Below are 228,653 nucleotides of genomic sequence, written 5' to 3'. Positions count from 1 at the left end.
GCTCGGCCAGCGGCTCGATGCCGTCGATGCGCAGCAGCCCCACCAGGATCAGCATGTCGCGGAGCAGCTGGCGCACCGTGACGTCGAAGCGGATCTTGCCAAGGAGGGAGAGGAGGCCCGGCTGCTTGTACTGCAGATAGATGTCGAGCGCGAGATTCGCGGCCGCCGCGGCGATGAAGGCCGGGACGTAGGGGATCAGCGCGGTCGCGAGCTGCGTCGCGAAGAGCGCGAACATCGCGAACAGCGCTGTCAGCTGCACGATGCGTCGGGGGGCGAGTCCGGCAGAGGGCACGGGCTTGGGCTCCTGGCGGGGATGGAGGGGATGAAGGTGGAGTGGGGGGAAGTCGACCACTGACCGTATGACGTGCAGTGGCCTACTAGCAATCTTCCGTGACGTCAATCACCGGATAAAGGGGCAAAGGGACTGAACCTCGAGGTCGGTTTCTGCCTCTGACGTGAATACGCTCATGTGTTTTCCATGGTGGGGTCCGTTCCTCGAAACACGCGGGCGCCCCGCCCATGCGCTCACGTAGATTGCAGGTCCGGAGCATGCAGGTCCGGGGCATCGGGATCATTTGGGGAAGAGCGTGGCAGCGGCAAGGCAGTCAGTGGCAGAGGCCCGGCGGGTCGTCGTCAAGGTCGGGTCGTCGTCCCTGACGACCGCGTCGGGGGGCCTGGACGCGGACCGCGTCGACGCGCTCGTCGACGTCCTGGCCAAGAGCCGCGGCGGCGGTGAGCGCGAGATCGTGCTCGTCTCGTCCGGTGCCATCGCCGCGGGCCTCGCCCCGCTGGGCCTGGTGCGGCGCCCCAAGGACCTCGCCCGGCAGCAGGCCGCCGCAAGCGTGGGCCAGGGGCTGCTCGTGGCCCGCTACACCGCCTCCTTCGCGCGGTACGGCGTACGCGTCGGACAGGTGCTCCTCACCTCCGACGACATGGCCCGCAGGGCCCACCACCGCAACGCCTCGCGCACCCTCGACCAGCTGCTCGCCATGGGCGCGCTGCCGGTCGTGAACGAGAACGACACGGTGGCCACCGACGAGATCCGCTTCGGCGACAACGACCGGCTCGCCGCCCTCGTCGCCCATCTCGTCCACGCCGACCTGCTCGTCCTCCTCTCCGACGTGGACGGCCTCTACGACGGGGATCCCGCGAAGCCCGGCACCTCCCGCATCGACGAGGTCGCGGGGCCCGCCGACATGGCGCACGTGGAGATCGGCAGCGCCGGCAAGGCGGGCGTCGGCACCGGCGGGATGGTCACCAAGGTGGAGGCGGCCCGGATCGCCGCCGCGGCCGGCATCCCGGTCGTCCTGACCTCCGCGAGCCAGGCCGGCGACGCCCTCGCGGGCCGCGCCACGGGCACGTACTTCCACCGCACCGGGCGGCGCTCCGCCGACCGGCTGCTCTGGCTGCAGCACGCCTCCGAGCCGCGGGGCGCCCTGACCCTCGACGAGGGCGCGGTGCGGGCCGTGGTCGAGGGGCGCAAGTCGCTGCTGCCCGCGGGGATCGCCGGGGTCGAGGGGGACTTCGCCGCGGGCGACCCCGTCGAGCTGCGGGACGCGGCCGGGCGCCCGGTCGCGCGCGGTCTGGTGAACTTCGACGCCAAGGAGGTGCCGATGCTCATCGGGCGCTCCACCCGCGATCTGGCGCGCGAACTCGGACCTGCGTACGAGCGGGAGGTCGTGCACCGGGACGACCTCGTCCTGCTCCACGGGTAGCCCCGCGAAAGCCCAGGTCGGCTCGGACCGTCCGTCCCACGAGCCCCACGCGCCCCGGCCGAAAACCGTCGCGCGGGGCCTCCGCGGACCGGCCCCCGCGAGGTGAAACTCCCCAAAACCGCCCCGCGGGACCGCTTGGCCTGCTCAAATTTGTTGAAGACAGTTCCGCACGACCATTGCGTATCCGCATCACCATGCGTAAGGGAGGCCGTCGTGAGACGAGTGCGTCCGGGGACGGCGTCCCGCGGGTCGGCCGAGCGGGCGCTGACGAGCGTCGCCACGGGTGCGGGGTACGAGAGCGACGCGCACCGCGCGCGTGAGGGCGACCGGAGCGAGGGCCGGGAGAGCGAGCCGGTGCAGACGCCCCGGCTGTGGCACGTCACGCTGAGCGTCTCCGGGGCGGCGGCCCCGCTGGACGAGCTCAGGCGGGGCCTCGAACAGCTCGCCCATGACCACCCTTTTCTGCTCACCAGCAGATACGCGCCGGACCACGCCGAGATCCGCTACTGGGAAGAGGCCCGCGACCTGCACGACGCGGCCGCCGTGGCGCTGCGGCTGTGGGGCGAGCACCGGCAGAGCGCGCAGCTGCCGCCGTGGGAGATCGTGGGCCTCGAGGTGATCGGCCGCGACACCTATCACCAGCGGATAGCGGAGGGTTACGGTCCGTTACCGGCCGCCCCCGTGGGCGTACACCCGTTTTGAGCCGTCGTTCCGACGGGCGCGGAATGGCCTTCCGCCGGTCTCGGGGACTGGAACACCGGGTGGACGCCGGGCACGCGGCGATTACCCTGCGGGCATGACGTCGCTCTCTCCCGTCTCGCCCTACGACAACCTCTCGCCGGTCGCCCAGGCCGCCTACCGCGCCCGCGGCGCCGCCGCCACCCTCGCGCCACTGCCGCGCGCCGCCAAGGACGACGCGCTGCTCGCGATCGCCGACGCGCTCGAGGTGCGCACCGCGGAGATCGTCGAGGCCAACGGCAAGGACATCGCGCGGGCCCGCGAGGCCGGGACCGACGAGGGCATCATCGACCGGCTCACCCTCACCCCCGAGCGGGTCCGCGCCATCGCCGCCGACGTGCGCGACGTGGCCGCGCTGCCCGACCCGGTCGGCGAGATCGTCCGCGGCTCGACCCTGCCCAACGGCATCGACCTGCGCCAGGTACGCGTCCCGCTCGGCGTCGTCGGCATCATCTACGAGGCCCGCCCGAACGTCACCGTGGACGCCGCCGCCCTCTGCCTCAAGTCCGGCAACGCGGTGCTCCTGCGCGGCTCCTCGTCGGCGTACGCGTCGAACACCGCCCTGGTGCGCGTCCTGCGCGACGCCGTGCACGGCGCGGGCCTGCCCGCGGACGCCGTCCAGCTCGTGCCCGGCGAGAACCGCGACTCCGTCCGCGAGCTGATGCGCGCCCGCGGCCTCGTCGACGTCCTCATCCCGCGCGGCGGCGCCTCCCTGATCAGGACCGTCGTCGAGGAGTCCACCGTCCCGGTCATCGAGACCGGCACCGGCAACTGCCACGTGTACGTCGACGCCGAGGCCGACATCGACATGGCCGTCGACATCCTGATCAACTCCAAGGCGCAGCGCCCCAGCGTCTGCAACGCCGCCGAGACACTCCTGGTGCACCGCGACATCGCCGACGCGTTCCTGCCGCGCGCCCTGGACGCCCTCGCCGACGCCGGCGTCACCGTGCACGCCGACGAGCGGGTGCTCGCCCACGCGGACGGCACCAAGGCCACCGTCGTGCCCGCGACCACCGAGGACTGGGAGACCGAGTACCTCAGTCACGACATCGCGGCCGCCGTCGTCGACACGCTGGAGCAGGCCGTCGAGCACATCCGGCTGTGGACCTCCGGGCACACCGAGGCCATCGTCACCACCTCGCAGCGGGCCGCGCGCCGCTTCACCCAGCTCGTGGACTCCACCACGGTCGCCGTGAACGCCTCGACGCGTTTCACCGACGGCGGGCAGTTCGGCTTCGGCGCGGAGATCGGCATCTCCACCCAGAAGCTGCACGCGCGCGGTCCGATGGGGCTGCCCGAGCTGACCTCCACGAAGTACATCGTGACGGGCGACGGCCATGTGCGGTGAGCCGTCGGCCGGTTGACGGCGGGCCGGTCGAATTCCCTCTCCTGCTGCCCAAATTGCCCCGTCCAGGTCTACTCTGGAGGGGTGCCGGAGGACGTGGGGGGCACGCCGTCGTTTCCCGACGGCTGGGAGCCCGACGACGACCGCGACCACGGGGGTGCGGACGAGGAGTTCGCCTCCGTGGTCTTCGACGAGGACTTCGTGCGCGCCGCGGAGGTCCATGAACCCTCCGCCGTGGAGCGGCTGTTGGCCGCCGCGCAGGCGCGCGCCGAGGCCTCCGAGGCCGAGGCCCGGCGGGCCCGCACCCGCGGCCGCGGCGCCGACACCGCGGACGACGATCTCTACGAGGACGGCTTCGGCCCCGAGGACGGCGGCGACGCGGGCCGCGACGACCTCGACGACGCCTTCGAGCACGACCCCCTCGACGAGAGGTACGGCCGCCCGGGCCGCCGGCTCGGCCGGCTCCGCTGGCACCGGCCCATCGCGTGGATGCTCGCCCTCCTGATGGGCGTCGGCATGGTCGCCCTGGCCTTCACCGCCGTCTACCGCGGGGCGTCGTCGGACCGCAGGGACGAGGTGCCCTCGCCCGCCTCGACCGAGGTCGGGCAGAGCGCCGAGAAGGAGCCGCCCAGCCCCTCCGTCTCGGCCGGGTTCGGCCAGTCGGAGATGCCCGCCGTGCCCCGCAGGCCCTGACCGGCACCCCGCGCGGCCTGCGGTTCCGCCGCCGCACGCCGCCGTACGCCGCCGTGAGGTGTTGTCGGAAGTTGTCGTGTACCAGGGCGTTTACCTGGCGGCCAGGAGACCTACCCTGAAGGTATGGGCGGGCCAACAGAACCACCGGCGGGGACGCCCGAGGGCGGCACTCCCGGAGGTGGCGAGGACGAGTACCGATCCGTCGTCTTCGACGAATCGTTCGTCCGGGCTGCCCGGCTCCAGGAGTTCTCCGCGCAGGAGCGCATGGACGATCACACGCGCGCCGTGCGCCGCCGCCCGGGACTGCACAAGATGCTGTCCCGGCAGCTCGTGATCCTCGTCGTCCTGATCGCGGTCGCCTTCGGCACCGCCATCTACATGGGCGTACGCCACCCGTACCAGTCGCCGGTGGCCCGGCGTCCCGAGCCGCTGCGCATGACGGTGATACCGCTCGTGCCCGGCGGCCCCGTGCCCGGCGCGAAGAGCGTCAAGGGCCTGTACGAGCACAGCCCCGCCGCACAGTTCCGGGTGGGCGCCGGCGGCATCAACCTCCCTGCCGTGCGCCGCACTTCGCACTTCTCGGACAGCCAGGTGATGGCCGCGCTGATCACCGTGAAGGACTACCTCGTCGAGTCGTCGCTCGACCCCGACGTGCTCACCGGCGGCTCCGCGCGGTCCGTGCGGATCCTGCTCGACCCGGGCCAGTTCAGCCAGTTCGACCGCAGTTTCGCCCGCCCGGCGGCCGACGGGCGGCACGCCGCCACCGGCTGGCTGGTGCGGTTCGACCCGGCGAGGACCGCGCTCGCCGACCGCCGGGTCAGGGCCGACGGCTCCCTGCGCCTCACCGAGACCGACCGGGACACTCTCGAGGTGACCTCGGACCACACCTTCGTGTACGCGCTGCGGCCCGCCGCGGGGGCGGGCGGCGCGGAGCGGGCCGACGCGTCCCTGTTCACCGTCCGCCGCGAGCTGCACTTCCGCTTCGACCGCGACGACCTGCGGATGCACCGCGCCGAGGTGATCACCTCGGCCACCCAGGCGGGTCCGCTCGCCTGCGCGGCCGACACGGCGAACCACCTGCGGCCGCTGCTGGCGGGCCGGCGGGCGAAGGCGGGCGGCCCGTCGGCCGGCACCGATCCGTACGCCACGGGCGGCACGACGGCGCTGTGCGGGTCGCTGGCGGCCTCGGCCCAGCCCTCGCTGTCGGCCTCGTGAGCGCGGTTGCCCGGGTTACGCGGGGCCGTCGTCCGGTGCGCCGCCGTCGCCGGGTGTGCCGCCGCCCGGCTTGCCGCCGCCCTGTCCCGTGAACTTGCCGCGCAGCTTGCCGCCCAGGTCGCCCGCGCCGCCCGCGATGTCGTTGACCAGCTTCATCAGCGGGTCCTTGCTGTGCCGGACGTCGTCCGCGTACGAGGACGCCGACTGGCGGAAGGAGTCGGAGACCGACGTGTCCCGGTCCTCGTCGCGGCGCGGATAGTGCCCGTCCATGATCCGCTGGTGGTCGCGGGACTCGGCCCACTTCTTCAGCTCGGCGGCGCGGACCGTGGCGAAGGGGTGCGTGCGCGGCAGCACGTTCAGGATCTTCAGCACGGAGTCGCGCAGATCGCCCCCGGCCTCGTACTCCTCGGCCTGCTCCAGGAACGCGTCCACGTTCATCTCGTGCAGGTGGTTGCCGCCCGCCAGCTTCATCAGGCCGCGCATCGACGCCTTGAGGTCCTGGCCGACGAGCAGGCCCGCGCGGTCCGCCGACAGCTCGGACTTGCGGAACCACTCGCGCAGCGCCGTCACGATCGCCATGATCGCGACATTGCCGAGCGGGATCCACGCGACCTTCAGCGCGAGGTTGGTGAGGAAGAGCAGGATCGTGCGGTAGACGGAGTGGCCGGAGAGGGCGTGCCCGACCTCGTGGCCGACGACCGCGCGCATCTCCTCCTCGTCGAGCAGCTCGACGAGCCCGGTGGTCACCACGATGATCGGCTCGTCGAGGCCGATGCACATGGCGTTCGGGTTCGGGTCCTGGTTCACGTACATCGGCGGGACCTTCTCCAGGTCCAGGATGTAACAGGCGTCCCGCAGCATGGTGTTGAGGTGTGCGAACTGGGCGTCGGAGACCCGCACCGAGTCCGACAGGAACAGCAGCCTGAGGCTGCGCTCGGGCAGCAGGCCGCTGAGCGCCTTGAAGACCGTGTCGAAGCCGGTGAGCCGGCGCAGGGCCACGAGGGCGGAGCGGTCCGCCGGGTGCTCGTAGGCCCGTGACGAGATGCCGGGGAAGCGCCTGCGCTGCCGGCCCGGCACGCGTTCGTGGCCCCCGCCGTCCCCGCCGCGGTGGTTGTCGTCGGTCATCCCGCATCCCCCATGTGTCGTCCTCTCGTGCCCCCGAGGTGGAGCCCAGCCTAGGCGGAGATACCGTGACAGGGCAGCACACAGAAGGAGTCATCCGTCATGGAGCACAACCCCGGGGCCGTCTGGCTCACCGAGGCGGCCAAGGCCGCGGAGCGGCAGGGTCCGGGCAATCTGCTGCGGATCGTGCTGATCGTCATGGTCGTCGGCTGCGTCCTGGTCGGCTGGTTCCTGTTGCGCGGGTACCGCCAGAGCAGTGACAACGGCTCGGTCCGCGGCGCGGAGCACGTGCCGGAGCGGACGCCGGAGAAGGGCGCGGAGCGCACCTCCGAGGGCGGCACGGAGAGCGCGGACGGCGCGCCCGGCGAGCGTGCGCGGAGCGCGTCGGACAAGGGCGCCGAGGACCGCAACGGCTGAGTCGGCGTGAGCCGGAACGAACCCCCCGCTTACGATGGGCCCGAAGTCTTTATGTCCATCCCACCTCCGGATAGGTCCTGCCTGAGATGAGCCTCCACAGCAACGCCGCCCAGCTGGTCACTCTCGCCTCCGAGGGCGGCGAGCACGGCGGCAACCACGAAAGCCTCAGCCCCCTCCTCACCGGAGGCGGCGCGTTCGTCGTCCTCCTGCTGCTCCTGTGGATCACCACCCGCTTCAACCGGGACCGCTGAGCGGGGACCGTCCCGAACGGGACCGCCGAAACGGGGCCCGTCCGCCGGGCCGGTAGGGTCTGCACGCATGGGAGAGCAGGACATGCCTACCGGTCCGGAGACCGGTCCGGTGAGCAACGGCAAGCGCCGCCTGGGCGTCATGGGCGGAACGTTCGATCCGATCCACCACGGACACCTCGTGGCGGCCAGTGAGGTCGCCGCGCAGTTCCACCTCGACGAGGTGGTGTTCGTGCCGACCGGCCAGCCGTGGCAGAAGAGCGACAAGCAGGTGTCGCCCGCGGAGGACCGTTATCTGATGACGGTCATCGCGACCGCCGAGAACCCGCAGTTCTCGGTGAGCCGCATCGACCTCGACCGCGGCGGCGCCACCTACACGACGGACACGCTGCGCGACCTGCGTGCCCTCAACCCCGACACGGACCTCTTCTTCATCACGGGCGCCGACGCCCTCGGTCAGATCCTCACCTGGCGGGACACGGAAGAGCTGTTCTCCCTCGCGCACTTCATCGGCGTGACCCGGCCCGGCCACACGCTGGCCGACCCCGGGCTGCCCAAGGGCGGTGTCTCCCTGGTGGAGGTGCCGGCCCTGGCCATCTCGTCCACGGACTGCCGCGCGCGGGTCGCCAAGGGGGACCCGGTCTGGTACCTGGTGCCCGACGGTGTGGTGCGTTATATCGACAAGCGCGAGCTGTACCGCGGCGAATGAGCCGAGAGGGGCACCGGTGAACGACCGACAGTACGACCCGTATGCGGGCAGCGACCCGTATGCGGGCGAGTACGCGGGCGAGTACGCGGCGGATCAGTACCAGGTCGTCGGGTACGACGAGTACGGGCGGCCGGTGTACCAGCAGGTGTCGCCCCCGGCGCAGACGCGGCAGCCCCAGGTCCCGCAGCAGGTACCCCCTCCCCAGCAGCAGGGGTACGGCTACGACCCGTACGCCGGCGGACAGCAGCCCCAGCAGGGCTACGACACCGCGTCCTACGACGCGTACGGGAACACCGGCACGTCGTACGACGGCAGGGGCACGGCGTACGACCACACCGGAACGGCATACGACAACAACCACACCGGAACGTCGTACGACAACACCGGAACGACATACGACAACGGCGGCACCGCGTACGGCACGGCGGCGGCCCAGGACACCGGCTGGATCCCGCAGCAGCAGCAACCGCAGGAGCCGGCCCCTGCCCCGGCCCCTGCCTCCGAGACGGAGCGCGAGCCGCGGCGCGCGCAGCAGCGCGAGGAGCCCGGCGAGTACAAGACCGAGCAGTTCTCGTTCATCGAGGAGCCGGACGAGGAATCCGAAGACGTCATCGACTGGCTGAAGTTCACCGAGAGCCGGACCGAGCGGCGCGAGGAGGCCAAGCGGCGCGGCCGCTCCCGGGTCGTCGCGCTGATCGTGGTGCTGGCCCTCGTCGTCGCGGGCGGCGTCGGCTACCTGTGGTTCGCGGGCAAGCTGCCGGGCGGGTCGGACGGCGACGACGCCGCGGCCCCGGCCTCCGGCGCGCAGAAGCGCGACGTGGTCGTCGTCCACCTGCACAACACCAAGGGCGGCGGCACCTCCACCGCGCTCCTGGTCGACAACGCCACCACCAAGCAGGGCGCCACCGTCCTGCTGCCCAACTCCCTCTCCGTGTCGGACGACGACGGGACGCCGACGACGCTCGGCAAGTCCGTCGACGACGACGGCTCGACCGGCACCCGCGAGTCCATCGACACGGTGCTCGGCACCGAGGTGGAGGGCACCTGGCGGCTCGACACCCCGTACCTGAACAACCTCGTCGAGCTCGTCGGGAACATCGAGGTCACCACCGACACCGACGTGCCCGACCCCAAGGCGAAGAAGGGCGAGGCGCCCCTGGTGAAGAAGGGCGAGCAGCAGACCCTCAGCGGCCCGATGGCCGTCGCCTACGCCACCTACCGCGCGCCCGGCGAGACCGAGTCCGCGCAGCTCGACCGCTTCGGACAGGTGATGCAGGGCGTGCTGCGCAAGCTCTCCTCGGACCCGCAGGCGGCCACGACCACCGTGCAGTCGCTCGCCCAGATCCTCGACCCCTCCCTGGAGGAGAAGGACCTCGGCGCCTTCCTCGCCAAGCTCGCCGACCGCGCCAAGGGCGGCGACTACAAGACGACGCTGCTGCCGGTGCGCCCGGACGGCACGCTGTCGGAGAAGGCCGGCGACACCGTGGTCAAGGACGTCCTCGGCGGCGCGGTGAAGAGCCCGGACAAGGGCGCGGCGGTGCGGGTCGGCGTCAAGAACGCCTCCGGGAAGAAGGCCGCGGGCCAGGACGCCCGGGTCTCCCTGGTCAACGGCGGCTACACCTTCATCGACGGCGGCGCGGGCGCCACGACCCAGGCCGCCTCGCAGGTCACCTACGCCGACGCGGCCAAGAAGACGCAGGCCACCGAGGTCGCCAAGACCCTCGGCCTGCCGGCGGGAGCGGTCCGCAAGGGCACGACCCCGGCCAACGCCGACGTCTCCGTGGTCCTCGGCCAGGACTACCGGGCCGACTGAGGACGCCGCGGGCCCGGGGCCGTGGCGAGCCCCGCGGCCCGGGGCCTTGACGAAGCCGCCGGGGCGGTGACGAAATCGTCTGGGGCGCGGTCGGCGGTCCGTGAGACCCTTGGGGTTGTATCCACCACCCGAAGGAAAGCTCAACTGTGACCGCCACGGACCGCTCCACCGAGCTCATCACTGTCGCCGCCCAGGCGGCTGCCGACAAGCTCGCGCACGACATCATCGCGTACGACGTCAGCGACGTGCTGTCGATCACCGACGCCTTCCTGCTCGCCTCCGCCCCCAACGACCGCCAGGTCAAGTCGATCGTCGACGAGATCGAGGAGCAGCTGAACAAGCAGCTCGGCGCCAAGCCGGTCCGCCGCGAGGGCGACCGCGACGCCCGCTGGATCCTCCTCGACTACGTGGACATCGTGGTCCACGTCCAGCACAGCGAGGAGCGCGTCTTCTACGCCCTCGAGCGCCTGTGGAAGGACTGCCCCGAGATCGACCTGCCCGAGGACGCCAAGGCGACCCGCGGCAAGGGCGCCGAGCACGCCGAGCAGCGGGCCGCGGAGGAGGCCGACCTGGACGGTGAGCTGCGGTGACCAACCGCGGTTGCCGGATCATCCTGTGGCGGCACGGCCAGACCGCCTGGAACCTGGAGCGCCGCTTCCAGGGCTCCACGGACATCGAGCTGACCGAGACGGGCGTCGCCCAGGCCAAGCGCGCCGCCCGGCTGCTCGCCTCCCTGAAGCCGGACGCCATCGTCGCCTCGGACCTCCGGCGCGCCGCGGCCACGGCCGGTGAGCTCGCCGGGATCACCGGTCTCCCGGTCGCGTACGAGGAGGGCCTCCAGGAGACGTACGCCGGCGAGTGGCAGGGCCTGACGCACGACGAGATCATCGCCCGCTTCGGCGAGCAGTACACCGCGTGGAAGCGCGGCGAGGCGGTGCGCAGGGGCGGTGGCGAGCTGGAGACCGAGGTCGCCGACCGGGCCGCTCCCGTCGTGCTGCGCCATGCCGAGAAGCTGCCCGCCAACGGCACGCTGGTGGTGGTCAGCCACGGCGGCACCATCCGCACCACGATCGGTCGCCTCCTCGGTCTCGAGCCCCACCACTGGGAGGGTCTCGGCGGTCTGACGAACTGCTGCTGGTCGGTCCTCGGCCAGGGCGCGCGGGGCTGGCGCCTCCTCGAGCACAACGCCGGCACCCTGCCCGAACCGGTGCTCGGCGACGACGACTGAGCACCCCGGACCCGCTCCGGCGGGCGGCCGGACCCGGATTTCACATTCCGGCTGGTCGCAGGCTAAAGTTCTTCTTGTTCGCCCGCCGAGCGGGAAGAACACAAGGGGCTATAGCTCAGTTGGTAGAGCGCCTGCATGGCATGCAGGAGGTCAGGAGTTCAATTCTCCTTAGCTCCACAGTCCCGAGAATCCCGTCCCCATCAGGGGGCGGGATTCTCGTGTATCGCGGTGCCTGCGCCTGTGGCGGTGCCTGTGCCTGAGGCTGCGGCTGTTCCTGGGGCCGAGGTCGATGTCGCCGTCGACGGGCTTCTGAGCCCGCGCAGCCGCGCCGCGCGCCGGCCGCTCTCCTCGTCGTCCGGGGTGTACACGACGATCCGGCACTCCGGCATGCCGTCGACGCTCAGCGAGACCGACGTCATGCGCAGCTCGCCGACCGCGCGGTGCCGGAAGGTCTTCACGCGCCGCCCCGGCGGTATCACGTCGCCGCTGCCCCACAGCTCGGCGAAGTACGGGCTGGCGGCGGACAGCCTGTGCAGGAAGCCCTCCCAGACGGGCTCGCCGACATGCCGCCCGTACGCGCTGCGCAGGGTGGCCACCATCATCGGCAGCTCCTTGTCGCGGAAGACCAGCGGGCACCCCTCGGCGGGCACGGTGAACAGCGACCACAGCACGTTCGGGACGCCGGTGCCGGGGGCCTGGGGGAGGAGGAAAAGGTCGCGGTAGGCGGGGTTGGTGGCGAGGATGTCGTACCGCGCGTTGTAGACCACCGCGGGGCGCGGGTCCATGGCGTCGATGATGCCCTGCACCTCCGCGCCCACCGCCTGCGCGGAGGCCTCGCGGTCCGGGGCGTACGGCACCTCGGCCAGGTGGTACAGATGCTCGCGCTCGGGCTGGTCGAGGCGCAGGGTGCGCGCCACGGCGTCCAGGACCTGGGGGGACGCGTTGATCGGACGGCCCTGTTCGAGCCAGGTGTACCAGGTGACGCCGACCCCGGAGAGCTGGGCGACCTCCTCGCGGCGCAGCCCCGGAGTGCGGCGGCGCAGGCCCGGGGCCATGCCCACGTCGGCCGGTGTCACCCGGGCCCTGCGGCCGCGCAGGAAGGCGGCCAGCTCGGGGCGGCGGCGCTGTGGCGGACCGGGGCGGCCCACGGCGTGCGTGCTTGGGCCGTGCGTCCCTGTCTCCGGCGTCCTGGCCGGGTGCGCCCCGGGCGCCGGTGGCGTCCCTGTCTCGTGTGCCCCTGTCACTCCGTGTGCGGTCGTCATCGTCGTCACGTCCCCCATCGTCCGTCGCCGCCGCGGGCGCTGACAGGTGCTGTCGGTACCAGCATCGGCGGGCTCTCGTTACCCGTACCGGATCGCCCGCACGCTCAGGGCATGACGACGATCACCCCTCCCGCCCCCGCGGGTCCGACTCCCGCATCCAGTAAAGCGCCCGGCACCGACAAACGGCCCGGGCGGCTGCTCGCGGTCGTGCTGGCCGCCCAGTTCATGGCGCCGCTCGACGTGTTCATCGTCAATGTGGCGGCGCCCACCGTCCGCGCCGAACTGCACGCGTCCGGCGCCGGGTTGCAGCTGGTCATCGCCGGCTACACCATCACGTACGCGGTGCTCCTGATCACCGGCGCCCGGCTCGGCGACCGCCTCGGCCACCGCCGGGTCTTCCTCGCCGGGCTCGCCGTCTTCACCGCGGCCTCGCTGGCCTGCGGACTCGCCCGGAACACCGGGGAGTTGACCGGCTTCCGGCTGGTGCAAGGAGCGGGTGCCGCGGTCTTCGTCCCGCAGGTGCTCAGCCTGATCCAGCGCAATTTCGCCGGTGAGGCGCGGACGAAGGCGCTCGGGGCGTACGCGGCGGTCCTCGCGTCCGGCGCCGCCGCGGGGCAGGTGCTCGGCGGTGTCCTCGTCAGTGCCGACCTCTTCGGCACCGGCTGGCGTCCGGTCTTCCTGGTCAACGTCCCGGTCGGGATCGTGCTGCTGGTCCTCGCGGCGCGCGTACTGCCCCGCGACGACGCCGCGGAGCGCGCGGCCGAGCGGGCGCGAGCGCTCGATGTGCCCGGCCTGTTGCTGCTCGGCGCCGCCGTCTCACTCCTCACCGTGCCGCTGGTGCTCGGACAGCAGCAGGGCTGGCCGCTGTGGTCGTGGCTCTCACTGGCCGCCGCCGTACTCTGCTTCGCGCTCTTCTGGGCGTACGAGTCCCGGCTGTCCCGGCGCGGCGGGGCACCGCTGATCGCGCCCCGGGTGCTGCGCTCGCCGGGCATGGGCCTCGCGGTCTTCCGGATCATCGCCGTGATGGCCGCGAACGCGGGCTTCCTGTTCGTCATCACCCTGCACATGCAGGGCGGTCTCGGCTACGGCGCGCTGCGGGCCGGCCTCACCTTCGCGCCGACCGCCGTGGTCTTCGGCCTGGTCGGGCTGACGTGGCGGCGCTGGCCGCAGCCCCTCCAACGGGCGCTGATCCCCGGCGGTTTCGTGCTGACCGCGCTGTCGACCGGCGCCGTGGGGCTGCTGCTGCGGGACGGGGGCGACGGCGGCCCGCTGTTCTTCGTGGCCCTCGTCGGCGTGGGCGCGGGCCTCTCACTCGGCTTCAGCCCGACCCTGACCCGGGCGCTCGCCACGGTGCGCGCCGAGGACGCGGCGGACGCCAGCGGGCTGCTCGCGACGGTCACCCAGCTCGGTCAGTTGACGGGAGTCGCCGCCTTCGGCGCGCTTTTCCTGAACCGTCTTGAGTCGCAAGGGGCTCCCGGGGCGTATACATCCGGTGACGCGCTCTGGGCGTGCGCCTGCGCACTGGCTGCCGCGGCCGCGCTGGGCGCCGTGTCCGGACTGGTACGAATGCGTCGCTGACCGGGTCGCTCAGAGCGTGGCAGAATCGGACGGCCGGAAGGAGACGCAGCCCGACGGGAGGGAGAGCGCGATGCCTGCGAGCATCCTCGGAGAGGTCGACCGCCTCTCCGGAGCGGCGGCCGTACGAGAACGGGCCGCGCTGCGCACGCTCCTCAACTGCCCTTCCTGCGGCTCGACCCACGTCGCCCAGGTACTCGGTGACAACGGCGGGATCTCGTACGTGTGTACCGCCTGCGGCCACAGCTGGAGCTGATCGATGGGTGCACACAGGCGGAAATGCGACTGGTGCGGCAGTGGCACGCCGATCGTCCGCGACATGGAACCGGTCCATCAGGACTACCAGTACTGGTGCGAGGAGTGCGCGCGGGCGCTGATCATAAAGGGCGACCCCATCGAGACCTACCGCGAACTCGAAGGGGAGCCGATCTACGGACGGCTGCTGGACGAGCACTGCACCCTCAAACGGTTCTACTCGTTCGCGACGGCCTGACCGCCGTCCGCGACCGCGGGATCTTCGGTCCCAGCGGCGTGACCGGCGTCCGCGACCGCCTCGCCGCGGTGATCAGGAACCCCGAACCGATCACTACGTAGAGGGCCGACAGCACCATCTGGCCAAAATTCTGGCCGAGTTCGAGCCGCCCCACCCCGTGCGGCACCCACCACAGGGCGTACGAACAGAAGGCCAGGTACGCGCCCCCGGCGGCCGCCCACCGCGCCCGGCCGCCCCGTCGCGCCGCCTCCGCCCCCAGGAGCAGCACCATCGGCACGCACCAGACCCAGTGGTGCGACCACGACACCGGGCTCACCAAAAGCGCCGTCACCGCACAGGCCAGCGCGGCCCAGGCCCGCTGCCCGCGCAGGGCGGCGGCGACCGCGACCGCGAGGCCGAGCGCTCCGGCCGCGGCGGCGGCCACGGCCCAGCGGCCCCCCGGCTCGCCGGTGTGCAGGAGCCGGGCGAGGACGCCGCGCAGGGACTGGTTGGCGGTGTCCTCGGCGAGCCCGACCCGGCCCGCCTCGAACACCATCCGGGTCCAGAAGCGGCGTGAGTCGTACGGCAGGACGACGGCCGCGAGGAGGGTGGCACCGGCGAACGAGACAGCGGCCACGCACGCGTGCCGGACGGGCGCCCGCCACGGGCCGCGCCGCACGGCCTCGGCGACCCCGGTGAGGAGCAGGAACGCCACGAAGAGCGCGGGCGTCAGCTTGATCGCCGCCGCGACGCCGATGCCGGCGCCCGTCCAGCGGTGGCCGGGGCGCCGGGACAGGTCCCACAGGACGAGGACGCCGAGCAGCAGATTGATCTGCCCGTAGCGCAGGGTCGTCCACACCGGTTCGCACCAGACGACGGCGGCGGACGCCCACAGAACATCCGCCACGCGCGCGTGCCTCCCGCCGCGGATCGGGCCCCCGTGGATCAGACGCAGGGAGAGGTGGACGAAGCCGACCAGGAGGAGCAGGTTGCCCAGGGTCGCGAGGGTGCGCATGTCCGCCGTCGACAGCAAGGTCAGTGGCGTGAACAGCAGCGCGGCGAACGGGGGGTAGGTGGTGGGCAGATGGGCCTCGGTCGTGCGCAGCGCGTAGAGGTCGCCGCCGCCGCGCACGGTCTCGCCCTCCGCGCGGTAGACCATCAGGTCGATCATCGAGACGTGGGCGGCGCGCTGTGCGAGCCAGAAGGCCGTGAAGGAGAGCAGGCAGGCCCCGGCGGCCAGAGCCGTACGGCGGGCGGAGGCGAGCGCGATCACGGTCACGAAGGCTGACAGTACCGGCCGTATCCACCCAGACCGGAAACGATTTGGTGGAGCACGGGTCCGACCGTGTAATGTTGGCGGAGCCGCCGGGGAAACCGGGCGGACAGGCAAGGGGCTATAGCTCAGTTGGTAGAGCGCCTGCATGGCATGCAGGAGGTCAGGAGTTCAATTCTCCTTAGCTCCACAGAAGATGAGCGGGCCACCCGGATCGGGTGGCCCGCTTTTTCATGTCCGTTGTCTCCGCCGTGGCCGGGCGTCCCGGCTCCTGCCCGGGGTCATTGCCGTCCGCTGCCGAGCGCCCTGCGGCGTCGCCCAGGAGGGAGCGCCGCCGGCAGCGCGGGGCCGGTCCGCGGTGTCGTCCGCTGGGGTTCCTCCACGCGCAGCGCGAGCGCGGGACAGCGGCGTACGGCGCGCGCGGCACGCGCTTCGGAGTAGCGCGGTACGGACGCTTCCGCGACCGAGGGGAAGCCGTCCGGGCCGAGCTGGATGAGCTCCGGGACGATGTCGGCGCACAGCCCGTGACCCTGGCAGAGGGTCCAGTTGACGGCCAGCTTGCGGCCCGTGGGCGCCTCGGCCTGCGGCACGTCCGCCTGGAGGGGGAGGACCCCCGCGACGGGGCGGCCGCAGCCGCCGCCCAGGACGTGGGCCGCGAGGTCGTCCGTGAACGTCGAGATCGTCGACTCCAGGAAGGCCGCCGAGCCGTCCGGGTGCTTGCACGCCCCGCGCCGCTTCACGGCCCGCGTCACCTCGCGCAGCGCTTCGAGAGCGGTCGGCCCGCCGCCCTGCAGCACGTCCGCGAGGCCACGGGCCGCGGCAGGCAGGCCGAGGTAGCAGGGGCCGCACTGGCCCGAGCTCTCGGCGGCCAGCCAGTGCGCGACGCGCAGCGACTCCCCGAGCGGGCAGGTGTCCTCGCCGAGCGGCAGGACGGCGCCCGCGCCGAGCGCGCCGCCGCAGGCGTCCAGGGAGGCGCGTGAGACGACCGCGTCGTGCGCCGTGACGCCGTCGAGCCATCTGCCGTGATAGCCGCCCGTGAGGACGCCCTGGGGGAGCGCCGGGGCGCCGGCCAGCTGGAGCACGTACGACAGCGGCACCCCGGTGGGGACTTCGACGACCATCGGCCGCGCGACCGCTCCGGAGAGGGTCAGCAGGACCGTGCCGGGTTCGTCGCGCAGGCCGGTGCGGCAGTAGCGGTCGGCGCCGGCCCGGGCGGCGACGGCGAGCTGCGCGAAGGTCTCCGCGTTGGAGAGCAGGGTGGGGGCGCCGCCGACTCCGGAGTCGGCCGTACGCACCTTGCGGCCCGGCGGCAGCGGCGGGCCGCCGTCCGCCGAGCGGACGAGGGCGGAGGACTCCCCGGTGACCATGCGCACCGGATTGCGCTGCACGCGCGCGCGGAGTGCCGGTCCGCGCCGGTCGCCGAGGCCGCGCTCGGCGAGCGCGGTGCGTATCGAGGCCTCGGTGGAGTCGCGTGTCACGCCGACCACGAGGGTGCGGGCCCCGAGGGCCTCGGCGGCCAGCAGGGCGCCGTCCAGGATGAGGTGGGGCGCACGGTTGATGAGGACGGTGTCCTTGCGGCAGGCGGGCTCGTCCTCGCTGCCGTTGACGACGACCACGGGGCGCACGCCGCGACGTATCGCCGCGTCGGCGACGGCCCGCAGCTTCAGGGCGAAGGGGAAGCCGGCGCCGCCCCGGCCGCGCAGCGAGATGTGTTCCGCGAGCCGGGCGAGCGGCTCGCCCGCCATCGGTTCCAGGGGGCCGTGCACCTTCAGGTGCATGCCTAGGTCGAGGCGTTCGACGAGGTCGAAGCCCGAGGTGAGCAGGGGCAGGCCGACGACGCGGACTTCGGGGACGTCGGGCAGCGGCGCGTTCACGGGTGGCCTCCGGTGGCGGCGTTCCAGGGCTCGCCGGAGCTGGGGGCCTGGAAGGGCCGGGGCAGCGGCTCGGTGGCGGGGCCGGTGTCGTACTGGGGATCGAGGACGGGGTCGGGGGCGGGGGCGAGGGGCATGTCGTGCGCGGGGTCGTAGACCGGCTGGGGCGCCGTGTCGTACGTGGGCGGCGGCGCGACGTAGGGGGATTCGGCGGGGGGTGGGGGACAGGGTGCGGGCCAGCGGCCGTCGGGGTCGGGGCGGGGCGCGGTGACGGTGGGGTAGGAGGCCGTGTGGGAGGCCAGCGCGCGGTAGGCCGCCGAGATGCCGACGACCGGGTCGGTGGCCGGGGCGGTGGCGGTCGTGCCGGGCAGCGGGACGGAAACGGCGTCCCGCGCGGGAGGGTCCTCCGGGGGCGGTGCGTCCGGCACCGGTTCGAGCAGGGCCAGGATCCGCGCGGCGACCTTCCGCTTGACCGGCAGAGGGGCCGCGCGCAGGGCGACGGCCCCGGCGACGGCGACCAGGCACAGGCAGTACAGGGTGACGACCCAGGGCTTCGGCTGGCGGCCCGCGTACAGGCCGTGGACGAGCGCCGAACACCAGGCGGGGTAGGCCAGCATGTGCAGCGCCCGCCAGCGCGACGCGATCCGCGCGGGAGAGGCGAAGGCGCTGCGCAGGGCGCCGGTGATCCCGGTGACGAGCATCAGCGCGCCCGCGAGCGAGCCGAGGCCGATGAGCCCGGCGCTGCCGGTGACGCCGAGCCCGAAGGGCATCACGGCGCCGAACAGCGACACATGGTCGAGGGCGACCTTGATGGTGCCGTGCAGCAGCAGGAAGCCGACGGAGGCCACCGCGGTGGCCCGGTGCACGGCCTGGGCGAGCAGACGCTGGCGCGAGTGCAGGAAGAGGCGGTCCGTGGCGACCAGGCCCCACAGGACGGCGGCGGTGAGCGAGACCAGGGACAGGACACCGGCGGTGAAGTCGATGGCGGCCCGCAGGGCGTCACTGCCCGCGAAGACGAGCACGGGTATCAGGAGCAGCGCTCCGGCGCTCAGGGCCCGCGACAGCGGGAAGGAACCGGATGCGGACGAACGTGGAGACGATCGGGGGAGGGAACGGCTCTTGCGGTGCGGGTGCAGAGGGTTCATGGGGGCGGCTCCGGGAGGGTTCGGTCCGCCGCATGCTAAGTCGCTCCATACCGGTGGGTACGAGGTTTGAGTTATTGCGTTGTTATCAAAGCGCGACACGATCTTGGTGTTGCCCCGTTAGTGGCCGGTACGCGGAGTAACCCTTGGCCAGAGCTCGGGTCCGGCTGCCCCGGACGGCACTCTCGGCTCGGGTCCGGGTGTGCGGACGGCGTCCGCGGAAGCTCGTCGCGGGCCGCGCGGGCGCTGCGGTACCCTGACGCCATGCGTGCCGTACGCCTTCTGCTTAGCGGGCCGCGCTGATCAGTCCCGACCGCCGGTGAATCGCGGTCGGCATCGGCGCGGCGTCCCCTCCTGTGCGAGGGGCATTTTTGTTTGACCAGCACGGTCAATTCCGCAGGCAGAGACGATCGATGGAGCTTTGAGGATCATGAGCGAGACGAATTCTGCTGCCGCCTCCGAGGTGGCCGCGCCGCACCGCTACACGGCCGCTCTGGCCGCTGAGATCGAGGCACGCTGGCAGGACTTCTGGGACGCCGAGGGCACCTATGAGGCGCCGAACCCGAGCGGCGACCTGGCCGCGCGGACCGAGGCCGAGGCCGCGCTGGTGGCCAAGCCCAAGAAGTTCGTGATGGACATGTTCCCCTACCCCTCCGGAGCGGGCCTGCACGTCGGCCACCCCCTGGGGTACATCGCCACGGACGTCTTCGCGCGCTTCCAGCGCATGACCGGGCACAACGTCCTGCACACCCTGGGCTTCGACGCCTTCGGCCTGCCCGCCGAGCAGTACGCCGTGCAGACGGGCACCCACCCGCGGGTCTCCACCGAGGCCAACATCGAGAACATGAAGGCCCAGCTGCGTGCGCTGGGCCTGGGTCACGACAAGCGGCGGTCGTTCGCGACGATCGACCCCGAGTACTACAAGTGGACCCAGTGGATCTTCGTCCAGATCTTCAACTCCTGGTACGACGCCGACGCCGCCAAGGCCCGCCCGATCGCCGACCTGGTCGCGCAGTTCGAGAGCGGTGAGCGCGCCGTACCGGACTCCACGCGCGCGTGGAGCGAGCTGGACGCCGCGGAGCGCGCCGAGGTCCTGGGCCACTACCGCCTGGCCTACGCCTCCGACGCGCCGGTCAACTGGTGCCCCGGCCTGGGCACCGTCCTGGCCAACGAGGAGGTCACCGCCGACGGCCGCTCCGAGCGCGGCAACTTCCCCGTCTTCAAGGCCAAGCTGCGCCAGTGGAACATGCGCATCACCGCCTACGCCGACCGGCTGCTCGACGACCTGGACGCGCTGGACTGGCCCGAGGCCATCAAGCTGCAGCAGCGCAACTGGATCGGCCGCTCCGAAGGCGCCCGCGTGAGTTTCCCCGTGGGCATCGAGGGCGACGCCGTCACCGTCTTCACCACCCGCCAGGACACCCTGTTCGGCGCGACCTACATGGTCCTGGCGCCCGAGCACGACCTGGTCGACAAGGTCATCCCCGAGACCTGGCCCGAGGGCACCCACGAGGTGTGGACCGGCGGCCACGCCACGCCCGCCGAGGCCGTCGCCAAGTACCGCGCGTTCGCCGCCGCCAAGTCCGACGTGGAGCGCCAGGCCGACGCCAAGGAGAAGACCGGCGTCTTCACCGGCGTCTACGCCACCAACCCGGTCAGCGGCGAGCAGGTCCCCGTCTTCATCGCCGACTACGTCCTGATGGGCTACGGCACCGGCGCGATCATGGCCGTCCCGGCGCACGACAGCCGCGACTTCGCCTTCGCCCGCGCGTTCAACCTGCCGATGCGCTGCGTGGTCGAGCCCTCGGACGACCGCGGCACCGACCCCAGGACGTGGGACGACGCGTTCTCCTCGTACGACGCGAAGCTGATCAACTCGGCCAACCCCGAGATCTCCCTGGACGGCATGGACGTCGACGGAGCCAAGGCCCGCATCACCGGCTGGCTGGCCACCCGCGGCATCGGCGAGGGCACCGTCAACTTCCGCCTGCGCGACTGGCTGTTCAGCCGCCAGCGCTACTGGGGCGAGCCGTTCCCGATCGTCTACGACGAGGACGGCGTCGCCCACGCGCTGCCCGAGTCGATGCTGCCCCTGGAGCTGCCGGAGGTCGACGACTACTCCCCGCGCACCTTCGAGCCGGACGACGCGGACACCTCCCCGGAGACGCCGCTGTCCCGCAACGAGGACTGGGTCAACGTCACCCTGGACCTGGGCGACGGCCCCAAGCAGTACCGCCGTGAGACCAACACCATGCCCAACTGGGCGGGTTCGTGCTGGTACGAACTGCGCTACCTGGACCCGCGCAACGACGAGCGGCTGGTCGACGCCGACGTCGAGCAGTACTGGATGGGTCCGCGCGAGGGGCAGCCGACCGGCGGCGTCGACCTGTACGTGGGCGGCGCCGAGCACGCGGTGCTGCACCTGCTGTACGCGCGCTTCTGGTCGAAGGTCCTGTTCGACCTGGGCCACATCTCCTCGGCCGAGCCGTTCCACAAGCTGTACAACCAGGGCATGATCCAGGCGTACGTCTACCGGGACGCCCGCGGCTTCCCGGTGCCGGCGACCGAGGTCGAGGAGCGCGACGGGACGTTCTTCTTCGAGGGCGAGCCGGTCAAGCGCGAGCTGGGCAAGATGGGCAAGTCCCTGAAGAACGCCGTCACGCCGGACGAGATCTGCGACGAGTACGGCGCGGACACCCTGCGCCTGTACGAGATGGCGATGGGCCCCCTGGACGTGTCGCGCCCGTGGGACACCCGCGCGGTCGTCGGCCAGTACCGCCTGCTGCAGCGGCTGTGGCGCCTGATCGTCGACGAGGCGACCGGTGAGGTCACCGTCGCCGACGTGGCCGAGAGCGACATCGACGAGAGCACTCTGCGCGCCCTGCACAAGGCGATCGACGGCGTCCGCCAGGACCTGGACGGCATGCGGTTCAACACCGCCATCGCCAAGATCACCGAGCTGAACAACCACCTGACGAAGGTGGGCGGAGCGGTGCCGAGGTCCGTCGCGGAGCGCCTGGTGCTGCTGATCGCGCCGCTGGCCCCGCACATCGCCGAGGAGCTGTGGCGCAAGCTGGGCCACACCGACTCGGTCGTCCACCGGGACTTCCCGGTCGCCGACCCCGCCTACGTCGTGGACGAGGCCGTGACCTGCGTCGTGCAGATCAAGGGCAAGGTCAAGGCGCGCCTGGAGGTCTCCCCGTCGATCTCCGACGCCGAGCTGGAGAAGATCGCGCTGGCCGACGAGAAGGTCGTCGCGGCGCTGGGCGGCGCCGGGATCCGCAAGGTGATCGTGCGGGCGCCGAAGCTGGTGAACATCGTCCCGGCCTAACCACATCGGGGTCTTCCCCTACGGGCAGGTTGGGGGTTCTGCTGGAACCCCCGGCCTGCCTTCTCCGTTTACCGTGGAAGAAGCCGGCGGTCCGGACGGCACGCGCACCGGGCCGGGCTGGACCGGACCGGACGGGATGCGGAGAGGAGCGTCATGGGAGCCATGGGCGCAATCGTGGCGCTGCTGATGGTGCTCTTCCTGGTGCTGGGGGTGTACGCGACGGTGAAGGTGGTCCGCGCCGCCAAGCGAGGAGTGGACCGCACCATCCTGGAGGCCCGCCGGACGGTGGAGGACACCACCCTGCGGGCGAAGAGCTTCACCCAGGTCGGCACGACCGCCGAACTGGCCCAGCTGCGCCTCTCCTTGCGCTCGTCCATGCGCGCCACCCAGGACGTCCTGCACGCGGGTGTCGCCGCCGACGCCTCGCTGAAGGAGACCCTGAGCCTCTTCGAGCGGCTCAGCACCCACGGCCATGAGCTGGACGACGACCTCCGGCGCCTGGAGCGAGACCCGGACAAGGCCGCGCTGGCCGACCGCCTCCCCGAGCTGCGGGAGCGCACCGCGCAGATCACCAAGGCCGCGGACTCACTGCGCTGGTCGGCGCGGGACCGGGCCCGCCGGTTCGCGGGCGACGACCTGGACGATCTGAGCACCCAGATCGACATGGAGGCGGGCGCGCTGCGGCACTGGACGACGGAGCCGCCTTCCACCCGGTCCGCCGGATCGTCCACGCCGACCGCCGGGCCGGCCCCTGAGGCATCCGCACCGCCCTCCGGCTCATCCGCACCGACCCCCGCGATCAACCCGCCCGCATCGAGACCCACCTATCCGTGGGAGAAGAAGACCAAGCCCGAAAGCACGACCTGATCGCCCGCCCGTCCGGGCGGTTTTCGCCGGAACCGGGTGATCAGGGGCCGGGCTGCCGCCCGGCGGCACAGACAGGTAATCTCCAGCTCATGTCCCGCCATGTCGCGATCGTCACGGATTCAACGGCCTACCTGCCGCAAGGGACGATGGAGCGGCATGGCATCACCGCGGTGCCGCTGACCGTGGTCCTGGGGGACCAGGCGTTGGAAGAGGGGTCCGAGATCTCGGCCCGCTCCCTCGCCCAGGCGCTGCAGAAGCGGAAGTCGGTGACCACGTCCCGACCCAGTCCCGAGGTCTTCGCGCAGACGTACCGCAAGGCGGCCGAGGCGGGCGCCACGTCCATCATCTCGCTGCACCTCTCCGCCGAGTTCTCCGGCACGTACGACGCCGCCGTCCTCGCAGCGAAGGAGGCGCCGGTGCCGGTGCGGGTGGTGGACACCGGCATGGTCGCGATGGCGCTCGGCTTCTGTGCCCTCGAAGCGGCGCAGGCCGTGGAGGCGGGCGACTCGGTGGAGGAGGCGGTGACGGCGGCGGAGAAGCGGGCGTCCGGGACGTCCGCGTACTTCTACGTCGACACCCTCGAATATCTGCGCAGGGGCGGCCGTATCGGCGCCGCGCAGGCGCTGCTGGGCTCCGCGCTCGCCGTGAAGCCGCTGCTCAAGCTGGACGGCGGCCGCATCGACATGCTGGAGAAGGTGCGGACGGCTTCGAAGGCGATCGCCCGCCTGGAGGAGATCGTGGTCGAACGGGCCGGGACCGGCCAGGTCGACATCGCGGTGCATCACCTGGCGGCGCCGGAGCGGGCGTCGACACTCGCCGAGCGGCTCAGGGAACGGGTACCGGGCCTCGCGGAGCTGCATGTGAGCGAGGTCGGCGCGGTGATCGGGGCACACACGGGGCCGGGGTTGCTGGGGGCCGTGGTGTCGCCGCAGTGAGGTCCGCCCGGCCGGTTCCCTTTGCTGCGATTCCCACTTTCGAGTGACCGAGTTATCCACAACTGCTGGGTAATCCACGGGATTTGACCAAGATCAACAAGTTCTTCCCGCAGTGCCTACCGTCGTCGGCATGGCACTTCGATCACTCACCAGGACAGTTGCAGCGACGAGCGGCCCAGGACGCGGCCCCACCTCCGACGGCCGCGCGAGCCGGCGGCACACCCGCGGGCGGGTCCGGCGCGACCGGGCCCTCGCGGGGGCGGTTGGCGCGGAGGCGGTGAAGCTCCGGGCGGAGAGGCTCTTCGTCGAGGGGCAGGGGCAGGCGTCCGGGCAGGGGTGTGGGCCCGCGCAGGTGAAGGCGCAGGCGCCGCCGCGACCCGAGCCGCCACCACCGGCGTCGCCGCGTGCGCGGTGGCTGGACGGGACGGCTGCCGATGCCGCGCCGGTGCGCGGCGCACGGGGCGAGGGCGCGGACCCGTCGGCACCTGTGCCCGGGTGGGCGCGGAGAGCGGAAGCGCCGGCGGACGAGGAAGAGCTGGCTCCGGACGTGGGGCTGACTTCGCGGCAGGAGCGGACCGGGACCGGGATCGGGTTCGCCGTCCGGGAGCGGCTGCCGGTGTGGCTGCAGGCGCGGTGCGGCCTCGAACGGCGCGGCGTGATCGCGCTCGTCGCCGTCCTGGTGATCGCCGCGACCTTCGCGGCCCAGCACTTCTGGGCGGGCCGGACTCAGCCGGTCCGGCCGCCCGAGGTGGTCCGTGAGGCGCGCACCGGCTCCGAGCGGGGCGCCGAGCCTGCTCCGGCGCCGGGGCCGTCCCCGCAAGCGGGGCAGGCCGGACAGACGTCGACGGCCGCCGGCGGTTCCGCCGGAAAGATCGTCGTGGACGTCAGCGGAAAGGTCCGCCGACCGGGCGTGCACCGGCTGCCGGCCGGGTCCCGGGTGGCCGACGCCCTGCGGGCCGCGGGCGGAGTCAAGTCCGGCGCGAAGACGGACGGCCTCAACCGCGCGCGGTTCCTCGTGGACGGCGAACAGGTGGTCGTGGGCGTACCGGCACCGGCCGCCGGGGCCGGCTCGGGAGCCGGGGCGCCGGGAGGCGTGGGAAGCGGCGTGGCCGGAGGGGGCCCAGGGGCGACCGCCACCGGTCCCGTCGCCCTGAACACGGCGACGGCAGAGCAGCTCGACGAACTGCCCGGCGTCGGACCCGTGTTGGCGCAGCACATCCTCGACTACCGCGCGGAGCACGGCGGTTTCCGCTCCATCGAGGAGCTCCGCGAGGTCAACGGCATCGGCGACCGCCGCTTCGCCGATCTCCAGGATCTCGTACAGCCATGACGCGCGCGGCGGTCCACCTCACATCCGGCCACCGCCTCGGCGCCGCCCACCCGCGGCAGGAGGGCCCGGTCGACCTCCGGCTGGTGCCACCCGCGCTCGCGGCATGGGCGGCGGCCGCTCTGCTGCTGGACGCCCTGCCCCGGTGGGTGATCGGCATCGTGGTGGGGTGCGTCCTCCTGGCCGGTGCTCTCTTGGTGACGTGGACCGCGTCCGGGGGCCGGCGGCGATGGGGGAGGCTGTCGGCGGCCGCCGTGCTCCTCTGCATCGCCGGGGCCGCGGGTTCGGCGGCGCTGCACGGCGCGGACCTGCGCCGGGGCCCGATCCCCGGCCTGGCACGTGAGTACGCGCGGGTGGAAGCCGAGTTGAAGGTGACGTCCGACCCTCGGCGCACCCGGCCCCGCGTCGCGAGCGCGCACACGATGCCGCCCTCCGTCGTCCTGAACGCCGAGGTCGTCCGCGTCACGGAGACGGACGGCACGACGACCGCGACACGCACACCGGTCCTGGTCGTCGTACGCACGCAGGCAGAGCGGTCGCACCGGCCGCGCACGACAGAAAGGGGGAAGCGGGCCGGCCCCCCAGATGCCTGGCTGGGACTGCTGCCGTCCACCCGGCTGCGGGTGGAGGCGCGGCTGGCCCCACCCTTGCCGGAGGGGGACGAAGTGGCCGCCGTCCTCCGGGTGTCGGGCGAACGGGCGCGGGCGCCGCGCGTGATCGGAGAGCCGTCCGGGGCGCAACGGACGGCCGGAGCGTTGCGGAGTGGACTGCGCGAAGCCACGGACGGACTGCCGGCCGATGCCCGCGCGCTGCTCCCCGGGCTCGTCATCGGGGACACGTCGCGCGTGCCGGCCGAGCTGGACCAAGCCTTCAGGGCGACCGACCTCACGCATTTGCTTGCCGTCAGCGGAGCGAACCTCACGATCGTCCTGGTTCTGCTCATCGGACCGCAGGGCACCGCCCAGCGGGTGGAACGACGCGGACTGGCACCCAGGTTGGGCATCCCGCTGCGCACGACGGCGTTGCTCGGCGGGGCGCTCACTCTCGGCTTCGTCATCGTCTGCCGGCCCGATCCGAGTGTGCTGCGGGCGGCGGCCTGCGGGCTGATCGCGCTTCTCGCCATCGCGACCGGGCGGCGCAGGTCCCTCATTCCCGCGCTGGCCACGGCGGTCCTGCTGCTGGTCCTGTACGACCCGTGGCTGGCGCGGAGTTACGGCTTCCTGCTGTCCGTTCTCGCCACCGGAGCGCTGCTCACCCTCGCGCCGCGCTGGGGCGACGCACTGCGAGGGCGGGGCGTGCCGTCACGGTTGGCCGACGCGCTGGCCGCCGCGGCCGCGGCGCAGGCGGTGTGCGCGCCGGTGGTCGCCGTCCTGGCGGCGCGGGTGAGTCTGGTGGCGGTGCCGTGCAATCTCCTCGCCGAGTTCGCCGTGGCACCGGCCACGGTGTTCGGCTTCGCGGCCCTGGCCGTGGCGCCGGTCGCGATGCCCGTGGCCGAGGCGCTGGCGTGGTGCGCGAGTTGGCCGGCCGAGTGGATCGCGGGCATCGCCCGTACCGGGGCGGCGTTGCCGGGGAGCGGGGTCGACTGGCCGGACGGCTGGCGCGGCGGCTTCCTACTAACCCTCGCGACGGTGGCCCTCGTGCTGGCGGGGCGCAGGATCGTACGGCATCCGTGGCTGGTCGTGGCCTGCGCCGTCCTGCTCTTCCTGGTGGTCGTCCAGCCGCCACCGGTCACCCGGGTGATCACGGGGTGGCCGCCGCCGGGGTGGCGGATGGCGATGTGCGACGTCGGGCAGGGGGACGCCCTGGTGCTGGCGGCTGGAGACGGGGCCGGGGTGGTGGTCGACGCGGGGCCCGACCCGGTCGCGGCCGACCGGTGCCTGCGCCTCCTCGGGGTCACGCGGGTGCCCCTGGTCCTGCTCACGCACTTTCACGCCGACCATGTCGCGGGGCTGCCGGGGGTGTTGAGAGGACGCGAGGTGGGGGAGATCCAGACGACGGGGTTCCAGGAGCCGCCGGAGCAGGTGGAGTTCGTACGCGATCAAGCGGCGGCAGCGCGCGTTCCGGTGGTCCGGGCGGTGGCGGGGGAGCGGCGCCGGGCGGGCCCCCTGGACTGGCAGGTCCTCTGGCCACCGGGCCCAGCCAGTGGCCCATCCGCTGGCCCAACCCCCGACCCGTCCATAGGCTCGACCGCGGGGTCGATGCCGAGGCCTGAGGGTCCAAGGCTTGCGGGGCCGAGGCCTGAGGGGCCGAACGACGCGAGTGTCGCTCTGCTCGTGCGGACGGGTGGGCTGAGCCTGCTGCTCCTAGGGGACCTCGAACCGCCGGCCCAGCGGGCTCTGTTGCGCTCGCCGGCCGCCGCGTGGCTCGGTTCCGTCGACGTGCTCAAGGTCGCGCATCACGGTTCGGCCCACCAAGATCCGGAGCTGTTGCGCCGGGTGGCGCCGCGGCTGGCGCTGATTTCCTGCGGTGCCGACAACTCGTACGGGCATCCGTCGCCGGTGACGGTCGCGGCGCTGCGGGCCGGGGGAGCGGAGGTGTTGCGCACGGACAAGGATGGGGCGGTCGCGGTGATGGGGTCGGGGGTGCGTTCGGGGAAACGGGCGGAGGCGCGGCTGGAGGTGGCCACGCGGCCGCCGTAGCGCTCCTGCCTCCGGGGCGGCGTGACCCCTGGGCCCCTGATGGGGGACGTGCGGGGGCGCCCTCCGCGCGGGGCACCTTCGCACGGGCCGTCCTTCGCGCAGGCCATCCGTCGCGCGGGCCGCTGCCTCCGTGAGAGTGCAACGTCTCCGTGAGAGTGCAACGCCATCGTGAATGGGGTGCCGGGGTGCAACGCCTTCGTGAATCCCACGCCCGCACCGGGCTACCGCGGGGAACCCCGCCCTGACCTGGGGAGATATGAATGGCGGACGGTCAATTCGGGCTAGACGCGACAGTTCCAGCGCATCGTCTGGTTTCCCGTGATCTGGGTCCGTGTTGCGCCTAAAGCCGCAACGGTGATCGAATGCCCTTTCGTTGCAGTGTGCAGGTGTTGTCAAGTAGCGCGGGGATGTGTCGCAGGGTGTTCGGCCGTTGGCTGGGAAACCGTATGAATCGGGCCGGACGGACGGGGCCCTTGTCGGCGCTGACGGTTCCGTCGAAGGCGGGGGTGCTCAGCTGCCGGGTGCTCGACCCGGTCAACGAGCCGGTGCGGAACGCGGAGTTCGCGGTCAGTGACGCCGTGGGGCGCAAGGTGGTCAGCGGGGGCACGGACCCGTTCGGCTCGTTCGTGACGGCCGTTCCTGCGGGGGACTACCGGATCGCGGTGTCGGCGGACGGGTTCACGCCGTACCGGGCGAGCGCCACGGTGGGGGAGAACGCGCACGCCTCCATCGGTGACGTCATGCTCCAGGTCGCCGCTCCGCCGACGCTGCCCGAGCCCGGGGAGTGGGAGATCGACCCGCTGCACTCGGCGGTGGGCTTCACCGCGCGCCACATCGGACTCGCCCGTATCCGCGGCCGGTTCAACACCTTCGCGGGGGCGATACGGGTGGGGGAGCGGATGGAGGACTCCGCGATGCACGTCGTCATCGACGCGGCGTCCATCGACACCGCGGTCCAGATGCGCGACGACCATCTGCGGTCGGGCGACTTCCTGGACGTGGGGCGCTTCCCGACGATGGAGTTCTACAGCGACCGCTTCGTGCACAAGGGCGGCAGCCGCTGGGCGGTCTCGGGCGGGCTGACGTTGCACGGCGTGACGCGGACGGTCACGCTCGACACGGAGTACCTCGGGATCGGCAAGGGGCTGGAGGGCGAGACGCGCGTCGCCTGCCGGGCCACCACGGAACTGCACCGCGACGACTTCACGATCACCTGGCAGACGATGCTCGCGCGCGGCATCGCGGCCGTCGGACACAGCATCACGATCGACCTGGACATCCAGGCCATCCCGAAGACCTGACCGCCAGACGCCAGACGCCAGACGCCGGACGTGCGGCTGAGTGCGACGGAGGGCTCCAGGACGGAGGCGTCGCTACGGGGGCGCCGCCTTCCTACGGGGCCTCCAGCCAGCCCTCGTGTTCGGCGGCCAGGGCGTCGAGGGCCGTCGGGTCGAGCCGGGAGTCGGGGTCCTCGACCACGACGAGCCACTGGGCGTCCTCGGCGTCGTCCTCGCCGGCCAGGGCGTCGCGGACGAGCTGGGGTTCGTCGGCCACGCCGAAACGGTCGGGGAGCTCTTCGGCCACCACTTCCGCGGCGTCGCGGTCGGGCAGTACCAGGACATGTCGTACGTCGGTCACGGCTCCATTCTGCGATACGGCCCCGAGGGAAGGACGCCCAGGCCCGGGGCCCGCCCGGCCCCGCCCGGGTCCGCCCGAGGCTCTCCGCCCCCCTCCCCCCGGAGGCCCGGGCGGGCGGGGCTGTCAGTGGCGCGTGGGATGCTGGACCGCGATGGCCAGGAAGACAGCAAACGACGATCCGCTCGCCCCCCTCACGCTCGCCGTGGGGCAGGAGGACCTGCTCCTCGACCGTGCCGTGCAGCAGGTGGTCGCGGCCGCCCGCGCCGCCGACGCGGACACGGACGTGCGCGACCTCAGCTCCGACCAGTTGCAGCCCGGCACCCTCGCCGAGCTGACCAGTCCGTCGCTCTTCGCCGAGCGCAAGGTCGTCGTGGTGCGGAACGCCCATGATCTGTCCGCGGACACGATCAAGGACGTCAAGGCGTATCTCGGGGCGCCGGTCGAGGAGATCACGCTCGTCCTGCTGCACGCGGGCGGCGCCAAGGGCAAGGGGCTGCTCGACGCGGCGCGCAAGGCCGGGGCCCGCGAGGTCGCCTGCCCGAAGATGACCAAGCCCGCGGACCGGCTGTCGTTCGTGCGGAGTGAATTCCGGGTGCTCGGGCGTTCGGCGACGCCGGAGGCCTGCCAGGCCCTGGTCGACTCCATCGGCAGCGATCTGCGGGAGCTCGCCTCGGCGGTGTCGCAGCTCGCGGCGGACGTCGAGGGGACGATCGACGAAGAGGTCGTCGGCCGTTACTACACGGGGCGGGCGGAGGCCTCCAGCTTCACCGTGGCCGACCGGGCCGTCGAGGGCCGGGCCGCCGAGGCGCTGGAAGCCCTGCGCTGGTCCCTGTCGACCGGGGTCGCTCCCGTGATGATCACCAGCGCCCTCGCTCAGGGGGTCCGGGCGATCGGCAAGCTCTCCTCCGCGCGGGGCGGGCGGCCCGCCGACCTCGCCCGTGAGCTGGGCATGCCGCCCTGGAAGATCGACCGTGTGCGCCAGCAGATGCGGGGGTGGACCCCGGACGGGGTGGCCGCCGCGCTCACCGCGGTGGCCGCGGCCGACGCCGGCGTCAAGGGTGGCGGTGACGACCCGGAGTACGCGCTGGAGAAGGCGGTCGTCGCCATTGCCCGGGCGGCGCGGGCCCGGCGCGGCTGAGCGTTGCGGTAGCCCCACGGGCAGGGCGCGGGGTGTGTGCGGGGCGGTGGCCCCGCACAGGAGGGTGGTTCGTCTGCGGGGCTGTCAGCGGAGCCGTCGTGGCTTGTCGCGCAGTTCCCCGCGCTCCTGACCGGCACCGGGCGCGCCCCGCACCCAGCCCTCCCCCAGAACGGAGCCCCCACCGGCCACGGCACGCGCCTGAGCCCGGCCCCGACCACAGCCACGCCCCCCGGCCGCAACCCCGTGCCCAGCCACACCCCCACACCCCCACGCCCCCACGGCCCCCAGCCACGTCCCCCGGACACAGCAATGCCCCCGGAGTGGGCCGGGGGCATCGTCGCAGCGTGGCGTACTGCGTGGTCTGTCCGCGATTCGAGGTAGAGGGCTCGAATTACCCTCGCGGAAGGATTGATCAGCGTTGATCAGCGCCCCGGCGAGCCGGGGCAGCGGCTTCAGCCCTTGAGGGACGCGGCCTTCGTCGCAAGCGCCGACTTCTTGTTGGCGGCCTGGTTCTTGTGGATGACACCCTTGGAGACGGCCTTGTCGAGCTGGCGCGTGGCCTCACGCGTGAGCTCGGCAGCCTTCTGGGCGTCACCGGCGGCAACGGCCTCGCGGGCCTTGCGGATCGCGGTCTTCAGGGAAGACTTGACCGCCTTGTTGCGCTGACGCGCCTTCTCGTTGGTCTTGATCCGCTTGATCTGGGACTTGATGTTCGCCACGAAAGAGCCTTTTCAGGTTCAGGTACTGCAGAGGTACTGCAGATGAGTGTTATGACACGCGCCTCGACGCTTGAGAGGGCTACGAGACACAGCTGCCCACGGTACCAGCCGCCCTCCGACCGGCCCAAACCGAGCGCCGGAGCCCGGCCGCATCCCGCCCGTACCCCGGCCGTGCCCCCAGCCGTACGCCGGCCGCACCCCTCCCACCGGCCCAAACCGAGCGCAGTGCCGCGCCCATGGGACGATGGAAGCTACGTATAGATCCGACCCGAGGCGACAGGCGCCTCAAGAGACAGGACCCTGCGTGCCCGCGACCCCTAAGAATGTGCCCGAGCCGAGCCGTACGGACCCGGCGCTGATTCGCAATTTCTGCATCATCGCGCACATCGACCACGGCAAGTCCACGCTCGCCGACCGCATGCTCCAGCTCACCGGTGTGGTGGAGCAGCGGCAGATGCGTGCTCAGTATCTCGACCGCATGGACATCGAGCGCGAGCGCGGCATCACGATCAAGTCCCAGGCGGTGCGTCTGCCCTGGGCCCCGAGCGAGGGCCCGGACCAGACCAGGACGCACATCCTCAACATGATCGACACCCCGGGCCACGTGGACTTCACGTACGAAGTCTCGCGCTCGCTCGCGGCCTGCGAGGGCACGGTCCTCCTGGTCGACGCGGCCCAGGGCATCGAGGCGCAGACTCTCGCCAACCTCTACCTGGCGATGGAGAACGACCTCAAGATCGTCCCCGTACTGAACAAGATCGACCTGCCGGCCGCGCAGCCCGAGAAGTTCTCCGAGGAGCTCGCCAACCTCATCGGCTGCGAGCCCGAGGACGTCCTGAAGGTCTCCGCGAAGACCGGCATGGGCGTCGAGGCGCTGCTCGACAAGGTCGTCGCCGAGGTCCCGCCGCCGGTCGGCGTCAAGGACGCCCCCGCCCGCGCGATGATCTTCGACTCGGTCTACGACTCCTACCGCGGCGTCGTGACGTACGTACGAGTCGTCGACGGCCAGCTCAACAAGCGCGAGCGGATCCGGATGATGTCCACCGGCGCCACGCACGAGCTCCTGGAGATCGGCGTCTCCTCGCCGGAGATGACCCCGGCCGACGGCATCGGCGTCGGCGAGGTGGGCTACATCATCACCGGCGTGAAGGACGTCCGGCAGTCCAAGGTCGGTGACACGATCACCTCCCTGAACAAGGGGGCGACCGAGGCGCTCGGCGGTTACAAGGACCCCAAGCCGATGGTGTTCTCGGGCCTGTACCCGCTGGACGGCTCGGAGTACCCGGACCTGCGCGAGGCCCTGGACAAGCTGCAGCTCAACGACGCCGCGCTGGTCTACGAGCCGGAGACGTCCGCCGCGCTCGGCTTCGGCTTCCGCGTCGGCTTCCTGGGCCTGCTGCACCTGGACGTGATCCGCGAGCGCCTGGAGCGCGAGTTCGGGCTCGACCTGATCGCCACCGCCCCCAACGTGGTCTACCGCGTGATCATGGAGGACGGCACCGAGCACACGGTCACCAACCCGAGTGAATTCCCCGAGGGCAAGATCGACGAGGTGTACGAGCCGGTCGTGCGCGCCACGATCCTCGCGCCCAGCGAGTTCATCGGCTCGATCATGGAGCTGTGCCAGAACCGGCGCGGCGTCATGCTCGGCATGGACTACCTCTCCGAGGACCGCGTCGAGATCCGCTACACGCTGCCGCTCGCCGAGATCGTCTTCGACTTCTTCGACCAGCTGAAGTCCAAGACCCGCGGTTACGCCTCGCTGGACTACGAGCCCACCGGCGAGCAGTCCGCGCAGCTCGTCAAGGTCGACATCCTGCTGCACGGCGACAAGGTCGACGCGTTCTCCGCGGTCACGCACAAGGACCAGGCGTACGCGTACGGCGTGCGGCTCGTCGCCAAGCTGCGCGAGCTCATCCCGCGGCAGGCCTTCGAGGTGCCCGTCCAGGCCGCGATCGGCTCCCGGGTCATCGCTCGCGAGACCATCCGCGCCATCCGCAAGGACGTCCTCGCCAAGTGCTACGGCGGCGACATCTCCCGTAAGCGGAAGCTGCTGGAGAAGCAGAAGGAGGGCAAGAAGCGGATGAAGATGGTCGGCTCCGTCGAGGTGCCGCAGGAAGCCTTCATCGCGGTGCTCTCCAGCGACGACAACGCCGGCGGCAAGGCCAAGAAGTAGTCGTCAGGTCGCGGTCAAGACGCCGCCACGCGGGCCCGGTGCACATGCGCACCGGGCCCGCGGCACGTTGCGGCGGGCCTGCTCGTTCCGTATGTGTCTCTGTGGGAAGTGACATCCAGTAGCCCCTTACGCGCCGGGCGTCCGGGCTCTACTCTGATCACCACTCGTAGGTTACTCGCAAGTTAAACAAGTAGCCCTGAGGGATGTAAGAAGCAGCCGCCAGCCAGTTCGCCGCACTGTCGTGGGCCCGGAGGATGTCGTGAGCGACACACAGACCTTGATCGAGAACCGACCGCCCTCCGTGGCGCATCTCTTCCTGGAGCGCGTGGCGGCCACGCCGGACGCCGAGGCCTACCGCTATCCGGTCCCGGCGTCCTCCGGCGAGGGGCCCGACGAGTGGAAGGCGCTCAGCTGGGCGCAGGCCGCCGACCGTGTGCACGCCATCGCGGCGGGCCTGATCGAGCTCGGTCTGGAGGCCGAGGACCGGGTCGCCCTCGCCTCCTCCACCCGCGTCGAGTGGATCCTCGCCGACCTCGGCATCATGTGCGCCGGCGCGGCCACCACGACGATCTACCCGCAGACCAACGCCGGGGAGTCGGCGTTCATCCTGGCCGACTCCGGCAGCCGGGTGCTCATCGCCGAGGACGCCGCGCAGCTCGCCAAGGCCCGCGAGAAGCGCGCCGAACTGCCCGAGCTCCGGCACGTCGTCGTGCTCGACGCGGCGGGCGCGGAGCCCGTCGACGACGACCCCGAGGGCTGGGTGCTCACCCTCGCCGACCTGGAGGCGCGCGGCGCGGCGCACCTGGAGAAGAACCCGGGCCTGGTCAAGGAGCGCATCGCGGCGATCACCGCCGGCCAGCTGGCCACGATCATCTACACCTCCGGCACCACGGGCCGCCCCAAGGGCGTGCGGCTGCCGCAGGACAACTGGTCGTACATGGCCAAGGCCATCGCGGCGACCGGCCTGCTCGGCCCGGACGACGTGCAGTACCTGTGGCTGCCGCTCGCCCACGTCTTCGGCAAGGTGCTGACCTCCGGGCAGATCGAGCTCGGCCACGTCACCGCCGTCGACGGCCGCGTCGACAAGATCATCGAGAATCTGCCGGTCGTGCAGCCGACGTACATGGCCGCCGTGCCCCGCATCTTCGAGAAGGTCTACAACGGCGTGGCCGCCAAGGCGCGGGCCGGCGGCGCGGCCAAGTACAAGATCTTCCAGTGGGCCGCCGAGGTCTCCCGCGAGTACGCGAAGACCAGCCAGGACAACTTCCGCAGGACCGGTACGGCCTCGGTGCCCTTCGCGCTGCGCGCCAAGCACCGCACGGCCGACGCGCTCGTCTACTCCAAGCTGCGCGAGGCGTTCGGCGGACGGCTGCGCGCCGCCGTCTCCGGCTCCGCCGCGCTCGCGCCCGAGATCGGCTACTTCTTCGCCGGCGCCGGCATCCACATCCTGGAGGGGTACGGCCTGACCGAGTCCTCCGCGGCCTCCTTCGTGAACCCGGGCGAGGCCTACCGCACCGGCACGGTCGGCAAGCCGCTGCCCGGCACCGAGGTGCGGATCGCCGACGACGGCGAGATCCTGCTGCGCGGCCCCGGCATCATGCAGGGCTACCACGGTCTGCCGGACAAGACGGCCGAGGTCCTGGAGTCCGACGGCTGGTTCCACACCGGGGACATCGGCGAGCTGTCCGTCGACGGCTATCTGCGGATCACCGACCGCAAGAAGGACCTGATCAAGACGTCCGGCGGCAAGTACATCGCGCCCGCCGAGGTCGAGGGCCAGTTCAAGGGCGTGTGTCCGTACGTCTCCAACATCCTGGTGCACGGCGCCGACCGGAACTTCTGCACCGCGCTGATCTCCCTCGACGAGCCCGCCATCCTCGACTGGGCCAAGGAGAACGGCCTGGAGGGCAAGTCGTACGCCGAGGTGTGCGCGGACCCGGCCACGGTCGCCCTCGTCGAGGGCTATGTGAAGGAGCTCAACGAAGGGCTCCAGCGCTGGCAGACCATCAAGAAGTTCCGGCTGCTGCCGCGCGACCTCGACGTGGAGCACGGCGAGCTCACGCCCAGCCTGAAGCTGAAGCGCCCGGTCGTCGAGCGGGAGTACCAGCACCTCATCGACGAGATGTACGCCGGGTCGCGCGAGGCCTGAGCCCCGCGGGTGATCCGTCGCCGCCGCGGGCGGGGTGCCGTGCCGTCCGGACGCCCCGTCCGGACGCCCCCCCGTCCGGACGCCCCCCGTCCGGACGCCCCCCGTCCGGACGCCCCCCGTCCGGACGCCCCCCGTCCGGACGCCCCCCGTCCGGACGCCCGGCCTAGACGTCCCGTGCCCGGCGCATCTCCTGCACCAGCTGCTCCATGTGCGTGACGTGGCGGCGCAGTTCGAGGACGTCCTTGAGGCTGCTCGCCGCCATATGGGTCTCGATGGCCGTCAGGCGGGCGGCCAGCTCGTCGAACTGGCGCTGCTCCCTGGCCAGGATCCGCTCCAACTGCCGGTTCTTGCGGTGCAGTTCGAGAAAGACGGTGACCTTGGCGCGCAGCACCCACGGGTCGAAGGGCTTGGTGAGGTAGTCGGCGGCGCCCGTCGCGTAACCGCGGAAGGCGTAGCCCGCGTCGTTGTCGGTGCCCGTCAGGAAGATGATGGGCACATCCTTGGTCTGGTCGAGTCTCTTGATGTTCGCAGCGGTCTCGAAGCCGTCCATGCCGGGCATGCGGACGTCGAGCAGGATCACCGCGAACCGCTGCCGCAGGATCGCCTTCATCGCCTCCTCGCCGGAACGGGCCCGGACCAAGGGCTCGTTCAGGGACCCCAGGACAGCCTCGAGTGCCATCAGGTTGTCCTCCATGTCGTCGACGAGGAGGATGCTTGCGCGGTTGTCGGTCGTGGCCTCAGCGCTCATGGTGACGGTGCCTCACTCGGGTGCCGGCGGAACAGCCTGCCCCTTCGGTGTACCGCGCTGTTCCGTGGCGGTGGATTCTGGGTCGGGGGAGGTGGCCTCCGCGATGCCGTCGGCCGCGCCCTCGGGGTCGAGGAGGGCGCAGACGACACCGAGGAGCTGGTCCACGTCCACGGGTTTCGGTACGTAGTCGGTGGCGCCCTGTGCGATGGCCTTCTCGCGGTCGCCGGGCATGGCCTTGGCGGTGAGGGCGACGATGGGCAGGCCCTGCCAGCGGGGGCTGCGGCGGATGGCGGCCATCGTCTCGTAGCCGTCCATCTCCGGCATCATGATGTCCATCAGGACGAGGTCGACGTCGGGGTTGCGCTCCAGCGTCTCGATGCCCTCGCGGCCGTTCTCCGCGTACAGGACGGGCATGCCGACGCGGCTGAGCACATGCGTGAGCGCGAAGACGTTGCGGATGTCGTCGTCGACGATGAGGACCCGGCGGCCCGGCAGTATGCGGCCCGCGCGCCCCTCCTTCCACTCCTCCAGCTTGGTGGGGGTGGGCCAGCTGTCGTCCGGTTCGAGCGTGGTGTGCGGGCGTTGGGCGGCCTGCTCCATCGGCTCGGGCAGGTGCTGGGTGTGGGAGGCCGCGTACGCGATGGCGGCCGCCCCGTGTCCGGGGTGCACCACCGGCACGTACAGCGAGAAGGTCGAACCGTGGCCGGGGCGGCTCTCGGCGGTGATGCGCCCGCCGAGCAGGCCCGCGATCTCCCGGCTGATGGAGAGGCCGAGGCCGGTGCCGCCGTACTTGCGGTTGGTGGTCCCGTCGGCCTGCTGGAACGCCTCGAAGATCACCGGAAGCTGCTCGGCGGGGATGCCGATCCCGGTGTCGCTGACCGCGAAGCAGAGCAGGTCGTCGTTGTCGTGCAGCATCCGGTCGCCCGCGCTCTCCTTGACCCTGCTGACCCGCAGCTCGACGCTGCCGTTCGAGGTGAACTTCACCGCGTTCGACAGGAGGTTGCGCAGGATCTGCTGCAGGCGCTGCTCGTCGGAGAACATCTCGCGCGGCACGTCCTCGCCCACCGACACGTCGAAGGCGAGGCCGCGGTCGAGGGTGAGCGGGCGGAACGTCGCGTGGACGTAGTCGAGGACCTTGATGAGCGGGAGCTTCTTGGGCCGTACGTCCATCCGGCCCGCCTCGATCTTCGACAGGTCCAGGATGTCGTTGATGAGCTGGAGCAGGTCCGAGCCCGAGCGGTGAATGGTCGTCGCGAACTGCACCTCTTGGTCGGAGAGGTGGCTGTCGGGATTGTCGGAGAGCAGCCGGGCCAGGATCAGCAGCGAGTTGAGCGGGGTGCGCAGCTCGTGCGACATGTTCGCCAGGAACTCCGACTTGTACTGGGAGCTCGTGGCGAGCAGCGCCGCCTTCTCCTCCAGCTCGGCGTTGGAGCGGCGCAACTCCGCCTGCTGGCGCTGGAGTTCGTCCGAGCGCTCCTGGAGCTGGATGGCGAGCCGCTGCGACTCGCCGAGCAGTGACTCCGTACGGGAGTTGGCGATGATGGTGTTGATCGCGACGCCGATGGTGTTCACGAACTGGTCGAAGAAGGCCAGGTGGACGTCGGAGAAGCGGGAGAACGTCGCCAGCTCGATGACGCCGAGCAGCTTGTCCTCGAAGAGGATCGGGATGATGACGACCGTGGCGGGCGCCGCGTCGCCGAGCCCCGAATGGATCTTGATGTAGTCGGGCGGCACCTCTTCGACGAGGATCCGCTTCTTCTCCAGTGCCGCCTGGCGCACCAGCCCCTGCGCGGGCATCCCGCCGGTGTCGACGACCGAGCCCTGCGCCGCGCCGTACCCGGCGATGAACGCGAGGCCCTTGGCGGTGACCTGGGTGGGCGCCGGGGTCTCCGCGGTGTCCGGGTCGGCCAGGAAGAAGGCGCCGTACTGGGCGTTCACCAGCGGGGTCAGCTCGCGCAGGATCAGGTCGGCGACCTCCATCAGGTCGCGGTGGCCCTGCATCAGACCGGCCAGGCGGGCGAGGTTGGACTCCAGCCAGTCCTTGGCGCGGGTGGTCTCGCGGAGGTTGGAGACCATGAGGTTGATGTTGTCCTTGAGGTCGGTGACCTCGCCGCGCGTCTCGACCGTGATGGCGCGGGTCATGTCGCCCTGCGCCACCGCGGAGGCCACCTCGGCGATGGCGCGGACCTGGGTGGTGAGGTTCAGCGCCAGCTCGTTCACGTTCGTCGTCAGGCGCTTCCAGGTGCCGTACACGCCCTCGACCCGGGCCTGGCCGCCGAGCTGGCCCTCCGAGCCGACCTCGCGCGCCACCCGGGTCACCTCGGAGGAGAACGAGGAGAGCGTGTCCACCATGGTGTTGATGGTGGTCTTCAGCTCCAGGATCTCGCCGCGCGCGTCCACGTCGATCTTCTTGGAGAGGTCGCCCTGCGCCACCGCGGTCGCGACCTGGGCGATGTTGCGGACCTGGCCGGTGAGGTTGTCCGCCATGTAGTTGACGTTGTCGGTGAGGTCCTTCCACACGCCGGACACCCCGAGCACCTGCGCCCGGCCGCCGAGCCGGCCGTCCGTGCCGACCTCACGGGCCACCCGGGTCACCTCGTCGGCGAAGGCGCGCAGCTGCTCCACCATCGTGTTGACGGTGTCCTTCAGCTCCAGGATCTCGCCGCGCGCGGTGACCGTGATCATCTTGGACAGGTCGCCGTTGGCGACGGCGGTGGTGACCTGGGCGATGTTGCGGACCTGCGAAGTGAGGTTCGACGCCATGAAGTTGACGTTGTCGGTGAGGTCCTTCCACACGCCCGAGACGCCGCGGACCTGGGCCTGCCCGCCGAGGTTGCCCTCGGTGCCGACCTCGCGGGCGACGCGGGTGACCTCGTCGGCGAAGGCAGAGAGCTGGTCGACCATCGTGTTGATCGTCGACTTCAGCTCCAGGATCTCGCCCTTCGCCTCGACGGTGATCTTCTTGCCGAGGTCGCCCTGGGCGACGGCGGTGGAGACGAGCGCGATGTTGCGCACCTGCGAGGTGAGGTTGTCCGCCATGAAGTTGACGTTGTCGGTGAGGTCCTTCCAGACCCCGGACACGCCCCGCACCTGCGCGCGCCCGCCGAGGTTGCCCTCGGTGCCGACCTCGCGGGCGACGCGGGTGACCTCGTCGGCGAAGGCGGAGAGCTGGTCGACCATCGTGTTCACCGTCGACTTCAGCTCCAAGATCTCGCCCCGGGCGTCGACGGTGATCTTCTGGCTCAGGTCGCCGTTGGCGACGGCGGTGGTGACCTGGGCGATGTTGCGGACCTGCGAAGTGAGGTTCGACGCCATGAAGTTGACGTTGTCGGTGAGGTCCTTCCACACCCCCGACACCCCGCGCGCCTGGGCGCGGCCACCCAGCTGCCCCTCGGTGCCGACCTCGCGGGCCACCCGGGTCACCTCGGCGGCGAACGCGGAGAGCTGCTCCACCATGGTGTTGACGGTCAGCTTCAGTTCGAGGAGCTCGCCGGTGGCCTCGACGGTGACCGTACGGGTCAGGTCGCCCTGTGCCACCGCCGTGGTGACCAGGGCGATGTCGCGCACCTGGGCGGTGAGCCGGGACGCCATCGTGTTGACGGCCTCGGTGACGTCCCGCCAACTGCCGGAGAGCCCACGCACCTTGGCCCGCCCGCCGAGCCGCCCCTCGGTGCCGACCTCGCGGGCGACCCGGGTGACTTCCCCCGTGAAGAGGGACAGCTGATCGACCATCATGTTGACGGCGCGGCCGAGTCGGCGCAGATCGCCCCGCAGCTCCCGGGTGCCGTCGTGCAGGTCGACGCGCTGGGTGAGGTCGCCGCCCGCCACCGCGTTCAGTACGCGCGTCGCGTTCGCCGCCGGGGCGACCAGCGCGTCGAGCAGGGTGTTGACCTCCGACACGCGCGCCGCCCAGCGGCCCTGGCCCGGGCTCGCGGCGAACCGCTCGTCCAGGCGGCCGTGGCGCATGATCTCCCGCCGCACGCGCACCAGTTCGCCGTCGAAGTGCAGCGAGCGGTCGAGCATCTCGTTGAAGGTCGCGTACAGCTCGGCGGTGATGCCGTCGCCGACCGGATCGACCCTGGTGAAGTCCCCGTCCCGCGCGGCGCGCATGGCGGCGAGAAGCGGGCGCAGCTGACACATGGCCGGATCCGTACCGGACCCGGTGCTCTGCGCGGGGAGCGGGATGCGGTCTTCTCCCAGCGCAGGCATAGCACTGTTCTCACTCATGACGGCCCACTTCAGTAACTCGGTGCTTATGGGCGTGGCCAGTCTGTCACCCTGGCGGTGTTGCCTGAGGCTTAATCGCCCGAACTGCTCAGGAGCCGAACCGTGGGGTCCATTCCGATGCAACGGGAGACCGAATTTCGATCCTCCGCCCCGGCGCCGGATCGTGCCGGAACGCCGGTGGTGGTGCGTACGTCACTGCCCGGAAACCCGCTGGCGCCGGCCGCCGCACGCAAATTCGTACGAGCGGCACTCGCCGACTGGACCGAGCTCGGCCTGCCCGCGTCCCGTGGCTTCACCGACCGGCTGGCCGACGACTCGGTGCTGCTGGTCAGCGAGTTGGTGACGAACGCCGTGGTGCACGCGGGCACGGCCGTCGAGCTGCTGTGCCGCCTCGACGACGCGGTGCCGGGCGAGACTCCTGAGGCCCTCGTCATCGAGGTCTCCGACCACCACCCCTCCCGCGCCGTGCGCAGCGAGCAGCGCCCGCAGCCGCCCGGCACCCCCGAGTACGGGCGCGGTCTGCAACTCGTCGCGACGCTCTCCGAGTCCTGGGGCATCACCTACCGCGCGGGCACCAAGACCGTCTGGGTCCGGCTGCCCCTCGACGGCGTCCAGGCCGTCCACGAGATCGAGTCCTACGCGAGCGAGCAGGCCCTGCAGCGCGGACTGCGCGCCGCCGAGATCCTCGCGCCGCTGCCCAGACACGCGCCGCACGACACGGAGTGGGTCAACCGCGGCGCGCTGACCTTCCTCGCCGAGGCGTCCGACCTGCTGGCCGGGCAGTTCGACGAGAACCTGGTGGCCGCCCTCGCCGGGCAGCTGCTCGTGCCGCGGCTCGCGGACTGGTGTGCGGTGTGGCTGGAGGACGCCTCGGAAGGTGCCGGGCACGGGCCGGCGGGGACGTCCGGGGCACGGCTCGCCCGCGTCTGGCACAGCAGCGAACACCGCATGGAGGAGCTGCGCCGCGTCCTGGAGAAGGAGCCGCCCCGGCTGCCCGACGCGGCCGGCTCCGGGGCCTTCCCCGTCCCCTGGCCCGGGGAGGCCGCGCCGGGCGGGACCGCCGGTGCGGCGCTCGCCTACCGGCTGGTCGCGGGCGGACGCGCGCTGGGCACGCTCGTCATCGGGCGGGCGGGGCTCGTCCGGTTCGCCGACGAGGTCACCGGTCTCGTCGAGGACTTCGCCCGCCGCGTCGCGCTCGCGATCAGCACCGCGCGCCGCTACCAGCGCCAGGCCAACATCAGCCAGGTGCTGCAGCGCGGGCTGCTGCCCAGCAAGGTCGCGGAGATCCCCGGCGTGGAGAGCGGCGTGGTCCACGAACCGCGCGACAAGGGCGGCCCCGGCGGCGACTTCTACGACGTGTTCCAGGCGGGCGAGGGCCGCTGGTGCTTCGCCCTCGGCGACGTGCAGGGCAAGGGGCCCGAGGCGGCCGTCGTCATCGGCCTCGCCCGCCCCTGGCTGCGGCTGCTGGCCCGCGAGGGCTACGAGGTCGCGGACGTCCTGGACCGCCTCAACCAGCTCCTCCTGGACGACGCGACGGAGGCGGCGGACGCGGCGGCGGCGGTCGTCGCGGTGGCGGGCGGCCAGGGCGTATCCCCCGACGGCCCCACCTCGCGCTTCCTCTCGCTGCTGTACGGGGAGCTCGTCCCGTACGAAGGCGGCGTGCGCTGCACCGTCGCGAGCGCCGGGCATCCGCTGCCGCTGCTCATGTCGCCCGAGGGCGGGGTGCGGGAGGCGGCCACCCCGCAGATGCTGCTCGGGGTGCTCGACGACGAGACGTACACGAGCGAGACCTTCGAGCTGCGGACCGGCGAGACGCTCCTGTGCGTCACGGACGGGGTGACCGAGCGGCGCTCGGGAGGGCTCCTGTTCGACGACGACAACGGCCTGGCGGAGGCGCTGGCCGGCTGCGCGGGGCTGGACGCCGGGCTGGTGGCGGAGCGGATCCGGCGGCTCGTGCACGAGTTCTCGGACCGTCCGCCGGACGACGACCTGGCGCTGCTGGTGCTGCGGGCGGAGTGAGGCGGCGCGGCGCGGGAGGTTCGCCGCGTGCGGGACAATCGAAGGTATGCCTTCCGCACTGCCCGATGGCGAGCCCATGCCCGAGGACGGGACGCTCCCCGCGTCCGCCCTGGCCGGCGCGGCCTCCCGCCCCCTCGGCTTCTACCTGCACGTCCCGTACTGCGCCACGCGCTGCGGCTACTGCGACTTCAACACCTACACCGCGACCGAGCTGCGCGGCTCCGGCGGAGTGCTCGCCTCCCGCGACAACTACGCGGACACCCTGACCGACGAGGTGCGGCTGGCCCGCAAGGTCCTCGGCGACGACCCGCGGCCGGTGCGGACGGTGTTCGTCGGGGGCGGTACGCCGACTCTGCTCGCCGCGGGCGATCTCGTACGCATGCTGGGTGCCGTACGGGACGAGTTCGGGCTCGCGGACGACGCGGAGATCACCACGGAGGCGAACCCGGAGTCGGTCGACGCGGCGTACCTGGCGGAGCTGCGGGAGGGCGGGTTCAACCGGATCTCCTTCGGCATGCAGAGCGCCAAGCAGCACGTCCTGAAGATCCTCGACCGCACGCACACGCCGGGGCGGCCCGAGGCGTGCGTGGCCGAGGCGCGGGCGGCGGGCTTCGAGCACGTGAATCTGGACCTGATCTACGGCACGCCGGGGGAGACCGACGACGACTGGCGCGCCTCGCTCGACGCGGCGATCGGCGCGGGCCCGGACCACGTGAGCGCCTACGCGCTGATCGTGGAGGAGGGCACGCAGCTGGCGCGGCGGATCCGGCGCGGGGAGGTGCCGATGACCGACGACGACGTGCACGCCGACCGGTACCTGATCGCCGACGAGGTGCTCGGGAGCGCGGGCTTCTCCTGGTACGAGGTGTCCAACTGGGCCACCTCCGAGGCCGGGCGGTGCCTGCACAACGAGCTGTACTGGCGGGGCGCGGACTGGTGGGGGGCCGGGCCGGGGGCCCACAGTCACGTGGGGGGCGTGCGGTGGTGGAACGTCAAGCATCCCGGGGCGTACGCGGGGGCGCTCGCGGGCGGCGGGTCGCCCGGGGCCGGGCGCGAGGTCCTCTCCGCGGAGGACCGGCGGGTGGAGCGGATCCTGCTGGAGCTGCGGCTGCGGGAGGGGTGCCCGTTGTCGCTCCTCAGGGAGGAGGGGCTCTCGGCCGCACGCCGGGCGCTGGAGGAGGGCCTCCTGGAACGGTCTCCGTACGCGGAGGGCCGCGCGGTCCTCACCCTGCGGGGGCGCCTGCTGGCGGACGCGGTGGTGCGGGACCTGGTGGACTGAGCCTGGCCCCTGGGCCTCCCGCAGCTCTGGTCCGCCACTCCGCGGCGAGGGGGGTGGGGCGTGGGGCTGGGGCTCCTACCCCTCTACGCCTCCGTCACGAAGTCGATCAGTTCCTCCACGCGGCCCAGGAGCGCCGGCTCCAGGTCCTTGTAGCTGCGCACCGAGCCCAGGATCCGCTGCCACGCCGCCCCCGTGTTCTCCGGCCACCCCAGCGCCCCGCACACCCCCTTCTTCCAGTCCTGCCCCCGCGGCACCCGCGGCCACTGCGCGATGCCGACCGACGCCGGCTTCACCGCCTCCCACACGTCGATGTAGGGGTGGCCCACCACCAGCGCGTGCGCGCTCGTGACCTCCGCCGCGATGCGGGACTCCTTGGAGCCGGGGACCAGGTGGTCCACGAGGACGCCGAGGCGCGCGTCCGGGCCCGGTGCGAACTCCGCGACGATCGCGGGCAGGTCGTCGATGCCCTCCAGGTACTCCACGACCACGCCCTCGATGCGCAGGTCGTCGCCCCAGACCCGTTCCACGAGCTCCGCGTCGTGCCGTCCCTCCACGTAGATGCGCCCCGCGCGGGCGACCCGGGCCCGCGCCCCGGGCACGGCCACCGACCCGGAGGCGGTACGGGAAGGACGTACCGGACCCGGTGCCGACCCCGCCGCCGGGCGGACCAGCGTCACCGGGCGGCCCTCCAGGAGGAACCCCCGCGGCTCCATGGGGAAGACGCGCTGCTTGCCGAAGCGGTCCTCCAGGGTCACCGTCGGCCCCTGCGCCGTCTTCTCGCACCGGATCACCGCCCCGCAGAAACCGGTGGTCAGCTCCTCGACCACGAGGCCGGCGTCCGCCGCCACCTCCGGTACGGGCTTCGGCTTCTTCCAAGGCGGCGTGAGATCGGCGGAGTACTGGCGCATTCTGCCGACGATAGGAAGAGTCGCGGCCGTCCGGGTCACGACACGCCGAAGCGCCCCGCCAGCGTGTCGCGCTGCTCACGGACAAAAGCCGCATCCACCGCGGCGCCGTGCCCCGGCACGTACACCGCGTCCTCGCCGCCGAGGTCGAGGAGGCGCTCCAGCGCCGCCGGCCAGTGCCGGGGCGCCGCGTCCGGGCCCGCCTGCGGTTCGCCCGACTCCTCGACGAGGTCCCCGCAGAAGACCACCTCGCGCCCGCCGTCGGTGCCCGGCACCAGGACCGCCAGGTCGTGGGCGGTGTGCCCGGGACCGACGTTCGCGAGCAGCACCTGGGCGCCGCCCAGGTCGAGCGTCCACTCCCCGCACACCAGGTGGTGCGGGCGGACCAGGAGGTCGGCCGCCTCGGCCGCCGCCTCCGCGTCGAGACCGTGCCGCACCGCGTCCGCGCGCAGCTCCTCGCGCCGCTCGGTGAGGACCGTCTCGACGCCCACCGCCCCGTACACCTGCACACCCGCGAAGGCCGCGGCCCCGAGCACGTGGTCGAAGTGCGGGTGGGTGAGTGCGAGATGGGTCACCCGGCGGGTGCCGCCGAGGACGCGGCGGGCAGCGGTGCGCAGGGCCGCGCCCTCGGCCAGGCTCGAACCCGCCTCGATCATGAGCGCCGCGTCGTCGCCGACGACCAGCCCCACCGTGCAGTCCCAGACGGGCAGACGGCGCCGCCCCACCCGCGGCGCCAGCTCTTCCCAGCCCGCCGCTTCCCATGCCGGCCTCACGTCCATACGGTGACGCTATCCGCACCGGCCGTCTCCGGCAGGACACCAGGGGGCCGCCCTTGCCGGGGCCGTACCCCACGCCCGTACACTGACCCTTTGGAAGGCTGGCACTCACCCGCGGGGAGTGCCAGGCGGGGGCTCGGGGGACACCGGAGCCCCGTCGTGGACCGTGGACGACGCAGACAGCTGGAGGTGTGCGCGATGCTCAATGAACGCAGGCTCGAAGTGCTGCGCGCCATCGTCCACGACTATGTCGGGACGGAGGAGCCCGTCGGCTCCAAGGCGCTCACCGAGCGGCACCGTCTGGGGGTCTCGCCGGCCACCGTCCGCAACGACATGGCGGCGCTGGAGGAGGAGGGGTTCATCGCCCAGCCGCACACCAGCGCCGGGCGGATCCCGACGGACAAGGGCTACCGACTGTTCGTCGACAAGCTCGCCGGTGTGAAGCCGATGACCGCGCCCGAGCGGCGGGCCATCCAGAACTTCCTCGACGGCGCCGTCGACCTCGACGACGTGGTGGGACGCACGGTGCGGCTGCTCGCGCAGCTGACGCGGCAGGTCGCCGTGGTGCAGTACCCCTCGCTCACGCGGTCGACGGTGCGGCACGTGGAGTTGCTCTCGCTGGCGCCCGCGCGGCTGATGCTCGTACTGATCACGGACACCGGCCGGGTCGAGCAGCGGATGATCGACTGCCCGGCGCCGTTCGGCGAGAGTGCGCTCGCGGATCTGCGGGCCCGGCTCAACAGCCGGGTCGCCGGCCGCCGCTTCACGGACGTGCCGCAGCTCGTGCAGGATCTGCCCGAGGCCTTCGAGACCGAGGACCGCGGCACCGTGTCGACGGTCCTCGCCACCCTCCTCGAAACGCTCGTGGAGGAGACGGAGGAGCGGTTGATGATCGGCGGAACCGCCAATCTCACCCGCTTCGGACATGACTTTCCCCTCACCATCCGGCCCGTGCTGGAGGCACTGGAGGAGCAGGTCGTGCTCCTCAAGTTGCTTGGTGAGGTACAGGATTCGGGTATGGCCGTACGGATCGGTCACGAGAACGCCCATGAGGGACTCAGCTCCACGTCCGTGGTCTCGGTCGGCTACGGTTCGGGCAGCGAGGCAGTCGCCAAACTCGGCGTGGTCGGACCGACCCGCATGGACTATCCGGGAACGATGGGAGCAGTACGCGCAGTGGCACGTTACGTCGGACAGATCCTGGCGGAGTCGTAAGTGGCCACGGACTACTACGCCGTACTCGGCGTGCGCCGCGACGCTTCCCAGGACGAAATCAAGAAGGCCTTCCGCAGGCTGGCGCGTGAGCTTCACCCGGACGTGAATCCGGACCCGAAGACTCAGGAGCGCTTCAAGGAGATCAACGCCGCGTACGAGGTGTTGTCGGACCCGCAGAAGAAGCAGGTCTACGACCTCGGCGGCGACCCGCTGTCCCAGGCGGGCGGCGGCGGTGGCGCGGGCGGTTTCGGGGCCGGTGGCTTCGGAAACTTCTCGGACATCATGGACGCGTTCTTCGGTACGGCGTCGCAGCGCGGGCCGCGCTCGCGCACGCGCCGCGGCCAGGACGCCATGATCCGCCTGGAGATCGACCTCGACGAGGCGGCCTTCGGCACCACCAAGGACATCCAGGTCGACACGGCCGTGGTCTGTACGACCTGCAGCGGTGAGGGTGCCGCGCCGGGGACGTCCGCCCAGACGTGTGACATGTGCCGCGGTCGCGGTGAGGTGTCGCAGGTCACGCGGTCCTTCCTCGGCCAGGTCATGACCTCGCGGCCCTGCCCGCAGTGCCAGGGCTTCGGCACGGTCGTGCCCACCCCGTGCCCCGAGTGCGCCGGCGACGGCCGCATCCGGTCGCGGCGGACGCTCACCGTGAAGATCCCGGCCGGTGTCGACAACGGCACCCGGATCCAGCTCGCGGGCGAGGGCGAGGTCGGCCCCGGCGGCGGCCCCGCCGGCGACCTGTACGTGGAGATCCACGAGCTGCCGCACGAGGTCTTCCAGCGGCGCGGCGACGATCTGCACTGCACGGTGACCATCCCGATGACGGCGGCGGCGCTCGGCACGAAGGTGCCGTTGAAGACGCTCGACGGCATGGAGGAGATCGACATCCGGCCGGGCACGCAGTCCGGTCAGTCGGTCCCGCTGCACGGCCGCGGCATCACGCACCTGCGCGGTGGCGGTCGCGGTGACCTCATCGTGCACGTCGAGGTCCTCACGCCGACCAAGCTCGACCCCGAGCAGGAGCGGCTGCTGCGGGAGCTCGCGCAGGCGCGGGGTGAGGAGCGGCCCACCGGGCAGTTCCAGCCGGGGCAGCAGGGGCTGTTCTCGCGCCTCAAGGACGCGTTCAACGGGCGGTAGCGCCTTGGACGGTGGCCTCGGCCCCCGGCGACGGTTCGCTCCGTTGCCGGGGGCTTCGTCGTCGTCCGCGGGTGGTGGGGGCTGGTCGCGCAGTTCCCCGCGCCCCTGAACGGGCCGCTGCGCGACCAACCCGGTACGGCCCGCACCCACCGGCGGGGGGCAGGGGGCAGACGAGGCGGCGCACGCCCGGCGCGGGGTACGCGATTCGGTGCCGTACAAGACCCGTGGCACGATGCGTGCATGAGCTCCGCACCGACCGATCTCTGCCGCCACCCGATCGTGCAGGCGCCCATGGCGGGCGGCGCCAGTGGGCCGCAGCTGGCCGCCGCCGTCGCCGAGGCCGGCGGGCTCGGGTTCCTCGCCGCCGGGTACAAGACCGCCGACGGGATGTACCAGGAGATCAAACAACTGCGGGGGCTGACCTCGCGGCCCTTCGGCGTCAACCTGTTCATGCCGCAGCCCGACACCGCGGACGCCGCGGCCGTCGAGGTCTACCGCAGCCAGCTCGCCGGCGAGGCGACCTGGTACGAGACGGAGCTCGGCGACCCCGACAGCGGCCGCGACGACGGCTACGACGCCAAGCTCGCGATCCTGCTCGACGACCCGGTGCCGCTGGTGTCCTTCACCTTCGGCTGCCCCACCCGCGACGTCCTCGACGCCTTCGCCCGGGTCGGCACCCAGACCGTCGTCACCGTCACCACGGCCGAAGAGGCCCAGAGCGCCCAGTGGGCCGGCGCCGACGCCGTCTGCGTGCAGGGCATCGAGGCGGGCGGGCACCAGGGGACGCACCGGGACAATCCCGAGACGGACGGCGCCGGGATCGGGCTGCTCTCCCTCGTCACCCAGGTCCGCGAGACCGTGCAGATCCCCATCGTCGCGGCCGGCGGCCTGATGCGCGGCGGGCAGATCGCCGCGGTGCTCGCGGCGGGCGCGGACGCGGCGCAGCTCGGCACCGCCTTCCTGGTCACCCCCGAGTCGGGCGCCAACCCGCTGCACAAGCAGGCCCTGACCAACCCCCTGTTCGTCCGCACGGAGCTGACCCGCGCCTTCTCCGGCCGGCCCGCCCGCGGCCTCGTCAACCGCTTCATGCGCGAGCACGGCCCGTACGCCCCCGCCGCCTACCCGCAGGTCCACCACCTCACCAGCGGTCTGCGCAAGGCCGCCGCGAAGGCCGGGGACGCGCAGGCCATGGCGCTCTGGGCCGGGCAGGGCCACCGGCTCGCCAGGGAGCTGCCCGCCGGACAGCTCGTGGAGGTGCTCGCCGCCGAACTGGCCGAGGCCAGGGCCGCGTCGGCGGGCGGCGAGCACGGCGCGCCGGGCGGTGCGGGATGACCGCGCCCGTCTTCGTCGTCGAGGACTTCACCGCGGGCGGCGACGGACGGTACGTCCTGGACGGGCCCGAGGGACGGCACGCCGTCTCCGTGAAGCGGCTGCGCGCCGGTGAGGACGTCGTCCTGACCGACGGGGCCGGGCGGTGGGCCCGGTGCGTGGTCCTCGGCACGGAGGGCAAGGACCGCCTCGTGCTGTCCCTGGACGACGTGGCGGAGGAGCCCGAGGAGTCGCCGCGCATCACCGTCGTGCAGGCCCTGCCCAAGGGCGACCGCGGTGAATTGGCCGTGGAGACCATGACGGAGACCGGCGTCGACGCCGTCGTCCCGTGGACCGCCGCGCGCTGCATCACGCAGTGGAAGGGCGACCGCGGGCTCAAGGCCCTCGCCAAGTGGCGGGCCACCGCGCGCGAGGCGGGCAAGCAGTCGCGCCGCGTCCGCTTCCCCGAGGTGGCGGACGCCGCCTCGACCAAGCAGGTCGCCGCCCTCCTCGCGGACGCCGACTTCGCGGCCGTCCTGCACGAGGAGGGCAGCGAGCCGCTGGCCACCGCCCAACTCCCCGCCGCCGGACACATCGTGCTGGTCGTCGGCCCCGAAGGGGGCGTCTCGCCGGACGAGTTGGCGGCCTTCTCGGACGCGGGGGCCAAGCCGTACCGTCTGGGACGCAGCGTGCTGCGCACGTCGACGGCCGGGACGGCGGCGACCGCGCTGCTGCTCGGGCGGACGGGCCGCTGGTCCTGACCCCACCCCTTTGGAGGCCACGTTGGAACTCGCCCAGGTCCGGCTGCTCGTCACGGACTTCCCCGCCTGTTACCGCTTCTACGCCCATGTCCTCGGCCTCAAGCCCCAGTCGGGCGCCGAGGAGGGCCCGTACGAGAAGTTCAGCCCGGCCGTGGGTTCCGCGGGCATCGCGCTGCAGGACCGCTCGATGATGGCCGGGATCCTCGGCGAGCTGGCCGAGCAGGCCTCCGGTCACCGCTCGCTGGTGGTGCTGCGGGTCGACGACCTGGACGCGTACTGCGCGCGGATCGTCGAGCGCGGCGGCGTCCTCGCGCACGGCCCCGCCCCCATGACCGAACGCATGCGGGTGGCCCACCTCAAGGACCCCGAGGGGAACGTGGTGGAGCTCCAGGAGTGGCAGCTGCTGCGTTCCTGACGCCTCGGGCCCATCGGACGCAAACCGGTCTACCGCCCCGCCGCCCGCGGTGGCACCCTGCCGCACATGGGGGCATCGAGGCGCATACGACACCGATCGGCGTACCGCTCACCGTCGCGGCCGGTCCGGGCGCGGCGGCTGGGGATCGCGGCCGCTCTCGCGACCGCCGCCGCGCTGGGCAGCACCGCGTGCGATCCGGTCGACGGGGGGCTGAACACCTCCGCGGCCGCGTTCACCACCGACCAGGTGGCCACCAGAGCACTGGAGCGGCAGCACACCGGGGTGGCCTGGCTCAGCTGCACCGGCCGGTTCGACGGCAAGGTGACGCCGGGGAACCGGAAGTCCGCCCGCGGCACCGCGATCCGCGTCGACTGCCGGGGCGAGACCGACAACGGCAAGAAGATCACCCTCAAGGGCATGGTGCGCTCGCTCGTCGACGGCAACTGCGTCCGCGGCGACCTCACCGCCTGGATCGACGGCAAGCAGTGGTTCCGCGTCGACGTGCTCGGCGACTGCGCCGAGGACGACGGGAACGACGGAGGGGGCGGCGGCACCGGGCCGTCCCGTCCGACCCTCTCCCATCGGCCGACGCCCTCCCACGAGCGGCCCCGGCCCGCGCCCACCACCACCGTCACCGTGACCGTCACCGCCGACCCGCCGCCCCGGCCCACCTGCACCTGCGTGCCCGGCAAATGAGCCGGTGGCGGGGGCGGGCGGCACCGGCCCCGGTGCCGGCCGAGGTGTCGCCCCCGGTGCCGCCCGAGGTGCCGGCCGCGGTGTCGGGCAAGTGATCGAAAACGCTGCCGGGGCGGGTCGCGGCTGCCTAGGCTGGACGGCGTGACAGAGACAGCGCACACCACCGCGTATCTCCGATTCCCGCACATACACGGCGAGTTGGCCGCCTTCACGGCCGAGGACGACGTGTGGGTCGCGCCCCTCGACGGGGGGCGCGCCTGGCGGGTCAGCGCCGACAACATGCCCGCGCACCACCCCCGGATCTCCCCGGACGGCACGACCGTCGCCTGGACCTCCACCCGCGACGGTGCCCCCGAGGTGCACATCGCGCCCCTGGACGGTGGCCGGTCCGAGCGGCTGACGTACTGGGGGAACGCGAAGACCGCCGTGCGCGGCTGGACCCCCGACGGGCACGTCCTCGCGGTCAGTTCGGCCGGCCAGGCCTCGCTGCGCCGCACCTGGGCGCGGGCCGTCCCGCTCGACGGCGGACCCGCGGCCACCCTGCCGTACGGCATCGTCGGCGACGTGGCGCACGGCCCGGACGGGCAGGTCCTGCTGCTCTCCGCGCCGATGGGGCGCGAGGCCGCCTGGTGGAAGCGGTACCGGGGCGGCACCGCGGGCAAGCTGTGGATCCGGCGGCCCGGCGACGACGGCGCGGACGGCGACGGCAGGGACGGCGACCGCACGGACGGCGACGTTCCCTTCGTGCGCGTCCACGAAGAGCTCGACGGGAACATCGAGTACCCGCTCTGGGTCGGCGGGCGCATCGCCTTCCTCAGTGACCACGAGGGCGTCGGAGCCCTCTACTCCTCGCTGCCCGACGGCTCGGACCTGCGCAGGCACAGCGGCGTCGACGGGTTCTACGCGCGCCACGCGGCCACCGACGGCACCCGCGTCGTCTACGCCTCCGCGGGGCGACTCTGGCTCCTGGACGACCTAGTGGACGCCGAGCCGCGCCCGGTCGACGTCCGCCTCGGCGGACAGCGCACCGATCTGCAGCCGCACCGGGTCTCCGCCGCCCGTGCGTTCGGCGCCGCCGCGCCCGACCACACCGGACGCGGCAGCGCCGTCTCCGTGCGCGGCTCCGTGCACTGGGTGACGCACCGCGAGGGCCCCGCCCGCGCGCTCGCCGCCGAGCCCGGCGTGCGCGCCCGGCTGCCCCGCACCTTCCGCGTGCAGGGCGAGGAACACGTCGTGTGGGTGACGGACGCCGAGGGCGACGAGGCGCTGGAGTTCGCGCCGGCCACCGGGGTCGCGCCCGGCGCCACGCCCCGCAGGCTCGCCGCGGGACAGCTCGGCCGGGTCCTCTCCCTGGCCATGGCGCCCGACGGCTCCCGCGCCGCCGTCGCCTCGCACGACGGCCGGGTGCTGCTCGTGGAGCGGGAGACCGGCGAGGTCCGCGAGGTCGACCGGAGCGAGGACGGCGACGCCTCCGGGCTCGTCTTCTCGCCCGACTCCGCCTGGCTCGCCTGGTCGCACCCGGGGCCGGAGCCGCTGCGCCAGCTCAAGCTCGCCAACACCGCCGACCTGTCGGTCTCCGAGGCCACCCCGCTGCGCTTTCGCGACTACGCGCCCGCGTTCACCCTCGACGGCAAGCACCTGGCGTTCCTCTCCGCCCGCGCCTTCGACCCGGTCTACGACGAGCACGTCTTCGACCTCGCCTTCGTCGGCGGCTGCCGGCCGCACCTGATGACCCTGGCCGCGGCCACCCCCTCGCCCTTCGGGCCGCAGCGGCACGGCAGGCCCTTCGAGGCGTCGGACGCGGCGGGCGCCGAGACCCCCGACAGCGAGGGCGCGCCCGTCACCCGCATCGACTTCGACGGCCTCGCCGACCGCATCGTGCCGTTCCCCGTCGAGGCCGCCCGCTACAGCACCCTGCGCGCCGCCAAGGACGGCCTGCTCTGGCTGCGCCACCCGGTGCGCGGCGTCCTCGGCGCCTCCCGCGCCACCCCGCACGACCCGGACCCGAAGACGACGCTCGAACGGTACGACCTCGGCCGGCACCGCATCGAGGAACTCGCCCCGGACGCCCACCACTTCGCGGTGACCGGCGACGGCAGGCGGGTGCTGCTGCGGACCGACGGCAAGCTGAAGGTCGTGCCGAGCGACCGGCGCGCCTCCGGCGACGACGACAGCGACACGAACATCACCGTCGACCTCTCCCGGGTCCGGCACCTGGTCGATCCGGCCGCCGAGTGGCGCCAGATGTACGAGGAGACGGGCCGCCTCATGCGGGACAACTTCTGGCGGTCCGACATGGGCGGCGTCGACTGGGACGGCGTCCTGGAGCGCTACCGCCCCGTCCTCGCCCGCGTCGCCACCCACGACGACCTCGTCGACCTGCTGTGGGAGGTGCACGGCGAACTTGGCACCTCCCACGCGTACGTCGTCCCGGGCGGACACGGCGGCGCGCACCGCCAGGGGCTCCTCGGCGCGGACCTGACGCGCGGCGAGGACGGCCTGTGGCGCATCGACCGGATCCTGCCCTCGGAGACCTCCGACCCGGCGGCGCGCTCCCCGCTCGCCGCGCCCGGCGTCGCGGTCCGCCCCGGCGACGCGGTCATCGAGGTCGACGGCCGCCCCGTCGATCCCGTCGCCGGCCCCGGACCGCTGCTCGTCGGCACCGCGGGCAAGCCCGTCGAGCTGACGGTCTCTCCCTCCGGGGGCGGCGATCCGCGGCACGCCGTCGTCATCCCCGTCGACGACGAGGAGCCGCTGCGCTACCACGCCTGGGTCGCCGACCGGCGGGCCTACGTCCACCGACGCTCCGAGGGCAGAATCGGCTACCTCCACGTCCCCGACATGCAGGCGCCCGGCTGGGCGCAGATCCACCGCGACCTGCGCGTCGAGGTCGCCCGCGAGGGCCTGGTCGTGGACGTGCGGGAGAACCGCGGCGGCCACACCTCCCAGCTCGTCGTGGAGAAGCTGGCGCGCCGCGTCGTCGGCTGGGACTCGCCCCGCGGCGCGCGCCCCTTCAGCTACCCGATGGACGCGCCGCGCGGCCCGGTCGTCGCCGTCGCCAACGAGTTCTCCGGCTCCGACGGCGACATCGTCAACGCCGCGATCAAGGCGCTCGGCATCGGCCCCGTCGTGGGCACTCGCACCTGGGGCGGTGTCGTCGGCATCGACAGCCGCTACCACCTGGTCGACGGGACCCTGGTGACGCAGCCGAAGTACGCGTTCTGGCTGGAGGGGCAGGGGTGGGGCGTCGAGAATCACGGCGTCGACCCCGACGTCGAGGTCGTCACCACCCCCGACGACCACGCGGCGGGCCGTGACCCGCAGCTGGACGAGGCGATCCGGCTGGCCCTCGCCGCGCTGGCGGAGAACCCGGCGAAGACGCCGCCGGCCCTGCCGGGGGCGGAGTGACCTTGCTCCGGGCGCCCGCGCCCGGGCCGATAGCATGCCGAAGGTACTGATCTTTCCCATCGTGCTCATGTCCAGCTAGGAGGCGGCCCATGGCGGGCGAAGCGCAAAGCGACTGCCTGTTCTGCAAGATCGTCGCGGGTGAGGTGCCGGCGACCGTCGTCCGGGAGACCGGGACGACCCTCGCCTTCCGCGACATCAACCCGCAGGCGCCGACCCACGTCCTGGTGATCCCCAAGGCGCACCACCCCGACGCCGCGGCGCTGGCCGCCGCCGCACCGGAGATCGCCGCGGACGTGCTGCGCGAGGCGGGCGTCGTCGCCGAGGAGGAGAAGGCGGAGAGCTACCGCATCGTCTTCAACACCGGCACCGGCGCCGGCCAGACCGTCTTCCACGCGCACGCGCACGTCCTGGGCGGCCGCGGCCTCCAGTGGCCCCCCGGATAGCGGGGCCGCACTCCTTGTCCGCACGCGAACTGGTGGTGCTCGGCACCGCCAGCCAGGTCCCCACCCGGCACCGCAACCACAACGGCTACGTCCTGCTCTGGGACGGCCAGGGCATCATGTTCGACCCCGGCGAGGGCACCCAGCGGCAGATGCTGCGCGCCGGGGTCGCCGCCCACGACCTGCACCGGATCTGCGTCACGCACTTCCACGGCGACCACAGTCTGGGCCTCGCCGGAGTGATCCAGCGCATCAACCTCGACCGGGTCCCGCACCCCGTCACCGCCCACTACCCGGCGTCGGGGCAGCACTTCTTCGACCGGCTGCGGTACGCGACGGCCTACCGCGAGACCGTGCGGCTCGCCGAGGCGCCGGTGACCGGGGACGGTCCACTGGCCACCACCGCCTCGTACACCCTCGACGCGGTGCGGCTCTCGCACCCGGTCGAGTCCTTCGGCTACCGCGTCACCGAGCCCGACGGGCGCCGGATGCTGCCGGAGCGGCTCGCCGCGCACGGCATCGAGGGCCCCGACGTCGGGCGGCTCCAGAAGGAGGGCCGCCTCGGCGGCGTCACCCTCGACGAGGTCAGCGAGGTGCGCCGCGGGCAGCGGTTCGCCTTCGTGATGGACACCCGGCTCTGCGACGGCGTGCACGCGCTCGCCGAGGGCTGCGACATGCTCGTCATCGAGTCGACCTTCCTCGACGAGGACGAACGGCTCGCCACCGACCACGGGCACCTGACCGCCGGCCAGGCCGCCCGCGTCGCGACCGAGGCGGGCGTGCGCCACCTCGTCCTGACGCACTTCAGCCAGCGTTACCCCGATCCGGCCGCCTACGAACAGCAGGCCCGCGCCGCCGGCTTCGACGGTGAACTCACCGTCGCCCGCGACCTGTCGCGCGTCCCCCTGCCCAAGCGGACCTGAACCACCCCTCACCGAACCGAGCGAGACCGCACCATGCCGATCCCCAAGGCCGAACTCCACCTGCACATCGAAGGCACCCTCGAACCCGAGCTGGCCTTCGCCCTCGCCGCGCGCAACGGCGTCGAACTGCCCTACGCCGACACCGAGGAGCTCCGCGAGGCCTACCTCTTCGACGACCTCCAGAGCTTCCTCAACCTCTACTACCGGCTGATGGCCGTGCTGCGCACCGAGGCCGACTTCGAGGAGCTCGCGGACGCCTACCTCGCCCGCGCCGCCGCCCAGGGCGTGCGCCACGCGGAGATCTTCTTCGACCCGCAGGCGCACACGGCGCGCGGGATCCCGATCGCCACCGTCGTCGAGGGGCTCTCCCGCGCCCTGGACCGCAGCGAGGAGCGGCACGGCGTCTCCACGCGGCTCATCATGTGCTTCCTGCGCGACCAGTCCGCCGACTCCGCCCTGGAGACCCTGACCGCCGCCGAGCCGTACCTCGACCGGATCATCGGCATCGGCCTGGACTCGGCCGAGGTCGGCCACCCGCCCGCCAAGTTCCGGCAGGTGTACGAGATCGCCGCCGCCCGCGGCCTGCGCCTCGTCGCGCACGCCGGCGAGGAGGGCCCGCCCGCGTACATCACGGAGGCCCTCGACGTGCTGGGGGTGGAGCGCGTCGACCACGGGCTGCGCTGCATGGAGGACCCGGAGCTGGTGCAGCGGCTGGTCCGCGACCGCGTCCCGCTCACGCTCTGCCCCCTCTCGAACGTCCGGCTGCGCACCATCGACGTCCTGGCGGACCACCCGCTGCCGAAGATGCTGGACGCGGGTCTCATGTGCACGGTCAACTCCGACGACCCGGCCTATTTCGGCGGCTACGCGGAGGACAACTTCCTCGCCGTGCGGGAGGCCCTCGGGCTCGACGAGGAGCGGCTGCGCACGCTCGCCCGGAACTCCTTCGAGGCGGCGTTCCTCGACCGGGACGCCGCGGACGAGGCGCTGCGGGCGCGCTACCTCGCCGAGGTCGAGGCTTATTCGTTCGACTGACGGCCGGGTGACGGGTTACGGTCCCGATCATGGACACCATCGCGCAGATCTACGGCTGACACGGCTCATCGGCCCCCGCCCGCCCCGCGTGCCCTCGCACGCCCCGGGGCCGTGGCGGCGGGCCGTCGTGTCCACATCCGTAGTTCTCCGTACGCGAAGGAACTCCCATGTCATCCCGCCTACTCTCCCGTCGCCGTGCCCACATCGCCATGATCGGCGTCCCGATGGTCAGCCATGTGCTGCCCGGTCTTGAGGTCATCCGTGAGCTGGTGGCGCGCGGCAACCGGGTCAGTTACGCCAACGACCCGGCGACCGCCGGCCTGATCGAGCCCACCGGCGCCGAACTGGTCGCCTGCGACTCGACGCTGCCGTTCCGCGACAACATCTGGCCCGACGACCCGATCGCGGCCAGTGCCCTCTTCCTCGACGACGCGATGGCGGCGCTCCCGCGGCTGCACGCGGCGTTCGACGACGACCCCGCCGACCTGTACCTGTACGACATCGGGGCCTACGTCGCCCGCGCCCTGGCCGAGGCGCAGGGCAGGCCGCTCGTCCAGCTGTCGCCCACCTTCGTGGCCTGGGGCGGTTACCAGGAGGACGTGGGCGCCGCCCTCGCCCAACTGCCGGGCGCCGACGCCCTGGAGGCCCGGTTCGAGGAGTGGCTCGCCGGGTGCGGGGCCACCACCCTCGACGTCGGGGAGTTCTCCGGCGTGCCGCCGCGGGGCATCGCCACCGTCCCGCGGGCCATGCAGCCGCACGCCGACACCGTCGACCCCCACCGGATCGACTTCGTCGGCCCCTGCGTCGGCGACCGCGCCCGGCGGCAGAGCTGGACCCGGCCGGCGGGCGCGGAGAAGGTGCTCCTCGTCTCGCTCGGCTCCTCGTACACCGCACAGCCGGAGTTCTACCGCCAATGCGTGGCCGCCTTCGGGGACCTCCCGGGCTGGCACGTGGTGCTCCAGATCGGCAAGCACGTCGATCCCGCGGAACTCGGCCCCGACCTGCTGAAGAACATCGAAGTCTGCTCCTGGGCACCGCAGTTGGCGATCCTGGAGCAGGCCGACGCGTTCGTCACCCACGCGGGCATGGGCAGCAGCTCCGAGGGGCTCTTCCACGGGGTGCCGATGATCGCCGTGCCACAGGGCGCGGAGCAGCCCATGAACGCGGACCGGCTCGTGGAGCTGGGCGTGGCCCGCCGCGTCGACACGGGTGCCGCGACGGCGGGCGTGTTGCGGGACGCGCTGCTGGAGTTGACCTCGGATCCCGAAGTCGCGCGCAGGTGCGCCGAGTTGCGGGCGGAAGTCCGTGCGGAGGGCGGGGCCTCCAGGGCCGCCGATCTGATCGAGGCTGAGCTCTAGCGCTCCGCTGGTCGGGCGGTGCTCCGGCCGCGGCGTCGCTGTGGCTGGTCGCGCAGTTCCCCGCGCCCCTTTCGCAGTTCCCCGAGCCCCTTGCCAGGGGCTCGGGGAACTGTCCCATTGACGGCGCACATTCGCGTACCTAGTCTCCGTTCTCATGTATGGACAGCGTTCCGGCGGTCTCGTCATCGCGGAAGTTCGCCTCACCCCCGTCCTCGTCGCCGACCCGCCGCTCCTCAACACCCAGGGCGTGCACCAGCCCTACACCCCCCGCCTGATCATCGAGGTGGTCACGGCCGGTGGCGTCACGGGTGTCGGAGAGACGTACGGCGACGCCGCCTACCTGGACCTGGCGCGGCCCTTCGCCGAGCGGCTCGTCGGGCGCGAAGTCAGCGATCTGAACGGCCTGTTCACACTCGCGGACGAGCTGGCCGTCGACGCCGGGCGGGTCGACGACTCCGTGGACGTCGGCGGGCTGCGCGGCGTGCGGACCGCCGGCAAGCTGCGGCTCTCCGTCGTCTCCGGGTTCGAGGTGGCGTGCCTCGACGCGCTCGGCAAGGCGCTCGGACTGCCCGTGCACGCGCTGCTCGGCGGCAAGGTGCGCGACGCCGTGGAGTACAGCGCGTACCTCTTCTACAAGTGGGCCGAGCACCCCGCGGGCGTCAGGAGCGAGCCGGACGCCGGGTGGGGCGGAGCGCTCGACCCGGCCGGCATCGTCGCCCAGGCCCGGCTCTTCACCGAGCGGTACGGCTTCACCTCCTTCAAGCTCAAGGGCGGCGTCTTCCCGCCCGACGAGGAGATCGCCGCGATCCGCGGCCTCGCCGAGGCGTTCCCCGGCCGGCCGCTGCGGCTCGACCCCAACGGCGCCTGGTCCGTGGCGACCTCGCTGAAGGTCGCGGCCGAACTCGGCGACGTACTGGAGTACCTGGAGGACCCGGCGCTCGGCACGGCCGCGATGGCTCAGGTCGCCGCGGGCACGCGCGTGCCGCTCGCCACGAACATGTGCGTGACGACCTTGGAGGAGATACCGGAGGCTTTCGCGAAGAAGGCCGTCCAGGTGGTCCTCTCCGACCACCACTACTGGGGCGGGCTGCGGCGCACCCGTGAACTGGCCGCGCTCTGCCGCACCTTCGGAGTCGACGTCTCCATGCACTCCAACACCCATCTGGGGATCAGTCTGGCCGCGATGACCCAGGTGGCGGCGACCGTGCCCGGCCTGCGCCACGCCTGCGACTCGCACTACCCCTGGCAGGCCGAGGACGTCCTGACCGAGCGGCCGCGGTTCGACGGCGGCCGGGTAGCCGTCACCGACGCACCGGGCCTCGGCGTCGAGCTCGACCGGGAGCGGCTCGCGGCCCTGCACGCGCGCTGGCGCGACGCGGAGTTCCGGGCGATGCGGGAGCGGGACGACGCGGCGGCGATGCGAGTGGCCGACCCCGCGTGGGAGACCCCTGCCGTGCCGCGCTGGTAGCACCCGTCCGTTACGTTGCCTGCATGGTCGTACCCGTACAGCCCACCGTCGACCCGCTGAAGGCGGCCCGCAGAGCCGGTGATCCGGACTGCGACGTCTACCTCACCGGCACGGTCTTCCTCGACATCATCTTCACCGGCCTCGACTCCGCGCCGGTGCGCGGGACCGAGTCCTGGGCGCGCGGCATGGGGTCGAGCCCCGGCGGCGTCGCCAACATGGCGACCGCGCTCGCCCGGCTCGGCCTGCACACCTCGCTCGCCGCGGCCTTCGGGGACGACCACTACGGGGAGTACTGCTGGGACGCCCTCGCCCAGGGCGAGGGCATCGACCTCACCCCGTCACGGACCGTGCCCGGCTGGCACTCGCCGGTGACGGTCTCCATGGCGTACGAGGGCGAGCGCACCATGGTGAGCCACGGCCACGAGCCCCCGCCGGACGCCGCCGCGCCGGACGGCGGCGCCCCCTCGTGCCCGCCCCGCGCCCGCGCCGCCGTCGCCTCCCTGACCCCCGGCGCCGGCGCCCCGTGGATCGCGCAGGCCGCCCGCAGCGGTACGCGGATCTTCGCCGACGTCGGCTGGGACGACACCGGCCGCTGGGACCTCGCGGCCCTGCCCGACCTGCGCCACTGCGAGGCGTTCCTGCCCAACGCGGAGGAGGCGATGCGCTACACCCGCACCACCTGCCCGCGCGCCGCGGCCCGCGCCCTCACCGAGCACGTGCCGCTGGCGGTGGTGACGCTGGGCGCCGAGGGCGCGTACGCGGTGGACCGCAGGACCGGCGAGACCGCCGAGGTCCCGGCCATCGAGGTCGAGGCGCTCGACCCGACCGGGGCGGGGGACGTCTTCGTCGCGGGCTTCGTCACCGGGACCCTGGCCGACTGGCCGCTCGCCGACCGCCTCGCCTTCGCGGGCCTGACCGCGGCCCTCTCCGTCCAGGAGTTCGGCGGCTCCCTGTCGGCGCCCGGCTGGGCGGAGGTCGGGGCCTGGTGGCGCCGGGTGCGGGAGCTGGAGGGGCAGGACCCGGTGGCGCTGCGCCGGTACGCGTTCCTGGAGGGCCTGCTGCCGTCCGCCGCCCGCCCGTGGCCGCTGCGCAGGGCGGTGCCGACCATCGGTTTCCGGTCGACGTAGGCGGGACGGCGGGGGCGGGGGAGGCGCCGCGAGGCGTCACGGGAAGATCCGGCGGGCGGTGGTGGTTGCACGGATACGGAACGGATGCGGCGAAAAGACTTACGGCACTGACAGTGCCGCGTCGTACTCTTGGCAGTGCAAGGCTGTCGAGCGGCCACAAGCCCCGCACGAGGAGGATGAGCAGGCCTTCAGAGCCGGCCCATGACTCAGACACCCACGACTCACACCGAAGCGCAGAACCAGGCCCGAGCCCACTTCACCGTCCCCGCCAGCCATCCCATGGTGACGGTCCTCGGCTCCGGCGACGTCCTGCTGCGGGTGATCGAGAAGGCCTTCCCGGCGGCCGACATCCACGTCCGGGGCAACGAGATCAGCGCTGTGGGCAGCCCCCGCGAAGTGGCCCTGATCCAGCGCTTGTTCGACGAGATGATGCTGGTGCTCCGCACCGGTCAGCCGATGACGGAGGACGCAGTGGAACGCTCGATCGCCATGCTGAGGGCGGACGAGAACGGCACCGGCGCGGAGGAGACCCCCGCCGAGGTCCTCACGCAGAACATCCTCTCCTCCCGCGGCCGCACCATCCGCCCCAAGACGCTGAACCAGAAGCGGTACGTCGACGCGATCGACAAGCACACCATCGTCTTCGGCATCGGCCCCGCGGGCACCGGCAAGACCTACCTCGCCATGGCCAAGGCCGTGCAGGCCCTGCAGTCCAAGCAGGTCAACCGCATCATCCTGACCCGCCCCGCGGTGGAGGCCGGCGAGCGCCTCGGCTTCCTGCCCGGCACGCTGTACGAGAAGATCGACCCGTATCTGCGCCCGCTCTACGACGCGCTGCACGACATGCTGGACCCGGACTCGATCCCGCGGCTGATGGCGGCCGGGACGATCGAGGTCGCCCCGCTGGCGTACATGCGCGGCAGAACGCTGAATGACGCATTCATCATCCTCGACGAGGCGCAGAACACCAGCGCCGAGCAGATGAAGATGTTCCTCACCCGCCTCGGCTTCGACTCCAAGATCGTCATCACCGGTGACATCACCCAGGTCGACCTGCCCGGCGGCACCAAGAGCGGCCTGCGCGAGGTGCAGCGGATCCTCGACGGCGTGGAGGACATCCACTTCTCGCGGCTCACGTCCAACGACGTGGTCCGGCACAAGCTGGTCGGCCGTATCGTCGACGCGTACGAGCAGCACGACAGCCGCGACGGGAAGTAGACCAGCACCACCATGTCGATCGACGTCAACAACGAATCCGGAACCGAGGTCGACGAGCAGGCGATCCTCGACATCGCCCGCTACGCCCTCACGCGGATGCGCATCCACCCCCTCTCCGAGCTCTCGGTGATCGTGGTGGACGCCGACGCCATGGAGCAGCTGCACATCCAGTGGATGGACCTGCCGGGGCCGACGGACGTCATGTCCTTCCCGATGGACGAGCTGCGGCCGCCCATGAAGGACGACGACGAGCCGCCGCAGGGCCTCCTCGGTGACATCGTGCTCTGCCCCGAGGTCGCGACCCAGCAGGGCAAGGACGCCCCGACGCAGCACTCCATGGACGAGGAGCTCCAGCTCCTCACCGTCCACGGCGTGCTGCACCTGCTCGGCTACGACCACGAGGAGCCCGACGAGAAGGCCGAGATGTTCGGCCTGCAGGCCGCGATCGTCGACGGCTGGCGCGACGAGCAGGGCCTGACCGGCCCCTCTCCCGCGCCCACGGTCTCCTGACGCCATGAGTTTTCAGCTGATCGCCGGCGCCGTCGCCCTCGTGGTGGTGGCCTGGCTCGCCGCCTGCGCCGAGGCGGGCATCGCCCGGGTCTCCAGCTTCCGGGCGGAGGAGGCGGCCCGCTCCGGGCGGCGCGGCAGCGCGAAGCTCGCGCAGGTCGCCGCGGACCCGACCCGCTACCTCAATGTGGCGCTGCTCGTGCGGGTGGCGTGCGAGATGGCCGCCGCGGCCCTGGTGACCTACGCCTGTCTGCGCGAGTTCGACGAGACCTGGCAGGCGCTGGCCGTCGCCATCGGCGTGATGGTCCTCGTCAGCTATGTCGCCGTCGGGGTCTCGCCGCGCACCATCGGCCGCCAGCACCCGCTGAACACCGCCACCGCCGCGGCGTACGTGCTGCTGCCGCTGGCCCGCGTGATGGGACCGATCCCGCCGCTGTTGATCCTCATCGGCAACGCCCTCACGCCCGGCAAGGGCTTCCGGCGCGGGCCGTTCGCCTCCGAGGCCGAGCTGCGCGCGATGGTGGACCTCGCCGAGAAGGAGTCGCTGATCGAGGACGAGGAGCGGCGCATGGTCCACTCCGTCTTCGAGCTCGGTGACACCCTCGTCCGCGAAGTCATGGTGCCCCGCACCGACTTGGTGGCCATCGAGCGGTTCAAGACGATCCGCCAGGCGCTCACCCTCGCCCTGCGCTCCGGCTTCTCGCGCATCCCCGTCACGGGGGAGAGCGAGGACGACGTCGTCGGCATGGTGTACCTGAAGGACCTGGCCCGCAAGACGCACATCAACCGCGAGAGCGAGTCGGACCTGGTGTCCACCGCGATGCGCCCGGCGACCTTCGTGCCCGACACGAAGAACGCCGGTGACCTGCTGCGCGAGATGCAGCAGGAGCGCAACCACGTGGCCGTGGTCATCGACGAGTACGGCGGCACGGCCGGCATCGTGACCATCGAGGACATCCTCGAGGAGATCGTCGGCGAGATCACCGACGAGTACGACCGCGAGCTGCCGCCCGTGGAGGAGCTCGCCGACGGCTGCTACCGCGTGACGGCCCGGCTCGACATCGGCGACCTCGGGGAGCTCTTCGGCTTCGAGGAGTTCGACGACGAGGACGTCGAGACGGTCGGCGGTCTGCTCGCCAAGCGGCTGGGCCGGGTCCCGATCGCCGGGGCTTCGGCGGTCGTGTCGCTGCCGGACGAGCGGGAGTTGAAGCTCACCGCGGAGTCGGCGGCGGGCCGGCGCAACCGCATCATGACCGTCCTCGTGGAGCCGGTCGCGGTCGGCGAGGACGACGAGGGCGGCACGAAGGAGCGGGAGAACGCATGACGCCCGAGGCCCTGCGTGCGTTCTGCCTCTCCTTCAACGGGGCGGTGGAGGAGTTCCCCTTCACCCCGGAGACCTCGGTCTTCAAGGTGGCCGGGAAGATGTTCGCGCTCACGGCACTCGACGGGCGCCCGCTCACCGTCAACCTCAAGTGCGAGCCGGAGATCGCCGTCCGGCTGCGGGCCGCGCATCCGCAGATCGTGCCCGGCTACCACATGAACAAGCGCCACTGGAACACCGTCTCGGTCGCGGCAGGACTGCCCGACCGGCAGGTCAGGGAGCTCGTCGAGGACTCGTACGACCTGGTGGTGGCGAGCCTGCCCCGGGCGGAGCGGCTGCGGCTCGACCGCCCCTGAGGGGCGCGCGGGGTCCGGGACGCACCGTGCGGAGTGTCCCGACAGCCTCTCGCCATCGGGGTGACGGGGCGGCAGAATGGAGTGGCGGGCGGATCCGAAACGCTCCCACTCCGGGCTGCCGGCCAAGGGAACTCGGAGTGGAAACGTCGTGCGATGGCGTCCGCCGCAGCTGGCCCCGGCCCTCAGGCCGGGGTCAGTCCCTTTTCACACGTGGAGCACCCACCTGTCGATGATCTGCTGGATCACATAGACGAGGCTGGCACTCTGGGCCGACAGGGCGACCCAGTCGGTCCACGTGCGGGGGGTTCGGCGCCCGTCCGGCTTCTCGGCCATCGGGCTGTTCTCCTTCCTGGTTCCACGCGAGTCGTGGATACCGCGGTGAGCCACGAACGGGTGGCACCAGGAAGGGGGAACCGACGGGCGACGGCACTCGATGGAGTGGTCGTGTGCCGTCTCGGTGGTGATCTCAACCTCCTTGCGGCGACGGTCAGTTGAGCAGGCTACCCTCTGCCGTATCGTAGCCCGCACGTCGCGACATGGGTAGTACTGTCGGACACGTCGCCGAAAGTGGGCTCGCGAAGTGCGATATAGCTACCCGAGAACTGTCGCCCGTACGGCCCCGTGCGGTTGCCGCGTCGAGGGAATGCGGGTCTCCTGACAGTGGCGTGAACTGTCGTCCCGGAAGGTCTCGATGAGTAAGCTGCTAGTCTGCTACGTTGCACCTCGCACGGTCCGGTTGGGGGTGGAGCCATCATGAGCGCACCGAGCGCGGCACTTCAGCGGCTCCGGCTGCGCACGGAACTCCGCAAGGCGCGGACCGCCGCCGAGCTCACCCAGCGGCAGGTGGCCGCCACGATGGAGTGGAGTCCCTCCAAGCTGATCCGCATCGAGGCCGGTGAGGTCGGCATCTCCGTCAACGACCTGCGGCCGCTCCTCGAGGCGTACGGGATCAGGGACCGCCGGCGCATCGAGGCGCTGCTCGATCTCGCGCGCGGCAGCAGGAAAATGCCGTACACCGAGTACCGCGACCTGTACAGCAAGGAGTTCCTGAACTACCTCGCCCTGGAGTCGTCCTCGTCGATCGTCCGCACGTACAACTCCCTTCAGGTCCCCGGGCCGTTGCAGACGGAGGAGTACGGCCGCGCCATCATGCGGGCCTACAACAAGGGCCTCGCCGACGACGTGGTCGAGCGCGCCGTCGAGGTGCGGCTCTCCCGCCAGGACACGCTGACGTCGGGGGACCGCGAGGTGTTCTACATCCTCGACGAGGCGGTCGTGCGGCGCCAGGTCGGCGGACGGGGCGTCATGCGGGCGCAGTTGGAGCGGCTCGCCGAACTGGCGGCCCTGCCGAGGATGACCATCCAGATCCTCCCGTTCAGCGTCGGCGCGCACCCCGGCATCCAGGGGCCCTTCACACTCTTCGAGTTCGAGGCCGACGAGATGCCGGACTCGCTCTATCTGGAGAACCCCCGCGGCGACTCCTACAGCAGTCAGGCGCCGGAGGAGAGCGGCCGTTATCTGGAGCGGTTCTGGGAGCTGGAGGACCTCGCCATCAAGGAGCGCACGGTGGATCTGCTGCAGCTCCTGGCGGCCCGCGTCGACGAGGGCCTCGACGATCTGGAGCGTCTGCTGCCACCCGTCCCGGTGGACTGACGCTCCCTCAACTGCCCCTGCGCGGCGGGACCTTGGCGTGAAACCGGTCGTTCGGATCCGTATGACCCGCCGTTATCCTGGAAGAGGTGCTACGTGCCTCTGCACCAGCCACGTGGGCTGGCCTTCCGCACCCGGGGTGGAGGACGAGCGTGGGCAGCACATGGGCATGGCGCAAGAGCAGTGCGAGCGGCGCCGCGGGCAACGACTGCGTGGAGATCGCCTGGACCGGCCAGGCGGTCCTGGTCCGTGACTCCGCGCGCACCCGTGCCGCGGTCCTCGCGGTGGGCCCGGACGCCTGGTCCGTCTTCGTCTCCTCGCTCGCCCGTCCTCGTGCGGGTGACGTGACGCCGGCCCGCCCCTGAGCGGGGCCGGGCCGGCGTCACGCGGGGTCATACGCGCCTGCGCAGGCCGAGCCCGACCGCGGTCGCGGCCGCCGTCGCCGGCACCACCGAGCGATCCATCCGGTGGCGGTGTGACGCGGCCCGCTCCGTATGCTCGGGGCATGACTGAGAGTGCCGCGCTTGACGCCGAGGACCGCAAGATCGTGACCCTGGCCCGTTCCGCCCGGGCCCGTAACGGTGTGCCCGAGGGGGCGGCCGTGCGGGACGAGACGGGCCGGACGTACGTGGCGGGAACGGTCGCTCTGGACTCGCTCCGGTTGTCCGCGCTGCGGACCGCGGTGGCGATGGCGGTGGCGTCCGGGGCGGAGTCGCTCGAGGCGGCGGCGGTCGTCTCCGGGGCGGCGGAGGTCTCCGCCGAGGACCTCGCCGCCGTGCGGGATCTGGGCGGGGCCGGGACGCCGGTGTTCCTCGCGGGGGGCGACGGGGAGGTCCGGGTGCGGGTCGAGGCGGGCTGAGGTTCGGGTGCGGGTGGGCTGAGGTCCGGCCTCCGGCGGTTCCTTCCCCCGATCCCGCCCCTTCCCGAATTCCGCGGCTCCGCCGGCCGCGGCTCGGCCCCACGGTTCAGCCCCCGGCGCCTGCGCCCTCGGGGCTCCGCCCCGGACCCCGCTCCTCAAACGCCGGAGGGGCTGATTCATGGCTACCTGAGCGGGATTCCAGCCCGTCCGGCGTTCGAGGACGAACTCGGCGGAGCCGGTGATGGGCCGAGCCCCGTGCGCCGTCCACCTGACCGGAGGTCACACCGCGTCCGGGCCGCGTTCCCCCGTCCGGACCCGGACCACCGTCTCCACCGGGACCGCCCACACCTTGCCGTCGCCGATCTTGCCCGTGTGGGCCGCGCGGACGATCGCGTCGATCGCCGCGTCCGCGTCCGGGTCCGTGACCACCACCTCGACGCGGACCTTCGGGACCAGGTCCACCCGGTACTCCGCGCCCCGGTAGACCTCGGTGTGTCCGCGCTGGCGGCCGTAGCCGCTGGCCTCGGTGACGGTCAGGCCGTCCACGCCGAGTTCCTGGAGCGCCGTCTTCACCTCGTCCAGGCGGAACGGCTTGATGACCGCGGTGATCAGCTTCATGCGACGTGGCTCCCCTTCTTCACCGAGGCGGAGCCCACCGGGCCCACCAGGACGCCGTGATCGTAGGCGCTCTCCGCGTGCTGTGTCTGGTCCAGGCCCGTCTGCTCGTCCTCCGCCGACGCCCGGAAGCCCATCAGCTTGTCGACGGCCTTCCCGATCCCGTACGTGACGGTGAAGGTGTACGCCGCGACGGCCAGCACCGCCACCGTCTGCTTGCCCAGCTGCGCCGCGCCGCCCCCGTACAGGAGGCCCTCCGCGCCCTTCGTCATCGTGGCCGTCGCGAACAGGCCGATCAGGAGCGTGCCGACGACGCCGCCCACCAGGTGCACGCCGACCACGTCGAGGGAGTCGTCGTAGCCGAGGCGGAACTTCCACGCGACGGCGTAGGAGCAGACGACGCCCGCCGCGAGACCGGTCGCCGCCGCGCCGGGGACGCCGACCACCCCGCACGACGGAGTGATCGCGACCAGGCCCGCCACCGCGCCGGACGCCGCGCCGAACGTGGTGGGGTGACCGTCGCGGCGCTGCTCCACGAAGAGCCAGCCGAGCAGCCCCGTGCAGCCGGCGACCAGCGTGTTGAGCAGCGACGCCGCCGCGAGGCCGGTCGCGCCGAGCGCCGAGCCGCCGTTGAAGCCGAGCCACCCGAACCAGAGCAGGCCCGCGCCCATCAGGACCATGGGCAGGTTGTGCGGGCGCATCGCCTCCTTGCGGAACCCGATGCGCGGGCCGAGCACCAGGCACAGCGCGAGGCCCGAGGCGCCGGACGCGATCTCCACGACCAGGCCGCCCGCGAAGTCCAGGGCGCCCAGCGAGTCCGCGATCCAGCCGTCCGGGCCCCACACCCAGTGCGCGACGGGAACGTATACGAGCAGCGTCCACACCGGGACGAAGACGAGCCAGGCCGCGAACCTGGTCCGGTCCGCGATCGCGCCGCTGATCAGCGCCGCCGTGATGACCGCGAAGGTCAGCTGGAAGGTGGTGAACAGGAGGGTGGGCACCGTGCCGGTCAGGGAGTCGGGGCCGATGCCCGCCAGGCCGGCGTGGTCGAGGCCGCCGATCAGACCGGCGAAGACGTCGTCGCCGAAGGCCAGGGAGTACCCGGCGACCAGCCACACCACGGTGACCAGGGCGATCGCGACGAAGGACATGAGCAGCATGTTCAGGACGCTCTTCGTGCGGACCATGCCGCCGTAGAAGAGGGCGAGGCCCGGCGTCATCAGGAGGACGAGCGCGGTGGCCGCGAGCAGCCAGGCGGTGTCGCCCGTGTCGAGGTGGGGGGCGGCGAAGGTCGTCATGGGGGGAGAGCGTCACCGCCGCGCGTTTCGTAACGGGCAACCACGGGTTTCCGCCGTGTTTCGTGTCGGCGGGCCGGGGCGCGGGACCCTCCCTCGCACCGTCGCCCGGCCCCCGGCGGGCGGTGCGGTGCGGCGGGGCTCCGGGGATCAGGGACAATGGGCGCCATGAGCGTTCGTACCCCGTCATCAGCCGAGCCGTCCGAGGCCGTCCACCGCGCCGGCTTCGCCTGCTTCGTCGGCCGCCCCAACGCGGGCAAGTCCACCCTCACGAACGCTCTGGTCGGCAAGAAGGTCGCGATCACCGCGAACCAGCCGCAGACCACGCGGCACACCGTCCGCGGCATCGTGCACCGGCCGGACGCCCAGATGATCCTGGTCGACACCCCCGGCCTGCACAAGCCGCGCACCCTCCTCGGCGAGCGGCTCAACGACGTCGTGCGCACGACGTGGGCCGAGGTCGACGTGATCGGCTTCTGCCTGCCCGCCAACGAGAAGCTCGGGCCCGGCGACCGGTTCATCGCCAAGGAGCTCGCCTCCATCAAGAAGACGCCGAAGATCGCGATCGTCACCAAGACCGACCTCGTCGACAGCAAGACGCTCGCCGAGCAGCTCATCGCCATCGACCAGCTCGGCGCGGAGCTCGGCTTCCAGTGGGCCGAGATCGTCCCGGTGTCGGCCGTCGGCGACCAGCAGGTCGGGCTGCTCGCCGACCTGATCGTGCCGCTGCTGCCCGAGGGCCCCGCGCTCTACCCCGAGGGCGACCTCACGGACGAGCCCGAGCAGGTCATGGTCGCCGAGCTGATCCGCGAGGCCGCGCTGGAGGGCGTGCGCGACGAGCTGCCGCACTCCATCGCCGTCGTGGTGGAGGAGATGCTGCCGCGCGAGGACCGGCCCGCCGACAAGCCGCTCCTCGACATCCACGCGTTCGTCTACATCGAGCGGCCCAGCCAGAAGGGCATCATCATCGGCCCGAAGGGCAAGCGCCTGAAGGACGTCGGCATCAAGTCCCGCAAGCAGATCGAGGCGCTGCTCGGCACGCCGGTCTTCCTCGACCTGCACGTGAAGGTGGCGAAGGACTGGCAGCGGGATCCGCGCCAGCTCCGCAAGCTCGGTTTCTGAGGGGCCACCGGAACGGGTCCCTCTCAGTCCACCCCCCTGATCCTGCGTACCAGTACCGCCCCCGCGAGGCCGATCACGGCCGCCGTCAGGTACAGGGTGCGGTAGCCGCCCAGGTGCGTCACGATCGGCGCGGCCATCGCCGGGGCCGCCACCTGGGGAAGGGAGTTGGCGATGTTGATGACGCCGAGGTCCTTCCCCCGGTCCATGGCGGTGGGCAGCACGTCCGTCATCAGGGCGAAGTCCACCGAGGTGAAGACGCCGAAGCCGATGCCGAGCACCGCCGCCGCCACCAGCGCGCCCGGCCAGGTCTGCCAGAGCGCGAGCAGCCCCGTCGCCACCGCCATCAGCACCCCCGCCCCGATCACGAACGGCTTGCGCCGGCCCACCCGGTCCGACCACGCGCCGCCCACCACGACCGTGGCCAGCATCGTCGCGCCGTTCACCGCCGTCAGGATCAGCACGCCCTCGTCCGGGTCGGCGTGATCGAGGCGGTCGCGCAGGAAGTACAGCAGGTAGAGCAGCACCACCGAGTTGCTGACGTTGATCAGGAACCGGGTCAGCCAGGCCCAGGCGAGGTCCGGGTGGCGGCGCGGGCTCAGCAGGAACCCGGTGAGGAAGGCCCGCAGGTCCCATAGCGGCCGGTCGGCGGCCGCGAGCCGGGGATCACGGTGGCGTACGACGTGGGGCGCCACGCCCACCACGGTGAACAGGGCGCACGCCGCGTACCCCGCGCCCGTCCCGCCCGCCACCGTCGCGAGCCCCGTGCCGACGACCACGCCGAGCAGCTGCGCCGCCCCGAGCCAGCCGCCCACCGAGCCCCGCTGGAGCCGCGGCACCCGGTCCGGGACGGCGGCCGTGACCGCGGCGAAGGCGGCGTTCAGGGTCAGTTGGACCAGGCACCAGCCCGCCGCGAGCCACCACACCGAGCCCGCCGCGGCGAGCAGCAGCAGCGAGACGGCGCCGCCCGCCGTGCCCGCCACGATCCACGGGGTGCGCCGGCCCCACCGGGAGGCGGTGCGGTCCGAGAGCGCGCCGAAGAGCGGGTTCGCGGCCAGCGAGACGACCGCGCCGGCGCCCGTCACCCAGGCGAGCACCGACTCCTTCGACGTGCCGGCCGGGGCCAGGTCCTCCGCCTGCACCGCGAGCAGGATCTGCAGCGGCCCGTACCAGCCCACCCAGATCGCGCCGTTGGCGACCGACAGGGTGGCCGTCCAGCCCCGGCCGACCCGCTCCGTCGGCTCCCGCAGCGCGGCCGTGGTCATGGGCGGCGCGCCCGCAGCACCTCGCGCAGCCAGTGGTACGACGCCTTCGGGGTGCGGGTCTGCGTGGCGTGGTCGACGTGCACCAGGCCGAACCGGCGCCGGTATCCCTCCGCCCACTCGAAGTTGTCGATGAGCGACCAGACGAAGTAGCCGCGCACGTCCACCCCGGCCTCCAACGCCCGGTGCAGCGCCCGCAGATGGCCGTCCAGGTAGGCGATCCGCTCCTGGTCGTCCAGGCCCTCGTACGAGCAGCCGTTCTCGGTGATCACCAGCGGCGGGAGGTGGTCGCCGTAGCGGTCGCGGAAGGCGGTGAGCAGTTCGGTCAGCGCCTCGGGGACGACCGGCCAGCCGAAGTCGGTGACCGGGTGGCCCTCGATCTCCCGTGGCGAGAAGGGGAGTTCGGGCGGGAGCGCGACCCCGGCGAACTCCCCGCCGGTGCCCTCGGGGAGCGGGGCGCCCACCTTCGTCGGCTGGTAGAAGTTGATCCCGTACCAGTCGAGCGGCTCCGCGATGACCTTCAGGTCGGCGTCGAGGTCGTCGCCGGGCATCAGCTCCGCGATGCCGTCCGGGTAGCGGCCGAGGAGCAGCGGGTCGGCGAAGAGGCGGTTGAGGAGCACGTCGTAGAGGTCGGCGGCGGCCGTGTCCTCCGGAGCGGCCGAGGCCGGCCAGGTGGGGCCGTGCGAGTTGGCGATGCCGATGTCGTGGGCGCCGGCCGCGCGCAGCGCCCGTACCGCGAGGCCGTGCGCGAGGAGCTGGTGGTGGGCGGCGGGCAGCGCGTCGAAGAGGAGCCGCTGACCGGGCGCGTGCTGGCCGAGGGCGTGGCCGAGCAGGGTGTGCTCCGCCGGTTCGTTGAGGGTGATCCACTTGGTGACGCGGTCGCCGATGCGGGCCGCGACCACCGCCGCGTAGTCGGCGAACCGCTCGGCGGTCCGCCGGTCCAGCCAGCCGCCCGCCTCCTGGAGCACCAGCGGGGTGTCCCAGTGGAAGAGGGTGGCGACGGGGCGCACGCCGGCCGTGCACAGCTCGTCGACGAGCCGGTCGTAGAAGTCCAGGCCCGCCGGATCCACCGCGCCGGCGCCGGTGGGCAGGACCCGCGGCCAGGAGACCGAGAAGCGGTACGCGTCCACGCCGAGGTCACGGACGAGCGCGACGTCCTCGCGGTAGCGGTGGTAGTGGTCGCACGCGACCTCGGCCGTGGTGCCGTCCTTCACGTTGCCCGGCACGGCCGTGAACGCGTCCCACACCGAGGCGCCGCGCCGGTCGGCGGCGCCCTCGATCTGGTGGGCCGATGTGGAGACGCCCCACAGGAAGTCGCGGGGGAAGGAGGGGAGGGGTTCGCTCGCCGGTGTCGCCGCACTCGCTGCCATGGGCGGGATCTTCCGGACCGGCGCACACGGAAGTCAATGGGCGTGCGGCGACAAGTTGAACAAAGCTCAGCTTTTCCCCGGAGCTACGCACCTTCCTTCAGCACCCGCGAGATCAGCTTCCGCTGCGGCTCGCTCAGCCGCGGGTCCGCGCAGTACACCGTCCGCCCGTCCACCGTCAGCTGGTACTGGAAGCCGTCCGGCACCCCGGCGGGCGGGGTGCTCCTTCCCTCGGTCAGGGCCTGTTCGGCCAGGTCGTGCCAGTCCGGGGCATCGGCCAGCTCCGAGGTGTCCACCTCGGCGTGCCGGTCGATGCCCGCGAATCCTCCGGTCCGCTTCACCTGGATACGCATGGGTCCTGTCTACTGCACCGGGTGGGCGGCCGGTAGCGCCCCGTCAGCCGTCCGTGGCCGGCACCTTGACCGTGGACCACGCGTCGATGACGGCCTTGAGCTCGTCCCCGTCGCCGTACTTCGCGCGCGCCGCCGCGACGGTCAGCTTCGCGAAGTCGCTGAAGGACGCGTCCTGCGCCAGCTCACCGCCGGTCAGGACGGCGTACCAGATCTCGCCGGCCCGCTCCCAGGAGTGACCGCCGAGCGCGTCGGCGACCAGGAAGAAGGCGCGGTTGGGGATGCCCGAGTTGATGTGCACGCCGCCGTTGTCGCGGCCGGTCCTGACGAAGTGGTCCATGTCGGCGGGCTGCGGGTCCTTGCCGAGCACGTCGTCGTCGTACGCCGTGCCGGGCTCCTTCATCGAGCGCAGCGCCTTGCCGCTGACGCGCGGGGCGAGCAGCCCCGCGCCGATCAGCCAGTCGGCGTCGGCGGCGGTCTGGCCGAGCGTGTACTGCTTGATCATCGAGCCGAAGACGTCCGACAGCGACTCGTTCAGGGCGCCCGGCTGGCCGAAGTACGTGAGGTTCGCCGTGTACTGCGTGACGCCGTGGGTCAGCTCGTGGCCGATGACGTCCACGGGGATGGTGAAGTCCAGGAAGATCTCGCCGTCACCGTCGCCGAACACCATCTGCTCGCCGTTCCAGAAGGCGTTGTTGTACTCCTCGGAGTAGTGCACCGTCGCGGTCAGCGGCAGCCCGCTGCCGTCGATGGAGATGCGCTCGTACGCCTTCTGGTAGAGCTCGAAGGTCGCGCCGAGGCCCGCGTACGCGCGGTTGACGGTGGCGTCCTTGCCCGGCTTGTCGCCCTCGCCGCGGACCTTGCGGCCCGGCAGGTCGGTGCGGTGCCTGGCGTCGTAGATGGTGCGGTGCGGCTTTCCCTCGGCGGCCTCCTTGGGCGCGGCCACGCCGGGGGCGCCGATCACGGTGGTCATGCGGCGCTGGGTGCGCTCGAAGGCGTCCCGCTGGAGGGTGCGGCGGGCGGGACCGGCGAGCGCGGGGTCCTGGCTCTGGGCCAGCGTGTCCAGGACGTGGGGCGGCACGATCGTGCAGAAGACAGGCTCGAAGCCTGCCGGGTTGGCGGTCATGGCGTGCAATGTGGCACTGGGTCATGCCGCTGTCACTACCCGCGACCAGGATTAGTGAAATAGAGGTATTGATCACGCCATACCCGTTACCTGCCGGTGATCCCGCATACTGATACGGGCCCGCGCGCCACGGGCGTCTCGGCTAGGCTGCGGCACATCATGCGATTCGGGCTGCTCCTTCTTAGCTGCCGCGGCGAGGGCCTGTAGACGAGGCCGACCCCCTCCCCGCGGAGTTCGGTGTTGCGCTCAGACCGTCGGCCGTCCCCCGGTGGAGACCCCTTCCGCCGAGGATCCAGCGGACACCCTTTCGAGGAGCCCACGCATCATGGCGAACTTCCAGCGCCCCACCTCCATGCCGATCCACAAGTACGGGCAGTACGAGCAGGTCGCCATCCCCGACCGCACCTGGCCCGACAACCGGATCACCGTCGCCCCCCGCTGGCTCTCCACCGACCTGCGCGACGGCAACCAGGCGCTGATCGACCCGATGTCCCCGGCCCGCAAGCGCGCCATGTTCGACCTGCTGGTGCGCATGGGCTACAAGGAGATCGAGGTCGGCTTCCCCTCGTCGGGCCAGACCGACTTCGACTTCGTGCGCTCGATCATCGAGGACGAGGACGCGATCCCCGAGGACGTGACCATCTCCGTCCTGACCCAGGCCCGCGAGGAGCTCATCGAGCGCACCGTGGAGTCCCTGAAGGGCGCCCGCCGCGCCACGGTCCACCTGTACAACGCGACGGCCCCCGTCTGGCGCGACGTGGTCTTCCGCGGCTCGCGCGACGCCGTGAAGCAGATCGCCGTCGACGGCACCCGCCTGGTCGTGGAGTACGCCGAGAAGCTGCTGGACGACCGGACGACCTTCGGCTACCAGTACAGCCCGGAGATCTTCACCGACACCGAGCTGGACTTCGCCCTGGAGGTCTGCGAGGGCGTCATGGATGTATGGCAGCCCGACGCCGAGCGCGAGATCATCCTCAACCTGCCCGCCACCGTGGAGCGCTCCACGCCCTCCACCCACGCGGACCGCTTCGAGTGGATGTCGCGCAACCTGTCCCGGCGTGAGCACGTCTGCCTCTCCATCCACCCGCACAACGACCGCGGCACCGCTGTCGCCGCCGCCGAGCTGGCCGTGATGGCCGGCGGCGACCGCGTCGAGGGCTGCCTGTTCGGCCAGGGCGAGCGCACCGGCAACGTCGACCTGGTCACCCTGGGCATGAACCTCTTCTCGCAGGGCGTCGACCCGCAGATCGACTTCTCGGACATCGACGAGGTCCGCCGCGTGTACGAGTACTGCACGCAGATGGAGGTCCACCCGCGCCACCCCTACGCGGGCGACCTGGTCTACACCGCCTTCTCCGGCTCCCACCAGGACGCCATCAAGAAGGGCTTCGACGCGCTGGAGAGCCGCGCCGCGGCCGCCGGCAAGACCGTCGACGACATCGAGTGGGCCGTGCCGTACCTGCCCATCGACCCCAAGGACGTCGGCCGCTCCTACGAGGCCGTCATCCGCGTCAACTCGCAGTCCGGCAAGGGTGGCATCGCCTACGTCCTGCAGAACGACCACAAGCTGGACCTGCCGCGCCGCATGCAGATCGAGTTCTCGAAGATCATCCAGAACAAGACCGACGCCGAGGGCGGCGAGGTCACGCCGGATGCGATCTGGAGCGTCTTCCAGGACGAGTACCTGCCGAACCCGGCGAACCCCTGGGGGCGGATTCAGGTCAAGAACGGCCAGACGACGACCGACAAGGACGGCGTCGACACCCTCACCGTCGAGGCCACCCTGGACGGCGCGGACACCGTCCTGACCGGTTCCGGCAACGGCCCGATCTCCGCGTTCTTCGACGCGCTGCAGGGCATCGGCATCGACGTGCGCCTGCTGGACTACCAGGAGCACACCATGAGCGAGGGCGCGTCCGCGCAGGCCGCCTCGTACATCGAGTGCGCCATCGGCGACAAGGTGCTGTGGGGCATCGGCATCGACGCGAACACCACGCGCGCCTCCCTGAAGGCCGCCGTCTCCGCCGTCAACCGCGCGGCGCGCTAGTACTCCGACCGGTTTCACCCGGCCCCGTCCGCCGATCCGGCGGGCGGGGCCGCGTCGTCTCCCGGCCATGTCCGGCCCGCTCTCCTGTACGAGATGCTGACGCCGCATCACGGATGTGGCTAACATCACGCCAACACGGCAATGATGCCGGGGAGTTACGGAGGTGCGTGGTGCTGCCAGCTCGGGGACAGGACGGCCGGAATACCCGCATCCCCCTCAAGCCGGTCTCGCGCGGACGAGCGCTGTGCAGACGCGTCATCGGCATGCACACCGCCTGGGACACCGTGGGCGACGGCGAGTTCTTCTGTCCGGCCTGCGGCGGCGACCGCAACTACCAGCGGCTCACCGGCCGGCGCCGCTTCGTCCTGCTCGGCCTGCCCGTCGTGCCGCGCGGCACCCGCGGGCCCGTCGTCCAGTGCGCCGCCTGCCAGGACCTCTTCGACCCGGACGTCCTCGACCACCCCACCACCACCCGGCTCTCCGCGATGCTCCGCGAGGCCGTCCACACCCTGGTCCTCGCGGTCCTGTCCACCGGCGGTACCGCCGCCCGCCCCACCCTGGACACCGCCGTCGCCGCGCTGCACGGCGCGGGCCACGACGACTGCACCGAGGAGCAGCTCGTCGCGCTGGTCGACGCGCTCGCCCGGGACGCCGGACGCGCCACCGAACCCGACTGCGGCCCCGGCCTCGCCATCGAGCTCCACGAGGCGCTCGGCCCGCTGGCCCCGCACCTCGCCCCGGCAGGACGCGAGGCCCTGCTCCTCAAGGGCGCCCGCATCGCCCTCGCCGACGGCCCCTACACCCCGGCCGAACGCGACGTGCTCACCACGGCGGGCTGCGCGCTGACGATTTGCACGGAGGACGTGACCCGCCTCCTCGCGACGGCGCGCACACCGTCCTGACGCCGGCGGGACGCCCGCGTACCGGAGGATGGAGCGGTGGAATCACCTGTCGCGGTCCGGGGCACGGCCCCCGCCGCCGCCCGCAGGGCCCTCGTCGAGCGCCTCCTCGGGCCCGGGGCCCCGGGTGAACGGCTGCGCACCGACGCCCTGTTGGCCCTCGCCATGGCCGTCAGCTCACTCGTGCTCGTCCTGGTCGTACGGGACAACGGCGACCCGCCCGGCGTGCTCGGCTGGCTGCTCCTGATCGCCGTGCACGTCACCGTCGTCTGGCGGCGCCGCGCCCCGTTGCGCGTGCTGACCGTCATGATCGCGTTCCTGCTGCCCTACCACCTGCTCGACACCAACCACACCGCTCCCGTGGCGGCCACCATGGCCGGCCTGTTCACCGTGGCCTCCCGCTCCCGGCCCCGCGTCACCGCCCTCGTCGGCGTCGCCGTCATGGGCATCCTGCTGGGCCTGAAGTTCCGTGAGGGCATGGCCGAGGGCGCCCAGACACTGCGCATCTCCGGCTGGATCGTGTCGTTCCTGCTGCTCGGCGTGTACGTGCGGATCCACCGGCAGTACGTCAGCTCCGTGCTCGAGCGGGCCGAGCGCGCGGAGCGCACCCGCGAGGAGGAGGCGCGCCGCCGGGTCGCCGAGGAGCGGCTGCGGGTCGCCCGCGACCTGCACGACCTGCTCGCGCACAGCATCACCCTGGTCGGCGTCCAGACCTCGGTCGCCGCGCACGTCCTGGCCGCCGATCCCGGCCGCCTCGACCGCGCGGCCGTCGCCAGGGCGCTCGACGACGTGGCCGAGACCTGCCGCAGCGCCCGCGGTGAACTCCGCGCCACCCTCCAGGTGTTGCGCTCCGGCGCCGAGGACGAGAGCAGGGGGCCGCTGCCCGGCCTCGACGGGCTGGCCGACCTCGCCGAGTCGGCCCGCACGGCGGGCGCCCGGGTCGAGCTGACGGTCGCCGAGTGCGAGGCGCCGGCGGCCGTCGGCGCCGCGGCCTACCGCATCGTGCAGGAGGCGCTCACCAACGTGGTGCGGCACGCGGGCGCCGGCAGCACCGTGCGGGTGTCGGTGCGCGCCGAGGACGCGGCGCTGTGCGTACGTGTCGCGGACGACGGGAGCGGCGGCGGGGCCGAGGACGGGGAGGCCGACCGCGCGCCGGGATTCGGGCTCCTCGGGATGCGGGAGCGGGCCCGCACGGTGGGCGGCACCCTCGACGCGGGGCCGCGGCCCGGGGGCGGCTTCCTGGTGTCGGCGGTGCTGCCGCTCGCACCCCTGGCCCTGGGAGGCCCGCGATGACCGTTCGGGTGCTGCTCGCCGACGACCAGACGTTGGTGCGCGCCGCGTTCGCGATGCTCGTCGACTCGGCGCCCGGCATGACGGTGGTGGGACAGGCGGGCACCGGGCGCGCGGCGGTCGAGCTGGCCCGCTCCGAGCGCCCGGACCTCGTCGTCATGGACATCCGCATGCCGGAGCTCGACGGCATCGAGGCGACCCGGCTGCTCGCGGCGGACCCGGCCCTCGCGGACGTGAAGGTGCTGGTGCTGACCACGTACGACACGGACGAGCACGTCGTCGACGCGCTGCGGGCGGGCGCCTCCGGGTTCCTGGTCAAGGACACCCGGCCGGCCGAACTCCTGGACGCCATCCGCACGGTGGCCGCCGGCGACGCGCTCCTCTCGCCCGGCCCCACGGCCCGCCTGATCGCCCGGGTGCTGCGCGGGCCGGACACCGGGGAGCCCGTCACGGGCGGGCCCGAGGGCCTCTCGGAGCGGGAGCGGCAGGTGCTGCGGCTCGTCGCGCGCGGCCTGAACAACCAGGAGATCGCCGACACCCTGGGGCTGAGCCCGCTGACCGCGAAGACCCACGTCAGCCGCATCATGGGCAAGCTGAGCGCCCGCGACCGGGCCCAACTGGTCATCATGGCCTACGAGTCGGGTCTGGTCGCACCGGGATCGGTGCCGACGCCCTGAGCCGCGGGGCGGCCGGGTCTCAGCCGCGCAGGGCGACCGTGGCCGCGACGGCCGGGCCGAAGGCGCCGCCGAGCTGGTAGCAGAGGGTGAACAGGCCGATCGCGGTGGGCCGTTGGGCGGTCGGCGCGGCAGCCGTCGCGTACACCGCGAGCGTCGCCTGGCCGGCGCTGGTGGCGAGCACGGCGAGCGCCGCGACCAGCAGGAGGAGCGGGGCCCAGGGGGTCAGCGCGGCGGTGAGCGGGGCGAGAGCGCCGACGGTGAGCAGGATCGTCAGGACCCGGGGCCGGGACATCCGGCCCGCGGCGGCGGCCAGCGCCATGGAGAGCGCCGAGCCGGCGAGCAGGGCGATCGACTGACCGGTGCCGATCGTGGCGGCGGACCAGTCGGTGCGGTCGGTGAGCAGCTGCGGGACCGTGAAGAGCAGCGCGAAGTACGAGGTGGCCAGGGTGCAGGCGAGCGCGGCGCAGAGCACGAAGGGGCGGCTGCGCAGCAGGGCCGCCGGGACGAATCCGGTGGGGCGGGCGCGGACGTGCAGGGCCAGCAGCGCGGCCGTCAGGAGCGCGGCGCCCGCCGCCGGGAGCGGGTGGCGGGGGACGAGGACCAGAGCGGTCGCCGTCAGGACGAGCAGGGTGGCGCCCCGGCCGTCGAAGGGGGCGGCGTCCCGGGGCGTGGACAGGTCGGCGCGGCGGGCCACGGCGGGCACGGCGAGGAGGGCGACGGCGCCGACGGCCAGGGAGAGCCGCCAGGAGGCGGCGCCCGCCAGCGCCGAGCCGAGCAGCGGTCCGACCGCGCCCAGGGTGCCGAATCCGGCCGTGATGACGCCCATCCGGCGGACCGAACCGGCGAGGCTCATCGCGGCGGTGACCAGGCCCGCGCCGCCCGCCGCCTGGGCCGCCCGCCCCGCCATGGCCAGCGGCAGCCAGGGCGCCGTGGCGAGCACCGCGGTGCCCGCCACGATCAGGGCGGCGCTCAGCCGGAGCGTGGCACCGAGGCCGCGGCGGCGCAGCAGGCCCGCCATCAGCGGGGTGCCGACGGCCATGGCCCAGGCGAAGACGGTCACGAGCCAGGTGGCGGAGGCGGTGGTGACTCCGAGGGAGCCGGCCATGTCGGGGAGGATCAGGACGGGGCTGTTGCCGCTCGCGGCGACCGGGGTGGCGAGCAGCGCGAGCCAGAGAGCGGGGACCTGGCGCGGCGCCGGGGGCGGTGTCGGGCACGGTGTGCGGCGTGCGGCGGGGGTCCGCCCGACGGTGGGCGCCGTGGTGGTCCGGACGGGCGGGGAGGCGAGGGGCGGCGGCATGGCGGGCGGCTCCTGAGGTCGGGCGGGCGGGGGCGCTCAGACGGTGGTGACGACCTCGTCGTAGGCGAGGCGGGGCGAGCGCGGGTACCAGGCGTCCGGGCCCGGGCGGCCGATGTTCACGACCATCAGCGGGGTGTGGTCGCCGTCGAGGAACTCCTTCTGCACGCCGGCGAAGTCGAGGCCGGTCATGGGGCCCGCGGCGAGGCCGGCCGCGCGCACGCCGAGGATGAAGTACGCCGACTGCAGCGTGGCGTTGAGCAGCGCGGACTGTTCGCGGACCGGGCGTTCGGCGAAGAAGAGGTCCTTCGCCTGGGGGAAGTGCGGGAGCAGTGCGGGGAGTTCCTCGTGGAACTCGTTGTCCGCGGCGAGGATCGCGACGAGCGGGGCGGCCAGCGTCTTGGCGCGGTTCCCCTCGTCCATCAGTTCACCCAGCCGGGCGCGGGCCTCGGCGGAGCGGACCAGGACGACCCGCAGCGGCGACTGGTTGTAGGCGGTCGGCGCGTACTTGACGAGGTCGTAGACCGCCTGCATCTGCGCGTCGGTCACCGGCTCGGAGGTGAAGGTGTTCGCGGTGCGGGCCTCGCGGAAGAGGAGGTCCTGGGCGGCGGGGTGCAGGTTCAGCTCGGACATGAGGGTGCTCCTGTCGTTTCGTTCGGTCTCGGCAATCTCGACAGTGAGATAGAAGCATCTGGTTTTCTCAGAGTCAACTATCTCGAAACTAAGAGAATCGATACTGATAGAGTCTGCGCCGAGAGAGTGCGTATCGAGAGGAGTGACGACGGTGGGAGATGCCGTGGACGCGATCATCGGCCAGTGGGTCAAGGAGCGCCCGGACCTGCAGGACGACCTCTGGCCCGTGGAGCTCATGGGGCGCATCCAGCGGCTGGGCGTCGTGGTGGAGAAGACCGTCAAGGCGAGCGCGGCCCAACACGGCCTTGACGTGGGGGAGTTCGACGTCCTCACCACGCTGCAGCGCTCCGGCCCGCCGTACGCCCTCACCGCGGGCACCTTCCTCAAGGCGTCCATGGTCTCCTCGGGCACCATCACCAACCGCATCGACAAGATGGAGGCCAAGGGGCTGGTGAAGCGGGTGCGCGACGGCGAGGACCGGCGCACCGTCAAGATCCACCTCACCGAGCGCGGGCACGAGGTGACCCGGGCCGTCTTCGCCGACCACCTCGCGAACTACGCCCGGCTGCTCGGCGAGGTGGACCGTGATGTCGTCGACAAGGCCGTCGCGGGCCTCCGGCCGGTCCTGGAGGCGCTCGGCGACACGTCCATCAAGTGACGGCGGCCGGCCGGGTCAGAGCAGGCCCGCCGTCGCCAGGTGCTTCGCGATCCGCTCGGTCTCGGCGGGGGACAGCGGGATCTGCGGCTCCGCCGTGGCCGCGCAGTCGATCACGCCGCGCAGCCGCAGCGCCGCCTTGAACGCGCCGAGCGCCGCCGAACTGCCGCCCATCCGCGCCGGATCGCCGGCCGTCACCATCCCGAACAGGCCGCACAGCCGCTCCTGTTCGGACCGCGCCGTCGCCCAGTCGCCCTCCCGGCAGGCCCGGTACAGCCGCACGTATCCCGCCGGGTCCACGTTCCCGAGGCCCGGCACCACGCCGTCCGCGCCCATCGCCAGCGCCGCGTCGGCCGTCACCTCGGAGCCGGTGAGCACGCTGAACCCGGCGAGCCCCGGCGCCGCCCGCTTGCCGAGGACGACGCTCCGGAAGGCGCCCTCGGCCCCGCTGGAGTCCTTGAGGCCCGCGAGGACCCCCTCTCCGGCGAGCCGCAGGACGAGGTCCGCGCCCAGCTTGGTGTGGACCGAGGCCGGGATGTCGTACGCGAAGACCGGCACCCCGCAGCCGCGCGCCACCAGCTCGAAGTGGCGGGCGATCTCCGCCGGGTGGGTCCGCGTGTAGAAGGGCGCGGTGACCACGGCGGCGTCCGCGCCCGCGTCCGCGAGGGCCCGCGCGTGGTCCAGGACGCGCGGCGTGGTCATGTCGATGGCGCCCGCCAGGACCGGGAGGCGGCCCGCCACGTGCCGTACGACCGTGTCGACGACGAGCACCCGCTGCCGGTCCGTCAGATAGGCGGCCTCCGAGGTCGAGCCGAGCACGAACAGGCCGTCGACCCCGGCCGCGACCAGGTGGTCGACGAGCCGGACCAGGGAGGAGGTGTCGACCTCGCCGTCCGGGGTGAGCGGGGTGCAGACGGGCGGGACGACACCGGTCAGCGGGGCGGGGACGGACATGGCTGCTCCCTGGGGGTGACGGAGGCCGTGGCGGCGGCCTGGGCGACGAGGTCGTGGTTCGACTCTCCCTCGTCCACGGGGTGAAAGCAGCGGAACCGGTGCCCCGGGCCCGCCTCGTGCGCCTGCGGCATCGCGGTGGCGCACACCTCGTCCGCCTTCCAGCAGCGGGTGCGGAACGGGCAGCCGCTCGGCGGCCGGGTCGCCGACGGCACGGGACCGGTGAGCGGGATCGGGTCGATGGGGTCCAGCAGGCCCGGCGTGGCCGAGAACAGCGCGCGGGTGTACGGGTGCCGGGCGCGGTCCAGGGCCGTCCCCGCCCGCGACTCCTCGACGATCCGGCCGAGGTACATCGTGACGACCCGGTCGCTCATCCTGCGGACGGTCTGGATGTCGTGGGAGACGAACACCAGGGCGAGGCCGAGGCGTTCCTTCAAATCCAGGAGGAGATTGAGGATCTGGGCCCGCACCGACACGTCGAGGGCGCTCGTCGGCTCGTCCGCGACCACCAGGTCCGGTTCGAGCGCGAGGGCACGGGCGATGGCCACGCGCTGGCGCTGGCCGCCGCTGAGCTGGCCGGGGAGTCCGTCGGCGAGGCCCGGGGGCAGGCCGACCAGGCTCATCAACTCCCTCACCCGGTCGTCCCGTTCCCTCGGCGTGCCGCGCTTGTGCACGTCGAGGGGGTCGCGCAGTATCCGGCTCACCGGCAGGCGGCGGTTCAGGGCCGTCGAGGGGTCCTGGAAGATCATGCCGGTGCCGGTCCCGATGGAGCCGCGCCGTTCGCCCGGGCTCATCGTCCACAGGTCGCGGCCGCGGAACGACACGGTGCCCGCGGTGGGGCGCTGGGCGCCGACGAGCACCTTGGCCAGGGTCGACTTGCCGCAGCCCGACTCGCCGACGATGCCCACGGTTTCGCCGGGGGCGACCTGGAGGGTGGCGTCGGTGAGGGCGTGGACGTGGTCCCGGGAGAAGAGGCCGCCCGAGCGGGCCTTGTGGACGACGTGGACGTCGTCCAACTGCACGAGAGGGGTCGTCGGGGTGGTCATGTCGGCTCCCGGTGGGTGGGGGCTTGTCGCGCGGTTCCCCGCGCCCCTGAAAGCGCCCTGGCGGGCGCGTCAGGGGTCATGTCGGGTCACCGTCCGTGGTGGCTTGTCGCGCGGTTCCCCGCGCCCCTGGGGGCGCCCCCGCCGGCGCGTCGTGTGTCGCCGGGTGGTGGCAGGCCGTCGCGTGCTCCGGGGCGCCGAGCAGGGCGGGCGCCGTCACCCGGCACGTCTCGCTCGCCAGCGGGCAGCGGTCCGCGAATCTGCAGCCCGGCGGGAAGTCCGCCGGGGACGGGACCACGCCCTTGATCTGGGTGAGGCGCCGCGCCGCCGACTCCAGGGACAGCACCGAGCCGAGCAGCCCGCGCGTGTAGTGGTGGGCCGGGTACTCGACCAGGTCCGCCGTCACGCCCGTCTCGACGATCTGGCCGCCGTACATCACCACCACCCGGTCGGTGACGTCGGCGACGAGCGCCAGGTCGTGCGAGACGAGGACCAGCGCGAAGCCCAGCTCCGCGCGCAGCCGCAGCAGGAGCTGGATGATCTGCGCCTGCACGGTGACGTCGAGCGCGGTGGTCGGCTCGTCGGCGACGATCAGTCTCGGTTCGCGGGAGAGGGCCATGGCGATCAGGACGCGCTGGCGCTGGCCGCCGGACAGCTCGTGCGGATAGCTGCGCAGGGTGCGTTCGGGGTCGAGGCCGACCAGGCCGAGGAGTTCGGCCGGTGTGCGCCGGCCGCCCCTGCGGACGACCTGGCGCAGCTGGGAGCGGACGGTCATCGCCGGGTTCAGCGACGAGAGGGCGTCCTGGTAGACCATCGCCATGGCGTGGCCGAGCAGCCTGCGCCGGGCCCGCATCGGCAGGCCGGTGAGCTCCTGGCCGTCGAAGACGACCCGGCCGCCGACCTCGGCGCCCTTGGGCTCCAGGCCCATCACCGTCAGGGCGGTGAGTGACTTGCCGCAGCCCGACTCGCCGACCAGGCCGAGGACTTCACCGGGCCGTACGTCGAAGCTGATCCCGTCGACGATGCGGACGCCTCCGTGCCGGCCGGGGAAGGAGACGGTCAGCTCCCGCACGGAAAGGACCGGATCCCCGCCGGGCAGGGGACGGGCCCGGGAGCGGAGCCGGTGCGCCGCCGCCGGCAGGCCGGGCAGTTCGAGGACCTGGCCGCTGCCGGGCTCGGGGGCCTCCAGGGGGTCCGCCGCGCGGGCCGCGCCCGCGACGTCGCGCGCGGACGGCGCGGCCCACGCGTCGGACACCCCCTCGGAGAGGATGTTCAGGGAGAGAACGGTGAGCAGCATGAGGAGGCCGGGGAAGACCGTCGCCCACCAGCCGCCGATCAGCACCATGTTCTTGCCGTCGGCGATGACGCTGCCCCAGGACGGGTCGGGCGGCCGCACCCCCGCGCCGATGAAGGACAGCGACGCCTCGAAGACGATGGCCTCGGCGACCTGCACCGTGCAGAAGACGAGGATGGGCGCCGCGCAGTTCACGGCGACGTGGCGGATCAGGATGTGCGGGGTGCGGGCGCCGATGACGCGCTCGGCGACGACGTAGTCCTCGCCGTACTGGTCGAGCACGTTGGCCCGTACGACGCGCGCGACCGGCGGGGTGAAGAGGAAGGCGATGGCGCAGATGAGGACGAGGATGCCGCCGCCGAAGACCGCGACGAGCACGGCGGCGAGCGCGATCCCGGGGAAGGCCATCACGACGTCGAGGCAGCGCATCAGCGTCTCGTCGACGGCCTTGCGGGAGGTCGCCGCGACCGCGCCGATCACGGCGCCGACGACGAGGGCGAGCAGGGTGGCACCGAGCCCGATCGCCAGCGACCAGCGCGCGCCGTACATCAGCCGGCTGAGGATGTCGCGGCCCAGGCTGTCCTGGCCCATCCAGTGCCCGGCCGACGGGTGTCCGGTGGAGTCGGTCTGCGGCTGCTGGTCGAGCGGGTCGTGCGGGGCGAGCAGCGGCGCGAACAGGGCGACCAGGACGACGAGGGCGACGACGCCGACGGCGATCCGGGAGAGCGGGGGGAGCCGGCGCAGCGAGCGGAAGCGGATGCCGGGCACCGAGAGCCGGTCGGCCAGCTCCTTGCGGGTGGCGAACGTCAACGTGTCCCCCTCAGGCGCGGGTTGACCAGCAGATGGAGGATGTCGATGACGAGGTTGACGACGACGAAGCCGACGGCGGTGGTGATGACGACGCCCTGCACCACGGCCGGGTCGCCGTTCTTCACGGCGTCGATCATCAGCTTGCCCATGCCGGGCAGCGAGAAGATGGTCTCGATGACCACCGCGCCGCCCAGCAGATAGCCGACGCGCAGGCCGAGCACGGTGAGCGGGTTGATGAGGGCGTTGCGCAGGACGTTGCGGCCGACGACCACGACCGGCGGCAGTCCGCAGCCGATCGCGGTGCGGACGTAGTCCTTGTCGAGCTCCTCGACCACGGCCGTGCGGATGATGCGGGTGAGGCCCGCGGCCACCGGCAGGGAGAGCGCGAGGGCGGGCAGCGTCATGGTCTTCAGCCAGCCGGTGAAGGAGTCGGCGGGGTTGATGTAGCCGCCGGTCGGGAACCAGCCGAGGTCCACCGCCAGGTACTGGATCATCAGCAGCGCCAGCCAGAACCCGGGCGCCGCGACGCCGGTCAGCGAGACGACGCGGATCAGCTGGTCCGGCAGCCGGTCGCGGTGGATCGCCGCGGTCACCCCGAGGGTGAGGGAGAGCACCACGGCGATCCCGAGCCCGAGGAAGGTCAGCTGCATCGTGAGCGGCAGGGCGGTGGTGACCTGGTCGACGACGGGGGAGCGGTTGAGGACGCTGATGCCCATGTCGCCGTGGAGGAGGTCCCCCACGAAGGCGACGTAGCGCACGGGCAGCGGATCGAGGAGTCCGTTGTCCTCGCGGAACCGGTGGAGCTGCTCGGGTGTGGGGTTGGCGCCCTGGAAGAACGCGGACGCCGGGTCGACGTCGGAGAAGCGCATCACCAGGAAGACGAAGAGGACGATGCCGAGCAGCAGCGGGACGAGCAGGGCGACGCGGCGGGCCAAAATTCTGAGGACTGCGGTCACGGCGTGCGGCTCCTGAACTGGCCGGTTGTCAGACCCACTTGGCCTGCAGCAGGTTGATTCCCGGGTAGGGCTGGGCCTTGACGCCGGTGATCTTCTTCGGGTCCCAGGCGGTCATGAGTTCGTTGTGCACGACCGGGTAGAGGACGGCCTGTTCCGCCACCACGTCGATGTACTCCTGGACCATGGTCTTCTTGCGGCCCGGCTCCGGCTCGCGGGTGGCCTGGTCCATGTCCGCGAAGAGCTTCTTGGCGACCGGGTCGTCGGCCCAGCGCGCGTACCCCATCCACAGGTTCTCGGGGCCGTAGTTGTAGTGCATGATCAGGTCGGCGTCGAGCCCGAACTGGTTGGGGTTGGAGGCGGCCGCGACGATCTGGAAGTCCTTCTTCTGGTCCAGTTTGGTGAAGACCGCGGTGGTCTCCTGCGGGTCGAGGGTGACCTCGACGCCGAGCTTCTCCCAGCCGTCCTTGATGGTCGGCAGGCAGTCGACGATCCAGCTCACGTTGACGGCCATGAGGTTGACGCTCAGCTTGCCGACCCCGGCCTCCTTCAGGAGCTTCCGCGCCTTCGCCAGGTCGTATCCGTACACGGTCTTCGCGGGCCGGTAGGAGGGGTTGGCCTCGTTGAGGAAGGACGTGGACGCCCTGCCGTGGCCGCGGAGGGCGGCCGTGATCATCTTGTCGCGGTCGATGGCGTAGTGCAGGGCCTGCCGGACGCGCACGTCGTCGAAGGGCTTGTGCGCGGTGTTGAAGAGCAGGAAGAGGTTGTTCATCCCGGCGCCGCCCTCGACGGTCATCCCGCCCCGCTTGAGCCGCTCGATGTTGGCGTACGGGATGTTGTCGGCGATCTCCGCGTCCGCACTGCCCCCGGAGATCTTCGCGACGCGCGGCGCGGCGTCGACGATGGTCAGCCAGTTCATCTTCTTGAAGGCGGCCTTGCGCGGGCCGTTGTAGTCGTCGAAGGCCTCGAAGGTGGTGTTCGCCTTCGGGTGGTGGGCGGTCTGCCGGTACGGTCCCGAGCCCACCGCCTTCCCCTTGGTCGCGTCGTCCCAGGCGCCCGGTCGCGAGAAGACGTGCTTCGGCATGATCTTGGCGAGGGAGAGCCGTGCGGCGCCGTCGGGGAAGGGGAACTTGAGGATCAGCTCGACGGAGGTGGCGCCGGTCTTCCTGACCTCCTTGAGCCAGCTCGCGAAGAAGCCCTTGGCGAGGGTCTGGGTCTTCGGGTCGAGGATCCTGTCGAACACGAAGACGACGTCGTCGGCGGTGACGGGCTTGCCGTCGTGCCAGGTGGCGCCCGGGCGCAGCGTGAACTTCCACGTCGTCGCCTTCAGGTCGTCCGGGAGCTCGGTGGCGAGCGCCGCGTACGGCTCGCGGGTGATCGGGTCCGTGCCGAGCAGCCCCTCGTAGATGTGTTCGTTGCCGGCCATCGCGAAGGCGGACGCGGTCTGCGTCGGGTCCCAGCTGCCGTCGTTGCCGTAGCCGATGACGGCCGTGAGCGTCGAGCCGCCGCCCTGGCCGCCGCCGGTCTCGTTGGTGGACTCGGGCCCCGACGAGCAGGCGGAGAGGGTGCTCGTCACGGCGGCGGCCGCGCCGAGTGCGCCGGTGTACCTGAGGAAGGAGCGGCGGTCCGGCGCGATCGCGCGGAGCGCCGTACGAGAGGTCGGATCGGTCACTGTGTCTCCCTTGCCTCCTTAAGAGGTCCCACGTCCTACGTCGTGGGTGGCGTGGCGACGATAGGAGGGGGGAGGGGGCCGGTCAAGGGCTCCGGCACAGGGTTGCCGGGCGGGGTCGCCGGACGGGTTCCGGGGTGGCGGTCCCGGTGGGGTGCGGGGGCGTCAAGTGGTCTTGAGGGGAGGTGAGTTGGAGTGTGCGAGGGGCGTCTCGGGGGTAGGGGGCGGCGTCGGGAGCGCGGGCCGGGGCGACGGGTGCGGCGTGTCGTCGCCGCGGGCGGGCGCGGGCTCCCGTGCGGGCGCGACGGCGGGGCGCCCGGAAGATCCGCACCTCCGGGTGGCCCCCCGTCCGCGCACGGATCACGTCTTCGTACTGATGTACGGCCTCGCCGAGGGTGCGGCCCCGGGGCCCGATACCAGCCTCCGGCCCCCGCAGTCTCGCGGAGCGGGCATGTCGTCCGGGGCGGCGGCCGGATTTGTATCCTCGGCTGGCGCCACCCACCGAGCGCCGCACCTGCGAGAGGCAACACCATGAGCACCGAGCTGAGCCCCGACACCCAGGCCCTGGCCGGGCTGCTTGAGCAGGCCCGGAAGGAGTACGACGAGCTCGCCGGGCGCGGGCTGTCCCTCGACCTGACCCGGGGCAAGCCGGCGCCCGAGCAGCTCGACCTCGCCGAGGACCTGCTCAGCCTGCCCGGCGGGCGCCACACGGCCGCCGACGGCACGGACGTCCGCAACTACGGCGGCCTGCAGGGCCTGACCGAGCTCCGGGAGATCTTCGGCGAGCTCCTCCAGGTGCCCGCGGGGCAGCTGCTCGCGCTCGGCAACTCCAGCCTGGAGCTGATGCACGACTGCCTCGTGCACGCCCTCCTCGGCGAGGTGCCCGGCGCCACGTCCCGCTGGGTGGACCAGGAGCCCATCGCGTTCCTGTGTCCCGTGCCCGGCTACGACCGGCACTTCTCGCTCTGCCGGCGGTTCGGCATCGACATGATCCCCGTGGCGATGACGCCGGACGGCCCCGACATGGACGAGGTCGAGCGGCTGGTCGCCGGGAACCCGGCGATCAAGGGCATCTGGTGCGTGCCGAAGTACAGCAACCCCGACGGCGTCGTCTACAGCGACGAGACCGTCGCGCGGCTCGCCGCCATGCCCACGGCCGCGCCCGACTTCCGGATCTTCTGGGACAACGCGTACGCCGTGCACGACCTCACCGACGAGCCCGCCGAGCTCGCCGACCTGCTGAGCGCGTGCGCCGCGGCCGGACACGAGGACCGGGCGTTCGTCTTCGGCTCCACCTCGAAGATCACCTCGGCCGGCGCGGGCGTCGCGTTCTTCGGCTCCTCGCCCGCCAACCTGAAGTGGCTGCTCGCGGCCAACCAGAAGCGGTCGATCGGTCCCGACAAGGTCAACCAGCTGCGGCACGTGATGTTCCTCAAGGACGCCGACGGCGTACGGGCGCACATGGCGCGCCACCGCGCCCTGCTGCGGCCCAAGTTCGAGACGGTCGCCCGGATCCTGGAGGCCGAGCTCGGCGGCACCGGCCTCGCCACCTGGACCTCGCCGAAGGGCGGCTACTTCGTGACCCTGACGGTCCCGGACGGCTGCGCGAAGGAGGTCGTGCGCCACGCGGCGGAGGCCGGCATCGTGCTGACCCCGGCCGGCGCCACGCACCCCCTCGGCGACGACCCGCGCGACGCGGTCATCCGCATCGCGCCCAGCTACCCGGGCCTCGCGGAACTGGAGGCGGCCATGAAGGGCCTCACGACCTGCGTCCGCCTCGTCGGATACGAGCAGCGGGCCGCCGCGGCCCGCTAGTCCTCGGCGCCGGGATCCCCCGTACCCTCCGTACGCCCGGGCTCGGGCCGTTCCAGGAACGGCCCGAGCAGCCCCGGAACCGCCCGTTCCGCGAAGGCGAGGCCCTCCGCCTCGTCCACGTCGTACGCCGCGTACGCCTGCGCGCCCGCCGCCGTCGTCGCGCTCAGCGTGACCAGGCCCGCACGCCGCTGCAGCACCGACTGCTTGACCGTCCAGCCGATCACCCCGCCGCGCCGCAGCGCCACCGTCGACCGGCGCAGCGTCCCGGAGCGTACGACGAGGTAGTCGCCGTCGACCGCGTGCCCCAGGCCGCGGTACGCGTCCTCGGCCAGCGCCACCGCGGCCGGCCCGAGCAGCGCCGCGCAGGCCGCCCCCAGATACCCGAGGACCGGTACGCCGAGTACCGCCCCGAGCAGGACCAGGACCAGCGCGGGGGCCGCCGCCGACGCCACCGCCCAGCGGATCCTGCGCGCCCGCGCCGCCCGCGGATGCGGCGTGAGCCGCGCCGCGGTGGGCGTCACCGGCTCCCGCAGGATCCGCGCCGCCACCTCGGCGGCGAGGGCCCGCGGCGCGGCGGGCAGCAGCGTGCTCGGCCCCGCTTGGTCCTCCTCGTCGCGGCGCGAGAGCCCCGTGGCGACCGCGTCCACCCGCGCCGCGCCGGACAGCCGAAGCCCGAGCGGCTCCACCACGTCCACGCCCCGCAGCCGCGCCTCCTCCAGGGAGACCGAACGGGCCGTGAGGAGCCCGCGCCGCACCCGCAGCGTGCCGCCGGGCTCCCGTTCCAGGCGGTAGTTCCACCACATCTCGACCCAGAGCCCGAGCGCCCCCACCGACCCGGCCGCCAGCGCCACCGCGACCAGCGCGACCACCAGGCCCGCCACCGACATCCCGCGGAACAGCTCGCCGACCCCGTCGATGATCTCCTCCTGCACCCCGAACCACTCGCTGACCTGCATCACCGCGCCGCCCGCCGCAGCCGCGAGCGCCGAGGTGACGAAGGAGAGCGGGGCGTACCGGATCCAGCGGGGATCGAGCGCGGCGAGGGTGCCCGGCGCGTCCGGCACGGCGTCCGGCGCCGTACGGCTCAGCAGTTCCCGCCGCAGCCGTTCGCCCTCCGCCCTGCGCACGGGCCGCAGTTCGAGGGTGGCCTCCTGGCCGGCGCTCTGCTCGCCGGTGCCGATGCGGACCTCCACCAGGCCGAGCAGGCGCAGCAGGGGATGGGCGACGAGGTCGACGGAGCGTATGCGCTCCCGGCTCAGGGAGCGGTGCTTGGCGAAGAGGATGCCGCTGCGCAGCTCGGCGCGGTCGGGGCCGATGCGGTAGCGGCTGTGCCGCAGCCGCAGCGCGTCCAGCGCCACACCGCCGCCGACCAGCAGCAGGCTCAGGCCCACCGCCCAGGCCAGTACGGGCCCCATGGCCACCCAGCCCTGGAAGCTGAGGGTGACGGGCACACCGACGGCGGAGACCACGCCGCCCGTCATCTGCACGGTGACGAGCATCGAACGCCGGTCGAGCCGCCGCCAGCCGTGGTCCTGGCCTTCGGCGGACGCGGCTTCCCCGTCGGGGGCCGTCCGGGGCGCCGCGCCGGGGGAGCGCCCCGGTGACTCCGTGAGGCCGCTCATGTCGCGTCCCCCGGCGTCGCCTGCGTGACCAGGGCCAGCCGTTCGGCCAGCTCGGCGGCGGTCGCGTGGTCGAGCCCCTTGACCTGGAGCGCACCCTTCGCGGACGCGGTGGTGACCGTCACCGTGCTCAGCCCGAACATGCGCTGGACGGGACCGCGCATGGTGTCTACGGTCTGCAGCCGCGACATCGGCGCGATCCGGCCCTCCGTCCAGAAGAAGCCGGTCCGCACGTACACCGCGTCGTCGGTGACCTCCCAGCGGTGCACCCGGTACCACCACGGCGGCAGCAGCGCCCCGGCGAGCAGCCCCGCCGCCGCGACGACGGCGGCGGGCAGCAGCAGCCAGCAGCGGGCGGGCGCGATGAGCGCCCCGAGCAGGCCGAGAACAGCCGCCGGGGCGGCGGCCGTCAGCAGCAGGCGGGTGCGCCACCAGGCGACGGCACGGCGGTCCAGACGGTGCCGCGGTGGCCGCAGCCGCACGCCCGCCGTCGCGTCTCCTTGGTCAACAACCATGAGACGAAAGGTACTTGCTCCCCCAAGTCGCCCGCGCACCCGCTGTGGCCCGGCTCGGCCGGATCTCGACCGGCGGCACGCCCGCGCGGCCCTACGCCCCCACCCGCAGGCTCGCGTCCAGCAGCCGCAGCGCCTCCTCCGAGCTGGAGCCCGCCTCGGCGGTGTAGACGCTGAGCCGCTGGTCGGGGTCGGCGGGCAGCGTCAGGGACTCGTAGTTGAGGGTGAGCGGGCCGGCGACCGGGTGCTGGAAGTGCTTGCTGCCGTGGGTGTGCCGGTGCACGTCCTGGTCGGCCCACCAGCGGCGGAAGTCCTCGTCCGCGAGGGAGAGTTCGCCGACGAGTTCGGCGAGCAGCGGGTCGTGCGGGTGGCGTCCGGCGTCGCGCCGGAGCGAGGCGACGATGTCCCGGGCGTGGATGTCCCAGTGGGCGTACAGCGAACGGGCCCTCTCGTCACGGAACATGAACCGCACCAGGTTCCGCTCCCGGTGCGGCAGCGCCTCGAAGTCGGTGAGCAGCGCCCGCGCCATCGGGTTGGCGGCGAGGACGTCGAGCCGCCGCCCCAGGACCAGGGCGGGGGTGTGCTCCAGGATCCGGAGCAGGTCGCGCAGCCCCGGCCGGACCGGCTGCGGACGCGTCGCCGCACGACGGGACCCGGCCGCCGTCGGCTTGGCGAGCTCGAACAGATGGGTGCGCTCGACCGGATCGAGGCGCAGCGCACGGGAGATGGCGTCGAGCACGGTCTCGGAGACGTTCAGCCGGCGCCCGCGCTCCAGGCGTACGTAGTAGTCGACGCTGACACCCGCCAGGTGGGCGATCTCCTCGCGGCGCAGCCCCGGCACGCGCCGCGGACCGCCGTCGTCGGGCAGGCCCGCCCGGCGCGGGGTGATCCGTGCCCGCCGGGAGCGGAGGAACTCACCGAGTGCTGTGTTGCGGTCCATGCCGTTCACGATACGGCCCGAGATCGCCGCGGGGGCCCGCGAAGGGGGGACCGGCGGACCCCCGGTCCGGCAGACCCCCGGCCCACCCGTTCCCGGGTCGGGCCGGGCTCCCTGGAACCGGGGCAACGGCCTTTTCCGGTGCTGAAGTTGGACGTGCCGAGGACGTCCGGGGCCGACCGCCCCGGACGGCCCCGCGTTCCGCACCGTACGAAGGGAACTCCCGTGTCGGACTCCAAGACATTCCTGATCACCGGCGTCAGCACCGGCCTCGGCCGCGCACTCGGCCGCGCGGCGCTCGCCGCGGGCCACCGGGTGGTGGGCACCGTGCGCACACCCGAGGACGCCCGCGCCTTCGAAGCGCTCACCGGCGACGCGCACGCCCGCATCCTGGACGTGACCGACCACGCGGCGGTGGACGAGGTCGTCGCCGGGGCCGAGCGGGACCTGGGCCCCCTCGACGTGGTCGTCGCCAACGCCGGGTACGGCCACGACGGCCTCTTCGAGGAGTCGTCCATGGACGACCTGCGCCGCCAGTTCGAGGTGAACGTCTACGGCACCGTGGCGGTGATCAAGGCCGTGCTGCCGCACCTGCGCGAGCGCCGGGCGGGCCACATCATCGCCGTCACCTCGATGGGCGGGCTGGTCACCATGCCGGGCCTGAGCTTCTACCACGGCAGCAAGTTCGCGGTGGAGGGCATCCTGGAGACGCTCGGCAAGGAGGTCGCCGACTTCGGCGTCCACGTCACCGCCGTCGAGCCGGGCAGCTTCCGCACCGACTGGTCCGGCCGCTCGATGATCCGGGCGCCCCGCTCGATCCCCGACTACGACGAGCTGTTCGAGCCGCTGCGCCACCGCCGGATCCACGGCGGCGGGACCCAGCCGGGCGACCCGGACAAGGCGGCGGACGCGGTGCTGCGCATGGTGGCGGCCGAACGGCCGCCGAAGCGGCTGCTGTTGGGCAACGACGCGCTGCGGCTCGTTCGGGCCGGACGTGAGGACTTCGAGCGCGAGATGCGGGCGTGGGCGGAGGTGTCGGCCGCCACCGACTTCGACGAGGCCGCCCGGTCGTCCGCCTGAGCTCACCCGCCGTCGGGGCCGGCCGCCCTCCGGCCCCGACGACGGCGGCCCGGCGCCCGCGGCCTCAGTGCTGCTGCGGCTTCTGCGGCGTCGCCTCGCTCGGCCGCACGATGACGTACCCCTCGCCCTCCAGCTTCAGCTGCACGGCCTCGCCCGAACCGCCGCGGATCATCGAGCCGATGGACTGCGAGCGGTGCAGGGAGGTGTGCAGGTCGGCGGTCCAGCCGACCACCGCGTCGGTGTCGACGAACACCGGCTGCTGCGGCGACACGGGGATCACCAGCGGGCTGCCCTCACAGATCAGGCCGAGCTGCCCGGTGCCGGTGAAGACGCTGTTGAACAGCCCGCCGCCGGTCATCCCCGCGCCCTTCACGGTCTTGATCTCGTACGAGAGGGTGGCGTCGAAACAGAGGACGTTGCGGCCGTTGACCGTCAGCACGTCACCCGGTTCGACGTCGACGATGAAGCAGTTCTGCGCCTCGTGCGCGAACCACGCCTCGCCCTGGCCGCGCACGGCCATCAGCGGCAGCCCCTCGCCGGTCATGGCGCGCTTGAGCATGCCGCCCACGCCCTGGCCCTTGCGCTCGAACTGCAGATTGCCCCGGTAGGCGATCATCGCGCCCTGCCGGGCGAACATCTCGCCGTTCACCGCGTACTTGACGGACTTGGCGTTCTGGAGGGTCATGCCGGGCGCGTGGGCCGGCTGGGCCATGTGGTCGCTGGAGAACAGGTCACTCTTCATGCCCGTATTTTGGGCCACCCGGGGTGATCGCGGAAGCGTGATCCCACCGCGGCATGCGGACCCTCTCCTTCCTGGGCACATCCCGGGTGCGGTCGCCCGGGTTCGCCTAGAGTCGCACCGGTGCAGATCACCGAACTGACCGCCGCCGAACGGCGGGTGTGGGAGGCGTTTCCGCTCGGGCGGACCGTCGACTTCTGCGAGCGCGACGGGGAATCCGCGGAGCCCGGCGCCGGCTGGGGGCCCGAGCGGACCGTCCGCGCCGAGGTCCTGCGGTGGTTGCTGCTCAGCGGGCCCCGGCAGGACGGCGAGGTCCCGGTCCTCCGCGTCACCGGCGCGCGGATCACCGGCCGCCTCAACCTCCATTACGCGGAGGCCGCGGGCCCGATCCACCTGTGGGCCTGCTACTTCGACGAGGTGCCCGACCTCTACGGGGCGCAACTGCGCCAGTTGTACCTCGGCCGGTCCGTGCTGCCGGGCCTGCACGCCACCGCGCTGCGGGTCGACGGCTCGCTGCGGATGTCCGGCTGCCGGGTGCGGGGACCCGTCCGGCTCGGCGGGGCGCGGATCTCCGGGGCGGTCTTCTTCGACGGGGCGCACGTGGGGGAGGAGGGCGTGACGTACCCCGAGCCGGTCCTCGCGCTCAATCGCGTGACGATAGACGACGACTTCCAGGCGGGCGGGGGGTTCCGCGCCGACGGGGAGGTCCGCCTCGCGGGGTCCGTGATATCCGGCGACATCACGTTCAACGACGCGGTGCTCAACCATCCGGGAGGGACGGCGCTGCACGCGACGAACCTGAGGGCCGGGGCGGATCTACATGCGACGCGGCTGGCGGTGTACGGACGGCTCAACATGCCCGGCGCCCGCATACAAGGCATGATCGACTTCGAGGGCGCCCGGCTCTCCAACCAGGGTGGCACGGTTCTGCGCGCCAGCAACGTCGTCGCGGGCGCGCTCTATCTGGCCGAGGCCGAGCCCATTCAGGGAGCTGTCACCTTGCGCGGCTGCCGCCTCGAATTCCTGCACATGGCCACGGAGACGTGGCCGGACCGGGTTCGCTTGGACGGTCTGACGTACGAGAGGCTCGGCCCGCCAGAGCCCGCCGAACGCCGACTCCAGGTCCTGGAGCGGGATACGGACGGCTACGTCCCGTACGCATACGAGCAGTTGACCGCCGCGTATCGCCGCAACGGCGACGACGCGGCCGCCCGCACCGTCCAGCTCGCCAAGCAGCGTCGCCACCGCGCGACCCTGGCGTGGTACGCCCGCGCCTGGGGCCACCTCCAGGACGTGACCGTCGGCTATGGGTTCCGGCCCACGCGGGCGGCGGTCTGGCTGCTGTCGCTGCTGTTGGTGGGTGCGGTCACCTACGCGGTGCGGGAGCCTGCGGCGCTGAAGCCGGAGGAGGCACCGGAGTTCAACCCCCTGTTCTACACGCTGGATCTGCTGTTGCCGATCGTCGACTTCGGCCAGGAGAAGGCGTATGCCGCGCAGGGGGCGTATCAGTGGTTCGGGTATGCGCTGGTGGTGCTGGGGTGGACGCTCGCGACGACGATCGCGGCGGGCGTCACGAGGGCGATCAGTCGTCAGTAGGGGTTCGTCGGGTGCGGGTTCGTGGGGGCTGGTCGCGCAGTTCCCCGCGCCCCTGGGGAGCCTGCGTCAGCGTCGGCCCTTCGCGTACGTCACGAACGCTTGCCAGGCGGCTGCGCCGAGTACGAGGCTCGGGCCCTGGTCAACGTTCTTGCTGTCCCGCACGGGGACGACCCCGGGGACTCCGTCGGCGACCTCGACGCAGTCGCCGCCCTCGCCGTTGCTGTAGCTGCTTTTGCGCCAGCGGGCGGCGCCCACGAAGTCGTACGCCACCTCGACGCAGCTGCCGCCTTCGCCGTTGCTGTAGCTGCTTTTGCGCCAGCGAGCGTTGCTCAGGTCGTACTCGTGCATCGTCTGTAGTCCTCAGCCGCCGACTCGACCAGGGCGAGGGACACCTCCGGCGACAGCGCGGCGCCCCTGAGCAGATCGTAAGCGCGCTGTGCCCGCGCCACCACCACCGGTTCGTCGACGAGCGTTCCCGAAAACGAAGTCTCTGTATAGGCGGTAGGCGGCGCGTCCTCGAAGCCCATGAGTGTGAGCATCCCGCCCATCGTGGCGTGCGCGCCCGCTGCGTAAGGAAGGAGCGACAGGAGCACCTGCCGCTCCCGCATCAGCCGAGCAACGTGCTCCAACTGCTGGGCCATCGCCTCCGGCCCACCCACCGGGATGTACAGCACGTTCTCGTGCAGCACCACCCAATACTCGGGCCGCGCCGCATCCTTGAGGATCCCCGCCCGCTCCAGCCGTGCCGCGACGATCTCGTCCACGTACGCGTCCGTGACGAACGGATTGGCCGACAGCGTCACCGCTCGCGCGTAGGCGGACGTCTGCAACAGGCCCGGGATCAGCGTCGGCGCGAACTCACAGATCTTCGTCGCCAGTGCCTCAAGCTCCACCACCGCGGCGAAGTAATCCGCGTAGCGGCGGTCATCGATCAGTTTTCGGCACATCCGCTCGAAAATACCGTCGGTTTGCAGGACCTCGTCGATCCGCTCCGCCACATCCAACTGCGGTTTGCGAATTGCTTGTTCGAACTGGCCAATGTATCCACCGGAGACGAATACCCGCGTACCCAGCGCCGACTGGCTGAGGCCCGCGTCCTCCCGTCTCCGTTTCAGCTCGGCCCCGAAGAACTCCCAAGCCGCCTGACGTGAACCATTGGCCATGGCCAACCGCCTTCCGCTGCCCCGCAGTTGTAGGGGACAGACTCCTGCCGAGTGTAGGGGGAGTGCGTCACCGTATGTGCGAGAAGAGTGAAATCCGAAGGCGAAGGGGAGCCACGTGAAGGTGGATGGAAAGCATCACGCAGAGGCATGTATCGAGCATGCGGAGGAAACCGTGAAGGAATTGCGCGACGCACTCACCGAGGCGGGAATTACGCTGCCCTCGCTGGGGATCGACCCGGCGACCCTCGCCCGCGAGACGCCCTGCCCGCGCATCGAATTGGGCGGGTGTTCCGCCGACACCGCGGCCCGGCTGGCCGCCGCCCTGCGGAGGGCGGCGGCATGAACCTGCACCTCCCCGTCGGCTCGTACGTGGTCGACACCCGCAGCGGCCGCGTCGGCCGGGTCATGGGCCACGAAGGGCCGTACGTCCAGCTGCGCCCCTACGGGGGCGGCCGGGAGTGGGACTGCACTCCGGAGGCCGCCCGCTCGGCGACCACCGAGGAGCGGCTGCGCGCGGCGACGGCGTACGCGAACGCCAGGAGCCGGGGCGAGGTCCCCTGAGGGAGGCCGAGGGGCCCCGTAAGGGGGGCAGGGGCCCACCCGGGCCCGGGGACCCGTCGGCGTACGCGAGAATGGGTCCATGAGTCTGTTCCGCGACGACGGCATCGTGCTGCGCACCCAGAAGCTGGGTGAGGCGGACCGGATCATCACCTTGCTCACGCGCGGTCACGGCCGCGTACGCGCGGTGGCCCGCGGGGTGCGCCGCACCAAGTCCAAGTTCGGCGCGCGCCTCGAACCGTTCTCCCACGTCGACGTGCAGTTCTTCGCGCGGGGGAGCGAGCTCGTCGGCCGCGGCCTGCCGCTCTGCACGCAGAGCGAGACCATCGCTCCGTACGGTGGCGGGATCGTCACCGACTACGCGCGCTACACGGCAGGCACCGCCATGCTGGAGACCGCCGAGCGGTTCACCGACCACGAGGGCGAGCCCGCGGTGCAGCAGTACCTCCTGCTCGTGGGCGCCCTGCGGGTGCTGGCCCGCGGTGAGCACGAGCCCCACCTCGTCCTCGACGCCTTCCTGCTCCGCTCGCTCGCCGTCAACGGCTACGCCCCCACCTTCAACGACTGCGCCAAGTGCGGGATGCCCGGGCCGAACCGGTTCTTCTCGGTCGCGGCGGGCGGCTCGATTTGCGTCGACTGCCGGGTGCCCGGCAGCGTCGTGCCGTCGGCGGAGACGCTCACGCTGCTCGGGGCGCTGCTCACCGGCGACTGGGAGACGGCGGACGCGTGCGAGGCGCGGCACGCCAGGGAGGGCAGCGGCCTCGTCTCCGCCTATCTGCACTGGCACCTGGAGCGCGGACTGCGCTCCCTGCGCTACGTAGAGAAAAGTACGTGAGTGTGAGTACGTGAGCGCGCGAGTCCCTCGTGTGCGGAGAACAGCTAGGTAGGAGAGAGCCCCCCATGGCACGACGCGGAATCCTCGGACGGTCCCGCCGTGAGTACACGCTTCCCGAGCCCCACCCCTCGGGCGCGCGGCCGCCGAAGATCCCCGGTGAGCTCGTCCCGCAGCACGTGGCGATCGTCATGGACGGCAACGGACGCTGGGCGAAGGAGCGCGGGCTGCCCCGCACCGAGGGGCACAAGGTCGGCGCCGAGCGCGTCCTGGACGTGCTGCAGGGCGGCATCGAGATGGGCGTCGGGGCGATCTCGCTGTACGCCTTCTCCACGGAGAACTGGAAGCGTTCGCCGGACGAGGTGAAGTTCCTGATGAACTTCAACCGCGACTTCATCCGCAAGACCCGCGACCAGCTGGACGACCTGGGCGTGCGGGTGCGCTGGGTGGGCCGGATGCCCAAGCTGTGGAAGTCGGTCGCCCGGGAGCTGGAGATCTCCCAGGAGCAGACCAAGGACAACGACAAGCTGACCCTGTACTTCTGCATGAACTACGGCGGCCGCGCCGAGATCGCCGACGCCGCGCAGGCGATGGCGGAGGACGTGAAGGCGGGCCGGCTCAACCCGTCGAAGGTCAACGAGAAGACCTTCGCGAAGTACCTGTACTACCCGGACATGCCGGACGTCGACCTCTTCCTGCGGCCGAGCGGCGAGCAGCGCACGTCCAACTACCTGCTGTGGCAGAGCGCCTACGCCGAGATGGTCTTCCAGGACGTCCTGTGGCCGGACTTCGACCGGCGCGACCTGTGGCGGGCCTGCCTCGAATACGCCGGGCGCGACCGCCGCTTCGGCGGCGCGATCCCCAACGAGGAGCAGATCGCGAACAGTTAGGGCCGGGCGCGAGAGGGCCCGCACCGTCCGCCGGACGGTGCGGGCCCTCTCGCATACGTACCGTTACTTGCTCGCGCACTCCTGGCACGTGCCGAAGATCTCCACCGTGTGCGCCACGTTCACGAATCCGTGCTCGGCGGCGATGGCCTCGGCCCACTTCTCGACCGCGGGGCCCTCGACCTCGACGGCCTTGCCGCAGACGCGGCACACCAGATGGTGGTGGTGATCGCCGGTGGAGCAGCGGCGGTAGACCGTCTCGCCCTCGCTGGTGCGCAGGGCGTCGACCTCGCCGGCGTCGGCGAGGGACTGAAGGGTGCGGTAGACCGTGGTCAGACCGACCGAGTCGCCCTTGTGCTTGAGCATGTCGTGCAGCTCCTGGGCACTGCGGAACTCCTCCACGTCGTCGAGCGCCGCGGCCACCGCCGCACGCTGGCGGGTCGACCTGCCTCGAACCGGGGCTCCCACGGTTGCCTCCTCGCGTCTGCGCTCTGGTCTGGGCCTGCCGGGCCATTGTGCCAGGTCGGCCCGGACGCGGGTCAGCTCTTGGCCACCGGTTGGGCCGGGACCGCGCACTCCGCGGGATCGCCCGCCGCCTCCGCGGCGGCCACGGCCCGCGCCCTGCGCCTGGCCAGCGGCGTCGCGAGCACCGTGAGGACGATGAAGACGCCGATGGTGAGCAGCACGATGGTCGCGCCGGGCGGCACGTCCTGGTAGTACGAGGTGACGGTGCCGCCGAGGGTCACCGCGACGCCGACGGCCACCGAGATCGCGAAGGTCGCCGCGAAGCTCCGGGTGAGCTGCTGGGCGGCCGCCACCGGCACCACCATCAGGGCGGAGACCAGCAGCAGGCCGACGACCCGCATGGCGACGGTGACGGTGACCGCGGCGGTGACCGCGGTGAGCAGGTTGAGGGCCCGCACCGGCAGGCCCGTCACGCGCGCGAACTCCTCGTCCTGGCTGACCGCGAAGAGCTGGCGGCGCAGCCCGACCGTGACCAGGACCACGAAGGCGGCGAGCAGACAGATCGCGGAGACGTCCTCCTCGGAGACCGTCGACAGCGAGCCGAAGAGGTACGACTGGAGGTTGGCGTTGGAGCCGCCGGGGGCGAGGTTGATGAACATCACGCCGCCCGCCATGCCGCCGTAGAACAGCATCGCCAGGGCGATGTCGCCGCGGGTCTTGCCGTACCAGCGGATCAGCTCCATGACGACGGCGCCGACGATGGCGACCGCCGTCGCCATCCACACCGGGGACGTCGAGAGCAGGAATCCGAGGCCGACGCCGGTCATCGCGACGTGGCCGATGCCGTCGCCCATCAGGGCCTGGCGGCGCTGGACGAGGTAGATGCCGACGGCGGGCGCGGTGATGCCGACCAGGACGGCGGCGAGCAGGGCCCGCTGCATGAAGGCGTAGGTGAGGAGTTCCATCGTTCTTGCTCGCCCTCAGGTCAGCAGGCCGGTGCGGACCGGCTCCGCGTCGGCGGTGTGCGGGTGGACGTGGTCGTGGCCGGGCAGGGCGTGCTGGCCGACGGCGCGCGGCGGCGGCCCGTCGTGCAGGACGCAGCCGTCGCGGAGCACCACGGCGCGGTCGATCAGCGGCTCCAGGGGGCCCAGTTCGTGCAGCACGAGCAGGACGGAGGCGCCCTGGGCGACCTGCTGGCGCAGGGTGGCCGCGAGGACCTCCTGGCTGGCCAGGTCGACGCCGGCCATCGGCTCGTCCATGATCAGCAGCTCCGGTTCGGAGGCCAGCGCGCGGGCGATGAGGACGCGCTGGTGCTGGCCGCCGGAGAGGGCGTTGACGGAGTCCTTGGCGCGGTCGGCGAGGCCGACGAGCTCGATGGCGCGGGCGACCGCCTCGCGGTCGGCCTTGCGCAGCACGCCGAAGCGGGCCCGGGAGAGCCGCCCGGAGGCGACGACCTCGCTGATCGTGGCGGGCACGCCGCCGGCGGCGGTGGTGCGCTGCGGCACGTACCCGACGCGCGCCCAGTCGCGGAAGCGGCGGCGCGGGGTGCCGAAGATCTCGACCTCGCCGCCGGTTACCGGGACCTGCCCTATGACGGTGCGCACGGCGGTGGACTTGCCCGAGCCGTTGGCGCCGAGCAGGGCGACGACCTCGCCGCGCCCCACGGCGAGGTCGATGCCGCGCAGGACGGGGCGCGAGCCGAGCTCGGCCGTCACCTCGCGCAGGGATATGACGGCTTCGCGTTCGCCGGGACCGGCTGGCTTGCTCATGGCGGATGCCTCCGTAGCCGCGGGGGAGTGGGTCACTTGGCGCCCAGGGCCTTCTGGAGGGCCTTGAGGTTGGACTCCATGACCTGGATGTAGTCGGTGCCCCTGGAGTCGTCGGTGATGCCCTCGACGGGGTCGAGCACGTCGGTCTTCAGGCCGGTGTCCTTGGCGAGGGTCCGCGCCGTCTTGTCGCTGACGAGCGTCTCGTAGAAGACCGTGCTGACGCCGTCGGCCTTCGCCATGTTCTGGAGCTCCCTGACGCGCTTGCCGCTGGGCTCGCCCTCGGGGTCGAGGCCGCTGATGGCCTCCTCGGTGAGGCCGTAGCGCTCGGCGAGGTAGCCGAAGGCGGCGTGCGTGGTGATGAAGACCTTGGACTTGGTGTCCTTCAGGCCGTCTTCGAAGGACGTGTTCAGGCCGCCGAGCCGCTTCACGAGCTGCGCGGTGTTCTTCTTGTACGTGGCCGCGTGGTCCGGGTCGGCCTTCTCCAGGGCCTTGCCGACGCCCTCGGCGACCTCGGCGTACTTCACCGGGTCGAGCCAGATGTGCGGGTCGGCGCCCTCGTGGTCGTGGCTGTGGCCCTCGTGCTCCCCGGCGTGCCCGCCGACCTCGTTGCCGTGCTTCTCCATGCTGGTCAGCGAGGCGGCGTCGACCTTGGTCCCGATGCCGGACTGGTCGATCGCGTCGTCCACGGCGGGCTGCAGGCCCTTGAGGTAGAGGGCGACGTCGGACTCCTCCAGCTCGCCGCGCTGGTGGGCGGAGACGTCGAGGTCGTGCGGCTCCTGGCCGGGGCCGGTGAGGGTGGTGACGGAGACGTGCTTCCCGCCGATCTGCTCCGCCAGGTACTGCAGGGGGTAGAACGACGCCACGACGTCCAGCTTGCCGTCCTTGCCGGCCGCGGTGGAGGTGGAGCAGGCCGTCAGCGCGGTGAGGCCGAGGACCGTGGCGGAGGCGAGGGCGGCGGCGGGTATGAGGCGTCGTACGTTCATGACACTCATTTTCAACAAATGTGGAAACGATTGTCAACAAGGTCTCCGGTCCGGGGCCCGGCCCCGTGCCGTACCGGAACCGATTTGATTAGGGGGGTGAGGCCGCCGGTAACCTGAAGCATTCGCTCCCGAAGCGCGTTACCCGCTTCGCCCGCCGTCGTCATGAAGAGAGCACCGTGGCCGCCGACAAGATCGACACCATCGTCAGCCTGAGCAAGCGCCGTGGCTTTGTTTTCCCCTGCAGTGAGATCTACGGCGGACAGCGTGCCGCCTGGGACTACGGTCCGCTCGGCGTCGAGCTGAAGGAGAACCTGAAGCGCCAGTGGTGGCGCTACATGGTCACCTCGCGTGAGGACGTCGTCGGCATCGACTCGTCGGTCATCCTGGCGAGCGAGGTCTGGCAGGCCTCCGGCCACGTCGCGACCTTCTCCGACCCGCTCACCGAGTGCCTCTCCTGTCACAAGCGCCACCGCGCCGACCACCTGGAAGAGGCGTACGAGGCCAAGCACAACCGCCCGCCGGCCAACGGCCTCGCGGACGTGAACTGCCCCAACTGCGGCACCAAGGGTCAGTTCACCGAGCCCAAGCAGTTCTCCGGCATGCTCGCCACGCACCTCGGCCCGACCCAGGACAGCGGCTCCGTCGCCTACCTGCGCCCCGAGACCGCGCAGGGCATCTTCACCAACTTCGGCCAGGTCCAGCAGACCTCGCGCCGCAAGCCGCCCTTCGGCATCGCGCAGATGGGCAAGTCCTTCCGCAACGAGATCACGCCCGGCAACTTCATCTTCCGCACCCGCGAGTTCGAGCAGATGGAGATGGAGTTCTTCGTCAAGCCGGGCGAGGACGAGAAGTGGCAGGAGTACTGGATGGAGCAGCGCTGGAACTGGTACACCGGCCTGGGCCTGCGCGAGGAGAACATGCGGTGGTACGAGCACCCGAAGGAGAAGCTCTCCCACTACTCCAAGCGCACCGCTGACATCGAGTACCGCTTCCAGTTCGGCGGCAGCGAGTGGGGCGAGCTGGAAGGCGTCGCCAACCGCACCGACTACGACCTGACCGCGCACTCCAAGGCGTCCGGCCAGGACCTGTCCTACTTCGACCAGGAGGCCGGCGAGCGCTGGACTCCGTACGTCATCGAGCCCGCGGCCGGTGTCGGCCGCACGATGCTCGCCTTCCTCCTCGACTCCTACATCGAGGACGAGGCGCCCAACGCCAAGGGCAAGCTGGAGAAGCGCACGGTCATGCGCTTCGACCACCGCATCGCGCCGGTGAAGGTCGCGGTCCTGCCGCTCTCCCGCAACCCGGAGCTGTCCCCGAAGGCCAAGGGCCTGGCGACCGCCCTGCGGCAGAACTGGAACATCGAGTTCGACGACGCGGGCGCCATCGGCCGCCGCTACCGCCGCCAGGACGAGATCGGCACGCCGTACTGCGTGACCGTCGACTTCGACACCCTCGACGACAACGCCGTGACGGTGCGCGAGCGCGACACCATGAAGCAGGAGCGGGTCTCCCTCGACCAGATCGAGGGCTACCTCGCCACGCGCCTCGTGGGCTGCTGACGCTCGTACGTTCCCTGAGTGACGGCAGGAAGCCCCCGGTTCCGGGTTATGGAACCGGGGGCTTCTGTGCACACTGAGGCGCATGCCTCCAACGACCACGAGCAGGGTCAGACGCTGGGACCAGCACGGGCGCGAGCACGTCGTCCAGGTGCAGAAGGCGGGCGGGCAGCGGCAGTTGAGCTGCGCGACGTGCGGCTGGCGCCGGAAGGCGCAGTTCCTGCCGTGGCTCAAGGCCGAGGAACACCTGGCGGAGGAGCACCAGGCGACGGTGGATCCTTCGTCGTCGTCCTAGGGCGTCCGCCGCGGTCCTGCCGGACGGTCCGCGGTGACCAGCCAGGCGGTACTGCGGAGCCGGACGGCGCCGTCCGCGTCCGCCGTCCCGTGCCGGCGCAGATGGCCGGTCAGGGCGTGGCGGGCCCGGACCCGCGCGCTCGCGTCGGCCCGGTCCATCAGATGCCGGCCGGGCCCGATGCCCAGCAGGAACTCCGCTGCGCCCTCGGCTTCCTGCCCCCAAGTGCCGTACGTCTGCGCCTGGTTGACGTCGACGCCGGTGAACCCGGCCGCGGTGAGGGGAGCCGACCGGCCGCGGCGCTGCGCATCCGCGAGGCGCTGCGGGAGGGGGCGCCGGGCTTCACCACGATCCAGGAGTCCGTCACCGGATATCTGGCGGCCGAGAAGGAGCTGGGCCGGCTGGCGGAGACCGTCGACCCGGAGACCGTGGCCCTCGCGATCGTCGGCACCGCACACCATCTGCTGATGACGAGCTGGCCGGACGCGCCGGGCGCGCCGGATCCGCCACTCGCGATGACGCGCCTGGTGACGGTGTTGGTGGGCGGCTAGGGGCCGCCCACGGGTCGTCGCGCGGGCTGCGGCGCGGGCTGTGGCGCGGTCGTCGTGCGGGCCGTCGTCCGGGCTTGCCTCAGTCCCCCTGCGACCAGGCGGCCACCGGGAGGGAGAGATAGACGCCGAAGTCGTCGCATCCGGTGGCGAGGCGGATGGCGTCGTGCAGTTGGTCCACCCGCTCCTGCCGGTTGCGGGACCGGCTCTCGAACCACTTCGACCGCACCTCGACGACGAAGTCCAGACCGCTGCGGTCCCACGGCCCGAGCTCCCGGAACCGCAGCTCCACGTCGCCCGGCTGCAGGTCGCCGTCGTACGGCTCCTCGGGACACTCCACCGCGAGGGACACCAAGTGGGGGAGGGCGGAACCGAGTTCGCGGAGGGTGGCCTCGGGGACCTGGGGCGCGTAGGTGATCTCGACGAGCGGCATCGGATCACTCTATCCAGGCCTTGCGGGGCCGCTCCAGGGCTTTTGTGGCGGAACGCCGGGCGTGCGGGCGGGGCGCGTGGGCCGGGCGGAGCCGGGAGGACGAGGTCAGGCGCGCAGGCCGCGCAGGGTCAGGTCGAGCACGGCGTCGAACGCGGCCTGGATGCCGGGGCGGGACCAGTGCGCGGCGTAGGCCGGGTCGTGGAAGCGGGACGTGGCGTCGAAGACCGCGCGGGCCGACGTCGCGGGGTCGGCGGACGCGAACTCCCCGCTGTCCACGCCCTGTCGGATGATCGCGGTCAGCTGGCCGGTGAGGTCGGCGATGTGGTCGTCCACCACGTCGCTGTTCTCGTCGACGAGGACCGAGTACGTGCCGAAGAGCTCGGGGTCGTCACCCGCCTTGTGCTGCTTGGCGTCGAAGAGGCCCGCCAGCCAGCGGCGGAGCTTGGCCTCGGCCGGCTCGCCGCCGGCGACGATCTCGGCGAGCGCCCCGGAGGTACGGTCCAGCCAGCGCCGCGTCACCGCGCCGCGCAGCTCCGCCTTCGTACGGAAGTGGCGGTAGACGGTGCCGTGGCTGACCCCGAGGGCGCGGGCCACGTCGACGACCGTGGCCTTGGCCGCGCCGTGCCGGCGCAGCACCTCCTCGGTCGCTTCGAGGATGCGCTCGGGGGTCAGGGGAGCCGCGGTTGCCATGGCATAGACCGTACCCGTGGGCGGTTCAGTGCTCGCTGTCGAGGTGTGCCATCTGGGCCTCGGGGTAGCGCGCGCCGGCCGCCGCGTCCGCGGGCACGGCCGCCTCGATCGCCGCGAGGTCCGCGTCGTCGAGCGTCACGTCCAGGGCGCCGAGCGCCTCGTCGAGCCGGGCCCGGGTGCGGGCGCCGACCAGCGGCACGATGGCCGCGCCGTGCCGGGGGCCCTGTGCGAGCACCCAGGCGATGGCGGTCTGCGCGACGCTGACGCCCTTCTGGTCGGCGATCTTGCGCAGGGCCTCGACCAGGTCCAGGTTGCGGTCGAGGTTCTCGCCCTGGAAGCGGGGGCTCATCGAGCGGAAGTCGTTCGCGGAGAGCTGCCGGTCGCGGGTGAAGTGGCCGGAGATCAGGCCGCGCGAGAGGACGCCGTACGCGGTGACGCCGATGCCGAGCTCGGCGACCGTGGGCAGGATCCGCGCCTCGATGCCGCGCGAGATCAGGGAGTACTCGATCTGCAGGTCGGAGATGGGGGCCGTGGCCGCCGCCCGGCGGATCGTGTCGGCGCCGACCTCGGAGAGGCCGATGTGCCGCACGTACCCCTTCTCGACCAGTTCGGCGATGGCGCCGACGGTCTCCTCGACGGGGACATCGGGGTCGATGCGGGCGATGCGGTAGACGTCGATGTGGTCGACGCCGAGGCGCTGGAGCGAGTACGCCGCGAAGTTCTTCACGGCGGCGGGGCGCCCGTCGTACCCCGACCAGCCGCCGTCCGGGTCGCGCAGGGCGCCGAACTTGACGCTGGTCAGGGCCTGTTCGCGGCGCGCGGCGGGGGCGGAGCGGAGGGCTTCGCCGATCAGCATCTCGTTGTGGCCCATGGCGTAGAAGTCGCCGGTGTCCAGGAGGGTGACGCCGGCTTCGAGGGCGGCGTGGATCGTCGCGATGGACTCCGTGCGGTCCGCCTCTCCGTAGAGCGCGGACATGCCCATGCAGCCGAGGCCGAGGGCGGAGGTGCGGGGGCCGTGGTTTCCGAGGGGGAGGGTTCGCAGAGTTCGCATGCGTCCACCATGGCATGACGGATGACAGATTTCAATATCTGTTATTTGTTATCTGTCAGTTGTCACGGGGGGGGTGGGTGTGTTTTGGGGTGTGCGCGGTGAGGGGAGGGGGGTGGGCTGGTGTTGTGTGGCGGGTGGCGGTTCTGGTGGGCAGGGGTGTGGGGGTGGCGGGGCCGTGGGGGTATGTGCGTACTCGCCATCCCTGCGCCGCGCCGCACGGACAAGGGCGCCAGTGTGGGCTCGGTGCTCCGTTCGCACATACCCCCACGTCCCCTCCCGGCCGCTTTCGGCTGCGGGGTGGTGGGGCCACCACCCCTTTCCGCAACCTCAGCCCCACGCAGCGGCCGAGCCACCCGCCTGCCCCAGCCCCTACCCCCGCAAGGCGTCGCGGGGTGAACGGGTGGGTGGGTGGGATGCATCCGCCGCGGAGCGGCGGGGCTGTTTGTGGCCGCAGGTGGAAGATGGGGATCGGCCCCCACCTGCCGGGGCTGTTTGTGGCCGCAGGTGGAAGAGGGGGTCGGCCCCCACCCGCCCTCGCCGCGGAGCGGCGGGGCTGGGTCGACCGGGGCCGTGAAGCAGAGCGCGGCCGCAGGCTACGCAGGGCCGGGACGGCCGGGCCCGCCACCTGACCCAGGGGAAGACGGCAGCCGCAGGCTCCGCAGGGCCAGGGCGGCCAGGCCCACCCCCTGGACCGCCAACGCCGCCTCGAAGGCACCCCGCATGCCCAGGTCCGGGACCAGCGCGAGGAAGAGCGAACCCACCGTCGCCACCCCCAAGGCCAGGCACGACTGCTGCACCGTCGCCGTGAGGCCGCTGCCCGCCCCCGCCCGCGCGGCCGGCACCGCCGCCAGGGCGAGGCGGTAGTACAGGGCGAGCTCCACGCCCTGCCCGGCGCCGCAGAGGAGCAGCCCCGGCGCGAGGGCCAGGGGGCCGAGGCCGGACCAGGGCGTCCACAGCAGCGTCAGGCCGAGCACCGCGAGACCGCTCGCGTGGACCAGGGCGGCCCGGGTCATCGCCCGCGGACCCCACCGGCGGACCAGCCGCGGCACGAGCATCGACGCCGGGATCTGGGTGAGCCCCATGGGAATCACGGTCAGGCCCGCCTTCAACGCCCCGTAACGCAGCCCCTGTTGCAGGACGATCGCGAACCCGAACATGAAACCGCTGAACCCGATGAAGATCGGCAGACCCAGCACCAGACTTCCGCGCACGCCGGGCTCGCGCAGCAGCGACGGGGGCAGCAGCGGACTGCCACCGAGGCGTTCGGCGCGGCGCTCCACCACCCCGAACGCCCACCCCAGCAGGGGCGCCGCGGCCAGCAGCAGGACGGACCACAGCGGCCAGCCCGTCGCACGGCCCTCCGTGAGCGGCAGCAGGAGCGCGGTCAGCGCGGTGGCGAACAGGACGGTGCCGAGGGCGTCGTTCCTGGCGGGCCGTTCGGCGCGGCTCTCCGGCACCGCGCGCACGCCCATGAGCAGGGCCGCCGCCGCGATCGGCACGTTGACGAGGAACACCGCGCGCCAGCCGGTGCCGGCCGGGTCGGCGGCGACCAGGGCGCCGCCGAGCGCCTGGCCGAGCAGGCCCGCGATGCCGCTGACGGCGCCGTACAGGGCGACGGTCCGGGCCCGCCGTTCGCCGCGCGTCGTCGCGTGGATGGTGCCGAGGACCTGCGGCAGCATCAGCGCGGACGCGGCGCCCTGCGCCACCCGCGCCCCCACCAGCCACCACGCGCCGGGTGCGAGCCCGCAGGCCAGCGAGGTCACGCCGAACGCGGCCACGCCCCACAGGAACAGCCTCCCGCGGCCGAAGGTGTCGCCGAGCCGTCCGCCGAGGACGAGGAGTACGGCGTACGCCACCGCGTAGCCCGCCACGACCATCTCCAGCGTGGCGGGGGAGGCGTCCAGGTCGCGTTCGATGCTGGGCAGGGCGACGTTGACGATGAAGAAGTCGACGCTGGAGAGGGAGGCGCCGAGCAGGACGGTGAGCAGGCCGAGAGGGGTCAGGGCGGCGGCTCCGGACGGCCCGGTCGGGCGGGACGTGCCGGTATCGGTTGCAAGGGTCACGCGTACGACGATGTTCCGGCCCGCAGAGGGGTACCAGAGTCTTCTTGTCCTGGTACCAGGCGAACCTGGAAACAGGCTGCGGGATGGCGGACCCTTGACGGGTGACCCTCACCGCAGACACGACGCCCCGCACGCCGGATGCCCCCTCGGGCGCGACGCCTCCCACCGGCGCGGCGGCCGCCGGCGCCGACATCCGTCGACAGGAGCTCGCCGCCTTCCTCCGCAGCCGTCGCGAGCGCGTCACCCCCGAGCAGGTGGGCCTGCCCCGCGGCCCCCGCCGCCGTACGCCGGGGCTGCGCCGCGAGGAGGTCGCGCAGCTCGCCTGCGTGGGGGTCACCTGGTACACGTGGCTGGAGCAGGCCCGGTCCATCCGGGTGTCCGCGCAGGTCATCGACGCCATCGCCCGCGCGCTGCTGATGGACCCCAGCGAACGCGCCCACCTCTTCGCGCTCGCCGGGGCCGTCGACCCGCGCCCCGAGGGGGAGTGCGCCGCGCTCTCCGCGGAGGTACGCCGGCTGATGCGCCGCCTCGCCCCCTACCCGGCCACCGTGCAGAACGGCCGCTACGACGTCCTCGCCCACAACCGCCCCTGGGTCCACGTCTTCGGCGACTTCGACGCGATGCGGCCCCGCGACCGCAACTGCCTGTGGCTCCTGGCCACGAGCGAGAGCTGGCGCGAGACCTTCCTCGACCGGGACGAGATGCTGCGCGACCTGGTCGCCAAGTTCCGCGGCTCCATGGCCGAGCACGGCGCCGAACCGGCCTGGAAGGAGCTGCGCGACCGGCTGGCGGGGGCGTCCGCCGAGTTCCGCGAGCTGTGGCGGCGGCACGAGGTCGCGACCATGTCGCCGCACGTCAAGCGCTACCAGCACCCACGCGTCGGCCTGCTCCGCCTGGAGCACCGCATGCTGTGGATGGCGCCCCTGGCGCAGGCCCACCGCCTGATCGCGTACGTCCCCGCCGACGACGAGACGGAGGAGCGCCTGGAGCGCCTCGCGGAGCTGTCCGGGGAGGACGGGCCGAAGCCGTCCGGGGAGGGCGGCGCGGGTGCCTGAGGAGTGTGGGACACGGGCGCCCGAGGAGTGAGGGACAATGGAGGGTCCCGTCGTCCGTCCCGGAGATCATCCATGCCGTCCCAGCCGCAGCCCCTGTCGATCGGCCCGCACACCGTGCAGCCGCCCGTCGTGCTCGCCCCCATGGCGGGCATCACGAACGCGCCGTTCCGGACGCTGTGCCGGGAGTTCAGCGGCGGCAAGGGCCTCTTCGTCAGCGAGATGATCACCACCCGCGCCCTGGTGGAGCGCAACGAGAAGACGATGCAGCTGATCCACTTCGACGCGACGGAGAAGCCGCGCTCGATCCAGCTGTACGGCGTCGACCCGGCCACCGTCGGCAAGGCCGTCCGCATGATCGCGGAGGAGGACCTCGCCGACCACATCGACCTGAACTTCGGCTGCCCCGTCCCCAAGGTCACCCGCAAGGGCGGCGGCTCCGCACTCCCGTACAAGCGGCACCTGCTGCGCGCGATCCTGCGCGAGGCGGTGAGCGGCGCGGGTGATCTGCCGGTCACCATGAAGATGCGCAAGGGCATCGACGACGACCACATCACCTTCCTGGACGCGGGCCGCATCGCCGTCGAGGAGGGCGTGACGGCCATCGCCCTGCACGGCCGCACGGCCGCCCAGCACTACGGCGGCACCGCCGACTGGGACGCCATCGCCCGCCTCAAGGAGCACGTCCCCGAGATCCCCGTGCTCGGCAACGGCGACATCTGGTCGGCGGCGGACGCGGTGCGCATGATGGACGAGACCGGCTGCGACGGCGTCGTCGTGGGCCGCGGCTGCCTCGGCCGCCCGTGGCTCTTCGGCGACCTGGTGGCGGCCTTCGAGGGTACGGGCGCGCCGCAGGCGCCGACCCTGCGCGAGGTCTCGAAGGTCATGCTCCGCCACGCGACCCTGCTCGGCGAGTGGATCGGCGACGAGGCGCGCGGCGTCATCGACTTCCGCAAGCACGTCGCCTGGTACCTGAAGGGCTTCGCGGTCGGCTCGGAGATGCGCAAGCGCCTCGCGATCACCTCCTCGCTGGCCGAACTGGAGGACGGCCTCGGCGAGTTGGACCTCGACCAGGACTGGCCGGCGGGAGCGGACGGCCCGCGCGGGCGTACGTCGGGCAACAACCGCGTGGTCCTGCCGGACGGCTGGCTCAAGGACCCGTACGACTGCGCGGGCGTGAGCGAGGAAGCGGAGCTGGACACGTCGGGCGGCTGAGCCTGGCCTCCGCCGCCAGGGCCGCGCCGAAAATCGGTTGGCGGCCACGGCGGCCGCTGCTACCTTCGCGGTGGCCGTGCGAGAGAACGAGGAGGTGGTACCCGTGAACACATCGACATGGGTGCTCTCCTCCGGGGTCACGGTCGGGCGATAGGTCGCCCGGGAGCGCCGTACGCAGCGCTTCCGAAAGGCATGACCATGCCCCTTCACACCACCTCCGAGCAGCACCTCGACGCCGGCGTCGTAGAACGAGAATTCACCCTCGGCGAGATCCCAGGCCTCTTGTGGACGCCAGAGTCGGCGTCCGAGTCCACGCCGGTGCCGCTCATCCTGCTCGGCCACCCCACGCTGGGGCTGCACAGGATGTACCCCCGCCTCGTGGCGCGCGCCCGGCACGCCGCGGCGGACGGCTTCGCCTCGGCCACCATCGAACTCCCCGGCTGCGGCGCCCGTCCCTCCATCCCTGCCCTGGAGCAGGCGCGCGCCGACCTGCGCCGGGTGCTGGAGGCCGGGGAGCAGGTCACGGACGAGATCATCGACGCCCTCACCCTGCCGCTCGTCGACCAGGCGGTCCCGGAGTGGCAAGAGGCCCTGGACGCCCTCCTGGAACTGCCGGAGATCGGCGGCCCGGTCGGCTACTCGGGCGGAGTGATCGCCATCGGCGTACGTCTGGCGGCAACCGACCCCCGCATCGTGGCCGCCGGCCTCTTCGCCGGAAGCTTCGTACCCCGCACCACCTTCGAGGAGGCCCGCAGGGTGACCATCCCCCTGCACGTCCTGCTCCAGTGGGACGACGAGGGCAACGACCGCCAGGCGTCCCTGGACCTGTTCGACGCGTTCGCCTCCAAGGAGAAGTGCCTGAACGCGAACATGGGCGGCCACACGGGCGTCCCCCCACACGCGGGCGACGCGGCCGCCCACTTCTTCACCCGGCACCTGACGTGACGAACGACCGCTGACACACGGAGGGCAGTACCCGTGCACAGGGTGGGTCGCCGGCCCGGTTGCCGACCAGGGGCCTCTCAACACGCGTGTGGCGGGTAGTCGTTGGTGAGGGACAGAAGGAGTACGGCCAAGCGCGCGACGACCGGTCGGCGAGCAGGCTGGGCGGCGGCGCTCACCTCATGGGTGGTCATCTACGGGGTGCTCGCCGTGATCTGGCACGTGGCGTTCGAGTACAGATGGGCGGAAGTGATCGGCTTCGCCGCCGCGGCCACCGTCTTTCAGGCGACAGCGCTGTGGGCGAAGGAGCGCCGGCAACATCGCCGGAGGCAGACCGCGGAGCGCGATGACTGAGTCTCGTCAAGTCGCCCGTCTCCGCAGAGAATGCCCGAAGGGGCAGCACCCCCGCACAGGGTGCTGCCCCTTCTTCGTGGGCCGGAGCCGACGCCGCATCGGTACTGAGGGTCGGGGACACGGCGTCGGCCCCGGGGCTCTACCGGTGGTCGCTGCCCGTGGAGTGCGAGGCGGCGCGGCCGGCCTCCAGGCGGGCCACCGGGATGCGGAACGGCGAGCAGGAGACGTAGTCCAGGCCCACCTCGTGGAAGAAGTGCACGGACTCCGGGTCACCGCCGTGCTCGCCGCAGACGCCGAGCTTCAGGTCGGGACGGGTCTCGCGGCCCAGCCGTGCGGCATCCCGTACGAGACGGCCGACGCCGTCCTTGTCGATCGTCTCGAAGGGGGAGACGCCGAAGATGCCCTTCTCCAGGTACGCGGTGAAGAAGCTCGCCTCCACGTCGTCGCGGGAGAAGCCCCAGACCGTCTGCGTGAGGTCGTTCGTGCCGAAGGAGAAGAACTCGGCGGCCTCCGCGATCTGGTCCGCGGTGAGCGCGGCGCGCGGCAGCTCGATCATCGTGCCGAGCGCCAGCTTCAGCTCGACGCCGGTCGTCTCGACGACCTCCGCGATGACCTGCTCGGCCTCCTCGCGGACGATCTCCAGCTCCTGGACCGTGCCGACGAGCGGAATCATGATCTCGACGCGCGGGTCGCCCTTGGCGGTCTTCCGCTCGGCCGCGGCCTCCGCGATGGCCCGCACCTGCATGGTGAAGAGGCCGGGGATGACCAGGCCGAGGCGTACGCCGCGCAGACCCAGCATCGGGTTCTGCTCGTGCAGCCGGTGCACGGCCTGGAGCAGCCGCAGGTCGTTCTCGTTGGCGTCCTTGCGGGACTCCGCGAGGGCGACGCGGACGGAGAGTTCCGTGATGTCGGGGAGGAACTCGTGCAGCGGCGGGTCGAGGAGGCGGACCGTGACCGGGAGGCCGTCCATCGCCTCGAAGAGCTCCACGAAGTCCTGCTTCTGGAGGGGGAGGAGCTCCTTGAGGGCGTCCTCGCGCTCTTCATCGGCGTCGGCGAGGATCAGCCGCTCGACCATCTCGCGGCGCTCACCGAGGAACATGTGCTCGGTGCGGCACAGGCCGATGCCCTGCGCGCCGAAGCGGCGGGCCCGGAGGGCGTCCTCCGCGTTGTCCGCGTTGGCGCGGACACGGAGCCGGCGCACCCGGTCCGCGTACGCCATGATCCGGTGCACCGCGGCGACCAGCTCGTCGGCGTCGTCGGCGCCCGCGTGCATGCGGCCCTCGAAGTACTCCACGACGGGGGAGGGGACGACCGGCACCTCGCCGAGGTAGACCTTGCCCGTCGAGCCGTCGATGGAGACGACGTCGCCCTCCTCGACGACGGTGTCACCCACCGTCATCCGGCGGCGCTTGGTGTCGACCTCCAGGTCCTCGGCGCCGCAGACACAGGTCTTGCCCATGCCGCGCGCCACGACGGCCGCGTGCGAGGTCTTGCCGCCGCGCGAGGTCAGGATGCCCTCGGCCGCGATCATGCCGTCGAGGTCGTCGGGGTTGGTCTCCCGGCGGATCAGGATGACCTTCTCGCCCGAACGCGACCACTTGATCGCGGTGTACGAGTCGAAGACGGCCTTGCCGACGGCGGCACCCGGTGACGCGGCGATGCCCCGGCCCAGCTGCTCGACCTTGGCGCCGTCGTCGAAGCGGGGGAACATCAGCTGCGCGAGCTGCGCGCCGTTGACGCGCTGGAGCGCCTCGGCCTCGTCGATCAGGCCCTGGTCCACGAGCTGCGTGGCGATGCGGAACGCGGCACCGGCGGTGCGCTTGCCGACGCGGGTCTGCAGCATCCACAGCTGGCCGCGCTCGATGGTGAACTCGATGTCGCACAGGTCCTTGTAGTGCGTTTCGAGCGTCTCCATGATCTGCATGAGCTGGTCGTACGACTTCTTGTCGATCTGCTCCAGATCGGCGAGCGGAACGGTGTTGCGGATGCCCGCCACGACGTCCTCGCCCTGCGCGTTCTGCAGGTAGTCGCCGTACACGCCCTGGTGGCCGCTGGCCGGGTCGCGGGTGAACGCGACGCCCGTGCCGGAGTCGGGGCCGAGGTTGCCGAAGACCATCGAGCAGACGTTGACGGCCGTGCCGAGGTCGTGCGGGATGCGCTCCTGGCGGCGGTAGAGCTTGGCGCGGTCGGTGTTCCACGACTCGAAGACCGAGCGGATCGCGAGGTCCATCTGCTCGCGCGGGTCCTGCGGGAAGTCCCGCCCGGCCTCCGTCTTGACGATCTTCTTGAACCTGGTGACCAGCTTCTTGAGATCGGCGGCCTCCAGGTCGGTGTCGACCGCGACCTTCTTGGCGTCCTTGGCCTTCTCCAGGGCGTCCTCGAAGAGCTCGCCGTCGACGCCGAGGACGGTCTTGCCGAACATCTGGATGAGCCGGCGGTAGGAGTCCCACGCGAAGCGGTCGTCGCCGGACTGCTTGGCGAGCCCGGTGACGGACTTGTCGGAGAGCCCGATGTTGAGGACGGTGTCCATCATGCCGGGCATCGAGAACTTGGCGCCCGAGCGCACCGAGACGAGCAGCGGGTCGTCGGCCTGGCCGAGCTTCTTGCCCATCTTCTTCTCGAGGGCGTCCAGGTGCGCGCTGACCTCGTCGCGCAGCGCGGCCGGCTCCTCGCCACTGTCGAGGTAGGTCTTGCACGCCTCGGTGGTGATGGTGAAGCCCGGAGGGACGGGCAGCCCGAGGTTGGTCATCTCGGCGAGGTTCGCGCCCTTCCCGCCGAGAAGGTCCTTGAGGTCCTTGTTGCCCTCGGTGAAGTCGTAGACGAACTTCACGTCCTCGGTCGTCTCACTCGTGCGTGCTACGTGGGGATCTTTGTTTTCCGACACGGGTCTCGACTCCTCGAGGACTCGGTGGCTGCCCTGACGGCGAGGAACATACCCAGATCGAAGGCACCTGGGTACGTCCACTTGTGCGTCATGCGGCCGTAACCACCCGTCCGCCGCTAGATCGAAAGTGACTGAGCGGTAGCGAGACGCCCGCGCTTGAGTACAAGACTTGAAGGTAATGGGCGTCTCTGGCCCTTAAAACGCTCAGATGAGCGCATAGAACTCAGATGTGAGTTCATCTCATGAATGATCGAGCGGTGGCACTGAGTGCCACCCCTTGGAGAAGTGCAGTCGCCCATGAAGCGCTCATCTGAGCGCAAGCCCGATCAGGGGTGGCGAGAATCACGCCGTTTGAAGCGGCCGGATGTCAGCATCCGGACCCTCTCCGAGACGGTCGGGCCGGCCCGACCGTCTCGGAGAGGGTCCGGCCGGTGGTCGTCCCGTCGTGCTACACGCCCAGCGCGGCTAGCCGCTCCTCCACCCGTTCCGGGGCGTACAGGTGCTCCACCACGAGCGTTCCCGCGCCGATCAGCGCCGCGCGGTCGCCCAGTCGCGGGCCGACCACCTCCAGGTGGGCGGTGGAGCGGGGCAGGGCCCGCTGGTAGAGCAGTTCGCGGACGCCGGTGAGGAAGGGGGTTCCGGCCAGATCTCCGGCGATCATCAGAACGCCCGGATTCAGGAGGGTCACGACGGTCGCGAGGACCTCGCCGACGCGCCGCCCGGCCTCGCGCGCGAGCCGCACCGCCATGGGGTGCCCGGCCGCCAGGAGCGCCCGTACGTCCGACCCGGAGGCCGCGGGGACGCCCGCCTCCGTCAGCCGGCGGGCCACGGCGCGCCCGCCGGCCACGGCGGCCAGGCATCCGTACGAGCCGCAGCCGCAGAGCGCGTCCGCACCCTCCGGCACCCGGATGTGGCCGATGTCGCCGGCGCCCCCGTCGACGCCGCGGTAGACCTCGCCGCCGACCACGACCCCCGCGCCGATCCCCGTGGAGACCTTGACCAGCGCGAACGCCGCGCAGTCCGGGTAGTGGGTGCGCTGTTCCCCGTACGCCATGAGGTTGGCGTCGTTGTCGACGAGGACGGGCACGTCGACAGGTACGTCGGTCGGGGCGCCGGTCGGCACGTCGGTCGGGGCGCCGACCGGGGCGCCGGGCCGCTCGGCGAAGGCGCGGCGCAGCCTGCCCCGTATGTCGTAGCCGTCCCAGCCCGGCATGATCGGCGGCTGTACGACGCGCCCCGTGCCGCTGTCGACGGGGCCCGGCACGGCGAGCCCGATGCCGCACACGGACGCGGCCGGGTGCCCGGTCGCGTGCAGCAACGCGCCGAATTGGGTGACCAGTTCGCCGAGGACCGCCTCGGGGCCGTCCTCGACGGCGATGGGCGCCACCCGCTCGGCGACGACCTCGCCGCCGAGGGTCAGCAGGGCGGTGCGGGCGTGCCGGGTCTCCAGGTCGGCGGCGAGGACGACGGCGTGCGTGTCGTCGAACTCCAGCCGGTGCGCGGGCCGCCCGCCGAGCGGCGAGTCCACGGGCTCCCCGGCGGCCTCCCGCAGCCACCCCGCCCTGAACAGTCGTTCCAGTCGCTGCCCGACGGTGGCCCGGGACAAACCGGTGACCTGCTGCAGAGCGCCGCGGGTCGTGGCCCGCCCGCTGCGGACGAGTGAGAGCAGCTCCCCGGGGCCGGAGGGCGGGGAGACGCGGGGGCGAGGGTGGGGCGGGGGCTGGAGTGGGGGTTGAGGCTGAGGTTGAGGCCGGGTTCGGCTTCGGGGCTGGGGCTGGGGCTGGGGCCGGGGGTGCGTTGGTTCGATGCCGGTCACCACGGGGGTGGGCCGAGGCGTGGGCGGGATCCCCGCTTTGTTCTGGTGCCCGTCATCATTTCCCCTTGTGTTGACCAAGTACGCGCAACATATTGGGTTTTGCGCGTTAGCCAGGCGTAACTCACAGGTGGATACCACGTAACCGATGAGGCGTCGAGAGCCCGGGCCGGGCCCGGGCAGAGCGGAGATCCGTGTGGACCGCAGCGTCACCACCACCCAGCCGGCCGCCCGACGGCCCGCCCCGGGGCGGCCGGTGCTGCGGCAGCGGGCGGCGCGCGTGCTGTGGGCCAACTGGACGGGGACCTCGACCGTCCCGTCCCGGGAGCTGTACCCGCACCAGTGGTCCTGGGACTCCGCGTTCATCGCGATCGGGCTGCGCCACCTGTCGCCGCTGCGCGCCCAGGTGGAACTGGAGACGCTGCTCTCCGCCCAGTGGGGCGACGGCCGCGTCCCGCACATCGTCTTCAACGACGCCGTACCACCGGGCGCCTACTTCCCCGGCCCCGACTTCTGGCGCTCGACCGAGGCGGGCCGCGCGGCCGGCGCACCGGGCGACGTCCAGACCTCCGGGCTCGTGCAGCCGCCCGTGCACGCCCTCGCCGCCTGGCTGGTGCACCGCGCCGACCCAGGCCTCTCCCGGGCCCGCTCCTTCCTCGCCCGCGTCCGGCCGCGCCTCGCCGCCTGGCACGCGTACCTGCTGCGGGACCGTGACGCGGGCGGCGCCGGACTCGCCGCCGTGCTGCACCCCTGGGAGCAGGGCATGGACAACAGCCCTTGCTGGGACGTCCCGTTGAGCCGCGTCGAGCCCGCCGCGCCGGACGCCTGCCGCCGCGCCGACCTGAGCCACGGGGACGCCCGGGACCGGCCGACGGACCTGGACTACGGCCGTTACGTGCGGCTCGCCACGGAGTACCGCGACCGGGGGTACGCGGCCGGGGGACACGCGAGCGCCGGGGACGACGGGCGGCTCGGCGCCTCGTTCTGCGTCGAGGACCCCGCGTTCAACGCGCTTCTGATCGCCTCCGAGTACGCGCTCGCCCTGATCGAGGCCGAGATCGAGGGTGAAGTCGGGGTCGAGGGCGGGGGAAGGGGCGAGGGCGGGGGCGAGGTCGAGACGGTGGCGCCGCCCGGACCGCCACCCCCAGACGCCTCAAAAGGCCCCAACGCCCCCGTCGCTCACCACCCCCACCACCCCCACCACCCCCACCACCCCCACCGCACCCGCCGCGCCCGCGCCGACGCGTTGACGCGGGTGCTCGTCGACCGGCTCTGGGACCCGGCCGACGGACTCTTCCACTGCCGGGACCTGCGCTCGGGCCGGCTCATCGCCGAGCGCGGCGTCACCGGCCTGATCCCGCTGGTGCTGCCCGCGCTGCCGCGCGACATCGCCGCGGCCCTGGTCCGCACCGCCGCGGGTGCCCGCTTCGGACTCGACGGCGCGGCCCGGCTCGTGCCGAGCCACGACCTGACGAGCGCCGCCTTCGACCCGTACCGCTACTGGCGCGGCCCGGCCTGGTTCAACACCAACTGGCTGCTGGAGAAGGGGCTCCGGCTGCACGGCGAGGCCGCGCGGGCGGACCGGCTGCGCCGGACGCTGCTGGATGTGGCGGGCGCGTCCGGCTTCGCCGAGTACGTGGATCCGTACACCGGCCGGGCCCGCGGCGCGCGCGGCTTCGGCTGGACGGCCGCGCTCACGCTGGACCTGCTGCGGGAGCCCCGGGCACAGGGGCTCCAGGGCGAGGAGAGAGCGCACGGCGAGGGAAGTGCGCGGACGCACGGCGAGCGGGGCGGGTTCTTTGAAGGAGAGGTGTGGGCATGAGCGATCGGCATCGACTGCTGGTGCGGGGACGGACGTTCGCGGCCGTCGGAACCGGCGGCGACATCAGCGGCGTCGGCGCCGCACGGGGCGGCGGCGCGGGCCCGGACGGCCTGTTCGTACGGGACGCGCGGCACCTGAGCCGCTGGCAGCTGACGGCCGACGGGGCCGTCCCCGAGGTCCTCACGCCCGTGGACACGTCGGCCGCCGCGACCGGCGCGGCCCGCTGCGTCCTGGTGCCGCGCGGCGGCCGCCTGGAGCCGCCCGCGTACACGCTCTTCCGCGAACAGGCCGTGGCGGACGGCGCGTTCGTGGAGTCGCTGCGGGTCGTGAGCAACCGGCCGGTGCCGACCCGGGTCCGGATCGAGCTGACCGTGGACGCCGACTTCACCGACCAGTTCGAGCTGCGCGCCGACCACCGCACGTACGCGAAGCCGGGCGCTGTCAGGTCCCGCAGGCCCCTCGACGACGACAGCGACGCACCCGGCCATGGGGAGGGCTACGGCTACGACCACGGGGACGGTCGCGGCGTGGAGCGGGGAGGCCGGAGGAAGGGCGCCCGCGTCGCCGGGGTCGAGTTCACCTACCGCCGCGGCGAGTGGTGTTCGCGTACGACGGTCACGTCCGACCCCGCGCCGGGCGCCGTCGAGGAGACCGGGGCCGGCGCGCGCCGCCTCGTCTGGACGCTGGCGCTGGACGCCCATGGCTCGGCCCACGTGGCACTGCGTGCCGCCGCCCATCCGCACGGCGGCCCGGAGGCGGACCCGGCGACCGCGCCCCGGCGGGTGCCCGGCACGCGGGGAACCCACGCGCCGACGCCGCACCCACCGACCACACCCGCGCCGACGGCACAGACCCCGACGGCACAGACACCTACGACGCACGCGGCGACACCGGCCGACGCCGCCCGCCATCTCGCCTCCATGGAACGGGAGTTCGCGTCCGCCGTCACGCTGCCCACCCGCTGGCCGCAGCTCGCGGACGCCTGCACGCGCGGCCTCGCGGACCTCGCTCTGCTCCAGGTGCCCGCCACCGGTCCGGACGGCGAGGAGCTGAGCGTGCCGGGAGCGGGCGTGCCCTGGTTCCACACGCTGCTCGGCCGCGACGCCCTGCTGACCTCGCTCTTCGCGCTGCCCCACCTGCCGCGCCTGGCCGCCGCGACGCTGCCCGCGCTCGCCGCCTCGCAGGCCACGGAGGCGGTACCGGGCGCGGTGGCGCAGCCCGGCAAGATCGTCCACGAGGTGCGGCACGGCGAGCTCGCGCACTTCGGGCAGGTGCCGTTCGGGCGCTACTACGGTTCCGTGGACGCGACGCCCCTCTTCCTGGTGCTGCTCGGTGCGTACACGGAACAGACCGGGGACAACGCGACCGCCCGCCGTCTGGAGCCGCACGCGCGGGCCGCCGTCGGCTGGATGCTCGACCACGGCGGGCTCACCTCGCGCGGCTACCTCGTCTACCGCGCGGACGAGGGCGGCCTCGCCAACCAGAACTGGAAGGACTCGCCCGGCGCGATCTGCTCCGCCGACGGCAGCGGCGCGACGGGTCCCGTCATGGCGGCGGGCGCGCAGGGGTACGCGTACGACGCGCTGCGGCGCACCGCCCGGCTCGCCCGCACCGTTTGGGACGACGAGGTGTACGCGGACCTGCTCACGCGGACCGCGGCCGACCTGCGGGACCGCTTCGTCCACGACTTCTGGATGCCGGAGCGGGCCTTCCCCGCCCTCGCCCTGGACGGCGCGGGGCGGCGGCTCGACGCGCTCGCCTCCGACGCGGGCCATCTGCTCTGGTCCGGGCTGCTCGACAAGGAGTACGGCGAGGCGGTGGGCCGCCGTCTGCTGGAACCCGACTTCTTCTCGGGCTGGGGTGTACGGACGCTCGCCGCCGGGCAGCCCGCGTACCATCCGCTCTCCTACCACCGCGGTTCGGTGTGGCCGCACGACAACGCGCTGATCGCCCTGGGCCTCGCACGCTACGGCCTGCACGACGAGGCCCGTGAGGTCGCCCACGGCCTGGTCGCCGCCGCGGCGACGGCGGGCGGCCGCCTCCCGGAGGTCCTCGCGGGCTACGACAGGAGCGCGTACCCGGTGCCGGTGCCCTACCCGCACTCCTGCGCACTGGAGTCGAGGTCGGCGGCGACACCATTGGCGCTGCTGACGGCGGTGGGCTCGGCGTAGCGGTATGTGCATCAGCTGAGCGCCCATCCGTCAATATGGAATTTGTGTTCGACCATTGGCCGCTCTATCGACATCGGCTGGTGACGCCCGCGCATGGCGGCCTCCGGCTCCTTAGGTTTACTAACACGCCTACAGGGCCTTTCATTCGGATCCCGGCACCCGGTTCGGACTGCTCGGGCCGTTCGAAATGACGTACCAATAATAGTTTTATGGTGCTCACTTCCCTTCGACTGTCAGCCTGTTGGCATCAGAGTCGTGCTGCGCGAAGGGCTGTTGCACTGTGCCTCCCTTTCCCTTGCCGGTTTCCTCGGAACGCCAAGAGACATGGATCCAGGCCGTACTGGCCACCGAAGGAGTCAACCTCCCCCGCGGGGCGCTGGAGAACATGGCGCCCTTCATCGTCGACCCTGAGGACACGCTGGGTGCAGCGGATGCCAATGGTGTCCGCAGGCTCAAGCAGAGCGCGGTCCGGCGCGTGTCCACCGATGCCGGTGACATGGTCATAGCCATCGTCCGCATGCACGGGGTCGGGGGCGTGCAATGGGGGCACAACGAACGGATCAGTTCGATCTGGCGTTCCATGGCGGACCCGACCGTCGTGCCGACCACCGAACGGACGTTGGCCCCGGTGCGCCCCTGGAAGGGAGTCGTCGGAGACGGCAGTGAGACTTGTCTCGCCGCCCTGGAAAGTACGGTGCCCGACCGGCACGCGCTGATGATGAACGCCGAGGACGCGGCGAACGCGCTCATGCGACGGGACCGGGTCCGCCCGTACGACTTGGAGGAGGACCTGGTCCTCAACGGGCAGCAGGAACCCGGAATGTACGTTCCCCAGCAGGTGCGTCTTGAGGAGGATCCTGGGCGGGACTCCGACGGAAATCCGCTCCACCCCAGAGCGTACTGGGGATGGATGGCCGTCAGGGGGAACAATCGTACGCAGAAAAGGCAGTCGATTTTCCGGCTGAGCTCCGGTGAAGTGCTGGCCGGTGTTCCCGCGGAGAAGCTCGGCAGGAGCGGCGACGAAATCGTCTTCGATCCCCGTGTCTGGCTCGCCGAGTTCTCCGCCCTGCTCAACAAGGAGTACGCGGAAGCCACGGACGACCTGGACCCCGCGAGCGGTTCCCGGGCCCGCCGGGCGGCGTCCATCGCCGTGGTGGACGCGCATCTGGTGGTCGGCACACCGACCCCGCAGCGGCTCTACCGCATCGTCCAGATGAAGAACCGGCGCGATCACGTGCACCCGCCGCTGGAGTTCGACCCCATCAACCGCTCGCGTGCGCTCGGGCGCAGTGTGCTGGGCATGTACGTGGCGCAGGGGGTCATGGACGAGAAGACGGCGGAGGTGCTGTACGGCCTCGCGCCCATCCGTGAACTGCCGGACGCGACCGCCGACATGAAAGCCTCCGAACTCCGTGACCTGCGCTCCATGAGGCTGCTGCGGGAACTGTTTCCCGTGGACCCGGCCAAGCGCCACCTGTTGCGGCGTGCGCTCAGCGAGAATCCGCCCTCCCAGCTCAGCAAGGACGAGATCCATCAACGGGCCAGGACCTGGTCGGCTCTCACCTCCGAGAGCTACCCGTCCCCCTGGAACCCGCGCGTGGGAATGGTCTTCGGGACCAAGGTCCGGGAGGGGGTCGTCCTTTCCGGCCGCAGACTGCCTGATCTGCTGGCGGCAACGCACACCGACGACGCGGCCTTCGAGGAACTGGTGGCCTACCGGGCGGCCCACTGGCTTGCTGCCTTCGGCGTCATCGAGGCCGACCGCGGCTCGCTCGACGGTCAGGAGATGATCGGAGAGTCGGGAGAGCGGATGCGGCGCTCCCGGCGGAGCGTGACCAACTCACTCCAGGCACTACGGTACGAGAAGAGCCGGATGATGGCGGTGGGGCTGCTGAAGGCGCTCGTCGCCGCGATGGACGACGGGGACCGGCAGCCGTGGCAGGTGAGCGTCTCGGGGAAGGAGATGCCTGGTCGGGAGATGACTGCGTTCTGGTTCGACAGGGAGTTCCCGAAGGAGAACGGGACACGGTCCCGCAAGGCGGCGACGGCTCCGGGCGCCGCGTCCACCCCCGGGGCACCGTCGCCCGCACCGGCCTCGTCGCCCACGCCGACGTCCGCGCTCTGGGCGCCGCCCGCCGAGGAGACGTCAGCCGGGGCCGACGATCTGGCGGAGCCGGCGGAGCAGGTGGAGGCTGACGCTGCGTGCGCGGGCGAGAAGCCCACCGTGGACGTCCTGGTGACGCGCGTCGAGGAGCGGATCCGCCGGCTTCATGAGGCGTCCGCCGAAGCCGGCGAGCTTTTGGAGGAGCTGAGGGCGCAGACGCAGGCGGCCCGTGTCGCCCAGCCGATCGCCCGGCACCGTGCCGACATGGTCGTACGCCTCCTGAACCAGTCCCTCTCCAGGCTCCGCAAACTCCCCGAGCTCATGGAGGACATGACGGAGCCCGCGTAACGGCGTCAGTCGTCGATCCCCGACCGCTCCACCCCCGCCACGATCCACCGCTGGAAGAACAGGAACACCACCAGGAGCGGCAGGATCGAGACCGCCGCTGCCACGAACAGCTCGTGCAGGCGGATGACCTGGGAGGTCGTGAACGTGGCCAGGGCGACCTGGACCGTCCACGCCTCGCGGTCCTGGCCGATGACCAGGGGCCACAGGAAGGAGTTCCAGGCGCCGATGAACACGATCGTGCCGACCGCCGCGAAGACGGGGCGGGAGTTCGGCACGACCACGCGCCAGTACGTGCGCCAGTAGCCGAGGCCGTCGACCCGCGCCGCGTCCTCCAACTCTCGCGGGAAGCCCAGGAAGTACTGGCGGAAGATGAAGCACGCGAAGGCCGAGAAGAGGGTGGGGACGATCAGGCCGCGCAGGGTGGAGACCCAGCCGAGCGAGGAGACCAGGACGAAGCTCGGTACGAAGGTGACGGCCGCCGGGACCATCATCGTGCCGAGGATCGCGTAGAAGACCCGGTCGGCGTGGCGGTAGGGGATGCGGGCCAGGCCGTACCCGGCGAGCGAGGCCAGGACGAGGGTGCCCAGCGTCGTCGCGACCGCGATCAGGGTGGAGTTGAGCAGGGCGCGCGCCATCGGCACCGTCGGGTCGTCGAACAGCTCGGAGAGGTTCGACCAGTGCAGCGTCGAGGGGAAGAACGTCCAGTCGGGGGAGGTGATGTCGTCCTCGGACGCCAGACCGTTCCGCACGAGCAGGTAGAAGGGGATCAGGAAGAGGAGCGCCAGGGCGATCAGGAGGGCGACGCGCAGTGCGCGGCCCACCCGGACCAGGGCGTCCTCCAGCGGCCGTTTCGCCGGTGTGGTCACGGGCGTCAGTCCTCCTTCGCGCCGAGGCCGAACCAGCGCGCCTGGCCGATCGTCACCACCGCGATGATCAGTGCGAGGATCACCGCGCCCGCGCTGCCGAAGCCGAGGTTCTGCTCCTGGCCGAGCGCCGTGTAGTAGAGGTAGACGAGCGGCGGGCGGGCGTAGGGCGGGTATCCCCGGGAGTCCGAGAGCAGGTTGTAGAACTCGTCGAACGCCTGGAAGGCGTTGATGACGAGCAGCAGCGTGACCGCGACCGACGTGGTGTGCAGTTGCGGGAGCGTGATGTGGCGCAGCACCTGCCAGCCCGGCCGTGCCCCGTCCACCGCCGCCGCCTCGTAGAGGGTGGGGGAGATCCGCTGCAGGCCGGCGAGGAACAGGATCATGTAGAAGCCCGCCTGGAGCCACAGCCGCACGGTGACGATGACCAGCCAGTACCACGGCGGGTCCGTCGTCGAGAGCCACGCGGTCTGGTCCGCGCCGAACCAGCCGAGGACGGTGTTGGCGAGCCCGAACCGCACCCCGTTGAAGATCGACAGCTTCCAGATCAGCGCCGCCACCACGTAACTGCACGCGGCCGGCAGGAAGAAGACCGACCGGAAGAAGGCCTGGGCGCGGCGCAGCCGGTTCACCATCAGCGCGAGCGCGAGGGACAGCACGAACGTCGTCGGGACGATGAAGGCGGAAAAGACCGCGAAGGTGACGAGACTGTCGGTGAACGCGTCGTTCCGCAACATCGACGTGTAGTTGTCGAAGCCGATGAAGTCGGTCGGGGACACCGTGTTGTGGGCGTCGAAGAAGCTCAGGTACACGCTCCAGGCGAGCGGTACGTAGGTGAAGAGGACCAGGCCGAGCGCGAACGGCCCGACGAACACCCAGAACCACAGCGTGCGGTTCTGCGTGCCGAGCACCCGCCTCACGACTTCTTCTTGGCGCGGTCCAGCTCCGCGCGCACCGTGCGCACGACGGACCTCAGCTGACTCTCGGGGTTGGCGCCGGACTTGATGATCCGGCTCAGCGCGTCCTGGTACGCGGTGCGGGCGGCCGGCGTCCACAGCAGCGGCTCCGCGTAGCCGTACTGGGTGGAGTAGCGCACGGCGTCCGCCGCCGGGCCCTCCTTCAGCTTGTCCGCCTTCTTCGCGAGGGAGAGCCGGGCCGGGATGTGGAACCCGTACGACAGGGCGAAGTCCTCCTGGTAATCGGTCCGTTCGATCCACAGCCACTTCAGGAAGGCCTTGGCCTCCTTCTTGTGGTCGCTGCGGGCGCTCACCGCCGCCCCGTACGACCCGACGGGCAGCGCGGGCTTGCCGCCCGAGCCGTCGGCGGGCAGCGCGAGCACGCCGAAGTCGTCGCCCAGCTCCTTGCGGACGGCGGGCAGCGCCCACAGGCCGCACCACTGCATGGCGGTCAGCTCCTGCACGAACGCCGACGGGTCCGACCAGTCGGCGGGCGCGCCGAGCAGCAGCGACTTGTCGGCGTACAACTGGCGCAGCTTGCCGAGCACGCGGGCGGCCGCGGGGTCGTCGAAGCCGACCTCGCCGTCCTCGGTGACCGAGGAGAGGCCCGCCGCGTACAGGGGCGTGACACCGAGGGCGCCCGCGCCGCCGTCGTTGCCGAGGAAGAGGCCCTTCACCTTCTTCGTGGTGAGCGCCTTCGCCGCGTCGACCAGCTCGTCCATGGTCTTCGGCGGCCGCACGCCCGCGTCGTCGAGCAGGCTCTTGCGGTAGTAGAGCAGGTGCATGTCGGCGACCTGCGGGATGGACCAGATCTTCCCGTCGTAGGTCTTGGGGGCGAGCAGCACCGGGTTGAAGTCGTCCTTCACGCCCTCGAACAGGTCGGTGAGGTCGACGACCTGGCCGCGCCGGATCTGGTCCAGGGACGGCCCGTTGACCTCGAAGACGTCGGGGCCGGAGTCGGTGAGCAGGGCCGCGGCGGTCTGCTCGTCGTAGTTGCCGGGCCGCCACTGGATGCTGACGTCCGCCTTCTTGTACGCGGCGGCGTACCGCTTCACGGCCTGCTCGGTGCCCGGTTCGCCGTACTGGTGGTACCACTGCGCGAGCCGCGGCCCGTCGCCGCCCGAACCACCGCCGCCACGCCCGGTGTTGGACCCGCAGGCGGTGAGCAGTCCGAGCGCCGCGCCGGTGGCGGCTGTCGCGCCCGTGGCGAGCAGTGTCCTGCGGCTGATGGTCATGGCGGCCGTCCCCCTGGGTGATGTCGTCGCGTCGGATCTCCGTGGCGTGCCCTTGTCTGCCCGGCTCAACGATCAACCATGCACAGGGATGACGACAGGGGTGTTGCGGCCGGGTGTCACCCTTCGGAGCCCCCCTTCCGCGTCAGCGGTGCGTCAAGGCGCGCTCGCTGTGTGTATACACCACGTCAACGCCGGTGACGCCGGGCGTCCGGCCGTTCTACGGTGCCGCTCATGGGACTCATGGGACACGACATGCCGAGGCCGGCCTCGGCCGCCGCTCCTGCTCCGGCGTCCGCCACCGCTTCGGCGCAGGTCACGGTGGACCGGGGCTGGGCGGCCGAGGTGCGGGCCGCCGTCTTCTGCGCGTGCGCGCTCTTCGGGCTCGTCCTGGTCGTCGACGGAGCGGCGGGCACGCTCACCGCCGCCCGGGTCTGCCTGTGGGCCGGCCTCTCCGCGCTGCTCTACGTGGTGCTGCACCCGGTACGGGTGACCGCGGGGCCCGGCTGGCTCGCGGTACGGGGGCTCGGGTGCCGCCGGCACGTCTGCACCTGTCTGCTGACCGCCGTACGGCACAACGAGGGCGTGGCCGCCCGCCTGGTCCTGTGCGACTCGCTCGGCAACCGGGTCGAGCTCGACCCGCAGACCCTGGTCGACAACCCGCTGCTCCTGCACCGCCTGGACACGGGGGCCCGCACGGCGTGCGAGACGGGGCTGCTCAGGACCGGCCGCACGGAACTGCGACGCCTCGTCACGCGCGCCGACAAGGCGGCGGCCGCGGCGGTCTTCGAGGCCTCCGACCTGCGCTGAGGGGACCTTCGCCCCTGGGGGAGGCGAGCGGCGGGGCGGACGGTGGAGGGATGGACACCCCGCACATCTCCCGGTCCTCGCGCGTCCCCCGGCCCCCGCACATCCTCCGGGCCCCGGGCGCCCCGTCCCCCGCCCGTGGCACAGTCGCAGGCGTGGACATCTCCTCCCGCGCCGACCTCGACGTGATGCTGCGCCGCTTCTACACGGCCGCCTTCGCCGACCCGTTGATCGGCCCCTTCTTCACGGAGATCGCGGGGACGGACCTGGACGTCCATCTCCCGCGCATCACCGACTTCTGGGAGCGCGCGCTCTTCCGCGGCGCGGAGTACCGCCGCGACGCGTTCGCCCCGCACGCGGCGCTGCACTCCGCGCGCCCGCTCACCGCGGAACACTTCGGCCGCTGGGTCCAGCTGTGGCGCGCCACGGTCGACGGCCTCCACCGGGGCCCGAACGCGACGAGGGCGAAGTCCCAGGGCGAACGCATGGCCCTGGCCCTCCTGCACCGCCTGAACGGCAGGAACACCCCGAAGACGGGCGACGGCCCGGGCTTCATCCCCTTGGCGGTACTGGAACTCCGCGGGGCGGCGTAAACGGCCACGGCGGGCTGCTTGAGGGGCTGGGGACTGTTTACGGGAACCGGACGCCGGTCAGATCCTCCGACGCCGCCCACAACCGCTCACCGGCCACGTCGTTGCGCGTCCACACCGCCCGCCAAGAGGGCCCCGCACCACCACGGAACCCGAGCCCCCGCGGCCCGGTGAACCAGTCGGGCCGCACCCCGGGCGCCGTCGCCGCGTAGAGGATCGGCACCGCCCCCGCCTCCGCCGACTGCGCGAAGATCCGGTTGCCGAGCGCGGCGACCCGCGCCGCGGCCCTGCGCCCCTCCATCCGGGGCGCCGCGCTCTGCAGATTGGTCGAGGCGTACCCGGGGTGCGCCGCCGCGGCGACCGTGTCGGAGCCGTCGGCGGCGAGGCGGCGCGCCAGCTCGTGCGTGAAGAGGAGGTTCGCCGTCTTGGACCGGCCGTAGGCGAGCCAACGCCGGTACCGGCGCTCGCTGTTGAGGTCGCCGATGTCGATGTTGCCGAGCGCGTGGAGCCCCGAGGAGACCGTCACGATCCGCGAACCGGACCGCTCCAGGAGGCGGGGCAGCAGCAGCCCCGTCAGTGCGAAGTGCCCGAGGTGGTTGACGCCGAACTGCGTCTCGAAGCCGTCCACGGTGCGCCGGAAGGGCAGCGCCATCACGCCCGCGTTGTTGATCAGCAGATCGAGGCGGGTGTCCGCGTACGCCGCCGCGAACTTCCGTACGGACGCCAGGTCCCCGAGGTCGAGCCGCCCGAACTCGATGTGCGCGCCCGGCACTTCGGTGAGCATCCGGGCCACCGCCGCGCTCCCGCGCTCCTCGCTGCGGCAGGCGAGGATCACCCGGGCGCCGCGCCGGGCCAGCTCGCGCGCGGTCACGTAGCCGAGTCCGCTGTTCGCGCCGGTGACCACGGCGGTGCGGCCGCTCTGGTCGGGGATGTCGCTCGCGGTCCACGCGGCCATGGCAAGGCTCCCTCTCCGTCGAGTTCTTACCCATGGGTAAGGTCGAGTTCGTACCCAAGGGTAAGGGGGAGGGGGAGCCTACGGCAGGGAGCCGGGCCTCAGGCCGCCGCGCCGCCGTCGATCACCAGATCGGCGCCGACGACCGATCCGGCCTCGTCCGACGCCAGGTACAGCACGGCCGCGGCGACCTCCTCGGTCGTCGAGACGCGGCCCAGCGGCGTCGACTCCTTCATGCGGGCCGCCCGGTCGGCCTCGGTCTCGCCCGCCCGGAAGGACATGGTGGTGTCGGAGGAGCCGGGGCTGACGGTGTTGATGCGGACGCCGTCCCGGATGTGCTCGGCGGCGGCCGCGCGGCTCAGCGCGGAGACGGCGGCCTTGGTCGCCCCGTACGCCGCCGTGCCCGGGGCGCTGGTGTGCGCGCCCAGCGTGGAGCCGACGTTGACGACCGCCCCGCCGCCCGGCTGTGTGCGCATCTGGGCCACCTCGGCCTGGAGGGCGAGCAGGACGCCGGTGACGTTGATGTCGAGCATCAGGCGCCACTCGTCCTCGGGCAGTTCGGCAAGGGGGCGCCCGCCGCGCAGGATGCCCGCGTTGTTCACGGCCACGTCCAGGGAGCCGAAGCGGTCGACGGTGGCGGCGACGAGCGCGGCCAGGTCGGCGGAGCGGGAGACGTCGGCGGTGACGGCGAGGGCCGTGCCGCCCGCGTCCTCGACGAGGCCCACGGTCTCCTCGAGCGGGCCCTCGGTGCGCCCGGCGACGACGACGTTCGCGCCCTCGGCGGCGAACGCGAGCGCGATGGCGCGGCCGAGGCCGGAGCCGCCGCCGGTGACGAGGGCGGTACGGCCGGCGAAGCGGGAGCGGGCTGCTGAAGCCATGACGGTACTCTTTTCTTGAACGATCGGTTCAGTATGAGGTCACAAAAAAACAGCCCGGAGGCCGGGGCGTGCGATGGATGGCGGGGCGGGGCTCAGTCGAGCAGGGTCAGCGCCTGCTCCGTCGCGTCCCGCACGCGGGCCGGGTCCTGCGACGCCTTGCCGATCACGCGCAGCCCCTGCATCAGGGTCAGGAGCATGCGCGCGAGCGCCAGCGGGTCGCGGTCCCGCGACAGCTCGCCCTGGGCCTGCGCGCGGACGAGCGCGGAGTGCAGGAGCGTCTCCATGTGCTCCCAGCTGCGCTCGACGAAGTGGGCGGCCGGCTGGTCGTGCGGGCCCAGCTCGGTGGCGGTGTTGGTGATGAAACAGCCGGTCAGACGCCCTTCGGGCGAGGCGGCCTCGCTCCCGAAGCGGCGCACCACCGCGCGGACCGCGGGCAGTGCGGGGCCGGGCTGCGACAGCTCGGCGAGCAGGCGCGGGTTCTGGGCGGCGGCGTACCGCTCCAGAGCCTTCAGGTACAGCGCGTGCTTGTTCCCGAAGGTCGCGTAGATGCTGGCGCGCCCGATGCCGAGCGCCTCGACGAGGTCCGCCATCGACGTCGCCTCGTAGCCGCGCCGCCAGAACAGCTCCAGGGCCGACTGCAGCGCGGCGTCCGGATCGAATTCCTTGGTCCTGGCCACGAGGAAGACGGTACGCGATTCTGGAACGAACGGTCAAGTAATCCGGACCGGGTGCACCGCGACCGACACCTCCTCGTCGTCCAGGCACCGCCCCGTCTCCAGGTCGAACCGCTGCTTCAGGAGCGGCGAGGCGACGAACGGCCGCCCCTGCTCCGTGCCGAGCAGCCCCCGGGAGAGCACCGCGGCGCCCGTGAACGGGTCGCGGTTGTCGATCGCGTACGTGCGGCCCTCCCGGTCCAGGAAGAGCGCCGCCTGCCGGCCGTCCGGCAGCAGGGCGGCGAGGCCGCGGCCCGGCATCAGCCGCGCACGGTCGCAGATCGCGAACCAGTCGTCGTCCAGGCGCAGTTGGACGTGCGAGGCGGTCGGGTCGCTCATCGCGTCGCTCCTTCCAGGGGGCGGGGGGAGAGGGACAGCAGGGGGAGGTCGGGCTTGATCTGGTCCCGCTCCGGGACGAAGCCGACCGTGGGGTCGGGCACGCCCGGCGCGTTCACGAACGACACGAAGCGCGCGAGCCGCTCCGGGTCGTCGAGGGTCTCGGCCCACTCGTCGCGGTAGTGCGTGACGTGCGCGGCCATCAGTGCCTCCAGCTCGTCGCAGATACCGAGCGAGTCGTGGACGACGACGTCCCGCACGTGGTCGAGGCCGCCGTCGATCCGGTCCAGCCAGGCCGCGGTGCGCTCCAGGCGGTCGGCGGTGCGGATGTAGAACATCAGGAACCGGTCGATGAGGCGCACCAGGCCGGCGTCGTCGAGGTCCTGGGCGAGCAGGTCGGCGTGGCGCGGGGTGGCGCCGCCGTTGCCGCCGACGTACAGGTTCCAGCCGCTCGCCGTGGCGATCACGCCGAAGTCCTTGGACTGGGCCTCGGCGCACTCGCGGGCGCAGCCGGAGACCGCCGACTTCAGCTTGTGCGGGGCGCGCAGACCGCGGTAGCGCAGCTCCAGGTCGATGGCCATCCGCACCGAGTCCTGCACGCCGTAGCGGCACCAGGTCTGCCCCACGCAGGACTTCACGGTGCGCAGCGCCTTGCCGTAGGCGTGGCCCGACTCGAAGCCGGCGTTCACCAGGCGCGTCCAGATGACCGGCAGCTGTTCGACGCGGGCGCCGAACAGGTCGATGCGCTGGCCTCCGGTGATCTTCGTATAGAGGCCGAAGTCCCGGGCCACCTCGCCGATCACGATCAGCTTCTCGGGGGTGATCTCGCCGCCGGGGATGCGGGGCACCACCGAATAGGAGCCGTTCTTCTGGAGGTTGGCGAGGAAGTGGTCGTTGGTGTCCTGGAGCGCGGCCTGCTCGCCGTCCAGGACGTAGCCGCCGGCGCCGATCGTGGGGGCCAGCGAGGCGATGATCGAGCCGACCGCCGGCTTGCACTCGTCGCAGCCCTCGCCGCCGCGCGCCTCCTCGCGGCCGTGTCCGTCGAGCAGTTCGCGGAAGGAGGTGACGCGCAGGGCGCGCACGATCTCGTACAGCTCCTGGCGGGTCTGCGCGAAGCAGCCGCACAGTCCGTCGTCGCCGCTCTTCGGCAGCAGCTGCCCGATCACCTTCAGGCAACTGCCGCATCCGGTACCGGCCTTGGTGCACTTCTTCACCTCGGGCAGCGACGAGCAGGCGCAGATCCGGTCCTTGGTGACGTTGTGGCAGTTGCAGATCACCGCCGAGCCGGGCAGCGCCTCCGGCCCGAGCGCGACCGGCGCCCCCGCGCCCGCGGGCAGCACCAACTGCTCGGCGGGGACGGGCGGTACGGACCCGGTGAGCGGCCGCAGCAGCCCGTACGCCTCGGCGTCGCCCACCAGGATCCCGCCCAGCAGCTCGCCGCCCGGCGCCATCACCAGCTTCTTGTACGTGCCCGACCGCGAGTCGGTGTAGACGACGTCGAGGCAGCCCTCCGCCGCGCCGTGCGCGTCGCCGAAGGACGCCACGTCGACGCCGAGGAGCTTCAGTTTGGTGGACAGGTCGGCGCCGGTGAAACGGCCCTCGCGGGAGGCGATGGCGGCGGCCGCCGTCTGCGCCATCTCGTAGCCCGGCGCGACCAGGCCGTACACCCGGCCGTCCGCCGCGAGGGCGCACTCGCCGATCGCGTACACGTGGGGGTCGCTGGTGCGGCACCGCTCGTCGACGGTGATGCCGCCGCGCTCGCCGACCTCCAGGCCGTGCTCGCGGGCGAGTCGGTCACGCGGCCGGACGCCGGCGGAGAACACCACGAGATCCGTGGCGAGTTCACTGCCGTCGGACAGCTTCATGCCGGTCACGGCGCCGTCCTCGCCGGTCACGATCTCCTGTGTGCCGGTGCCGGTGTGCACGCGCAGGCCCATGCCGGTGATGGTGCGCAGGAGCGCGGCGCCGCCGCCCTCGTCGACCTGCACCGGCATCAGGCGCGGCGCGAACTCCACGATGTGCGTGGTCAGGCCGAGCCCTTTCAGGGCGCCCGCCGCCTCCAGGCCGAGCAGCCCGCCGCCGACGACCGCGCCGGTGGTGGCGCGCCGCTTCGCGTACTCCTCGATGGCGAGCAGGTCCTCGATGGTGCGGTAGACGAAACAGCCCGCCGCGTCCTTGCCGGGCACCGGCGGCACGAAGGGGTACGAGCCGGTGGCGAGCACGAGCGCGTCGTACGCGAAGACGGCGCCGGAGCGCGCGGTGACCGTCCTGGCCTCCCGGTCGAGGCTCTCCGCCGCGTCGCCCACGTACAGCTCGATGCCGTGCTCGTCGAGGAACGCCCGGTCGGTGAGCGAGAGTTCGTCGGGTGTGCGGCCCGAGAAGTACGAGGTGAGCTGCACCCGGTCGTAGGCGGGGCGCGGCTCCTCGCAGAGCACCACGATCCGGTGGCTCGCGGTGAGGCCCTGCTCGGCGGCGGCCTCCAGGAACCGCTGGCCGACCATGCCGTGTCCGACGAGCACGAGGGTGGGGCGGGGGGTCGGGGTCGGTGCGGGCGTGGACATGTCAGCGGCCTCCGTCATGGGTGAGTCCGTCGTGGGCGAGTCCGTCGTGGGCGAGCAGGTGGAGCAGGGGACTGTCGTCGTCGGGCAGCGGGTCGTCGGCCTCCCAGGCACGGGCGAGCGCGCCGACCGCGGCGAGCTCGCCGAGCAGGACGCCGCCGACCAGCCGGCCGTCGCGGACGACGACCTTGCGGTAGGTGCCGCGGGTGGCGTCGGTGAGCTGGACGACGTCGTCGTCGGGGCGCGGCTCGGGGTCACCGAAGGCCGCGAGATCCAGCGGGCCCGGGCCCGGCAGGGTGAGGCGGGTGAGGGCGCGGGTGCCGGTGTAGGGGCGTGCGGGTGTGCGGGCGGGGGCGTCCCGTCCTGCGGGGTCCGCGTCTGCGGGGTCCGCGTCCGCCGTGTCCCGGAGGAGGGCCTCGGCGAGCGCGTCGGCCTGCTCCACGGCGGGCGTGGCGAGCCCGTAGACGCGGCCGTCGTGCTCCGCGCAGTCGCCGACGGCCCGGATGTGCGGGTCGGACGTGCGCAGCAGGTCGTCCACGACGACGCCCCGGCGCACGTCGAGGCCGGCGGCCCGGGCGAGACCGGTGCGGGGCCGTACGCCACAGGCGACGACGGTCAGCTCCGTCTCCAGGAGATATCCGTCGGCGAGGACGACACCGCGCACCGCGCCGTCCGCGACCCGGACGCCGCGCACCCGGCACTCGGTGTGCACCTCGACGCCGATGCCCGTGAGGTGGCGGTGCACCAGGCCGGACGAGGCCGGGTCGAGCTGGCGCTCCATGAGCCGCTCGCCCTGCTGGACCAGCACGACCTGGGCGCCGCGCCGGGCGAGGGCGCGGGCCGCCGAGACGCCGAGGAGGCCGCCGCCGATGACGACGACGCGGACGCCCGCCGTCACCGCCGCGGACAGGGCGAGGCAGTCGTCCATGGTGCGGAACGCGTGCACGCCGCCGGGCAGTTCCCGGGCGCCGGACGCGAACAGGCCGCGCAGCGGCGGCAGTACGGGATTGGAGCCGGTCGCGAGGACGAGGGTGGTGTACGGGACGACGGTGCCGTCGGCGCACAGTACCCGGCGTTCTGTGCGGTCGATCCGGACCGCGCGGGTGCGCAGCACGGGGCCCTCCGGACGCGGCAGGGCGATCACCTCGGGGCCGTACCGCCCGGCGAGCACCTCGGCGAGCAGGACGCGGTTGTACGGGGGGTGCTCCTCCTCACCGATCAGGACGGCGCCGGAGCCGAGGCGCTGCGCCACGCGGGCGCCGGCCAGCCCCGCGCCGATCACCACCACACCGGGGGCCGGTGCGGTGCCGGTGGCCGGCGGCTGCGCTGAGGAGGTCATGTCCAGGAGCCTGCGGTGCGGGTGTTACCCGGCAGGATCGGAGCTGTTTCCCACGGGGAACGCTGCGCTCAGCGGCGGCGGGGGAGGGCGGTGAGGGCCCATGGCTTAACCCCTGTTGAGCGGTTCCTCAAGGCCGCCTTAAGGAACCGGCGAACGCCCCTGACCAGCGGATCTCGACCCCTCACGGCGCCTAGTGTGCCGCCGTGACCACCGAGGCAGCCGACCCCAGACTCGACGCGTACCCCGCGCTCGCCGCGTACCTGCGCCAGATGGACGCCCCACCGGAACCTGGCGTTCCGCCGACGGGCGGTGAGCCGGCGCGCGGCGGGCCGAGGCATGGCGGGTCGAGGCACGGTGAGCCGAGGCATGGTGAGCCGGTGGCGGTGCCGCCTGCGGAGGCACCGCCTGTGGGGGCGCCACCGGTGCCGCCGGGCAGGCCGTCGGGTGCGCACCGGGGTGCGGCGCCGAGGGTGTGGCACGGCACGGCACGGAGGGTGCTGCGGGGCGTGTCGCCCGGGCGGCGGCGAGGTGTCTCCCCGCGCCCGCCGCGAGGCACGGACGCGGCACCGGGAAACCCCGGCACCCCGGGGAGGAATCCCGCCACCCCGGCTCCGCCCCCCGCCCCCACCCCCGTCCCCCCGGTCCGCGTCTCGCCCCGGGCCCTGCGGACCGGCGTGCTCGGCGGCGCGTTCGCCGTCACCGCACTGTGGGCCGCGCAGGTGGAGCCGTCCGCCCGCCTCGACGTGCTGTGCGCCACCGCGGCGCACCTCACCGGGCTGCTCGCCGGGTACGGGATTCTCGTCATGCTCTTCCTGATGGCCCGCGTCCCCGCCGTCGAGCACGGCGTCGGCGCCGACCTGCTCGCCCGGCGGCACGCACTCGGCGGCCGGTACGTGCTCGGCCTGTGCGCGGCCCACGCCCTGCTCGCCCTCTGCGGATACGCCGCCCACACCGGCACCGACCTGCTGAGCACCGCCCTCGGCCTGCTCGGCTACCCCGGCGTCGCGGCGGCCGCCGCCGGTACCGCCCTGCTCGCCGCCGTCGGCGCCACCTCGGCCCGCGCGCTGCGCCGCCGCGTCTCGCACGAGACCTGGCGCGCCGTCCACCTGCTCACCTACCTCGGCGCCGCCCTCGCCTTCGCGCATCAGCTCGCGGGCCCGGACGTCGCTGCCGGCGTGCTCACCCTGTGGCTCTGGTCGCTGCTGCACGCCACCGTCGCCGTCCTGCTCGGCTGGTACCGCCTGGTCGTCCCCGTACGGCAGGCGCTGCGCCACAGCCTGCGCGTCACCGAGGTCCGCGTCGAGGGGCCCGGCGTCGTCTCCGTCACGGTGCAGGGCATCGGGGTCGACCACCTGCGCGCCGAGCCCGGCCAGTTCTTCCGGTGGCGCTTCCTCCAGCGCAGGCTCTGGCGCACCGCGCTGCCGTTCTCGCTCTCGGCGCCCGTACGCGACGACATGCTGCGCATCACGGTGAAGGCGGCCGGCGACCACACCCGCCGGATGCGGCGCCTGCGGCCGGGCACCCGCGTCCTGGCGACCGGCCCCTTCGGCGCGCTCACCGCGCACCGGCGCACGCGGCGCAAGGTGCTGCTGCTCGCGGGCGGCGTGGGCATCACGCCGATGCGGGCCCTGTTCGAGACGCTGCCCGGCGGGCCGGGCGACCTCACGCTGCTCTACCGCGCGGGCAGTGCCGAGCAACTCGTCCTGCGGCAGGAGCTGGAGGCGATCGCGGAGCGGCGCGGGGCGGGCCTGCACTATCTGCTCGGGCGCTCCGACGCCGCGTTCTCCCCGCTCGCGCCGCAGGCCCTGCGCAACCTGGTCCCGGACCTGGCCGAGCACGACGTCTACGTGTGCGGACCGCCCGGCATGACGACCGCGGCCACGACGGCGCTGCTGCGCGCGGGGGTGCCCGCCCACCACATCCACGCGGAGCACTTCACACTCTGACCGCCCCGCTCCCGCACCCCTCCCATCCGCCCGCCCGCCCGCCCCCGAGAACGAAAGCTGGTCACCCAAGCACATGGGACGTCACCGCAAGCCCGTCGCCCCCGCCCCGGGACCCACCCTCCAGGCCCGCCGGAGACTCGCGGCGGGCCTGGCAGGAGCGAGCGCGCTGGTCGCCACGGTGCTGGCCCTGGCCGTCGACCCGGCGGCGCCCCCGGCCCCCGACCGCACCTCGCCGACCGCACCGGCACCGCAGGCGGCGCCCTGAGGGCGACTGCCCCGCTCGGCCCCCGGATACCCCCCCGGCTGCCCCCCGGACGTCCCCCGGGGGGACCTCAGAAGACCCTCAACTCTCCGCCGTTTCGTGGACGGCGTGATCATCCGGTACCTAAGGTCGCGATCATGCCTGACATATCCCTGACCACGATCGTCGTCCTCTGCCTCGCCGCCCTCGCGGCCGGCTGGATCGACGCCGTGGTCGGCGGCGGGGGACTGCTGCTGCTCCCCGCCCTGCTCCTCGGCCTCCCCGGCGGCACCCCCGCCGCGCACGCCCTCGGCACCAACAAGGCCGTGGCGATCGTCGGCACGACCGGCGCCGCCGTCACGTACGTCAGGAAGACGCCCGTCGACGTGCCGACCGCCGTACGGATCGGTCTCGCCGCGCTCGCGGGGTCGATGGGCGGCGCCTTCTTCGCGGCCGGGATGAGCACGGAGGTCCTGAAACCCGTGATCATGGTGGTGCTGCTCGCCGTCGCCGCCTTCGTGATCCTCAGGCCCGCATTCGGCACGGCCCCGGCCACCGGACCCGCCTCGCCGCAGCGGATCCTCGCCGCGATCGGCCTCGCGGGCCTCGGCATCGGCTTCTACGACGGCCTCATCGGCCCCGGCACCGGCACCTTCCTCGTGCTCGCCCTGACGGCGGTGCTCCACCTCGACCTGGTCTCCGCCTCCGCCACCGCGAAGATCGTCAACTGCTGCACCAACGCGGGCGCCCTCGCGATGTTCGCCTGGCAGGGCGCGGTCCTGTGGCAGCTGGCAGGCCTCATGGCCGTCTTCAACCTCGCGGGCGGCATGTTCGGCGCGCGCACGGCCCTGAAGAAGGGCAGCGGCTTCGTCCGCGTGGTCCTGCTGACCACGGTCTTCGCCCTGGTCCTGAAGATGGCCTACGAACAGTGGCCGGCGTGACGCGCCGCACCGGCCCCACCTCTCACCGCACCGCCGTGAGGTGGGCGAAGACCACCACGTTGCCCTGGTAGCCCGTCCGCTTGGAGTATCTGCCGCCGCACGTGATGACCCGCAGCTCCGGGCGGGGCGCCGCGCCGTACACCTTCTCGTCGGGGAAGTCCGCGGCGTCGTACACCTCGTTGGCGTCGACGGTGAAGACGGCCACGCTGCCGTCCCTGCGCTCGACCTCGATCGTGCGGCCCTTCTGCAACGCGCCCAGCTGGTAGAAGACGGCCGGGCCCTCCTTGTTGTCGACATGGCCCGCCACGATCGCGGTGCCGCGCTCGCCGGGCGTCGTGCCCGCCTCGTACCAGCCCGCCAGGTTCTTCCGCTCCGGCGGCGGCACGTCGAGACTGCCCTGCTTGGTCAGGCCGAGCCCCATCAACGGTGTGTCGACGCCGATCGAGGGGATCCGCACCCGGTCGGGCGGGGACGGCGGCAGCGGCGCGGTACCGGCCGGGGAGGCGGATGCGGAGGCGCGCGGGGGCGTCGACCGCAGTCCCTGGCCGTGCGGGTGATCGTGCGTGCCGGACCCGGCGGAAGAGGACGCGGCGGACGCCGACGACGCGGCCTGCGCGGCGGACGGCTGCGGCGGCGGATGGATCCGCGCGCCACTGCTCAGCAGCCACGTCCCGGCGCACAGCGCCACGGCGGTGACCGTGCCTATGAGCGCGTTCCCGACCCTGCGGCGCTGACCGGGCCCCGTGCGGGAACGCGTACGTGACTTCGGTGCGCGGCGTGTACGGCGCATACGGCGTCCCCCTCGGGATCGGTCGGGCCACTCCCTCGTCCCCCTCCCCGCCCGCGAGGGGACACGGGCCGGGAAGGGGCGGGGGCGGCGGTACCGGTGGACAGCGGAGGGTGTCCGTCAGATCCTGTCGCCTCTCGCCCGGCGATGCAGGAGCCAGGTACCGCCCGCGGCGGCGACGGCCAGGGCCGCCACTCCCGCCGCGGTCTGCACGGGGTCGGGGCCGAGTGCGCCGCCGACCCCCGTCTTCACATGTCCCCGCGGCTGCGGGTGCGGCCGTTCGCCGGCCGCCGCGGTGGAGGTGATCGTGACCACCAGGTCGCCCGCGATCCGCTTGCCCTTCGCCCCGGAACCGCCGGAGCCCGAGCACTTCGCGACGATCTCGTAGGTGCCGGGCTGCGCCGACGGCGGCACCTCGAAGCGGCCTGCCGTGGCCTCACCGCTCTCCTGGTGCGCCCCGGGCGCCATCGTGAACGCTCCCGCGCCCACCGCGCTGGCGTCGCCCGCCGCCGTCCCGCCGGGACCGCACGCCGTGGTGTGCACGGTGACGGCGGAGCCGGGGGTGACGGTGGCCGGCTGGATTTGCAGGTCCCCGGCGGGCGGCCCCGGGGCACCGGCCACGGCGAGGACGGGGAAGGCGAAGGCGGGGACGGACAGGGCGCCCACCGCCACGGCTAGAGCGGTACCGGTCAGCAGGCGGGCGTTGCGCATTGCTCGTTCCTCCGAGGGCCTTCGCGCAGGCACGGCCCGCGGCACCCCCAAGTGCCGCTGCGTCGGTCGAACCCCGCTCTACCGAGGTAAGTGGCAGCGGGCGGCCCACGCCTCCTGATGAGCCGTCAGAAACGCCGGGTTCGGGCCTTCGGGGACGCGGTGACGGATGTGTTCCAGCAGGTCACCGGGGCAGCGGGGGAAACTGCCCGAAGGGTGCGCGGGACGCCGGTGAATGGGTGACCCGCGCCCGCCGGGTGGGCCGTCCGGGGGATCAGACCGCGTCCCACGGCACCGCCTCGTAGACCCCGGCCACCCTCCCCATCAGCTCCTCGTCGATCCCGTACGTCACGTCGTCGATCCGCCGCACCGGCCGGACCCCCCAGGCATTGGTGACGAAGGCCGCCGCGTACGACGGAAGGTCCGCGAGGGTCACCGGCGCGTGCCGGGTCGGCAGGCCCGCGGCGGGCAGACCTGCCTCGACCAGCTGCATCGTGATGCCGGACAGGTGCGGCGCACTCGGCCACACGACCGAGTCGCCGTCGAAGAAGGCGACGTTCGTGACGGCACCCTCGCTGACCGCGCCGTCCGGGCCCGTGAGCAGCGCCTCGTCGAAGCCGTCGCGGCGCACGAGCTCGGCGTGCCGCGCCTGCCCGAAGCCGCCCAGGTGCTTGATGTGGGCGAAGGGCCGCTGGTACGGCACGGACCGCAGCGACTGCGCCCGCTCCTCCCACGTGACCGGCAGCTCCGTCGGCGGCCGGACGGTGACCATGAACGACGGCTCCCCGTCCGGGGCGTGGACGTAGACACGCACGGTCGCCTCCGTGATGTCGTCGCGCAGGACGTGCCGGATCAGGCCGCGCACCCGCTCCCCGTCGACGGCGTGCCCGAAGAGCTCGCGGGTGGCCGCGTCGAGCCGGGCCAGATGGCGGTCGACGCCGCGCACCCTGCCGCCCCTGACCTGCATCGCGGTGAAGTGCCCGGTCTGGACGAGCGCGGGCCACAGCAGGGCCTCGGCGGTGGCCGGCTGTCCGTCGATCTCGATGCGTTCGACCAGTGCGGTGATAGTCATGCGGACACGCTACGAGACGTCCGCGCGCCGGTTACGCGATGTCGCCGCGACGGCTAAGAGACGGCTACGAGACGTCGGCGGCCCGGCGCTTGCGGGGCGCCGCGTCGCCGCCCTGCCGCTGCTCCGGCACGGCCGGCGGTTCCGGTGCGGTCGTCTGTTCCGGTACGGCCGTCTGTTCCGGTGCGGTCCGGTCCGTCGGCGCGGACGCGCACGTCCCGGTGGCGCACGGGATCTCCTTCTCCACCACGCGGCGCGGGCCGGGCCCGCGCGAGCCCAGCGCGTCCCACGAGTTGGAGAGCGCGCACCGGGAGAGCGAGAGGCAGCCGCAGCCGATGCAGTCCGTGAGGTTGTCGCGCAGCCGCTGCAGGGTCCGTATGCGCTCGTCGAGGTCCTCGCGCCAGCACTCGGAGATCCTGGCCCAGTCCGCCCGGTTCGGGGTGCGGTCCTCGGGGAGCAGGGAGAGCACCTCACGGATGGTGGCCAGCGGCATGCCCAACTGCTGGGAGGTGCGGATGAAGGCGACGCGGCGCAGGGTGTCCCGGCTGTAGCGGCGCTGGTTGCCCGAGGTGCGGCGGGACGTGATGAGCCCCTCGCTCTCGTAGAACCGCAGGGCGGAGGGTGCGACGCCACTGCGCTCGGCGAGCTCGCCGATGGTGGCTTCCTTGGCTAGCGGGGCGAGGCGCTGGGTCATGCCGCCAGCGTAGTCAGGGGTGACTGCCGGCCCGCGCCCAAGGTACGCACCGCCCGTGCCCAGGCCGCCCCCCCGTGCCCAAGGTGCGCGCCGCCCGATTCCGCGCCCCGAGCGGCGGGTCCAGGCCCACGGCAGCCTCACCCCCCACCTCCGAGGTCAGGCCTGCGGCAACCGCACCGCCGCCACCGCCCCGCCGTCCGCGGCGTTGGCGAGCGTCACCCGGGCGCCGATCACCTGGGCCTGGCCGAGCGCGATGGTCAGGCCGAGGCCGGTGCCCTGGCCGCGCTCGCGCGCCCCGGTCTGGAACCGCTGCGGACCGTCCGCCAGCAACCGCTCGGGGAAGCCGGCCCCGTGGTCGCGCACCCTGACCTCCACGCCGTCGACCCGCACCTCGACCGGGGCGCCGCCGTGCCGGTGGGCGTTGCTGACGAGGTTGGTGAGGATCCGCTCCAGGCGCCGCGCGTCGGTCCGTACGTACGTCTCGTACGCGCTCTCCGCGCCCTGCGCCGTGAAGCTCGCCGCCGAACCGCCCGTGCGCTCCGCAATGGCCTCGACGAGCCGTCCCAGCGGGTGCACCTCCAGGTCAGGCTTCTCCACCTCCGCGTCGAGCCGCGCCACTTCGAGCAGATCCTCGGTGAGGACGTGCAGGGCGCGCACCCGGTCGCGGACCAGCTCGGTCGGCCGGCTCGCCGGCAACAGCTCGGCCGCCGTGTACAGGCCGGTCAGCGGGGTGCGCAGCTCGTGAGCGACATCCGCGGTGAACCGCTGCTCTGCTTCCAGGCGTTGTTGCAGGGAGGCGGCCATCGTGTCGACGGCGGTGGCCAGTTCGGCCACCTCGTTCCTGCCGTGCGTCCCGCCGGACCGCCGCGGACCGCCGATGCGGGCGTCGAGTTCACCCTGGCTGATCCGGCGCGCGATGGCCGCCGCGGTGCGCAGTTCACGGCTGAGCCGACTGGAGAGCCCCGCGCCGCCGAGCGCGGCGAGGCCGACGACGACGGCACCCGAGACGAGCAGCTGCCGGTCGAACTCCGCCATCTCGTCCGCCTGTTGCCGCAGCGACTCCCGGACGGACAGGACGTGGCGCGGATGGTCGCCGACCGGCCGGGCCGCCCAGACGCACGGGTCGTCCGACGCCATGTCGAGGTAGGTGGTGCGCTGCCCGGCCAGCGCGGCCCGCCGCAACGGCTCGGGCAGCCGCGGGTCGTCGAGTGCGGCCCCCGTGTCGTCCTCGTCGACCTGCCCCGTCAGCTCGTACAACTGCCGTACGCGGACGAGCTGTGCCACCGCGCCGGAGCGGGCGCTGTCGGTGACCTGGTCGAGGCGGGCGTCGTGGACGAGCACGCCGATGGCGACGGCGACCACGGCGCAGCCCGCGGCGAGCAGCGCGGCGATCTTCCAGCGCAGCCCGAGACGGCCCGGCACGGCACGGACATGGGCCAGGGCCGCCGGGATCCCGTGCGCACGCGGCCCGGCCGCCCGCGGCATCAAGGTCCTCACGGGGACGCGGAGGGGGACGGGGGCGTGGAGGGGGTGGGCGTGGAGGTGCCGGGTTGTTGCTGGAAGGAGCCGGCCGGCCGGTCGGAGCGCTTGTAGTTCTTGATGTCGCTGACCGTGGACATCCGCGCGCCGTCCCAGTGGAACCGCACGGCCTGCTCGCCGCCCTCCGAACACGGCGTACGGACCAGCAGATCGGGGCCGATCGTCTCGACGGCCAGATTCCTGCCGGAGGTGAACAGGATCGGATAGACCTTGCCGCCGCGCTCGCGGTAGACGGCCAGAACGGACCGCCCGCTCTCGGTGTCGGCGGCCACGAGCATCTCGGGCTTCTTGTCGCCGGTCAGATCCACGAACTTCGGCGGCCGCAGCCCAGCGCGCCCCGGCCGGTCGATCGTCCCGCGGCCGGCCAGCGGCTTCGTCCGGGGGTCGGCCCGCAGGACCGCATGCACGTCCACCGAGGCCAGCCCCCCGGAGCCGACGCGCGGCAGCCCCTTCAGCGGCCTCGGCGGCGGCTGGCGCGTGGCGGCCTCGGCGCCGGGCGCCCGCGATGACGTACCGGTCCAGGCCGGCCAGACCGCCTCGGGGCGCGGCTGCACGGAGACGGTCGGCGCGGCCTCACCGTGGCCGAGGCCGTTCGTGCCGCCGCACCCGGCGAGCCCGAAGGCGGCCAGGGCGGCGAAGGGGGCGGCGCCCAGCAGGAGCGGGCGGCGGGGCATCGGGTTCATGGGGAGGTGACCGTCACGTGGGGGGAGCGCTGGTGGTGGCCGGCCGGGGGACTGCACCGGGGATTCGGCAGAACGGCCGGCCACCGCTCTCGAAGGTAGGAACCGTCCATCACGGAAAACGGGAGGTTATGTAACAGCTGCGCCTAAGAGCGGCTGAACCGCCATGTTCGGGACCTTCGGCCCGGGCACTCGCCTCTGGCCGAAGCTGTGCACAATCGTCGTATGGACGCTGCGCACGGCCGGCGTGTGGACTTGCCGTTCTTCGTCTACGGCACCCTGCGCCCGGGCGAGCCCAACCACGCCGCGTACCTGCGCGGCCGGACCGCAGCGGAGGAACCCGCCCGGTGGCCGGGCGCGGTCCTCTACGAAGGACCCGGATACCCGTACGCCGTCGAGGCCACAGGGCACGGCCCGGTCCACGGAGAACTGGTGACGGCCCGCCCCGCCGCCTACGACCGGCTCCTCACCGCCCTGGACCTCCTGGAGGAGTACGTCCCCGGCGACCCCCGCAACCTGTACGAGCGCGTCGCCCGCGACGTGGTCACCCCGGACGGGACGCCGACCCGCGCCTGGATCTACGTCGCCGCCCCACGCCTCGCGGCCGGCCTCCTGACCTCCGGAACGGTGATCGACGGCGGGGACTGGACCGCCTTCAGACCCCGCCACTGAGCACCCGGCCGCAAAGCGCCCCGGCGACACGCCCCCAGCAACAGCTTGCACCCAGCAACAAGCGCCCGGCAGCCCCCGCCGGCGCACTCGATCCGGTGGACTTCCTCGCCCGTGCGAGCGACAAGCGCCGCCCGCGTGATCACGGGAGGCGCCGGTCGATGCGACTCTCTGTCCGCACCGGGTCCGCACCGGTCGGTGCACGAGCCGGTGCGCGAGCACCACGTCCTCAGCAGGAGTTGCCCATGAGCCTTCGCCGAACGCTGCCGGTCCTTCTCTCGGCCGCGGCCCTCACCCTCGGCCTCCCCGTGGCGGGCACCGCGTCCGCTCACGCACCGGCCGCGGCCCTGAACCCCTGCGGGTTCTACGAGACCTCCAGCGACGCGTTCTACAACCACTGCACGAGCGACGGCTCCCGCGTCGTCATCAAGGTGCGGGTGGCCATGAGCCCCGACTACGAGCGCTGTGTCGGCCCGGGCAGGACCTGGCTGGGCCCGGCCGCCAAGATCCAGGGCGCGCACTACATCGGCCGCACCTGCTGACCCTGCCCGCGTAGGACGGCGGGCCGCCCCCGACCACCACCGCGGCCCGCCGCCCTGCCCCCTCCGCACCACCGCGCACCGCCGCACCGATTCCCACCCCCTGACACCGACCCCTACGCCCGTTCCAACCGCACCGCGCACACCTTGAACTCCGGCATCCGCGAGACGGGATCCAGCGCGGGATGCGTCAGGGTGTTCGCCCGGCCCTCGCCCGGCCAGTGGAACGGCATGAAGACCGTGTCCGCGCGGATCGCCGTCGTGACCCGCGCCGGAGCCACCGCGCGGCCACGCCGCGAGACGACGGCGACCGGATCGTCCTCCCCGACCCCCAGACGCGCGGCGAGCCGCGGATGCAGCTCCACGAAGGGCCCCGGAGCCGCGGAGTTGAGCTCGTCGACGCGCCGCGTCTGGGCCCCGGACTGGTACTGCGCGAGCACCCTCCCCGTGGTCAGCAGCACCGGATACTCCGCGTCCGGCTCCTCCGCGGCGGCCCGGTGCACGACCGGCACGAACCGCGCCCGCCCGTCCTCGGTGGCGAACCCGTCCAGGAACAGCCGCGGCGTCCCGGGATGCCGAACCCCACCACCGGCCCCCTCCGCCTCTCCCGGCCTCTCTGTCCCTCCCGGCCCTTTCGCCACGTCGGCCGAGCTGTCGTCCGAGCCGTCATCCGGGCACGGCCAGAACACCCCCGCCCCGTCGTCCTCCCTCAGCCGCTCGTAACTGATCCCCGAATAGTCCGCCGGGCCCCTCGCACTCGCCCGGCGCAACTCCTCGAACACCTCCTCCGGTTCCGTGGGAAACCCCTTCCCGTGACCGAGCCGGGCCGCGAGCCCGTGCAGTACTTCCAGGTCGCTGCGCACCCCGTCCGGCGCGGACACCGCCCGGCGCCGCAGCAGCACCCGCCCCTCCAGGTTCGTCACCGTCCCGGTCTCCTCCGCCCACTGCGTCACCGGCAGCACCACGTCCGCCAGTTGGGCCGTCTCGGACAGCACCACATCCGCCACCGCGAGGAAGTCCAGCGAACGCAGCCGCTCCTCCACGTGCGCGGCCCGCGGCGCGGAGACGACCGGGTTGGACCCCATCAGGAGCAGCGTCCTGATGTCCCCGCCCAACGCGTCGAGCAGCTCGTACGCCGACCGGCCCGGACCCGGCAGGGAGTCGGGATCCACACCCCAGACGCCCGCCACATGCGCCCGCGCCGCCGGATCGGTCAGCTTGCGGTAACCGGGCAACTGGTCCGCCTTCTGGCCGTGTTCGCGTCCGCCCTGGCCGTTTCCCTGGCCCGTCAGACAGCCGTACCCGGACAACGGCCGCCCGGCGCGCCCCGTGGCCAGACAGAGATTGATCCACGCCCCGACGGTGTCCGTGCCCTTGGCCTGCTGCTCGGGCCCGCGCGCGGTGAGCACCATCGCGGTGTCGGCGCCGCAGAAGAGCCGTACGGCATCGCGCAGTTGGGGTACCGACACGCCGGTGATCCGCTCCACGTGCTCGGGCCAGTGCGCCATCGCCGCCGCCCGTGCCTCCCCCCATCCGCTCGTCCGCTCCTCGATGTACGCCTCGTCCGTGCGACCCTCCGCCACGACCAGGTGCAGCAGGCCGAGCGCCAGGGCGAGATCCGTGCCGGGGCGTGGCGCCAGGTGCAGGTCGGCCTGCTCGGCGGTCCGGGTCCGGCGGGGGTCCACGACGATCAGCGTGCCGCCGTTCGCCCGCAGCTCCGTGAGGTAGCGCAGCGCGGGCGGCATGGTCTCGGCGAGGTTCGACCCCACGAGGATCACGCAGCCGGTGCGCGCCACGTCCTCCAGCGGGAAGGGCAGCCCCCGGTCGAGACCGAACGCCCGCTGCCCGGCGGCCGCCGCCGAGGACATGCAGAAGCGGCCGTTGTAGTCGACCTGCGAGGTGCCGAGCGCCACCCGCGCGAACTTCCCCAGTGCGTACGCCTTCTCGTTGGTCAGACCGCCCCCGCCGAACACCCCGCAGGCGTCCGCCCCGTGCTCCGCCCGTGCGCGGGACAGCTCGTCGCCGATCCGGTCGAGTGCCTCCTCCCAGGTGGCCGGTGCGAGTGCGCCCGTGGCGGGGGACCGGACGAGCGGCTCCGTCAGGCGCACCCGCGAGGAGAGCACCTCGGGAGCCGTGCGGCCCTTGCCGCAGAGCGCCCCCTTGTTGACGGGGAAGCCGGCACGCTCCACCACCTCCAGCCCGCCGCCGGGCCCCGCCTGGAGGCCCATCCCGCACTGCAACGCGCAGTACGGACAGTGGGTCGCCGTCACCCTGGCCCGGGCAGCCGGGTCCGTGGCCGGGGGAGTCGACGGTGTCGCCGGTGTCGCCGTGGAGTGCATGCCGCCCAGCCTCCGCCGGGCGTGTTACGTGCCCCGGCGTGATCACGTTACGCACGCGGTAAGCCGGCCTCAGCGTCGCCGGCGTCCGGCTGTGAGGCCGGGCCGGTCGCCTCGCGGGGGGCTGCGCGTGCGGGGCCCGCGCCCCGTGAGACGTGCCCCGGCTCCGGTCGCTCAGCGGCGCGAGGCCAACGCCCGCTCCACGCCCGGCTCCTGCCGCCCGAGGAAGTGCGGATCGGGCCGGAACGCCGCGTCGAGCGCCGCCTTGCCCGCCGCGAAGACCTCCCGCGCGCCGCCGTAGTACCAGGTCGTGTCGTGCACCGCGTCGACCCCCACGCCGTACGACGAGACGCCCGCCGCGTCGCACAGCGCGACCGCTCTGCGTATGTGGAAGCCCTGGCTGATCAGCACCGCCTGATCCACGCCGAAGATCTTCTTCGCGCGGACGCAGGAGTCCCAGGTGTCGAACCCGGCGTAGTCGCTCACGATCCGCCGCCCCGGCACGCCGTGCTTCTTCAGGTACACGCGCATGGCGTCCGGCTCGTCGTAGTCCGCACGGCTGTTGTCGCCCGTGACGAGCACGACCTCTATGCGGCCCTTGCGGTACAACTCGGCCGCCGCGTCGAGCCGGTGGGCCAGATAGGGCGACGGCTCGCCCTTCCACAGCCCCGCGCCGAAGACCATGGCGACCCGCGAGCGGGGCGCGTCCTCGACCGTGCCGACCTTGTCGTCCGTGGTCACGAACAGCCAGGTCGCGGGGGACAGCGCGAGCACGCACAGGGCCATCAGGACCTGCACGGTCCGCCGCTGCTCCGTGCGGGTGCGGGGCATGCGCAGCCAGGCCGGCCTGCGCGGCCGCGCACTCCACGACCTCCGCGCCCACCCCGGCCGTTCCCGCTCGCGCGCCCGGTTGTCTTCCGGCTCGTGGTCCCGTCCCCGCGCCCCGTGTCGTTCCACCGTCATCCGCCCCCGTGCCCCTGTATCCACCGGATCCCCCCGATCCGATCACTGCCACAACCGTAAACGCCGCCACCCACCGCGTCAGCGGCTCCCGCCCCCGAAACAACCCGGAGATCACCCCGGCCCGGACCCTGACCGCGCCCCGCCGCCCACCGTGAGCGCGGGGAAAACAGCCGTCACCACCGCGCAACGCCCCGGCAACATCGCCCCGCCATCCTCGGTCCATGACGCCGTCGAACCCGCTTCACCCCGCGTCCGGCAGCCCTCACCTCGACAGTACGGCGCAGCTCATGGAACGGATCACCAGCCAGCTCGGCCACCAGCTCGACACCCGGCCCACCCGGCGCCCCCACCCCGGCCGCCCCGCTCTCGTCCTCGTCGCCCACGGCAGCCGCGACCCCCGCGCCCTCGCCACCGTCACGGCCCTCGCCGAGCGCGTCCGCGAGCAGCGCCCCGGCCTCACCGTCCGCCTGGGCCACATCGAACTGAACGAGCCCCTGCTCACCGACACCCTCGACACGCTGGCCCACGAGGCCGCCGTCCTCGTCCCCCTGCTCCTCGGCCGGGGCCAGCACGTCAAGCGCGACATACCCGGAGCCGCCGCGGACGCCCGCGCCGTCGACACGCGCGTCGCCGGCCCGCTCGGTCCGCACCCGCTGCTCGCCGAGGCGCTGCACGCCCGGCTCGTCCAGGAGGGCTGGCCCGCGCGGACCATGGGTGCGCGCGAGCGCCGCCGGCACGCCGTGGTCCTCGCCGCGGCCGGCTCCCGCGATCCCGAGTCGGCCGCCGACACGGAGACCGCCGCCGCACTGCTCGCCGAACGCATCGGCGTCCCCGTCGTCCCCGCCTACGCCGCCCCGACCGCCGCCTGTGCCCGCACCGTGCCGCAGGCGCTCGACACCCTCGCCGCACAGGGGCGGACACGGACCGCCGTGGCCGCGTACTTCACCGCGCCGGGCCGCTTCGCCGCCCGGAGCGCGGCCGCCGCCCCCTGGCTCGCGGCAGCCCCGCTCGGCGCGCATCCGGCGCTCGCCCGGCTCGTCCTGCACCGCTACGACCAGGCACGCACCGCCCCCGCACCGGCGCGGGGACGCCGTCTCAGCAGCGTCTGACGCAGGCCGAAATCACCGGGGCCAGATCCCTGTTTGTCACTGCTTGCGTCTACTGTCGGTGCATGGAAGGCACAGCACCGCACGCGCGACCCGAGGCCCGCACCGCCCACGGCGTCTACAGCGCCTACGACGAGGCGGCCGTCGACCGGTGGGCCCCCGAGCCCGACAAGAGGCCGGGGCGCACGGCTTTCCAGCGCGACCGCGCGCGGGTCCTGCACTCCGCCGCGCTGCGCCGTCTCGCAGGCAAGACCCAGGTCGTCACGCCCGGCACCCGCAACCAGGCCTGGGACGCCAGCGCACGCACCCGGCTGACGCACTCTCTGGAGTGCGCCCAGGTGGGCCGCGAGCTCGGCGCCGCCCTCGGCTGCGACCCCGACCTGGTGGAGACGGCGTGCCTCTCGCACGACCTGGGACACCCGCCGTTCGGGCACAACGGCGAACAGGCGCTGAACGAAGTGGCGGCCGACTGCGGCGGCTTCGAGGGCAACGCCCAGTCGCTCCGGCTCCTCACCCGCATAGAGCCCAAGCGCTTCGTCCGCTCGCGCGGCGGCGAACTGGTCAGCGTCGGCCTCAACCTCACCCGCGCCGCCCTGGACGCCGCCACCAAGTACCCCTGGCCGCGAGGCGGCCACCCCACCGACCCGGCCTCCACCAAGTTCGGCGTCTACGAGGACGACCGGCCGGTCTTCGACTGGGTGCGCGCGCAGGCGCCGGGGAACCGCACCTGCTTCGAGGCGCAGATCATGGACTGGTCCGACGACGTCGCGTACTCGGTCCACGACTTCGAGGACGGCCTGCACGCCGGGCACATCGACCCCGAAGCGCTGCTCGCCGAGCCCGAGCGCCAGGACATCTACGCCGTCGCGATCGGGCGGTACGTGCCCGAGGACACCGACCCCGAAGAGCTCGCCCAGGCCCTCGACCGCCTCCTGGAGCAGGAGTGGTGGCCGCACGGGTACGACGGATCGGCCGTCACCCAGGCCCGGTTGAAGGACGCCACCAGCCAGCTCATCGGCCGCTTCTGTCTCGCCGCGGAGACCGCCACCCGCGCGCGGTGGGGGCACCTCCGGGGCCGTTCAGGCACGGGGGGAGGCAACGGGGCCCTCACGCGGTACGCGGCCGAGCTGGTCGTCCCCCGCGCGGCGCGCCACGAATGCGCGGTCCTCAAGGCCGTCGCCGACCGCTATGTGATGCAGCGCCCCGCCCAGGAGCGGCTCCGCGCGGACCAGCGGATCATCGTCGCCGAGCTCGCCGAGGCGCTCACCGCCCGCGCCCCCGACGGCCTCGACCCCCAGTTCCGCGCGCTGTACGAGGAGGCGGCCGACGACCGGGCCGCCCGCCGCGTGGTGATCGACCAGATCGCGTCGCTCACCGACGCGGCGGCCCGCGCCCTGCACACGCGGATGACGGCGAAGCCCTGGGCCGTGTCCCGGCGGAACGACGGTAAGTGACCATGGAGTGACCACAGGGGGTGACGGAATGTGGCCAGTCGGGGCCACGCCCCCTTCCCGCATCACGCTCCGTGCGGGACGCTCCCTGTGGCGGCAAGACCGAGTGGCAAGTCTGTGTTCTTCCGGGGTACATCCCCGGTACCCCGGGCAAGGAGGCATCAAGTGGTCGACGCGGATCAGACGTTCGTCATTGTCGGAGGAGGGCTGGCCGGCGCCAAGGCGGCCGAGACGCTCCGCTCCGAAGGGTTCACCGGACGGGTGATCCTCATCGGTGACGAGCGCGACCACCCGTACGAGCGTCCGCCCCTGTCCAAGGGCTATCTCCTCGGCAAGGAGGAGCGCGACAGCGTCTTCGTCCACGAACCGGGGTGGTACGCGCAGGCCGACGTCGAACTGCACCTCGGCCAGACCGTCGTCGCCATCGACCGCGCCGCCAAGAACGTGCGCCTGGGCGACGGCACCGTCATCCGCTACGACAAGCTCCTGCTCGTCACCGGCGCCGAGCCGCGTCGTCTGGACGTCCCCGGCACCGACCTCGCGGGCGTTCACCACCTGCGCCGTCTGGCCCACGCCGACCGGCTCCGCAACGTCCTGGCCTCGCTCGGCAGGGACAACGGCCACCTGGTCGTCGCGGGCGCCGGCTGGATCGGCCTGGAGATCGCCGCGGCCGCCCGTGAGTACGGCGCGGAGGTCACCGTCGTCGAGCCGGAGCCGACCCCGCTGCACGCCGTCCTCGGCCCCGAGGTCGGCCAGATGTTCGCCGACCTGCACGCCGAGCACGGCGTCCGCTTCCACTTCGGCGCGAAGCTCACCGAGATCACCGGCCAGGACGGCATGGTCCTCGCCGCCCGCACGGACGACGGCGAGGAGCACCCGGCGCACGACGTGCTCGCGGCGATCGGCGCGGCCCCCCGCACGGCCCTCGCCGAGTCCGCGGGCCTGGAGCTGGCCGACCGCGCGGACGGCGGCGGCATTGCCGTCGACGCCTCCCTGCGCACCTCCGACCCCGACATCTACGCGGCGGGCGACGTGGCCTCCGTGCGCCACGCGCTCTTCGGTACCAGCCTGCGCGTGGAGCACTGGGCCAACGCCCTCAACGGCGGCCCGGCGGCGGCCCGCGCGATGCTCGGCCAGGACGTCGGCTACGACCGCGTGCCCTACTTCTTCTCCGACCAGTACGACGTCGGCCTGGAGTACTCCGGCTGGGCGCCCCCGGGCACGTACGACCAAGTGGTGGTCCGCGGCGACACGGGCAAGCGCGAGTTCATCGCCTTCTGGCTGCGCGACGGCCAGGTCCTCGCGGGCATGAACGTGAATGTGTGGGACGTCACGGAGCCGATCCAGCAGCTGATCCGCGAGGGCGCGCGACCCGGCACCGACGCCCTCGCGGACCCGTCGACCCCTCTGGCGTCGCTCCTGGGGTGACCGGCCGGGCAGGAGTGTCACAGGCGCCCCGTAGTATTCCTACGTGGCAGGCAGGATCAATGACGAAGACGTGAAGGCGGTTCGGGACGCGGTCCCGATCGACGCCGTGGTCTCCGACTACCTCCAGCTGCGCAACGCCGGGGGCGGAAACCTCAAGGGCCTGTGCCCCTTCCACGACGAGAAGTCCCCGTCCTTCCAGGTCAGCCCGAGCAAGGGTCTCTTCCACTGCTTCGGCTGCCAGGAAGGCGGCGACACGATCGCCTTCGTGATGAAGATCGACCACCTCACCTTCTCGGAGACGGTCGAGCGCCTCGCCGCCCAGGCGGGCATCACGCTGCGCTACGAGGAGGGCGGGTACAACCCCGCCCACCAGCGCGGCGAGCGCATCCGCCTGGTCGAGGCCCACAAGATCGCCGCGCAGTTCTACGTGGACCAGCTGGAGAGCCCCGAGGCCGAGATCGGCCGCAAGTTCCTCGCCGAGCGCGGCTTCGACCAGGCCGCCGCCGCGCACTTCGGCGTGGGCTACAGCCCCGCGGGCTGGGACCACCTCACCCGCTATCTGCGCGGCAAGGGCTTCACCGACAAGGAGCTGACCCTCTCCGGCATCTCCCAGGAGGGCCGCCGCGGCCCCATCGACCGCTTCCGCGGCCGCCTGATGTGGCCCATCCGCGACATCGGCGGCGACGTGGTCGGCTTCGGCGCCCGCAAGCTCCGCGACGACGACAACGGCCCGAAGTACCTGAACACGCCCGAGACGGCGATCTACAAGAAGTCCCAGGTCCTGTACGGCATCGACCTCGCCAAGAAGGAGATCGCCAAGTCCAGCCGCGCGGTGGTCGTCGAGGGATACACCGACGTGATGGCCTGCCACCTCGCGGGCATCACCACCGCCATCGCGACCTGCGGCACCGCCTTCGGCGGCGACCACATCAAGATCCTCCGCCGCCTCCTGATGGACAACGGCTCGGCCCGGGTGATCTTCACCTTCGACGGTGACGCGGCCGGCCAGAAGGCCGCCCTGCGCGCCTTCGAGGACGACCAGAAGTTCGCCGCCGAGACCTACATCGCCATCGCCCCCGACGGCATGGACCCCTGCGAGCTGCGCCTGGCCAAGGGCGACGCGGCCGTCGCCGACCTGGTCGAACCACGCACCCCGCTCTTCGAGTTCGCGCTGCGCCAGATCGTCGCCCGGTACGACCTGGAGACCCCCGCGGGCCGCGCCGCCGCCCTGGACGAGGCCGGCCCCGTCGTCGCCCGCATCAAGAACAGCGGCGCGCAGCACGAGGTCGCCGTCCAGCTCGCCGGCATGCTCGGCATCCTCGACACCCAGTTCGTCGTCAAGCGCGTCGCCCAGCTGGCCCGCTGGGCCCGCGACCGCGGCGGCCGGGGCCCCGCCCCGGCCCCCCAGCGCCACGCACCGGCGTACGAAAGCGCACCCCAGGGCTTCAGCGGCCCCGCGCTCAACCTCCGCAGCCCCGCCCACCGCACCGAGCGGGAGCTGCTCAAACTCGCCTTGCAGTACCCGCAGTTGGTCTCCCCGGCCTTCGACGCGTACGGCCTGGACGAGTTCACCGCCCCGCCCTACGCCGCGGTGCGCCGCGCCATCGAGGAGGCGGGCGGCGCGGAGCAGGGCGCGCAGGACCCCCAGGAGTACCTCGTGCGCGTCCGCGAGGCCGCGCCCGACGACGCGGTCCGCTCCATGGTCACCGAGCTCGCCGTCGAGGCGATCCTGCGCAAGACGGTCGACGAGATGTACGCGGGCATCCAGCTCGTCCAGGTGCGGCTGCGCGCCGTCGACCGCCGCATCCGCGACGTCCAGGGCAGCCTCGCCCGGCTCGGCGCGGGCGGCGACCCGCAGCATCTGGTCGCCGTCCAGAACGAGTTGTGGGTCCTGCAGCAGTACGGCCAGGCGCTGCGCGAGCGGGGCGCGGACGCGCTCTGAGGGCGCCTTCGCGGGCCCCGGGGGGATTCGACCGGGGCCCAGGGGTTACCCGCCGGGTAACCACGCGGTCACGGACCGGACTCAAAAAGTCACCGCACGCCCCTCGTGGCGGCCGTGTGTCGTGCCCCACACTGGGTTCCGGTGCCTGAGTCCTCGGAGCGCGGCCGACCCGCAGACAGCGGGTCCGACACCCCCGCGGTTCCACACATCGTGTCCGGGACGGACAGCGGCGAGGCCGTCGTCCCTCTCCCGTTGCCGCACGCCTCAGCTGCGATCACCCTGGAGGTCGCCCCCGTGCAGACCCAGACCCTCACCCAGACCGACACCGCCGCGCGCGCGGATGCGGAATCCGGCGTCCTGGAGTCGGTGCCACCGCAGAGCCGCGGGAGCCGGCATCCGGAGGCGCCGGGCACACCGGACACGGCGACGACACCGGACGCGGCGACCGCACCGGACACGAACGTCGCAGCCCCCGAGACCCCCGAAACTCCCGAAGCCCAGGACGCCCCCGAGGCGCTGGAGCCGGAGACCCTCGATCTGCCCACCCCGCGCAGCCGCGCCGACGCCGGCGGCCCCTCGTCCGACCTGTTCCGCCAGTACCTGCGCGAGATCGGACGGATCCCGCTGCTCACCGCGGCGGAGGAGGTCGAGCTGGCCCGGGCCGTCGAGGCCGGTCTCTTCGCCGAGGAGAAGCTGAGCAACACCCCCGACCTCGACTCCCAACTCGCCCTGGACCTCGACAAGCTGGTCGTCCTCGGCCGGATGGCCAAGCGCCGCCTCATCGAGGCCAACCTGCGCCTGGTCGTCTCCGTCGCCAAGCGGTACGTGGGCCGCGGCCTGACCATGCTCGACCTGGTCCAGGAGGGGAACCTCGGCCTGATCAGGGCCGTCGAGAAGTTCGACTACGCCCGCGGCTACAAGTTCTCGACGTACGCGACCTGGTGGATCCGTCAGGCCATGTCCCGCGCCCTCGCGGACCAGGCCCGCACCATCCGCGTGCCGGTGCACGTCGTGGAGCTCATCAACCGCGTCGTCCGCGTCCAGCGCCGCATGCTCCAGGAGCGCGGGTACGAACCCACGCCCGAGGAGGTCGCCGCCCATCTGGACCTGGCGCCCGAGCGCGTCAGCGAGGTGCTGCGCCTGGCGCAGGAACCCGTCTCGCTGCACGCGCCCGTCGGCGAGGAGGACGACGTCGCGCTCGGCGACCTCATCGAGGACGGCGACGCGACGAGCCCGGTGGAATCGGCGGCGTTCCTGCTGCTCCGCGAGCACCTGGAGGCGGTCCTGTCCACGCTCGGCGAGCGCGAGCGCAAGGTCGTCCAGCTCCGCTACGGCCTCGCGGACGGCCGCCCCCGCACCCTGGAGGAGATCGGCCGGATCTTCGGCGTGACCCGCGAACGCATCCGCCAGATCGAGTCCAAGACCCTCAACAAACTCCGCGACCACGCCTTCGCGGACCAGCTGCGGGGCTACCTGGACTGAGGGGCGCCCCCTGAGGGACGCCCCGACACCAGCCCCGTTTCCGGCCCCGTCTCCGGCTCCGGGCCTAGTCGACCTCGGCGACCGCCTGCGCGAACTGGGCCGCGTACAGCCGCGCGTAGGCGCCCTCGGCCGCCAGCAGCGCGTCATGCGTGCCCTGTTCCACGATCGAGCCGTTCTCCATCACCAGGATGGTGTCCGCGTCACGGATCGTGGAGAGCCGGTGCGCGATGACGAAGGACGTGCGCCCGTGCGCGAGTCGCGCCATCGCCTTCTGGATGAGCACCTCGGTACGGGTGTCGACGGAGCTCGTCGCCTCGTCGAGCACCAGGATCACCGGGTCGGACAGGAACGCCCGCGCGATGGTGATGAGCTGCTTCTCGCCGGCGCTCACGCCCGTGCCGTCGTCGTCGATCACGGTGTCGTACCCGTCGGGCAGCGTCCGCACGAAACGGTCGGCGTGGGCGGCGCGCGCCGCCTCCTCGACCTCCTCGCGCGTGACGTCCTTCGACGCGCCGTACGCGATGTTCTCCGCGATGGTGCCGCCGAACAGCCAGGTGTCCTGGAGCACCATGCCGATCCCGGTGCGCAGCTCGTCCCGGGACATCCCGGCGATGTCGACGCCGTCCAGGGTGATGCGGCCGCCCGTCACCTCGTAGAACCGCATGAGCAGGTTGACCAGCGTGGTCTTGCCGGCGCCCGTCGGTCCGACGATGGCGACCGTGTGACCGGGCTCCACCACCAGCGACAGGTCCTCGATGAGCGGCTTGTCCGCCTCGTAGCGGAAGGACACGTGCTCCATCCCGACCCGGCCCTCCAGGCGGTCGGGACGCTCGCCCGGCACCGGGTCGGCCTCCTGCTCGTCGGCGTCGAGGATCTCGAAGACCCGCTCGGCCGACGCGACGCCCGACTGCACGAGGTTGGCCATCGAGGCGACCTGCGTCAGCGGCATCGAGAACTGCCGCGAGTACTGGATGAACGCCTGCACGTCACCGATGGACAGCGACCCGGAGGCCACCCGCAGGCCGCCCACCACGGCGACCAGCACGTAGTTCAGGTTCGAGATGAAGAACATCAGCGGCTGCATGACACCGCTGTTGAACTGGGCCTTGAACCCGGCCTCGTAGAGCTGCTCGTTCTGCTCGCGGAAGGCCTCGGCGGACTCCTCCTGGCGGCCGAACACCTTTACCAGGGCATGCCCGGTGTACATCTCCTCGACGTGGGCGTTGAGCTTGCCGGTGGTCTTCCACTGCTGCACGAACTGCGGCTGCGACCGCTTGCCGACCTTCGTCGCCACGAAGAACGACAGCGGCACGGTGACCAGCGCGACCAGGGCGAGCAGCGGGGACACCCAGAACATCATCACCAGCACGCCGATGATGGTCAGCAGCGAGTTGATGAGCTGCCCCATCGTCTGCTGCAGCGTCTGGTTGATGTTGTCGAGGTCGTTCGTCGCGCGGCTCAGCACCTCGCCGCGCTGGCGCTTGTCGAAGTACGACAGCGGAAGCCGCGACAGCTTCGACTGGACCTCGGCGCGCATCCGGAAGACGGTCTTGTTGATGACCCGGTTCGAGAGCCGGGTCGCCACGGCCATCAGCAGGCCCGCGATGAGGAAGGTGCCGAGTGCGAGCAGCAGGACCTCGCCCACCGCGCCGAAGTCGATGCCCTCGCCGGGGGTGAAGTCGACGCCGGAGAGCATGTCGGCCATGCCGCCCTCGCCCTTGGCGCGCAGGGCGTCCAGGGCCTGCTCCTTCGTCGTCCCCGCGGGCATGTCACGGCCCACGATGCCCGCGAAGAGCAGGTCGGTCGCGCGGCCGAGGATCTTCGGGCCGAGCACGGAGAGCGCGACGCTCACGACGGCGGCCGCGAGCAGCGCGTACATCGTGGCGCGCTCGGGCCTGAACTGCGCGAGCAGCCGCTTGCCGGACCCCTTGAAGTTCATCGACCGGGAGTCGGGGCCCATCATGGGCCCGCCCATACCACCTGGGGGCATTACGCGGCCTCCGCTTCCGTCAGCTGGGAGAGCACGATCTCCCGGTAGGTCTCGTTGCTCTCCATCAGTTCGTGATGGCGGCCCGTGCCCACCACCCGGCCCTCGTCGAGGACCACGATGCGGTCGGCGTCCCGGATGGTCGACACCCGCTGGGCGACGATGACGACGGTCGCCTCGGAGGTCTCGCGGCCCAGCGCGGCCCGCAGCGCCGCGTCGGTGGCGTAGTCGAGCGCGGAGAAGGAGTCGTCGAAGAGGTAGATCTCCGGGCGCTGCACGAGCGTGCGCGCGATGGACAGGCGCTGGCGCTGGCCGCCGGAGACATTGGTGCCGCCCTGCGAGATGGGCGCGTCCAGGCCCTCCTCCAGGCCCTCGACGAACTCCTTGGCCTGCGCGACCTCCAGCGCGTGCCAGAGCTCCTCGTCGGTGGCGTCGGGGTTGCCGTAGCGCAGGTTGGTGGCGACGGTGCCGGCGAACAGGTACGGCTTCTGCGGTACGAGGCTGACGGTCCGTGCCAGCAGCGCGGGCTCGATGGTGCTCACGTCCACGCCGCCGACCAGCACCTCGCCCTCGGTGGCGTCGATCAGCCGGGGCACGAGACTGAGCAGCGTCGACTTGCCGCTGCCGGTCGACCCGATCACCGCGGTCGTCTCGCCGGGCCGGGCGACCAGATGGACGGACCTGAGGACGGGCTCCTCGGCGCCGGGGTAGCGGAAGCCCGCGTCCCGGATCTCCAGGTGGCCGTGGCTGCGCAGTTCGCGCACCGGGGCGGCCGGGGGCACCACGCTGCTGTCGGTGTCCAGGACCTCCTCGATGCGCTCGGCACAGACCTCCGCGCGCGGCACCATCATGAACATGAAGGTGGCCATCATCACGGACATCACGATCTGCATCAGATAGGCGAGGAACGCGGTGAGCGCGCCGATCTGCATGCCGCCGCTGTCGATGCGGTGGGCGCCGAACCACACCACCGCGATCGAGGAGAGGTTCACGACGGTCATCACGATCGGGAACATCAGCGCGAGCAGCCTGCCGGTGCCGAGCGAGACCTCGGTCAGCTCGGCGTTGGCGCCGCGGAAGCGCTCCTTCTCGTAGGTGTCGCGCACGAAGGCGCGGATCACGCGGTTGCCGGTGATCTGCTCGCGCAGCACGCGGTTCACCGTGTCGAGCCGCTCCTGCATGGTGCGGAACAGCGGCCGCAGCCGCCGCACGATCAGGCTCACGCTGATGCCGAGGACGGGCACGACGGCGAGCAGGACCCCGGAGAGCGGTACGTCCAGGCCGAGCGCCATCACGATGCCGCCCACGCACATGATGGGCGCCGACACCATCAGCGTGAACGACATCAGGACCAGCATCTGCACCTGCTGGACGTCGTTGGTGGTCCGGGTGATCAGGGAGGGGGCGCCGAACTGGCCCACCTCCCGCGCGGAGAAGGACTGCACGCGGTCGAAGACGGCGGCCCGCACGTCCCGGCCGACCGCCGCGGCGGTCCGCGCGCCGAAGTAGACGGCTCCGACGTTGCAGACCATCTGCACGACGGTGACGGCGATCATGATGGCGCCGAAGGTGAGGATGTAGCCCGTGTCTCCCTCGACGACACCGTTGTCGATGATGTCGGCGTTCAGGGAGGGCAGGTAGAGCGCGGCGCAGGTCTGCAGGAACTGCAGCAGCACCAGCAGGGCGATGGGTTTCTGGTACGGACGCAGGTACGTCCGCAGGAGTCTTATGAGCACGCTCGGTCTCTCGAGGAGTCGGGTGTCGGCAGGATGGGCGAGGTGGCCCTCAATCCTGCGACACCCGACCCGTGCGTGTGCAACCGATTAACCCATGACCGGGTCAAATTTCAGCCCGGGTAAAGAAGTGGGCCCACTTAAGGATCTTCGTGCGGCCCTTCGCTGCGGAGGGTCAGGAGGCGAAGGCCCCCGGATGGGACTGCTCGCGCACCGTCGCGTACTGCTGGCGCACCGCCTGCCCCACCGCGAGCTCCTCGCCCGGCTCGAAGACCTGCGCCGCCGCCCCCTGCCAGTACGGCAGCTGACCGGTCAGTGCCCAGGCCGCCTGCCGGGCCGCGCCGATCGCCGCGTAGTCCGCGGGCTGCGGCACCACGACCTGCGTACCGAACAGCATCGGCGCGGCGGCCTGGACGGCGGGCAGCTCGGCGGCCGCGCCCAGCAGGAAGACCCGGCGGACCTCGACCCCGCGCCCGCGCAGCACGTCGAGCGCGTCGCCGAGCCCGCACAGCATCCCCTCGAAGGCGGCCCGCGCCAGGTGCTCGGGCTTCATCGACTCGCGCCGCAGCCCGGTGAGCGTGCCCGCCGCGTGCGGCAGGTTCGGCGTCTTCTCGCCCTCCAGGTAGGGCAGCAGGACGAGCCCGTGCGCGCCCGGCGTGGACTTCATGGCGAGCGCGGAGAGCTCCTCCAGGTCGGTCACCCCGAGCATCTCGCCCGTGCCGCGCAGGACCCGTACGGCGTTCATCGTGTGGACCACCGGCAGATGCAGTCCCGTGGCGTCCGCCAGTGAGGTGATGATCCCCCGCGCGTCGACGAGCGCCTCGTGGTGCACGGCCATCACCGAGCCCGACGCCCCGAGCGACACCACGGCATCACCCTGCTGCACCCCGAGCCCGAAGGCCGCCGCCATCGTCTCGCCGGTGCCCGCGGATATCAGCAGCCCCTCGGGGGTGGTGCCCGCGGCCTCGGCGGGGCCGATCACCTCGGGGAGCATCGCCTGGTGGCCCAGGGCCAGTTCGACGAGATCGGGGCGGTACGTGCCGGTCGCGGCGGACCAGTAACCGGTGCCCGAGGCCCCGCCGCGGTCGGTCGTCCGGCGGGCGGGCCGGCCGAGCAGCTGCCAGACGAGCCAGTCGGGGGCCTGCATGAGCGCGGAGACCCGCCGCGCGGCGTCCGGCTCGGTCTTCGCCAGCCAGCGCAGCTTCGTCACGGGCTCCGCGGACCGGGGCACGCACCCCACGGCCTGCGCCCACGCCTCGCGGCCACCGAGCCGGTCGATGAGGTCGACGGCGGCGACCTGGGTCCGTCGGTCGTTGCCGACGAGAGCGGGCCGCACGGTGTTGCCGTGCTGGTCGAGCGGTACGAGGGCGTTCTGCTGGGCCGATACGCCGATGGCCTGCACGCCCTCCAGCAGCCCGCCGCCCGCGGCCTCGCCGAGGGAGAGCAGCCACGCCTGTGGATCGACGTCGGACGGCCGCGAGCCGCCCTCGCCGCTCTCCAGCGGATGCGGGGCATAGCCCTGCTTGAGTACGGCGCCCGTGTCCGTGTCACAGACCACGATGCGCGTGAAATCGGGCGAACTGTCCAACCCTGCGACTATCCCCATGAGGGAATTCTGCCGCACCGCGGGGTGTGGCCCGTACCCGTGTCCCGTACCTGTGTTCGCTCTCCGGAATCTGCCGCGGCATACGGAACGCGCCGCCCCGCTTCCTCGGCGGGGCGGCGCGCCCTGGGACTGCCGGGCCCCGTCAGGTGTTGCTGGTGCCCCAGTCGTCCCCGGCCCCGGCCTGTCCGCGCTGCTCGCGCAGGGAGCGGACCCGGCCGGCGACCGAGTCGGGCATCCGGTCCCCGACCTTCTCGGAGACCGAGTGGAGGGCCTTGCCCGCGACCTCACGTCCCTGCTGGGTCGCGGACTCGACGGTGTTGCGCACGGCCGGGTTCTGCGAGATCTCGCGGGCGGACTTCTTCAACTGCTCGTAGCGCTCGCGTCCGGCCCGGGTCCCGAGCACGTACCCGAGGGCCAGTCCCACCACGAATGTGAGCCGGTACCGCATGGCTGCCACCCTTCTCTTGCGTCGTCCGCTGCATCGGCTGCGCACGTGCGTCGCTCTGCTGTCACTGTCTGCCGTCACGGTGCTGGCGCTCGCCGCTGATCGCTCCAGGGATACCGGTCGATCGCCCCGGGGGATACCGATTGGCGGAGCACCCCCCTGCTTGCGCTAATGTATGTGTCGCAGCGAGCGCCCGCCGCCCGGAGAGTTCCCAGGTAGGTGCGTTCGATGCAACGAGACGATCCCCTGTAGCTCAATTGGCAGAGCAGCCGGCTGTTAACCGGCAGGTTACTGGTTCGAGTCCAGTCGGGGGAGCTCGGTCTCCTGTAGCTCAATTGGCAGAGCAGCCGGCTGTTAACCGGCAGGTTACTGGTTCGAGTCCAGTCGGGAGAGCTGTACGAAGGACCCCTGAGGACCCCCTCGGGGGTCCTTTTTCGTGCCCGTTCGTGCGCGCTTCGCATCTCTTTCGCGCCTGGTGGAACCATGCGGGCAGCACGGAGGTCCTCATGGTCGAGCGATGCCGACCATCCGAAGCAGGAGATCGTATGAGCGGCTATGCTGCGGCAGACGGCGCGCACAAATGTGCGCGACGCGCCGTTAGGGGCGGTAGCTCAGCCGGTTAGAGCAGCGGACTCATAATCCGTCGGCCGTGGGTTCGAGTCCCACCCGCCCCACCACAGCGCCAGGGCGCAGGAACGATTCCACCTGCGTCAACCGCGCAAACCTCCGGGTGGCGTCCGTTCGGGTGGCACGCCAGTGATCGGTAGCTGGCCCCCCTGCTGGCCCGAGAAGCAAACGACCAAGACGTGCAGCGGCCCCGGCTGGGGGCAGGGGCAGTCCGAACTCGGCGAATTGCCCATGCGCCACACGCAACGGTTGCGGTTGCGGCACTTCCTCCGGGCGCACTCCGCGCCCTGCCTCGGCTGACCGCGGGCATGGCGAAAGAGCCCCCACCGCCCGAAGGTGGGCCCACCGCAGCTCTCGATCACGTAGGGCGTCGTCGGCGGTGTCTGGTCGAGGCCGCTGATGTGATGGCTCGATGGCCTCGACCGTGTCCCGAGACGCGCCTGGGCAATTGGAGGTTTCTCCAGAGAGAGGGGCGTGCGGGCGCACCTGCCATGGGGCATCCATCTCAACTTTTACAAATGCGAGCCCATCAGCCGTATCTTGGCGCACATGCAGTCCTACACAATCGGGCAGGCCGCCCGTCTGCTCGGGGTCAGTCCTGATACCGCCCGGCGGTGGGCCGATGCCGGGCGGGTCGTCACGCATCGCGATGAAGCCGGGCGGCGGCTCATCGACGGGCGGGACCTCGCCGCGTTCTCCGTCGAGCTCGCGCAGAACGGTGGTGCCGGGGAGGAAGACGTCTCGTACACCACCGCCCGCAACGCCTTTCCCGGCATCGTCACCGCCGTGAAGCTCGGTGACGTCGCCGCTCAGGTGGAGATCCAGGCCGGGCCCCACCGGCTGGTCTCGCTGCTCACCCGGGAGGCCGTCGAGGAACTCGGCCTGGAGGTCGGCGTCGAGGCCACCGCCCGTGTGAAGTCCACCAACGTGCACATCGACCGCGCCTGAGGCCGGTCGCGCCTCCGCCGATTCTCCATTCTCGATTCCCGATCGCCGTCCCCCGTCCCCCGTCTCCCTCTCTCTACCCATCCGCCAGGAGCCCGCTCATGTCCCCGCAGCTCTCCGCCCGTACCGTCCGCCGTACCGCCGCCGCCGTCGTCACCGCCGCCATGCTCGTGCCCCTCGCCGCCTGTAGCAGTGATGACGACGGTGACGGGAAGAAGGAGGGCGGCAGCGGCAAGGACGTGAAGCTCACCGTTCTCGCCGCCTCCTCCCTCACCGACGTCTTCGCCACCGCCGAGAAGCGGTACGAGAAGGAGCACCCCGGCACCGACATCACCGTCTCCGCCGCCGGGTCGCAGGAGCTTGCCGCGCAGGTGAAGCAGGGGTCGCCCGCCGACGTCCTCGTCACCGCCGACACCAAGACCATGGACGGGCTCAAGGGGGAGACGGGCAAGCCCGACATCATCGCCAAGAACCGTCTCGTCATCGCCACCCGCGAGGGCAACCCCGAGAAGGTCACCTCGCTCAAGGACCTCTCCGACAGCAAGCTGAAGGTCGTTCTCGCCGACGACACCGTGCCCGTGGGGCGGTACAGCAAGCAGGTCCTCGACGCCCAGAAGATCTCCGTGAAGCCGGTCTCCAAGGAGGCCAACGTCCGCTCCGTGCTAAGCAAGGTCGAGCTCGGTGAGGCCGACGCCGGCATCGTCTACAAGACCGACGCCGCCACCGCGACCGACAAGGTCGACGCCGTCGACATCCCCGACGCGCAGAACGCCGTCGCCTCCTACCCGGCCGCGACCCTCAAGGGGTCGAAGAATGGTGCTGCCGCCGCCGCGTTCGTGAAGTGGCTCAGCACGCCCGAAGCGCAGAAGATCCTTCGGGACGCGGGCTTCCAGAAGCCGTAGCCGCCACCCCGTATACCCGCCGCCATCGCCATGCTCCGTTCTCGTTCAGGCTCACGCCCCCGCGTCCGTACGCGGCCGCCGTTCGCGCTCGCCGTTCCCGCCCTGCTCGCCGTCGCGTTCCTGCTGATGCCGCTCGTCGGCATCCTCGCGCGGACCGAATGGGGCGACCTCGGCACGCATCTGACCGCCCCCGGCGTCACCCAGGCCCTGAAGCTGTCGCTGTTCGTCTCCTTCTGGGCGCTCGGGCTCTCGCTCGTGCTCGGGGTGCCGCTGGCCTGGCTGCTGGCCCGGGTGGAGTTCCGGGGCAAGGCGCTCGTACGGTCCCTCGTGCTGCTGCCGATGGTGCTGCCGCCCACCGTCGGCGGCGTCGCGCTGCTGCTCGGGTTCGGGCGCCGCGGGCTCCTCGGGCCCTGGCTCGAGAACACCTTCGGGATCGTGCTGCCCTTTCACACCTCGGGTGCGGTGGTCGCGGCCACCTTCGTCGCGATGCCGTTCCTCGTGATCAGCCTGGAGGGCGCGCTGGGCGGGCTGCGGCCCGGATTCGAGGAGACCGCGGCCTCGCTCGGAGCCTCTCCGGTACGGGTGTTCCTCACCGTCACCCTGCCGATGGTCGCCCCCGGGCTCGTCGCGGGGGCCGCGCTCACCTGGGCGCGGGCCCTCGGCGAGTTCGGGGCGACCATCACCTTCGCGGGGAACCTGCCCGGGACCACGCAGACCCTGCCGCTCCAGGTGTATCTGCTCCTCCAGGACTCGCCGGAGGCCGCCACCTCACTGTCGCTGCTCCTGCTCGCCATCGCGATGGCCGTGCTGGTGGGGCTGCGGGGGCGGTGGACGACCGGCGCCTCCGCAGGGGTGCGGGCGCGGGAAGTCACCCCCGGCGACTCCCCGGACGGGGACGATCCGGCCGCCCCGGCCGACGTGCCGGTGAAGGCGCCGGAGCTGGCCGAACAGTGGGCCCTGCACGCCGACGTCACCGGTCACAACCAGCTCACCCTCGACGCCGGACCCGGCACCACCATCGCTGTGGTCGGTCCCAACGGCGCCGGCAAGACCACGCTGCTGCGCGCCCTGCTCGGGCTGACCCCGCGCGCCCACGCGCGGTTGCGGCTCGGCGAACGGGACGTCACCGCGCTGCCGCCGCACCGCCGCGGCGTCGCCTGGGTGCCCCAGGAAGGCGCCCTCTTCCCGCACCTCGGCGCGCTGGGCAACACGGCGTACGGGCTGCGTGCGCAGGGCGTACGGCGTGCCGAGGCGCGCCGGGAGGCGCAGGTCTGGCTCGACCGGCTCGGCGTCGGGCACCTCGCGCACCGCAGGCCCGCCCAGCTCTCCGGCGGGCAGGCCCAGCGGGTCGCGCTCGCCCGGGCGCTGGCGGCGCGGCCCCGGCTGCTGCTCCTCGACGAACCGCTCGCCGCGCTCGACCAGACCACCCGCGCCCACGTCCGCCACACCCTCCGCCGTCACCTCGACGGGTTCGGCGGGGTGTGCCTCATCGTCACGCACGATCCCGTCGAGGCGGTGTCGCTGGCCGACCGGGTCCTCGTACTCGATGACGGGCGGACGCTGCAGGACGCCTCGCCCGCCGACGTCACCCGGCATCCGCGGTCGCCCTGGGTGGCCCGGATGCTCGGCCGCAACGCCTGGCCCGCCACGGTCGACGCCGACGGCTCGCTGCTGCTGGCGGGGGAGGGGCGCCTCGTCGTCGCCGAGCCGCCGACGGCCGGGGCGGGTGCGCCGGCGCTCGCGGTCATCGCGCCGGAGGCGGTGTCCGTGCACCGCGGGAAGCCGGAGGGCAGTCCGCGCAACGTCTGGCCCGGGACGGTACGGGAGATCACCACCGCCGGGAGCCGGCTGCGCGTCCTGATCGCCTCGCCGGAGGCGCCCGACCTGGTCGCCGAGATCACCCCGCAGGCCGCGCTCGACCTCGGGCTCGTCGACGGGGCCGAGGTGTGGACGAGCGTGAAGGCCACGGAGGTCTCGGTGGTCGAGCTCTGACGCGTCGGTCGTGAGGTCGGTCGTGAGGTCGGTCGGGACCTCCGTCGTGACGTCCCCTCGGGGGAGGGGTGCGGGGCGGGTTACAGCGGGGCCTGCCAGGTCACCGTCGTGCCCGCCTCGACGCCGTCGGTCTCCCCGTCGTCGTACACCGTCAGGCGTACGCCCTCCCGGCTGTCGGGCAGCGTCGCCCTCGCGTCGATCGCGACGTCGACGCGGGTGACGCCGGTGCGGCGCGAGGCGGCGGCCAGCGCGCGGCGCAGGGCGGCGAGGAGGTGGCCGGCGGTCGGTTCGGTGACGCGGTTGTCGACGGCGCCGGCGAAGTGCACCGACGGCCGGATGCCGAGGACCGCGGACGCGCCCGCGGTCTCGCGCAGCACCTTGCCGCGGAAGGTGGCGGGGGCGTCGGCAGGGGGCTGCTGGAGGGCGAAGATGGCGGTACGGACCTCCTGGATCGTCGACTCCAGCTCGTCGACGGCGTGGTCGAGGGTGGACGCGACCGTGGTCGACCGGGCCCGGTTGCGGGTCGCGTCCAGCATCATGCCGGTGGCGAAGAGCCGCTGGACGACGAGGTCGTGCAGGTCGCGGGCGATGCGGTCGCGGTCCTCGAAGACCGCGAGGCGCTGTCTGCTCTGCTGTGCGTCGGCCAGGACGAGGGCCAACGCGGCCTGCGAGGCGAACTGGGTGGCGAGCAGGCGTTCGGCGGGCGTGTAGGCGGGCGCGCCGCGGCGGCGGGGCAGCGCGAGCGTGCCGATGAGCCGGCCGCCGGCCTGCAGGGGCAGCATCATGCTGGGCCCGAAACGGACGCGCACGTGCGTCGTCATCCGGGCGTCGGTCGCCGAGTCCTCGATGAACACGGGTTCCCCGCCGAGCAGTTGCTCCAGCACGGCGCTGCCGGGCTCGATGGTGGTGCCGATGAGGTCGTTGTGGGTCGGGGGGTAGGGGTCGGGGGAGGAAGGTGAGGCTGTTCCGGTGCCCGGCGGTTGCGCGTTGGGCCGCGGCTGCGCGTGTGCCTGTGGCCGTGGCTGTGGGTTCGGCGGCGGGCCCGGCGTTTCAGGGGCGGAGGCCGAGGTGGGGGCAGACCACAGGGAGCGCTCCGGGCCCCCGGCCCGAGGGCCCGCCGTGGCCGTCGTCCCCCAGCCGTGCGGCGCGCCGTCCGTCGCCGCCGCGACGATCCGCATGCCGCCCGCCTCCGTGGGCTGCAGGATCACCCCCGCCGCCGCGCCCGCCAGGATCCTCGCGCGGTCGGCCACCGTCATCAGCGCGTCGGCCGCCGCCTCGCCCGTGAGCAGGGCCGTGGTGACCGCCGCCGCACCCTCGATCCAGCGCTCCCGCTGGCGGGCCGCCTCGAAGAGGCGGGCGTTGCCGATCGCGATGCCCGCCTGGCTGGCCAGGACCCTCAGGAGCTGCTGGTCCTCGTCCGTGAAGGTGCCGCCCCGCTCCTTGCGTGCCAGGAGCAGGGTTCCGAACGGCTCGTCGTGGACCTCGATCGGCACCCGCAGCGCCGTGCCGTCCGCCGTCGCGGTGGGGCTCACCGTCGGCACACCGTCGGGGTGGCGCGCGGGGCCGCCCGCCACGAAGAGCTCGGCCGGCCCGTCGAGGCCGGGCGCGTCGACCCCGAGCGTGCCGAGCCCCGCCCGGGTCAGCCGCGCCGCGCTGTCCACGATGTGCTGGAGCGTGGCGCGCAGCTCCAGGTCCGTGCCCACGTCGAGGACTGCCTCGAGGAGTGGCTGCATCGCGGACGGCGGCGCGTCCGTCCCGTCGGGCATCTCGGTCACGTACGACGTACTCCGTGGTCGGGGGTGGCGGCTGCCCGGTCGGCCGGTGCGGGCGTCAGCCGGAGAGCGGAGCCAGGGCCAGCGGCTGGATCTTGCCCTCCAGCATCGCACCGAGTCCCATGACGGCGCACACATCAGGCCGTTCCGCGATATGTACGGGCATTCCGGTCGCGTCCCGGAGCATCTGGTCGAGGCCGGGCAGCAGCGCGCTGCCGCCGACCATCATGATGCCGCGGTCGGCGAGGTCGGCCACCAGATCCGGCGGGCAGTTGCGCAGCACCTTGCCGATGCCGTCGAGCACGGCGGTGAGCGGGGTGTGGATGGCGTCGCGGACCGCGGCGGTGTCCACCTGCACGGAACGGGCGAGGCCCGTCGCGACGTCCCTGCCGTGGATCTCCGTCGACTCCGGCCCCTGCGGCGTCAGGCCGTTGCCGCGCAGAGCGAGTTGCAGGGGGCGCACGGACTGGGAGGGGAGCATCAGCTCGTGGTGGTGGCGCAGGTGCTGCACGATCGCGTTGTCGATGGCCTCGCCGCCCACCGGGATCCGCTCGGCCGTCACGATCGCGCCGAGCGAGAGGACGGCGACCTGCGTGGTGGCGGCTCCGCAGACGAGGATCATCGTCGCCTCGGGACGCTCCACGGGCAGGCCGCAGCCGACCGCCGCCGCGATGAGGGTGTCCACCAGTTCCACCCGGCGGGCGCCGAGCCCGACCATCGTCTCGATGGCGGCACGCTGGGCCAGCGGGTCGGCGTCGTGCGGGGTGCAGGCGGCGGCGCGCAGCCGCGGCTTGCGGCGCAGGGCGCGGCGGAGCTTCTCGCCGATGAGGTTGCGCAGCATCCGCTGGGCCATCTCGATGTCGACGACGGTGCCGCCGGAGACGGGGCGGACCACCCGGATGTATCCGGGCGTACGTCCGGTCATCTGCTCGGCGAAGTGGCCGACCGCGATGAGCGCGCCGGTCCTGGTGTTGACGGCGGCGGCGCTCGGCTCGTCGACGACGAGTCCGGCGCCCTTCACGAACACCCGGGTCCTCGCGGCTCCGAGGTCGACGGCGATATGGCAGCGGCGCAACTGCTCCAGACTGACGGTCATGGCAGATCCTCCCGAGAGCGCAGACCGTACGGACCGTCGGAAGGCGGTCCTGTCTCGCATCGTGCGACGGTGTCGCGCGGTCCGCGCGCTGGGATGAGCCGGGCGGGGTGCCGCCGCACGGGTGGTCTTTTCGCGGCTCCTCCGGCGCCCTCCGCGCCGGGCCAGGGGCGCTCAGACCTCGCGGAGCGCCCCTGCCACGTCCGACAGGAGCGCGCGCGTGAACCGGGCGCCCGCGTCGAGCAGGCGACGCCGGGCCCGGCTGTCGGGGGCGAGCCCGATGAAGGGGATGCCCAGACCGCTCGCCGCGGCTGCCTCGGCCGCCGAGGAGCCGATCATGACGCAGCGCTCCGCCGGCGAACCGAGCTGGTCCAGCGCGCGGCGCAGGCAGTCGGGGTCGGGCATGAGACGGGTGAGGTCGGCGGTGCGGCCGTGCACGGCGGCCTCGGGGAAGGGCAGCCGCTTGGCCGCCAGATACGTCGTGACCGCGCGCGGGGAGACGTCGGTGGCGATGGCCATCGGGAGGCCGTCCACGGGGCCGGCCAGGGTGCGCAGCGCGGTCGCGAGGGAGCCGGGCGGCGTCGCGGTGCGGGCCGCCCGCAGCTCGATGTCCGCGAGGCTCGTGTGCAACTCGGCGGCCAGCGTCGGGTGGTGGGCGAAGGCGCGCAGGATGTCCAGGGGGTGGATGCGGTCGTCCGTGAGGTGAACGGGGGTCCCGGCGGGCAGGTCGGGCAGCAGCGGCTCGCCCGCCTCGGCCGACGCGGGGTCGCGCCGCTCGGCGATCAGGGCGGTGAGCGAGCGGGCCGCGTCGCGGGCGGCCCGCCCCGGGTAGAGGTGGGCGAGGGTGCCGTCGAAGCCGAGGATGAGGGAGTCGATGCCGCGGGGGAGGAGTTCACGGGCAGGGGCGCTGCGGCCGGGAGCGGCGGGTGTCGTCGACCGGAGGCCGGGGGCGTCCGGGGCACCCGGTGGGGCTTCGGAGGTGGTCGGGGTGCCAGATGAAGCCCCGGGGACGGCCGATCCGACTGATGCGGTGTCCGGGGCGTCCGGAGTGTCCGACGGGGTGACGGGATCCTCCCGCCCCGACGGGATGTCGCAGTACCAGTCGTCGGACCGCGGGACCGGTTCGAAGACGCGGGTGGTCCGTGCGCGGCCCGAGCGGGTCAGGCGTACGTACAGGTCGCTGGGGACGATGAGGGCCGCGCGGGGGCCGGGGCGGTCGAAGAGGTGACGGAGCCCGGAGGGGAGCGGGGGCGCGGGCACCGTCCGGTCGGGGTCGAGTATCACAGTGACGGTGAGCACGAGGGGCTCGGAACCGTCGCGTGCCGTGCGGAGTTCGGCGAGGGCGCCGGGCAGGTTGTCGATCGTCGTGAGCAGCACCTGGAGGGCGTCCACCTCCGGGTCCACGGTCACGTCCCACCCGTACCGGTCACGTCGCATCTCGTAGCGCTCCGGCCCGATGCCGCCGCGGACGAGAAGGTGGGAGACGGCGCGGCCCAGTGTCTGCAGGGCCTCTTCGGACGGCGCGTCCGCGTGGGTCGGGTAGGCGAAGGAGACGTCGGTTGCCGGGTACGAGAGGTAGCCGGCCGGCGCGGTCCCCTCGGTGGTGAGGACGTCGGGCCGGGAGCGGGGGAAGCGCTCGTGGGGAGCCGGTCGGCTTCTGACCTCGTCAGGGGCGAAGCCCTGTGGGTCGCCGTCGAGTTCAGCCGTGCCTGGGTCGGATTCCGCCAGTTGTCCGGTGAGTTGATGATGGCGTCGGACGAGTGCGGCGTGGAGTTCGGCAAGTTCGGTGCGCGCTGCCTTGCCCGCCGGGCCGGGGACGTTCGCCAGGGGATCCTCGTCCCACAGGCTCAGCGCGGACTCGACGCAGTGCAGGGCGGTCCCGACGTCACCCTCGCGGCGGTTCCTCTCCGCCTCGGCGGCCAGTTCCCGGCAGTGGAACAGATCGACCTCGTCGACTGTGGACGTGAGCATCAGGGCGTATCCGTCCCCGGTCGCCGTCACCGAGTCCGGGCCGAGCGCCTCGCGCAGCCGGGCGGCGGTCAGGGTCAGCAGTCGCGCTGCGTTGACGGGGGGATCCGCACCCCAGATGCCTTCCGTCAACTCCTCCTGCGTGACTCCGCGCCCCTGCCGGAACAACAGCATGCAGAGCATCGCCCGCTCCCTCGGCTCCGGCACGGGCAAGGGCCGGCGGCGGTGCTGGGTGACGCGGAGGGGGCCGAGCAGGGAGTACGTGCGCCCGTGCATCGAGGGCGAGGAGAGCTGCCGCAGCAGGCCGAGACCGAGACGGAGCCGGTCGGGGTCGTCGGAGCGGAGGGCGGCCAGGGCCGCGTGCAGTGCTCCGGCGGCCTGGGAAGTCAGCGTGTACGCGTGCCTCTCCGGCCGTTCGGGCTCCGGCGGCCACGGGCCCGCGGCGAGGGAGTCCGGCTCCCGAGGTTCGTCGAAGCCGGAAGCCGGCTCCCACGGGTCCTCAGTGGCGGGAGCCGACCCCCACGGGGCGTCGGCCGCGCGCCCCGGACCCCACGGGTCGTCGGAGACGGGGTCCGGTGACCACGGATTGTCGAACACCGCCGCCTCCCCCGGCCCGTACATCTCCCGCACGAGCCGCCCCAGCGCCCGCAGGTCATCCGCGCGGCCGGCCTCGTCGAAGGGGCGCAGCGCGAAGCCGCACAGGACCGGCCCGGCGGGCGAGACCCGGACGAAGGGCGAGGTCAGCGCGCCGTGGGCCAGTTCTGCCGTGTGCAGGGCCGCGACGGCGTCGGCCATGCGCGGGACCAGGTCCATGAGCTGGTCGGCGGGCAGTCCCCGCGGATGGTCGTCGAGCAGGTCCTCCAGGCTCTGTCCCTCAATGAACTCCATGGCCAGATAAGGGACTTGGCGGTGAAAGCCGTAATCGCTCACGGCCGCCACATGGGGGTGCCGGAAGCGGATGAGCCGGCGTGCCGCCCCGGTGAAGTCCAGGCGCAACCAGCGGGGTGCCCGCGGGAAGCGCTGCACCACCACGGTCCGCCCTCCGTCGCGCAGGTCCTCGGACCGCCAGACGCGTCCGCTCCGCCCGATCTGCTCCAGGCCCCGGTAGCGGCCTCCGAACAGGGGCCCCGCGGCCCTGGGGGCCGGCCGGCCGTCCCCCGCCCCGGCCAACTGCCGTACGGTGTCCGGCGCGACGGTCGCGAACGGCTCGCCCTGCGGAACCCGGGCGGCGCCGCCACGCCCCGGCTCCGCACCCCGCGCCCGCACGCTCGCCACCGCCCGCAGCTCGCCGGGCGCCGCCCCCGCCCGCTCGTCGATCAACTCGCCCGCACGGGCCAGGAGTTCGCGCGTACGTCCGCGTGCCGTACGTGGCAGTGTGCGCAGCAGCACCTCACGCACCCCGTCCCGGAAGGCGTACGCGCCAGGGCCGGCGGCCGGCGCCCCGGTCAGCATGCCGCTGAGGATCACCTCCGCCAGGTGCTGGGGGCGCGGCCGCTCCTCCACCGCCGCCTGGACCAGCCGCATGACCGGCAGCCGGGGCTCGCCGACGGCCAGGTGGCCCGCGAGCCGGAAGGCCTCCGGGGAGGCCGTGGAACGGAAGCGCAGGACGAGCTCCTCGGGGGCGAGGCGGGTGACGTCATCGGTGGGTGGCTCGTCGGTCGAGCGGGCCGGAACCGGCCTTGACCCCAACCAGCCCACGGAGCCCGGCAGTTGGACACCGCTCCCGTCCGCCACCAGCGACGCCCAGTGGGCCAGCCAGGCCGGCGTCGGCTCAAGCACCGGGACCGGCAGCGCGCCGGGAGGCGGCGGTTCGGCCGCGTACGGCGTGAAGGTGAGCGCGTCCGAGGGGGCGGCCGGGTGCGGGGCGGCGAGGGTGCCGGGCGTGGTGGGCAGCGCCGTGGTGCGCCAGAGCCGCTCCGGCAGCGGCTGGATCACGGCCAGCGGCATCCGCGCCGCCCACCGGCGCAGCGTGCGGTACCAGCGGTCGCCCGCCGCGCCCTCCCGCCACTGCGGGCCCATGCAGTCGCTGACGAGGAGGGTGACGGTGCGGCCGGTGGCGGGGGCGGCGGCCGCCTGGGGCGGGACCGTGCCGTCGGGGGACGCGTGGTGGAGTTCGACGGTGCGGAAGATGCCGGACTGGGCGAGCGCCGCGTGGAGTTCGCGGACCAGCGGGCGCCAGATGGGCATCGTCGGCCCGGCGTCGTACACGAGGGACAGCCGCAGCCAGCGCTCCTCCGCAGGGCGCAGCACCGGCAGCCAGTCCCAGGGGCGCGCGCCGAGACGGGCGATGCGGTGTGCGGTGGCCTCCTCGTCGAGCACGTGGCCGACGGGGGAGGGGGCGCGGCGCTTGAGCGGGCGCAGCGCGCGCTGGAGGGCGAGCGGGTGCGTGACCATCGGCGGTACGGGCACGCGCAGCGCGGCGTGCGCGGTGGCCGGGCGGGGGTCATGGGGTGCGTCGGGGGAGCCCGGGCGGCCTGTCGGCTCCGGAGCGCCGTCCTCGCGCCCGTCCGCGTCCCCGTCCGTGGCCACGGGTGCGGGCAGATGGAGCGGTACCCGGTCGTCCGTGGACGTGGCCGACGGCGCCCGCTCCCGTGATGTGTCGTCGGGTGGCGTCGAGGAGGAGCCGGACGACGGTGTGACGTCGTCGGGGGTGTCCGGCCCGGAGGCGGTGCCCGGCGGCTCCGCCGGGTCCCGCTCCCGCTCCCGCTCGGCCAGCCACAGCACTTCGGCCAGTTCGACGGGGGTGGGCCCGGCGCCGTCCGACGCCCGGGCCAGTATGTCGGCCAGGTGTGCCAGCGGGGTCCCGCGCCGGGAGGCGTCAGAGCGCATCGGGCCCCGGATCCGCCGACTGCGTCAGGTACGGCATCAGCTGCTGGGCGAGCTCGTCGCGGGACGCGGCGTCGATGCCCGCGGCGCCCGTGAGGTAGATGGCGTTGAGGAGCTGGTCGGTGGCGAGTTCGCCGCCGCTGCCGCGCTCCAGGAAGCGGGTGATGAGGCTCCGGGCGTAGGCGTCGGGTTCGCCGAGATGGGCGCGGACGATCTCCTCCAGGTGCTCGTCGCGCGGCTGGCGCAGCCGCAGGGTGACGCAGCGGCGCAGGAAGGCGGGCGGGAACTCGCGCTCGCCGTTGCTGGTCAGGACGGTGAAGGGAAAGGCACGGCAGCGCACCCTGCCGCGTACGACGGTGACCGGGTCGTCGGAGCCGTCGGCGAGCAGGCCCGCCTCCGGGGCGTGCCGGGCGGTCCGCACCAGCTCGGGGATCTCGTACTGGCCCTCCTCCAGGACGTTCAGGAGGTCGTTGGGGAGGTCGAGGTCGCTCTTGTCGATCTCGTCGATGAGCAGGACGCGGGGGCGGGCGTAGGGCAGCAGCGCGGTGCCGAGGGGGCCGAGGCGCAGGTGGTCCTCGACGCCTGTGCGGTCCGGGCGGGCGTCCTCGTCGCGCCGGAGGGCCGGCCGCGCGCCGGGGCTCTCGGCGGGGCGCGGCGCGGTGGCCGCGCGGCCCGCGGCGTACAGCCGGGAGAGCGGGTCGTACTGGTAGAGCCCGTCGCGCAGGGCGCTGCGGCTCGTGATGTTCCAGCGCAGGACCGGGCCGAGGCCCAGCTCCCTGGCGACCGCGTACGCGAGGCTCGACTTGCCGCTGCCGGGCGGCCCCGTGACGAGCAGCGGGCGCCGCAAGTACAGGGCGGCGTTGACGAGTTGGACGCAGTTCTCGGTCGCCCGGTAGGTCCTGGCCCGGTGCCTGCGGTCCGGGGAGGTCGCGGAGGTGTCGTCCGAGGGGGCGGGAAGGACCGGGCCGCCGTCGAAGTCGCGCCAGGGCGGCGGCGGGGGCAGCTGGGCGATGCCGTCGTGGGGCTCGTTCGTACCGGTGTAGACGGGCCACAGGGACATGATCCGGGTCTCTTCCGTAGGGCTCGGGCGGCGGACGGCAGGGGGGTGGTCGGGTCAGGCGACGGGCGAGTGCAGGGGTCCTTGCGGTGCGGCGGGGAGGCAGCGGGGATCGTCCCAGAGGAGCTGTACGTCCCGGGCCCAGTGTGCGTCCGGGTCGTCCGAGGCGTCCGCGCTCTCGCGCAACGCCAGGATGGCGCGCGGGAGTTCGGCCAACGGCAGGCCGGCGAGGTGCGCGGCGATACGGTCCAGGAACTCTGCCCCCGGACAGCCGCTGCCGGCGCCGGGCGGGGGTGCGGGGTCGCGTCCCGGCCCCGGCCCCGGTCCGGGTGTACAGGGTGCACCGTCCCGGCCCCCGTCGTCGTACGGGCGGGCCTCGTCGTCCGGGTGGCCCTCGTCGTACGGATGCACCTCGTCGTCCAGATGCGCGTCGCACCCCGAGCGCGGCCACAGCAGCACCGGTACCGGAGCGTTCAGCGTCGCGTCGAAGCGCGGGGCCGCCCGGGGCGTGCGGGGCGGGGCCGGGAAGGCCGCGAGGTCGGCGCCGTCGCGTCGCAGCCGGAACCTGAGCCGGTTCGGCTTCTCCTGGGTGCCGCACTCGATGCGCTGCAGCGGGGCCGCCGGCCTGCCGTCCCCGCTCTGCCACTTGCGGGCCAGCTGATGGCGCAGTCCGCCCGCGCGTCGCGCACGGTCGGCGAGGACCAGGGGGTACGAGCAGCCCAGCGGGGTCGGGTCGTCGGCGCCGCGCGGCCACTGCGCCACCGGCAGGTCGAGCAGCGGCCGGGGCAGGACGAACGCCAGCAACTCGACGGCGTCCGGGGCGAGATGGGAGAACGCCTCGTCGACGTGCTCCCGGACGAAGGCGGGCACCCGGTCGCCGGGGAGCGTGCGCGAGGCGACGGGGTGGCGGTGGCCGTCCCGGCAGGCGGACACCTCGACCAGGAGCTGGTCGCCGCCCGCGCCGCTGTGCTCGATCTCCACGAGGATCGGCGCCCAGGCGGGCGGCCGCCCATCGGGCGCCGGCAGCACGGCGGGCGCGCGGACCGGCCCAGCGGCAAGCGCGGCGGTGGGCAGGGCGGCGCTCGCGTTGGCGGGCAGGGCGGCGGGCGTGGCGGCGGCCTTGTCGAGCAGGGCGGCGAGCCGCTCGGTGAGCCGGGTCACCGCGTCCGGATCGTCGACCTCGGAGAGGACGTACCAGGCCGCCGACCAGAGCGAGCCGAACCCCTCCGGCGGCACGGGCGGACCGAGCGGCCCCACGGCGTCCCGGTACAGCCGCTCCGGATCGTGGCCGGCGCCGGTGTCCCCGACCCGGTCCACCAGCGCGCGCAGCCGCTCCTTCGCCGACCGGTGGTGGCCCGGTGTGGGGACGAGATCGCCGAGTGGGGGCCAGTAGCGGGCCATGACGGCGGTGGGGAGCATCCTGCCGTTGCGGACGCCCGCGGCGCCCGCGGCGGCGGCCACCATCCCCACCACCCGGCCGGAGTCCGCGAGCGTCACCGCGGCGCCGCTGAACCCCGGTGCGAGCGGCTGACCGTGGGCGCTCCACGCCTCCAGCTGCACCCACTCGTCGGCGATCAACTGGGCTGCCGTGGCCCGGTATTCGGCGAGCGTGCCCTCCTCGTACCCCTTGGGGAACCCGTAGGCGAGCAGTCTGGGGCGTGGGTGGCCGTACGCGTCCTCGGGCGGCGCGAAGACGGCCGGGGCCAGCCGCACGGGGCGCTCCAGTTCGAGGACGGCGAGGTCCCCGAGGTCGTCGTGGCCGCCGCCCCAGCCCCCGTGGGCGCTCACCGTGGCCGTGACCCGGCCGAGGGCCCTGCGGTGCGGGAAGGACACGGTGATGTCGCCGTGGCGCGCACCGATGTCGCGCGCACCGATGTCACGCGCACCGCTGTCGCGGACCACGTGCGCGCAGGTGAGCAGGTGCCGTTCGGAGACGAGGAAGCCCGCGCCGACCTCGCGGCCGCACTGGATCCGGGCGTGCCAGGACGCGCTGCTCATGAGGTGGCGGTGGGCTCCGGTGCCGGGGTCGCCGGAGTCGCCACGGCCACCGGAGACCGGTGCTGCTCCGCCTCGGGGGACCGCTCAGGTGCCGGGGGTCGATCCGGGGACCAGGTGAGGCGCACCACGAGGTGGCCCTCGGCCTGTCCCTTCACGATCACCGCGCCGGCCTCCGCCGACATCCGCACCCCGAACTCGATCTCCACCGAGTCGGGCCGCAGGGAGCCGCCGCGGAACACCCGCAGCGCGGACTCGGCCGCCGCCCGCGCCCCGTCGAGCGACGCCTCGAAGGTGCGGGCCGCCAGGGCGGGTTCATCGCCGCGGGACACCAGGCGGGAGCCGGAGCCTTCGTCCACGTCGGCGACGACGACCCGGCCGCCCTCGTCGGTCGTGAACTCCACCAAGCCATCCATGTGACGCCCCCGTTGAGCTGTGTGTCTTTCCCGCATCTGCCAACGGCATTGTTGCCGAAGGGCTTTGGGGCTGTCATCCGCTCCGGGTTTCCGGGAGCGGCCCGCGAGGGTGCGTGACGCGGCGCGGCGGGCCTGGCGGGTAGTGGCCCTGGCGGCTTTCCGCCACCTCCCGTCAACTCCCTTGTCCCACCGGCTCCCTGACACTCTTCGCAGCACTCGGGCACCACCCCCGTCCGGGTCCGACGAAGAGAGGCAGCCCCATGACCAGAGCCCCCGTGCGGCGAAGAGCCCCGCTCGTGGCCGCCGCCGGTCTCGCGTTCGCCCTGCTTCCCACCGGGCAGTACGCCACCGCCGGCGCCGGAACCACCGCCACCGCCGGAACCACCGCCGACGCGGCGCGGGCCACCGGGACCGCGCGCCCCGCCCACACCGTCACCCTCATCACCGGCGACCGGGTCACCGTCACCCGGCTCCCCGGCGGCCGGCAGGCCGTCACCGTCGACCGGCCCGCCGGGGCGGGCGGTGCCGTGCGCAGTCAGGTGTCGGACGGGCACGTCACCGTCGTACCGGACGAGGCGCGCCCGTATCTGCGGTCCGGCGTCCTCGACGCGCGGCTGTTCGACGTGACCGAGCTCATCCGCCAGGGTCTCGCCGAACCGGATGCGGCGGATGCGGCGGGCGGGGCAGGTGCGGGGTCCGCGCGGGGGCGGGCCGGGGCGCTGCCCCTCATCGTCACGTACGACAAGAAGGCGCGGGGCGGGCGCGGGCTGCCCCGCGGGGTGGAGAAGGTGCGGTCCCTGCCCAGCGTCGCGGGCGTCGCCGTCGCCGCCGAGAAGCCGGACGCGCTCTGGCGGTCGCTGCGCGGCGGCTCCTCGGGCATCGGCAAGGTGTGGCTCGACGGGCGCGTCGAGGCCGACATGGCCGCGAGCAACGAACAGATCGGCACCCCCGAGGCGTGGGAGGCGGGCCTCACCGGCAAGGGCGTGAAGGTCGCCGTCCTCGACACCGGGGTCGACGCCGGGCACCCGGACCTCAAGGACCGCGTCGCCGAGAGCAAGAGCTTCGTTCCGGGCGAGGAGGTCGCCGACCGCAACGGCCACGGCACCCACGTCGCCTCCACCGTGGGCGGCAGCGGCGCCGCGTCGGAGGGGCGCAAGGAGAGGGGCGTCGCACCCGGCGCCTCGCTCGCCGTCGGCAAGGTGCTCGGCGACGACGGCACCGGCAGCGAGTCGGAGATCATCGCCGGGATGGAGTGGGCCGCCAAGGACATCGACGCCGAAGTGGTGTCGATGAGCCTCGGTTCGCAGGAGGCCAGTGACGGCACCGATCCGATGGCGGCCGCCGTGAACTCCCTCTCCGAGGAGACCGGCGCCCTCTTCGTCATCGCGGCGGGCAACACCGGCGCGCCCTCCTCCATCGGCTCGCCCGGCGCCGCCGACGCCGCGCTGACCGTCGGCGCCGTCGACTCCGCCGACGAGGCCGCGTACTTCACGAGCCAGGGCCCACGCGCCGGCGACCACGCGCTCAAGCCCGACCTCTCCGCGCCCGGCGTCGACATCCTCGCGGCACGCTCCCAACTCACCGACGGCGAGGGCTACTACACCGGGATGAGCGGCACGTCGATGGCGACGCCGCACGTCGCGGGCGTCGCCGCGCTGCTCGCCGAGCGGCACCCCGACTGGACCGGCGCGCAGCTCAAGGACGCCCTGATGTCCAGCTCCCGGCAACTGGACGCGTCTGCCCATGTGGTGGGCGCGGGGCGCGTCAGCGTGCCCGACGCCGTCGAGGCGAAGGTCACCGCGACCGGCAGTGTCGACCTCGGCTTCTACGGCTGGCCCTACGACGACAACGAGCCGGTCACCAAAACCCTCACGTACGCCAACTCATCCGACGTGCCCGTGCGGTTGAGCCTCGCCGTGCGGGGCGGCGCCGAGGGTGTGGCCGCCCTTGCCGACTCCGCCCTCACCGTCCCGGCGCACGGCACCGCGTCGACCGCCGTCACCGGGGACGGGTCGAAGGCGCCGGTCGGGAACACCAGCGGCGCCGTCGTCGCGAGCGTCGGGGGCGAGCCCGTCGCCCATACCGCGTTCGGCCTGGTCAAGGAGGAGGAGCGGTACACGCTCACCGTGCACGTCAAGGACCGGGACGGCGCCGCGTCGCCCGCCGACCTCGTGGTGCAGCGGCTCGCCGGGGGCACCGAACCCTTTCCGGCCGCCGTCGGTGACTCCGGCACCCTGCAACTCCGCCTGCAGCCGGGCACGTACGCCCTCTCCACCTTCCTCGACGTACGCGGCGCCAGGGGCAAGGACTCCCTCGGGCTCGGCTTCCTCGCCGATCCGCAGATCCGCCTCGACCGGAACCGCGAGATCACCCTGGACGGCCGGAGGCTGCGCGAGATCAAGGCCGACGTGGACCGGCGCACCGAGACCCGGCAGCTCCTGATGGAGTACGACCGCAAGGCCGGCGGCGCCGATCTGATGGGCGCCGTCCAGGTCCCCGTCACATACGACAGCATCTTCGCCGCGCCCACCGCGAAGGTCACCGAGGGCAGCTTCGAGTACCGCACCGTGTGGCGCCTCGGCAAGCCGCTCGTGGACGTGAAGGGACTGCGGGAGGCCGTCGCGCAGCCCGGCGGCACGATCGCCGAGGGGCGGCACACGTGGACGCCGGTGGACGCGGGTGACGGCACCCCGGCCGCGTACGAGGGCAAGGACGTCCGCGGCAAGGCCGTCGTCGTACGGCGCACCGACGCGGTCGACCCGGCGCGGCTCGGGCAGGCCGCACAGGACGCGGGCGCCGCGGCGCTGTTCGTGACGGACGACCGGCCGGGGCGGCTCAACGCCTGGTTCGGCACCGACGACAACGCCGACCGACCGCTGCAGATCGCCACGGTCGACGCGGCGGACGGTGCCCGGCTCGTCGCGGCGGCGCGGGCGGGAAGGAGGATCGAGAGCACCGGCACGCTCGACACCCCTTACGTGTACGACCTTTCCGAAGGGCACGAGGGGGCCGTGCCGACGGACCTCACGTACGAGCCGGGCAGGCGTGAACTCGCCGTGCTCGACACGGCGTTCCACGCGGTCAAGCCGGCCGCGGGCGGCGAGTTCCGCTACTCGATCACCGACGACTTCCCCGTCGGCCTCGGCTTCCAGGAGAGGATCGACCTCCCGGCCGAACGGACGGAGTACGTCTCCACGGGCCCCGGCCAGCTGTGGCACGAGTCGGTGTCCACCGGCCCCGGCGCGCTGGAGGAGCGCAGCGGCCTGGTCGCCCGCCGGGGCGGCAGCCGCGCCGGCCTCGACTGGTTCAAGCCGGTCCTGCACCCGTGGCTCGGCACCGGCCTCGGCTGGGGGCAGACCCGCAGGGGCAACGACCTGGAGTTCAACGCGCCCGGCTGGGGCGACTCGGGACCCGACCACACCGGCTTCGGCGACGTCTGGAACGAGACGTCGATGACGCAGGTCAGCGAGGTCTTCGTGGACGGGGTGAGCGCCGACCGGAGCACGGGATCGGGGGTGTACGTGTGGGACGCGGACCCCGCCGAGCACACGTACGAGGTGGTGACCGACACCACGCTCGACCCGCGACGGTGGGAGCTCGCGACGAAGGGCCACGCGGAGTGGACCTTCAGGTCGAAGGAGACCGCCGCCGACCGGAAGACGTTCCTGCCGCTCCTGAACCTCGGGTTCGACGTGGACACGGACCTCTCGGGCCGGGTGCGGGGCGGCCGGACGCTCGACGTCGGGATCTTCGCGGCGTACGTGAAGGGGGCGCCGGACCCCGGCACGATCGGGGGCGGCGCGCTGTCGGTCTCCTACGACGAGGGCAGGACGTGGAAGTCCGTCCCGCTGGACCGGGAGCGCGGGAAGGCCTCCTGGGAAGGCGAGTTGAAGGTGCCGCGCGGTGCGGACTCGGTGTCGCTGCGGGCCTCGGCGCGTGATGACCGGGGCGGGTCCGTCGAGCAGGAGATCGTGCGGGCGGTGGGGGTGCGGTGAGGCGGGGGTGAGGTGACGGGCGGGGCTGCCCGGTGGGCGCCGCGTGCGCGCGACGGCTACCGGGCCCCCACCGGAGCCTCCCCGGGGCTCCCCCCCCCCCCGACAGAGCCCCTGCCGGACGCAGGGCGCCTGTCGGGATCAGGAGCCCTGTCAGCCGCGCGGCCGACAGGAGTTCTGCCCGCCGCGCGGTCGCCCCTCAGACGCCCAGCGCCCGCTTCATGATCTTGCCCATGTCGTTGCGCGGCAGCTTCTCCAGGTACCGCACGACCCGCGGCCGCTTGTGCGGGGCCAGCCGGGCCGCCACGTGGTCGGCCAACTCCGCGGCGGTGGGCGGCGACTCGGGGTCCTCGGGGACGATCCACGCCACGATCCGCTCGCCGAGGTCGGCGTCCGGCTCGCCGGTGACCGCGGCCTCGCGGACCCCCGCGTGTTCGAGGAGCGCGTTCTCGATCTCCCCCGCCCCGATCTTGTAACCGCCGCTCTTGATCAGGTCGGTGGCCTTCCGGCCGACGATGCGCACGTACCCGTCGGGGTCGCGCACGGCCACGTCGCCGGTGCGGAACCAGCCGCCCGGCGCGAAGGCCTCGGCGGTCGCGTCGGGGCGGTTCAGGTACTCCGTGAAGAGGTTGGGGCCGCGCACCTGGATCTCGCCGACCGCCTCGGGGCCGTCCGCCGCGATCTCCTCGCCCGCGTCGTCGACCAGGCGCAGTTCGACGCCCGGCAGCGGCACGCCGACCGCGCCCGCGCGCGCCTCGCCGTCGGCCCGCACGCTGGTGTTCATCAGGGTCTCCGTCATGCCGTACCGCTCGACGACGCCGCGCCCCGTGGCGGCCGCGATGCGCTCGTGGTCGTGCACGGGCAGCGCCGCCGAGCCGGAGACCAGCAGCCGCGCCCCGGCCAGCGCCTTGGCCAGCTCCGGGTCGTCCGGCAGGGCCTCGGCGATCCGGTGGTACATCGTCGGCACCCCGAACAGCATGGTCGCCCCGGAGCCGAGCTCGCGCGTCACGCCCTCGGTGCCGAACCGCCCGAGGTGCCGCACGGAGCCGCCGCGCCGCAGCGGGCCGAGCGTGCCGAGGATCAGGCCGTGCACGTGGAAGAGGGGCAGGCCGTGCACGAGGACGTCGTCGCCGGTCCACTGCCAGGCGTCCGCCAGGGCGTCCAGCGTCGAGACGACGGCGCGGCGGGGCAGGACGGCGCCCTTGGGCGGGCCCGTGGTGCCGGAGGTGTAGACGATCAGGGCGGGGGCCCCGGGGTCGGGTTCGGCGGGCGGCTCGGCCGGGCGGTCCCCGCCGTGGCCGACGTCCGCCGGTCGTACGTCGACGTCGTGCCGGGCCACCTCGTCCAGTGCGGCCGGAAGGCGGGCGCCCGGCTCGGCGAGGACCAGGGCCGGCGCGCTGTCCCGGAGGATGTGGGCGAGCTCGGAGTCGCCCGACTTCGGGTTGAGCGGCACCGCGGGCACGCCGGCGAGCAGCGCCGCGACCACGGCGACCGCCGTCTCCAGGGACGGCGTCGCCCAGACGGCCACCCGGCCCGCGCCGCTCAGGCGGCCCGCCAACGCGGCGGCGACCGACGCCAGTTCGGGGTAGCTCAGCGAGCGGTCGCCGAACCGGAGGGCCTCGCCGCGCTCGCTGGTCAGGGCCGGGAAGAGGGGATCCACGTCTCGTACTCCTTGTAGTCGCTCGTCGTCGCTCGTCGTCTGCCGGGTCCGTGCAGAGCCGGTGCAGTCTCTGCGCCGGCGCGCACTGAGAGTGTTACGCCGCCGAAGGCGCGGTGTCACAGTGATCGCTGAGGCCGATGTGGCTACCCGTCGCCTACCCGCCCCAGGTGAGCACATCAGCGATCCGGTCTCCCCCCCCCGGCAATCCGATCAGGATGGGTGCGCCGGCGCGCGATGGTGTGGGCCCGCTGCCGCTGGACGGGGGGCCGCACACGGCGACGCCGCCTCCCGTGGGACGGGGGAGGCGGCGTCGCTGCGGACTGCTGCGGGTGACGTCAGACGAGCCAGCCCAGGAAGTGGGCGAGACCGGCGACGACGTCAGTGATGAGGTTCATGGTGGTGCTTCTCCTTGTGGGACTTCTCGGAAAGTCGGACCCGGAGTGGCGGGCCCAACAGCCCGGCCCTGTATGGGACATGGACCGGGTGCGCGGTCACGGTCTGCAGCCCGTCGCTCGCGCACCGTAAGCATCGTCAACCACAGGGGTCGCGCGCAATTCCTGCGGCGACGATCACCTGTTCCAGGGAACAACTGCCCGCCCGTTCGCATCCGTTGTTCGGTTGTCCGCTGTTCGGTTGTCCGCGTCCGCCCGGACCCGTCGTGCCGTACCGGGCCGCCTCAGTACGTCAGCAGCACGCCCACGTACGAGATCCCCGCGATCACCACCCACGAGATGAGTCCGAGCGCCGCGACCCGGCCGCCGGTGCGGGTCAGGGACGGCAGGTCGACCGCGCTGCCCAGGCCGAACAGGGCGGCGGCCAGCAGGAGTTCCTGGGCCGTCTGCGCGACGTCGATCGCCCCGCCGGGCAGCCACCCGGTGGTGCGCAGCGCGACCATGGCGAGGAATCCGACGACGAACAGCGGTACCAGCGGCGGGCGTCCGGCGTTCGGCGTGGCCTGCGGGCCGGCCGTGCGTGCGCGGCGCCGCGCCCGTACCGAGAGCGCCACCGCCGCGACGAGCGGCGCGAGCAGCGCGACCCGCATCAGCTTGACCAGGACCGCGTCGCCGAGCGCCCCGGGGCCTGCGGTCTGCGCGGTCGCCACGACCTGGCCGACGTCGTGCACGCTCGCCCCGACCCAGCGCCCGAACTCCGCGTCGCTGAGCCCCAACGGGTGTTGCAGCAACGGAAGTACGGCGATGGCGAGTGTCCCGCACAGCGTCACGAGCGCCACCGACGTGGCCGTGTCCCGCTCGTCGCTCTCGGAGACCTCGCTCACCGCCCCGATCGCGGACGCCCCGCAGATCGAGTAGCCGGTGGCGATCAGCAGCGGCTGGTCGCCGCGCAGCCCCATCCGGCGCCCCAGCCACCATGTGCCGGAGAAGGTCACCGCCACCACGCACAGCACCATCGCGACCGAGGCCCAGCCGAGCCCCAGCACGTCGTCCAGGCTCAGCTTCAGGCCGAGCAGCACGACGCCGACGCGCATCAGCCGCTTCCCGGCGAACGTCAGGCCCGCCTTGCCGGGGCCGCGTACGAAGGCGTGGGCGCGGCCCGGCAGATGCGCGGCCACGATGCCGAGGACCACGGCGGCGGTGAGCATCGGCACGCCGGGCACCAGCCGGTGCACGCCCCAGGCGGCCGCGACGCCGAGCGCGGCCAGGGCGAGGCCCGCCGCCTTGCCCGGCGGTCGGGTGGCGGCGGGCGGGGCGGCGGGCGCCGTACGGGAGGCGGGGCGCTCCCCGAGCAGTGCCATTACCGGTCGGCCGGGAGCTCGTACACCCGGCGGACGCTGCTGCCCAGGCGGGCGATGTCCGCGCCGTAGACGTGGATCGATATCGCGCGCGTGCCGCAGGCGTTCCACACCCGGTGGATGTCCCCGGGCGGCGCGAAGCCGCAGACCGAGCCCCGCGGGTTGACGACGTCCTCCGTGGCGACCAGGCGGGCGGCGCCGCCGTTCTGCGCGGCGGGCACGAGACGGTAGCGGCGCTCGTGCTCCTCGCCCTCGTGCACGCCCGTCACACACCACGACACGTGGTCGTGGACGGAGGTCCGCTGCCCCGGCAGCCAGACCAGGGCGACGATCGAGAAGCTGCCGTCCTGCTCGGCGTGCAGGACGTGCTGGCGGTAGCGGTCGGGGTCGCCCTCGCACTGCCCGTCGGTGAGCAGGTCGGCGGAGCCGAGGTGCGGGGCGAGCCGCTCGCCGACCAGGTACGCGGTCAGGTCGGGGGGCAGGCCGCGCCCGACGGCCTCGCGCACCTCGGCGACGAGGGCGTCGAGGCGCTCCGTGGCCGGGGCGGCGCGGTACGCGATCGGAGTGCTCATACGACGCAGCGTCGCGCCGCCCGATCCATCACGTCCAACGACAGTCTTTTCGCGTCCCTCCAAATCCCGCTTATGGAAGGTGCCGCAGGAGCCGCCCGCCGGTCAGCCTGCCGACGCGGTCAGCAGTCGACCCGGTCACCAGCCGGCCCGGTCAGCAGCCGACGCGGTTGGCGGCCACCGTCTTCAGCTCGTCCAGGACCAGCGCGGTGGCCGGAATCCTCAAATGCTCCTTGAGGACGTACGCCGAGACCTGGCGCCGCGACGCGGGGTCGAGCGCGCGGCCCGTCACCTTGCCGTGGCAGAGGAAGTTCAGGACGAGCCCCGGCATCATCGCGATGCCGAGCCCCTCGGCGACCAGGCTCTGCACCACCAGGTTGTCGTCGGTCGTGAAGGCGATGTCGGGCGCGAAGCCGAGCTCGGCGCACTCGTGCAGGAAGTTGGCGCGGCAGCGCGGGCAGCCCGCGATCCACCGCTCCTCCGCCAGCTCGGCGAGCTTGACCGAACGCTGGCGCGCCATCCGGTGCCCGGCGGGCAGCAGCACGGTCAGCTGGTCCTCCATCAGCGGGATCTCCGCCAGCTCCTGTGGCACCTCGTCGTGCAGGCCGGGATAGGTGAAGGCCAGCGTGATGTCGCACTCGCCGCGCACCACGCGCCGCAGCGACTCGGGCGGCTCGTCCTCCAGGAGTTCCACGCGCACCCCCGGATGCCCCGAGGCGAGCCGGGCCAGCGCCTCGGGGATGAGGGTCGCGTTGGCGCTGGGGAACGCGCAGACCCGCACCCGTCCCGAGCGCAGCCGCGTGATCGCGTTCATCTGCTGCTGGGCGGCCGAGATGTCGTCCAGGATGATCCCGGCGTGCCGGGACAGCGCCTCGCCGGCCTCCGTCAGCCGCATGCGGCGCCCGACGCGGGTGAACAGCGGGGTGCCGACGGACCGCTCCAGGGCCTTCATCTGCTGGGTGATCGCCGGCTGCGTGTAGCCGAGCGAGCGGGCGGCCGCCGAGTACGAACCGGAGCGGACCACCTCGTGGAACGTCTTGATGTGCCGTGAATCGAACACCGCCGAATCATAAGCAGATGTTGGAGGCCCGGAACAAGGCCGGGTCCGGGCTTTTGCCCCGGGGGCACGGTGGCCTCCGGTTCGGGGGCCGGTGGCCTCCGGTCCGCCCTAGTCGCGCACGTCCACCCGCTGCAGCAGCCCCCAGGTGAACTCGGCCGCGCACTCCCGGGGTTCACCGCTCGCGTCCGGCGCACGGAAGGCCAGCCCCCACCGCGTCGGCGCCGTCCCCTCCAGGGGCCGGGCGGGGGCGAAGGCGCGCGCGACCTCGTCGATCGTGCAGGACCACGGCGTCAGGTCGTCGAGCGTACGCAGGCGGGGGGCCGGGGCGCCGGGCGCGCGGACCAGGTACTCGTTCCACACCGCGCCGTTCGGCGCGAGGAGCGCCTCGAAGCGCAGCTCGGGCCAGAGCGGCACCGGCCAGCGCAGTGCCTCGCACTCCAGGTCGCCGATGGTGCGGCGGGCGGTCGTCTCGGGGGCGCCGAGGACGGAGCGGTAGCGGGACGCGGCGCCCCGGGAGCGCGGGGAGCGTGCCATCGCCTGCCAGCGGCGGTTGGCCTCGCGCATATCGGCGACGGAGACGCCCAGGTCATGGCGGGCGCCGTCGACCAGATCGGCGTTGTGGTCGGCCATCCGGCGCAGCAGGACGAGCTGGAAGTCCAGCGCGGTGAAGGGGCCGGGAGCGCGGGAGGAGCTAGCGGGCATGCACCCCATCGTCGCGCACCGCGCGCTCTCCCGGGCGGCGCCCGTCGGGAAGGAACAGCACCGAGTTCACGTACCGCGGATGGCGCGGCGTGAGCACCCGGCGCAGCAGGCCCTGCGCCACGACGTACGAGGTGTCGGACTGGTGCGCCTCCAGGTCGAAGGCGTCCAGCGGCAGCCAGGTGCGGTGCGGCAGGACCCAGCCGCGGTAGCGGTGGTGGCGGGTCAGGAGTTCCACGATGGGGGCGACCGGCTGGATCCGGGCCTCCAGCTCGATGAAGAGCGCGGGGCGGTCGCGGGCGATCAGCTCGTGCGCGCCGCGCAGCACCGGCAGCTCGTTCCCGTCCACGTCGATCTTGACGAAGCCGACGTCGCGCAGGCCGAGCCCGTCCAGCGTCACGCACGGCACGTCCACGGCCGTGTCGTGGATGTCGCGGCGCACCAGCGACGAGACGCCGCGCCGGCCCTGGTCGCCGCGCGGCAGCCAGAGCCGGGCCGTCCCCGGCCGGTCCGTCGCCGCGCCCTGGACCACCCGGACGTTGCCGGGCGTGCTGGCGGCGAGCAGCCGCGCGAGGCGCGGCACCGGTTCCACGGTCACCACGTGCCGGGCGCGCGGGGCGAGCCGGCGCGACCACGGGCCGTACCAGCCGCCGACGTCCACGGCGGTGCCGCAGCCGGGCGGGCAGAGGTCGCCGAGCCGGGCCAGCTCGGGCTCGAAGCGGGGGTAGACGAGCCGGGTCAGGTCGGCGATCAGCCGGTCGGGCACGTAGGGCGCGAGGCGGGCGGCGAGCGTCATGGACGCCCCCTCGACCGCGAGCTGCCGCCCGCCGTCACGGCGACATCCGCTTGAGCAGCTGCTCGTGCTCCTCGTCCGGCACCTGCTCGCCGGAGGAGGGCAGCAGCTGCGGTATGCCGTCGACGACCGGATAGCGGCGGCGCAGCCGCGGGTTGTAGAGCGCCTCCTCCGGTACGAGGGGGTCGGCCGGGGCCAGCAGGTGCAGCGGGCCCTTGTCCAGCGGGCACGCGAGGATCTTCAGGAGCGGGTCGTCGGGATTCATCCGCTGGTCAACTCCTTGGGGGCGGGGGTGGGGTGGGGAGAGGTCCCGTCGTGCTTGGGCATGGCGAGGAGCACGAGGACGGCGAGGACCGTGCCCGCGATCCGCAGGCCCAGCCGCAGCGGTTCGTGCGGCAGCGCCTCGCCGAACGCCAGCGTGCCGAGCACCGCCGTGAACAGCGACGTCACCGTGGTGCACACCGGCACGATCAGCGAGGCCCGGCAGCGCTGCAGCGCCGCCTGCGACATGACCAGGCCGAACGCGCCGGTGAACAGCAGCAGATAGGGGTAGGGCGAGCGCAGCAGGCCGCCGAGCGCGCCGCCGATGTCCTGTGTCGTCAGATAGCTGGAGACGCCCTTGATGGCCAGCGAGCTCACCCCGTACAGCAGGCCCACCGCGACGCCGTACTCGACGCCGGCCGTCGGCATGCGGTGCCGGTGCCGGGCGCGGCGCTCCGCGGCGCCGTACAGCCAGACGCCCGCCGCGAGCGAGGGCAGACAGACGGTGAGGATCAGCGGTACGGGCGCGCTGCGGCTGACCGAGTCGCTGTCCTCGCTGAGCGAGAGGACCACCATGAGCAGCGCGAGGAGGATCGCGCCGACCGCGTACCGCTCGCGGCCCGAGGTCCGCTCGCCGAGCAGGACGGAGGAGAGCAGCAGGAGCAGGACGAGGCCGGAGACGAAGATGCCCTGGGCGGCGGCGATCGGCAGGGTGCGGTACACGGCGAGCTGGGCGCCGAAGCCCGCCGCCAGGGCGAGCGAGCCGCCGATCCACAGCGGGCTGCCGAGGACCTGCCGCAGCAGCCGGGCGGGCCTGCGGACGCTGACCGACGGCATGGCCGTCAACGCCCGCTTCTCCAGGACGAATCCGGTGCTGTAGAGCAGGTTCGCGCAGAGGGCCGCGGCCACGCCCCACCACACGGGCTCAGACCTTCCGGGCGTGCAGCAGGAGGATCGAGGCGGCGCTGGGCACGGCGCAGGCCAGCCGGTCCAGGGCCCGCAAGGGGCGTGGCACGCCGTGGAAGGGGGCGCCGGTCAGTCCGACGACCTCGAAGCCGGAGGCGGCGACGAACGCGCGCAGGGCGCGCGCCGTGTACAGCCGCAGGTGCCCGACGACCTCCTTGCCGGGGCGGCCGTGCACGGCGCGCAGGCTCACCTCGGAGAAGACGGGCTGGACGCCGGCGAGGAGCAGGCCGCGGTTGTACCAGGCGGCCAGGTTGGGGGTGGAGAGCATGAGGTGGCCGCCCGGCGCGAGGACGCGGCGCAGCTCGTCGAGGGCGCTGTCCGGGTCGACGAGGTGCTCGACGACCTCGCTGAACAGGACGGCGTCGGCCGCCCCGTCCGCGAACGGCAGCCCACCGTCGGTGAGTTCGCCCCGCACGACGTAGGGCAGCCGGGCGTGCGCGCGCCGCAGCGCGTCCTGCGACCAGTCCACGCCGACGACCCGGTGCCCGGCGAGCAGCGGCGCCGCGGTGGCCGCGGCCGTGCCGTCGCCGCAGCCGATGTCGAGCACGGTCGCGGTACGGGAGGTGGCGGGGCCGAGGGCGGCGGCGAGGACCCGGGCCTGCCGCAGACTGCGGGCGTCGCCGGAGGCGACGGGGACGGCGGGGTTCTCGTAGAAGTCCCGCAGCCGCACGGGCGGCGCGGCGGTGGTCGTCGTTCCTTCGGTGCGGGCGGTGGCGGTCACTTGGGCCCCCCATGGGTCTCGCGGGGTTCGGTGTGGTCCGTCGGGTGTTCCGTCGCGCGTTCGGTCGCGTGCAGATACTGCTCGAAGAGGTCCCGCAGATGTGCCCCGTCGCCGTGGCTGAGCAGCGTCCTGGACCAGCGCAGGACCAGGTGCAGCCGGCCGGCCGTCGACGCGGTGGTCACGGTGAGGCCGCGGGGCAGCCGGGCCGGGGCGGAGAACCACACGGCATGGGCGCGGCCCGCGTCGCCGAAGTCCAGCGCGTACGGGACACGGCCGATGTTGCTCAGGAGTGTGGTGGACGTCCAGGGCGCGGCGGCCCGGCGCAGGCCCCGGGTGACGGCGGCCCGCAGGGCGACCGGGAGGACCGGCGCGGTCAAGAGGGCGGCGCCGTGGCCGAGTTGGGGGCGGGGGAGCGCCTTGAGGGCGCGGGTGCGCTCGGAGGTGCGGCGCAGGAGCCGGTGGATCGTCTCGGGAGTCCCGTCGGGTTGGTTCAACTCGTCCGCGGCGAAAGGGACTTCGACGAGACGGGTGCCGTTGCCGATCGGCATGGTGGCGTCGCGGGGCCGGTCGTCGACGGGCATGGTGATGCGGAAGGGGCGGGGGCGGGCGCCGTGTTCCCGGTTCCAGTGGGCGATCATCAGCGCGGTGGCGACCATGAGCTGGTCGTTCACGGTGAAGGGCGAGCCCTTGGGGCGGCGCGGTACGGGGAGCTCGGCGACGAGCATGCCGTTGCCGGGGGAGGGTTCGGGAGCCCCCCGGGCGACGCGCGCGGGCGGCGCCCACCCCGAGGCGACGTCGGCGGCCGGCGCGGGCGCGGCGGTCTGCCCCCCGGCGGCCCCCCGGGACGGCGGAGCGGCGGGCGAGTTGTCCCGCCCCCCGTAGAGCTCGGCAGCGGTGGCGAGAACCCGAAGACAGGCGGGCCCGTCGAGAGCGGTGTGATTGATGGTGAGCAGGAGAACGCACCCGGGGTCGGAGTCGGCGCCCCGTGCGGGCGCGTCGGCGCCGGACTCCGTGTGCGCGGCCGCCTCACCGGCCGCCCCGCCGGCCGACGCGTGCCCGGACGCCGGAACCCGCCCCTCCCCGCCCTCGCGCGGTCCGTGCTCCCGTATCACCTCAAGGCGTATCGGCGGGGACGCCGTCAGCGGCGGCGCCTCGGACAGCGCCCGTTCGCGGGCCCGTCGGAGGGCGTCCGGGCCCGGCGGCGGGAACGTCACCACCTCCGTGTCGGGGGACTCCGTCAGCTCCCACTCGTAGCGGCGGCGGTACCAGGGGCCCCGCGCCTCCCTCATCAGGATGCGCGGATGGCGGCGCAGGGCCTCGGTGAACGCGGCCCGCAGGCGGTCCGGGTCCGGGGTGCCCGGCAGGTGCACCTCGATGTGGACGGTCTCCGGCTCCTCCTCCTGGAGGCAGTGCCGGGAGACCTCGTCGACGACGGGGAACGGCACGCGGGCGGGCGGTCGCCCGGGGCCGTCCGCGCGTCGTGCCGGGTGTTCCAGTGCGGTCATCGCTGGGTGCCTTCTCCTGTCGTGGTGGGACGCCTGCGCCGGGCGAAGCGCGCCGTTCTGCGGCCCGGCGGCGCCGGGTCCGGCTGGGCCGAGGCGGGACCCCGGGCCGAGACGGTCGGGCCCGCGTCACGGCGCGGCGCGTCCGGCGACACCTCCGGCGGGACCCCGGGTCCGCCCCGCGTGCGGCGCGGCAGCGGAGGCGTCGCGAAGTCGTGACCGGGGCCGGGCCCGGGGCCGGGGTCCGGCGTGTGCGGCGGCGGATACGGCGGGCCGAACTCCAGCGTGTCGCCGGCCCGCGGCCGCCTCTCCCGTACGGTCACCGTCACCAGCGCGGCGAACAGCGCGACGAGGGCGAGGAGTTGGGCCGCGCCCCCGAATGCCCCCTCGTCCGCGGCGACCGCCTCGCCCGCACCCGTCGCCGCCGCGATCCCCGCCCCCGCCATCGCCAGGAACGCGATCGGCACCAGGAGCGCGTGCCGCCACCACGCGAGCAGCGCGAGCGCCGGGACCAGCAGGGCGAGGGGCCCCGCGATCACCACCGCGACCAGCGTGAGCACCACCGTGCCGAGGATCGCACCGGGCGCGGGCGGGGCCGGTGGCGGCGCGTCGTCGTCCGTGTCGCGGCGCCACAGCACGACCATGGCGACCAGGGCCAGCAGGGCGACGACGGCCAGTATCAGACCGATCTCGTAGATCCGCGACGGCTCGTAGCTCAGCTCGACCGTGCCGCCCGCGCCCTTCGGCACCAGCCAGCCCTGCTGCCAGCCGTCGAGCCGCACCGAGGTCAGCTCCTTGCCGTCCAGGGTCGCCTTCCACCCGTCGTTCACGTTCTCGTACGTGGTGAGGTACGAGGCCGCGCCCGCGCCCACCGACACCTCGCGGCGGTCGCCGAGCCAGTCCTCGACCTTCAGGTCGCGGGAGGGCGTGTCCACCGCGTCCGGCGTGCCGCGCGTCAGCGACGCGTCCGTGACCGCGAGGGGACCCGCGTCACCCGTCTCCACGCTGTGCGCCCCCGCGCCGAGCCGTATCCCGGGGTCCTTCTCGCCCCGCTGGCAGAGCGTGATGTCGATGGGGCGCCGCTCGGTGAGGTCCCGGACCCGGCCCTTGGCGCTCGTCCCGTACAGCTCGCCGTCGACCGACATGACCGGCCCCTGGCCGCAGGGCAGCGAGAAGCGCTCGTCGGCGTCCGGCCGCGGGGTGCGGTACTTGTCGAGGGCGGGGACGTACACCTCGGTGAGGCCCACCGGCAGTTGCAGGTCGGCGTCGGCGAAGGGGTTGTGCACCGTCAGCGGGGCCGTCTCCGTGATGGTGATGTCCATCCGGTCCGTGGTGATCGGCGTGAAGCGCGCGTTGCCGTTCTCGTCCACGCCCGCCGTCGCCGCGCCGTCCGGCGAGCTGATCTCGATCTGCTCGGGGCGGGTGGACAGGCCGCCCGCCGCGGGCAGCACGAGCTCGCCCACCGGCTGCTTGTCCGGCCACTTGAGGTGGATCACCGGCCGGTCGGCGGAGCCGGCGATCCACGCCGTCGTCAGGTCGCCGTCCGTGAGGTTGCGCGGCGAGAGCCCGCTGCCCAGCTGCGCGGTGGAGTCGGCGGTGGCGATGATCTGCTGCTCCTGCTCGGGCGCCACCTTGTAGAGCAGGTCGTCGAGTTCGGCGCCCGGCACGGCCACCGCGCTCGCCTTGAACCGGTAGGCGCCCTCACCCGTCGTCGTGAAGCGCCGGTGCAGTCCCGACTCGACGTTCACCGGTGACAGCGCGCTCGGGTCGGTGGAGCGGTGCATCGAGTAGGTCGTCGACCGGGCGTCCGTGGACTTGTCCGCGTCCGTGGGGAGCTTGAGGAGCCGGGTGACGGTCACGTCCGGGATGCTGATCTCCGAGAAGCCCGCGCCCGTCAGACCGGGCCGCGCCTCCTGGGTGTCCAGAATCGTGATCTTGATCCACTTGGTGGAGCCCGCGTGCGCCTTGATCCGCTGGGCCATGCCGTTGGGCTGCAGATCGCTGGTCCTGCTGCCGTGCTCCGTCTCCACGCGGACCCGGGTGGGCGCGGCCCGCACACCGTTCTGCGGCAGCGGCGTGACGCGGAAGGAGGACGGCACGTCGACCGCGTCGTCGAACTCGGCCTTGATCCACTCCCCGTCCGCCGAACCGGAGCTGCCCTCGGCCCAGGCCGTGGCCGGATTGCCGTCGAAGGCGTTCACCGGGTCGTACTGCGGCAGATGGAAGAACCAGTTGCCGTAGCTGGACGCCGAGACCGACTTGGCGCCGCGCAGCTCCGCCGTCGTCTGGTGCTCGATGCCCTTGGTCGGCAGGATCTGGTGCGGCTTGTCGCCGGGGTCCTGCTGGGCGTCGACCGCGTTCCGCTCGGAACGCGTGTACGTGTACGAGGTGTTGGTGTTGACCAGGCCGAAGCGGGTGTCGGCGCGGCGCAGTCCGTCGCCGACCGCCTGCAGCCCCGGCGTCCCGATGCCCGGGTGGTTGTCGCCGGTCAGGACGGCCGGGCGGTCCCGCATCGAGGGGTCGGCGGAGAGCGGGAGCAGCGACTCGGGGCCGCCGCTGACGACCGCCGTGTTGGCCACCGGCTTCAGGCCCGCCTGGCCGGGCCGCTCGGCGCCCTTGCCGGGCGCGTAGATCTCCACGGCCCGCTGGCGCGGGTAGAGCCCCTCGATCTGGAGCGGGGTGTCCTCGGGGATCGTCCCCTCGGTCATCGTCGGGCCGAGGCCCGTCACGCGGCTGAAGCCGGACTCCTCCAGGGTGCGCTTGACGGTCGCGGAGGGCACGTGGCCGACCTGGTCGGGGTCGAGGTCGTTGCGTACGACGACGTAGTAGAGCCCGGCACGCGTCAAGTAGTCGCGCAGTCCCGGCACTTGGCCGCCGGTCATCAGTGCCTGCTCGACCGCGTCCATCGCACGGCGGTTGCCCGGCGTGCCGAACGGCACGTAGTCGCGCTGCGCCCAGCGCGAGTCGGCGAGCACGTCCAGGGGCTGGTCGATGGGGGAGCCCCAGGTGTAGATGCCGTGCGCGGTCGCGGGGACCACGAGGGCGCGGGAGTCGGGGGAGTACTTCTCCAGCCAGTCGGCCGTCGCCTGCCAGTACGTCGGCAGCTTCTTGAACGAACCGGGCTGCAGGATCGAGCCGTTGAGGTAGGGCCAGGCGAGGCCGGGCAGCACCAGGACCGCCGCGACCAGCGGCGCGTACCGGCGGCCGCGCACCCGGCGGGCGCCGCGCGTCTGGGCGGCCACCCCCACCAGGTGCATCAGGCCGAACACCAGCGCGAGGGCGAGCCCGGTCTGGAACTTGTAGACGTTGCGGAACGGCACGAGCCCGCCGTCGAGCCAGGACCGGACGGTTCCGTGGAAGGGCGCCCCGAACGCCCCGCCGTACCCGGCGAGCGTCACCAGGACGACGGACAGCACGGTCAGCACCAGCCAGCGCCGCTCCGGCAGATCGCGCCGGGCGAGCCCGGCGAGGCCGAGGGCGGCGGCGAGCGCGGAGCAGAGCACGGCCACGACGGACGTCGCCACCGTCCAACCGGCGGGCAGCCAGGCCTCGCCGAAGTGCAGGTACGCGACCCAGTTGCCGGCCCCGCGCAGCGTCTCGGTGGCCGACATGGTGCCCGTCGTGGTGGCCGCGTTCTCCACATAGGGCAGGAAGTTCTCGCCGTAAATGCCGAGCATCAGCAGCGGGACCACCCACCAGGCGGTGGCGAGGACGACCCCCGGCACCCACCAGACGATCAGCTTCCGCTTGCGCGGTCCGTTCGGCCTGGAGAGCAGATACAGGCCGACGGGCAGCAGTGAGGCGAGCGTCGCCGCCGCGTTCACGCCGCCCATGAACGGGATGATCAGCGCCGAGCGGCAGGCGGCCAGGCGCGCGCTGATCCGCCGGTCGGTCAGCGGCAGCAGCACCCACGGGAGCACCGCGCCGGGCAGCGCCGCAGCCGACGTCGACCCGACCACCACGGTGAACGTCGGCCACAGCGCGTACACCACCGCGCCCAGCAGCCTGCTGGGGCGGCTGCCGACGCCGAGCCGTTCGGCCAGGCGCAGCGCGCCCCAGAACGCCGCCGCCACGATCAGCGAGAGCCACAGCCGCTCGGCCAGCCAGACCGGCACGTGCAGCAGTTCGGCCAGGCCGTAGTACGGCAGCATCGGGAAGGCGTAGCCGGCGTACTGGTCCTGGATCCCGCCGAAGCCGCCCCGGTCGTGCCAGAGCTGGCCGAGGTCGGAGAGGAACTGCCAGGGGTCGACGGTGACACCGAGCTTGGTGTCGAACGTCATCCGCCCCGGGTGCACCGCGAGGAACGCCACGAACACCACGGCCCAGAACCCCAGCAACCAGCGCCGCGAACGCGGCCCCCGCGAGGGTTCAGGGGCATCGGTCGTGGGCCGGACGGCCGCCGGGGGTGGGGCCTGGACCGTGGTCATGGACACCGCCTGAGGATGAGGAGGAGGTTCCAGGTCGCGACCTCGCGCACACCCGGCACCTTGGTGATCGCCCCGGCCAGGAACGGCCAGTAGCGGGAGCGCGCGGAGACGACGTCCACGTCGGTGCGCTCCCGCACCTGGCGCAGGGTCGCTCCGACGTGGTGCGCGAAGAGGTTCTCGCCGAGGGTGTGCTTCGCGGGCCTGCCGGTGCGCCGTTCGTAGCGGGCGCGGGCCCGGTCGGCGCCCAGGTAGTGCCAGGGCGCCCACTCGTGGCCGCCCCACGGCGAGAGCCAGTTGGTGAACGAGACGTAGATGAGGCCGCCGGCCCCGGTGACCCGGATCAGCTCGCTCAGGAACGTCTGGGGGTCGTCGACGTGCTCCAGGACGTTCGAGGAGAACGTGACGTCGGCGACGCCGTCCGCCAGCGGCAGCAGATATCCGTCGGCCACCACCGACCCCTCGGGCGGCTTCGCCCCCAACTCGGCCCTGTCCGGCTCGAAGAGGAAGCACTGCGCGCCGCGCCGCCGGAATTCCTCGGTGAAGTAGCCGCCCCCGCCGCCGACGTCGACGACGACCCGTCCGTCGACCGGGCCGTACGCCTCGACCTGGTCGGCGGCGTCCCGGGCGAGGAGCGTGTAGCACCGCTCGGGCTCCTGCTGCTCGCGCAGGAAGGCCCGGAAGAGGGTGGCGGAACGGCGCAGCGACGGATCCTTCACGCAGCCCCCTGGGGCGTCGGGGGCCCAGGTGTCGCCCGGTGTGCGGCGGCCGCCTCGGCGGCCACCGCCTGGAACTGCCGCACCGTGTTGGCCCAGCGGAACCGGGTGGCCCGCTCACCGGCGGCCTTCCCGAGCGATCTGCGGCGCTCGGCGCTGAGCGCCAGCGTGCACCAGGCGGCGGCGAAGGAGCTCTCGCCCCGCGCGAGCAGCCCGGTCACACCGTCCTCGACGGAGTCGCGCACGCCGGGCACGTCGAAGCCGATCGACGGGGTGGAGCGGGTCGCCGCCTCGGTGATGACGAGCCCCCAGCCCTCCACGGCCGAGGGGTGGAGCAGCATCCAGGCCTCGCAGAGCAGCCGGTGCTTCTCCGCCTCGGCGACCCGCCCCCTGAACTCGACGCCGGGGCCCGCGAGTTGTTCGAGCCGTTGCCGCTCGGGGCCGTCGCCCACGATCACGAGCCGGCCGCCCGTGACGGGGCGTACGCGCTCCCAGAGACGCAGCAGCAGATCGATCCGCTTGTACTCGACCAGCCGGCCCATCGCCAGGAAGAGCGGCTCGTCGGAGCGGGCGTGCAGCGGGCCCGGCTCCTCGACGCCGTTGTGCACGATGCGGATGCGCTCCCGCTCCACGCCGATGGCCCGCAGCGCCTGGGCGGTCGACGGCGAGACGGCGACGAGCAGGTTGTGGCGCTGGGCTCCGGCGAGGGCCCAGTGCTCCAGCCGCCGGCCGAGCCGGGCGGCGGGGGCCAGCGCGCCCTGGAAGCGCATCCCCCACAGATCGGTGTGCACGTGGTTGACCAGGCAGAGGGTGGGCCCGCGGTGCCACAACGGGGCCAGGTACGGCATGCCGTTGCAGACCTCGACGAGGAGGTCGCAGTCGCCGATCTGCCGGCTGAACGCCGAGCGCGCGCGCAGGTAGTGGCCCTTGTCGCTGCCCGCGGAGACCACCCGGTAGTCGCGGTAGGCGGCGGGGCCGCCGCACAACAGGGTGACCTGGTGGCCGAGGCCGCCGAGCCCGTCGGCGAGCCGGTCGACGAGGAGTTCGGAACCGCCCGCGGCCGGGTTGCCGAGGTCGCGGTGGGCGAGGAAGACGATCCGGCGCGGGTGTGGGGGAGACGCCGGGAGGTGCTCCGCGCGGCGTGCGGCGGCCGCGCGCAGCGAGGACGGTACGTGCTGGGGCATACGTGCTCCAACTCGTCTCAGGGTGCGGAACTGTGGGGGGTCCGGTCGGTGGAACGGTGCTGCGGGGTCCTGCTGAGTGGTGCCGGAGCGTGCGGGTGGAGCGGTCCGGGCCGCGGAGTCGCAGGGGGTCTCTCGCGGGTGCGGGGTGCCCGGACGGTGCGGGTCGGTGCGCGGATGGTGCGGGACCGTGCCGGCGGTGCGGGGCTGTGCTCGGGCGGTGCGCGGACTGTGCGGGGACGGTGCGCGGGTGGGGTGGACAGTTTTCGCCGACCGGTACCGCGCGGCTACTCACCGAAGTGACAATTTCCGGGCTTTCGGGAGCTGATGCGTCATCACATCGTGCTGGAGTGCAGGGCCGTCGGTGACGTACCAGCATGCGGACTGCCCGGCTCCGCCGATCCGCCCGGCCCTCCGGGACCGTGTGCCCCGTCCCCGCGCCGCCCTCGCACGACGAGTACGATTCCGGCCACCGCGAGCACACCGCCCAGTACGGCGGCGCCGACGGGCAGCGTCTCGCCGACCAGCTCCAGCCTGCCGCTGTCGTCGTCGGCCAGGTTCACCTGCTCCTTCTGCGTGGCCGGGGTGAACGCGATCCGCTCGCTGTCGAGCAGCACCGTCGCGTCCTTGTCCGAACCCGGCGCGCGCAGCGTCTTGCGGGGACCGATCGCGGCGTAGATGATCCGGCCGGTGCGCTGATCCGCGACGAGCTCGATGCCGTGGTTGGCGTAGTACTCGTCCGCGATGACCTGACTCTTCTTCGGCTGACCGACCATGGTCCCCGGCACCTGCCGCGTCCCGGTCCTCGTCGCCTTCACCTTCGCCGTGAAGCGGTACCCCTCGTAGCCCTGGATCTTCTTCGTGCCCCGGTAGGTGAGCGGCACGGTCGCCCCCAGCGTGTTGTCCCACCAGCGGTAGGACCGCTTCTCCACGTCGAAGGGGAACTTCAGGTAGGCCTCGCCCTCGAAGTACGGCTTCTCGCCGCAGCAGTGCACCGGCGCGTTCGTCTTCCGGTCGGTGACCCAGCGCTCCACGGTCCACTGGAGCGAGTCGTGCGGGTCCGCCGCGGGCAGCGACTTGTCCGGATCCACGGAGGTGGACACGTCCCACACCGCGCGCCCGCTGTCCTCGCTGTCCTCGACGTCGCCCCGCACCTGCCGAGTGATGGTGAGGTTCTTGTCGTGGACGGTCTTGATCTTGTCGGTGTCGAAGTAACTGCCCTTGCCCTTGAAGACGGTGATCGTGTCGATGTCGACCGGCGTGCGTTTCGCGCGCGGCTCCACGTACCAGGCGAGCATCGGTGCCAGGACCAGGAGGAACGCGCCGAGCCCGAGGAGGATCAGCGACAGGGGAGAGGCGGTGCGGCGCATGGGGTCACTCCTGGGCTGAGGGCGGGAGAGTGTTACCGAGCCGTATGGGCGGGGAACCGTAGGCGCACCCTTGACGAAGTGTCAATGCATTGCTGAGACTGGGCACTTGCCGGACGGGGCCGGCATCGGCAGGGCGACCGGAGCGGCGCGGTGACGCCGTACGGCCCGGCCGGGGGACCGCGTGACCAGGGTGGGGACGACCTCCGACAGAGAGGCTGACCCTCGCAATGCACCGACTGCTCGCCGCTTCACTCACCGTCGCCGCCGGGGCGCTCCTCGCCGTCGGGGCGGCCCTCGGCATCGTCGCGCTCCTGGACGCCACACCGGACCAGCCCAACACCCCCTTGGTGCATTACGAGGCACCGGCCCAGGGGAGTTGAGCCGGCGTGGCCGCGACCGGCGTCCAGCCCGCCAAGAACGCCGCCCCCGCCATGTCCGCCGACGAGGACCCGGCCCGCCCCTCCGCCCGCTCCGCCTGGCGTGACGTACCGCCGCGCCAGGTGCGGGAGTTCGCCGCGCTGGCCCTGGAGGAGGTGCCCGCCCTCGCCCAGGACATCCTGCGCGAGATCCGCGCCGAGTACCCCGGCCTGCCCGTCGTCCCGGACGACTCCGGCGAGCCCATGGCGCTCATCGGCATCCGCCGCGCCCTGGAGGGCTTCGTCCAGCAGCTCGCCTCCCAGGAGGGGCGGCCGCGCTACCACCCGGAGGTCTTCCAGGAGTTCGGCCGGGGCGAGGGCCTGCACGGCCGCAGCCTCGACTCGCTCCAGGCCATCTACCGCCTCGGCGTACGGCTCGCCTGGCGGCGCCTCGCCGAGATCGGCCAGCAGCTGGAGATCCCACCCCCGGCCATGTACGAACTCGCCGAGTCGGGCTTCGAGTACCTGGACGGCCTCGTCGACCAGTCCGTCCGCGGCTACGCGGAGGCAGCCGCCCGCGAGGCCGGTGAACGGCTGCGTCTGCAACGGAAGTTGATGGAGCTGCTGCTCTCCGAACGGCGCTCCGACGCCGGTGCGGGCCCCTCGCACACCACCGGCACGGGCGCGGGAACGGCCCGCGGCGCCGGTCCCGCCGCCCACGGCAACGGCCTCGGCGAACGCGCCGCCCGCGTCGGCTGGCAACTGCCCGAACGCGTCGCTGTCGGCGTCCTGTTGCGCCCCGCGCGGGAGGCCGTGGCGCCCGCCGTCGGGCAGGGCGTCCTGCTCGACATGGAGGCCGAGCAGCCCCGCATGGTCGTGCCCGACCCCGAGGCGGCGGGCCGGCCCGAGCTGCTGCGCCGCGCGATGACCGGCTGGTCCGGCGCGATCGGCCCGCCGGTGGCGCTGGCCGACGCCGCGAAGTCGCTGCGCTGGGCGGAGGCGGCGGTCGGGCTGATGGAGCGCGGGCTGCTGCCCGCCGGTGAGGTGCTGCACTGCACGGAGCACACCGAGGCGCTGGTGCTGCTGCAGCCCGAGGAACTCATCGAGGACCTGACCCGCCGCTGCCTGGCCCCGCTGGACCACTGCGGCCCCGCCCACGGCCGCCGTCTCGCCGAGACGCTCCTGGCCTGGCTGGAGACGCGCGGCGGCGCCCCGGAGGTGGCGGCGCGGCTCGGCGTCCACCCCCAGACCGTCCGCTACCGCCTCCGCCAGATCAGGGAACTCTGGGGTGACGAGATTGACGACCCGGACCGCCGATTCGAACTGGAACTGGTGCTGCGGGCCCGCCGGTTGAGAGGCCTGCTGGGCCGGGTCTGAGCCCCCCCCCGACGGGCGCGGCCCGCCCCCCGAGGACGACCGGACCTTTCGATTCCGCACACAACTTTCACAGCGTCGACTACCGCTCGCGCCGACGCGGCACCTAGCCTCCATGCCTCATGGACTACTGCCACCCGTGCCGCAGGCACCTCAACGGCGCCCTCGCCTGCCCGGGGTGCGGCACCCCGGCCGAAGCGTGCCGGGAGGATGCGCGGTCCGTCGCGGTGTCGCCGGAGGAGCCGGACGGGGGCGACGAGGGGTACGAGGAGTCGTCCCCGCGCACGCGCGGCCGCCGCAGGGAGCGCAGCCGCAGGGCACACCGGCGCAGGCGCCGCAAGGTCCTCTTCATCGCCGCGGGCCTGGCGCTCGCGGCGGGCGGTCTGAGCCTCGCCGAGCTGGGCACGGAGGGCGCGTCGGAGGATCCGGCGGCGTCGTCCGCGCCGGGCGGCGGGGCGGCGGAGGCCTCGCCTTCGGAGTCCACGAGCCCCGCCGCCGGCGCCGTGGGCGGCGCGACGGCACAGGACGCGTCGGCGCTGACGCCCGACCCGTCGGGCACGGAGGCGGAGAAGGCCGAGAAGAAACGGAAGGACCGGGAGGCGGAGAAGACGAAGGGCGAGAAGCCCCACGAGGCCACGGACGCCCCGGAGAACACCGCACACGCCCCGAACCCGGGCACGTCCCCCACCGAGCCCCCACCCGCCCCCTCAACACCCCCCACCCAAACATCCCGCCCCACCCCACCCCAGAACCCCACCCCCACCCCCACAAAACCCTGCGACCGCTTCCTCTGGTGGTGCACGTAACCCCCAAGCCCCCGCCCCCCAGGGGCGCGAGGAACGGCGCGAGCAACCACAAACAACCTGCAGAAGACCCGAGGGCCCCACCCCCCAGAGGGGCGCGGGGAACGGCGCGAGCAACCCCAACCCACCCGCAGAAGACCCAAGGGGCCCACCCCTCAGGGGCGCGGGGAACGGCGCGAGCAACCCCAACCCACCCGCAGAAGACCCAAGGGGCCCACCCCCCAGGGGCGCGGGGAACGGCGCGAGCAACCCCAACCCACCCGCAGAAGACCCGCTCAACCAGCGGAGCGCCCGAGCATTCTGCGCAGCAAACCCCGCAACACCACCCGCTCCTCACGCGACAACTCCGCCAGCGGCTCCCGCGCGAAGTCCAGCGCCTCCCGCAGGCTGCGGGCGACGGCCACCCCCTCATCCGTCGGCGCCGCCAGCTTCACGCGCCGGTCGCCCGCGTCGGGCCGTCGCTCGACGAGGCCGCGCGCCTCGAGCCGGTCCACGATCCCCGTGATGTTCGACGGCTCACACTTCAATTTCTGCGCGATGCGACGCATGGGCATGGGTTCGAGGGAGAGCAGACCCAGTACGCGTGCCTGCGCCCCGGTCAGCGCGTGCCCGGCGGCAGCCTCCTCGTACTCCTCGTGGTAGCGCGCCACGACCGAGCCGATCAGCTCGACGACTTCGAGCGTCAGCGGGTCGGGGCTGGGGGTGCGGGCACGGGAGCTGCGGGTGGCCATGCCGACCAGGCTACCCGGTTACTTGACATCATGAAATATTCAGGAGCATGGTTGTTTCACAACCTGAAACATCTCCGTACGCATACGCAGCAGGCAGTAGGAGGACACCCCTCATGTCCGTCACCCCCGAACAGCTTCCCTCGGTCAGCCGTGAGTGGCACCTCGTGCGCCGCCCCCAGGGCTGGCCCGTCCCGGAGGACTTCGCGCTGCGCGAGGCCCCCGTGGAGGCCCCGGCCGAGGGCCGCGTCCTGGTCCGCAACCTGCACTTCTCCGTGGACCCGTACATGCGGGGCCGGATGAACGACGTGAAGTCGTACGTCCCGCCGTTCCAGCTCGACCGCCCCATGGAGGGCGGCGCGGTCGGCGAGGTCGTCGCCTCCAACGCCGAGGGCTTCGCGGTGGGCGACCACGTCCTGCACTTCGCGGGCTGGCGCGAGTACGCCTCCGTCCCCGCCCAGCACGCCACCAAGGTCGACCCGCAGGCCGCGCCGCTCTCCGCCTACCTCGGCGTGCTCGGCATGACGGGCCTGACGGCGTACGCCGGACTCCTGGAGGTCGCCTCCTTCAAGGAGGGCGACGCGGTCTTCGTCTCCGGCGCGGCCGGCGCCGTGGGCGGTCAGGTCGGCCAGATCGCCAAGCTGAAGGGCGCCTCGCGCGTCGTCGGCTCGGCCGGCTCCGACGAGAAGGTCAAGCTCCTGGTCGAGGAGTACGGCTTCGACGCGGCCTTCAACTACAAGGACCCCGAGCCGGTCGTCGAGCAGCTCAAGAAGGCCGCCCCCGACGGGATCGACGTGTACTTCGACAACGTCGGCGGCGAGCACCTGGAAGCCGCCATCAGCCGGATGAACGTGCACGGCCGCGCCACCATCTGCGGCATGATCGCCGGCTACAACGACACCGAGCCGACGCCGGGCCCGCGCAACATGGCCATGATCATCGGCAAGCGGCTGCGCCTGCAGGGCATGCTCGTGCAGGACCACAGCGACCTCCAGCCGCAGTTCGTGCGCGAGGTGGGCGGCTGGATCCGCTCCGGCGAGCTCAAGTACCGCGAGACGGTCGTCGAGGGCGTCGAGAACGGCGTGGACGCCTTCCTCGGCATGCTCCGCGGCGAGAACACCGGGAAGATGATCGTCTCCCTCGGGTGACTTCCGGTATCCGATAACCTGATTCCACAAGCCGTGGTTGTGGGCGCGCACCACGTCATATCTCAGGAGGAACAGACCCTTATGTCCATCCAGAAGATCGACGTCAAGTACACCGCCGTCGCCACCGCCGAGAACGGCCGTGACGGCCGTGTGGCCAGCGACGACGGCAAGCTCGACGTCGTCGTGAACCCGCCGAAGGAGATGGGCGGCAGCGGCGCGGGCACCAACCCCGAGCAGCTCTTCGCGGCCGGCTACAGCGCCTGCTTCCAGGGCGCCCTCGGCGTGGTCGCCCGCAAGGAGAACGCCGACATCTCCGGCTCGACGGTGACCGCCAAGGTCGGCATCGGCCAGAACGAGTCCGGCGGCTTCGGCCTGGAGGTCGCCATCACCGCCTCCATCCCGAACGTGGACGTGGCCACCGCGCAGTCCCTGATCGAGAAGGCGCACCAGGTGTGCCCCTACTCGAACGCCACGCGCGGCAACATCAAGGTCGAGCTCGCGGTCGCCTGACCCCGCTCGCCGTACGACGGAGGGCCGCACCCCGAAGCCCGGGGTGCGGCCCTCCGTCGTGACCGCGCCCGCCGGCTCAGCCCGTCGCGAGCGCCGCCGCGTGCACCGCCCGGGCCAGCCGCTCGTTCTCCGGCGCGGCGCCACCGGGGAACACGTACCGCCGCCGCGTGTACCCGTAGGCCAGAGCGCTGCGCGGGTCCGCGAACGCCTGCGAGCCGCCCACGCCGCTGTGCCCGATGGAACCCGCCCCGAGGAACGGGTACACCGCTTCGGACGTCGCCTGGAAGCCGACCGCGTAGGCCCTGTGGGCCCGCAGGACCAGGTCGAAGCCGGCCGACTGGACCTGACCGCACTCCGCGACCGTGTCCGCCGTCAGAAGCGCCGCGCGCCCCTCGACGCCGGTGACCGCCGCCGCGTACATCCCGGCGAGACCGCGCGCGGAGCCCACCCCGCCGACCGACGCCGGGCCGCCGGCGCGCACCGCGCGGGAGTTGGGCAGGGACTGGAGGTCGGTGGGGTGCGCGGCGTTGCGGTTGAAGGCGATGGCGTTCAGGCTCTGCGGCCCCGTCTCCTCGGACGCCAGGATCTCCTGCTGCTCGGGCGTCGGATCCATCGGCAGCACGGAGCGGAAACGGCCCTCGTGCTCCTCGGGCAGGCCGAGGTGGAGGTCGAGGCCGTACGGGGCGCGAACCCGCTCCTCGTAGAGCTCCTGGAGGGTCCGCCCGGTGGCGCGGAGGACCACCTCGCCGCTGAGCGCCCCGACGGACAGGGCGTGGTAGCCGAAGGCGGTGCCGGGCCGCCAGTACGGGCGCTGGGCCGCGAGGCGCCCGGCGATCACCCGGTCGTCGGCGAGCTCGTCGGCGGAGAATCCGGAGTCGGCGCCCACCACGCCCGCCCGGTGCGCGAGCAGCTCGCGCAGGGTCACGCCGCCCTTGCCGTGGGCGGCGAACTCCGGCCAGTAGTGGGCGACCGCGCGGTCCAGGTCGAGCGTGCCGTCCTGGACGAGCAGGGCGACGACGAGGTGCGCCGCGCCCTTGGTGGAGGAGTACACCCCGTACAGCGTGTCGCCGTCGGTGTCCGGCCCCACCCACAGGTCGACGACCTTGCGCCCCGCGACGTACGCGGCCAGCTGGCCCGCGTAGCGCGGCTCCTCTCCGGCGAGGACGGCGGTGAACTCCTCGCGCACGGCCTCGTATCCGTCGGCGACGGTGCCCTGCACACGCGTTTCACGGGTCATGCGGAACGGCCTCCGGTACGCGTCGGAACGATCGTCGACATGATCAACCCACCCACCCCGCGAGGTATTTCCGCCCGTATCGGCGGACTCCGTGCCCCGGCTGTGACAGGACTGTCGCCCGCTCCGCGCAGACCCCCGCCCACCTGCGGCTAAGGTGTGCCGCATGCGCGATCTGGGTGTGGGCTTCGGCTACTTGGTGAAGGGGCAGCGCTGGGTCACCCAGCACGGCAGGCAGTACGGGTGGGGGCTGCTGCCCGGCCTCATCACCCTACTCCTCTACGCGGCCGCGCTGGTCGCGCTCGCCCTGTGGGGCGCCGACCTCGTGGGCTGGGCCACGCCCTTCGCCGACGACTGGTCCTCGCCCTGGTCCGGCCTCTTCCGCGGCTTCCTGACCGCCCTGCTCTTCGCCCTCGCGCTGCTGCTCTCCGTCCTCACCTTCACCGCGATGACGCTCCTGATCGGCCAGCCCTTCTACGAGTCGCTGTCGGAGAAGGTCGACATCGCCGTCTCGGGCCACGCCCCCGAGTCGGGGCTGCCGCTCTGGCGCGACCTGTGGGTCTCCGCGCGGGACAGCCTGCGCGTCGTGGTGCGGGCGGCGCTGTGGGGCGTGCTGCTCTTCGCGCTCGGTTTCGTCCCGGTCGCCGGCCAGACGGTGGTCCCGGTGATCGGCTTCTGTGTGACCGGGTTCTTCCTGACCGAGGAGCTCACGGCGGTCGCGCTGCAGCGCCGCGGCGTCGAACTGCGCGAGCGGCTGCGGATGCTGCGCGCCCGCAAGACGCTCGCCTGGGGGTTCGGGGCGCCGCTCGCCGTCGCCTTCCTGGTGCCGTTCGTCGCGGTGTTCCTGATGCCGGGCGCGGTCGCGGGCGCGACGCTGATGGCACGGGACCTGCTCGGCGAGAACGACGGGGACGGCGACGGCGGCGGCGCACCCGTGCGTCAGGACGACGACGCGGCCACCCGCAGGATCTCCCGCACCTGAGCGACGATGTCGAGCCGGTTGCGTACGAACTCGGGGTCGGTGACCTCACCCGTCGCCGGGTCGGTGTTGCCCGCGCCGAACTGCAGGACGGGCGTGTGCACATGGCCGCCCGGCAGCCGGTCGTGCAGCCCGAGCCGGTCGCGCAGCAGCGTCGCGCGGTAGGCGATCTCGTTCGACAGGTAGTTCCCGCCGCCGCCCTCGCGCGCCGTCGACCCCTCGGTGGGCCCCTCGGGCCGCACCACGGGCTCGGTGCCGCCCGCCGGGACCTCGGTCACCGACGTGTTGTCGTACACCGGGAAGCGCCCGGTCGCCGACGCCGTGATCGCCTTGTACGGGAGGGTCGTCGACGTCCACTGGGGCTGCGTGGCGGGATCGGTGACCGGGACGGTCTCGGTGCGCGACAGGTTGTCGTTGTCCGGGAAGCCGCCGCGCCAGGCGCCGTTGGTCCGCTCGACGTCGAACTTGCCGACGCGGCCCTGGCTGATGGTGGTGAAGAGGTCGACGTGCGGGAGATGGGGCCGCAACGCCCGCTCGACGGCGCCGTCGGCGAAGTCCTGCCAGCGCACGGGGAAGGTCATCGCCTCGATCCGGGCGGGCCCGTCGGCGGTCCGGATCGTGGTGCCGTCCAGGGCGAGCGCGGTGGCGCCCGAGGGGTTGCTGATGCGGACGTCCCGGTCGAGGGTGAAGGGGTCGAAGCCGGTGACGAGGATGCGCGTGACGCGCTTGTGGCGCTTACCGTCCCCGTCGCCCTTCCCGGCACGGTACGAGACGGTGTCCTGCCCCCGCGACGACCGCTCCAACTCGCCCATGATCGCGGCGCGTTGACGCTCACTGAGCTGGAAGCGGGCGGGCTCCCAGCCGCGTATCTCCCGCGTCATCCCGAGCCGGGCCCAGTACAACGGCCGGTCGTCGTCCCGGCTGAGCGCGTCCGGCCCCCCGGCGGGCCCGCGCCCCTGCGCCCGGTCGACGGCACGCCGCCACAGCGCCTTGCCCTCCCGCGCCACGAGCCGCCGCGCCTGGTCGTAGGAGCGCGCGGCACCGAGCGCACGCTCCAACTCGGGCACCACGGAGTCGAACCCGCTGCGCCGCAGGATCTCCCGCGGAGCGGCACGGTCGAGGCGGGCCTCTTCGGTGGTGGGGCCGGTGCGGCCGGTGGCGGGGGAGACGGCGGAGGCGGACGCCGGAACCCCGACGCCGGCGAGAAGTGCGAGCCCCAGGCCGAGGGCACCAATTCGTGTTCGAGAAAGCACGCGAGTCCTTCCGTGACGGATGAGGTGGCGGAAGTATCGCGGCAGGGGTGGCGGTGGCGCCATGGGGGGTGGGGGGCGGCTGGTCTTGGGCGGCGAGGTGCGGTGGCACGCGGTGCGGTGGGCTGAGCGCCGAGGCACGCAGGGGCGCGGGACAGCGCTGCCGCAGATGTACACGTACGGGGGCCTGGCAGGGGCGCGGGGAACTGCGCGAGCAACCAAAGTGGAGCCGCAGATGTACACGTAGGGGAGGCCCGGGATGGGCGCGGGGAACTGTGCGAGCAACCACAGCGGAGCCGCAGATGGATACGTACGGGGAGGCCCGGGATGGGCGCGGGGAACTGCGCGAACAACCTCAGCGGAGCCGCAGACATCACCCACGGGGAAGCCCCGCAGGGCCCGCGGGGAACTGCGCGAGGCGGGCCGGACAGCGAGCGCGCGGGCCCGCCCGCGTAAACCGGTTGCCGCCCACGCCCCGCCGACGGGACGCTCGAGCCATGAACCTGCCCCCAGCCGCACCCGCGGCCCCGCTGCCCGCCACCCGCGCCGCCCACCCGGCGCAGTCGCAGCAGCCCGGCCGACTGTGGAGGCCGCTTCCCGCGCACGCGTGAGCGCGGTCCTGGTCGCGGGGCTCCTCGCCGGGTACGGCATCGCCATGCCGGTCGGAGCCGTCGGGACCTACCTCGTCGCCCTGACCGCGCGCACGACCCCGCGGACCGGCGCCTGCGCCGCCCTCGGCGTCGCGACCGCCGACGGCGTCTACGCCCTGCTGGCCGCGGCCGGCGGCGCCCCGCTCACCCGCCTCCTCGAACCGGCCACGACCCCGCTCCGCCGGGCCTCGGTCCTGGTGCTCGTGGTCCTCGCGGCGTGGGGCGCGGTGACGGCGGTCCGCCGCTACCGCGCACACGACGACGTCGCCGCCGGGACCTGCACGCCCCTCGGCTCCGCCTGCGCGTACGGCGCCCTGCTCGGTCTGACGCTCCTGAACCCCGCCACCGTCGTCTACTTCGCCGCGCTGGTCCTCGGCAGCCCGGCGACCGCCTCGCTGACGCACCTGGAACAGGCCGCGTTCGCGCTGGCCGCCTTCGCGGCGTCGGCGAGCTGGCAGCTGCTGCTCGCGGGCGGCGGTGCGCTGCTCGGCCGCGCGCTGACCGGCCGCAGGGGCCGCCTGCTCACGGCGCTCACGTCGAGCGTCCTGATCGCGGGGCTGGCGGTGCATCTGCTGGTGAGCTGACGCGGTGAGGACGGGGTGCGGTGACGGAACCGGCCGCCGTCGTCGGTGAGTCGACGGGGTGGACGGAGGTGACAGAGTGAACGGAGCGGACGCAGCGGGCGGCACCTGCGGCCGGCTATGCGGCGGCATTCGCTCCGGCATCCGCTCCAGCAGCCGCGCGGTGACGTGGCGCGTTGCGGGCGGCCGACGTCGGGCCACCCACTCCGGCAGCCGCCCGTCGCGGGTGACCGGCTACCGAACCGGCACCCGTCCGTCAGCCGCCCGTCAGCCGTCCGTCAGCCGCGCGACGACGCGGCGCGCGATGCGGGCCATTACCGGGTTCGTCCGCCGGTAGTACGACAGTTCCACGAGGGCGATCGTCAGGGCCCAGCCCCGCCCCCGCGCCCACGTCGCGTCGTCCGCGGCCGGGCCGAGCGCGGCGCGGAAGGCCTCCCGGGCCTCGGCGTCCATCAGGTACCACGCGGAGATGAGGTCGACGGCCGGATCGCCCGTACCCATGCACCCGAAGTCGATGACCGCGCCGAGCCGGCCGCCGTCGACGAGGACGTTGCCCGGCTGCAGATCGCCGTGCATCCACACGGGCGGACCCGGCCACGCCGGGGCGTCGAGCGCGGCCTCCCACACGCCCGCCGCGGCGGGCCCGTCCACGGCGTCGCCCAGCGCGGCGAGCACCGCGCGCGTCTCGTCGTCGCGCTCCGCCAGCGGCCCGCCCCGATAGGCCGCCGGCGCCCCGCCCGGGTCCACCTCGCGCAGGGCGGTCACGAACTCCGCGACGTCCTTGCCGAACAACGCTGGCTCGGCGAGCTCCCGGTCCGGATCGGGCGTCGCGCCCTCCAACCACCGGAAGACGGACCACGGGTACGGGTACCCCTCGCCCGGCCGCCCCTTCCCCAGCGGTACGGGAATCGCGACGGGCAACGCGGGCCCCAGCCGGGGCAGCCAGGCGTGTTCCCGCTCCACGTCCCGCGCCGCACCCGCGATCCGCGGCAGCCGCACCACCATGTCCGCACCCAGCCGGTACATGGCGTTGGACGTCCCCGCGGAGTCCACGCGCGCCACGTCGAGCCCGCCCCACGCCGGGAACTGCGCCCCGACCAGCCGCCGCACCAGCCCCTCGTCGATGCCGGCCTCGTCGGCGTGCATCTTCACCACGGCACTCATGGCTCCCCCTCGTCCGTCCGGTGATCATCCGGCTCCGGCTCCGAATGGAACCGTCGACGGAGGGCGTCGGTCAACCGTCCGCTCCCGGCTCGGCCACGCGACTCAGGACTGCCGCAACTCCAGTGCGACCGCGCCCCGGAGCAGCGCGTGCGCCCGGTCGAGGGGAAGGGTGCCGCTCAGCCACCGCTCGCTCAGCCCCTCGACCAGTGCGGTGAGCCGCTCGGCGGCGGCTTCGACGTCGATGCCGGTGCCGGTGCCGGGGCCGGTGCCGGTGTCGGTGGTGGCGGCGGCGTTGGCATCGGCGCCACGGTCCGCGCGGCTCCCGACACCGGACTGTCCCGCCGCCACGGACTGTTCCGCCGCCACGGCCTGCCGCACCAGATGCGCCAAATCGGCGACCCACTCGCGCGTGGAGGCGGCCAGCTGCTCGCGCAGGTCGGGGTCGAAGACCGCCGTCGCGCGCAGCTCGCCCCAGGCCGCGCTGTTCTCCCGTACGCGCGGGGTGTCCTGGAGCTCCAGGAGCAGCAGGCCGGTGAGGCGGGCGCGGGGGTCGCCGGGCGGGGAGGCGTCCAGGGCCGGATCGGTGTAGCGGACCGCGCGGCGGCTGATGAACTCCAGCGTGCGGCGGAGCAGCCCGGCGCGATCCTTGAAGTGGTAGTAGATCAGCGCGGTCGAGACGCCGGCCTCGGCGGACACCTCCTCCACCCGCAGCCCGCGCACGCCGCGCCGCGCGATGAGCCGGGCGGCGGCTTCGAGGATCTGGGTGGGCCTGTCGGGCATCGCGTACTCCACTGCCTGGTGGGTCTTGGGGCCGATCGTCCGGGTCCGCGGCCCGACCAGGCATCATGCCCTAGGCTCTAGGGACTGACCGAATTTTCAGTCAGGCGGAACACACGGGCAAAACGGAATGATCACCGCGACACGAGGACGGACGCTCATGCCGACGAAGGGGATGCCCAGGCGCCGGGCCCTGCGCACTGGGGCGGGTGCCGGGGCCGCGGCCCTCGGCGCGACGCTGAGCGGATGCGGCGACGAGCAGAGCGGATCGCCCCGCGCCACGCCGATGCCACCCGGCACCACGCCGAGGCCACCCGGCGCCACGCCGACGCAAGCCGGCGCCACGCCCGCGCCGGCCCGCGCCACGCGGATGCCCGACGAGGCGGGCCCGCACGAGCTGACGTACATGTCCTGGCCGACCCGCCGCATCTGGGGCTCGGACGCGCACGCCGTCCGCGAGGACATCGCGCGGATCGCGCGGACGATCGCCGAGCACGAGCCGGTGACCCTGCTGGCGAACGGACGGGACGTGTCGGCGGCCCGGCGCGCCTGCGGCCCGGACGTGGAGGTCGTCCCGGTCCCGGTGGACGACCTGTGGATGCGGGACACCGGACCGACCTTCGTACGGGGCCCGCACGGCATGGCCGGGGTCGACCTCAACTTCAACGGCTGGGGCGGCAAGCAGGAGCACGCCCGCGACGCCCGCGTGGCGCGCGAGATCCTCGCGGACCGGGGAGTGCGGCGGATTGAGGCACCGCTGGTCGGTGAGGGCGGCGCGATCGAGACCGACGGGGCGGGCACGCTGCTCGCGACGGAGAGCTCCCTGGTCAACGACAACCGCAACCCGGGAAAGTCGCGCGACGACATCGAACGCGTCCTGAAGGACCTGTTCGGCGTCGCCAGGATCCTCTGGGTGGACGGTGTCCGCGGCGAGGACATCACGGACTTCCACATCGACGCGCTGGCGCGGTTCGCGGGGCCGGGCGTGGTGCTCATGAGCACGCCGGCGCCGTCGGCACCCGACGACGTCTGGCGCACGGCGTACGAGCAGGCGCGCGAGGCCCTGAGCGCGGCGACGGACGCCCGGGGCAAGCGGCTCGACATCGTCTCCCTGCCCGAGCCGTCCGACATCGGCCGCCGGGGCGACGACTTCCTCGCGAGTTACGTGAACTACTACGTGGTCAACGGCGCCGTGATCATGCCCCGCTTCGGCGACAGAAGGGCGGACGACGCGGCGGCGTCGACCGTGCGGGACCTGTACCCGGGCCGCACGGTCGTCCAGGTCCCGGTGGACGCACTGGGCGAGGGCGGCGGCGGCATCCACTGCGCGACCCAGCAGGTACCGAAGGCGGACTGACCCCCTGGTCGGGGGCAAGGCTTCACTTGTCGCGTGCCGCGGCCGGGCCTAGCGTCGTCGGCATGGAGAAGATCGCATTCCTGAAGATCGCATTCCTCGGCCTCGGTCACATGGGCGAGCCGATGGCACGTCAACTGCTGGGCACGGGGCATGAGTTGACCGTGTGGAACCGCTCGCCCGAGAAGGCGGCCGCGCTCGTGGCGGGCGGCGCCACGGCCGCCGAGAGCCCCGCCGACGCCGTACGCGGGGCCGACCTCGTCATCACGATGCTCGCCGGTCCGGACGCGGTACGTGAGGTCGCCGGGGCCATCCTGCCGGTCCTGCGGCCGGGGACGTACTGGGTGGAGATGTCGACGGTCGGGCCGGAGACGGTGGCGGAACTGGCGGGGCGGGTGCCCGAGGGGGTCGTCCTGGTCGACGCGCCCGTCATGGGCAGCACCGACAAGGCGGCGGCGGGTGAGCTCGGTGTTCTCGCGGGCGGGGATGCGGGGCCCGTCGAGCACGTACTCGCCCGGTTCGGGCCGGTCACCCGTACGGGTGCGGTCGGCTCGGGCGCCGCGCTCAAGCTGGTGGTGAACACGGCGGTCCTCGGTGGCGTCGCCCTCGTCGCCGAGGCCATGAAGCTAGCCGACTCCCTGGGGCTCGCGGAGGGCACCGCGCGGGAGGCGCTGGCGGCGGGGCCGCTCGGGGGCGCGGTGGGCCGGGCCTTCGCGGACGGCGTGCACTTCGCCAACGCCCTCGCCGTCAAGGACGTCGCCCTCGCCACGGGGGTCGTGGAACTCCCGGTGATGGAGGCGGTGCTGGGCCACTACCGGGCGGCGGCCGCGGATCCGTCGGTGGCCGCGGCGGACATCTCCCGAGCGGTTCCCCACATCCGCGCCCACCCGTCCACCTGAACGGTGGGGTCCGCGGGACGGCTCCGTACGGGGGCGGCTCCGTACGGGGGCGGCTCGGTCCAGCCCCGACTGCGGCCCGGCGGGGGCTGATCGCGCAGTTCCCCGCGCCCCTGAAGGCACCTCCGGCGCCGCCCAAGCCCCGCGCCCCGTAAGGGGCCGGGGGAACTGCGCGAGCAACCCCCACCGGCCCGCAGGGAGGTCGTCAGGGACGGTGGGGAATAGGGGCGCGGGGAACTGCGCAAAAAAACCCACCGGCCCGCATGCCGGCGACGAACCTCCGCCCCCGGACAAGGGGCGCGGGGAACTGCGCAAAAACCCGCACCGGCCTACCCGCACCGGCCTAGTCGACGCCCCCCTCCAGCAACCGCACAAAGTTCCGGAACGCCCCCGGCATGTCCACCGAGCCGGGGTCCAGGAGCCACTGGTACTGCAACCCGTCCATCACCGCCACCAGCAGCGGCGCCGCCGCCTCCGGCGTGAGACCTCCCGGCAGCCGCTCCCCGTACTCCGCTCGCAACACCACCGCGAAACTCGCCCGCACCGCTTCGTACCGCCCGGTGAAGAACCCCCGCGCCGGATGCCCTTCCGTCACGCTCTCGCCGAGCAACGCGGCGAACGTCTGCACGAGCCCGGGCCGCATCGCGTTGTACTCGACCAGCGAGCCGAGCAGATCGAGCCGCCACTCGCCGCGCGGCACCGCGTCCCACTGGTCGCGGGCGTCGAGAACGGCGACCAGCAGGGCCTCCTTGGTGGGGAAGTAGTGCAGCAGACCCTGCTGCGTGAGCCCCACCCGCTCCGCGACCGCCGCGAGGCTCGCGCCCCGGTACCCGCGCTCGGCGATCACCTCGAACGCCGCCCGCAGAATCTCCGCGCGCCGCTCCTCGCCCCTGGCCCTCGCCACCACGGCCCTACCCCTTCCGTACGTCCTCGCCCGGAGGACCGTACGACATGTTTGAATAACGGGAACATAACGAAACCTACCTCGCTACAGGTCGGCGATGCAGGATGGGGGGGAGTCGGGGAGTCGGCACACAGGTACGTGAAACCCACAGGTGCGCACAAGCACGGCACCCGTACGAACGGAACGAGGAGGCACGCCATGGCGGCCGGAAGCCAGCCCACCGAGGACGAGGCCCGCGCACGCGCCCGCACCCGGGAGGCCGCCGTCGAGGCCGCCCTCCTCGCGCTCGACCTGGACGCGAAGGCCCGCCTGCTCGGCGGCCGCAGCATGTGGACGCTGCACGCCCTGCCCGAGATCGGCCTGCGGTCCCTCGTGATGTCGGACGGCCCGATCGGCGTGCGCGGCGTCCGCTGGACCGCCGACGACCCGTCCGTCGCCCTGCCCTCCCCGACTGCCCTCGCCGCCACCTGGGACCAGGACCTGGCCCACCGTGTCGGCGCGCTGCTCGCGCAGGAGGCCCGCCGCAAGGGCGTCCACGTGCTCCTCGCCCCCACCGTCAACCTCCACCGATCCCCGCTCGGCGGCCGCCACTTCGAGGCGTACAGCGAGGACCCGTACCTGACCGGCGTCATCGGCACCGGCTATGTACGGGGGGTGCAGTCCGGCGGCGTCGGCACCACCGTCAAGCACTTCGTCGCCAACGACGCCGAGACCGACCGCTTCACCGTCGACAACCTGGTCTCCGCGCGCGCCCTGCGCGAGCTGTACCTGGCGCCCTTCGAGGCGATCGTCGCGAACGCCCGCCCCTGGGGCATCATGACCGCCTACAACCAGGTCAACGGCGTGACGATGACCGAGCACCACCAGCTCGTCCAGGGCGTCCTGCGCGGCGAATGGGGCTTCGACGGCGTCAACGTCTCCGACTGGATGGCCGCCCGCTCCACCGTCGGCGCCGTCGAGGGCGGCCTCGACCTCGCGATGCCGGGCCCCGGGACCGTGTACGGCGCGCCGCTCGCCGCCGCCGTCCGCGCGGGCGAGGTCGCCGAGGAGACCGTCGACGCGGCCGTCCGCAACGTCCTGCGCCTCGCCGCCCGCACCGGCGCCCTCGACGGCGCCGAGCCCGCCGTCGCCCCGCGCGACCTGCCCGCCGCGATCGACGGCGAGGCGCTGGCCCGCGAGGTCGCCCGCCGCGCCTTCGTCCTCGTACGCAACGAGAACCGGACCCTGCCCCTCACCGACACTGCCACCGGCATCGACACCGACACCGGCGCCACGGAGACCGGCACCCGCTCCATCGCCCTCTCCGGCGCCGCCGCCCGCGACGCCCGCATCCTCGGCGGCGGCTCCGCCACCGTCTTCCCCGCGCACGTCGTCTCCCCGCTCGACGGCCTGACCGCAGCCCTGCCCGAGGGCGCGCTCTCGTACTCCGTCGGCGCCGACCCCAGCGACGAACTCACCCCCGCCGGACAGGGGTTCGAGCTCCACGCGGTCTGCCGCGACGCCGCCGGCACCGTCCTCGGCGAGGGCGTCCTCCCCTCCGGTCAGGTCCAGTGGATCGGCGACGACCTGCCCGACGGCGTCACCCACGAGACCCTGGCGAGCGTCGAGGTGCGCGGCACCTTCACCCCGCGCGAGAGCGGCGACCACGCCTTCGGCACGCGCGGCCTCGGCGGCTTCACGCTCACCGTCGACGGCGAGGTGCTCTACGACGGCGTGCGGCGGCCGGAGTCCGGGGCCGACCCCTTCGAGGCGTTCTTCGGCGCGCCCGTCGAGCGCGGCAAGGTGACGCTCACCGCGGGCAGGCCCGTCGAGGTCTCCCTGCGCCACACCCTCGGCAAGGACTCCGCGGCGCCGCTGCCGGCCGTCATGTTCTCCCTCGTCCACCTCGGCCCGCGGCGCGATCCCGACGAGCTGATCGCCGAGGCCGTCGAGGCCGCCCGCGCCGCGGACACCGCCGTCGTGGTCGTCTCCACCACCGAACGCGTCGAGTCCGAGGGCTTCGACCGCCGTGACCTGAGGCTCCCGGGCCGTCAGGACGACCTGGTGCGTGCCGTCGCCGCCGCCAACCCCAGGACCGTGGTGGTCGTCAACTCCGGTGCCCCGGTGGAACTTCCGTGGCGCGAGGAGGTCGCCGCGATCCTGCTCGGCTGGTTCCCCGGGCAGGAGGGCGGCGCCGCGCTCGCCGACGTCCTGCTCGGTGTCGAGGAGCCCGGCGGCCGGCTCCCCACCACCTGGGGCGGCCTCGCGTCCGCCCCGGTCAGCCGGGTCACCCCCGAGAACGGCGAACTCGCGTATTCCGAGGGCGTGTTCATCGGCTACGCGGCCTGGGAAAAGGCGGGCGCCACGCCTTCGTACCCCTTCGGCCACGGCCTCGGCTACACCGACTGGACGTACGAGTCGCTGACCGTCGAGGGCACCACCGTCACCGTCCGCGTCCGGAACCGCGGGGAGCGCGCGGGCCGCGAGGTCGTCCAGGTCTACCTGGCCCCCGCCCGCCGGGACGGCACCCGCCCGGCCCGCCGTCTCGCGGGCTTCGCGCTCGCCGAAGCGGCACCCGGCGGGACGGCCGAGGTGGCCGTGGAACTCCCGCGCCGCGCCTTCGAGACCTGGGACGAGACCACCGGCGCCTGGACCTACCGGGAAGGCCGGTACGAGGTGGAGGCGGCCCACTCCCTCACGGACCGCCGACTGAGCGAGACGGTCATCGCCTGACACCCGGACGGGCCACCGCCCATCGGACCTACGCCACGGAGAACCCGTACACCGTCTCCGAGGCGAACACCTCGCCCGGCCGCAGCACCGTGGAGGGAAACCCGGCCCGGTTCGGGGAGTCGGGGAAGCGCTGCGTCTCCAGCGCGATCCCCGCGCAGGGCACGAACGGCAGGTCCGGGGCGAAGTGGTCGCCCGTGTGGAGCTGGAGCCCCGGCTCGGTCGTCGCGACCGTCAGGACCCGGCCCGAGCCCGGATCCCGCAGCGCGGCCACCTCGACCGGCGCCGCCGTGACCCCCTTGTCCAGCACGTAGTTGTGGTCGTAGCCGGGCCCGGCGCCGGTCGCCGCGCGGAAGTCGTACCGCGTCCCCGCCACATCCGCGAACGCCCCCGTCGGAATCCCGTCGGCGTCCGTGGGCGTGATCCGGGACGCGGCGATCCGCACCTCGTGACCGAGCGCGTCGCTCCCGCCGTCGGCGCCCGCCAGGTTCCAGTACGTGTGGTTGGTGAGGTTCACGACGGTCGGGGCGTCGGTGGTCGCCTCGTAGGCGATCCGCAGCGCGCCCACCTCGTCCAGCGTGTACGTCGCCGCGACCGCGAGCCGCCCGGGGTAGCCCTCCTCGCCGTCGGGGGAGACCCGCGAGAGCCGCACCCCGTGCCCACCCGCGGGCTCCGCGTCCCACACCCGCTTGTCGAAGCCGCGCCCGCCGCCGTGCAGGGCGTTGGGTCCGTTGTTGCGCGCGAGAGAGTGGGTCCGGCCGTCGAGCGTGAAGGAGCCGCCCGCGATCCGGTTCGCGTATCGCCCCACCAGCGCCCCGAAGTAGGGCCCCGGGTGCGCCAGATACCCCTCCAGGCCCCCGAACCCCAGCGCCACCGGCGCCGCCCGCCCGGATCCGTCCGGAACCTCCGCCGACTGCACGATCCCGCCGTACGTCAGGACGCGCACCCGCACCCCGCCCCGTTCCAGGGTCCAGCGGTGGACGGGCGTGCCGTCGGGAAGCGTCCCGAAGAGTTCACTGCGCATGATCGAGACCCTACGCCGGGCCGGAGCGCGTCCGGGCGGCGAAGGCCCTAGTCCGTCGGCTTGCGCGACGTCACCTTGCGGTAGGCGATCTCGGCCAGCCTCGCCTGGCCGTTCTTGCTCGGGTGGAACCAGTCCCAGTGGCTCAACTGGTCGCCGTCGAAGCGGTAGTCGAAGACCGCCCCGCCGTCGTACCGGCACCGCCGGTCCTGGTCGCACACCTCTTCGAGGACGTCGTTGTACGCGACCACGCGGTCCCGCACCGCCGCCCGCCGCCGGGTCGCCGAGGCGTCCAGGTCGTCGGGGTCGGACAGCATCGAGGCACAGATGCCCAGCTTCCACACCTGCTTGCCCAGCGGATTGGTCCGCCCCTGCGACCAGAGCCGCTTCAGGTCCGGCACCGACGCCACGTACACCTGGGCCTTCGGCAGCTCGCGGCGCAGCGCCCGCATCGCCCGCTCGAAGTCGGAGCGGAAGTCGGCGACCGGCGTCATCGAGCCGACCGAGTGGCGGCACGCGTCGTTGGCGCCGGTCATCACCGTGACCAGCTCCGGCCGCTCGGCAGCGGCCTGTTCGACCTGCCGGGTCAGATCCGCCATCCGGGCGCCGGTCTTCGCGTGGTTCCAACTGTGCGAGGAGGCCCGCGCCTTCCCGAGGAGCCGGGTGGCCAGGCTGTCGACCTCGGCGTCGGTGCCGGTCGCCCAGGACGCCTCGGGGCAGTCGGAGAGCACCGAGCAGGCGTCGAAGCCACGGGTGATGGAGTCGCCGACGGCGGCCAGCGAGCGGGGCGAGGTGTCCCAGACGGGGGTGGGCGAGGGGGAGGGCTTGGCGTGGCCGGGCGAACCCGGTGCCGGCGCGTCACCGCCCTCCGCGTCACACGCGGTGAGCGCCCCGCCGCACAGAAGGGCCGCCGTCGCGAACGCGACCACGGCACGCGAGCGGCGCCTGCGGCTGTGCATCCCTGCTCCCCTCTGTCGTTCCACGTGACGTCGTGCGCGCGGCCGGGGTTGCGCCCCGCCGGGTGAATGGTCGGCGTTTCCTGGCCTTCCGACCGACGGTACGTCACACTCCTTGCGCCGCCGCACGGTAGCCTCGGCCCCGTAGCCGCCGGGCCTGTCGCTGTCACGGCAGCGACAGGGCGGGTGTCCACCCGGTGGCGCCCCGCTGCAGTGGTTCCGCTAAATTACATCACGTCACATCTGTCCCCTTTTCCCAGGTTTATCTAGTATTTGGGAAAACTGCTCGGCACGGGCGCGAGGCCGCTGGGGAAGGCGAACCTCGACCCACACTGGAGGTCCCGGTGACGACACGTGGAGTTCTGTACGTGCACTCCGCTCCGCGCGCGCTGTGCCCACACGTCGAGTGGGCCGTCGCGGGCGTGCTCGGTGCGCGCGTGAGCCTCGACTGGATCAGGCAGCCCGCGGCGCCGGGCACCTGGAGATCCGAATTCTCCTGGCAGGGCTCGGTGGGCACCGCGTCCAAGCTCGCCTCCGCCCTGCGCGGCTGGGACCTGCTGCGCTTCGAGGTCACGGCCGAACCCTGCGCGAGCGCCGAGGGCGAGCGGTACAGCGCCACGCCCGAGCTCGGCATCTACCACGCCGTCACCGGCATCCACGGCGACATCCTGATCCCCGAGGACCGGCTGCGCGCCGCGCTCGCCCGCTCGCAGCGCGGCGAGAGCGACCTGGAGGCCGAGCTCGCCAAGCTCCTCGGCAAGCCCTGGGACGACGAGCTGGAACCCTTCCGGTACGCGGGCGAGGGCGCGCCCGTGCGGTGGCTGCACCAGGTGGTCTGAGAGCGGCTGGTCCGACACGCGCGAAGGGGCCCCACCAGGCGGTGGGGCCCCTTCGCGTACGCGCGGGTGGAACTCAGTCGGTCCCAGTCGGTCTCAGACGGTCCGGAACGCCAGGACGACGTTGTGGCCGCCGAAGCCGAACGAGTCGTTCAGCGCCGCGATCCGGCCCTCGGGCAGCGGACGGGCCTCGTCACGGATGACGTCGGCGTCCACCTCGGGGTCGAGGTTCTCGATGTTGATCGTCGGCGGGGCCATGCGGTGCTTGAGCGCGAGGACCGTGGCCACGGTCTCCACGCCGCCCGCGCCACCGAGCAGGTGACCCGTCATGGACTTGGTGCTGGCGATCGCCATGTGGTCCACGTCGTCGCCGAACGCCTTGCGCAGCGCCTTGATCTCCGCGACGTCACCCTGCGGCGTCGAGGTCGCGTGCGCGTTCACGTGCACGATCTCGGCGGGCTTGAGGTCGGTGGTGTCGATCAGGTTCTGCAGCGCCGCGGCGATGCCGTTGCCGGACGGCTCGGGCTGCGTGATGTGGTGGGCGTCGGCCGAGATGCCCTGGCCGACGGCCTCCGCGTAGACCTTGGCGCCGCGGGCCTTGGCGTGCTCCTCGGACTCCAGGACGATCACGCCGGCGCCCTCGCCCAGCACGAAGCCGTTGCGGTCCGCGTCGTAGGGGCGCGAGGCGCCCTGCGGGTCGTCGTTGTTCTTGGACATCGCCATCATGTTGCCGAACGCGACGATCGGCAGCGGGTGGATCGCCGCCTCCGTGCCGCCCGCGACGACGACGTCGGCGCGGCCGGTGCGGATCATCTCGATCGCGTAGCCGATGGCCTCCGCGCCCGAGGCGCAGGCCGACACCGGGGTGTGGACGCCCGCGTGGGCGCCCAGCTCGATGCCGACGTTGGCCGCCGGGGAGTTGGGCATCAGCATCGGCACGGTGTGCGGGGAGACGCGGCGTACGCCCTTCTCCTTGAGCACGTCGTACTGGTCCAGAAGCGTCGTCACGCCGCCGATGCCGGAGGCGATGACGGCGCCCAGCCGGTGCGGGTCCACCGAGGTGTCCTCGCCCGCCTTGGCGGTGAAGCCGGCGTCCGCCCAGGCCTCCTTGGCCGCGATCAGCGCGAACTGCGCCGACCGGTCCAGCTTGCGGGCCTGCGGGCGGGGGATGACCTCGCCGGGCTCCACGGCGATCTGGCCGGCGATGCGGACGGGCAGCTCGGCTGCCCAGTCCTGCTCCAGCGCGCTGACGCCGGAGCGGCCCGCGAGCAGGCCCTCCCACGTCGACGCGGCGTCGCCACCCAGCGGTGTGGTTGCGCCGATACCGGTGACGACCACGGTGCGATTGGTCGAGTTCACAGGAAATTTCTCCACGGTGTTGAGGGGATCAGCGGCGCCACCGCCGGGTGGCGACTGAGCTAGGGCCTGGTCAGGCCTGGTGCTCGAGGATGTACTTGGTCGCGTCGCCGACCGTCTTGAGGTTCTTGACGTCGTCGTCGGGGATCTTGACGTCGAAGCGCTCTTCGGCGGCGACGACGACCTCGACCATGGACAGCGAGTCGACGTCCAGGTCGTCGGTGAAGGACTTGTCCAGCTGGACGTCCTCGACCGGGATGCCGGCGATCTCGTTCACGATCTCCGCGAGACCGGCGACGATCTCTTCCTGAGTGGCGGCCATGTCGGCGCTCCTTCTTGTGTATCCAGAGGGTGTGGCGCCCGCCGCGGCAGCGGCAGGGTGGTTTACAGCCGTACGGACCGGATGGTCCGGACGGGGTGCCTAGGGGAGGGTAACGACCGTGGCGGCGTACACGAGACCCGCCCCGAAGCCGATGACGAGCGCGGTGTCGCCGCTCTTCGCCTCGCCGGTCGCCAGGAGCCGCTCCATTGCGAGCGGGATCGAGGCGGCCGAGGTGTTGCCGGTGGTGCGCACGTCACGGGCGACCGTGACGTGTTCCGGCAGTTTCAGAGTCTTCACCATCGAGTCGATGATCCGCTCGTTGGCCTGGTGCGGAATGAAGACATCCAGGTCGTCCGCGCTGATTCCGGCCGCGTCCAGCGCCTGCTGGGCGACCTTCGCCATCTCGAACACGGCCCAGCGGAAGACCGCCTGGCCCTCCTGCGTGATGGCCGGGAACTTGTCGGGCGCGCCGTTGCGGTACGCCTCCCAGGACTCGGTCTGCTTGATCGTCTCGGCCTTGTCGCCCTCGGAGCCCCAGACCGTCGGTCCGATCCGCGGCTCCTTGGACGGGCCTACGATCACGGCGCCCGCGCCGTCACCGAAGAGGAACGCCGTCGCCCGGTCGTGCAGGTCGGTGAGGTCGCTCAGCCGCTCCACGCCGATCACCAGGACGTACTCGGCGGAGCCCTCGACGACCATGCCCTTGGCGAGGGTCAGACCGTAGCCGAAACCGGCGCAGCCCGCGGAGATGTCGAACGCGGCGGGCTTGCCCGCGCCGATCTTGTCCGCGATCTCGGTCGCGATGGCGGGGGTCTGCTTGAAGTGCGAGACGGTGGAGACGATCACGGCACCGATCTGCCCGGGCGTGATGCCGGCGTCGGCGATCGCCTTGCCGGAGGCCTCCACGGACATCGCGGCCACGGTCTCCTCCTCGGAGGCCCAGTGGCGGGTCGCGATGCCGGAGCGGGAACGGATCCACTCGTCGGACGAGTCGATCGTCTCCAGGATGACCTCGTTCGGCACGACCCGGGTGGGACGGTAGCCGCCGACGCCCATGATCCGCGCGTACGGATGGCCTTGTGCGGCCTTGATCTTCGACATGCGCTACGGCTCCTTGTCTGTCGTCGGCTCAGGAATGCTCGGCGACGAGCGCGCGGGCCGCGTCGAGGTCATCGGGGGTCTTCACCGCGAGCGTCTTGACGCCCGGCAGCGCGCGCTTGGCGAGACCGGTCAGGGTGCCGCCGGGGCACACCTCGATCAGCGCCGTCACGCCCATGTCCTTGAAGGTCTCCATGCACAGGTCCCAGCGGACCGGGTTGGCGACCTGGCCGACCAGGCGCCTGATCACGTCGGCGCCGGCGTCGACCGCCTTGCCGTCGCGGTTCGACACGTACGGGAACCGCGGGTCGCCGAGGTCGAGCTCCTTGGCGGCCTCCTCCAGCTGCGTCACCGCGGGAGCCATGTGCCGCGTGTGGAAGGCGCCCGCGACCTTGAGGGCGACGACCTTGCGGACACCCTCGGGCTTGTCCTCAGCGAGGGCGGCGAGCTGCTCCAGAGTGCCCGCGGCCACGATCTGGCCCGCGCCGTTCACGTTCGCCGGGGTCAGGCCCAGCTTCTCCAGGTGCGGGACGGTGACCTCGGGGTCGCCGCCGAGCAGCGCGGCCATGCCGGTCTCGGTGACGGCGGCGGCCTCGGCCATGGCCAGACCGCGCTTGCGCACGAGCTTCAGGGCGTCGTCGTCGGTGAGCACACCGGTGTAGGCGGCGGCGGTGATCTCGCCGACGCTGTGTCCGGCTACGGCGCCGGGCGTGATGTCACCGAGTGCCGCTGCGGAGAGCAGACCGGCGGCCACCAGCAGCGGCTGGGCCACGGCGGTGTCGCGGATCGCGTCTGCGTCTGCCTGGGTGCCGTAGTGGGCGAGGTCGAGCCCGATGGCGTCGGACCAGGCGGCGATGCGGTCCGCGGCACCGGGGAGGTCGAGCCAGGGGGTCAGGAAGCCGGGCGTCTGAGCGCCTTGGCCGGGAGCGACGAGTACGAGCACTCTCACACTCTCTCTTGTGGACGGTGGGGCCCGCCCGTGGGGACAGGGACGAAGAACAGCCGGGGTAATTGTAGGAGGCCGACAAAACCCTACGACTGGGGATCCCCGTCGGCCAGACGTCCCAGGATCAGCGCGATGCGCAGTGTGAACGCGGAGCGCACGTCGGAGGGCGACCAGCCGGTGACGTCAGTCACACGTCGGAGCCGGTAGCGCACGGTGTTGGGGTGCACGAAGAGCATCCGGGCCGCCCCTTCGAGGCTGCTCGCCTGCTCCAGATAGACGCTGAGCGTCTCCAGGAGCGCGGAGCCCGCCTCCTCCAACGGTCTGTAGATCTCCTCCACCAGCTGATCGCGCGCCGCGGGATCCCCGGCCATCGCGCGCTCCGGCAGCAGATCGTCCGCGAGGACGGGCCGGGGCGCGTCCTGCCAGGCGGCGCAGGCCTTGAGCCCGGCGGCCGCGGCCTGCGCGGAGCGGGTCGCGGCGAGCAGGTCCGGCACGATCGGCCCGGCCACCACGGGACCGGCCGCGTACGGCCCGATCAGGGACTTCGCCACGTGCAGCGGATTGTCGTTGCCGCCCGCGATGACGACCAGGCGGTCGCCGAGCACACCGGTCAGGACCTGCAGCTTCGCGTGCCGGGCGGCGCGGCGGATGGCCTCGACGGTGAGCTCGCTGTCGCCGTCGGGGGCGGTCCCGAGGATCACGCAGACGTGCTCGGGGGAGTTCCAGCCGAGGGCGGCGGCGCGGGAGACGGCGCCCTCGTCGGCCTCACCGGACAGCACCGCGTTGACCACGAGCGATTCGAGCCGGGCGTCCCAGGCACCGCGTGCCTCGGCGGCCTGTGCGTACACCTGAGCGGTGGCGAAGGCGATCTCGCGCGCGTAGACGAGGAGCGCCTCGCGCAGCACGGACTCGTCCCCGGGGGCCGCCACCTCGTCGATCGCGGACTCCATCACCTCGATCGTGGTGCGCACCATCTCCACGGTCTGGCGCAGGGTGATGGCTCTGGTCAGCTCGCGCGGCGCGGTCCCGAAGACGTCGGTGGAGATGGCCTGGGGCGCGTCCGGGTGCCGGAACCACTCGGTGAACGCGGCGATACCGGCCTGCGCGACCAGACCGATCCAGGAGCGGTTCTCCGGCGGCATCGCCCGGTACCAGGACAGCGTCTCGTCCATGCGCGCGATGGCCTGCGCCGCGAGACTCCCGGACGACTTCTCCAGACGCTTCAGCGTCGCGGCGTGGGCGTGGGCGCGCCGGGCGTCCTGGCCGGACTCCCGGTGCGGCTCCTGACGGAACTCCTGGGGGAACTCCTGCTGGGATTCGTTCGCTGAAGGTTCGGGCACGGGACAAGACTGCCTCATCGGGGCGGGGACATGCGGTGCCGGGGGCCCGGACAGGGCCTACCGTGGGGTGCGTGATCGATGTACGGCGCTCCGACGACCGGTACCGCGGCGGGGAGACCGCGACCGGCATCGAGTCCTTCCACGCCCTCTCCTTCGGGCCGCACTACGACCCGGACAACCTCCGCTTCGGCGCGATCCTGGCCTGCAACGAAGAGCGCCTCGCGCCCGGCTCCGGCTTCGACGAACACCCGCACAGCCACACGGAGATCGTGACGTGGGTGGCCGAGGGCGAGCTGACCCACCGCGACTCCACGGGCCACGCGTCGGTGGTGCGCCGCGGCGACGTGCAGCACCTGTCCGCCGCGGGCGGCGTGCGCCACGTGGAGCGCAACGACGGCCCCGAGCCGCTCGTCTTCGTCCAGATGTGGCTGGCCCCGCGCACCCCGGGCGGCGACCCGTCCTACGAAGTGGTCCGCGGCATCGCCGACTCCACTCCGTACGCGGTCCCCGGCGCGGGGGCCCTGCTCCACATCCGCAGGCCGGCGGCGGGGGAGCGGCTCGGCATCCCGGACGCGCCGTTCGTGTACGTACACGTGGTGCGCGGCGAACTGGACCTGGCCGGCGAGCGGCTGGGCCCCGGGGACTCGGCGCGGATCACCGGGGAGCGGGGCCTGGAAGCGGTGGCGGCGGGCGCCGCGGAACTCCTGCTCTGGGAGATGGCGGACACCCTGTAGGGCGGGGCCTCCCGCGGGTGGGCGCGGGGCGCTCAGCCGCGGAGCTCGGCGAGCACCGCGTCGGTGAACGGCGGCCACACCTCGGCGGCCCACGGCCCGAAGGGCCGGTCGGTGAGGGCGACACAGGCGGCCCCGGCGTCGGGGTCGACCCACAGGAACGTGCCCGCCTGCCCGAAGTGTCCGAACGTCCGCGGCGAGGACGAACTCCCCGTCCAGTGCGGCGACTTGGAGTCCCGGATCTCGAACCCGAGCCCCCAGTCGTTGGGGTTCTGGTGCCCGTACCCCGGCAGGACGCCCTTCAGCCCCGGGTACGTCACGCTCATCGCCGCCGCCACGGTCCGCACGTCGAGCAGCCGCGGCGCCTGCACCTCCGCCGCGAACCGCACGAGGTCGTCGACGGTGGACACCCCGTCCTTCGCCGGCGAGAGGTCGCCTTCGAGCGAGGTGGCCGTCATGCCCAGCGGCTCCAGGACCGCCTGGCGCAGGTACTCCGCGAAGGGAATGTCCGTCGCCTTGGCGATGTGGTCGCCGAGCACCTCGAAGCCGGCGTTCGAGTAGAGCCGCCGCGTGCCCGGCTCCGACGTCGTCCGGTGCTCGTCGAACGCGAGCCCGCTGGTGTGCGCCAGCAGGTGCCGCACCGTCGACCCCTCGGGCCCGGCCGGCTCGTCGAGTTCGATCGCCCCTTCCTCGTACGCGACGAGGGCCGCGTACGCCGCGAGGAGCTTGGTGACCGAGGCGAGGGCGAACCGCCGGTCAGTGGGGCCGTGCGCCCCGACCCGCGTGCCGTCCGCGCGGACGACGGTGGCGGCAGCGGTGGGGACCGGCCAGTTCTCGATCAACGCCAGGCTCTGCATGGGGCCGAGCCTATGCGCCCTACAGGGTCAGCCGCATCGAGGGGTCGGGCTTGCGCACGAAGCCGAGCGATACGTAGAGCGGCTCCGCCTCCGCCGAGGCGTTGAGGTCCACCTGGCGCGCGCCCCGCTCGCGGAACCAGCCGAGCAGCGCCTCCATGCAGGCCCGCGCATGCCCCTTGCGCCGCTGGTCCGCGTCGGTGGCGACGCTGAACACATGACCGACCCGGCCGTGCGCGTTGCCCACCCGCCCGATCCGGTACTCGACCGTCCCGACCACCAGCGCCGCGAGAGCACCCGGCCGCTCCGGGTGATCGACGACGAACGCCGCGAAGTCCCCCTCCGGCTCCCGCAGCCGGCGCCGCAGGGTCCCCAGGGACTCGGCGTGCCAGCTGGTGTCGGACTCGGCCCCGGAACGGGCGGCGAAGACCGAGTCGATCATCACTTGCCGCAGTCTGATCAGTTCCTCGGCATCCTCGGGCGTGGCACGGCGTACAAGGCTCATCTCCCGGACGGTAGTGACCACGGGGTGAGACGTCTCCCGATTTTCACCGGATCTGCTTGCTTGGAGTCCACTCCAAGGTTTTAGCGTGAGGACCATGACGGTGATGGAGACCAGGACAGCGCCGACCCGCCCCGCTTCCGCCGCGGACGTCTGCGCCGCGGTGGTGGACGCGCATCCGAGTCCGGACGGCCGGGACCACTACACGATCAGCGAGGTCGCCGCCCACACCGGCCTGAGCGCCTACACGCTCCGGTGGTACGAGCGGATCGGCCTGATGCCGCACATCGACCGCTCCCACACGGGCCAGCGCCGCTACCGCAACCGCGACCTGGACTGGCTCGCCCTCGTCGGCAAGCTACGGCTGACCGGGATGCCCGTGGCGGACATGGTGCGCTACGCGGAGCTGGTGCGCGAGGGCGAGCACACCTTCGCCGACCGGCAGGAACTCCTGGAGCAGACCCGGCGGGACGTCCGCGACCGCATCGCGGAGCTGCAGGGCACCCTCGCCGTCCTCGACTACAAGATCGACATCTACGCGGGCGCCCGCAGGGCTACCGCTCGCCCGGCGTGACCAGTCCCGACTCATAGGCGAAGATCACGGCCTGGGCGCGGTCCCGCAGGTCCAACTTGCTGAGCACCCGGCCGACATGGGTCTTCACCGTCTGCTCGGCGAGCACCAGGTGTTCGGCGATCTCCTTGTTGGACAGGCCGCGCGCGATCAGCGCGAGTACCTCCGTCTCACGCTCCGTCAGACCGCCGAGCCGCAGCGACTGGTGGCGCGGGGCGGTCCGCTGCTGGGCGAAGTCGGCGATCAGCCGGCGGGTCACCGACGGCGCGAGCAGCGCGTCACCGGCCGCCACCACCCGTACCGCCGAGATGAGATCGGCGGGCGGTGCGTCCTTGAGCAGGAACCCGGAGGCTCCGGCACGCAACGCCTCGTAGACGTAGTCGTCCACGTCGAAGGTGGTGAGCATCAGGACCTTCGGCCGGTGCACCACGCCGGGCGGCGGGTCCAACAGGGCCCGGGCGGCGGAGAGTCCGTCGAGCTCCGGCATGCGGACGTCCATCAGCACCACGTCGGGGTGGGCGCCGCGGCTGAGCTCGATCCCCTTCTTGCCGTTCGGCGCCTCGCCCACCACGTCGATGTCGCTCTGCGCCGCGAGCAGCGCGGCGAACCCCGCCCGCACCATGGCCTGGTCGTCGACGATGATCACGCGAATGGTCATGCGGTGCCGGAGCCCTTCGGGACGAGGGGGAGTCGGGCGGCCACCCGGAAACCGCCGTCGGGAAGCGGGCCGACGTCGACCGTGCCGCCGACCAACCGTACGCGCTCGCGCATGCCCACGAGGCCGTGGCCGGTGCCCCCGCTCTCCAGCGGACCGGGTGACTCCGCGGGCGGGCCGTTGACCACCAGGACCAGCAGATGCGTGGCGTCGAGCGTCACGGTGATCTCGGTGCGCGCGCCCGGCGCGTGGCGCATCACGTTCGACAGCGCCTCCTGGACGATGCGGTACGCGGACAGATCCACGGCCGGAGTCACCTCGGCCAGCTGCCGCAGGATCGCCAACTCGGGGCGTGACAGGTCGATCGGTATGCCCGCACGCGCCGTCGCCTCGACCAGATGGGGCAGGCGGTCGAGCCCCGGCTGCGGTGCCCGCTCGCCGTGCGCGCCCTCGCTGCGCAGCACCGCGAGCAGCCGCCGCATCTCGGTCAGCGACTCCCGCGCACTGGTCGCGATGGCCCCGAACTCCTCCTGGGCCGCGGCGGGCAGGCCCGCCAGCCGGTAGGGAGCGGAGTCGGCCTGCACGGTGATCACCGACATGTGGTGTGCCACGACGTCGTGCAACTCCCTTGCGATACGGGCCCGTTCCTCGAGGAGGGTGCGCCGGGCGCGCTCGGCCTCGCTGATGGTCTCCTGCTCGACGAGTCTGCGCCGG

General features: G+C 72.9%; 196 protein-coding genes, 5 tRNA genes and 1 pseudogene (2 of these 202 running past the window's edge). 102 read left to right on the top strand and 100 right to left on the bottom strand.

Annotated elements, in window-relative coordinates:
• Positions 1-292 carry the beginning of a hypothetical protein gene (locus tag ACZ6B8_RS02235; protein ID WP_471074045.1) on the bottom strand. 1,808 nt of this gene lie to the left of the window's left edge, so 292 of the gene's 2,100 nt are visible here — the first part of the coding sequence; it begins with the start codon at positions 290-292; the stop codon falls past the left edge of the window.
• A gap of 316 nt (positions 293-608) precedes the next feature.
• Here ACZ6B8_RS02235 and proB point away from each other — a divergent pair, with 316 nt between their 5' ends.
• The 5 genes from proB to ACZ6B8_RS02210 all read left to right on the top strand — a co-directional run bounded on the left by proB (position 609) and on the right by ACZ6B8_RS02210 (position 5,709).
• Positions 609-1,715, top strand: coding sequence for a glutamate 5-kinase (proB, locus tag ACZ6B8_RS02230; RefSeq protein ID WP_471606018.1), 1,107 nt, complete (start codon positions 609-611; stop codon positions 1,713-1,715).
• A gap of 213 nt (positions 1,716-1,928) precedes the next feature.
• Positions 1,929-2,417: a hypothetical protein gene (locus ACZ6B8_RS02225; RefSeq protein WP_471074051.1), complete on the top strand. Its 489-nt coding sequence runs from the start codon at positions 1,929-1,931 to the stop codon at positions 2,415-2,417.
• A gap of 94 nt (positions 2,418-2,511) precedes the next feature.
• Positions 2,512-3,804, top strand: coding sequence for a glutamate-5-semialdehyde dehydrogenase (locus tag ACZ6B8_RS02220; RefSeq protein WP_471606017.1), 1,293 nt, complete (start codon positions 2,512-2,514; stop codon positions 3,802-3,804).
• A gap of 81 nt (positions 3,805-3,885) precedes the next feature.
• Entirely contained in the window at positions 3,886-4,494 is a 609-nt protein-coding gene (locus tag ACZ6B8_RS02215; protein ID WP_471606016.1) for an SCO2584 family spore wall biosynthesis protein, read from the top strand.
• Between the two features lie 123 nt (positions 4,495-4,617).
• Entirely contained in the window at positions 4,618-5,709 is a 1,092-nt protein-coding gene (locus tag ACZ6B8_RS02210) for an SCO2583 family membrane protein (protein WP_471606015.1), read from the top strand.
• A gap of 15 nt (positions 5,710-5,724) precedes the next feature.
• On the opposite strand, the gene ACZ6B8_RS02205 is transcribed toward ACZ6B8_RS02210, so the two are convergent.
• Complete coding sequence (locus ACZ6B8_RS02205) at positions 5,725-6,834, bottom strand: M48 family metallopeptidase (RefSeq protein WP_471074063.1); 1,110 nt, start codon at positions 6,832-6,834, stop codon at positions 5,725-5,727.
• A gap of 99 nt (positions 6,835-6,933) precedes the next feature.
• Here ACZ6B8_RS02205 and ACZ6B8_RS02200 point away from each other — a divergent pair, with 99 nt between their 5' ends.
• The 7 genes from ACZ6B8_RS02200 to ACZ6B8_RS02170 all read left to right on the top strand — a co-directional run bounded on the left by ACZ6B8_RS02200 (position 6,934) and on the right by ACZ6B8_RS02170 (position 11,423).
• Positions 6,934-7,248, top strand: coding sequence for a hypothetical protein (locus ACZ6B8_RS02200; RefSeq protein ID WP_471606483.1), 315 nt, complete (start codon positions 6,934-6,936; stop codon positions 7,246-7,248).
• A gap of 86 nt (positions 7,249-7,334) precedes the next feature.
• The gene (locus ACZ6B8_RS02195; protein ID WP_150184080.1) at positions 7,335-7,499 is read left to right on the top strand and encodes a hypothetical protein; all 165 of its coding nucleotides are present in this window, start codon (positions 7,335-7,337) and stop codon (positions 7,497-7,499) included.
• A 67-nt stretch (positions 7,500-7,566) separates the two neighbouring features.
• Positions 7,567-8,205, top strand: a complete 639-nt coding sequence (nadD, locus tag ACZ6B8_RS02190) for a nicotinate-nucleotide adenylyltransferase (RefSeq protein WP_268771192.1) — start codon at positions 7,567-7,569, stop codon at positions 8,203-8,205.
• Positions 8,206-8,221: 16 nt separating this feature from the next.
• Positions 8,222-10,018 (top strand): LCP family protein, encoded by a 1,797-nt coding sequence (locus tag ACZ6B8_RS02185; RefSeq protein WP_471606014.1) that lies wholly within the window; start codon positions 8,222-8,224, stop codon positions 10,016-10,018.
• 146 nt (positions 10,019-10,164) lie between these two features.
• A complete protein-coding gene (gene rsfS, locus ACZ6B8_RS02180; protein WP_361177693.1) occupies positions 10,165-10,608 on the top strand; it encodes a ribosome silencing factor in 444 nt (147 codons plus the stop codon).
• Positions 10,605-11,246 (top strand): histidine phosphatase family protein, encoded by a 642-nt coding sequence (locus tag ACZ6B8_RS02175; RefSeq protein WP_471074070.1) that lies wholly within the window; start codon positions 10,605-10,607, stop codon positions 11,244-11,246. The genes rsfS and ACZ6B8_RS02175 overlap by 4 nt, the downstream gene beginning before the upstream one ends.
• A gap of 104 nt (positions 11,247-11,350) precedes the next feature.
• Positions 11,351-11,423: transfer RNA gene (locus ACZ6B8_RS02170), tRNA-Ala, on the top strand.
• Positions 11,424-11,446: 23 nt separating this feature from the next.
• Here ACZ6B8_RS02170 and ACZ6B8_RS02165 read toward each other — a convergent pair.
• Positions 11,447-12,394: a helix-turn-helix transcriptional regulator gene (locus ACZ6B8_RS02165; RefSeq protein ID WP_471606013.1), complete on the bottom strand. Its 948-nt coding sequence runs from the start codon at positions 12,392-12,394 to the stop codon at positions 11,447-11,449.
• Between the two features lie 225 nt (positions 12,395-12,619).
• Here ACZ6B8_RS02165 and ACZ6B8_RS02160 point away from each other — a divergent pair, with 225 nt between their 5' ends.
• From ACZ6B8_RS02160 to ACZ6B8_RS02150, 3 genes are all read left to right on the top strand, one after another.
• A complete protein-coding gene (locus tag ACZ6B8_RS02160; protein ID WP_471606012.1) occupies positions 12,620-14,086 on the top strand; it encodes an MFS transporter in 1,467 nt (488 codons plus the stop codon).
• A 70-nt stretch (positions 14,087-14,156) separates the two neighbouring features.
• Positions 14,157-14,339 (top strand): hypothetical protein, encoded by a 183-nt coding sequence (locus tag ACZ6B8_RS02155; protein WP_471074079.1) that lies wholly within the window; start codon positions 14,157-14,159, stop codon positions 14,337-14,339.
• Positions 14,340-14,342: 3 nt separating this feature from the next.
• On the top strand, positions 14,343-14,576 hold the full coding sequence (locus ACZ6B8_RS02150; RefSeq protein ID WP_355808351.1) for a hypothetical protein: 234 nt from the start codon (positions 14,343-14,345) through the stop codon (positions 14,574-14,576).
• On the opposite strand, the gene ACZ6B8_RS02145 is transcribed toward ACZ6B8_RS02150, so the two are convergent.
• Positions 14,545-15,834, bottom strand: a complete 1,290-nt coding sequence (locus ACZ6B8_RS02145) for a glycosyltransferase 87 family protein (protein WP_471606011.1) — start codon at positions 15,832-15,834, stop codon at positions 14,545-14,547. The two genes, ACZ6B8_RS02150 and ACZ6B8_RS02145, sit on opposite strands and share 32 nt — an antisense overlap.
• A 111-nt stretch (positions 15,835-15,945) precedes the next feature.
• Here ACZ6B8_RS02145 and ACZ6B8_RS02140 point away from each other — a divergent pair.
• Positions 15,946-16,018, top strand: a tRNA-Ala gene (locus tag ACZ6B8_RS02140).
• A 91-nt stretch (positions 16,019-16,109) separates the two neighbouring features.
• Here ACZ6B8_RS02140 and ACZ6B8_RS02135 read toward each other — a convergent pair.
• Together ACZ6B8_RS02135 and ACZ6B8_RS02130 are read right to left on the bottom strand one after the other, a co-directional pair.
• Positions 16,110-17,702 carry an NADH-ubiquinone oxidoreductase-F iron-sulfur binding region domain-containing protein gene (locus ACZ6B8_RS02135; protein ID WP_471606010.1) on the bottom strand — a complete coding sequence of 531 codons (1,593 nt, stop codon included), beginning with the start codon at positions 17,700-17,702 and terminating at the stop codon, positions 16,110-16,112.
• Positions 17,699-18,844 carry a hypothetical protein gene (locus ACZ6B8_RS02130; protein ID WP_471606009.1) on the bottom strand — a complete coding sequence of 382 codons (1,146 nt, stop codon included), beginning with the start codon at positions 18,842-18,844 and terminating at the stop codon, positions 17,699-17,701. The genes ACZ6B8_RS02135 and ACZ6B8_RS02130 overlap by 4 nt, the downstream gene beginning before the upstream one ends.
• 427 nt (positions 18,845-19,271) lie before the next feature.
• Between ACZ6B8_RS02130 and leuS the strand changes: the two genes are divergently transcribed.
• From leuS to ACZ6B8_RS02100, 6 genes are all read left to right on the top strand, one after another.
• Positions 19,272-22,172 carry a leucine--tRNA ligase gene (gene leuS, locus ACZ6B8_RS02125; RefSeq protein WP_471074093.1) on the top strand — a complete coding sequence of 967 codons (2,901 nt, stop codon included), beginning with the start codon at positions 19,272-19,274 and terminating at the stop codon, positions 22,170-22,172.
• 153 nt (positions 22,173-22,325) lie between these two features.
• Positions 22,326-23,039, top strand: a complete 714-nt coding sequence (locus ACZ6B8_RS02120; protein WP_471606008.1) for a hypothetical protein — start codon at positions 22,326-22,328, stop codon at positions 23,037-23,039.
• Positions 23,040-23,128: 89 nt separating this feature from the next.
• Entirely contained in the window at positions 23,129-23,974 is an 846-nt protein-coding gene (locus ACZ6B8_RS02115; RefSeq protein ID WP_471606007.1) for a DegV family protein, read from the top strand.
• Between the two features lie 547 nt (positions 23,975-24,521).
• Positions 24,522-25,304 carry a ComEA family DNA-binding protein gene (locus ACZ6B8_RS02110; protein WP_471606006.1) on the top strand — a complete coding sequence of 261 codons (783 nt, stop codon included), beginning with the start codon at positions 24,522-24,524 and terminating at the stop codon, positions 25,302-25,304.
• The gene (locus ACZ6B8_RS02105) at positions 25,301-27,940 is read left to right on the top strand and encodes a ComEC/Rec2 family competence protein (protein WP_471606005.1); all 2,640 of its coding nucleotides are present in this window, start codon (positions 25,301-25,303) and stop codon (positions 27,938-27,940) included. The genes ACZ6B8_RS02110 and ACZ6B8_RS02105 overlap by 4 nt, the downstream gene beginning before the upstream one ends.
• A gap of 419 nt (positions 27,941-28,359) precedes the next feature.
• On the top strand, positions 28,360-29,241 hold the full coding sequence (locus ACZ6B8_RS02100) for a YceI family protein (protein WP_471606443.1): 882 nt from the start codon (positions 28,360-28,362) through the stop codon (positions 29,239-29,241).
• A gap of 91 nt (positions 29,242-29,332) precedes the next feature.
• On the opposite strand, the gene ACZ6B8_RS02095 is transcribed toward ACZ6B8_RS02100, so the two are convergent.
• Positions 29,333-29,578 carry a hypothetical protein gene (locus ACZ6B8_RS02095; protein WP_355808376.1) on the bottom strand — a complete coding sequence of 82 codons (246 nt, stop codon included), beginning with the start codon at positions 29,576-29,578 and terminating at the stop codon, positions 29,333-29,335.
• 151 nt (positions 29,579-29,729) lie between these two features.
• Between ACZ6B8_RS02095 and holA the strand changes: the two genes are divergently transcribed.
• The gene (gene holA / locus ACZ6B8_RS02090; protein WP_471606004.1) at positions 29,730-30,716 is read left to right on the top strand and encodes a DNA polymerase III subunit delta; all 987 of its coding nucleotides are present in this window, start codon (positions 29,730-29,732) and stop codon (positions 30,714-30,716) included.
• Between the two features lie 452 nt (positions 30,717-31,168).
• Here holA and rpsT read toward each other — a convergent pair whose 3' ends face one another.
• On the bottom strand, positions 31,169-31,435 hold the full coding sequence (gene rpsT / locus ACZ6B8_RS02085) for a 30S ribosomal protein S20 (protein ID WP_030783448.1): 267 nt from the start codon (positions 31,433-31,435) through the stop codon (positions 31,169-31,171).
• 304 nt (positions 31,436-31,739) lie between these two features.
• Here rpsT and lepA point away from each other — a divergent pair, with 304 nt between their 5' ends.
• Both lepA and ACZ6B8_RS02075 read left to right on the top strand, forming a co-directional pair.
• Entirely contained in the window at positions 31,740-33,611 is a 1,872-nt protein-coding gene (lepA, locus tag ACZ6B8_RS02080) for a translation elongation factor 4 (protein WP_471606003.1), read from the top strand.
• A gap of 259 nt (positions 33,612-33,870) precedes the next feature.
• Positions 33,871-35,760 carry an AMP-dependent synthetase/ligase gene (locus ACZ6B8_RS02075; RefSeq protein ID WP_471074117.1) on the top strand — a complete coding sequence of 630 codons (1,890 nt, stop codon included), beginning with the start codon at positions 33,871-33,873 and terminating at the stop codon, positions 35,758-35,760.
• A 163-nt stretch (positions 35,761-35,923) separates the two neighbouring features.
• Here the strand turns inward: ACZ6B8_RS02075 and ACZ6B8_RS02070 are convergent, their stop codons facing one another.
• Both ACZ6B8_RS02070 and ACZ6B8_RS02065 read right to left on the bottom strand, forming a co-directional pair.
• Entirely contained in the window at positions 35,924-36,508 is a 585-nt protein-coding gene (locus ACZ6B8_RS02070; RefSeq protein ID WP_471074120.1) for a response regulator, read from the bottom strand.
• 12 nt (positions 36,509-36,520) lie between these two features.
• The gene (locus ACZ6B8_RS02065) at positions 36,521-40,618 is read right to left on the bottom strand and encodes a HAMP domain-containing protein (protein ID WP_471606442.1); all 4,098 of its coding nucleotides are present in this window, start codon (positions 40,616-40,618) and stop codon (positions 36,521-36,523) included.
• Positions 40,619-40,915: 297 nt separating this feature from the next.
• On the opposite strand from ACZ6B8_RS02065, the gene ACZ6B8_RS02060 reads away from it, so the two are divergent.
• Entirely contained in the window at positions 40,916-42,754 is a 1,839-nt protein-coding gene (locus ACZ6B8_RS02060) for a SpoIIE family protein phosphatase (protein WP_471606002.1), read from the top strand.
• Between the two features lie 46 nt (positions 42,755-42,800).
• Positions 42,801-44,033: a radical SAM family heme chaperone HemW gene (gene hemW, locus ACZ6B8_RS02055; protein WP_471606001.1), complete on the top strand. Its 1,233-nt coding sequence runs from the start codon at positions 42,801-42,803 to the stop codon at positions 44,031-44,033.
• Between the two features lie 83 nt (positions 44,034-44,116).
• On the opposite strand, the gene ACZ6B8_RS02050 is transcribed toward hemW, so the two are convergent.
• Both ACZ6B8_RS02050 and ACZ6B8_RS02045 read right to left on the bottom strand, forming a co-directional pair.
• On the bottom strand, positions 44,117-44,941 hold the full coding sequence (locus ACZ6B8_RS02050; RefSeq protein WP_471074128.1) for a DUF3097 domain-containing protein: 825 nt from the start codon (positions 44,939-44,941) through the stop codon (positions 44,117-44,119).
• Positions 44,942-44,976: 35 nt separating this feature from the next.
• Positions 44,977-45,717 (bottom strand): MBL fold metallo-hydrolase, encoded by a 741-nt coding sequence (locus ACZ6B8_RS02045; protein ID WP_471606000.1) that lies wholly within the window; start codon positions 45,715-45,717, stop codon positions 44,977-44,979.
• 195 nt (positions 45,718-45,912) lie between these two features.
• Here ACZ6B8_RS02045 and hrcA point away from each other — a divergent pair, with 195 nt between their 5' ends.
• The 17 genes from hrcA to ACZ6B8_RS01960 all read left to right on the top strand — a co-directional run bounded on the left by hrcA (position 45,913) and on the right by ACZ6B8_RS01960 (position 64,410).
• Positions 45,913-46,929: a heat-inducible transcriptional repressor HrcA gene (hrcA, locus tag ACZ6B8_RS02040; protein ID WP_355808400.1), complete on the top strand. Its 1,017-nt coding sequence runs from the start codon at positions 45,913-45,915 to the stop codon at positions 46,927-46,929.
• Positions 46,930-48,069, top strand: coding sequence for a molecular chaperone DnaJ (gene dnaJ / locus ACZ6B8_RS02035; RefSeq protein WP_471074134.1), 1,140 nt, complete (start codon positions 46,930-46,932; stop codon positions 48,067-48,069). It abuts the gene before it with no gap.
• Positions 48,070-48,309: 240 nt separating this feature from the next.
• A complete protein-coding gene (locus tag ACZ6B8_RS02030; RefSeq protein ID WP_471074138.1) occupies positions 48,310-49,401 on the top strand; it encodes a nitronate monooxygenase in 1,092 nt (363 codons plus the stop codon).
• Positions 49,398-50,138, top strand: a complete 741-nt coding sequence (locus ACZ6B8_RS02025; protein WP_471074141.1) for a 16S rRNA (uracil(1498)-N(3))-methyltransferase — start codon at positions 49,398-49,400, stop codon at positions 50,136-50,138. Before ACZ6B8_RS02030 ends, ACZ6B8_RS02025 begins: the two co-directional genes overlap by 4 nt.
• A gap of 22 nt (positions 50,139-50,160) precedes the next feature.
• Entirely contained in the window at positions 50,161-50,553 is a 393-nt protein-coding gene (locus ACZ6B8_RS02020; protein WP_471074143.1) for a VOC family protein, read from the top strand.
• A 66-nt stretch (positions 50,554-50,619) separates the two neighbouring features.
• Entirely contained in the window at positions 50,620-51,249 is a 630-nt protein-coding gene (locus ACZ6B8_RS02015; RefSeq protein ID WP_471605999.1) for a hypothetical protein, read from the top strand.
• A gap of 141 nt (positions 51,250-51,390) precedes the next feature.
• On the top strand, positions 51,391-54,657 hold the full coding sequence (locus ACZ6B8_RS02010) for a S41 family peptidase (protein WP_471605998.1): 3,267 nt from the start codon (positions 51,391-51,393) through the stop codon (positions 54,655-54,657).
• Between the two features lie 89 nt (positions 54,658-54,746).
• Entirely contained in the window at positions 54,747-55,100 is a 354-nt protein-coding gene (locus ACZ6B8_RS02005) for an HIT domain-containing protein (RefSeq protein ID WP_471074152.1), read from the top strand.
• Between the two features lie 14 nt (positions 55,101-55,114).
• Positions 55,115-56,020, top strand: a complete 906-nt coding sequence (locus ACZ6B8_RS02000; RefSeq protein ID WP_471605997.1) for a ribonuclease Z — start codon at positions 55,115-55,117, stop codon at positions 56,018-56,020.
• Positions 56,021-56,053: 33 nt separating this feature from the next.
• The gene (locus ACZ6B8_RS01995; RefSeq protein ID WP_471605996.1) at positions 56,054-57,055 is read left to right on the top strand and encodes an adenosine deaminase; all 1,002 of its coding nucleotides are present in this window, start codon (positions 56,054-56,056) and stop codon (positions 57,053-57,055) included.
• Positions 57,056-57,222: 167 nt separating this feature from the next.
• Positions 57,223-58,413 carry a macrolide family glycosyltransferase gene (locus ACZ6B8_RS01990; RefSeq protein WP_471605995.1) on the top strand — a complete coding sequence of 397 codons (1,191 nt, stop codon included), beginning with the start codon at positions 57,223-57,225 and terminating at the stop codon, positions 58,411-58,413.
• A gap of 154 nt (positions 58,414-58,567) precedes the next feature.
• Positions 58,568-59,881, top strand: a complete 1,314-nt coding sequence (locus ACZ6B8_RS01985; RefSeq protein ID WP_471605994.1) for a glucarate dehydratase family protein — start codon at positions 58,568-58,570, stop codon at positions 59,879-59,881.
• 23 nt (positions 59,882-59,904) lie between these two features.
• On the top strand, positions 59,905-61,008 hold the full coding sequence (locus ACZ6B8_RS01980; protein WP_471605993.1) for a carbohydrate kinase family protein: 1,104 nt from the start codon (positions 59,905-59,907) through the stop codon (positions 61,006-61,008).
• A 201-nt stretch (positions 61,009-61,209) separates the two neighbouring features.
• Positions 61,210-62,226, top strand: a complete 1,017-nt coding sequence (locus tag ACZ6B8_RS01975; RefSeq protein WP_471605992.1) for a PhoH family protein — start codon at positions 61,210-61,212, stop codon at positions 62,224-62,226.
• A gap of 12 nt (positions 62,227-62,238) precedes the next feature.
• Positions 62,239-62,736: an rRNA maturation RNase YbeY gene (ybeY, locus tag ACZ6B8_RS01970; RefSeq protein ID WP_471074171.1), complete on the top strand. Its 498-nt coding sequence runs from the start codon at positions 62,239-62,241 to the stop codon at positions 62,734-62,736.
• A 4-nt stretch (positions 62,737-62,740) separates the two neighbouring features.
• The gene (locus ACZ6B8_RS01965) at positions 62,741-64,057 is read left to right on the top strand and encodes a hemolysin family protein (RefSeq protein ID WP_471074174.1); all 1,317 of its coding nucleotides are present in this window, start codon (positions 62,741-62,743) and stop codon (positions 64,055-64,057) included.
• Positions 64,054-64,410: an MmcQ/YjbR family DNA-binding protein gene (locus ACZ6B8_RS01960; protein WP_471074177.1), complete on the top strand. Its 357-nt coding sequence runs from the start codon at positions 64,054-64,056 to the stop codon at positions 64,408-64,410. Before ACZ6B8_RS01965 ends, ACZ6B8_RS01960 begins: the two co-directional genes overlap by 4 nt.
• A gap of 204 nt (positions 64,411-64,614) precedes the next feature.
• On the opposite strand, the gene ACZ6B8_RS01955 is transcribed toward ACZ6B8_RS01960, so the two are convergent.
• Positions 64,615-64,743, bottom strand: coding sequence for a hypothetical protein (locus tag ACZ6B8_RS01955; protein WP_362367117.1), 129 nt, complete (start codon positions 64,741-64,743; stop codon positions 64,615-64,617).
• A gap of 420 nt (positions 64,744-65,163) precedes the next feature.
• Here ACZ6B8_RS01955 and ACZ6B8_RS01950 point away from each other — a divergent pair, with 420 nt between their 5' ends.
• The 3 genes from ACZ6B8_RS01950 to ACZ6B8_RS01940 all read left to right on the top strand — a co-directional run bounded on the left by ACZ6B8_RS01950 (position 65,164) and on the right by ACZ6B8_RS01940 (position 66,919).
• Complete coding sequence (locus ACZ6B8_RS01950; protein WP_471074180.1) at positions 65,164-66,063, top strand: helix-turn-helix domain-containing protein; 900 nt, start codon at positions 65,164-65,166, stop codon at positions 66,061-66,063.
• A 149-nt stretch (positions 66,064-66,212) separates the two neighbouring features.
• Complete coding sequence (locus ACZ6B8_RS01945; RefSeq protein WP_471074183.1) at positions 66,213-66,425, top strand: DUF397 domain-containing protein; 213 nt, start codon at positions 66,213-66,215, stop codon at positions 66,423-66,425.
• Positions 66,426-66,565: 140 nt separating this feature from the next.
• The gene (locus tag ACZ6B8_RS01940) at positions 66,566-66,919 is read left to right on the top strand and encodes a cytidine deaminase (RefSeq protein ID WP_471074185.1); all 354 of its coding nucleotides are present in this window, start codon (positions 66,566-66,568) and stop codon (positions 66,917-66,919) included.
• 279 nt (positions 66,920-67,198) lie between these two features.
• Here the strand turns inward: ACZ6B8_RS01940 and ACZ6B8_RS01935 are convergent, their stop codons facing one another.
• Positions 67,199-67,537: a P-II family nitrogen regulator gene (locus ACZ6B8_RS01935; protein ID WP_355808452.1), complete on the bottom strand. Its 339-nt coding sequence runs from the start codon at positions 67,535-67,537 to the stop codon at positions 67,199-67,201.
• Positions 67,534-68,832 (bottom strand): ammonium transporter, encoded by a 1,299-nt coding sequence (locus ACZ6B8_RS01930; protein ID WP_471605991.1) that lies wholly within the window; start codon positions 68,830-68,832, stop codon positions 67,534-67,536. The genes ACZ6B8_RS01935 and ACZ6B8_RS01930 overlap by 4 nt, the downstream gene beginning before the upstream one ends.
• A gap of 156 nt (positions 68,833-68,988) precedes the next feature.
• On the opposite strand from ACZ6B8_RS01930, the gene era reads away from it, so the two are divergent.
• Positions 68,989-69,951 (top strand): GTPase Era, encoded by a 963-nt coding sequence (gene era / locus ACZ6B8_RS01925; RefSeq protein ID WP_440581997.1) that lies wholly within the window; start codon positions 68,989-68,991, stop codon positions 69,949-69,951.
• Positions 69,952-69,974: 23 nt separating this feature from the next.
• Here the strand turns inward: era and ACZ6B8_RS01920 are convergent, their stop codons facing one another.
• From ACZ6B8_RS01920 to ACZ6B8_RS01905, 4 genes are all read right to left on the bottom strand, one after another.
• Positions 69,975-71,213 (bottom strand): MFS transporter, encoded by a 1,239-nt coding sequence (locus tag ACZ6B8_RS01920; RefSeq protein ID WP_471605990.1) that lies wholly within the window; start codon positions 71,211-71,213, stop codon positions 69,975-69,977.
• A complete protein-coding gene (locus ACZ6B8_RS01915; RefSeq protein ID WP_471074197.1) occupies positions 71,210-72,580 on the bottom strand; it encodes a GH1 family beta-glucosidase in 1,371 nt (456 codons plus the stop codon). Before ACZ6B8_RS01915 ends, ACZ6B8_RS01920 begins: the two co-directional genes overlap by 4 nt.
• A gap of 83 nt (positions 72,581-72,663) precedes the next feature.
• A complete protein-coding gene (locus ACZ6B8_RS01910) occupies positions 72,664-72,930 on the bottom strand; it encodes a protealysin inhibitor emfourin (RefSeq protein WP_471074200.1) in 267 nt (88 codons plus the stop codon).
• Between the two features lie 43 nt (positions 72,931-72,973).
• Positions 72,974-74,053: a M4 family metallopeptidase gene (locus tag ACZ6B8_RS01905; RefSeq protein WP_471074203.1), complete on the bottom strand. Its 1,080-nt coding sequence runs from the start codon at positions 74,051-74,053 to the stop codon at positions 72,974-72,976.
• Positions 74,054-74,378: 325 nt separating this feature from the next.
• Between ACZ6B8_RS01905 and leuA the strand changes: the two genes are divergently transcribed.
• The 4 genes from leuA to ACZ6B8_RS01885 all read left to right on the top strand — a co-directional run bounded on the left by leuA (position 74,379) and on the right by ACZ6B8_RS01885 (position 78,966).
• Complete coding sequence (leuA, locus tag ACZ6B8_RS01900) at positions 74,379-76,100, top strand: 2-isopropylmalate synthase (protein WP_471605989.1); 1,722 nt, start codon at positions 74,379-74,381, stop codon at positions 76,098-76,100.
• A gap of 170 nt (positions 76,101-76,270) precedes the next feature.
• Positions 76,271-77,002, top strand: a complete 732-nt coding sequence (locus ACZ6B8_RS01895; protein ID WP_471605988.1) for a TerB family tellurite resistance protein — start codon at positions 76,271-76,273, stop codon at positions 77,000-77,002.
• 36 nt (positions 77,003-77,038) lie between these two features.
• Positions 77,039-78,292 carry a sensor histidine kinase gene (locus ACZ6B8_RS01890; RefSeq protein ID WP_471605987.1) on the top strand — a complete coding sequence of 418 codons (1,254 nt, stop codon included), beginning with the start codon at positions 77,039-77,041 and terminating at the stop codon, positions 78,290-78,292.
• On the top strand, positions 78,289-78,966 hold the full coding sequence (locus ACZ6B8_RS01885) for a response regulator (RefSeq protein ID WP_471074214.1): 678 nt from the start codon (positions 78,289-78,291) through the stop codon (positions 78,964-78,966). The genes ACZ6B8_RS01890 and ACZ6B8_RS01885 overlap by 4 nt, the downstream gene beginning before the upstream one ends.
• Before the next feature lie 19 nt (positions 78,967-78,985).
• Here the strand turns inward: ACZ6B8_RS01885 and ACZ6B8_RS01880 are convergent, their stop codons facing one another.
• Positions 78,986-80,263: an MFS transporter gene (locus ACZ6B8_RS01880; RefSeq protein ID WP_471605986.1), complete on the bottom strand. Its 1,278-nt coding sequence runs from the start codon at positions 80,261-80,263 to the stop codon at positions 78,986-78,988.
• A gap of 36 nt (positions 80,264-80,299) precedes the next feature.
• The gene (locus tag ACZ6B8_RS01875; RefSeq protein ID WP_471074220.1) at positions 80,300-80,893 is read right to left on the bottom strand and encodes a malonic semialdehyde reductase; all 594 of its coding nucleotides are present in this window, start codon (positions 80,891-80,893) and stop codon (positions 80,300-80,302) included.
• 151 nt (positions 80,894-81,044) lie between these two features.
• Between ACZ6B8_RS01875 and ACZ6B8_RS01870 the strand changes: the two genes are divergently transcribed.
• Entirely contained in the window at positions 81,045-81,551 is a 507-nt protein-coding gene (locus ACZ6B8_RS01870) for a MarR family winged helix-turn-helix transcriptional regulator (RefSeq protein WP_471074223.1), read from the top strand.
• Between the two features lie 15 nt (positions 81,552-81,566).
• Here the strand turns inward: ACZ6B8_RS01870 and ACZ6B8_RS01865 are convergent, their stop codons facing one another.
• The 5 genes from ACZ6B8_RS01865 to ACZ6B8_RS01845 form a co-directional block, all read right to left on the bottom strand.
• Positions 81,567-82,502 (bottom strand): dihydrodipicolinate synthase family protein, encoded by a 936-nt coding sequence (locus ACZ6B8_RS01865; RefSeq protein ID WP_471605985.1) that lies wholly within the window; start codon positions 82,500-82,502, stop codon positions 81,567-81,569.
• Positions 82,481-83,545: an oligopeptide/dipeptide ABC transporter ATP-binding protein gene (locus ACZ6B8_RS01860; RefSeq protein WP_471605984.1), complete on the bottom strand. Its 1,065-nt coding sequence runs from the start codon at positions 83,543-83,545 to the stop codon at positions 82,481-82,483. The genes ACZ6B8_RS01865 and ACZ6B8_RS01860 overlap by 22 nt, the downstream gene beginning before the upstream one ends.
• Positions 83,546-83,621: 76 nt before the next feature.
• Complete coding sequence (locus ACZ6B8_RS01855) at positions 83,622-85,646, bottom strand: dipeptide/oligopeptide/nickel ABC transporter permease/ATP-binding protein (protein WP_471605983.1); 2,025 nt, start codon at positions 85,644-85,646, stop codon at positions 83,622-83,624.
• Positions 85,643-86,602 (bottom strand): ABC transporter permease, encoded by a 960-nt coding sequence (locus tag ACZ6B8_RS01850; RefSeq protein WP_471074237.1) that lies wholly within the window; start codon positions 86,600-86,602, stop codon positions 85,643-85,645. The genes ACZ6B8_RS01855 and ACZ6B8_RS01850 overlap by 4 nt, the downstream gene beginning before the upstream one ends.
• Before the next feature lie 28 nt (positions 86,603-86,630).
• The gene (locus ACZ6B8_RS01845) at positions 86,631-88,271 is read right to left on the bottom strand and encodes an ABC transporter substrate-binding protein (RefSeq protein ID WP_471605982.1); all 1,641 of its coding nucleotides are present in this window, start codon (positions 88,269-88,271) and stop codon (positions 86,631-86,633) included.
• 528 nt (positions 88,272-88,799) lie between these two features.
• Here ACZ6B8_RS01845 and ACZ6B8_RS01840 point away from each other — a divergent pair.
• Positions 88,800-90,083 (top strand): aspartate aminotransferase type Ic, encoded by a 1,284-nt coding sequence (locus tag ACZ6B8_RS01840; RefSeq protein WP_471605981.1) that lies wholly within the window; start codon positions 88,800-88,802, stop codon positions 90,081-90,083.
• On the opposite strand, the gene ACZ6B8_RS01835 is transcribed toward ACZ6B8_RS01840, so the two are convergent.
• The 3 genes from ACZ6B8_RS01835 to ACZ6B8_RS01825 all read right to left on the bottom strand — a co-directional run bounded on the left by ACZ6B8_RS01835 (position 90,080) and on the right by ACZ6B8_RS01825 (position 93,154).
• Positions 90,080-91,705: a PH domain-containing protein gene (locus tag ACZ6B8_RS01835; protein WP_471605980.1), complete on the bottom strand. Its 1,626-nt coding sequence runs from the start codon at positions 91,703-91,705 to the stop codon at positions 90,080-90,082. The two genes, ACZ6B8_RS01840 and ACZ6B8_RS01835, sit on opposite strands and share 4 nt — an antisense overlap.
• Complete coding sequence (locus tag ACZ6B8_RS01830; protein WP_471605979.1) at positions 91,702-92,217, bottom strand: PH domain-containing protein; 516 nt, start codon at positions 92,215-92,217, stop codon at positions 91,702-91,704. The genes ACZ6B8_RS01835 and ACZ6B8_RS01830 overlap by 4 nt, the downstream gene beginning before the upstream one ends.
• Positions 92,218-92,308: 91 nt before the next feature.
• A complete protein-coding gene (locus tag ACZ6B8_RS01825) occupies positions 92,309-93,154 on the bottom strand; it encodes a helix-turn-helix domain-containing protein (RefSeq protein WP_471605978.1) in 846 nt (281 codons plus the stop codon).
• Positions 93,155-93,376: 222 nt separating this feature from the next.
• On the opposite strand from ACZ6B8_RS01825, the gene ACZ6B8_RS01820 reads away from it, so the two are divergent.
• A complete protein-coding gene (locus tag ACZ6B8_RS01820) occupies positions 93,377-94,231 on the top strand; it encodes an oxidoreductase (protein WP_471605977.1) in 855 nt (284 codons plus the stop codon).
• A gap of 64 nt (positions 94,232-94,295) precedes the next feature.
• Here ACZ6B8_RS01820 and ACZ6B8_RS01815 read toward each other — a convergent pair whose 3' ends face one another.
• Positions 94,296-94,973 carry an AIM24 family protein gene (locus ACZ6B8_RS01815; protein WP_471074255.1) on the bottom strand — a complete coding sequence of 226 codons (678 nt, stop codon included), beginning with the start codon at positions 94,971-94,973 and terminating at the stop codon, positions 94,296-94,298.
• Between the two features lie 120 nt (positions 94,974-95,093).
• Here ACZ6B8_RS01815 and ACZ6B8_RS01810 point away from each other — a divergent pair, with 120 nt between their 5' ends.
• Positions 95,094-96,566, top strand: coding sequence for a membrane-associated oxidoreductase (locus ACZ6B8_RS01810; RefSeq protein WP_471605976.1), 1,473 nt, complete (start codon positions 95,094-95,096; stop codon positions 96,564-96,566).
• Between the two features lie 66 nt (positions 96,567-96,632).
• Here the strand turns inward: ACZ6B8_RS01810 and ACZ6B8_RS01805 are convergent, their stop codons facing one another.
• Together ACZ6B8_RS01805 and ACZ6B8_RS01800 are read right to left on the bottom strand one after the other, a co-directional pair.
• Complete coding sequence (locus tag ACZ6B8_RS01805; RefSeq protein WP_471605975.1) at positions 96,633-96,914, bottom strand: DUF397 domain-containing protein; 282 nt, start codon at positions 96,912-96,914, stop codon at positions 96,633-96,635.
• Positions 96,896-97,729 carry a helix-turn-helix domain-containing protein gene (locus ACZ6B8_RS01800; RefSeq protein ID WP_471074265.1) on the bottom strand — a complete coding sequence of 278 codons (834 nt, stop codon included), beginning with the start codon at positions 97,727-97,729 and terminating at the stop codon, positions 96,896-96,898. Before ACZ6B8_RS01800 ends, ACZ6B8_RS01805 begins: the two co-directional genes overlap by 19 nt.
• A gap of 115 nt (positions 97,730-97,844) precedes the next feature.
• Between ACZ6B8_RS01800 and ACZ6B8_RS01795 the strand changes: the two genes are divergently transcribed.
• The 4 genes from ACZ6B8_RS01795 to ACZ6B8_RS01780 all read left to right on the top strand — a co-directional run bounded on the left by ACZ6B8_RS01795 (position 97,845) and on the right by ACZ6B8_RS01780 (position 100,009).
• A complete protein-coding gene (locus ACZ6B8_RS01795) occupies positions 97,845-98,072 on the top strand; it encodes a hypothetical protein (protein ID WP_471074268.1) in 228 nt (75 codons plus the stop codon).
• Between the two features lie 2 nt (positions 98,073-98,074).
• The gene (locus tag ACZ6B8_RS01790; RefSeq protein WP_471076402.1) at positions 98,075-98,290 is read left to right on the top strand and encodes a hypothetical protein; all 216 of its coding nucleotides are present in this window, start codon (positions 98,075-98,077) and stop codon (positions 98,288-98,290) included.
• A 79-nt stretch (positions 98,291-98,369) separates the two neighbouring features.
• A complete protein-coding gene (gene recO, locus ACZ6B8_RS01785; protein ID WP_471074271.1) occupies positions 98,370-99,122 on the top strand; it encodes a DNA repair protein RecO in 753 nt (250 codons plus the stop codon).
• A 65-nt stretch (positions 99,123-99,187) separates the two neighbouring features.
• Entirely contained in the window at positions 99,188-100,009 is an 822-nt protein-coding gene (locus tag ACZ6B8_RS01780) for an isoprenyl transferase (RefSeq protein WP_471074274.1), read from the top strand.
• Between the two features lie 63 nt (positions 100,010-100,072).
• Here ACZ6B8_RS01780 and ACZ6B8_RS01775 read toward each other — a convergent pair whose 3' ends face one another.
• The 4 genes from ACZ6B8_RS01775 to ACZ6B8_RS01760 all read right to left on the bottom strand — a co-directional run bounded on the left by ACZ6B8_RS01775 (position 100,073) and on the right by ACZ6B8_RS01760 (position 103,223).
• A complete protein-coding gene (locus ACZ6B8_RS01775) occupies positions 100,073-100,474 on the bottom strand; it encodes a Fur family transcriptional regulator (protein WP_355808519.1) in 402 nt (133 codons plus the stop codon).
• A gap of 71 nt (positions 100,475-100,545) precedes the next feature.
• Entirely contained in the window at positions 100,546-101,436 is an 891-nt protein-coding gene (locus ACZ6B8_RS01770) for a metal ABC transporter permease (protein WP_471074277.1), read from the bottom strand.
• 15 nt (positions 101,437-101,451) lie between these two features.
• Positions 101,452-102,240, bottom strand: a complete 789-nt coding sequence (locus ACZ6B8_RS01765; RefSeq protein WP_471605974.1) for a metal ABC transporter ATP-binding protein — start codon at positions 102,238-102,240, stop codon at positions 101,452-101,454.
• Between the two features lie 32 nt (positions 102,241-102,272).
• A complete protein-coding gene (locus ACZ6B8_RS01760) occupies positions 102,273-103,223 on the bottom strand; it encodes a metal ABC transporter substrate-binding protein (protein WP_471074283.1) in 951 nt (316 codons plus the stop codon).
• 176 nt (positions 103,224-103,399) lie between these two features.
• On the opposite strand from ACZ6B8_RS01760, the gene ACZ6B8_RS01755 reads away from it, so the two are divergent.
• The 3 genes and pseudogenes from ACZ6B8_RS01755 to ACZ6B8_RS01745 all read left to right on the top strand — a co-directional run.
• Positions 103,400-104,782 carry a glycine--tRNA ligase gene (locus ACZ6B8_RS01755; RefSeq protein ID WP_355808530.1) on the top strand — a complete coding sequence of 461 codons (1,383 nt, stop codon included), beginning with the start codon at positions 103,400-103,402 and terminating at the stop codon, positions 104,780-104,782.
• Positions 104,783-104,864: 82 nt separating this feature from the next.
• Positions 104,865-105,074: a hypothetical protein gene (locus ACZ6B8_RS01750; protein WP_471605973.1), complete on the top strand. Its 210-nt coding sequence runs from the start codon at positions 104,865-104,867 to the stop codon at positions 105,072-105,074.
• Between the two features lie 281 nt (positions 105,075-105,355).
• Positions 105,356-105,622, top strand: a pseudogene (locus tag ACZ6B8_RS01745) (TetR/AcrR family transcriptional regulator); the annotation flags it as partial.
• A 79-nt stretch (positions 105,623-105,701) separates the two neighbouring features.
• On the opposite strand, the gene ACZ6B8_RS01740 reads toward ACZ6B8_RS01745, so the two are convergent.
• From ACZ6B8_RS01740 to ACZ6B8_RS01725, 4 genes are all read right to left on the bottom strand, one after another.
• Positions 105,702-106,052 (bottom strand): hypothetical protein, encoded by a 351-nt coding sequence (locus tag ACZ6B8_RS01740; protein WP_471074290.1) that lies wholly within the window; start codon positions 106,050-106,052, stop codon positions 105,702-105,704.
• Between the two features lie 105 nt (positions 106,053-106,157).
• Positions 106,158-106,742, bottom strand: coding sequence for a TetR/AcrR family transcriptional regulator (locus ACZ6B8_RS01735; protein WP_471074293.1), 585 nt, complete (start codon positions 106,740-106,742; stop codon positions 106,158-106,160).
• 25 nt (positions 106,743-106,767) lie between these two features.
• Positions 106,768-107,793 carry an aldo/keto reductase gene (locus ACZ6B8_RS01730; protein WP_471074296.1) on the bottom strand — a complete coding sequence of 342 codons (1,026 nt, stop codon included), beginning with the start codon at positions 107,791-107,793 and terminating at the stop codon, positions 106,768-106,770.
• Between the two features lie 593 nt (positions 107,794-108,386).
• Positions 108,387-109,856, bottom strand: coding sequence for an MFS transporter (locus tag ACZ6B8_RS01725; protein ID WP_471605972.1), 1,470 nt, complete (start codon positions 109,854-109,856; stop codon positions 108,387-108,389).
• A 101-nt stretch (positions 109,857-109,957) separates the two neighbouring features.
• Here ACZ6B8_RS01725 and ACZ6B8_RS01720 point away from each other — a divergent pair, with 101 nt between their 5' ends.
• From ACZ6B8_RS01720 to ACZ6B8_RS01705, 4 genes are all read left to right on the top strand, one after another.
• A complete protein-coding gene (locus ACZ6B8_RS01720) occupies positions 109,958-110,911 on the top strand; it encodes a helix-turn-helix transcriptional regulator (protein WP_471605971.1) in 954 nt (317 codons plus the stop codon).
• Positions 110,912-110,983: 72 nt separating this feature from the next.
• Entirely contained in the window at positions 110,984-112,123 is a 1,140-nt protein-coding gene (gene dusB / locus ACZ6B8_RS01715; protein WP_471074303.1) for a tRNA dihydrouridine synthase DusB, read from the top strand.
• 198 nt (positions 112,124-112,321) lie between these two features.
• Positions 112,322-113,068, top strand: coding sequence for a dienelactone hydrolase family protein (locus ACZ6B8_RS01710; RefSeq protein WP_471074306.1), 747 nt, complete (start codon positions 112,322-112,324; stop codon positions 113,066-113,068).
• 207 nt (positions 113,069-113,275) lie between these two features.
• Positions 113,276-113,419, top strand: coding sequence for a hypothetical protein (locus ACZ6B8_RS01705; RefSeq protein ID WP_471605970.1), 144 nt, complete (start codon positions 113,276-113,278; stop codon positions 113,417-113,419).
• A gap of 139 nt (positions 113,420-113,558) precedes the next feature.
• Here the strand turns inward: ACZ6B8_RS01705 and ppdK are convergent, their stop codons facing one another.
• Both ppdK and ACZ6B8_RS01695 read right to left on the bottom strand, forming a co-directional pair.
• Positions 113,559-116,303 (bottom strand): pyruvate, phosphate dikinase, encoded by a 2,745-nt coding sequence (ppdK, locus tag ACZ6B8_RS01700; RefSeq protein WP_471074312.1) that lies wholly within the window; start codon positions 116,301-116,303, stop codon positions 113,559-113,561.
• A 448-nt stretch (positions 116,304-116,751) separates the two neighbouring features.
• A complete protein-coding gene (locus ACZ6B8_RS01695; RefSeq protein WP_471606441.1) occupies positions 116,752-117,972 on the bottom strand; it encodes an ROK family protein in 1,221 nt (406 codons plus the stop codon).
• Positions 117,973-118,264: 292 nt separating this feature from the next.
• On the opposite strand from ACZ6B8_RS01695, the gene ACZ6B8_RS01690 reads away from it, so the two are divergent.
• From ACZ6B8_RS01690 to ACZ6B8_RS01680, 3 genes are all read left to right on the top strand, one after another.
• Positions 118,265-119,938, top strand: a complete 1,674-nt coding sequence (locus ACZ6B8_RS01690; protein ID WP_471605969.1) for an MGH1-like glycoside hydrolase domain-containing protein — start codon at positions 118,265-118,267, stop codon at positions 119,936-119,938.
• A complete protein-coding gene (locus ACZ6B8_RS01685) occupies positions 119,935-122,109 on the top strand; it encodes an amylo-alpha-1,6-glucosidase (protein WP_471605968.1) in 2,175 nt (724 codons plus the stop codon). Before ACZ6B8_RS01690 ends, ACZ6B8_RS01685 begins: the two co-directional genes overlap by 4 nt.
• Positions 122,110-122,404: 295 nt before the next feature.
• On the top strand, positions 122,405-124,561 hold the full coding sequence (locus tag ACZ6B8_RS01680; protein ID WP_471605967.1) for a hypothetical protein: 2,157 nt from the start codon (positions 122,405-122,407) through the stop codon (positions 124,559-124,561).
• 5 nt (positions 124,562-124,566) lie between these two features.
• On the opposite strand, the gene ACZ6B8_RS01675 is transcribed toward ACZ6B8_RS01680, so the two are convergent.
• Genes ACZ6B8_RS01675 through ACZ6B8_RS01665 form a run of 3 tightly spaced genes read right to left on the bottom strand, consistent with a single transcriptional unit; the run spans position 124,567 to position 127,615 of the window.
• Positions 124,567-125,403, bottom strand: coding sequence for a carbohydrate ABC transporter permease (locus ACZ6B8_RS01675; protein ID WP_471606440.1), 837 nt, complete (start codon positions 125,401-125,403; stop codon positions 124,567-124,569).
• A 29-nt stretch (positions 125,404-125,432) separates the two neighbouring features.
• Entirely contained in the window at positions 125,433-126,344 is a 912-nt protein-coding gene (locus tag ACZ6B8_RS01670; RefSeq protein ID WP_471605966.1) for a carbohydrate ABC transporter permease, read from the bottom strand.
• A complete protein-coding gene (locus tag ACZ6B8_RS01665) occupies positions 126,341-127,615 on the bottom strand; it encodes an ABC transporter substrate-binding protein (RefSeq protein WP_471074326.1) in 1,275 nt (424 codons plus the stop codon). The genes ACZ6B8_RS01670 and ACZ6B8_RS01665 overlap by 4 nt, the downstream gene beginning before the upstream one ends.
• Positions 127,616-127,846: 231 nt before the next feature.
• On the opposite strand from ACZ6B8_RS01665, the gene ACZ6B8_RS01660 reads away from it, so the two are divergent.
• Together ACZ6B8_RS01660 and ACZ6B8_RS01655 are read left to right on the top strand one after the other, a co-directional pair.
• Complete coding sequence (locus tag ACZ6B8_RS01660; protein WP_471605965.1) at positions 127,847-128,422, top strand: hypothetical protein; 576 nt, start codon at positions 127,847-127,849, stop codon at positions 128,420-128,422.
• Between the two features lie 152 nt (positions 128,423-128,574).
• Positions 128,575-129,012, top strand: a complete 438-nt coding sequence (locus ACZ6B8_RS01655; protein ID WP_471605964.1) for a group III truncated hemoglobin — start codon at positions 128,575-128,577, stop codon at positions 129,010-129,012.
• Between the two features lie 37 nt (positions 129,013-129,049).
• Here the strand turns inward: ACZ6B8_RS01655 and ACZ6B8_RS01650 are convergent, their stop codons facing one another.
• From ACZ6B8_RS01650 to ACZ6B8_RS01625, 6 genes are all read right to left on the bottom strand, one after another.
• Positions 129,050-129,964, bottom strand: coding sequence for an oxidoreductase (locus ACZ6B8_RS01650; protein ID WP_471605963.1), 915 nt, complete (start codon positions 129,962-129,964; stop codon positions 129,050-129,052).
• A 98-nt stretch (positions 129,965-130,062) separates the two neighbouring features.
• Complete coding sequence (locus ACZ6B8_RS01645; protein WP_471605962.1) at positions 130,063-130,839, bottom strand: SDR family NAD(P)-dependent oxidoreductase; 777 nt, start codon at positions 130,837-130,839, stop codon at positions 130,063-130,065.
• A 92-nt stretch (positions 130,840-130,931) separates the two neighbouring features.
• Positions 130,932-131,516: a TetR/AcrR family transcriptional regulator gene (locus ACZ6B8_RS01640; RefSeq protein ID WP_471074341.1), complete on the bottom strand. Its 585-nt coding sequence runs from the start codon at positions 131,514-131,516 to the stop codon at positions 130,932-130,934.
• 33 nt (positions 131,517-131,549) lie between these two features.
• Entirely contained in the window at positions 131,550-131,891 is a 342-nt protein-coding gene (gene nirD / locus ACZ6B8_RS01635; RefSeq protein WP_471605961.1) for a nitrite reductase small subunit NirD, read from the bottom strand.
• Complete coding sequence (nirB, locus tag ACZ6B8_RS01630; protein WP_471605960.1) at positions 131,888-134,467, bottom strand: nitrite reductase large subunit NirB; 2,580 nt, start codon at positions 134,465-134,467, stop codon at positions 131,888-131,890. The genes nirD and nirB overlap by 4 nt, the downstream gene beginning before the upstream one ends.
• Complete coding sequence (locus ACZ6B8_RS01625; RefSeq protein ID WP_471605959.1) at positions 134,451-135,785, bottom strand: NAD(P)/FAD-dependent oxidoreductase; 1,335 nt, start codon at positions 135,783-135,785, stop codon at positions 134,451-134,453. Before ACZ6B8_RS01625 ends, nirB begins: the two co-directional genes overlap by 17 nt.
• A gap of 674 nt (positions 135,786-136,459) precedes the next feature.
• Between ACZ6B8_RS01625 and ACZ6B8_RS01620 the strand changes: the two genes are divergently transcribed.
• From ACZ6B8_RS01620 to ACZ6B8_RS01610, 3 genes are all read left to right on the top strand, one after another.
• On the top strand, positions 136,460-137,731 hold the full coding sequence (locus tag ACZ6B8_RS01620; RefSeq protein WP_471605958.1) for a ferredoxin reductase family protein: 1,272 nt from the start codon (positions 136,460-136,462) through the stop codon (positions 137,729-137,731).
• A 73-nt stretch (positions 137,732-137,804) separates the two neighbouring features.
• Entirely contained in the window at positions 137,805-137,996 is a 192-nt protein-coding gene (locus tag ACZ6B8_RS01615; protein WP_471074355.1) for a hypothetical protein, read from the top strand.
• Between the two features lie 134 nt (positions 137,997-138,130).
• Complete coding sequence (locus ACZ6B8_RS01610; RefSeq protein WP_471074358.1) at positions 138,131-138,913, top strand: sulfite exporter TauE/SafE family protein; 783 nt, start codon at positions 138,131-138,133, stop codon at positions 138,911-138,913.
• Between the two features lie 22 nt (positions 138,914-138,935).
• On the opposite strand, the gene ACZ6B8_RS01605 is transcribed toward ACZ6B8_RS01610, so the two are convergent.
• The 6 genes from ACZ6B8_RS01605 to ACZ6B8_RS01580 all read right to left on the bottom strand — a co-directional run bounded on the left by ACZ6B8_RS01605 (position 138,936) and on the right by ACZ6B8_RS01580 (position 144,393).
• Entirely contained in the window at positions 138,936-139,703 is a 768-nt protein-coding gene (locus ACZ6B8_RS01605; protein WP_471605957.1) for a class F sortase, read from the bottom strand.
• Positions 139,704-139,820: 117 nt separating this feature from the next.
• Complete coding sequence (locus tag ACZ6B8_RS01600; RefSeq protein WP_471074364.1) at positions 139,821-140,411, bottom strand: hypothetical protein; 591 nt, start codon at positions 140,409-140,411, stop codon at positions 139,821-139,823.
• 271 nt (positions 140,412-140,682) lie between these two features.
• Positions 140,683-141,480 carry an aminotransferase class IV gene (locus tag ACZ6B8_RS01595; RefSeq protein ID WP_471074367.1) on the bottom strand — a complete coding sequence of 266 codons (798 nt, stop codon included), beginning with the start codon at positions 141,478-141,480 and terminating at the stop codon, positions 140,683-140,685.
• Between the two features lie 64 nt (positions 141,481-141,544).
• The gene (soxR, locus tag ACZ6B8_RS01590) at positions 141,545-142,171 is read right to left on the bottom strand and encodes a redox-sensitive transcriptional activator SoxR (protein ID WP_471074370.1); all 627 of its coding nucleotides are present in this window, start codon (positions 142,169-142,171) and stop codon (positions 141,545-141,547) included.
• Positions 142,172-142,327: 156 nt separating this feature from the next.
• Positions 142,328-143,593 (bottom strand): ATP-binding protein, encoded by a 1,266-nt coding sequence (locus ACZ6B8_RS01585; RefSeq protein ID WP_471605956.1) that lies wholly within the window; start codon positions 143,591-143,593, stop codon positions 142,328-142,330.
• Positions 143,594-143,664: 71 nt separating this feature from the next.
• Complete coding sequence (locus ACZ6B8_RS01580; protein WP_471605955.1) at positions 143,665-144,393, bottom strand: hypothetical protein; 729 nt, start codon at positions 144,391-144,393, stop codon at positions 143,665-143,667.
• Positions 144,394-144,615: 222 nt separating this feature from the next.
• On the opposite strand from ACZ6B8_RS01580, the gene ACZ6B8_RS01575 reads away from it, so the two are divergent.
• Positions 144,616-145,062, top strand: coding sequence for a gamma-glutamylcyclotransferase family protein (locus tag ACZ6B8_RS01575; RefSeq protein WP_471605954.1), 447 nt, complete (start codon positions 144,616-144,618; stop codon positions 145,060-145,062).
• 242 nt (positions 145,063-145,304) lie between these two features.
• On the top strand, positions 145,305-145,601 hold the full coding sequence (locus ACZ6B8_RS01570; RefSeq protein ID WP_471074381.1) for a DUF6355 family natural product biosynthesis protein: 297 nt from the start codon (positions 145,305-145,307) through the stop codon (positions 145,599-145,601).
• Positions 145,602-145,714: 113 nt separating this feature from the next.
• Here the strand turns inward: ACZ6B8_RS01570 and ACZ6B8_RS01565 are convergent, their stop codons facing one another.
• Positions 145,715-147,937, bottom strand: a complete 2,223-nt coding sequence (locus tag ACZ6B8_RS01565) for a molybdopterin oxidoreductase family protein (RefSeq protein ID WP_471605953.1) — start codon at positions 147,935-147,937, stop codon at positions 145,715-145,717.
• A 171-nt stretch (positions 147,938-148,108) separates the two neighbouring features.
• Positions 148,109-148,765: a SanA/YdcF family protein gene (locus ACZ6B8_RS01560; RefSeq protein ID WP_471605952.1), complete on the bottom strand. Its 657-nt coding sequence runs from the start codon at positions 148,763-148,765 to the stop codon at positions 148,109-148,111.
• Positions 148,766-149,118: 353 nt separating this feature from the next.
• On the opposite strand from ACZ6B8_RS01560, the gene ACZ6B8_RS01555 reads away from it, so the two are divergent.
• From ACZ6B8_RS01555 to ACZ6B8_RS01535, 5 genes are all read left to right on the top strand, one after another.
• Positions 149,119-150,006, top strand: coding sequence for a sirohydrochlorin chelatase (locus ACZ6B8_RS01555; RefSeq protein WP_471605951.1), 888 nt, complete (start codon positions 149,119-149,121; stop codon positions 150,004-150,006).
• Between the two features lie 62 nt (positions 150,007-150,068).
• On the top strand, positions 150,069-151,457 hold the full coding sequence (locus ACZ6B8_RS01550) for a deoxyguanosinetriphosphate triphosphohydrolase (RefSeq protein WP_471605950.1): 1,389 nt from the start codon (positions 150,069-150,071) through the stop codon (positions 151,455-151,457).
• 162 nt (positions 151,458-151,619) lie between these two features.
• Entirely contained in the window at positions 151,620-152,882 is a 1,263-nt protein-coding gene (locus ACZ6B8_RS01545; protein WP_471074396.1) for an NAD(P)/FAD-dependent oxidoreductase, read from the top strand.
• Between the two features lie 43 nt (positions 152,883-152,925).
• Entirely contained in the window at positions 152,926-154,824 is a 1,899-nt protein-coding gene (gene dnaG / locus ACZ6B8_RS01540; RefSeq protein WP_471074399.1) for a DNA primase, read from the top strand.
• Positions 154,825-154,965: 141 nt separating this feature from the next.
• Entirely contained in the window at positions 154,966-156,306 is a 1,341-nt protein-coding gene (locus ACZ6B8_RS01535) for an RNA polymerase sigma factor (protein ID WP_471605949.1), read from the top strand.
• Between the two features lie 64 nt (positions 156,307-156,370).
• Here ACZ6B8_RS01535 and ACZ6B8_RS01530 read toward each other — a convergent pair whose 3' ends face one another.
• The 4 genes from ACZ6B8_RS01530 to ACZ6B8_RS01515 all read right to left on the bottom strand — a co-directional run bounded on the left by ACZ6B8_RS01530 (position 156,371) and on the right by ACZ6B8_RS01515 (position 162,080).
• Positions 156,371-158,296, bottom strand: a complete 1,926-nt coding sequence (locus ACZ6B8_RS01530; protein ID WP_471074405.1) for an ABC transporter ATP-binding protein — start codon at positions 158,294-158,296, stop codon at positions 156,371-156,373.
• On the bottom strand, positions 158,296-160,029 hold the full coding sequence (locus ACZ6B8_RS01525; RefSeq protein WP_471605948.1) for an ABC transporter ATP-binding protein: 1,734 nt from the start codon (positions 160,027-160,029) through the stop codon (positions 158,296-158,298). Before ACZ6B8_RS01525 ends, ACZ6B8_RS01530 begins: the two co-directional genes overlap by 1 nt.
• A 172-nt stretch (positions 160,030-160,201) precedes the next feature.
• Positions 160,202-161,632: an FGGY family carbohydrate kinase gene (locus ACZ6B8_RS01520; RefSeq protein ID WP_471074411.1), complete on the bottom strand. Its 1,431-nt coding sequence runs from the start codon at positions 161,630-161,632 to the stop codon at positions 160,202-160,204.
• Between the two features lie 142 nt (positions 161,633-161,774).
• Positions 161,775-162,080, bottom strand: coding sequence for a YtxH domain-containing protein (locus ACZ6B8_RS01515; protein WP_471074414.1), 306 nt, complete (start codon positions 162,078-162,080; stop codon positions 161,775-161,777).
• 239 nt (positions 162,081-162,319) lie between these two features.
• On the opposite strand from ACZ6B8_RS01515, the gene ACZ6B8_RS01510 reads away from it, so the two are divergent.
• The 6 genes from ACZ6B8_RS01510 to ACZ6B8_RS01485 all read left to right on the top strand — a co-directional run bounded on the left by ACZ6B8_RS01510 (position 162,320) and on the right by ACZ6B8_RS01485 (position 166,543).
• Positions 162,320-162,392, top strand: a tRNA-Asn gene (locus ACZ6B8_RS01510).
• Positions 162,393-162,397: 5 nt separating this feature from the next.
• A tRNA-Asn gene (locus ACZ6B8_RS01505) sits at positions 162,398-162,470 on the top strand.
• Positions 162,471-162,677: 207 nt separating this feature from the next.
• A tRNA-Ile gene (locus ACZ6B8_RS01500) sits at positions 162,678-162,754 on the top strand.
• 499 nt (positions 162,755-163,253) lie between these two features.
• Positions 163,254-163,652, top strand: coding sequence for a TOBE domain-containing protein (locus ACZ6B8_RS01495; protein WP_471605947.1), 399 nt, complete (start codon positions 163,254-163,256; stop codon positions 163,650-163,652).
• 98 nt (positions 163,653-163,750) lie between these two features.
• On the top strand, positions 163,751-164,551 hold the full coding sequence (gene modA, locus ACZ6B8_RS01490) for a molybdate ABC transporter substrate-binding protein (protein ID WP_471605946.1): 801 nt from the start codon (positions 163,751-163,753) through the stop codon (positions 164,549-164,551).
• 30 nt (positions 164,552-164,581) lie between these two features.
• Positions 164,582-166,543: an ABC transporter permease gene (locus ACZ6B8_RS01485; protein WP_471605945.1), complete on the top strand. Its 1,962-nt coding sequence runs from the start codon at positions 164,582-164,584 to the stop codon at positions 166,541-166,543.
• An 80-nt stretch (positions 166,544-166,623) separates the two neighbouring features.
• Here ACZ6B8_RS01485 and ACZ6B8_RS01480 read toward each other — a convergent pair whose 3' ends face one another.
• The 6 genes from ACZ6B8_RS01480 to ACZ6B8_RS01455 all read right to left on the bottom strand — a co-directional run bounded on the left by ACZ6B8_RS01480 (position 166,624) and on the right by ACZ6B8_RS01455 (position 177,658).
• Positions 166,624-168,309 (bottom strand): GAF domain-containing protein, encoded by a 1,686-nt coding sequence (locus tag ACZ6B8_RS01480; protein ID WP_471606439.1) that lies wholly within the window; start codon positions 168,307-168,309, stop codon positions 166,624-166,626.
• Between the two features lie 64 nt (positions 168,310-168,373).
• The gene (gene mreB, locus ACZ6B8_RS01475) at positions 168,374-169,411 is read right to left on the bottom strand and encodes a rod shape-determining protein MreB (protein ID WP_471605944.1); all 1,038 of its coding nucleotides are present in this window, start codon (positions 169,409-169,411) and stop codon (positions 168,374-168,376) included.
• Positions 169,412-169,582: 171 nt separating this feature from the next.
• The gene (locus tag ACZ6B8_RS01470; protein ID WP_471605943.1) at positions 169,583-174,205 is read right to left on the bottom strand and encodes an SAV_2336 N-terminal domain-related protein; all 4,623 of its coding nucleotides are present in this window, start codon (positions 174,203-174,205) and stop codon (positions 169,583-169,585) included.
• Entirely contained in the window at positions 174,195-175,262 is a 1,068-nt protein-coding gene (locus ACZ6B8_RS01465) for an AAA family ATPase (protein WP_471605942.1), read from the bottom strand. Before ACZ6B8_RS01465 ends, ACZ6B8_RS01470 begins: the two co-directional genes overlap by 11 nt.
• 54 nt (positions 175,263-175,316) lie before the next feature.
• On the bottom strand, positions 175,317-177,257 hold the full coding sequence (locus ACZ6B8_RS01460) for a VMAP-C domain-containing protein (RefSeq protein ID WP_471605941.1): 1,941 nt from the start codon (positions 177,255-177,257) through the stop codon (positions 175,317-175,319).
• On the bottom strand, positions 177,254-177,658 hold the full coding sequence (locus tag ACZ6B8_RS01455) for a CU044_2847 family protein (protein WP_471605940.1): 405 nt from the start codon (positions 177,656-177,658) through the stop codon (positions 177,254-177,256). The genes ACZ6B8_RS01460 and ACZ6B8_RS01455 overlap by 4 nt, the downstream gene beginning before the upstream one ends.
• 272 nt (positions 177,659-177,930) lie before the next feature.
• On the opposite strand from ACZ6B8_RS01455, the gene ACZ6B8_RS01450 reads away from it, so the two are divergent.
• A complete protein-coding gene (locus ACZ6B8_RS01450) occupies positions 177,931-181,665 on the top strand; it encodes a S8 family serine peptidase (protein WP_471605939.1) in 3,735 nt (1,244 codons plus the stop codon).
• Positions 181,666-181,861: 196 nt separating this feature from the next.
• Here ACZ6B8_RS01450 and ACZ6B8_RS01445 read toward each other — a convergent pair whose 3' ends face one another.
• The 14 genes from ACZ6B8_RS01445 to pgfA all read right to left on the bottom strand — a co-directional run bounded on the left by ACZ6B8_RS01445 (position 181,862) and on the right by pgfA (position 199,334).
• On the bottom strand, positions 181,862-183,322 hold the full coding sequence (locus ACZ6B8_RS01445) for an acyl-CoA synthetase (RefSeq protein ID WP_471605938.1): 1,461 nt from the start codon (positions 183,320-183,322) through the stop codon (positions 181,862-181,864).
• 676 nt (positions 183,323-183,998) lie between these two features.
• Complete coding sequence (locus ACZ6B8_RS01440) at positions 183,999-185,075, bottom strand: YeiH family protein (RefSeq protein ID WP_471605937.1); 1,077 nt, start codon at positions 185,073-185,075, stop codon at positions 183,999-184,001.
• Complete coding sequence (locus ACZ6B8_RS01435) at positions 185,075-185,644, bottom strand: cysteine dioxygenase family protein (RefSeq protein WP_471605936.1); 570 nt, start codon at positions 185,642-185,644, stop codon at positions 185,075-185,077. Before ACZ6B8_RS01435 ends, ACZ6B8_RS01440 begins: the two co-directional genes overlap by 1 nt.
• A gap of 151 nt (positions 185,645-185,795) precedes the next feature.
• Complete coding sequence (locus tag ACZ6B8_RS01430; protein WP_471074467.1) at positions 185,796-186,701, bottom strand: LysR family transcriptional regulator; 906 nt, start codon at positions 186,699-186,701, stop codon at positions 185,796-185,798.
• 108 nt (positions 186,702-186,809) lie between these two features.
• The gene (locus tag ACZ6B8_RS01425) at positions 186,810-187,412 is read right to left on the bottom strand and encodes a hypothetical protein (RefSeq protein ID WP_471605935.1); all 603 of its coding nucleotides are present in this window, start codon (positions 187,410-187,412) and stop codon (positions 186,810-186,812) included.
• Positions 187,393-188,196, bottom strand: coding sequence for an FkbM family methyltransferase (locus ACZ6B8_RS01420; RefSeq protein WP_471605934.1), 804 nt, complete (start codon positions 188,194-188,196; stop codon positions 187,393-187,395). Before ACZ6B8_RS01420 ends, ACZ6B8_RS01425 begins: the two co-directional genes overlap by 20 nt.
• Positions 188,197-188,230: 34 nt before the next feature.
• Entirely contained in the window at positions 188,231-188,458 is a 228-nt protein-coding gene (locus ACZ6B8_RS01415; protein ID WP_471074476.1) for a Trm112 family protein, read from the bottom strand.
• On the bottom strand, positions 188,455-189,363 hold the full coding sequence (locus ACZ6B8_RS01410) for a DMT family protein (protein ID WP_471076414.1): 909 nt from the start codon (positions 189,361-189,363) through the stop codon (positions 188,455-188,457). The genes ACZ6B8_RS01415 and ACZ6B8_RS01410 overlap by 4 nt, the downstream gene beginning before the upstream one ends.
• A gap of 16 nt (positions 189,364-189,379) precedes the next feature.
• Positions 189,380-190,141, bottom strand: coding sequence for a class I SAM-dependent methyltransferase (locus ACZ6B8_RS01405; protein ID WP_471074479.1), 762 nt, complete (start codon positions 190,139-190,141; stop codon positions 189,380-189,382).
• The gene (locus ACZ6B8_RS01400) at positions 190,138-191,646 is read right to left on the bottom strand and encodes a condensation protein (RefSeq protein WP_471605933.1); all 1,509 of its coding nucleotides are present in this window, start codon (positions 191,644-191,646) and stop codon (positions 190,138-190,140) included. Before ACZ6B8_RS01400 ends, ACZ6B8_RS01405 begins: the two co-directional genes overlap by 4 nt.
• Positions 191,643-196,070, bottom strand: a complete 4,428-nt coding sequence (locus tag ACZ6B8_RS01395; protein ID WP_471606438.1) for an alpha-(1->3)-arabinofuranosyltransferase — start codon at positions 196,068-196,070, stop codon at positions 191,643-191,645. The genes ACZ6B8_RS01400 and ACZ6B8_RS01395 overlap by 4 nt, the downstream gene beginning before the upstream one ends.
• Positions 196,067-196,786 carry a class I SAM-dependent methyltransferase gene (locus ACZ6B8_RS01390; protein ID WP_471074485.1) on the bottom strand — a complete coding sequence of 240 codons (720 nt, stop codon included), beginning with the start codon at positions 196,784-196,786 and terminating at the stop codon, positions 196,067-196,069. Before ACZ6B8_RS01390 ends, ACZ6B8_RS01395 begins: the two co-directional genes overlap by 4 nt.
• On the bottom strand, positions 196,783-197,967 hold the full coding sequence (locus ACZ6B8_RS01385; RefSeq protein ID WP_471605932.1) for a glycosyltransferase family 4 protein: 1,185 nt from the start codon (positions 197,965-197,967) through the stop codon (positions 196,783-196,785). Before ACZ6B8_RS01385 ends, ACZ6B8_RS01390 begins: the two co-directional genes overlap by 4 nt.
• A gap of 332 nt (positions 197,968-198,299) precedes the next feature.
• Positions 198,300-199,334: a cell envelope lipid trafficking protein PgfA gene (gene pgfA / locus ACZ6B8_RS01380; RefSeq protein ID WP_471605931.1), complete on the bottom strand. Its 1,035-nt coding sequence runs from the start codon at positions 199,332-199,334 to the stop codon at positions 198,300-198,302.
• Between the two features lie 227 nt (positions 199,335-199,561).
• Here pgfA and ACZ6B8_RS01375 point away from each other — a divergent pair, with 227 nt between their 5' ends.
• The 3 genes from ACZ6B8_RS01375 (at position 199,562) to ACZ6B8_RS01365 (ending at position 201,870) form a co-directional block, all read left to right on the top strand.
• A complete protein-coding gene (locus ACZ6B8_RS01375; protein WP_471605930.1) occupies positions 199,562-199,714 on the top strand; it encodes a hypothetical protein in 153 nt (50 codons plus the stop codon).
• A gap of 51 nt (positions 199,715-199,765) precedes the next feature.
• Complete coding sequence (locus ACZ6B8_RS01370; protein WP_471606437.1) at positions 199,766-201,067, top strand: PucR-like N-terminal domain-containing protein; 1,302 nt, start codon at positions 199,766-199,768, stop codon at positions 201,065-201,067.
• Between the two features lie 119 nt (positions 201,068-201,186).
• Positions 201,187-201,870 (top strand): SCO2400 family protein, encoded by a 684-nt coding sequence (locus tag ACZ6B8_RS01365; RefSeq protein WP_471605929.1) that lies wholly within the window; start codon positions 201,187-201,189, stop codon positions 201,868-201,870.
• Positions 201,871-202,142: 272 nt separating this feature from the next.
• Here the strand turns inward: ACZ6B8_RS01365 and ACZ6B8_RS01360 are convergent, their stop codons facing one another.
• Positions 202,143-202,598, bottom strand: a complete 456-nt coding sequence (locus ACZ6B8_RS01360) for a MarR family winged helix-turn-helix transcriptional regulator (RefSeq protein ID WP_471605928.1) — start codon at positions 202,596-202,598, stop codon at positions 202,143-202,145.
• Positions 202,599-202,711: 113 nt separating this feature from the next.
• Between ACZ6B8_RS01360 and ACZ6B8_RS01355 the strand changes: the two genes are divergently transcribed.
• Together ACZ6B8_RS01355 and ACZ6B8_RS01350 are read left to right on the top strand one after the other, a co-directional pair.
• Entirely contained in the window at positions 202,712-203,743 is a 1,032-nt protein-coding gene (locus tag ACZ6B8_RS01355; protein WP_471074503.1) for an NADP-dependent oxidoreductase, read from the top strand.
• An 81-nt stretch (positions 203,744-203,824) separates the two neighbouring features.
• Entirely contained in the window at positions 203,825-204,253 is a 429-nt protein-coding gene (locus ACZ6B8_RS01350; protein ID WP_471605927.1) for an organic hydroperoxide resistance protein, read from the top strand.
• A gap of 76 nt (positions 204,254-204,329) precedes the next feature.
• Here ACZ6B8_RS01350 and ACZ6B8_RS01345 read toward each other — a convergent pair whose 3' ends face one another.
• On the bottom strand, positions 204,330-205,490 hold the full coding sequence (locus tag ACZ6B8_RS01345; RefSeq protein ID WP_471605926.1) for a serine hydrolase domain-containing protein: 1,161 nt from the start codon (positions 205,488-205,490) through the stop codon (positions 204,330-204,332).
• Between the two features lie 163 nt (positions 205,491-205,653).
• Between ACZ6B8_RS01345 and ACZ6B8_RS01340 the strand changes: the two genes are divergently transcribed.
• The gene (locus ACZ6B8_RS01340; protein WP_471074510.1) at positions 205,654-206,469 is read left to right on the top strand and encodes an EI24 domain-containing protein; all 816 of its coding nucleotides are present in this window, start codon (positions 205,654-205,656) and stop codon (positions 206,467-206,469) included.
• Here ACZ6B8_RS01340 and ACZ6B8_RS01335 read toward each other — a convergent pair.
• A complete protein-coding gene (locus ACZ6B8_RS01335; RefSeq protein WP_471605925.1) occupies positions 206,427-207,719 on the bottom strand; it encodes a pyroglutamyl-peptidase I in 1,293 nt (430 codons plus the stop codon). The two genes, ACZ6B8_RS01340 and ACZ6B8_RS01335, sit on opposite strands and share 43 nt — an antisense overlap.
• Positions 207,720-208,323: 604 nt before the next feature.
• Here ACZ6B8_RS01335 and ACZ6B8_RS01330 point away from each other — a divergent pair.
• A complete protein-coding gene (locus tag ACZ6B8_RS01330) occupies positions 208,324-208,950 on the top strand; it encodes a LysE family transporter (RefSeq protein ID WP_471605924.1) in 627 nt (208 codons plus the stop codon).
• Positions 208,951-209,214: 264 nt separating this feature from the next.
• On the opposite strand, the gene ACZ6B8_RS01325 is transcribed toward ACZ6B8_RS01330, so the two are convergent.
• Positions 209,215-210,111, bottom strand: coding sequence for an aminoglycoside phosphotransferase family protein (locus ACZ6B8_RS01325; RefSeq protein ID WP_471605923.1), 897 nt, complete (start codon positions 210,109-210,111; stop codon positions 209,215-209,217).
• Positions 210,112-210,213: 102 nt separating this feature from the next.
• Positions 210,214-210,891, bottom strand: coding sequence for a TetR/AcrR family transcriptional regulator (locus ACZ6B8_RS01320; RefSeq protein WP_471605922.1), 678 nt, complete (start codon positions 210,889-210,891; stop codon positions 210,214-210,216).
• Positions 210,892-211,048: 157 nt separating this feature from the next.
• On the opposite strand from ACZ6B8_RS01320, the gene ACZ6B8_RS01315 reads away from it, so the two are divergent.
• Positions 211,049-212,245: an agmatine deiminase family protein gene (locus tag ACZ6B8_RS01315; RefSeq protein WP_471605921.1), complete on the top strand. Its 1,197-nt coding sequence runs from the start codon at positions 211,049-211,051 to the stop codon at positions 212,243-212,245.
• Between the two features lie 62 nt (positions 212,246-212,307).
• A complete protein-coding gene (locus ACZ6B8_RS01310; RefSeq protein ID WP_471605920.1) occupies positions 212,308-213,141 on the top strand; it encodes an NAD(P)-dependent oxidoreductase in 834 nt (277 codons plus the stop codon).
• Between the two features lie 340 nt (positions 213,142-213,481).
• Here the strand turns inward: ACZ6B8_RS01310 and ACZ6B8_RS01305 are convergent, their stop codons facing one another.
• Positions 213,482-214,042 carry a TetR/AcrR family transcriptional regulator gene (locus ACZ6B8_RS01305; protein ID WP_471605919.1) on the bottom strand — a complete coding sequence of 187 codons (561 nt, stop codon included), beginning with the start codon at positions 214,040-214,042 and terminating at the stop codon, positions 213,482-213,484.
• A gap of 198 nt (positions 214,043-214,240) precedes the next feature.
• Between ACZ6B8_RS01305 and ACZ6B8_RS01300 the strand changes: the two genes are divergently transcribed.
• Complete coding sequence (locus ACZ6B8_RS01300; RefSeq protein ID WP_471605918.1) at positions 214,241-216,754, top strand: glycoside hydrolase family 3 protein; 2,514 nt, start codon at positions 214,241-214,243, stop codon at positions 216,752-216,754.
• A gap of 28 nt (positions 216,755-216,782) precedes the next feature.
• On the opposite strand, the gene ACZ6B8_RS01295 is transcribed toward ACZ6B8_RS01300, so the two are convergent.
• On the bottom strand, positions 216,783-217,775 hold the full coding sequence (locus ACZ6B8_RS01295) for an aldose epimerase family protein (protein ID WP_471605917.1): 993 nt from the start codon (positions 217,773-217,775) through the stop codon (positions 216,783-216,785).
• A 47-nt stretch (positions 217,776-217,822) separates the two neighbouring features.
• On the bottom strand, positions 217,823-218,731 hold the full coding sequence (locus ACZ6B8_RS01290) for an SGNH/GDSL hydrolase family protein (RefSeq protein ID WP_471074529.1): 909 nt from the start codon (positions 218,729-218,731) through the stop codon (positions 217,823-217,825).
• Between the two features lie 341 nt (positions 218,732-219,072).
• Here ACZ6B8_RS01290 and ACZ6B8_RS01285 point away from each other — a divergent pair, with 341 nt between their 5' ends.
• Complete coding sequence (locus ACZ6B8_RS01285; RefSeq protein ID WP_055564346.1) at positions 219,073-219,567, top strand: DUF3145 domain-containing protein; 495 nt, start codon at positions 219,073-219,075, stop codon at positions 219,565-219,567.
• A gap of 93 nt (positions 219,568-219,660) precedes the next feature.
• Here ACZ6B8_RS01285 and fabF read toward each other — a convergent pair whose 3' ends face one another.
• The 5 genes from fabF to ACZ6B8_RS01260 all read right to left on the bottom strand — a co-directional run bounded on the left by fabF (position 219,661) and on the right by ACZ6B8_RS01260 (position 224,626).
• Positions 219,661-220,923, bottom strand: coding sequence for a beta-ketoacyl-ACP synthase II (fabF, locus tag ACZ6B8_RS01280; RefSeq protein WP_471074533.1), 1,263 nt, complete (start codon positions 220,921-220,923; stop codon positions 219,661-219,663).
• Positions 220,924-220,993: 70 nt separating this feature from the next.
• Positions 220,994-221,242 carry an acyl carrier protein gene (locus ACZ6B8_RS01275; RefSeq protein ID WP_055531551.1) on the bottom strand — a complete coding sequence of 83 codons (249 nt, stop codon included), beginning with the start codon at positions 221,240-221,242 and terminating at the stop codon, positions 220,994-220,996.
• Positions 221,243-221,341: 99 nt separating this feature from the next.
• On the bottom strand, positions 221,342-222,343 hold the full coding sequence (locus tag ACZ6B8_RS01270; RefSeq protein WP_471074536.1) for a beta-ketoacyl-ACP synthase 3: 1,002 nt from the start codon (positions 222,341-222,343) through the stop codon (positions 221,342-221,344).
• Between the two features lie 28 nt (positions 222,344-222,371).
• Entirely contained in the window at positions 222,372-223,283 is a 912-nt protein-coding gene (locus tag ACZ6B8_RS01265; RefSeq protein WP_471605916.1) for an ACP S-malonyltransferase, read from the bottom strand.
• A gap of 89 nt (positions 223,284-223,372) precedes the next feature.
• Complete coding sequence (locus ACZ6B8_RS01260; RefSeq protein WP_471074541.1) at positions 223,373-224,626, bottom strand: PucR family transcriptional regulator; 1,254 nt, start codon at positions 224,624-224,626, stop codon at positions 223,373-223,375.
• A 71-nt stretch (positions 224,627-224,697) separates the two neighbouring features.
• Here ACZ6B8_RS01260 and ACZ6B8_RS01255 point away from each other — a divergent pair, with 71 nt between their 5' ends.
• Positions 224,698-225,360, top strand: a complete 663-nt coding sequence (locus ACZ6B8_RS01255; RefSeq protein WP_471074544.1) for a pirin family protein — start codon at positions 224,698-224,700, stop codon at positions 225,358-225,360.
• 32 nt (positions 225,361-225,392) lie between these two features.
• On the opposite strand, the gene ACZ6B8_RS01250 is transcribed toward ACZ6B8_RS01255, so the two are convergent.
• Positions 225,393-226,214: a serine hydrolase domain-containing protein gene (locus ACZ6B8_RS01250; RefSeq protein WP_471605915.1), complete on the bottom strand. Its 822-nt coding sequence runs from the start codon at positions 226,212-226,214 to the stop codon at positions 225,393-225,395.
• 19 nt (positions 226,215-226,233) lie between these two features.
• A complete protein-coding gene (locus ACZ6B8_RS01245) occupies positions 226,234-226,716 on the bottom strand; it encodes a GNAT family N-acetyltransferase (protein WP_471605914.1) in 483 nt (160 codons plus the stop codon).
• A 94-nt stretch (positions 226,717-226,810) separates the two neighbouring features.
• On the opposite strand from ACZ6B8_RS01245, the gene ACZ6B8_RS01240 reads away from it, so the two are divergent.
• Positions 226,811-227,287, top strand: a complete 477-nt coding sequence (locus ACZ6B8_RS01240) for a MerR family transcriptional regulator (protein ID WP_471605913.1) — start codon at positions 226,811-226,813, stop codon at positions 227,285-227,287.
• Here ACZ6B8_RS01240 and ACZ6B8_RS01235 read toward each other — a convergent pair.
• Both ACZ6B8_RS01235 and ACZ6B8_RS01230 read right to left on the bottom strand, forming a co-directional pair.
• Complete coding sequence (locus tag ACZ6B8_RS01235) at positions 227,268-227,942, bottom strand: response regulator (RefSeq protein WP_471605912.1); 675 nt, start codon at positions 227,940-227,942, stop codon at positions 227,268-227,270. The two genes, ACZ6B8_RS01240 and ACZ6B8_RS01235, sit on opposite strands and share 20 nt — an antisense overlap.
• Positions 227,939-228,653: the 3' portion of a sensor histidine kinase gene (locus tag ACZ6B8_RS01230; protein ID WP_471605911.1), read on the bottom strand. The gene runs 650 nt beyond the window's last position; only the last 715 of its 1,365 coding nucleotides appear in the window; its start codon lies beyond the right edge, outside the window — the gene reads right to left on this strand; it ends in the stop codon at positions 227,939-227,941. The genes ACZ6B8_RS01235 and ACZ6B8_RS01230 overlap by 4 nt, the downstream gene beginning before the upstream one ends.

It is taken from the genome of Streptomyces sp. NPDC041122 (genome assembly GCF_055592445.1).
The sequence above is the reverse complement of the archived record's forward strand: the minus strand, read 5'-3'. Positions and strand labels throughout refer to the sequence as shown.

Coding starts and splice junctions, on each gene's coding strand:
- ACZ6B8_RS02220 (WP_471606017.1), top strand. CDS start 2,512: ATGACGTCGCTCTCTCCCGTCTCGCCCTACGACAACCTCTCGCCGGTC.
- ACZ6B8_RS02210 (WP_471606015.1), top strand. CDS start 4,618: ATGGGCGGGCCAACAGAACCACCGGCGGGGACGCCCGAGGGCGGCACT.
- ACZ6B8_RS02205 (WP_471074063.1), bottom strand. CDS start 6,834: ATGACCGACGACAACCACCGCGGCGGGGACGGCGGGGGCCACGAACGC.
- ACZ6B8_RS02200 (WP_471606483.1), top strand. CDS start 6,934: ATGGAGCACAACCCCGGGGCCGTCTGGCTCACCGAGGCGGCCAAGGCC.
- ACZ6B8_RS02195 (WP_150184080.1), top strand. CDS start 7,335: ATGAGCCTCCACAGCAACGCCGCCCAGCTGGTCACTCTCGCCTCCGAG.
- nadD (WP_268771192.1), top strand. CDS start 7,567: ATGGGAGAGCAGGACATGCCTACCGGTCCGGAGACCGGTCCGGTGAGC.
- ACZ6B8_RS02160 (WP_471606012.1), top strand. CDS start 12,620: ATGACGACGATCACCCCTCCCGCCCCCGCGGGTCCGACTCCCGCATCC.
- ACZ6B8_RS02155 (WP_471074079.1), top strand. CDS start 14,157: ATGCCTGCGAGCATCCTCGGAGAGGTCGACCGCCTCTCCGGAGCGGCG.
- ACZ6B8_RS02150 (WP_355808351.1), top strand. CDS start 14,343: ATGGGTGCACACAGGCGGAAATGCGACTGGTGCGGCAGTGGCACGCCG.
- ACZ6B8_RS02130 (WP_471606009.1), bottom strand. CDS start 18,844: ATGAACCCTCTGCACCCGCACCGCAAGAGCCGTTCCCTCCCCCGATCG.
- leuS (WP_471074093.1), top strand. CDS start 19,272: ATGAGCGAGACGAATTCTGCTGCCGCCTCCGAGGTGGCCGCGCCGCAC.
- ACZ6B8_RS02120 (WP_471606008.1), top strand. CDS start 22,326: ATGGGAGCCATGGGCGCAATCGTGGCGCTGCTGATGGTGCTCTTCCTG.
- ACZ6B8_RS02115 (WP_471606007.1), top strand. CDS start 23,129: ATGTCCCGCCATGTCGCGATCGTCACGGATTCAACGGCCTACCTGCCG.
- ACZ6B8_RS02105 (WP_471606005.1), top strand. CDS start 25,301: ATGACGCGCGCGGCGGTCCACCTCACATCCGGCCACCGCCTCGGCGCC.
- holA (WP_471606004.1), top strand. CDS start 29,730: ATGGCCAGGAAGACAGCAAACGACGATCCGCTCGCCCCCCTCACGCTC.
- ACZ6B8_RS02070 (WP_471074120.1), bottom strand. CDS start 36,508: ATGAGCGCTGAGGCCACGACCGACAACCGCGCAAGCATCCTCCTCGTC.
- ACZ6B8_RS02065 (WP_471606442.1), bottom strand. CDS start 40,618: ATGCGCGCCGCGCGGGACGGGGACTTCACCAGGGTCGATCCGGTCGGC.
- hemW (WP_471606001.1), top strand. CDS start 42,801: ATGCCTTCCGCACTGCCCGATGGCGAGCCCATGCCCGAGGACGGGACG.
- ACZ6B8_RS02050 (WP_471074128.1), bottom strand. CDS start 44,941: ATGCGCCAGTACTCCGCCGATCTCACGCCGCCTTGGAAGAAGCCGAAG.
- ACZ6B8_RS02045 (WP_471606000.1), bottom strand. CDS start 45,717: ATGGACGTGAGGCCGGCATGGGAAGCGGCGGGCTGGGAAGAGCTGGCG.
- hrcA (WP_355808400.1), top strand. CDS start 45,913: ATGCTCAATGAACGCAGGCTCGAAGTGCTGCGCGCCATCGTCCACGAC.
- ACZ6B8_RS02030 (WP_471074138.1), top strand. CDS start 48,310: ATGAGCTCCGCACCGACCGATCTCTGCCGCCACCCGATCGTGCAGGCG.
- ACZ6B8_RS02025 (WP_471074141.1), top strand. CDS start 49,398: ATGACCGCGCCCGTCTTCGTCGTCGAGGACTTCACCGCGGGCGGCGAC.
- ACZ6B8_RS02015 (WP_471605999.1), top strand. CDS start 50,620: ATGGGGGCATCGAGGCGCATACGACACCGATCGGCGTACCGCTCACCG.
- ACZ6B8_RS02005 (WP_471074152.1), top strand. CDS start 54,747: ATGGCGGGCGAAGCGCAAAGCGACTGCCTGTTCTGCAAGATCGTCGCG.
- ACZ6B8_RS01995 (WP_471605996.1), top strand. CDS start 56,054: ATGCCGATCCCCAAGGCCGAACTCCACCTGCACATCGAAGGCACCCTC.
- ACZ6B8_RS01990 (WP_471605995.1), top strand. CDS start 57,223: ATGTCATCCCGCCTACTCTCCCGTCGCCGTGCCCACATCGCCATGATC.
- ACZ6B8_RS01985 (WP_471605994.1), top strand. CDS start 58,568: ATGTATGGACAGCGTTCCGGCGGTCTCGTCATCGCGGAAGTTCGCCTC.
- ACZ6B8_RS01980 (WP_471605993.1), top strand. CDS start 59,905: ATGGTCGTACCCGTACAGCCCACCGTCGACCCGCTGAAGGCGGCCCGC.
- ACZ6B8_RS01975 (WP_471605992.1), top strand. CDS start 61,210: ATGACTCAGACACCCACGACTCACACCGAAGCGCAGAACCAGGCCCGA.
- ybeY (WP_471074171.1), top strand. CDS start 62,239: ATGTCGATCGACGTCAACAACGAATCCGGAACCGAGGTCGACGAGCAG.
- ACZ6B8_RS01965 (WP_471074174.1), top strand. CDS start 62,741: ATGAGTTTTCAGCTGATCGCCGGCGCCGTCGCCCTCGTGGTGGTGGCC.
- ACZ6B8_RS01960 (WP_471074177.1), top strand. CDS start 64,054: ATGACGCCCGAGGCCCTGCGTGCGTTCTGCCTCTCCTTCAACGGGGCG.
- ACZ6B8_RS01955 (WP_362367117.1), bottom strand. CDS start 64,743: ATGGCCGAGAAGCCGGACGGGCGCCGAACCCCCCGCACGTGGACCGAC.
- ACZ6B8_RS01950 (WP_471074180.1), top strand. CDS start 65,164: ATGAGCGCACCGAGCGCGGCACTTCAGCGGCTCCGGCTGCGCACGGAA.
- ACZ6B8_RS01940 (WP_471074185.1), top strand. CDS start 66,566: ATGACTGAGAGTGCCGCGCTTGACGCCGAGGACCGCAAGATCGTGACC.
- ACZ6B8_RS01935 (WP_355808452.1), bottom strand. CDS start 67,537: ATGAAGCTGATCACCGCGGTCATCAAGCCGTTCCGCCTGGACGAGGTG.
- ACZ6B8_RS01930 (WP_471605991.1), bottom strand. CDS start 68,832: ATGACGACCTTCGCCGCCCCCCACCTCGACACGGGCGACACCGCCTGG.
- era (WP_440581997.1), top strand. CDS start 68,989: ATGGGCGCCATGAGCGTTCGTACCCCGTCATCAGCCGAGCCGTCCGAG.
- ACZ6B8_RS01920 (WP_471605990.1), bottom strand. CDS start 71,213: ATGACCACGGCCGCGCTGCGGGAGCCGACGGAGCGGGTCGGCCGGGGC.
- ACZ6B8_RS01915 (WP_471074197.1), bottom strand. CDS start 72,580: ATGGCAGCGAGTGCGGCGACACCGGCGAGCGAACCCCTCCCCTCCTTC.
- ACZ6B8_RS01910 (WP_471074200.1), bottom strand. CDS start 72,930: ATGCGTATCCAGGTGAAGCGGACCGGAGGATTCGCGGGCATCGACCGG.
- ACZ6B8_RS01905 (WP_471074203.1), bottom strand. CDS start 74,053: ATGACCGCCAACCCGGCAGGCTTCGAGCCTGTCTTCTGCACGATCGTG.
- leuA (WP_471605989.1), top strand. CDS start 74,379: ATGGCGAACTTCCAGCGCCCCACCTCCATGCCGATCCACAAGTACGGG.
- ACZ6B8_RS01885 (WP_471074214.1), top strand. CDS start 78,289: ATGACCGTTCGGGTGCTGCTCGCCGACGACCAGACGTTGGTGCGCGCC.
- ACZ6B8_RS01880 (WP_471605986.1), bottom strand. CDS start 80,263: ATGCCGCCGCCCCTCGCCTCCCCGCCCGTCCGGACCACCACGGCGCCC.
- ACZ6B8_RS01875 (WP_471074220.1), bottom strand. CDS start 80,893: ATGTCCGAGCTGAACCTGCACCCCGCCGCCCAGGACCTCCTCTTCCGC.
- ACZ6B8_RS01865 (WP_471605985.1), bottom strand. CDS start 82,502: ATGTCCGTCCCCGCCCCGCTGACCGGTGTCGTCCCGCCCGTCTGCACC.
- ACZ6B8_RS01860 (WP_471605984.1), bottom strand. CDS start 83,545: ATGACCACCCCGACGACCCCTCTCGTGCAGTTGGACGACGTCCACGTC.
- ACZ6B8_RS01840 (WP_471605981.1), top strand. CDS start 88,800: ATGAGCACCGAGCTGAGCCCCGACACCCAGGCCCTGGCCGGGCTGCTT.
- ACZ6B8_RS01835 (WP_471605980.1), bottom strand. CDS start 91,705: ATGAGCGGCCTCACGGAGTCACCGGGGCGCTCCCCCGGCGCGGCGCCC.
- ACZ6B8_RS01830 (WP_471605979.1), bottom strand. CDS start 92,217: ATGGTTGTTGACCAAGGAGACGCGACGGCGGGCGTGCGGCTGCGGCCA.
- ACZ6B8_RS01825 (WP_471605978.1), bottom strand. CDS start 93,154: ATGGACCGCAACACAGCACTCGGTGAGTTCCTCCGCTCCCGGCGGGCA.
- ACZ6B8_RS01815 (WP_471074255.1), bottom strand. CDS start 94,973: ATGAAGAGTGACCTGTTCTCCAGCGACCACATGGCCCAGCCGGCCCAC.
- ACZ6B8_RS01805 (WP_471605975.1), bottom strand. CDS start 96,914: ATGCACGAGTACGACCTGAGCAACGCTCGCTGGCGCAAAAGCAGCTAC.
- ACZ6B8_RS01800 (WP_471074265.1), bottom strand. CDS start 97,729: ATGGCCAATGGTTCACGTCAGGCGGCTTGGGAGTTCTTCGGGGCCGAG.
- recO (WP_471074271.1), top strand. CDS start 98,370: ATGAGTCTGTTCCGCGACGACGGCATCGTGCTGCGCACCCAGAAGCTG.
- ACZ6B8_RS01780 (WP_471074274.1), top strand. CDS start 99,188: ATGGCACGACGCGGAATCCTCGGACGGTCCCGCCGTGAGTACACGCTT.
- ACZ6B8_RS01770 (WP_471074277.1), bottom strand. CDS start 101,436: ATGGAACTCCTCACCTACGCCTTCATGCAGCGGGCCCTGCTCGCCGCC.
- ACZ6B8_RS01765 (WP_471605974.1), bottom strand. CDS start 102,240: ATGAGCAAGCCAGCCGGTCCCGGCGAACGCGAAGCCGTCATATCCCTG.
- ACZ6B8_RS01760 (WP_471074283.1), bottom strand. CDS start 103,223: ATGAACGTACGACGCCTCATACCCGCCGCCGCCCTCGCCTCCGCCACG.
- ACZ6B8_RS01750 (WP_471605973.1), top strand. CDS start 104,865: ATGCCTCCAACGACCACGAGCAGGGTCAGACGCTGGGACCAGCACGGG.
- ACZ6B8_RS01740 (WP_471074290.1), bottom strand. CDS start 106,052: ATGCCGCTCGTCGAGATCACCTACGCGCCCCAGGTCCCCGAGGCCACC.
- ACZ6B8_RS01735 (WP_471074293.1), bottom strand. CDS start 106,742: ATGGCAACCGCGGCTCCCCTGACCCCCGAGCGCATCCTCGAAGCGACC.
- ACZ6B8_RS01730 (WP_471074296.1), bottom strand. CDS start 107,793: ATGCGAACTCTGCGAACCCTCCCCCTCGGAAACCACGGCCCCCGCACC.
- dusB (WP_471074303.1), top strand. CDS start 110,984: ATGCCGTCCCAGCCGCAGCCCCTGTCGATCGGCCCGCACACCGTGCAG.
- ACZ6B8_RS01710 (WP_471074306.1), top strand. CDS start 112,322: ATGCCCCTTCACACCACCTCCGAGCAGCACCTCGACGCCGGCGTCGTA.
- ACZ6B8_RS01690 (WP_471605969.1), top strand. CDS start 118,265: ATGAGGCGTCGAGAGCCCGGGCCGGGCCCGGGCAGAGCGGAGATCCGT.
- ACZ6B8_RS01685 (WP_471605968.1), top strand. CDS start 119,935: ATGAGCGATCGGCATCGACTGCTGGTGCGGGGACGGACGTTCGCGGCC.
- ACZ6B8_RS01665 (WP_471074326.1), bottom strand. CDS start 127,615: ATGACCATCAGCCGCAGGACACTGCTCGCCACGGGCGCGACAGCCGCC.
- ACZ6B8_RS01660 (WP_471605965.1), top strand. CDS start 127,847: ATGGGACTCATGGGACACGACATGCCGAGGCCGGCCTCGGCCGCCGCT.
- ACZ6B8_RS01650 (WP_471605963.1), bottom strand. CDS start 129,964: ATGGCCGCGTGGACCGCGAGCGACATCCCCGACCAGAGCGGCCGCACC.
- ACZ6B8_RS01645 (WP_471605962.1), bottom strand. CDS start 130,839: ATGGCTTCAGCAGCCCGCTCCCGCTTCGCCGGCCGTACCGCCCTCGTC.
- nirD (WP_471605961.1), bottom strand. CDS start 131,891: ATGAGCGACCCGACCGCCTCGCACGTCCAACTGCGCCTGGACGACGAC.
- nirB (WP_471605960.1), bottom strand. CDS start 134,467: ATGACGGAGGCCGCTGACATGTCCACGCCCGCACCGACCCCGACCCCC.
- ACZ6B8_RS01625 (WP_471605959.1), bottom strand. CDS start 135,785: ATGACCTCCTCAGCGCAGCCGCCGGCCACCGGCACCGCACCGGCCCCC.
- ACZ6B8_RS01615 (WP_471074355.1), top strand. CDS start 137,805: ATGGGACGTCACCGCAAGCCCGTCGCCCCCGCCCCGGGACCCACCCTC.
- ACZ6B8_RS01610 (WP_471074358.1), top strand. CDS start 138,131: ATGCCTGACATATCCCTGACCACGATCGTCGTCCTCTGCCTCGCCGCC.
- ACZ6B8_RS01605 (WP_471605957.1), bottom strand. CDS start 139,703: ATGCGCCGTACACGCCGCGCACCGAAGTCACGTACGCGTTCCCGCACG.
- ACZ6B8_RS01600 (WP_471074364.1), bottom strand. CDS start 140,411: ATGCGCAACGCCCGCCTGCTGACCGGTACCGCTCTAGCCGTGGCGGTG.
- ACZ6B8_RS01595 (WP_471074367.1), bottom strand. CDS start 141,480: ATGACTATCACCGCACTGGTCGAACGCATCGAGATCGACGGACAGCCG.
- soxR (WP_471074370.1), bottom strand. CDS start 142,171: ATGACCCAGCGCCTCGCCCCGCTAGCCAAGGAAGCCACCATCGGCGAG.
- ACZ6B8_RS01580 (WP_471605955.1), bottom strand. CDS start 144,393: ATGAACCCGATGCCCCGCCGCCCGCTCCTGCTGGGCGCCGCCCCCTTC.
- ACZ6B8_RS01575 (WP_471605954.1), top strand. CDS start 144,616: ATGGACGCTGCGCACGGCCGGCGTGTGGACTTGCCGTTCTTCGTCTAC.
- ACZ6B8_RS01570 (WP_471074381.1), top strand. CDS start 145,305: ATGAGCCTTCGCCGAACGCTGCCGGTCCTTCTCTCGGCCGCGGCCCTC.
- ACZ6B8_RS01565 (WP_471605953.1), bottom strand. CDS start 147,937: ATGCACTCCACGGCGACACCGGCGACACCGTCGACTCCCCCGGCCACG.
- ACZ6B8_RS01560 (WP_471605952.1), bottom strand. CDS start 148,765: ATGCCCCGCACCCGCACGGAGCAGCGGCGGACCGTGCAGGTCCTGATG.
- ACZ6B8_RS01555 (WP_471605951.1), top strand. CDS start 149,119: ATGACGCCGTCGAACCCGCTTCACCCCGCGTCCGGCAGCCCTCACCTC.
- ACZ6B8_RS01550 (WP_471605950.1), top strand. CDS start 150,069: ATGGAAGGCACAGCACCGCACGCGCGACCCGAGGCCCGCACCGCCCAC.
- ACZ6B8_RS01530 (WP_471074405.1), bottom strand. CDS start 158,296: ATGCCCCCAGGTGGTATGGGCGGGCCCATGATGGGCCCCGACTCCCGG.
- ACZ6B8_RS01520 (WP_471074411.1), bottom strand. CDS start 161,632: ATGGGGATAGTCGCAGGGTTGGACAGTTCGCCCGATTTCACGCGCATC.
- ACZ6B8_RS01515 (WP_471074414.1), bottom strand. CDS start 162,080: ATGCGGTACCGGCTCACATTCGTGGTGGGACTGGCCCTCGGGTACGTG.
- ACZ6B8_RS01495 (WP_471605947.1), top strand. CDS start 163,254: ATGCAGTCCTACACAATCGGGCAGGCCGCCCGTCTGCTCGGGGTCAGT.
- modA (WP_471605946.1), top strand. CDS start 163,751: ATGTCCCCGCAGCTCTCCGCCCGTACCGTCCGCCGTACCGCCGCCGCC.
- ACZ6B8_RS01485 (WP_471605945.1), top strand. CDS start 164,582: ATGCTCCGTTCTCGTTCAGGCTCACGCCCCCGCGTCCGTACGCGGCCG.
- ACZ6B8_RS01480 (WP_471606439.1), bottom strand. CDS start 168,309: ATGCCCGACGGGACGGACGCGCCGCCGTCCGCGATGCAGCCACTCCTC.
- mreB (WP_471605944.1), bottom strand. CDS start 169,411: ATGACCGTCAGTCTGGAGCAGTTGCGCCGCTGCCATATCGCCGTCGAC.
- ACZ6B8_RS01470 (WP_471605943.1), bottom strand. CDS start 174,205: ATGCGCTCTGACGCCTCCCGGCGCGGGACCCCGCTGGCACACCTGGCC.
- ACZ6B8_RS01465 (WP_471605942.1), bottom strand. CDS start 175,262: ATGTCCCTGTGGCCCGTCTACACCGGTACGAACGAGCCCCACGACGGC.
- ACZ6B8_RS01460 (WP_471605941.1), bottom strand. CDS start 177,257: ATGAGCAGCGCGTCCTGGCACGCCCGGATCCAGTGCGGCCGCGAGGTC.
- ACZ6B8_RS01450 (WP_471605939.1), top strand. CDS start 177,931: ATGACCAGAGCCCCCGTGCGGCGAAGAGCCCCGCTCGTGGCCGCCGCC.
- ACZ6B8_RS01440 (WP_471605937.1), bottom strand. CDS start 185,075: ATGGCACTGCTCGGGGAGCGCCCCGCCTCCCGTACGGCGCCCGCCGCC.
- ACZ6B8_RS01435 (WP_471605936.1), bottom strand. CDS start 185,644: ATGAGCACTCCGATCGCGTACCGCGCCGCCCCGGCCACGGAGCGCCTC.
- ACZ6B8_RS01425 (WP_471605935.1), bottom strand. CDS start 187,412: ATGGGGTGCATGCCCGCTAGCTCCTCCCGCGCTCCCGGCCCCTTCACC.
- ACZ6B8_RS01420 (WP_471605934.1), bottom strand. CDS start 188,196: ATGACGCTCGCCGCCCGCCTCGCGCCCTACGTGCCCGACCGGCTGATC.
- ACZ6B8_RS01415 (WP_471074476.1), bottom strand. CDS start 188,458: ATGAATCCCGACGACCCGCTCCTGAAGATCCTCGCGTGCCCGCTGGAC.
- ACZ6B8_RS01400 (WP_471605933.1), bottom strand. CDS start 191,646: ATGACCGCACTGGAACACCCGGCACGACGCGCGGACGGCCCCGGGCGA.
- ACZ6B8_RS01395 (WP_471606438.1), bottom strand. CDS start 196,070: ATGACCACGGTCCAGGCCCCACCCCCGGCGGCCGTCCGGCCCACGACC.
- ACZ6B8_RS01385 (WP_471605932.1), bottom strand. CDS start 197,967: ATGCCCCAGCACGTACCGTCCTCGCTGCGCGCGGCCGCCGCACGCCGC.
- pgfA (WP_471605931.1), bottom strand. CDS start 199,334: ATGCGCCGCACCGCCTCTCCCCTGTCGCTGATCCTCCTCGGGCTCGGC.
- ACZ6B8_RS01375 (WP_471605930.1), top strand. CDS start 199,562: ATGCACCGACTGCTCGCCGCTTCACTCACCGTCGCCGCCGGGGCGCTC.
- ACZ6B8_RS01370 (WP_471606437.1), top strand. CDS start 199,766: ATGTCCGCCGACGAGGACCCGGCCCGCCCCTCCGCCCGCTCCGCCTGG.
- ACZ6B8_RS01365 (WP_471605929.1), top strand. CDS start 201,187: ATGGACTACTGCCACCCGTGCCGCAGGCACCTCAACGGCGCCCTCGCC.
- ACZ6B8_RS01360 (WP_471605928.1), bottom strand. CDS start 202,598: ATGGCCACCCGCAGCTCCCGTGCCCGCACCCCCAGCCCCGACCCGCTG.
- ACZ6B8_RS01355 (WP_471074503.1), top strand. CDS start 202,712: ATGTCCGTCACCCCCGAACAGCTTCCCTCGGTCAGCCGTGAGTGGCAC.
- ACZ6B8_RS01350 (WP_471605927.1), top strand. CDS start 203,825: ATGTCCATCCAGAAGATCGACGTCAAGTACACCGCCGTCGCCACCGCC.
- ACZ6B8_RS01345 (WP_471605926.1), bottom strand. CDS start 205,490: ATGACCCGTGAAACGCGTGTGCAGGGCACCGTCGCCGACGGATACGAG.
- ACZ6B8_RS01340 (WP_471074510.1), top strand. CDS start 205,654: ATGCGCGATCTGGGTGTGGGCTTCGGCTACTTGGTGAAGGGGCAGCGC.
- ACZ6B8_RS01325 (WP_471605923.1), bottom strand. CDS start 210,111: ATGAGTGCCGTGGTGAAGATGCACGCCGACGAGGCCGGCATCGACGAG.
- ACZ6B8_RS01320 (WP_471605922.1), bottom strand. CDS start 210,891: ATGCCCGACAGGCCCACCCAGATCCTCGAAGCCGCCGCCCGGCTCATC.
- ACZ6B8_RS01315 (WP_471605921.1), top strand. CDS start 211,049: ATGCCGACGAAGGGGATGCCCAGGCGCCGGGCCCTGCGCACTGGGGCG.
- ACZ6B8_RS01310 (WP_471605920.1), top strand. CDS start 212,308: ATGGAGAAGATCGCATTCCTGAAGATCGCATTCCTCGGCCTCGGTCAC.
- ACZ6B8_RS01300 (WP_471605918.1), top strand. CDS start 214,241: ATGGCGGCCGGAAGCCAGCCCACCGAGGACGAGGCCCGCGCACGCGCC.
- ACZ6B8_RS01295 (WP_471605917.1), bottom strand. CDS start 217,775: ATGCGCAGTGAACTCTTCGGGACGCTTCCCGACGGCACGCCCGTCCAC.
- ACZ6B8_RS01290 (WP_471074529.1), bottom strand. CDS start 218,731: ATGCACAGCCGCAGGCGCCGCTCGCGTGCCGTGGTCGCGTTCGCGACG.
- ACZ6B8_RS01275 (WP_055531551.1), bottom strand. CDS start 221,242: ATGGCCGCCACTCAGGAAGAGATCGTCGCCGGTCTCGCGGAGATCGTG.
- ACZ6B8_RS01270 (WP_471074536.1), bottom strand. CDS start 222,343: ATGTCGAAGATCAAGGCCGCACAAGGCCATCCGTACGCGCGGATCATG.
- ACZ6B8_RS01250 (WP_471605915.1), bottom strand. CDS start 226,214: ATGCAGAGCCTGGCGTTGATCGAGAACTGGCCGGTCCCCACCGCTGCC.
- ACZ6B8_RS01245 (WP_471605914.1), bottom strand. CDS start 226,716: ATGAGCCTTGTACGCCGTGCCACGCCCGAGGATGCCGAGGAACTGATC.
- ACZ6B8_RS01240 (WP_471605913.1), top strand. CDS start 226,811: ATGACGGTGATGGAGACCAGGACAGCGCCGACCCGCCCCGCTTCCGCC.
- ACZ6B8_RS01235 (WP_471605912.1), bottom strand. CDS start 227,942: ATGACCATTCGCGTGATCATCGTCGACGACCAGGCCATGGTGCGGGCG.